The sequence below is a fragment of the Nonomuraea sp. NPDC003560 genome (genome assembly GCF_042878785.1).
Classification (GTDB): Bacteria; Actinomycetota; Actinomycetes; order Streptosporangiales; family Streptosporangiaceae; genus Nonomuraea.
Genome location: NZ_JBIAOF010000005.1, coordinates 302,862 through 527,311, shown reverse-complemented (window position 1 = coordinate 527,311; position 224,450 = coordinate 302,862). Strand labels below are relative to the sequence as shown.

Annotated in this window: 204 protein-coding genes, 3 tRNA genes and 1 riboswitch (1 of these 208 only partly in view); of the genes, 129 read left to right on the top strand and 78 right to left on the bottom strand. The window is 72.0% G+C overall.

Annotated features, from left to right (window positions below; genetic code table 11):
• The 4 genes in view from ACFYUV_RS23085 to ACFYUV_RS23070 are tightly spaced (each overlapping or abutting the next) and all read left to right on the top strand, a layout consistent with a single transcriptional unit that may run on beyond the window.
• Positions 1-636: the end of a sugar ABC transporter ATP-binding protein gene (locus ACFYUV_RS23085; RefSeq protein ID WP_387671172.1), read on the top strand. Its footprint begins 846 nt before the window's first position; the window shows 636 of its 1,482 coding nt (coding positions 847-1,482); its start codon lies beyond the left edge, outside the window; the stop codon is at positions 634-636.
• Positions 633-1,622, top strand: coding sequence for an ABC transporter permease (locus ACFYUV_RS23080; RefSeq protein WP_387671170.1), 990 nt, complete (start codon positions 633-635; stop codon positions 1,620-1,622). Before ACFYUV_RS23085 ends, ACFYUV_RS23080 begins: the two co-directional genes overlap by 4 nt.
• A complete protein-coding gene (locus ACFYUV_RS23075) occupies positions 1,622-1,927 on the top strand; it encodes an L-rhamnose mutarotase (protein ID WP_358288817.1) in 306 nt (101 codons plus the stop codon). The genes ACFYUV_RS23080 and ACFYUV_RS23075 overlap by 1 nt, the downstream gene beginning before the upstream one ends.
• On the top strand, positions 1,924-2,841 hold the full coding sequence (locus tag ACFYUV_RS23070) for an aldo/keto reductase (protein ID WP_387671168.1): 918 nt from the start codon (positions 1,924-1,926) through the stop codon (positions 2,839-2,841). Before ACFYUV_RS23075 ends, ACFYUV_RS23070 begins: the two co-directional genes overlap by 4 nt.
• A 35-nt stretch (positions 2,842-2,876) precedes the next feature.
• Here ACFYUV_RS23070 and ACFYUV_RS23065 read toward each other — a convergent pair whose 3' ends face one another.
• The 7 genes from ACFYUV_RS23065 to ACFYUV_RS23035 form a co-directional block, all read right to left on the bottom strand.
• Entirely contained in the window at positions 2,877-4,148 is a 1,272-nt protein-coding gene (locus ACFYUV_RS23065; protein ID WP_387671167.1) for a S1 family peptidase, read from the bottom strand.
• A 101-nt stretch (positions 4,149-4,249) separates the two neighbouring features.
• Positions 4,250-5,197, bottom strand: a complete 948-nt coding sequence (locus tag ACFYUV_RS23060) for a DNA polymerase ligase N-terminal domain-containing protein (protein WP_364330690.1) — start codon at positions 5,195-5,197, stop codon at positions 4,250-4,252.
• A 93-nt stretch (positions 5,198-5,290) separates the two neighbouring features.
• A complete protein-coding gene (locus ACFYUV_RS23055) occupies positions 5,291-5,965 on the bottom strand; it encodes a FadR/GntR family transcriptional regulator (RefSeq protein WP_352322012.1) in 675 nt (224 codons plus the stop codon).
• Positions 5,966-5,990: 25 nt separating this feature from the next.
• A complete protein-coding gene (locus tag ACFYUV_RS23050) occupies positions 5,991-7,016 on the bottom strand; it encodes an MBL fold metallo-hydrolase (protein ID WP_387671165.1) in 1,026 nt (341 codons plus the stop codon).
• Positions 7,017-7,054: 38 nt separating this feature from the next.
• Positions 7,055-8,170: a steroid 3-ketoacyl-CoA thiolase gene (locus tag ACFYUV_RS23045; protein WP_387671164.1), complete on the bottom strand. Its 1,116-nt coding sequence runs from the start codon at positions 8,168-8,170 to the stop codon at positions 7,055-7,057.
• A gap of 43 nt (positions 8,171-8,213) precedes the next feature.
• The gene (locus ACFYUV_RS23040) at positions 8,214-9,218 is read right to left on the bottom strand and encodes a sigma-70 family RNA polymerase sigma factor (protein WP_387671163.1); all 1,005 of its coding nucleotides are present in this window, start codon (positions 9,216-9,218) and stop codon (positions 8,214-8,216) included.
• A gap of 67 nt (positions 9,219-9,285) precedes the next feature.
• Positions 9,286-9,936 (bottom strand): TetR family transcriptional regulator, encoded by a 651-nt coding sequence (locus tag ACFYUV_RS23035; protein ID WP_358288798.1) that lies wholly within the window; start codon positions 9,934-9,936, stop codon positions 9,286-9,288.
• Positions 9,937-10,123: 187 nt separating this feature from the next.
• Here ACFYUV_RS23035 and ACFYUV_RS23030 point away from each other — a divergent pair, with 187 nt between their 5' ends.
• From ACFYUV_RS23030 to ACFYUV_RS23000, 7 genes are read left to right on the top strand one after another with little or no spacing between them, the layout of a single operon-like run.
• Positions 10,124-11,740 carry an AMP-binding protein gene (locus tag ACFYUV_RS23030; protein WP_387671160.1) on the top strand — a complete coding sequence of 539 codons (1,617 nt, stop codon included), beginning with the start codon at positions 10,124-10,126 and terminating at the stop codon, positions 11,738-11,740.
• The gene (locus ACFYUV_RS23025; protein WP_387671159.1) at positions 11,740-12,807 is read left to right on the top strand and encodes an acyl-CoA dehydrogenase family protein; all 1,068 of its coding nucleotides are present in this window, start codon (positions 11,740-11,742) and stop codon (positions 12,805-12,807) included. The genes ACFYUV_RS23030 and ACFYUV_RS23025 overlap by 1 nt, the downstream gene beginning before the upstream one ends.
• The gene (locus ACFYUV_RS23020; protein ID WP_387671157.1) at positions 12,807-13,961 is read left to right on the top strand and encodes an acyl-CoA dehydrogenase family protein; all 1,155 of its coding nucleotides are present in this window, start codon (positions 12,807-12,809) and stop codon (positions 13,959-13,961) included. The genes ACFYUV_RS23025 and ACFYUV_RS23020 overlap by 1 nt, the downstream gene beginning before the upstream one ends.
• Positions 13,958-14,890, top strand: a complete 933-nt coding sequence (locus ACFYUV_RS23015; protein WP_387671156.1) for a bifunctional MaoC family dehydratase N-terminal/OB-fold nucleic acid binding domain-containing protein — start codon at positions 13,958-13,960, stop codon at positions 14,888-14,890. The genes ACFYUV_RS23020 and ACFYUV_RS23015 overlap by 4 nt, the downstream gene beginning before the upstream one ends.
• Entirely contained in the window at positions 14,887-15,282 is a 396-nt protein-coding gene (locus ACFYUV_RS23010) for a MaoC/PaaZ C-terminal domain-containing protein (protein ID WP_358288785.1), read from the top strand. Before ACFYUV_RS23015 ends, ACFYUV_RS23010 begins: the two co-directional genes overlap by 4 nt.
• On the top strand, positions 15,282-16,448 hold the full coding sequence (locus tag ACFYUV_RS23005; RefSeq protein WP_357973396.1) for a lipid-transfer protein: 1,167 nt from the start codon (positions 15,282-15,284) through the stop codon (positions 16,446-16,448). Before ACFYUV_RS23010 ends, ACFYUV_RS23005 begins: the two co-directional genes overlap by 1 nt.
• Positions 16,449-16,488: 40 nt before the next feature.
• Complete coding sequence (locus ACFYUV_RS23000; protein ID WP_358288782.1) at positions 16,489-17,214, top strand: DUF981 family protein; 726 nt, start codon at positions 16,489-16,491, stop codon at positions 17,212-17,214.
• A 4-nt stretch (positions 17,215-17,218) separates the two neighbouring features.
• On the opposite strand, the gene ACFYUV_RS22995 is transcribed toward ACFYUV_RS23000, so the two are convergent.
• A complete protein-coding gene (locus ACFYUV_RS22995; RefSeq protein ID WP_387671154.1) occupies positions 17,219-18,883 on the bottom strand; it encodes a sigma factor-like helix-turn-helix DNA-binding protein in 1,665 nt (554 codons plus the stop codon).
• A gap of 263 nt (positions 18,884-19,146) precedes the next feature.
• Here ACFYUV_RS22995 and ACFYUV_RS22990 point away from each other — a divergent pair, with 263 nt between their 5' ends.
• From ACFYUV_RS22990 to ACFYUV_RS22965, 6 genes are read left to right on the top strand one after another with little or no spacing between them, the layout of a single operon-like run.
• On the top strand, positions 19,147-20,199 hold the full coding sequence (locus tag ACFYUV_RS22990; RefSeq protein WP_387671152.1) for an ABC transporter ATP-binding protein: 1,053 nt from the start codon (positions 19,147-19,149) through the stop codon (positions 20,197-20,199).
• Positions 20,192-20,869: an ABC transporter permease subunit gene (locus tag ACFYUV_RS22985; RefSeq protein WP_352322038.1), complete on the top strand. Its 678-nt coding sequence runs from the start codon at positions 20,192-20,194 to the stop codon at positions 20,867-20,869. The genes ACFYUV_RS22990 and ACFYUV_RS22985 overlap by 8 nt, the downstream gene beginning before the upstream one ends.
• Positions 20,866-21,558 (top strand): ABC transporter permease subunit, encoded by a 693-nt coding sequence (locus tag ACFYUV_RS22980; RefSeq protein WP_352352265.1) that lies wholly within the window; start codon positions 20,866-20,868, stop codon positions 21,556-21,558. The genes ACFYUV_RS22985 and ACFYUV_RS22980 overlap by 4 nt, the downstream gene beginning before the upstream one ends.
• A 40-nt stretch (positions 21,559-21,598) precedes the next feature.
• Complete coding sequence (locus tag ACFYUV_RS22975) at positions 21,599-22,525, top strand: ABC transporter substrate-binding protein (protein WP_357973381.1); 927 nt, start codon at positions 21,599-21,601, stop codon at positions 22,523-22,525.
• Positions 22,526-22,562: 37 nt separating this feature from the next.
• On the top strand, positions 22,563-23,045 hold the full coding sequence (locus tag ACFYUV_RS22970; protein WP_352352263.1) for a flavin reductase family protein: 483 nt from the start codon (positions 22,563-22,565) through the stop codon (positions 23,043-23,045).
• On the top strand, positions 23,046-23,633 hold the full coding sequence (locus tag ACFYUV_RS22965) for a flavodoxin family protein (RefSeq protein ID WP_387671150.1): 588 nt from the start codon (positions 23,046-23,048) through the stop codon (positions 23,631-23,633).
• Here ACFYUV_RS22965 and ACFYUV_RS22960 read toward each other — a convergent pair.
• The 7 genes from ACFYUV_RS22960 to ACFYUV_RS22930 all read right to left on the bottom strand — a co-directional run bounded on the left by ACFYUV_RS22960 (position 23,581) and on the right by ACFYUV_RS22930 (position 36,665).
• Positions 23,581-24,321 carry a TolB family protein gene (locus ACFYUV_RS22960; protein WP_387671148.1) on the bottom strand — a complete coding sequence of 247 codons (741 nt, stop codon included), beginning with the start codon at positions 24,319-24,321 and terminating at the stop codon, positions 23,581-23,583. The two genes, ACFYUV_RS22965 and ACFYUV_RS22960, sit on opposite strands and share 53 nt — an antisense overlap.
• A 33-nt stretch (positions 24,322-24,354) precedes the next feature.
• Positions 24,355-26,052: a signal peptide peptidase SppA gene (sppA, locus tag ACFYUV_RS22955; RefSeq protein WP_387671146.1), complete on the bottom strand. Its 1,698-nt coding sequence runs from the start codon at positions 26,050-26,052 to the stop codon at positions 24,355-24,357.
• 98 nt (positions 26,053-26,150) lie between these two features.
• Entirely contained in the window at positions 26,151-27,500 is a 1,350-nt protein-coding gene (locus ACFYUV_RS22950; RefSeq protein WP_387671305.1) for a S8 family serine peptidase, read from the bottom strand.
• Between the two features lie 162 nt (positions 27,501-27,662).
• Positions 27,663-29,042: a S8 family serine peptidase gene (locus ACFYUV_RS22945; protein WP_387671144.1), complete on the bottom strand. Its 1,380-nt coding sequence runs from the start codon at positions 29,040-29,042 to the stop codon at positions 27,663-27,665.
• A 163-nt stretch (positions 29,043-29,205) separates the two neighbouring features.
• Positions 29,206-31,095, bottom strand: coding sequence for a S8 family serine peptidase (locus tag ACFYUV_RS22940; RefSeq protein WP_387671142.1), 1,890 nt, complete (start codon positions 31,093-31,095; stop codon positions 29,206-29,208).
• Between the two features lie 97 nt (positions 31,096-31,192).
• A complete protein-coding gene (glgB, locus tag ACFYUV_RS22935; protein WP_387671141.1) occupies positions 31,193-33,388 on the bottom strand; it encodes a 1,4-alpha-glucan branching protein GlgB in 2,196 nt (731 codons plus the stop codon).
• 169 nt (positions 33,389-33,557) lie between these two features.
• Positions 33,558-36,665, bottom strand: a complete 3,108-nt coding sequence (locus tag ACFYUV_RS22930) for a BTAD domain-containing putative transcriptional regulator (protein ID WP_387671139.1) — start codon at positions 36,663-36,665, stop codon at positions 33,558-33,560.
• Positions 36,666-36,739: 74 nt separating this feature from the next.
• Here ACFYUV_RS22930 and ACFYUV_RS22925 point away from each other — a divergent pair, with 74 nt between their 5' ends.
• On the top strand, positions 36,740-37,594 hold the full coding sequence (locus tag ACFYUV_RS22925) for an NAD(P)-dependent oxidoreductase (protein WP_387671137.1): 855 nt from the start codon (positions 36,740-36,742) through the stop codon (positions 37,592-37,594).
• Between the two features lie 78 nt (positions 37,595-37,672).
• On the opposite strand, the gene ACFYUV_RS22920 is transcribed toward ACFYUV_RS22925, so the two are convergent.
• The 3 genes from ACFYUV_RS22920 to ACFYUV_RS22910 form a co-directional block, all read right to left on the bottom strand.
• Entirely contained in the window at positions 37,673-39,004 is a 1,332-nt protein-coding gene (locus tag ACFYUV_RS22920; protein ID WP_387671135.1) for an aminoglycoside phosphotransferase, read from the bottom strand.
• A gap of 3 nt (positions 39,005-39,007) precedes the next feature.
• Positions 39,008-40,708 carry a maltose alpha-D-glucosyltransferase gene (treS, locus tag ACFYUV_RS22915; RefSeq protein ID WP_352322061.1) on the bottom strand — a complete coding sequence of 567 codons (1,701 nt, stop codon included), beginning with the start codon at positions 40,706-40,708 and terminating at the stop codon, positions 39,008-39,010.
• 71 nt (positions 40,709-40,779) lie between these two features.
• Positions 40,780-42,882, bottom strand: coding sequence for an alpha-1,4-glucan--maltose-1-phosphate maltosyltransferase (locus ACFYUV_RS22910; protein WP_387671133.1), 2,103 nt, complete (start codon positions 42,880-42,882; stop codon positions 40,780-40,782).
• 293 nt (positions 42,883-43,175) lie between these two features.
• Between ACFYUV_RS22910 and glgP the strand changes: the two genes are divergently transcribed.
• Together glgP and ACFYUV_RS22900 are read left to right on the top strand one after the other, a co-directional pair.
• Positions 43,176-45,755 (top strand): alpha-glucan family phosphorylase, encoded by a 2,580-nt coding sequence (gene glgP, locus ACFYUV_RS22905; protein ID WP_387671131.1) that lies wholly within the window; start codon positions 43,176-43,178, stop codon positions 45,753-45,755.
• A gap of 50 nt (positions 45,756-45,805) precedes the next feature.
• Positions 45,806-46,702 carry a MurR/RpiR family transcriptional regulator gene (locus tag ACFYUV_RS22900; RefSeq protein ID WP_387671129.1) on the top strand — a complete coding sequence of 299 codons (897 nt, stop codon included), beginning with the start codon at positions 45,806-45,808 and terminating at the stop codon, positions 46,700-46,702.
• Here the strand turns inward: ACFYUV_RS22900 and ACFYUV_RS22895 are convergent.
• Positions 46,665-48,575: an N-acetylmuramoyl-L-alanine amidase gene (locus tag ACFYUV_RS22895; protein WP_387671128.1), complete on the bottom strand. Its 1,911-nt coding sequence runs from the start codon at positions 48,573-48,575 to the stop codon at positions 46,665-46,667. The two genes, ACFYUV_RS22900 and ACFYUV_RS22895, sit on opposite strands and share 38 nt — an antisense overlap.
• Before the next feature lie 187 nt (positions 48,576-48,762).
• Here ACFYUV_RS22895 and ACFYUV_RS22890 point away from each other — a divergent pair, with 187 nt between their 5' ends.
• From ACFYUV_RS22890 to ACFYUV_RS22880, 3 genes are all read left to right on the top strand, one after another.
• On the top strand, positions 48,763-48,966 hold the full coding sequence (locus ACFYUV_RS22890; protein ID WP_352322071.1) for a hypothetical protein: 204 nt from the start codon (positions 48,763-48,765) through the stop codon (positions 48,964-48,966).
• A gap of 7 nt (positions 48,967-48,973) precedes the next feature.
• Positions 48,974-49,666, top strand: coding sequence for a CBS domain-containing protein (locus tag ACFYUV_RS22885; protein WP_387671127.1), 693 nt, complete (start codon positions 48,974-48,976; stop codon positions 49,664-49,666).
• Positions 49,667-49,915: 249 nt separating this feature from the next.
• The gene (locus tag ACFYUV_RS22880) at positions 49,916-50,974 is read left to right on the top strand and encodes a 3-deoxy-7-phosphoheptulonate synthase (protein ID WP_387671125.1); all 1,059 of its coding nucleotides are present in this window, start codon (positions 49,916-49,918) and stop codon (positions 50,972-50,974) included.
• A 57-nt stretch (positions 50,975-51,031) separates the two neighbouring features.
• Here the strand turns inward: ACFYUV_RS22880 and ACFYUV_RS22875 are convergent, their stop codons facing one another.
• On the bottom strand, positions 51,032-51,316 hold the full coding sequence (locus ACFYUV_RS22875) for a Fe-S cluster assembly protein HesB (RefSeq protein WP_352328823.1): 285 nt from the start codon (positions 51,314-51,316) through the stop codon (positions 51,032-51,034).
• A gap of 101 nt (positions 51,317-51,417) precedes the next feature.
• Between ACFYUV_RS22875 and ACFYUV_RS22870 the strand changes: the two genes are divergently transcribed.
• The 12 genes from ACFYUV_RS22870 to ACFYUV_RS22815 all read left to right on the top strand — a co-directional run bounded on the left by ACFYUV_RS22870 (position 51,418) and on the right by ACFYUV_RS22815 (position 64,900).
• Complete coding sequence (locus tag ACFYUV_RS22870) at positions 51,418-52,098, top strand: endonuclease (protein ID WP_387671123.1); 681 nt, start codon at positions 51,418-51,420, stop codon at positions 52,096-52,098.
• A 27-nt stretch (positions 52,099-52,125) separates the two neighbouring features.
• Entirely contained in the window at positions 52,126-52,899 is a 774-nt protein-coding gene (locus ACFYUV_RS22865; protein WP_352328820.1) for an enoyl-CoA hydratase-related protein, read from the top strand.
• Between the two features lie 80 nt (positions 52,900-52,979).
• Positions 52,980-53,327: a hypothetical protein gene (locus ACFYUV_RS22860; protein ID WP_352352245.1), complete on the top strand. Its 348-nt coding sequence runs from the start codon at positions 52,980-52,982 to the stop codon at positions 53,325-53,327.
• Positions 53,318-54,523, top strand: coding sequence for a DUF6395 domain-containing protein (locus tag ACFYUV_RS22855; protein WP_387671121.1), 1,206 nt, complete (start codon positions 53,318-53,320; stop codon positions 54,521-54,523). Before ACFYUV_RS22860 ends, ACFYUV_RS22855 begins: the two co-directional genes overlap by 10 nt.
• Before the next feature lie 43 nt (positions 54,524-54,566).
• The gene (locus ACFYUV_RS22850) at positions 54,567-55,409 is read left to right on the top strand and encodes a M55 family metallopeptidase (RefSeq protein WP_387671119.1); all 843 of its coding nucleotides are present in this window, start codon (positions 54,567-54,569) and stop codon (positions 55,407-55,409) included.
• A 30-nt stretch (positions 55,410-55,439) separates the two neighbouring features.
• On the top strand, positions 55,440-56,996 hold the full coding sequence (locus ACFYUV_RS22845) for a flavin monoamine oxidase family protein (protein ID WP_387671117.1): 1,557 nt from the start codon (positions 55,440-55,442) through the stop codon (positions 56,994-56,996).
• A 64-nt stretch (positions 56,997-57,060) separates the two neighbouring features.
• Positions 57,061-57,573 carry a YbaK/EbsC family protein gene (locus tag ACFYUV_RS22840; protein WP_387671115.1) on the top strand — a complete coding sequence of 171 codons (513 nt, stop codon included), beginning with the start codon at positions 57,061-57,063 and terminating at the stop codon, positions 57,571-57,573.
• A 126-nt stretch (positions 57,574-57,699) separates the two neighbouring features.
• Positions 57,700-59,859, top strand: a complete 2,160-nt coding sequence (locus ACFYUV_RS22835; RefSeq protein ID WP_387671113.1) for a serine/threonine-protein kinase — start codon at positions 57,700-57,702, stop codon at positions 59,857-59,859.
• Between the two features lie 16 nt (positions 59,860-59,875).
• A complete protein-coding gene (locus tag ACFYUV_RS22830) occupies positions 59,876-61,639 on the top strand; it encodes a serine/threonine-protein kinase (RefSeq protein WP_387671111.1) in 1,764 nt (587 codons plus the stop codon).
• Positions 61,640-61,674: 35 nt separating this feature from the next.
• The gene (locus ACFYUV_RS22825; protein ID WP_387671109.1) at positions 61,675-62,895 is read left to right on the top strand and encodes a serine/threonine-protein kinase; all 1,221 of its coding nucleotides are present in this window, start codon (positions 61,675-61,677) and stop codon (positions 62,893-62,895) included.
• Between the two features lie 252 nt (positions 62,896-63,147).
• Positions 63,148-63,927, top strand: a complete 780-nt coding sequence (locus ACFYUV_RS22820; RefSeq protein WP_352329623.1) for an electron transfer flavoprotein subunit beta/FixA family protein — start codon at positions 63,148-63,150, stop codon at positions 63,925-63,927.
• A gap of 19 nt (positions 63,928-63,946) precedes the next feature.
• Entirely contained in the window at positions 63,947-64,900 is a 954-nt protein-coding gene (locus ACFYUV_RS22815) for an electron transfer flavoprotein subunit alpha/FixB family protein (RefSeq protein ID WP_358288707.1), read from the top strand.
• Positions 64,901-64,974: 74 nt separating this feature from the next.
• On the opposite strand, the gene ACFYUV_RS22810 is transcribed toward ACFYUV_RS22815, so the two are convergent.
• From ACFYUV_RS22810 to ACFYUV_RS22800, 3 genes are all read right to left on the bottom strand, one after another.
• Positions 64,975-65,148: a hypothetical protein gene (locus ACFYUV_RS22810; RefSeq protein WP_387671107.1), complete on the bottom strand. Its 174-nt coding sequence runs from the start codon at positions 65,146-65,148 to the stop codon at positions 64,975-64,977.
• A gap of 21 nt (positions 65,149-65,169) precedes the next feature.
• Entirely contained in the window at positions 65,170-66,357 is a 1,188-nt protein-coding gene (locus ACFYUV_RS22805; RefSeq protein WP_387671105.1) for an MFS transporter, read from the bottom strand.
• A gap of 775 nt (positions 66,358-67,132) precedes the next feature.
• A complete protein-coding gene (locus ACFYUV_RS22800) occupies positions 67,133-67,642 on the bottom strand; it encodes a TetR/AcrR family transcriptional regulator (protein WP_352318933.1) in 510 nt (169 codons plus the stop codon).
• A gap of 53 nt (positions 67,643-67,695) precedes the next feature.
• On the opposite strand from ACFYUV_RS22800, the gene ACFYUV_RS22795 reads away from it, so the two are divergent.
• Complete coding sequence (locus ACFYUV_RS22795) at positions 67,696-68,859, top strand: cysteine desulfurase family protein (RefSeq protein ID WP_352318935.1); 1,164 nt, start codon at positions 67,696-67,698, stop codon at positions 68,857-68,859.
• Here ACFYUV_RS22795 and ACFYUV_RS22790 read toward each other — a convergent pair.
• Positions 68,852-69,904, bottom strand: coding sequence for a DUF695 domain-containing protein (locus ACFYUV_RS22790; RefSeq protein WP_387671103.1), 1,053 nt, complete (start codon positions 69,902-69,904; stop codon positions 68,852-68,854). The genes ACFYUV_RS22795 and ACFYUV_RS22790 overlap by 8 nt on opposite strands.
• A gap of 67 nt (positions 69,905-69,971) precedes the next feature.
• On the opposite strand from ACFYUV_RS22790, the gene mnmA reads away from it, so the two are divergent.
• A complete protein-coding gene (gene mnmA / locus ACFYUV_RS22785) occupies positions 69,972-71,033 on the top strand; it encodes a tRNA 2-thiouridine(34) synthase MnmA (RefSeq protein WP_352318938.1) in 1,062 nt (353 codons plus the stop codon).
• Here the strand turns inward: mnmA and ACFYUV_RS22780 are convergent.
• On the bottom strand, positions 71,030-71,662 hold the full coding sequence (locus tag ACFYUV_RS22780; protein WP_387671102.1) for an MBL fold metallo-hydrolase: 633 nt from the start codon (positions 71,660-71,662) through the stop codon (positions 71,030-71,032). The genes mnmA and ACFYUV_RS22780 overlap by 4 nt on opposite strands.
• 24 nt (positions 71,663-71,686) lie before the next feature.
• On the opposite strand from ACFYUV_RS22780, the gene ACFYUV_RS22775 reads away from it, so the two are divergent.
• The 8 genes from ACFYUV_RS22775 (at position 71,687) to gatB (ending at position 81,304) form a co-directional block, all read left to right on the top strand.
• Positions 71,687-72,679: a methionine synthase gene (locus ACFYUV_RS22775; protein WP_387671100.1), complete on the top strand. Its 993-nt coding sequence runs from the start codon at positions 71,687-71,689 to the stop codon at positions 72,677-72,679.
• Between the two features lie 14 nt (positions 72,680-72,693).
• A complete protein-coding gene (locus ACFYUV_RS22770; RefSeq protein ID WP_387671098.1) occupies positions 72,694-73,113 on the top strand; it encodes a hypothetical protein in 420 nt (139 codons plus the stop codon).
• A 73-nt stretch (positions 73,114-73,186) separates the two neighbouring features.
• Entirely contained in the window at positions 73,187-75,379 is a 2,193-nt protein-coding gene (ligA, locus tag ACFYUV_RS22765; protein ID WP_387671096.1) for an NAD-dependent DNA ligase LigA, read from the top strand.
• Between the two features lie 230 nt (positions 75,380-75,609).
• A complete protein-coding gene (locus tag ACFYUV_RS22760; protein ID WP_387671094.1) occupies positions 75,610-77,682 on the top strand; it encodes a putative bifunctional diguanylate cyclase/phosphodiesterase in 2,073 nt (690 codons plus the stop codon).
• Between the two features lie 68 nt (positions 77,683-77,750).
• Positions 77,751-77,930, top strand: a complete 180-nt coding sequence (locus tag ACFYUV_RS22755) for a hypothetical protein (RefSeq protein WP_387671093.1) — start codon at positions 77,751-77,753, stop codon at positions 77,928-77,930.
• Positions 77,931-78,027: 97 nt separating this feature from the next.
• Positions 78,028-78,327 (top strand): Asp-tRNA(Asn)/Glu-tRNA(Gln) amidotransferase subunit GatC, encoded by a 300-nt coding sequence (gene gatC, locus ACFYUV_RS22750; protein ID WP_101787882.1) that lies wholly within the window; start codon positions 78,028-78,030, stop codon positions 78,325-78,327.
• A complete protein-coding gene (gatA, locus tag ACFYUV_RS22745) occupies positions 78,324-79,814 on the top strand; it encodes an Asp-tRNA(Asn)/Glu-tRNA(Gln) amidotransferase subunit GatA (protein ID WP_352318951.1) in 1,491 nt (496 codons plus the stop codon). The genes gatC and gatA overlap by 4 nt, the downstream gene beginning before the upstream one ends.
• 2 nt (positions 79,815-79,816) lie before the next feature.
• The gene (gene gatB, locus ACFYUV_RS22740) at positions 79,817-81,304 is read left to right on the top strand and encodes an Asp-tRNA(Asn)/Glu-tRNA(Gln) amidotransferase subunit GatB (RefSeq protein ID WP_387671303.1); all 1,488 of its coding nucleotides are present in this window, start codon (positions 79,817-79,819) and stop codon (positions 81,302-81,304) included.
• A 197-nt stretch (positions 81,305-81,501) separates the two neighbouring features.
• On the opposite strand, the gene ACFYUV_RS22735 is transcribed toward gatB, so the two are convergent.
• Genes ACFYUV_RS22735 through ACFYUV_RS22725 form a run of 3 tightly spaced genes read right to left on the bottom strand, consistent with a single transcriptional unit; the run spans position 81,502 to position 84,483 of the window.
• A complete protein-coding gene (locus tag ACFYUV_RS22735; RefSeq protein WP_387671091.1) occupies positions 81,502-83,025 on the bottom strand; it encodes a tripartite tricarboxylate transporter permease in 1,524 nt (507 codons plus the stop codon).
• 1 nt (position 83,026) lies between these two features.
• Positions 83,027-83,512: a tripartite tricarboxylate transporter TctB family protein gene (locus ACFYUV_RS22730; protein ID WP_387671089.1), complete on the bottom strand. Its 486-nt coding sequence runs from the start codon at positions 83,510-83,512 to the stop codon at positions 83,027-83,029.
• The gene (locus ACFYUV_RS22725) at positions 83,512-84,483 is read right to left on the bottom strand and encodes a tripartite tricarboxylate transporter substrate binding protein (RefSeq protein ID WP_357973258.1); all 972 of its coding nucleotides are present in this window, start codon (positions 84,481-84,483) and stop codon (positions 83,512-83,514) included. Before ACFYUV_RS22725 ends, ACFYUV_RS22730 begins: the two co-directional genes overlap by 1 nt.
• 144 nt (positions 84,484-84,627) lie before the next feature.
• Between ACFYUV_RS22725 and ACFYUV_RS22720 the strand changes: the two genes are divergently transcribed.
• From ACFYUV_RS22720 to ACFYUV_RS22710, 3 genes are all read left to right on the top strand, one after another.
• Complete coding sequence (locus ACFYUV_RS22720; protein WP_358288672.1) at positions 84,628-86,193, top strand: sensor histidine kinase; 1,566 nt, start codon at positions 84,628-84,630, stop codon at positions 86,191-86,193.
• Complete coding sequence (locus ACFYUV_RS22715) at positions 86,190-86,852, top strand: response regulator (protein ID WP_358288670.1); 663 nt, start codon at positions 86,190-86,192, stop codon at positions 86,850-86,852. The genes ACFYUV_RS22720 and ACFYUV_RS22715 overlap by 4 nt, the downstream gene beginning before the upstream one ends.
• A 200-nt stretch (positions 86,853-87,052) precedes the next feature.
• On the top strand, positions 87,053-88,936 hold the full coding sequence (locus ACFYUV_RS22710; RefSeq protein WP_387671086.1) for a VanW family protein: 1,884 nt from the start codon (positions 87,053-87,055) through the stop codon (positions 88,934-88,936).
• Here ACFYUV_RS22710 and ACFYUV_RS22705 read toward each other — a convergent pair.
• Positions 88,933-90,045, bottom strand: coding sequence for a PQQ-dependent sugar dehydrogenase (locus ACFYUV_RS22705; protein WP_387671084.1), 1,113 nt, complete (start codon positions 90,043-90,045; stop codon positions 88,933-88,935). The genes ACFYUV_RS22710 and ACFYUV_RS22705 overlap by 4 nt on opposite strands.
• Before the next feature lie 116 nt (positions 90,046-90,161).
• Here ACFYUV_RS22705 and ACFYUV_RS22700 point away from each other — a divergent pair, with 116 nt between their 5' ends.
• The 6 genes from ACFYUV_RS22700 (at position 90,162) to ACFYUV_RS22675 (ending at position 98,099) form a co-directional block, all read left to right on the top strand.
• Positions 90,162-90,980, top strand: coding sequence for a 2-hydroxyacid dehydrogenase (locus ACFYUV_RS22700; protein ID WP_352318966.1), 819 nt, complete (start codon positions 90,162-90,164; stop codon positions 90,978-90,980).
• Positions 90,981-91,215: 235 nt separating this feature from the next.
• Positions 91,216-93,831: a sensor domain-containing phosphodiesterase gene (locus ACFYUV_RS22695; RefSeq protein ID WP_364330518.1), complete on the top strand. Its 2,616-nt coding sequence runs from the start codon at positions 91,216-91,218 to the stop codon at positions 93,829-93,831.
• A gap of 180 nt (positions 93,832-94,011) precedes the next feature.
• Positions 94,012-95,778: an acetolactate synthase large subunit gene (locus ACFYUV_RS22690; protein ID WP_352352214.1), complete on the top strand. Its 1,767-nt coding sequence runs from the start codon at positions 94,012-94,014 to the stop codon at positions 95,776-95,778.
• Positions 95,779-95,856: 78 nt separating this feature from the next.
• The gene (gene ilvN, locus ACFYUV_RS22685) at positions 95,857-96,381 is read left to right on the top strand and encodes an acetolactate synthase small subunit (protein WP_352318972.1); all 525 of its coding nucleotides are present in this window, start codon (positions 95,857-95,859) and stop codon (positions 96,379-96,381) included.
• A 23-nt stretch (positions 96,382-96,404) separates the two neighbouring features.
• Positions 96,405-97,388 carry a ketol-acid reductoisomerase gene (gene ilvC, locus ACFYUV_RS22680; RefSeq protein ID WP_352319077.1) on the top strand — a complete coding sequence of 328 codons (984 nt, stop codon included), beginning with the start codon at positions 96,405-96,407 and terminating at the stop codon, positions 97,386-97,388.
• A gap of 102 nt (positions 97,389-97,490) precedes the next feature.
• Positions 97,491-98,099: a class I SAM-dependent methyltransferase gene (locus tag ACFYUV_RS22675; protein WP_387671081.1), complete on the top strand. Its 609-nt coding sequence runs from the start codon at positions 97,491-97,493 to the stop codon at positions 98,097-98,099.
• An 80-nt stretch (positions 98,100-98,179) separates the two neighbouring features.
• On the opposite strand, the gene ACFYUV_RS22670 is transcribed toward ACFYUV_RS22675, so the two are convergent.
• A complete protein-coding gene (locus ACFYUV_RS22670; RefSeq protein ID WP_387671079.1) occupies positions 98,180-98,914 on the bottom strand; it encodes a YoaK family protein in 735 nt (244 codons plus the stop codon).
• 124 nt (positions 98,915-99,038) lie between these two features.
• Here ACFYUV_RS22670 and map point away from each other — a divergent pair, with 124 nt between their 5' ends.
• On the top strand, positions 99,039-99,806 hold the full coding sequence (gene map, locus ACFYUV_RS22665; RefSeq protein WP_387671077.1) for a type I methionyl aminopeptidase: 768 nt from the start codon (positions 99,039-99,041) through the stop codon (positions 99,804-99,806).
• A 214-nt stretch (positions 99,807-100,020) separates the two neighbouring features.
• A complete protein-coding gene (locus ACFYUV_RS22660; protein ID WP_352318980.1) occupies positions 100,021-100,290 on the top strand; it encodes a hypothetical protein in 270 nt (89 codons plus the stop codon).
• 430 nt (positions 100,291-100,720) lie between these two features.
• On the opposite strand, the gene dacB is transcribed toward ACFYUV_RS22660, so the two are convergent.
• Both dacB and ACFYUV_RS22650 read right to left on the bottom strand, forming a co-directional pair.
• Complete coding sequence (gene dacB, locus ACFYUV_RS22655; RefSeq protein WP_387671075.1) at positions 100,721-102,265, bottom strand: D-alanyl-D-alanine carboxypeptidase/D-alanyl-D-alanine-endopeptidase; 1,545 nt, start codon at positions 102,263-102,265, stop codon at positions 100,721-100,723.
• Positions 102,266-102,385: 120 nt separating this feature from the next.
• Positions 102,386-102,937: an FHA domain-containing protein gene (locus tag ACFYUV_RS22650; RefSeq protein WP_387671073.1), complete on the bottom strand. Its 552-nt coding sequence runs from the start codon at positions 102,935-102,937 to the stop codon at positions 102,386-102,388.
• A gap of 88 nt (positions 102,938-103,025) precedes the next feature.
• Between ACFYUV_RS22650 and ACFYUV_RS22645 the strand changes: the two genes are divergently transcribed.
• From ACFYUV_RS22645 to ACFYUV_RS22635, 3 genes are read left to right on the top strand one after another with little or no spacing between them, the layout of a single operon-like run.
• Entirely contained in the window at positions 103,026-103,538 is a 513-nt protein-coding gene (locus tag ACFYUV_RS22645) for a helix-turn-helix transcriptional regulator (protein ID WP_352318985.1), read from the top strand.
• Positions 103,535-104,215 (top strand): ABC transporter ATP-binding protein, encoded by a 681-nt coding sequence (locus ACFYUV_RS22640; protein ID WP_387671071.1) that lies wholly within the window; start codon positions 103,535-103,537, stop codon positions 104,213-104,215. Before ACFYUV_RS22645 ends, ACFYUV_RS22640 begins: the two co-directional genes overlap by 4 nt.
• On the top strand, positions 104,212-106,770 hold the full coding sequence (locus ACFYUV_RS22635) for an FtsX-like permease family protein (RefSeq protein WP_387671069.1): 2,559 nt from the start codon (positions 104,212-104,214) through the stop codon (positions 106,768-106,770). Before ACFYUV_RS22640 ends, ACFYUV_RS22635 begins: the two co-directional genes overlap by 4 nt.
• On the opposite strand, the gene ACFYUV_RS22630 is transcribed toward ACFYUV_RS22635, so the two are convergent.
• Together ACFYUV_RS22630 and ACFYUV_RS22625 are read right to left on the bottom strand one after the other, a co-directional pair.
• Positions 106,730-108,091: an MFS transporter gene (locus ACFYUV_RS22630; protein WP_387671067.1), complete on the bottom strand. Its 1,362-nt coding sequence runs from the start codon at positions 108,089-108,091 to the stop codon at positions 106,730-106,732. The two genes, ACFYUV_RS22635 and ACFYUV_RS22630, sit on opposite strands and share 41 nt — an antisense overlap.
• Before the next feature lie 80 nt (positions 108,092-108,171).
• Positions 108,172-108,996, bottom strand: a complete 825-nt coding sequence (locus ACFYUV_RS22625) for a hypothetical protein (RefSeq protein WP_352318993.1) — start codon at positions 108,994-108,996, stop codon at positions 108,172-108,174.
• A gap of 297 nt (positions 108,997-109,293) precedes the next feature.
• On the opposite strand from ACFYUV_RS22625, the gene serA reads away from it, so the two are divergent.
• The gene (gene serA, locus ACFYUV_RS22620; RefSeq protein WP_352318994.1) at positions 109,294-110,883 is read left to right on the top strand and encodes a phosphoglycerate dehydrogenase; all 1,590 of its coding nucleotides are present in this window, start codon (positions 109,294-109,296) and stop codon (positions 110,881-110,883) included.
• A gap of 351 nt (positions 110,884-111,234) precedes the next feature.
• Positions 111,235-111,363, top strand: a complete 129-nt coding sequence (locus ACFYUV_RS22615; protein ID WP_352318996.1) for a hypothetical protein — start codon at positions 111,235-111,237, stop codon at positions 111,361-111,363.
• Positions 111,364-111,371: 8 nt separating this feature from the next.
• Here the strand turns inward: ACFYUV_RS22615 and ACFYUV_RS22610 are convergent, their stop codons facing one another.
• From ACFYUV_RS22610 to ACFYUV_RS22595, 4 genes are read right to left on the bottom strand one after another with little or no spacing between them, the layout of a single operon-like run.
• Positions 111,372-112,232: an ROK family protein gene (locus tag ACFYUV_RS22610; RefSeq protein WP_387671065.1), complete on the bottom strand. Its 861-nt coding sequence runs from the start codon at positions 112,230-112,232 to the stop codon at positions 111,372-111,374.
• Positions 112,229-113,392: a sugar ABC transporter permease gene (locus ACFYUV_RS22605; protein WP_387671064.1), complete on the bottom strand. Its 1,164-nt coding sequence runs from the start codon at positions 113,390-113,392 to the stop codon at positions 112,229-112,231. Before ACFYUV_RS22605 ends, ACFYUV_RS22610 begins: the two co-directional genes overlap by 4 nt.
• The gene (locus ACFYUV_RS22600) at positions 113,389-114,108 is read right to left on the bottom strand and encodes an ATP-binding cassette domain-containing protein (protein WP_387671062.1); all 720 of its coding nucleotides are present in this window, start codon (positions 114,106-114,108) and stop codon (positions 113,389-113,391) included. The genes ACFYUV_RS22605 and ACFYUV_RS22600 overlap by 4 nt, the downstream gene beginning before the upstream one ends.
• A complete protein-coding gene (locus ACFYUV_RS22595; RefSeq protein ID WP_358288620.1) occupies positions 114,109-115,200 on the bottom strand; it encodes a sugar ABC transporter substrate-binding protein in 1,092 nt (363 codons plus the stop codon). It abuts the gene before it with no gap.
• Between the two features lie 100 nt (positions 115,201-115,300).
• Between ACFYUV_RS22595 and ACFYUV_RS22590 the strand changes: the two genes are divergently transcribed.
• From ACFYUV_RS22590 to ACFYUV_RS22580, 3 genes are all read left to right on the top strand, one after another.
• Positions 115,301-116,485 carry an ROK family protein gene (locus ACFYUV_RS22590; RefSeq protein ID WP_387671060.1) on the top strand — a complete coding sequence of 395 codons (1,185 nt, stop codon included), beginning with the start codon at positions 115,301-115,303 and terminating at the stop codon, positions 116,483-116,485.
• A 119-nt stretch (positions 116,486-116,604) separates the two neighbouring features.
• Positions 116,605-117,738 carry a sensor histidine kinase gene (locus ACFYUV_RS22585; protein WP_387671058.1) on the top strand — a complete coding sequence of 378 codons (1,134 nt, stop codon included), beginning with the start codon at positions 116,605-116,607 and terminating at the stop codon, positions 117,736-117,738.
• 63 nt (positions 117,739-117,801) lie between these two features.
• Positions 117,802-118,476: a response regulator gene (locus tag ACFYUV_RS22580; RefSeq protein ID WP_387671057.1), complete on the top strand. Its 675-nt coding sequence runs from the start codon at positions 117,802-117,804 to the stop codon at positions 118,474-118,476.
• Here the strand turns inward: ACFYUV_RS22580 and ACFYUV_RS22575 are convergent.
• A complete protein-coding gene (locus ACFYUV_RS22575; protein ID WP_387671055.1) occupies positions 118,449-119,111 on the bottom strand; it encodes a DUF2306 domain-containing protein in 663 nt (220 codons plus the stop codon). The genes ACFYUV_RS22580 and ACFYUV_RS22575 overlap by 28 nt on opposite strands.
• Positions 119,112-119,292: 181 nt before the next feature.
• Here ACFYUV_RS22575 and ACFYUV_RS22570 point away from each other — a divergent pair, with 181 nt between their 5' ends.
• Positions 119,293-120,285, top strand: coding sequence for an NAD(P)-dependent alcohol dehydrogenase (locus ACFYUV_RS22570; RefSeq protein WP_387671053.1), 993 nt, complete (start codon positions 119,293-119,295; stop codon positions 120,283-120,285).
• Here ACFYUV_RS22570 and ACFYUV_RS22565 read toward each other — a convergent pair.
• The gene (locus ACFYUV_RS22565; protein ID WP_387671051.1) at positions 120,269-120,826 is read right to left on the bottom strand and encodes a C40 family peptidase; all 558 of its coding nucleotides are present in this window, start codon (positions 120,824-120,826) and stop codon (positions 120,269-120,271) included. The two genes, ACFYUV_RS22570 and ACFYUV_RS22565, sit on opposite strands and share 17 nt — an antisense overlap.
• Positions 120,827-120,880: 54 nt before the next feature.
• Positions 120,881-121,039, bottom strand: a riboswitch (cyclic di-AMP (ydaO/yuaA leader).
• Between the two features lie 99 nt (positions 121,040-121,138).
• Here ACFYUV_RS22565 and ACFYUV_RS22560 point away from each other — a divergent pair.
• Together ACFYUV_RS22560 and ACFYUV_RS22555 are read left to right on the top strand one after the other, a co-directional pair.
• Positions 121,139-122,185 (top strand): 3-isopropylmalate dehydrogenase, encoded by a 1,047-nt coding sequence (locus tag ACFYUV_RS22560; RefSeq protein ID WP_352319018.1) that lies wholly within the window; start codon positions 121,139-121,141, stop codon positions 122,183-122,185.
• A gap of 200 nt (positions 122,186-122,385) precedes the next feature.
• Positions 122,386-123,483 carry a branched-chain amino acid aminotransferase gene (locus ACFYUV_RS22555; RefSeq protein ID WP_352319020.1) on the top strand — a complete coding sequence of 366 codons (1,098 nt, stop codon included), beginning with the start codon at positions 122,386-122,388 and terminating at the stop codon, positions 123,481-123,483.
• Between the two features lie 22 nt (positions 123,484-123,505).
• Here ACFYUV_RS22555 and ACFYUV_RS22550 read toward each other — a convergent pair whose 3' ends face one another.
• Both ACFYUV_RS22550 and ACFYUV_RS22545 read right to left on the bottom strand, forming a co-directional pair.
• Complete coding sequence (locus ACFYUV_RS22550; protein ID WP_387671049.1) at positions 123,506-124,057, bottom strand: Uma2 family endonuclease; 552 nt, start codon at positions 124,055-124,057, stop codon at positions 123,506-123,508.
• A 71-nt stretch (positions 124,058-124,128) separates the two neighbouring features.
• The gene (locus tag ACFYUV_RS22545) at positions 124,129-124,776 is read right to left on the bottom strand and encodes an O-methyltransferase (RefSeq protein WP_387671047.1); all 648 of its coding nucleotides are present in this window, start codon (positions 124,774-124,776) and stop codon (positions 124,129-124,131) included.
• Positions 124,777-124,909: 133 nt separating this feature from the next.
• Between ACFYUV_RS22545 and ACFYUV_RS22540 the strand changes: the two genes are divergently transcribed.
• Together ACFYUV_RS22540 and cimA are read left to right on the top strand one after the other, a co-directional pair.
• Positions 124,910-125,554 (top strand): DsbA family protein, encoded by a 645-nt coding sequence (locus tag ACFYUV_RS22540; protein ID WP_387671045.1) that lies wholly within the window; start codon positions 124,910-124,912, stop codon positions 125,552-125,554.
• A gap of 196 nt (positions 125,555-125,750) precedes the next feature.
• Positions 125,751-127,328, top strand: a complete 1,578-nt coding sequence (gene cimA, locus ACFYUV_RS22535) for a citramalate synthase (RefSeq protein ID WP_358288591.1) — start codon at positions 125,751-125,753, stop codon at positions 127,326-127,328.
• 250 nt (positions 127,329-127,578) lie between these two features.
• Here cimA and ACFYUV_RS22530 read toward each other — a convergent pair whose 3' ends face one another.
• The 4 genes from ACFYUV_RS22530 to ACFYUV_RS22515 are packed head-to-tail and all read right to left on the bottom strand — an operon-like array spanning position 127,579 to position 130,159.
• Complete coding sequence (locus tag ACFYUV_RS22530; protein WP_387671043.1) at positions 127,579-127,986, bottom strand: PIN domain-containing protein; 408 nt, start codon at positions 127,984-127,986, stop codon at positions 127,579-127,581.
• Entirely contained in the window at positions 127,971-128,231 is a 261-nt protein-coding gene (locus ACFYUV_RS22525; RefSeq protein WP_352319032.1) for a type II toxin-antitoxin system prevent-host-death family antitoxin, read from the bottom strand. The genes ACFYUV_RS22530 and ACFYUV_RS22525 overlap by 16 nt, the downstream gene beginning before the upstream one ends.
• Positions 128,232-128,240: 9 nt before the next feature.
• Positions 128,241-129,032, bottom strand: coding sequence for a response regulator (locus tag ACFYUV_RS22520; protein WP_387671041.1), 792 nt, complete (start codon positions 129,030-129,032; stop codon positions 128,241-128,243).
• Positions 129,029-130,159, bottom strand: coding sequence for a sensor histidine kinase (locus ACFYUV_RS22515; RefSeq protein WP_387671039.1), 1,131 nt, complete (start codon positions 130,157-130,159; stop codon positions 129,029-129,031). Before ACFYUV_RS22515 ends, ACFYUV_RS22520 begins: the two co-directional genes overlap by 4 nt.
• 119 nt (positions 130,160-130,278) lie before the next feature.
• Here ACFYUV_RS22515 and ACFYUV_RS22510 point away from each other — a divergent pair, with 119 nt between their 5' ends.
• Positions 130,279-130,929, top strand: a complete 651-nt coding sequence (locus tag ACFYUV_RS22510) for a hypothetical protein (RefSeq protein ID WP_387671037.1) — start codon at positions 130,279-130,281, stop codon at positions 130,927-130,929.
• Here the strand turns inward: ACFYUV_RS22510 and ACFYUV_RS22505 are convergent.
• A complete protein-coding gene (locus ACFYUV_RS22505) occupies positions 130,926-131,783 on the bottom strand; it encodes a phosphotransferase (protein ID WP_387671035.1) in 858 nt (285 codons plus the stop codon). The genes ACFYUV_RS22510 and ACFYUV_RS22505 overlap by 4 nt on opposite strands.
• Positions 131,784-131,869: 86 nt before the next feature.
• Here ACFYUV_RS22505 and ACFYUV_RS22500 point away from each other — a divergent pair, with 86 nt between their 5' ends.
• Complete coding sequence (locus ACFYUV_RS22500; protein ID WP_352352184.1) at positions 131,870-132,601, top strand: PIG-L family deacetylase; 732 nt, start codon at positions 131,870-131,872, stop codon at positions 132,599-132,601.
• Positions 132,602-132,606: 5 nt separating this feature from the next.
• Here ACFYUV_RS22500 and ACFYUV_RS22495 read toward each other — a convergent pair whose 3' ends face one another.
• Positions 132,607-134,238, bottom strand: coding sequence for a heparinase II/III family protein (locus ACFYUV_RS22495; protein ID WP_387671032.1), 1,632 nt, complete (start codon positions 134,236-134,238; stop codon positions 132,607-132,609).
• Positions 134,239-134,377: 139 nt separating this feature from the next.
• Between ACFYUV_RS22495 and ACFYUV_RS22490 the strand changes: the two genes are divergently transcribed.
• On the top strand, positions 134,378-134,974 hold the full coding sequence (locus ACFYUV_RS22490) for an HD domain-containing protein (protein WP_358288572.1): 597 nt from the start codon (positions 134,378-134,380) through the stop codon (positions 134,972-134,974).
• Here ACFYUV_RS22490 and ACFYUV_RS22485 read toward each other — a convergent pair.
• From ACFYUV_RS22485 to ACFYUV_RS22455, 7 genes are read right to left on the bottom strand one after another with little or no spacing between them, the layout of a single operon-like run.
• Complete coding sequence (locus ACFYUV_RS22485; RefSeq protein ID WP_387671030.1) at positions 134,971-135,336, bottom strand: antibiotic biosynthesis monooxygenase family protein; 366 nt, start codon at positions 135,334-135,336, stop codon at positions 134,971-134,973. The two genes, ACFYUV_RS22490 and ACFYUV_RS22485, sit on opposite strands and share 4 nt — an antisense overlap.
• Before the next feature lie 24 nt (positions 135,337-135,360).
• A complete protein-coding gene (locus ACFYUV_RS22480) occupies positions 135,361-135,927 on the bottom strand; it encodes an alkaline shock response membrane anchor protein AmaP (protein ID WP_387671028.1) in 567 nt (188 codons plus the stop codon).
• Entirely contained in the window at positions 135,924-136,586 is a 663-nt protein-coding gene (locus ACFYUV_RS22475) for a DUF6286 domain-containing protein (protein WP_387671026.1), read from the bottom strand. Before ACFYUV_RS22475 ends, ACFYUV_RS22480 begins: the two co-directional genes overlap by 4 nt.
• The gene (locus tag ACFYUV_RS22470; RefSeq protein ID WP_387671024.1) at positions 136,583-136,951 is read right to left on the bottom strand and encodes an Asp23/Gls24 family envelope stress response protein; all 369 of its coding nucleotides are present in this window, start codon (positions 136,949-136,951) and stop codon (positions 136,583-136,585) included. Before ACFYUV_RS22470 ends, ACFYUV_RS22475 begins: the two co-directional genes overlap by 4 nt.
• Positions 136,948-137,136 (bottom strand): hypothetical protein, encoded by a 189-nt coding sequence (locus ACFYUV_RS22465; RefSeq protein ID WP_352352177.1) that lies wholly within the window; start codon positions 137,134-137,136, stop codon positions 136,948-136,950. Before ACFYUV_RS22465 ends, ACFYUV_RS22470 begins: the two co-directional genes overlap by 4 nt.
• The gene (locus ACFYUV_RS22460) at positions 137,133-137,471 is read right to left on the bottom strand and encodes a hypothetical protein (RefSeq protein WP_387671022.1); all 339 of its coding nucleotides are present in this window, start codon (positions 137,469-137,471) and stop codon (positions 137,133-137,135) included. Before ACFYUV_RS22460 ends, ACFYUV_RS22465 begins: the two co-directional genes overlap by 4 nt.
• On the bottom strand, positions 137,468-137,965 hold the full coding sequence (locus tag ACFYUV_RS22455; protein WP_387671301.1) for an Asp23/Gls24 family envelope stress response protein: 498 nt from the start codon (positions 137,963-137,965) through the stop codon (positions 137,468-137,470). Before ACFYUV_RS22455 ends, ACFYUV_RS22460 begins: the two co-directional genes overlap by 4 nt.
• A 165-nt stretch (positions 137,966-138,130) precedes the next feature.
• Between ACFYUV_RS22455 and ACFYUV_RS22450 the strand changes: the two genes are divergently transcribed.
• Positions 138,131-138,907 (top strand): fumarylacetoacetate hydrolase family protein, encoded by a 777-nt coding sequence (locus tag ACFYUV_RS22450; protein ID WP_352319059.1) that lies wholly within the window; start codon positions 138,131-138,133, stop codon positions 138,905-138,907.
• A 34-nt stretch (positions 138,908-138,941) separates the two neighbouring features.
• Positions 138,942-140,273, top strand: a complete 1,332-nt coding sequence (gltX, locus tag ACFYUV_RS22445) for a glutamate--tRNA ligase (RefSeq protein WP_387671299.1) — start codon at positions 138,942-138,944, stop codon at positions 140,271-140,273.
• Here the strand turns inward: gltX and ACFYUV_RS22440 are convergent.
• On the bottom strand, positions 140,167-141,417 hold the full coding sequence (locus tag ACFYUV_RS22440; protein ID WP_387671020.1) for an MATE family efflux transporter: 1,251 nt from the start codon (positions 141,415-141,417) through the stop codon (positions 140,167-140,169). The two genes, gltX and ACFYUV_RS22440, sit on opposite strands and share 107 nt — an antisense overlap.
• Positions 141,418-141,471: 54 nt before the next feature.
• Here ACFYUV_RS22440 and ACFYUV_RS22435 point away from each other — a divergent pair, with 54 nt between their 5' ends.
• On the top strand, positions 141,472-142,014 hold the full coding sequence (locus tag ACFYUV_RS22435) for a PadR family transcriptional regulator (protein WP_387671018.1): 543 nt from the start codon (positions 141,472-141,474) through the stop codon (positions 142,012-142,014).
• Between the two features lie 44 nt (positions 142,015-142,058).
• Here ACFYUV_RS22435 and ACFYUV_RS22430 read toward each other — a convergent pair whose 3' ends face one another.
• Positions 142,059-144,029: a M3 family metallopeptidase gene (locus ACFYUV_RS22430; RefSeq protein ID WP_387671016.1), complete on the bottom strand. Its 1,971-nt coding sequence runs from the start codon at positions 144,027-144,029 to the stop codon at positions 142,059-142,061.
• Positions 144,030-144,195: 166 nt separating this feature from the next.
• Between ACFYUV_RS22430 and ACFYUV_RS22425 the strand changes: the two genes are divergently transcribed.
• The 4 genes from ACFYUV_RS22425 to ACFYUV_RS22410 all read left to right on the top strand — a co-directional run bounded on the left by ACFYUV_RS22425 (position 144,196) and on the right by ACFYUV_RS22410 (position 145,454).
• A tRNA-Gln gene (locus ACFYUV_RS22425) sits at positions 144,196-144,267 on the top strand.
• 358 nt (positions 144,268-144,625) lie between these two features.
• A complete protein-coding gene (locus tag ACFYUV_RS22420) occupies positions 144,626-145,207 on the top strand; it encodes a hypothetical protein (RefSeq protein WP_387671014.1) in 582 nt (193 codons plus the stop codon).
• A 79-nt stretch (positions 145,208-145,286) separates the two neighbouring features.
• Positions 145,287-145,362 (top strand) — tRNA-Glu (locus ACFYUV_RS22415).
• A gap of 19 nt (positions 145,363-145,381) precedes the next feature.
• Positions 145,382-145,454, top strand: a tRNA-Glu gene (locus ACFYUV_RS22410).
• A 134-nt stretch (positions 145,455-145,588) separates the two neighbouring features.
• On the opposite strand, the gene ACFYUV_RS22405 is transcribed toward ACFYUV_RS22410, so the two are convergent.
• Both ACFYUV_RS22405 and ACFYUV_RS22400 read right to left on the bottom strand, forming a co-directional pair.
• Entirely contained in the window at positions 145,589-147,304 is a 1,716-nt protein-coding gene (locus ACFYUV_RS22405) for a hypothetical protein (protein ID WP_387671012.1), read from the bottom strand.
• A 58-nt stretch (positions 147,305-147,362) separates the two neighbouring features.
• The gene (locus ACFYUV_RS22400) at positions 147,363-148,079 is read right to left on the bottom strand and encodes an IclR family transcriptional regulator (RefSeq protein WP_352319070.1); all 717 of its coding nucleotides are present in this window, start codon (positions 148,077-148,079) and stop codon (positions 147,363-147,365) included.
• Positions 148,080-148,142: 63 nt separating this feature from the next.
• On the opposite strand from ACFYUV_RS22400, the gene leuC reads away from it, so the two are divergent.
• From leuC to ACFYUV_RS22380, 4 genes are all read left to right on the top strand, one after another.
• Positions 148,143-149,528, top strand: a complete 1,386-nt coding sequence (gene leuC / locus ACFYUV_RS22395) for a 3-isopropylmalate dehydratase large subunit (protein WP_352319072.1) — start codon at positions 148,143-148,145, stop codon at positions 149,526-149,528.
• Positions 149,529-149,542: 14 nt separating this feature from the next.
• The gene (leuD, locus tag ACFYUV_RS22390; protein ID WP_358288536.1) at positions 149,543-150,130 is read left to right on the top strand and encodes a 3-isopropylmalate dehydratase small subunit; all 588 of its coding nucleotides are present in this window, start codon (positions 149,543-149,545) and stop codon (positions 150,128-150,130) included.
• Entirely contained in the window at positions 150,109-150,336 is a 228-nt protein-coding gene (locus ACFYUV_RS22385; RefSeq protein ID WP_364391513.1) for a hypothetical protein, read from the top strand. The genes leuD and ACFYUV_RS22385 overlap by 22 nt, the downstream gene beginning before the upstream one ends.
• Positions 150,337-150,435: 99 nt before the next feature.
• Positions 150,436-150,735, top strand: coding sequence for an HU family DNA-binding protein (locus ACFYUV_RS22380; RefSeq protein WP_352352161.1), 300 nt, complete (start codon positions 150,436-150,438; stop codon positions 150,733-150,735).
• A gap of 65 nt (positions 150,736-150,800) precedes the next feature.
• Here ACFYUV_RS22380 and ACFYUV_RS22375 read toward each other — a convergent pair whose 3' ends face one another.
• Both ACFYUV_RS22375 and cofC read right to left on the bottom strand, forming a co-directional pair.
• Positions 150,801-151,010, bottom strand: coding sequence for a hypothetical protein (locus ACFYUV_RS22375; RefSeq protein ID WP_364330384.1), 210 nt, complete (start codon positions 151,008-151,010; stop codon positions 150,801-150,803).
• Positions 151,011-151,063: 53 nt separating this feature from the next.
• Positions 151,064-151,699, bottom strand: a complete 636-nt coding sequence (gene cofC / locus ACFYUV_RS22370; RefSeq protein WP_387671009.1) for a 2-phospho-L-lactate guanylyltransferase — start codon at positions 151,697-151,699, stop codon at positions 151,064-151,066.
• A gap of 80 nt (positions 151,700-151,779) precedes the next feature.
• On the opposite strand from cofC, the gene ACFYUV_RS22365 reads away from it, so the two are divergent.
• The 3 genes from ACFYUV_RS22365 (at position 151,780) to ACFYUV_RS22355 (ending at position 154,662) form a co-directional block, all read left to right on the top strand.
• Positions 151,780-152,490, top strand: coding sequence for a lysophospholipid acyltransferase family protein (locus tag ACFYUV_RS22365; protein WP_387671007.1), 711 nt, complete (start codon positions 151,780-151,782; stop codon positions 152,488-152,490).
• Positions 152,491-152,494: 4 nt separating this feature from the next.
• On the top strand, positions 152,495-153,505 hold the full coding sequence (locus ACFYUV_RS22360) for an NAD(P)H-dependent glycerol-3-phosphate dehydrogenase (RefSeq protein ID WP_352352158.1): 1,011 nt from the start codon (positions 152,495-152,497) through the stop codon (positions 153,503-153,505).
• A gap of 62 nt (positions 153,506-153,567) precedes the next feature.
• Positions 153,568-154,662, top strand: coding sequence for a D-alanine--D-alanine ligase family protein (locus tag ACFYUV_RS22355; protein ID WP_387671005.1), 1,095 nt, complete (start codon positions 153,568-153,570; stop codon positions 154,660-154,662).
• On the opposite strand, the gene ACFYUV_RS22350 is transcribed toward ACFYUV_RS22355, so the two are convergent.
• Entirely contained in the window at positions 154,645-155,025 is a 381-nt protein-coding gene (locus ACFYUV_RS22350; RefSeq protein WP_387671003.1) for a DUF3515 domain-containing protein, read from the bottom strand. The genes ACFYUV_RS22355 and ACFYUV_RS22350 overlap by 18 nt on opposite strands.
• Before the next feature lie 75 nt (positions 155,026-155,100).
• Positions 155,101-155,334, bottom strand: a complete 234-nt coding sequence (locus ACFYUV_RS22345; RefSeq protein WP_125637145.1) for an Lrp/AsnC family transcriptional regulator — start codon at positions 155,332-155,334, stop codon at positions 155,101-155,103.
• Between the two features lie 47 nt (positions 155,335-155,381).
• Between ACFYUV_RS22345 and ACFYUV_RS22340 the strand changes: the two genes are divergently transcribed.
• The 3 genes from ACFYUV_RS22340 to thiD all read left to right on the top strand — a co-directional run bounded on the left by ACFYUV_RS22340 (position 155,382) and on the right by thiD (position 159,103).
• Positions 155,382-156,350, top strand: a complete 969-nt coding sequence (locus tag ACFYUV_RS22340; RefSeq protein ID WP_387671001.1) for a thiamine-phosphate kinase — start codon at positions 155,382-155,384, stop codon at positions 156,348-156,350.
• A gap of 125 nt (positions 156,351-156,475) precedes the next feature.
• Positions 156,476-158,275: a hypothetical protein gene (locus ACFYUV_RS22335; RefSeq protein WP_387671000.1), complete on the top strand. Its 1,800-nt coding sequence runs from the start codon at positions 156,476-156,478 to the stop codon at positions 158,273-158,275.
• Between the two features lie 30 nt (positions 158,276-158,305).
• Positions 158,306-159,103 carry a bifunctional hydroxymethylpyrimidine kinase/phosphomethylpyrimidine kinase gene (thiD, locus tag ACFYUV_RS22330; protein ID WP_364330366.1) on the top strand — a complete coding sequence of 266 codons (798 nt, stop codon included), beginning with the start codon at positions 158,306-158,308 and terminating at the stop codon, positions 159,101-159,103.
• A gap of 100 nt (positions 159,104-159,203) precedes the next feature.
• Here thiD and rpmB read toward each other — a convergent pair whose 3' ends face one another.
• A complete protein-coding gene (gene rpmB / locus ACFYUV_RS22325; protein ID WP_043618345.1) occupies positions 159,204-159,389 on the bottom strand; it encodes a 50S ribosomal protein L28 in 186 nt (61 codons plus the stop codon).
• A gap of 199 nt (positions 159,390-159,588) precedes the next feature.
• Here rpmB and ACFYUV_RS22320 point away from each other — a divergent pair, with 199 nt between their 5' ends.
• The 8 genes from ACFYUV_RS22320 to mutM all read left to right on the top strand — a co-directional run bounded on the left by ACFYUV_RS22320 (position 159,589) and on the right by mutM (position 167,650).
• On the top strand, positions 159,589-161,133 hold the full coding sequence (locus ACFYUV_RS22320; protein ID WP_387670998.1) for a DAK2 domain-containing protein: 1,545 nt from the start codon (positions 159,589-159,591) through the stop codon (positions 161,131-161,133).
• A gap of 147 nt (positions 161,134-161,280) precedes the next feature.
• Positions 161,281-163,461, top strand: a complete 2,181-nt coding sequence (gene recG / locus ACFYUV_RS22315; RefSeq protein WP_387670997.1) for an ATP-dependent DNA helicase RecG — start codon at positions 161,281-161,283, stop codon at positions 163,459-163,461.
• Between the two features lie 397 nt (positions 163,462-163,858).
• The gene (gene rsmD, locus ACFYUV_RS22310; RefSeq protein ID WP_358288503.1) at positions 163,859-164,425 is read left to right on the top strand and encodes a 16S rRNA (guanine(966)-N(2))-methyltransferase RsmD; all 567 of its coding nucleotides are present in this window, start codon (positions 163,859-163,861) and stop codon (positions 164,423-164,425) included.
• Positions 164,426-164,439: 14 nt separating this feature from the next.
• Entirely contained in the window at positions 164,440-164,916 is a 477-nt protein-coding gene (gene coaD / locus ACFYUV_RS22305; protein WP_352324821.1) for a pantetheine-phosphate adenylyltransferase, read from the top strand.
• Between the two features lie 54 nt (positions 164,917-164,970).
• Positions 164,971-165,540: a YceD family protein gene (locus ACFYUV_RS22300; protein ID WP_387670994.1), complete on the top strand. Its 570-nt coding sequence runs from the start codon at positions 164,971-164,973 to the stop codon at positions 165,538-165,540.
• A 1-nt stretch (position 165,541) separates the two neighbouring features.
• The gene (gene rpmF, locus ACFYUV_RS22295; RefSeq protein ID WP_033409409.1) at positions 165,542-165,721 is read left to right on the top strand and encodes a 50S ribosomal protein L32; all 180 of its coding nucleotides are present in this window, start codon (positions 165,542-165,544) and stop codon (positions 165,719-165,721) included.
• Positions 165,722-165,976: 255 nt separating this feature from the next.
• Positions 165,977-166,696, top strand: a complete 720-nt coding sequence (rnc, locus tag ACFYUV_RS22290) for a ribonuclease III (protein WP_387671298.1) — start codon at positions 165,977-165,979, stop codon at positions 166,694-166,696.
• A 108-nt stretch (positions 166,697-166,804) separates the two neighbouring features.
• Complete coding sequence (mutM, locus tag ACFYUV_RS22285) at positions 166,805-167,650, top strand: bifunctional DNA-formamidopyrimidine glycosylase/DNA-(apurinic or apyrimidinic site) lyase (RefSeq protein WP_357973056.1); 846 nt, start codon at positions 166,805-166,807, stop codon at positions 167,648-167,650.
• Here mutM and ACFYUV_RS22280 read toward each other — a convergent pair.
• A complete protein-coding gene (locus ACFYUV_RS22280; protein ID WP_387670992.1) occupies positions 167,598-168,752 on the bottom strand; it encodes an MFS transporter in 1,155 nt (384 codons plus the stop codon). The genes mutM and ACFYUV_RS22280 overlap by 53 nt on opposite strands.
• 93 nt (positions 168,753-168,845) lie before the next feature.
• On the opposite strand from ACFYUV_RS22280, the gene ACFYUV_RS22275 reads away from it, so the two are divergent.
• The 7 genes from ACFYUV_RS22275 to ACFYUV_RS22245 all read left to right on the top strand — a co-directional run bounded on the left by ACFYUV_RS22275 (position 168,846) and on the right by ACFYUV_RS22245 (position 178,729).
• Complete coding sequence (locus ACFYUV_RS22275; protein ID WP_364330347.1) at positions 168,846-169,748, top strand: LysR family transcriptional regulator; 903 nt, start codon at positions 168,846-168,848, stop codon at positions 169,746-169,748.
• On the top strand, positions 169,745-170,053 hold the full coding sequence (locus tag ACFYUV_RS22270; protein WP_387670990.1) for an acylphosphatase: 309 nt from the start codon (positions 169,745-169,747) through the stop codon (positions 170,051-170,053). The genes ACFYUV_RS22275 and ACFYUV_RS22270 overlap by 4 nt, the downstream gene beginning before the upstream one ends.
• Positions 170,054-170,243: 190 nt before the next feature.
• Complete coding sequence (locus ACFYUV_RS22265) at positions 170,244-170,438, top strand: hypothetical protein (RefSeq protein WP_026214481.1); 195 nt, start codon at positions 170,244-170,246, stop codon at positions 170,436-170,438.
• Positions 170,439-170,599: 161 nt separating this feature from the next.
• Positions 170,600-174,301 carry a chromosome segregation protein SMC gene (gene smc / locus ACFYUV_RS22260; RefSeq protein WP_387670988.1) on the top strand — a complete coding sequence of 1,234 codons (3,702 nt, stop codon included), beginning with the start codon at positions 170,600-170,602 and terminating at the stop codon, positions 174,299-174,301.
• A 67-nt stretch (positions 174,302-174,368) separates the two neighbouring features.
• Positions 174,369-175,544: a signal recognition particle-docking protein FtsY gene (gene ftsY / locus ACFYUV_RS22255; protein ID WP_358288490.1), complete on the top strand. Its 1,176-nt coding sequence runs from the start codon at positions 174,369-174,371 to the stop codon at positions 175,542-175,544.
• 253 nt (positions 175,545-175,797) lie between these two features.
• Entirely contained in the window at positions 175,798-177,474 is a 1,677-nt protein-coding gene (locus ACFYUV_RS22250; RefSeq protein WP_387670986.1) for a tetratricopeptide repeat protein, read from the top strand.
• A 4-nt stretch (positions 177,475-177,478) separates the two neighbouring features.
• Positions 177,479-178,729: an MFS transporter gene (locus ACFYUV_RS22245; protein ID WP_387670984.1), complete on the top strand. Its 1,251-nt coding sequence runs from the start codon at positions 177,479-177,481 to the stop codon at positions 178,727-178,729.
• On the opposite strand, the gene ACFYUV_RS22240 is transcribed toward ACFYUV_RS22245, so the two are convergent.
• The 3 genes from ACFYUV_RS22240 to ACFYUV_RS22230 are packed head-to-tail and all read right to left on the bottom strand — an operon-like array spanning position 178,659 to position 181,518.
• Complete coding sequence (locus ACFYUV_RS22240; protein ID WP_358288482.1) at positions 178,659-179,453, bottom strand: ABC transporter ATP-binding protein; 795 nt, start codon at positions 179,451-179,453, stop codon at positions 178,659-178,661. The genes ACFYUV_RS22245 and ACFYUV_RS22240 overlap by 71 nt on opposite strands.
• Positions 179,450-180,493 (bottom strand): FecCD family ABC transporter permease, encoded by a 1,044-nt coding sequence (locus ACFYUV_RS22235; protein ID WP_387670982.1) that lies wholly within the window; start codon positions 180,491-180,493, stop codon positions 179,450-179,452. The genes ACFYUV_RS22240 and ACFYUV_RS22235 overlap by 4 nt, the downstream gene beginning before the upstream one ends.
• Positions 180,490-181,518 carry an iron ABC transporter permease gene (locus ACFYUV_RS22230; protein ID WP_358288477.1) on the bottom strand — a complete coding sequence of 343 codons (1,029 nt, stop codon included), beginning with the start codon at positions 181,516-181,518 and terminating at the stop codon, positions 180,490-180,492. Before ACFYUV_RS22230 ends, ACFYUV_RS22235 begins: the two co-directional genes overlap by 4 nt.
• 97 nt (positions 181,519-181,615) lie before the next feature.
• Here ACFYUV_RS22230 and ACFYUV_RS22225 point away from each other — a divergent pair, with 97 nt between their 5' ends.
• Positions 181,616-182,584: an ABC transporter substrate-binding protein gene (locus ACFYUV_RS22225; RefSeq protein ID WP_387670980.1), complete on the top strand. Its 969-nt coding sequence runs from the start codon at positions 181,616-181,618 to the stop codon at positions 182,582-182,584.
• Between the two features lie 10 nt (positions 182,585-182,594).
• On the opposite strand, the gene ACFYUV_RS22220 is transcribed toward ACFYUV_RS22225, so the two are convergent.
• Positions 182,595-183,668 (bottom strand): PLP-dependent cysteine synthase family protein, encoded by a 1,074-nt coding sequence (locus ACFYUV_RS22220; protein WP_387670979.1) that lies wholly within the window; start codon positions 183,666-183,668, stop codon positions 182,595-182,597.
• 248 nt (positions 183,669-183,916) lie between these two features.
• On the opposite strand from ACFYUV_RS22220, the gene ACFYUV_RS22215 reads away from it, so the two are divergent.
• A complete protein-coding gene (locus ACFYUV_RS22215) occupies positions 183,917-184,504 on the top strand; it encodes a sigma-70 family RNA polymerase sigma factor (RefSeq protein WP_352324845.1) in 588 nt (195 codons plus the stop codon).
• On the opposite strand, the gene ACFYUV_RS22210 is transcribed toward ACFYUV_RS22215, so the two are convergent.
• Positions 184,501-185,436, bottom strand: coding sequence for an anti-sigma factor RsbA family regulatory protein (locus ACFYUV_RS22210; RefSeq protein ID WP_387670977.1), 936 nt, complete (start codon positions 185,434-185,436; stop codon positions 184,501-184,503). The genes ACFYUV_RS22215 and ACFYUV_RS22210 overlap by 4 nt on opposite strands.
• A 172-nt stretch (positions 185,437-185,608) precedes the next feature.
• Here ACFYUV_RS22210 and ACFYUV_RS22205 point away from each other — a divergent pair, with 172 nt between their 5' ends.
• From ACFYUV_RS22205 to ACFYUV_RS22195, 3 genes are all read left to right on the top strand, one after another.
• Positions 185,609-185,914 (top strand): hypothetical protein, encoded by a 306-nt coding sequence (locus ACFYUV_RS22205; RefSeq protein WP_352324847.1) that lies wholly within the window; start codon positions 185,609-185,611, stop codon positions 185,912-185,914.
• Between the two features lie 112 nt (positions 185,915-186,026).
• Positions 186,027-186,719, top strand: a complete 693-nt coding sequence (locus ACFYUV_RS22200; protein WP_387670975.1) for a polysaccharide deacetylase family protein — start codon at positions 186,027-186,029, stop codon at positions 186,717-186,719.
• A 21-nt stretch (positions 186,720-186,740) separates the two neighbouring features.
• On the top strand, positions 186,741-187,391 hold the full coding sequence (locus tag ACFYUV_RS22195) for a DUF2461 domain-containing protein (protein WP_387670973.1): 651 nt from the start codon (positions 186,741-186,743) through the stop codon (positions 187,389-187,391).
• A gap of 3 nt (positions 187,392-187,394) precedes the next feature.
• Here ACFYUV_RS22195 and ACFYUV_RS22190 read toward each other — a convergent pair whose 3' ends face one another.
• Together ACFYUV_RS22190 and typA are read right to left on the bottom strand one after the other, a co-directional pair.
• Positions 187,395-189,833 carry a hypothetical protein gene (locus ACFYUV_RS22190; RefSeq protein WP_387670971.1) on the bottom strand — a complete coding sequence of 813 codons (2,439 nt, stop codon included), beginning with the start codon at positions 189,831-189,833 and terminating at the stop codon, positions 187,395-187,397.
• Positions 189,834-190,132: 299 nt separating this feature from the next.
• Entirely contained in the window at positions 190,133-191,983 is a 1,851-nt protein-coding gene (gene typA, locus ACFYUV_RS22185; protein WP_387670969.1) for a translational GTPase TypA, read from the bottom strand.
• A 278-nt stretch (positions 191,984-192,261) separates the two neighbouring features.
• Between typA and ACFYUV_RS22180 the strand changes: the two genes are divergently transcribed.
• From ACFYUV_RS22180 to ACFYUV_RS22145, 8 genes are read left to right on the top strand one after another with little or no spacing between them, the layout of a single operon-like run.
• Positions 192,262-192,660 carry a hypothetical protein gene (locus ACFYUV_RS22180; protein WP_387670968.1) on the top strand — a complete coding sequence of 133 codons (399 nt, stop codon included), beginning with the start codon at positions 192,262-192,264 and terminating at the stop codon, positions 192,658-192,660.
• Entirely contained in the window at positions 192,657-193,880 is a 1,224-nt protein-coding gene (locus ACFYUV_RS22175; RefSeq protein ID WP_387670966.1) for an NRAMP family divalent metal transporter, read from the top strand. The genes ACFYUV_RS22180 and ACFYUV_RS22175 overlap by 4 nt, the downstream gene beginning before the upstream one ends.
• Complete coding sequence (locus tag ACFYUV_RS22170; protein WP_387670964.1) at positions 193,877-194,671, top strand: hypothetical protein; 795 nt, start codon at positions 193,877-193,879, stop codon at positions 194,669-194,671. Before ACFYUV_RS22175 ends, ACFYUV_RS22170 begins: the two co-directional genes overlap by 4 nt.
• 55 nt (positions 194,672-194,726) lie before the next feature.
• Entirely contained in the window at positions 194,727-195,473 is a 747-nt protein-coding gene (locus ACFYUV_RS22165) for an AMP-binding protein (protein WP_387670963.1), read from the top strand.
• A 52-nt stretch (positions 195,474-195,525) separates the two neighbouring features.
• The gene (locus ACFYUV_RS22160) at positions 195,526-197,940 is read left to right on the top strand and encodes a LuxR C-terminal-related transcriptional regulator (RefSeq protein WP_387670961.1); all 2,415 of its coding nucleotides are present in this window, start codon (positions 195,526-195,528) and stop codon (positions 197,938-197,940) included.
• A gap of 56 nt (positions 197,941-197,996) precedes the next feature.
• On the top strand, positions 197,997-198,425 hold the full coding sequence (locus ACFYUV_RS22155; RefSeq protein ID WP_357996525.1) for an AMP-binding protein: 429 nt from the start codon (positions 197,997-197,999) through the stop codon (positions 198,423-198,425).
• A 37-nt stretch (positions 198,426-198,462) separates the two neighbouring features.
• Positions 198,463-200,886, top strand: a complete 2,424-nt coding sequence (locus tag ACFYUV_RS22150; RefSeq protein WP_387670959.1) for a LuxR C-terminal-related transcriptional regulator — start codon at positions 198,463-198,465, stop codon at positions 200,884-200,886.
• A 37-nt stretch (positions 200,887-200,923) separates the two neighbouring features.
• Complete coding sequence (locus ACFYUV_RS22145) at positions 200,924-201,649, top strand: alpha/beta hydrolase (RefSeq protein WP_387670957.1); 726 nt, start codon at positions 200,924-200,926, stop codon at positions 201,647-201,649.
• A 222-nt stretch (positions 201,650-201,871) separates the two neighbouring features.
• Here ACFYUV_RS22145 and ACFYUV_RS22140 read toward each other — a convergent pair whose 3' ends face one another.
• Both ACFYUV_RS22140 and ACFYUV_RS22135 read right to left on the bottom strand, forming a co-directional pair.
• On the bottom strand, positions 201,872-203,305 hold the full coding sequence (locus tag ACFYUV_RS22140; protein WP_358288440.1) for an aldehyde dehydrogenase: 1,434 nt from the start codon (positions 203,303-203,305) through the stop codon (positions 201,872-201,874).
• Between the two features lie 126 nt (positions 203,306-203,431).
• The gene (locus tag ACFYUV_RS22135; protein WP_387670955.1) at positions 203,432-206,455 is read right to left on the bottom strand and encodes a M14 family zinc carboxypeptidase; all 3,024 of its coding nucleotides are present in this window, start codon (positions 206,453-206,455) and stop codon (positions 203,432-203,434) included.
• Between the two features lie 203 nt (positions 206,456-206,658).
• Here ACFYUV_RS22135 and ACFYUV_RS22130 point away from each other — a divergent pair, with 203 nt between their 5' ends.
• Positions 206,659-207,555, top strand: a complete 897-nt coding sequence (locus ACFYUV_RS22130) for a coiled-coil domain-containing protein (RefSeq protein WP_387670953.1) — start codon at positions 206,659-206,661, stop codon at positions 207,553-207,555.
• Here the strand turns inward: ACFYUV_RS22130 and ACFYUV_RS22125 are convergent.
• Entirely contained in the window at positions 207,537-208,850 is a 1,314-nt protein-coding gene (locus ACFYUV_RS22125) for a GH1 family beta-glucosidase (RefSeq protein WP_387670951.1), read from the bottom strand. The two genes, ACFYUV_RS22130 and ACFYUV_RS22125, sit on opposite strands and share 19 nt — an antisense overlap.
• 88 nt (positions 208,851-208,938) lie before the next feature.
• Here ACFYUV_RS22125 and ACFYUV_RS22120 point away from each other — a divergent pair, with 88 nt between their 5' ends.
• From ACFYUV_RS22120 to ACFYUV_RS22085, 8 genes are all read left to right on the top strand, one after another.
• Positions 208,939-209,577: a TetR family transcriptional regulator gene (locus ACFYUV_RS22120; RefSeq protein ID WP_387670949.1), complete on the top strand. Its 639-nt coding sequence runs from the start codon at positions 208,939-208,941 to the stop codon at positions 209,575-209,577.
• A gap of 286 nt (positions 209,578-209,863) precedes the next feature.
• Positions 209,864-210,223, top strand: a complete 360-nt coding sequence (locus ACFYUV_RS22115) for a MerR family transcriptional regulator (protein ID WP_352352118.1) — start codon at positions 209,864-209,866, stop codon at positions 210,221-210,223.
• Between the two features lie 36 nt (positions 210,224-210,259).
• Positions 210,260-211,684 (top strand): penicillin-binding transpeptidase domain-containing protein, encoded by a 1,425-nt coding sequence (locus ACFYUV_RS22110; protein WP_387670947.1) that lies wholly within the window; start codon positions 210,260-210,262, stop codon positions 211,682-211,684.
• Positions 211,685-211,753: 69 nt separating this feature from the next.
• Positions 211,754-214,108: an ATP-binding protein gene (locus tag ACFYUV_RS22105; RefSeq protein WP_387670945.1), complete on the top strand. Its 2,355-nt coding sequence runs from the start codon at positions 211,754-211,756 to the stop codon at positions 214,106-214,108.
• A 358-nt stretch (positions 214,109-214,466) separates the two neighbouring features.
• Positions 214,467-215,240: an AMP-binding protein gene (locus tag ACFYUV_RS22100; RefSeq protein ID WP_387670944.1), complete on the top strand. Its 774-nt coding sequence runs from the start codon at positions 214,467-214,469 to the stop codon at positions 215,238-215,240.
• A 123-nt stretch (positions 215,241-215,363) separates the two neighbouring features.
• A complete protein-coding gene (locus ACFYUV_RS22095) occupies positions 215,364-216,656 on the top strand; it encodes an ABC transporter substrate-binding protein (RefSeq protein ID WP_387670942.1) in 1,293 nt (430 codons plus the stop codon).
• 54 nt (positions 216,657-216,710) lie between these two features.
• On the top strand, positions 216,711-217,592 hold the full coding sequence (locus ACFYUV_RS22090) for a sugar ABC transporter permease (RefSeq protein ID WP_357972963.1): 882 nt from the start codon (positions 216,711-216,713) through the stop codon (positions 217,590-217,592).
• A complete protein-coding gene (locus ACFYUV_RS22085; protein ID WP_387670940.1) occupies positions 217,589-218,449 on the top strand; it encodes a carbohydrate ABC transporter permease in 861 nt (286 codons plus the stop codon). Before ACFYUV_RS22090 ends, ACFYUV_RS22085 begins: the two co-directional genes overlap by 4 nt.
• Before the next feature lie 14 nt (positions 218,450-218,463).
• Here the strand turns inward: ACFYUV_RS22085 and ACFYUV_RS22080 are convergent, their stop codons facing one another.
• Positions 218,464-219,450, bottom strand: a complete 987-nt coding sequence (locus tag ACFYUV_RS22080) for an ArsR family transcriptional regulator (protein WP_387670938.1) — start codon at positions 219,448-219,450, stop codon at positions 218,464-218,466.
• Positions 219,451-219,509: 59 nt separating this feature from the next.
• On the opposite strand from ACFYUV_RS22080, the gene ACFYUV_RS22075 reads away from it, so the two are divergent.
• On the top strand, positions 219,510-220,778 hold the full coding sequence (locus tag ACFYUV_RS22075; RefSeq protein ID WP_387670936.1) for an MFS transporter: 1,269 nt from the start codon (positions 219,510-219,512) through the stop codon (positions 220,776-220,778).
• On the opposite strand, the gene ACFYUV_RS22070 is transcribed toward ACFYUV_RS22075, so the two are convergent.
• The gene (locus ACFYUV_RS22070; protein WP_387670934.1) at positions 220,741-221,724 is read right to left on the bottom strand and encodes a LacI family DNA-binding transcriptional regulator; all 984 of its coding nucleotides are present in this window, start codon (positions 221,722-221,724) and stop codon (positions 220,741-220,743) included. The genes ACFYUV_RS22075 and ACFYUV_RS22070 overlap by 38 nt on opposite strands.
• Positions 221,725-221,793: 69 nt before the next feature.
• On the opposite strand from ACFYUV_RS22070, the gene ACFYUV_RS22065 reads away from it, so the two are divergent.
• Both ACFYUV_RS22065 and ACFYUV_RS22060 read left to right on the top strand, forming a co-directional pair.
• A complete protein-coding gene (locus ACFYUV_RS22065) occupies positions 221,794-222,966 on the top strand; it encodes an MFS transporter (RefSeq protein ID WP_358288409.1) in 1,173 nt (390 codons plus the stop codon).
• Positions 222,967-222,980: 14 nt separating this feature from the next.
• Positions 222,981-223,646: a hypothetical protein gene (locus ACFYUV_RS22060; RefSeq protein WP_387670932.1), complete on the top strand. Its 666-nt coding sequence runs from the start codon at positions 222,981-222,983 to the stop codon at positions 223,644-223,646.
• Here ACFYUV_RS22060 and ACFYUV_RS22055 read toward each other — a convergent pair.
• On the bottom strand, positions 223,618-224,154 hold the full coding sequence (locus ACFYUV_RS22055) for a cysteine dioxygenase family protein (protein WP_352323951.1): 537 nt from the start codon (positions 224,152-224,154) through the stop codon (positions 223,618-223,620). The genes ACFYUV_RS22060 and ACFYUV_RS22055 overlap by 29 nt on opposite strands.
• Positions 224,155-224,450: the final 296 nt, after the last annotated feature.

The window sequence follows — 224,450 nt, the reverse complement described above, 5'->3', positions numbered from 1 at the left end:
CTGGCCGGCTCGGCGAGCAGCGGCAAGGTCGGCCTGGCCGAGACCCTGGTCGGGCTGCGCAAGCCGGACACGGGCGTGGTCACGATCGACGGCACCCGGGTCAGGCCGGGCGACGTGCCCGCCGCCATGCGCGCCGGGCTCGGGTTCGTGCCCGAGGACCGGCACCACGAGGGTTTCGTGCCGATGTTGTCGGTGGGGGAGAACGCGACCCTGCCGATCGCCCACAAGCTGGGCGCCTACGGCATCGTCTCGCCCGCGCGGCGCCGGGCCAGGGCCGTCCAGATGATCGAGAGCCTGGACATCAAGACCGAGGGGCCCGACCAGCCCGTCGGCGACCTGTCCGGCGGGAACGCGCAGAAGGTCGTGTTCGCGCGGGCGCTCGTGGACGACCCGAGGGCGCTGGTCGTGATCAACCCGACCGCGGGCGTCGACGTCAAGGCCAAGCAGGCCCTGCTCGGCGCGGTCGAGGACGCCGTCGGCCGGGGCGCGGGGGCCGTCGTGGTCTCCGACGAGCTCGACGACCTGCGCATCTGCGACCGGGTGCTGGTGATGTTCCACGGCAGGGTCGTCAAGGACGTGCCGCGTGGCTGGACCGACCACGAGCTCGTGGCCGTGATGGAAGGCATACAAGAGTGACCACTTTGACTGCTCCGGCCCCCCGGCTGAGGCTGGCCAGGTTCCGCGACCTGACCCTGGTGCCGGTGATCCTGCTCCTGCTGGTCGTGGGCGCGTTCCTCGACCCGACCTTCCTGACGGCGGGCAACCTGACGAACGTCCTGCAGCAGCAGGCGGCGATCTCGCTGCTCGTGCTGGCCGAGGCGATGATCCTGATCGCCGGGAAGTTCGACCTGTCGCTGGAGTCGACGGTCGGCACCGCGCCCGGCATCGCCGTGATGCTGGTCGTCCCGGCCTCGGCGGGCGGGTTCGGCCTCGGGCTGCCCGGCTGGCTGGTGATCCCGCTGGCCCTGCTCGTGGGCGCGGCCATCGGCGCGTTCAACGGGTTCCTGATCATCAGGTTCCAGCTCTCGGCGTTCATCGTCACGCTGGCCATGCTGATCATCGTGGACGGCCTCCAGCAGGGGCTCACCCAGGGCAAGACGCTGTTCCAGCTCCCCGACTCGATGCTCTACCTCGGCAGCGCCACCTGGCTCGGCCTGCCCGCCGCCATCTGGATCGCCGCGCTGCTGTTCGCCGCCGGCATCTTCGGCCTGACCTACCTCCGGCTCGGCCGCTCGCTGTACGCCATCGGCGGCAACGCCGACGCCGCCCGCGCCGCCGGCATCCGGGTGGACCGCGTGCTGTTCGGCGTGTTCGTCCTCGGCGGCATCCTGGCCGCCACGGCCGGCATCCTGGAGACCGGACGCCTCGGCGCGATCGGCAACGAGATGGGCGACGGCTGGATCTTCATGGTCTTCGCCGCGGCCGTCATCGGCGGCGTCAGCATGGACGGCGGCAAGGGCACCGTCCTCGGCGCGCTGACCGGTGTGCTGGTGATCGGCCTGGTCCAGAACATCCTCACCCTCATCGGGGTCTCCGGTTTCTGGCAACCGGTCATCTACGGTGGCATCATTCTCATCGCACTGATCATCAGCAGGATCGCCGGCGGAAAGGCGCAGGACTGATGGAACGCCTCGCCCTGCGCACCAGGCTCCGGCCCGGGTGCGAGGAGACCTACGAGCGGGAGCACGCCACGATCCCGGCAGCCCTGGAGTCCGCGCTGCGCGCCCACGGCGTGATCTCGTGGCGCATCTTCCGCGACGGCCTCGACCTGTTCCACTTCGTGGAGGTCGAGGACTACGCCGCGCTGCAGGCCGCGCTCAAGGACGACCCCGCCGACCAGGCCTGGCAGCGCCAGATGAACCGCCTGCTCGACGGCGACTTCGACCAGTCGGCGGGCGGCCTGCGCCAGGTCTGGGAGCTGACGTGATCGACCTGCCCCGCGTCGGCCTCGGCGGCGCCCCGCTCGGCAACCTCTACCAGGCGGTCTCCGGCGAGCAGGCGCGGGCCACGGTCGACGCGGCCTGGGACAGCGGCGTGCGGCTCTTCGACACCGCGCCCCACTACGGGCTGGGGCTGTCCGAGCGCCGTCTGGGCGCCGCGCTCGCGGAGCGGTCGGGCTACGTCCTGTCCACGAAGGTGGGCCGGCTGGTGGTGCCCTCGCGGGTGCGCGACGACGACGAGATGTTCGACGTCCCGGTCGGGCTGGGCCGCGCATGGGACTTCTCGGCCGACGGCGTGCGCGACTCCCTGGAGGACTCCCTGGCCCGGCTCGGCCTGCCGGAGATCGACATCGCGCTCATCCACGACCCCGACGATCACCTGGAGCAGGCGCTGGCCGAGGCGTACCCGGCGCTGGCCGAGCTGCGGGAGCAGGGCGTGGTCAAGGCGATCGGCGTCGGGATGAACCAGTGGCAGGCGCCGCTGCGCTTCGTCCGGGAGACCGGCGTCGACGTCGTCATGCTCGCCGGGCGCTACACGCTGCTCGACCAGTCGGGGCTGCCGCTGCTGGACGCATGCGCCGAACGCGGCGTCCGGGTGCTGGCCGCGGGGGTCTTCAACAGCGGCCTGCTGGCCACGCCGGCCCCGTCGGGCACCTTCGACTACGCGCCCGCGCCGGCGCCGCTGCTGGACCGGGCCACCCGGATCGCCGCCGTCTGCGAGCGCCACGGCGTCTCGCTGCCGCAGGCGGCCATGGCCTTCCCGCTGCGCCATCCGGCGGTCGCCTCGATCGTGGTGGGCGCCCGCGCGCCCGAGGAGGTCCTGGCCAACGCCGCCCTGTGGTCCCGCCCGGTCCCCGAGGAGCTGTGGCTGGAACTGGCCGGCGAGGGTCTGCTGGGCTGACCGCGGCCGGGCCCCCGCCCGGCCGCCGTCCTCGTTCAGTGCACCTGTACGGACGCGCCGAAGGCCAGGGCCACGTCCCACACCCGGGAGAAGACGATCACCTGGCCGCCGTCCAGCCCGCCGCAGGCGACCGGCTTGCTGACGGCCGACGTGATGCCCTGTGCCGCGACGTCGTCGAACCAGTCGGTGTAGGAGTAGACCGGGCCGCCGCTGTCGCCGTGGGCCACGGCGCAGCCGCCGACGACGCTCTTGGCCCTGACCATGTGCTTGACGTACTGCCCGTTCGTGTACGTGCCGCTCCACCCGGTCTCGGTCACCTTGATCAGGCAGTACTCGCCCAGCGACGCCCCCGAGTTGCACACGAAGTTGCCCACGTACGCCTTCCACAACGCGACCACCCGGTTGCTGGTGGCGGCCGCCGGACCGCCGTCGAAGACGTCGGCCGTGGCGTCGGCCAGGACGATCGCGGCGTCCCGCTTGGGCAGCCGCCACTGCAGGTCGCCCATGCGGTTCGCCGGGCTGCCCGAGCCGCCGCCGTCGTAGAAGGAGTCCCAGAACTCCCCGCAGTGCGCGGCGGTCAGGAAGCCGGGATTGCCGTTCTTGTCGTAGACGGCGAACCCCGAGGTGCAGCCGGAGCCGGTCCTGGCGTTCCAGGTCCGGCCGCCCGCGTAGTAGCTCGGGACGTCGTCCTGCCTGCTGTAGGCCGGGTCGAAGCGCTCGCCGCGCTCCAGCGTGATCGGCGCGGTGGCGCCGCTCGGCCGCTGGAGCTGGTCGGGGGCGGTGTCCTCGTCCGGGACCGAGAGCCGCACGCCGCTCCCGTCGGCCTGCGGGGCGGCGCCCGTCACCTGTCCGGACTCGCTCCACTTGTCGGCCTCGGCGAGGAGGTCGGCGTAGGAGAAGGCGGACGGGAGCACGGAGACCGGGGCGGTCAGCCGTCCCTCGTCGACCACGGCCCGCACGGGCGCGGGCACCTGGCCCTTCCAGTACAGGCGAACCTCGTGGTTCTCGGGCGCGACGACCACGCCGCCGTACCCGTCGGAGGTCTCGGCCACGGCCGTGACGCGGTCGGCGACGGCGTTCAGCCGGGTCTGCTCGGTGAAGAGCGCATCCCAGCTCGCGAAGCCGCCGGGGACCTGGCCGCGCGGGCCGGTCGAGTCCCTGGCCGGCGGCTTGCCCCCGGCGTCGGCGGACTGCCGGGTGAGGTCGGGGCCGGAGACGGTGACCGCCGAGGCGGCTCCGGCGCCCAGGAAGGGCACGACGGCGCACGCCAAGATCAGCACCGTACGGCGTAAGCGGATGTTCTGCATGGATCCCCCCATGTCTGGATGAGGGGCCATCACAGCAGGCGATCCGGCACGCCTACCGCGTCCAAGTACCGCTCCGCGCTGTGCTTTGCGGGCTTGCGGCCTCAGGAGGGGATGAACAGCCAGAACGCGGACGTGCCGGACTCGTAGCGGGAGTCCAGGCGTTTGGCCACCACGCCGGGCAGGCCCTGCTCGCGCGCCGCCTGCCGGACCGCGCCGGCCTCGCCGGGCCACGAGGGCGCGGTCTGCCAGCGGGGGCCGGCCAGCCCGAGCGACTCCAGGGCGGCCCGCCGGTCGGCGAACGGCTCGTCCACCAGGGAGCGGCCCTCGTCGTACAGCAGGTCCTGGACGACCAGCAGCTCGGTCCCGGCCAGCGTGACCACCTCGCCGTCCAGCACCGCCGTCCGGCTGCCGAACGACTCGGCCAGCGGGCGCAGCCAGGGATGCTCGCGGGCGGCCGTCGTGCGCCCGCCGTCGACGGGGACCAGGAGCCGGCGCCCGCCCCAGGCGAACTCGAAGGCGTAGGCGGCGGCGTCCCTGGGCGGCCGGGCGCGCTCGGTGGGCAGCATGGGCTCCACGTCGGGGAACGGGTCGCGGACGGGGGCGTCCATGCGGTGGATCATCCAGTTCTTGCCCCGCGTCCGGAACAGCACGAACCGCCCGGAGGCCCGCCGGCCGTGCAGGACGAACTTGACCTCGCGCTCGGACCACTTCTCGGTCTCGTACGTGCCGGTGTCCCAGACGGTCATGGTGCCGCCGCCGTACTCGCCCTTGGGGATCTCGCCGTGGAAGGTGAGGTACTCCATCGGGTGGTCCTCGGTGTGCACCGCCAGGTGGTTGGTGCCGGGGTCGGCGGGCAGGCCCTTGGGGACCGCCCAGGAGGCCAGCACGCCGTCGCGTTCCAGCCGCAGGTCCCAGTGCAGGGACCGGGCGTGGTGCTCCTGGATGACGAACGCGGCGCCGCCACCGTCCTCGGGAGGGGTGGCGGGCACGGGCTCGGGGGTCCGGCTGGGGTCGCGTTTGCTGCGGTATCGCTCCAGTTTGTCGGCCACGACCCGGTTACTACCCGGAGAACGGTCGTGCGTGCCGGTGCTGTGCGCGGTGTGCGGGCGGAGCCGGGCCGAGGGAGCGGGCGCGCGTGCCGATCAGTCGAGGGCCTTGCGCAGCCACGCCTCCACGCCCGCCACGTGCACGGTGGCCCATGACCGCGCCACGTCCGGCTGGCGGGCGGCGATGGCCTCGTAGATCGCGGTGTGCTGCTCGCGGGTCTTCTCCATCGCGCCCTCCTGGGTGAGGCCGCGCCACACCCGGGCCCGAGTGGTCGGACCTGACAGGCTCTCGATGAACGAGCAGAGCACGCTGTTGCCCGACCCGCGCGCGATGCGCTGATGGAACTCCAGGTCGTTGGCGACCAGCTCCTCGACCGTCGGCTGCGCGGGCAGCGAGTCGAGGATGCGCCGCAGCTCCTCGATGTCCTCGTCGCGCATCAGCTCGGTGGCCAGGGCCGTCGCGGCCGGTTCGAGGATGCGCCGCACCTCGAAGAACTGGATCACCGTGTCGTCGCGGTGCAGGTCGAGCACGAACGACATGGTGTCGAGCAGCAGGTGCGGCTCCAGGCTGGTGACGTACGTGCCGTCGCCCTGGCGCACGTCGAGGACGTTGATCAGGGCGAGCGCGCGCACGGCCTCGCGCAGCGAGTTGCGCGACAGGCCGAGCCGCTCGGCGAGGTCGGCCTCCTTCGGCAGACGGTCGCCCGGGGTCAGCTCCCCGGAGAGGATCATCTGCTTGATCTTGTCGATGGCCGCGTCGGTGACCGCCACACTTTTCTCCCTAGACATCGGATGTCTAGGAGTCTAGAGCCTGAAAGCGTACGGGATCGACGTCCGGGACGCGGCGGACCATGCCCCGGGTCTCCAGGGTGCGCAGATGGGCCGCGGCCTCGCCGGCCGCCATGCCGCGCAGCACGGGGGCCAGGTCGTCCCAGGGGCGGTTCCAGGTCATCATCGAGGCGACCTCCCAGATGGTCAGCGGTCGCGACCGCTCGGCCATGAGGGTGCGCAACCGGATCAGCTTCTCCTCGTGATGGTGGCGGATCTCGGCGGCGCGCGCGGCAACATCGGGAAATATCCACTCGTGTGCCGGCAGGGCGTCCAGGGGGCCCAGCTCGCCGACCCGGTCGAGCGAGTCCAGGAAGTCGCCCAGCGGATCGATGTCGTCGCGGTCGTAGGGATAGATCCCGATGTGCGGGGTGATGTCGGGAAGGACGTGATCGCCGGTGAACAGCCGGTCGGCGTCCTCCAGGTGCAGGCAGATGTGGCCCGGCGTGTGGCCGGGGGTGTGCACGGCACGCAGCTTGCGGCCGGGCAACTCCACCAGGTCGCCGTCGCGCAGCTCGCGGTCGGGCAGCGCGGGCGGCGTCGGCCGGGTGCCCATCGCCTCGCGCACCTCGCCGGGGTCGGCGCCGGCCCGCCTGAGCATGTCGGACTGGAAGCTCGCGTGCTCCTCCGCGGCGAACCGGTGCATGAGCCGGACCAGCGCGGCGTCCTCCTCGTGCATGGCGATCCAGGCCCCGGACGCCTCCTTGACCTGCCCGGCCAGCCCGGCGTGGTCGGGGTGGAAGTGGGTGACGACCACGCCGCTCACGGCCCCGACGTCGAGCCCGAGCGCGGCCAGGCCGCCGCTGAGCGCCTGCCAGGCGTCGGGATGGTTCCACCCGGCGTCCACCAGCACCGGCCCGCGCGGCGACTCGACGGCGTAGACCAGCGTGTAGCCGAGCGGGTTGCCCGGGATGGGCACCGGCACGCTCCACACCCCGCCGCCGAGCTCCTGCGGCCGCTGTTCCGAGTACGGCCTGCGCCTGGTCTTCCCCACCGGTTCCCCCGATCGAGCACGTGCGTGTGAATGGTGGATCAGGTCAGGCGTTCGAGGATCGTCGCCGTGGCCAGAGCGCCGCCCGCGCACATCGTGACCAGCGCGGTGGTGGTGTCGGAGCGTTCGAGCTCGTGCAGGGCGGAGGTGATGAGCCGGGCGCCGGTGGCCCCGACGGGATGGCCGAGCGCGATGGCCCCGCCGTTGACGTTGACCCGGTCGAGGTCGGGCTCGTGCACCGCGGCCCAGGAGAGCACCACGGACGCGAACGCCTCGTTCACCTCGAACCTGTCGATGTCGCCCATGGTCATCCCGGCCGCCGTCAGCACCTTCGCGGTCGCCTCCACGGGACCGTCGAGATGATAGTAGGGCTCGGCGCCGACGAGCGCCTGCGCCAGGATGCGCGCCCTGGGCCGCAGCCCCTGCCGACGGGCCTCCTGCTCGCTCGTCACCAGCACGGCGGCCGCGCCGTCGGAGATCTGCGAGGACGTGCCGGCGGTGTGCAGGGCGCCCTCGGCGACCGGCTTGAGCCCGGCCAGGCTCTCGACTGTGGTCTCGCGTAACCCCTGGTCCCTGCGGACGGATCCGACGGGCACGATCTCCCGCTCGAACCGCCCGTCGGCCCACGCCTTGGCCGCCAGGCGCTGCGACCGCGCGCCGAACCAGTCGAGCCGCTCCCTGGTCAGCCCGCGCCGCCGGGCGATGCGTTCGGCCGCGGTGAACTGGTCGGGCAGGTCGATGCTCCAGTCGTCGGGACGCGGCCGCGCGGGGCGCACGTTGCTGCCGAGCGGCGCCCTGCTCATCATCTCGACCCCGCATCCGACGCCGGCCTCGATGACGCCCGCCCTGATCATCGCCGCCGCCAGGTGCACGGCCTGCTGCGAGGAGCCGCACTGGGCGTCGAGCGTGGTGACGCCCGTCTGGTAGGGGAGCCCGGCGTAGAGCCACGAGTAGCGGCCGACGTGGCCGCCCTGCTCGCCGGCCTGCGTGACGCACCCGGCGAACATCTGGCCGATCGTGGCCGGATCGACGCCGGCGCGCTGGACCAGGCCGTTCAGCGCCGCGGCCAGCACCTGCTGCGGCTTGAGCTCCGACAACCATCCCGCCCGCTTGCCGATGGGCGTGCGAACGGCTTCGACGATCACAGGTGTGCCCACAGTCGCCTCCAGAACGTTGCTCTGGCCGCGACTGTAACGCGTTCTACTTTGTGGCGGAAGCCTCGCTTGCGGCGGGGAACTCGGCGCGCAGCCCGAAAGTGTCGAAAAGCCGCAGGTCAAAGAACATGGCGACGTGGTTGACGCCTTCTTCGCGCAACGCCAGCACCATGATGGCGAAGCGGCGGTAGACGTCGTGCTCGCGGAAGTAGACGGCGAACGCGGGCTGGCCGTTGGCGGCCACGGGGAGCAGCCTGAGGTCGTGCGGCCGGCTGGCGGGGCACTGCGTGGAGACGAGCTCGCCGATCGCGTCGGGGCCCTCGTACCAGCCCACGTAGGGGGGCATCTCCCAGATCGCGTCTTTGGTGAACAGCGAGACCAGCTCGTCGACGTCGTAGTTCTCGAAGGCGGCGACGTAGCGGTCGAGCAGGTGGCGCTGCTCGGCGGAGAGCGGCTCGACCTGGTCGTCGAGGCTCGGCGAGATCTCGCTGAGCTGCGCGCGGGCCCGCTGGAGGATGCTGTTGACGGCCGCCGTGGACAGGCCGACCGCCTCGGCGACCTCGGCCGCCCGCCATCTGAGCACGTCGCGCAGGATCAGCACGGCGCGCTGCCGGGGCGGCAGGTGCTGGAGCGCGGCGACGAGCGCGAGCCGGATGCTCTCGCGCGAGGTCACGATCGAGGCGGGGTCGCCGGCCGCCTCGACCCCGGCCAGCGTGTCGGGCACCGGCTCCAGCCAGGGCACCTCGCCGTCCTGGACCAGGGGCGCGGCCGCCTCGGTGCTCGGGGCGCCGAGGCCGGTCGGCAGGGGCCGCCGGGTGCGGCTGTCGAGCGCGGTCAGGCAGGCGGTGGTGGCGATGCGGTAGAGCCACGTGCGCAGCGACGACCGCCCCTCGAACCCGTCGTAGCCGCGCCAGGCGCGCAGATAGGTCTCCTGCACGAGATCCTCGGCGTCGTGCACCGACCCCAGCATGCGGTAGCAGTGTGCGAACAGCTCGCGCCGCATCGGATCGGCCAGCCGGAGGAAGTCTTCGCTCGTCGGCTTGTCGCTCATGCCCCCTGTATAGCTTCCGCCACCGACAAAAAGCCGATTAGGGCATGACGGAGATGTCCGGAAGGGGTTAGATGTCGGCCAGGAGGCGGGTCGCGGCGGTCTCGATGCGCCGCTGGATCTGGTCGTACGTGCGCCGCCCGCGCAACATCTCCAGCAGCTCCTGCACCCACACGCTGGCCAGCGAGCCCGCGAGGTCGAGCTGCTCCTCGCCGGCCTGGTCGATGGTCAGCCCGTCGGCGGAGACCCGCAGCAGCAGCCCCGTCATGCGGTCGCCGAACGGTGTCTGGACCTCGGCCATGATCAACGACCGGATCAGCGCGTCGGCCAGCTCCGGCTCGCGCATCAGCCCCCGCGTGGCCCGCATGAGCACGTCGACGGCCCGGCTGGCCGGCGTGGACGCCCCGGGCGGGCGGCGCTCGATGCTGCTCTCCAGCAGGTCGATCTCCTCGCCCACGACCGCGACGACCAGGTCCATCTTGGACGGGAAGTAGCGGTAGAGCGTGCCGAGCGCCACGCCGGCGCGCTCGGCGACCGTGCGCATCTGCATCGCCTCGACGCCGCCGCGCGAGGCCAGCGCGGCGGCGGCCTGGACGATGCGCTTGCGGCGTTGGTGCTGGCTGCGGGTGCGGACGCTGCGACCGCCCGCCGCCGCGCGGCCCTCGGCGGCCCCCTCGGTGTCGCTGGGGGGCGCGGAGAATGACCCGGGCGAGGTACGCATAAGAACACGTTATCTGATTTCTCGGCAACGCGGCTTGTTACTCGCGAGTCACAAACAGGCCGTATCGGCGCATGTCTACGGCGTTACAGGACTATGTCGGAACATTGTGCGGAGGGCCGGTACTGGACAGATATTAGAATCTGTTCTAGTTTGCCATTCGGCTTACCTAGCGCTTGCTGGAGGCTCGATGATCGCGCAGACGCTGGCGGCCCTGCTCCTCGACCGGGCGCAGGACGACCGACCTGGGCTGATGTTCGAGGGCGCGGTGTGGTCGTGGCGCGAGCACGTCGCCCGCTGCCGGGCGGCGGGGGCCTGGCTGAGCGGGCGCGGCGCGGGTCTGCACGTGGGCGTGCTGGCGGAGAACGTCCCGGAGCTGCTCCTCGTGCTCGGCGGGGCGGTGCTCGACGGGCACGTGCTGGTCGCGCTGAACCCGACGCGGCCGGCCGACGAGCTGGTCCGCGACGCCCGCGCCACCGACGTGGACCTCCTGCTCTGGGACGCCCCCTTCGCCGCCCTCGCCGCGTCGGTCGCCGAGGAGCTGGGCGTGGAGAGCATGCCGCTGTCCATGGTGTCGTCCGCGGTGTCGTCCCTGGGGGAGGGCGGCGGGCGGGCCGGTGAGGCGGCTCCCGGCGACCTGGTGATGCTGATCTTCACGTCGGGGACCTCGGGGCGGCCCAGGGCCGTCCGGATCACGCAGCGCAAGCTGGCGCTGCCGGGGCTGAGCCTGGCCGCGCTGCTCACGCCGGAGGACGTCGTCTACTGCTCGATGCCGCTGTTCCACTCCGGAGCCCTGATGGCCGCCTACGCCCCGGCCGTGGCCTCGGGGGCGGCGCTGGCCGTGCGCAGGCGGTTCTCGGCCTCCGGCCTGCTGCCGGACGTGCGGCGGCACGGCTGCACCTACCTGCACTACGTCGGCAAGGCGCTCTCCTACGTCCTGGCCACCCCCGAAGGCCCGGACGACGCCGACAACCCCCTCAGGATCGCCTTCGGCAACGAGGGCAGCGCGGTCGCGACCAGGCGGTTCGGCGAGCGGTTCGGCTGCCGGGTGATCGACGCGTTCGGCTCCACCGAGACGGCCATCTCCTTCAGCCCCGACCCTGGCGCCCCGCCCGGCAGCCTGGGCAGGCTGGGGGCGGGCGTGCAGATCCTCGACCCCGCCACCGGACGCCCGTGCCCGCCCGCCCGCATCGAGGGCGGCCGCCTGCTCAACCCGGACGAGGCCGTCGGCGAGCTGGTCAACACCGCCGGCCCCGGCCTGTTCGAGGGCTACTACAACGACCCGGACGCGGACGCCGAACGCGTCAGGAACGGCGCGTTCTGGTCCGGCGACCTGGCCTACGCCGACCCCGCCGGCCACGTCTTCTTCGCCGGACGCGGCACCGAACGGCTGCGCGTGGACGGCGAGAACCTGGCCGTCGCCCCCGTGGAGGCCGCCCTGCGGGAGTTCGGCGGCGTGGTGGAGGCGGCCGTCTATCCGGTGCCGGACGCGGCGGCCGGCGACCAGGTGATGGCGGCGCTGGTCATGGACGTCCCCTTCGACGCGGAGGCGTTCGCGGCGTTCCTGGCCGGGCGCACCGACCTGGGCCCCAAGTCCTTACCCCGCTATATCCGGATTTGTCGAGAACTTCCGCTGACCCCCTCCCACAAGGTCATCAAGCGGATCCTGGCCAAGGAGGCGTGGCGGACCGGCGACCCCGTCTGGTGGCGCTCCCCGTCCGGGTTGCGCCCCCTGACCGGCGTGGACGTCAAGGCGATCGAGGACGAGTTCGTCGAGCACGGCAGGCACCACCTCTTGGAGAGCTGATGGATTTCAACCTGGACGAGACCCAGCAGGACCTGAAGAAGCTGACCGCCGAAGTGCTGGCCAAGCAAGGGGAGGGCGGCCCGGCGGCCAAGCAGGGTGAAAGCGGCCCGGCGGCCAAGCAGGGTGAAAGCGGCCCGGCGGCCGGGCAAGGGCAGGGCGGCTCGGCGGCCGAGGGCGGGCTGTGGCAGGCCGGGCTCATGGGCGTGTGCGCGTCCGAGGAGGCGGGCGGCGCCGGGCTCGGCCCCGTCGAGATGGCCGTGGTGCTGCGCGAGGTGGGTGTGCGGGCGGTGGCCGTGCCGGCGTTGCCCGTCCTGGTGAGCACGCTGGCCCTGGCCCGGCACGGCAGCCCCGACCAGCGACGGCGCGTCACGCGCGGCACCCTGGCCCGGCGCGAGCCCGGCCGGGCCCCGGCCGACCCGCCGACGACGGCCGCCCGCCGCGAGGGCGACGGCTGGTCGCTGACCGGGCGCAAGGTCGCGGTGCCCTACCCGGCGGACGACGTCCTGGTCACCGCGGACGAGGGGCTGTTCCTGGTGACGTCGCCGCCCGCGAGCCCCGAGTTCGCCTCGACCGGCGAGCCGGCCGCCACGATCCGGCTGGACGGCACGCCCGCCGAGGCGGTGGCCGGGCCCGAGGCGGCCGCCGACGCCGGACGCCTGTTCACCGTGGCCGTCGCCGCGCAGGCGAGCGGCGTCCTGGCCGGGGCGCTCGACCTGACCACCGCCTACATCAGGACGAGACGGCAGTTCGGTCGGGCGCTGGCCGAGTTCCAGGCCGTGACCATGCAGATCGCCGACGTCTACATCGCCGGACGGGCCCTCGACGTGGCCATGTGGTCGGCGGCCTGGCGGCTGGCCGAGGGCCTGCCCGCCGACGAGGACGTGGCGCTGGCCGCGTTCCACGTCTGCGAGGCCGTCAAGGCGCTCTACACCTGCCAGCACCTGCACGGCGGCCTCGGGCTCGACGTCACCTACCCGCTGCACCGCCACTTCGCGCAGGCCAAGCACCTGTCCCACCTGCTCGGCGGCGCCGACGCCCAGCTCGACCTGATCGGAGCCCTCGTCTGATGCTGATCGACCTGACCCGGGAGCAGCGCGCGCTCCGCGACGAGCTGCGCGAGTACTTCCGCGGCTGCCTGACCGCCGAGGACCGCGCGAAGATCGCCGACGACCCGTTCGGCGAGGCGTACATGGAGCACTGCCGCCGGCTCGGCCGCGACGGCAAGCTCGGGCTGGGCTGGCCCAAGGAGTACGGCGGGGGCGGCTACGGCCCCCTGGAGCAGCAGATCTTCGCCAACGAGATCGCCCGCGCCGGGGTGCCATACCCGATCATCACCGTGCAGACGGTGGGCCCGACGCTGATGCAGTACGGCACCCAGGAGCAGAAGGACCGGTTCCTGCCGCGCATCCTGGCCGGCGAGTGCCACTTCGCGATCGGCTACAGCGAGCCCGAGGCCGGCACCGACCTGGCCTCCCTGCGCACCACGGCGGTGCTGGACGGCGACCACTACGTCGTCAACGGCCAGAAGATCTTCACCAGCGGCGCGCACTACGCCCAGTACATCTGGCTGGCCGCCCGGACGAACCCCGAGGCCAAGAAGCACAAGGGCATCACGATGATGATCGCCGCCACCGACGACCCCGGCTTCTCCTGGACGCCGATCGTCACCATGGACGGCCGCCACCACACGAACTCCACCTACTACTCCGACGTGCGCGTCCCGGTGGACATGGTGGTGGGCGAGGTGGACCGGGGCTGGGACCTGATCGTCAACCAGCTCAACCACGAACGTGTCACCCTCGGCCCGGCCGGCAACCTCGGCCAGACCTACGACCGCTTCCTCGCCTGGGCCAGGCACGCCGGGCTGACCGGCAATCCGGACGTACGCCGCGCCCTCGCCCGGGTGTGGGCCGCCTTCCGTACGAACGAGCTGCTCAACTGGCAGGTGGCGGCGAACATGGACCTCGGCTGGCTGGGCGCGCCCGACGCCTCGGCCACCAAGATCTACGGCTCCGAGCGCATGCAGGAGATCGGCCGGCTGGTCTGCGACGTCGTGTCCCGCTACGGCGACCCCTCCGACCCGGAGACGGCCGAGCTGGCCGAGCGCATGGACCACGGCGTCAAGGGCGCGGTGGTGCTGACGTTCGGCGGCGGGGTCAATGAAGTGCAGCGCGAGCTGATCGCGATGCTCGGCCTGAACCTGCCGAGGCCGCCGCGATGACCGACACGACCGCCGCGACGTCCGGCACGACTGACGCGGAGCTGCACGAGCTGGCCGGCAAGCAGATGGCGATGGGGGAGCTGCGCGGCGCCCCGGCCGCCGACCCGGTGAACGCGCCCATGATCCGCCACTGGCTGGCGGCCATGGGCGACGCCAACCCGCGCTACCTGGAGGAAGGCGTGGCGCCGCCCGCGATGGCCCAGGTGTGGACCATGCAGGGGCCGGGCTCGCAGGCCAAGGACCGCTCCCCGGTGGACGACCTGCTGGCCGCGCTCGACGCCGCGGGCTTCACCGGGGTCGTGGCGACCAACTGCGAGCAGACCTACCACCGGTACGCCAGGATCGGCGAGCTGCTGACCCCCGCGACCCGCTTCACGTCGCTGGCCGGGCCGAAGCGCACCGCCCTGGGCGAGGGCTACTTCGCCACCTGGAACGTCACCTGGTACGGCGACGACGACCAGCCGGTCGCCGAGATGCTCTTCCGGGTGCTGAAGTTCCGGCCGAAGGCGCCCGCCCCGCGCGCGCGGGAGCCGTACCCGCTGCGGCCGGCGGCCAACGCGGACACCGCGTTCTTCTGGGAGGGGGCGCGGAACGGCGAGCTGCGCGTCCAGAGCTGCGCGGACTGCGGGGAGCTGCGCCATCCGCCCGGTCCGATGTGCCCGAACTGCCGCTCGGGGAACCGGTCGCACGTCGTGGTGAGCGGCCGCGGCACCCTCTACAGCTACGTCGTCCACCACCATCCGCCGGTGCCGGGGCGCGAGGTCCCGTTCGTGGTGGGCGTGGTGGAACTGCCGGAAGGAGTACGGATCGTGGGCAACGTCGTGGACTGCCCGGTCGAGAAGGTGGAGGTCGGGATGGCCCTGCGGGTGACGTACCGGTCGATGGACGACGAGCTCGTCCTGCCGATGTGGACGCCGGAGGAGCCGTGACCCCCGCCGCCGGAACGGCCCTGCCCGAGCTGGAGGTGGACCTGACGCCCACGACGGTGATCGCCACCGCCCTGGCCACCAGGGACTTCACCCCCGTGCACCACGACACCGCCAAGGCCCGCGCCCAGGGCTCGAAGGACATCTTCCTCAACATCCTCACCACCATGGGCCTGGTGGAACGCTACGTCACCGACTGGACGGGCCCGGAGGCGGTCATCACCAGCATCAACGTCAAGCTGGGCGTCCCGGCGTACGCGGGGGACCGGCTGAGCTTCAGCGGCGTGATCGTCGAGCGCGACGGCGACCGGTACACCGCGCAGGTGCGCGGCAGGGTCAGCCTGGGCGACCACGCCACCGGCACCGTCACCTTCGTCCTGCCCGGGAGCGCGTGATGCCGGGCGGGCGGGCCGCGATCGCGGGCATCGGGGCCACCGAGTTCAGCAAGGACTCCGGCCGGTCGGAGCTGCGGCTGGCGGCCGAGGCCGTGCTCGCCGCCCTGGACGACGCCGGGGTGCCGCCGTCCGACGTGGACGGCATGGTCACCTACACCCAGGATGCCAACCAGGAGATCGCCGTCGCCCGGGAGACCGGCGTCGGCGACCTGACCTTCTTCTCCCGCGTCGAGTACGGCGGCGGCGCGGCCTGCGGCACGGTCGCGCACGCGGCGATGGCCGTGGCCACCGGCATGGCCAGGACGGTGGTCTGCTACCGGGCCTTCAACGAGCGCTCGGGCCGCCGCTTCGGCCAGCCGAACGCCCGGCTGACCGGGGAGCCCACCTCCCAGGGCCTGGAGATGAGCTGGCACGTGCCGTACGGGCTGATGACCCCGGCCGCGTGGGTCGCCATGTTCGCGCGGCGGTACATGCACGAGTTCGGGGCGACGTCGGAGGACTTCGGGCGGGTGGCGGTGGCCATGCGCCGGCACGCCGCCACCAACCCGGCCGCCTGGTTCCACGGACGGCCGATCACGCTGGCGGAGCACCAGGCGTCCCGGTGGATCGTGGAGCCGCTGCACCTGCTCGACTGCTGCCAGGAGAGCGACGGCGCGGTGGCCCTGGTCGTGACGTCCGCCGAACGCGCCCACGACCTGCGCAGGTCACCCGCGGTGATCACGGCGGCGGCGCAGGGCGCGGGCGCGGGCCAGATGATGATGACGAGCTACTACCGGGACGACATGAGCGGCCTTCCGGAGATGTCCGTCGTCGGCCGGCAACTGTGGAAGATGTCCGGGCTGTCCCCGGCGGACATCCAGACGGCCATCCTGTACGACCACTTCACCCCGTTCGTCCTGGCCCAGCTTGAGGAGCTGGGCTTCTGCGGACGCGGCGAGGCTCCTGACTACCTGCGGGACGGCGGCATCGAGCTGGACGGCCGTCTGCCCGTCAACCCGCACGGCGGCCAGCTGGGCGAGGCGTACATCCACGGCATGAACGGCATCGCCGAGGCCGTCCGGCAGATCAGGGGGACGGCCGCCAACCAGGTGGCCGGGGCGCGGAACGTCCTGGTCACGGCGGGGACCGGCGTACCGACGAGCGGCCTGATCCTGTCGGCGTCGTGACGATCAGTTAAGAGAAGCAACTCAGGGTAATCATCCCTGCATGAGTGGATTCTGGGGGATCCTGGCACAGCCGGAGTTGAAGATCGACTGGGCCAGGATGCCCACCTACAACACGATCATGGCGGTCGCCGCCGGCGTCGGGTTGCTGCTCGTGGTCTCCTTCGGCCGCCGGCTGCTCAGGGGCGACCCGCTGGAGCACGTGGACGGCTGGGCGCTGGCGTTCGGCGCGGTCGGGGCCGTCCTGGCGGTCACCGGGCTGCACATGACGCTCACCTGGCCGCTGGCCGGGCAGGGCTTCCCGTTCGACAACATCATCTTCGGGGAGCCCTCGCTGGCGTTCGGCGTGCTGCTGCTGGCCGCCGCGCTCTACCTGTGGAAACGCTGGGGCGTGATCACCGTGGCGCCCGACCGGCGCAAGCTCGTGGCGCGCACGGCCGGGCCGATCTCGCTGTTCGTCTTCGGCATGGGGCTGGCCTGCTTCGGCATCGCGGCGGCGGGGTGGACGTACACGCTGTTCGCCGCGCCGCCGCAGGAGCCGATCTCGGGGGCCTTCGCCGGCCTGCCGCTGCTGGAGGCCACCTTCATCTCCGGCCTGTACGTGCTGGTCGGGGTGGGCGCGGTGCTGTTCCCGTTCGCGCTGCGGGCCAGGGGCGGCCCGGTCACGACCGTGACCGGGGTGTGCTGGGGGATCGCCGGGGCGGCGTTCCTGCTGTTCGGCGCCCTGAACTACTTCACCCACATCGGGCTGATCGTCAACACCATGTAGGCGCTCACGGGCCCATGAACATCGGCACGGAGAAGAACACGATCATCGCGATGGCCACGCAGATCAGGAACCCGATCAACTCCCAGGCCCAGTCGTAGTGCCGCTCCCGGCGCCGCTTGAGCGCCTTCTTCCTGGCCGCGGCCTTCTTCTTGCCCGCCGGCTGCTTGCGGGCGCCGGGCTTGGCGCCGCCTCTCCCCGGCGAGCGGGCCGGTTCGGCGCCGGGCTTGCGGCGGGACGGGCTCTGGAGGTCGCGCGCGGGGTCCGGGTAGCGCGCGCGGTCGGCTTCCAGCTCGCGGGCGAGCTCGACGGCGAAGTCCGCCGCGCGGCTGCGCCCGGACGGCGCCGCATCGGACACAGCAGGGTCGGACACAGCAAGGTCGGACGGGGCGGAGGCGGACAGGCCCGGGTCGGGTAGGGCCGGTTCGGACGGGGCCGGGGCGTTGGGTGGCTCGGGGGCGGGCATGCGGTAGACCGGTTCGGCGGCGGCCCTGGACCTCGGGGTGAACAGCGGCGCCGCCTCCTTGACCGGCTGTTCCGCCGCCAGGGGACGCCGGGCAGCGCGGCCCGGGTCCTGATGCGCCGGGACGTCCCTGATCGCGGGCATCTCCTGGGTGATGGGCTCGTCGTCCAGCACGTCCGCGGGGATGGGCGCGGCCAGGAAGAAGGGCCGCTCACCGGGCGGGGGAACGGCGGCCCCCGCCATCCGGCCCTCGGCCGGAGCGGCGGGCGGCGCGGTGAAGTCGCCCGTGCTGAACGGCCGTACGGACTCAGGCAGCGGCTGCGGGGGCTGCGCCGGCTGTGGGGGCTTGGGCAGGAACGGCCGGACGGCCGCCGCCCGCGCGGCCGGGTCCCGCAGCGGGCCCATCGAGTCCAGCGCCCCGAGCGGGTCGCGCAGCTTGGGCATCGGCGCGGTCGTCGCCTCGTGCACGGACGGCCGTCCGGCGGGCGGCGGCGTGAGCAGGTCCGCCGGGAAGATCCCGGTGCTGGTCGCCGGGTCGGTGGCGGCGAGCGGCAACGGCCACTGCGGTGGCGCGGGCCAGAGCGGCTTGACGAACAGCGGCCCCGGCTCGGCCGGCACCGATCCGGCGAAGTGCACCCGCAGGATCGCGGGCGGCTCCGGCCAGGGCAGACGTCCCAGGACGTCCCGCAGCGGCGCGACCGCGAGCGCGCCGTACACGTCGGCGACCGGCTTCGGCGCCCGCCCGCCGGCCAGCGCGGTCAGGGCCATGTCCAGGACCTCGCGGAAGCGGTGGCCCGCCCCGAAGGCGAGCTCGTCGGCGGTGTCGGGGGCGACGTCGAGCACCCAGGCCAGCTCGGCCCGGCTCAGCCCGCACACCGCGCACAGCACCAGCACCTCGCGCTGCTGCGGGCGCAGCTCGCGCAGCACGCGCTCGACCAGCGCCGAGGCCGGGTCGATGAGCGGGTCCACGACGGGCGGGGCGTAGACGACGTCCCGCCGGTGGATCTGGCGGCGGGCGTAGGCGTACAGGGCGGCACGGGGCGGGGCGACGTCGGGGACGCCGGACAACACGGACGCCAGGACGTCGGACGCGGTGCCCGGATCGCCGAGCTGGTCGGCGCAGTACGCGAACAGCCCGGCGGCATGGCGGTCGTAGAGCTCTGCGATCAGTTCTGTGCGGGGGCGCTGACCGGTGAGCGGCTGGGACACGGGGCCGATCCTCTTGCTAAATGTGCGGACGCTGAGGTGAGGGGTACGCGTCTGGAGTTTGTGGAGGTAATCATGCCAACTCCCCCAGGCCCGGCGCACCACTTGATCGGAAATTCCGGTAAATCTCCCTGGTCAGTGAAACGTTTAAGCCGTCCCCCGTGGGGACACAGGGGTGAGGGTCGCCGTAGTCTTGTGGGCCACCGAGATCATGCGGCGGTCGTGGCAGGGGGGCCGCGGCCCTGCCATCGAGCGAGAGGTCACGCGTGATCACATTCGACGCTGTCACCAAACGCTATCCAGACGGCACCACCGCCGTGGACGCCCTCTCCCTTGAGGCGCCCACCGGCGAGATCACCGTGCTGGTGGGCCCCTCGGGCTGCGGGAAGACGACGTCCCTCCGGATGATCAATCGCATGATCGACGCTTCCGAGGGACAGATCCTCCTCGACGGGGTGCCCGTGAGCGGCATCGACCCGCCCACGCTGCGCCGCGGCATCGGGTACGTCATCCAGCAGGCCGGCCTCTTCCCGCACCGGAAGATCGTCGACAACATCGCGACGGTCCCGTACCTGCTGGGCTGGGACAAGAAGAAGGCCCGCGCGCGGGCGATGGAGCTGCTCGAACGCGTCGGCCTCGACCCGGCCTTCGCCGGCCGCTATCCCTTCCAGCTCTCCGGCGGGCAGCAGCAGCGCGTGGGCGTGGCCAGGGCGCTGGCCGCCGACCCGCCCGTGCTGCTCATGGACGAGCCGTTCAGCGCGGTCGACCCGATCGTCCGCACCAGCCTCCAGGACGAGCTGCTGCGGCTGCAGGCGGAGCTGAACAAGACCATCGTGTTCGTCACCCACGACATCGACGAGGCGATCAAGCTCGGCGACCGGGTGGCCGTGCTGCGCGTCGGCGGGCGGCTGGCCCAGCTCGCCGACCCCAAGACGCTGCTGTCGGAGCCGGCCGACGACTTCGTCCGCGAGTTCCTGGGCCACGACCGGGGGATCCGGCGGCTGCAGTTCATCTCCACGAAGGGGCTGCGGTTGCGTACCGACCTGACCGTGCGCGAACGGGCGGCCAGTGACGAGCCGTGGCTGCTGGTCGTGACCGACGACGACCAGCCCGTGGGCTGGTTCGCCGGGTCGCGGCCCGAGGAGCTGGAGCCGTACGGGACGTTCGTGCCCGGCCGCGACTCGATGCGCTCGGCCCTGGACGCGGCGCTGCTGTCGCCCTCCGGCTGCTCGGTCGCCGTGGACGAGGACGGCAGGGTCGTCGGCGTGGCCACCAGGGAGGCCCTGGACGAGGCGCTGGCGGAGGCCGCCGATGCGTGAGGGTCCGCCCAGCATCTGGGAGTGGATCGCCCGCAACTGGGACACCGGCCGCGCCGACAGCATCAGGAACCTGCTGACCGACCACCTGACCATGTCCCTGGTGCCGATCCTGGCCGCGCTGGTGCTGGCGTTGCCGCTCGGGCTGGCCTGCGTGCGCTGGCGCTGGCTCTACCAGCCCACCTCGGGCCTGATGAACGTCGTCTACGCGCTGCCGTCGCTGCCGGTGTTCATGCTGCTGATCTCGGTGACCGGGCTGTCGCAGACCACCGTGATCATCCCGCTGACCTTCTACGGCATGGCCGTGCTCATCCCGGCCGTGGTCGACGGGCTGAACTCGGTGCCCGACCACGTGCGCCAGTCGGCCGTCGCGATGGGGTTCACGCCCATGCGCCGCCTGCTGCAGGTCGAGCTGCCCATCGCCACGCCGGTGGTGCTGGCCGGGCTGCGCGTGGTCGCGGTCTCCAGCATCAGCCTGGTCAGCGTGGGCGCGCTGATCGGCCAGGGCGGGCTCGGCGGGCTGTTCACCCGGGCCTACCAGAACCCGTTCATGCCGCCGGTGGTCACCGGCATCGTGCTGATCGTCGCGCTGGCGCTGGTCGCCGACGGCCTGCTGGTCCTGGCCCAGCGCCTGCTCACCCCCTGGGTGCGCGCGCGGAAGGGGACGTCGTGAGCTGGTTGGGCTCGTTCTTCGGCTGGCTGGCCGACTTCTTCGGCACCGGGGCGAACTGGGCCGGCCCCGACGGCATCCCGGCGCGGCTGCTGGAGCACCTGGAGTTCTCGGCCCTGGCGCTGGTGCTGGCGATGCTGATCGCGGTGCCGCTGGGGCTGGCCATCGGCCACACCGGCAGGGGCGAGGTCGTGGTCGTCATCTCGGCGAACCTGGCCAGGGCGCTGCCGACGCTCGGTCTGCTGGTGCTGTTCGTGCTGCTGCTCGGCACGTCCTCGATCTGGCCGGTGATCATCCCGCTGGTGCTGCTGTCGGTGCCGCCGATCCTGGTCAACACCTACGAGGGGATCAAGGGGGTCGATCCGGAGCTGCGCGACGCGGCGTACGGGATGGGGCTGCGCGGCGGGCAGGTGCTCGGCCGGGTGCTGGTCCCGGTGGCGCTGCCGCTGATCCTGCTCGGGCTCAGGCTGTCGGCGATCCAGGTGGTCTCCACCACGACGGTCGCGGCGTACACGGGGCTCGGCGGGCTCGGCCGGTTTGTGATCGACGGTTTCGCGACCAAGGATTATGCGAGCGTTGTGGGGGGTTCAGTACTGATTGTGCTGTTCGCGCTTGTCGTGCAGATCGTGTTCGCCCTCATCCAGAGGGTGACCGTTTCGCCGGGGGTGAGCCAGAGACTGAAGGTTCGATAGTCTCCGGTATTACCTGCCGCTTTAGAAGGGAAATTCACACATGAGACGCATGATCGGCACCGCGGCGGTGCTCGTGTCGGCGACGCTGGCGCTGGCCGCCTGCGGTGGCGGGAGCGGCGGTGGGGGCAACCCGCTCGACACCACGAGCGCGGCGCCCAGCGGGTCGGCCGCGGCGGCCGGGGGCAAGGCCGTCATCGGCTCCTTCGACTTCGACGAGAGCGTGCTGCTCGCGTCGATCTACGCCCAGGCCCTTGAGGCCAAGGGCGTGCAGGTCGAGGAGAAGCCGCGCATCGGCAGCCGCGAGGCCGTCTACGACCAGGTCAAGAACGGCGGCCTGACCATCGTTCCGGAGTACAACGGCAACCTGCTGGCCTTCGTCGACCTGAAGAACACCGCCTCGACGACCGACGAGGTCAACGCGGCGCTGAAGGAGAAGCTCCCGGCCGAGCTCGAAGTGCTCGACTCCTCCCCGGCCGAGGACAAGGACAGCCTCTCGGTCACCAAGGACACCCAGACCAAGCAGTCGCTGAACACCATCGAGGACCTGGCCAAGGTCTCCAAGAACATGGTCGTCGGCGGCCCGCCCGAGTTCAAGAAGCGGTGGGAGGCGCGCTTCAAGGAGGTCTACGGGCTGGAGTTCAAGCAGTGGGAGCCGAAGGGCCCGGCCACGGCCGACGCCCTGAAGGACGGCTCGATCCAGGTCGGCAACGTGTTCACCACGGACCCCAAGATGCTGGCCAACAACCTGGTGCCGCTCCAGGACACCAAGAACATCTTCCCCGCCCAGAACGTCACGCCGCTGCTGTTCAAGTCCGGCGCGAACGACACGATCCGCACCACGCTCAACGGCATCTCGGCCAAGCTGAGCACCCAGTCCCTGCTCGACATGATGCAGAAGATCTCCGTCAACAAGGACGAGCCCGCCACGGTGGCCAAGGAATGGCTGACCTCCAACGGCCTCGCCTGACGCCCGCGGCGGGGACCTCCGGCCGGAGGTCTCCGCTGTGAGCGAGTTCACGGAGGCGATGGCGCAACTGGCCGCGGGCGTCGCGGTGATCACCGTCCGGGACGGGCGCGACGACCTGGGCGTGACCGTGTCGGCGCTGATGTCCGTCTCGGCCGAGCCGCCGCTCGTGCTGATCAGCCTGGCCTCCCGCGGCTACCTCTGCGAGGTGCTGCTCCGGCAGGACCGGTGGGCGGCCTCGCTGCTGTCCTCCGGCCAGGCCGCGATCGCCAGCCGCTTCGCCACCGCCGGCCGTCCCAGCGCCCGCCTCCTGCTGGCGGGCACCCCCCACCACCGGGGGGCGCACACCGAGGCGCTGGTGGTCGAGGGCGGTGTGGCGGCCCTGGAGGCCGAGACGACCCAGGTCGTCCCGGCCGGCGACCACACGCTCTTCGTCGCCCAGGTGCTCGCCGTCCCCTATGTCACCCCCGCGCTCCAGCCGCTGGTACGGCTGCGCGCCCGCTACCGGCCGATGGGATGCTGAATGCGCAGTTTCCTCTTCCTCCTGGGCGGCAACCGCCGTGACGGCAACACCGAGACCCTGGCCAGGCACGCCGCCGCCGCGCTCCCGCCGGACGTCGGGCAACGCTGGCTGCGCCTCGACGACCACCCGCTGCCGCCCTTCCGGGACATCCGCCACACCGGCGACGGCCTCTACCCCGTCCCCGAGGGCGCGGAGAAGCTGCTCGCCGAGGCCACGCTCGACGCCACCGATCTGGTGATCGTCTCCCCGCTCTACTGGTACAGCGTCTCGGCCACCACCAAGCTCTACCTCGACCACTGGTCGGCCTGGATGCGCGTCCCCGGCTACGACTTCAAGGGGCGCATGGCGGGCAAGACCGTCTGGGCGGTCACCACGATCAGCGAGGAGGACGAGTCGGTGGCCGATCCGCTGATCGGCACGCTGCGCCTGTCGGCGGAGTACTTCGGGTCGTGGGGCGGCGCGCTCGTCGGCTACGCCAACCGCCCCGGCGACATCCTGCGCGACACCGGCGCCCTGGAGCGGGCCGCGGCCTTCTTCAGCCCCGGCGCTCGAAGTGCGGATACAGGGTCGTCTTCGTCCCGGCCTTGACCAGCGTCTCGACGACCCGGCCCGTGAGGTCGACGACGCCCACGCCGTCCTTGACCGGGGCGAGCAGGTGCCGCTCGTCGTACCAGCCGAGCGTCGGGCCCCACACCGGGCTGAAGGCCAGCTCGATCCGGGTGACGGCCTTGCCGGTCCGGGTGTCCCAGACGCAGGCGGCCTTCTCCAGCGAGGTGCAGGCGGTGACGAAGCGGCGGCCCGACGGGCTGAACGCGCCGAGCCCGGAGGCGGCCGGACGCCCCCGCACGTGCCAGGTCCGGGTGACGGCGCCGGTGAGGTCGTAGCGGCGGACCGCGGAGGAGCCGTTCTTGCCCCAGCGCACGACCACGCCCTTGCCGTCGTGCGTCCACTGGAAGCCGCCCACGGTGATGAGCGCCTTCTCGATCCGGACGAACCGGGCCTCCAGCGAGGGCACGTCGATCAGCACGATGCCCGCCGAACGCGGCTCGCCGCCCGGCTCGAACACGTTGAGCAGCAGGCGGCGGCCGTCCGGCGACCAGGTGGGCCAGAGCGTCTGCAGGTACTGGCCCGCCCGCTCGGGGTCCTCCGGCACGGGCAGGTCGACCTCGCTCTCCTTGCCCGACCGGCGGTCCAGGAAGGTCACCTTCGGCGCGCCGCCCGCGTGGTCGGTCAGCTTCACCTGCCGGCGCTCGTCCGGGGAGACGCTGACGATCATGCCCCTGTGGGGCAGGGAGCATACAAGATCAAATTATCTGATGACGTACCAACCGGGCAAAGAGAGCGGACCGGCGGCGGGCAGGCCCAGCTCGGCCGACAGGCGGGCCAGCGGCCCCCAGGCGTCGAGCCGCATCCTGGCCAGGGCGGCGGACTTGTCCTCGCTGGACTCCGGCCCCCGCAGCCGCTCCAGCGGGTTGATCCTGGGATAGACGCGCACGGGGGCGTCGTCGGCGAGCCCGGCGCGCTCGCGGGCCAGGCCGAGGGCGTGCTCAAGGCCGCCCAGCTCGTCCACCAGGCCGTTGGCGTGGGCGTCCGCGCCGGTCCAGACCCGGCCTCTGGCCAGCTCGTGGGCGCGCTCGCGGGTCAGGCCGCGGCTCTCGGCGACCTTGCCCACGAAGTCGTCGTAGATGCGGTCGAGCCACCCGTTCACCCGGTCCCACTGCTCGGGGGAGAAGCCGCGGGCGGTGGAGAACATGCCGGCGTTGACCCCGTCGGCGACCAGTTCAGTATTTATCCCGATTTTTTGGAGCAAGTCGGTCATGACGGGCTTGCCGCCATAAACGCCGATCGAGCCGGTCAGGGTGCCGGGCTGGGCCACGATCACGTCGGCGCCCATGGACACGAAGTATCCGCCGGACGCGGCCAGGTCGCCCATGGAGACGATCACCGGCTTCACCCGGCGGGTCAGCGTCACCTCCCGCCACACCGTGTCGGAGGCCACGTACGAGCCGCCGGGGCTGTCCACCCGGAAGACCACGGCCTTGACGTGCTCGTCCCGGCGGGCCGCGCGCAGCGCCGCGCTGATCGTGTCGGAGCCCATCGCGCCGCCCCCGCCGAGCGGGCTGCGGCCGCTGCGGCCGCTCCTGATCTGCCCGCTGCCGTGCACGAGCGCGATGCCGTCGGCCATGGGGTGCGGCAGCTTCCGCACCGCCGCGCTCCTGGCGTACCGGGAGACGAACAGCAGGTGGGCCTCGCCGCCCGTGGCCCGTCGGACCTCGTCGTACACCTCGTCGCGGTAGGCGAGGGCGTCCACCAGGCCGCTCTCCTGCGCCTCGGAGGCGGTGAAGGGGCCGCGGTCGATCAGTTCGCGCACCTTGGCGGGGTCGAGCCTGCGGCCCTCGGCGATGCCGTGGACGAGCTGCTCGGCGACCGACTCCACGATGCGGGTCATCGACTCGCGGTGGGGCTCGGTCATGTGGTCCTGGGTGAAGGTGTTGACCGCGGTCTTGTACTCGTGCCGCTGCCCGGCCTCGACCGCCACGCCCAGCTTGGTCAGTGCGCCCTTGAGGAAACGCTGCTCCATCGCCACCCCTGTGAGCCCGACGTCGCCGCTGGGCTGGAGGTAGACCCGCTCGAACGCGGTGGCCAGGTAGTAGGGGACCGTGCCGCCGCTGAACTCCCCGAACGTCTCGGCGTAGGCCACGGTCAGCTTGCCGGAGGCGCGGAAGCGGGTGACGGCCTCGCGCAGCTCCTGGACCATGGCCAGGCCCATGGGGTTGCCGCCGAGCTTGACCACCAGCGCCTTGACCCTGGAGTCCCGGCCGGCCCGCCGGAGGCCGGACAGCACGTCCGACAGACGGGTCTTGCGCATGGACAACACCGCGGCGACCGGGTCGGACGGCGGTCCTTCCGTGAGGCCCTCGGTGAGATCGAGCTCCAGGACCAGCGGGCCGGTGCGCCGCTGGCGAAGCTTGTCGACGGTTTCGAAGATCGCCCTGCCTGCGTCCATATAGCCACCCTAAGCGACACATTTCGTGTCGGGCCCGGAAGAGGGCCAGGCGGCCGCCCGGGTAGGGGCGTCCGCCTGGAACCTGGGCCGATGCCGGGTCAGCGGTGGCTGTGCAGGGCGGCGTAGACGTTGATGCGGGGGGTGGTGAGCTGGGTGCCCGCGCTGGCGTACGTGATCGGCTTGCCGGTGCTCCGCAACGCGTCGAGGAGCTGGTCGGCGGTGGCGTGCGCGCGCTTCTGCCGCAGCAGCGCGAACGAGCCGGCGACGTGCGGGGCGGCCATCGAGGTGCCGTTCAGCGTGGCGTAGGCGTTGCCGCTGATGGCGGCGGTGATCGAGACGCCGGGCGCGAACAGGTCGAGCATGGCGCCCCGGTTGGAGAAGGAGGCCACGGCGTCCTGCTTGTCGGTGGCGCCCACGGTCACGACGTTGGAGACGCAGGCGGGCCAGGAGACGGAGGCGTCGAAGCCGTTGTTGCCCGCGGCCACGACGGTGGCCACGCCCTTGGCCTGGAGCTGGTCCACCTCGGCCTTGAAGTCGGCGCCGTCGCCCTCGTCGCAGTAGGCGTCGTACTTGCCGCCGCCCAGGCTCAGGTTGACCGCGGCGATGTCGTACTGGTCGGCCAGCACGTTCGCGTACGCCATGCCGGTCAGGACCGAGGAGTCGTAGGCGAGCACGCAGGACGCCGCGGCGCCGCAGTAGGGGGAGTTGTCGAAGCGGCTGAAGACCTGGATCGCGATGATCTTGGCCTTGGGGGCGACGCCGGGGTTCGGGAACTCCTTGGTGGCCTGGCCCGCGGTGATGCCCGCGACGTGGGTGCCGTGGTAGCACAGGCCGTACTCGGGCCGGGGGGCGTTGCGCAGGCACGCCTCGGTCTCGGAGCTGGCCGCGCCGTCGCCGATCTGGAACTGGCTGCCGTTGGGGCACAGCGGCGTCGAGCCGTCGGCCGGGTCGGTGGCGGAGAAGCACGCCTGCGCCGCGATGCGGCGGCCGAAGGCCGGGTGGTCGTTGTCGATGCCGGAGTCGATGATCGCGACGGCGGTGCCCTTGCCGGTGAAGCCCTGCCGGTGCGCCCGGTCGGCGCCGATCAGCGGCACGCTCTGCGCCAGCGAGGGCTCGTTGAGCCGGTCCTTGCGGATCGAGACGACGTCCGCCTGCTCGGCGACCTTCTCCAGCTCGGCGCGGGTGCCGCGGTAGACGAAGAAGTCGAGCTTGCCGGCCAGCTCGGCGGGCGGCGTGGCCACGACGTTCCGCCTGTCCTGCCTGACCCCTTCCGCGCCGGCCAGGGCCGACTGCACCTGGGCGGGCTGGCGGACGCGGACGATGACGCGGTGCTCGCCCGTCGAGGTGACGGCCGGGTCGATCTTGGACTCAGGGTCGGCCAGGGCGGGGGTGGCGACCAGCGACGCAGCGGTGGCGGCGAGGGTGATCGCACCGGCCAGCAGAGACATGAGTCTCAACTGATCCTCCGGGGGGTCGGGGGGCGTTTGTGTAAAGAAGTGTAGATATTGGACAAGAGATGTCAGAGAGGCGCTTGTGTTCTGTTATCGCTTCTTGTCCTGGTAAGCGAAAGGGCCGGATCGTCGGATCCGGCCCTCTTCTGGGTGCCGGCGTCAGGCTTTGGGAGTGCTCGGGGCCGTGGCGGCGAACACGTCGATGCGGGCCGTGCGCGCCTGGGCGCCGCCGGCGGCGTAGCCGATGCTGCGGCCCGTGGCCTGCAACCGCTGCAGGCTCTGCGCCACCGTGAAGTTCGGGTACGCCTGCCGCATCAGCGCGAACGCCCCCGCCACGTGCGGCGCGGCCATCGACGTGCCGCTCTTGTCGGCGTAGCTGTCGTCCGGCACCGACGACCTGATGCCCACGCCCGGCGCGAGCAGGTCGAGCAGCGGGCCCCGGTTGGAGAAGTCGGCCAGGGCGTCCCGGTCGTCGGTGGCCCCCACCGCGACGGCGGAGGAGATGCAGGCGGGCGCCGAGACGCCGTCGGGGAAGCCGTTGTTGCCGGCCGCCACCACGGGCGCGACCCCGAGAGAGATCAGCGTGTCGAAGTCCGGCTTGAGGCTCGCCGCGCTCGGGTCGGAGTCGCAGTTCTCGCGGTACGGCCCGCCGCCGCCCAGGCTCAGGTTCGCCGCGGCGACCCGCCGGGCCGCGGCCACCCGCGCGACGTACTCCAGCGCCAGCTTCTGGTCGGAGGTGTAGCTGAGGAAGCAGGGCGCCTGGGTGCCGATGACCGCGCACGTCATCGCGCTGTCGATGCGGCTGAACACCTGGATCGGCAGGATGCCCGCGGCGGGCGCGACGCCGTCGGAGGGCGCGCCGGTCGTCATCCGGCCGGCGGCGATGCCCGCGACGTGCGTGCCGTGCGAGCAGGCGTTGACGCCGTTCACGACGCACTGGGCGGTCTCGGCGTCCGCGGACCCCGGGCCGGTCTGGCTCGGCTGGTTGTTCGGGCAGAGCGAGACCGAGCCGTCACTGGCGTCGGAGGAGGAGAAGCACGCCTCGTCCACGATCCGGCCGGCGAAGAACGGGTGGTCGCGGTCGATGCCCGTGTCCAGGATTGCCACCGTGAAGCCACTGCCCGTCCAGCCGGCCGCGTTGGCCCGGTCGGAGCCGATGATCCGGGTGCTCCTGTCCAGGACGGCCGGGCGCAGCTCGTCCTTGTAGACGGCCTGGACGCGGTCGTCCTTCCTGAGCTGGGCCAGCGTCTTGCCGTCCAGCTCGGCGACGAAGAAGTGGGGCGACTGCGCCGCCTCCAGCACCCGGCTGCCCTCGGAGGCCTGTTCGAGATCCTTGGCCACGGCCTGCACGTTCTGCCCCGGCTTGAGCTGGATGATCGACCGGACCTTGCTCTTGGCCTGGACCTCCGCGACGAGGGCGGGGCTGATGACCGGGTCGCCGGTGTCACGCGCGTCGGCGCTCAGCGCTGGCGCCGCGCAGAGCACGGCGGATGTCGTGGCCAGCGCGGCAGCGCAGGCGAGCAGGGACCGTAGCCTCACTTAGTCCTCCGAGGGTCAGACCGTCCGGTGTGAGGTGTCCATCCCCGGGTGTGACAAGTGTGATGTCGGTGGCCTATGTGAAAGCGGTGAAAGCTGAGCGGCTTTTTGCCATGCGGGGAGGAAGACGGAAGGGCCGGCCGGCCCTTCCGTCGGTGAAGCCGCCTCAGAGCGACTTGAGCACGTTCTTCGTCGCCTTCCTCAGCGCCGCCTTCGACGCCGCGCCGCTCAGCCGCACCTTCTCGGCGGCGGTCAGCACGGTGGTGCCGTTCCTGCCGTGCGCCCAGTTGAGCCAGGCCGTCAGCAGCGCGCTGTCCAGCTTGTCGCGGGACGTCTTCGTGCCCTTCAGCACCCGGTACGCCTTGCCCAGCGACGACGCCTTGGTCAGCTCGGGGAACACCTTGCTGGCCTTGCCGATCAGCTTCAGGTAGCAGTTCAGCGTGTTGTCGGGGATCGTCCCGCTGCTGCGGTGGATCTCCACGGCCCACTTGCCGGCCGTCATCCTGGCGCCGGCCGTGCCGCGCGTGCAGACGGCGGCGGCCGACGGGGCGGGGGTCGGCGTGACGGTCACCGTCACCGTGACCGTGGGCAGCGGGACCGGCGTGACCGAGGACGTCGGGGCCGGCGCGGGCTGCCCGTCGTCGGGGTCGGGCTGGGGCGTCGGGCCGCTGCCGTCCGTGGGGTCGGGCTCGGGGTCGTCCGTGGGGCCGGTCGTCGGCGACTGCGTGATCGGCGGCTGGGTGCCGGTGCCGGCCAGGGCGGCGCCCACGTCCAGGCGGGGGGTGGTGACCTGGGCGCCGTTGGCCTCGTACTGGTAGGGCCGGCCCGTGGTCTTCAGCGTGTTGATCAGGTCGGCGACGGGCGTCTGCGGCGCGGCGGCCTTCATCAGCGCCAGCGCGCCGGCGACGTGCGGCGTCGCCATCGAGGTGCCGCTGTGCGTGGCCATCTGGTCGTCCGGCACCGAGGACTGGATGTCCACGCCGGGGGCGAAGAAGTCGACGAGCGAGCCCCGGTTGGAGAAGTCGGCGATGGCGTCGGCGCCGTCGTTCGCGCCGACCGCGACCGCCGAGGAGACGCACGCGGGGTAGGAGGCGCCCTCGAAGAACTCGTTCCCGGCGGCGACCACGGTCGCGATGCCCTTGGCCAGCAGGGCGTCGATCTTCGGCTTGAAGACCGCGCCCTCCTCGGTGGCGTCGCAGTCGGTCTCCGACAACGCGCCGCCCAGGCTCAGGTTCACCGCCGCGACGGGCTGGGTGAGCGTGGCCACGTAGTCCATGGCCAGCCGCAGCGACGACTCGAAGGCCAGCAGGCACGACGACTCGCCCGTGCAGATGTCCTCGTCGTTCACCCGGCTGAACACCTGCACCGCGATGATCCCGGCGCCCGGGGCCACGCCGCCGCTGCCCGCCGCGATGCCGGCGACGTGCGTGCCGTGCTCGCACAGGTTCACGCCGCCGGACAGGCACTTGGCGGTGGTGGCGTCGGCCGCGCCCTCGCCGGTCTGCTGGGGCTGCCCGTTCGGGCACAGCGACTCCACGCCGCTCTCCACGGCCGAGAAGCACGCCTCGCCCACGAGCCTGCCGCCGAAGTACGGGTGGTCGCGGTCGATCCCGGTGTCCAGGACGACGATGTTCTGGCCCGCGCCGGTGAGGTTCTTCTCGTGGGCCTTGTCCGCGCCGATCTGGGTGATGTTGGACCCCACCTCGGCCGGCGCGTACGTCCGGTCGCGGTGGATGGAGGTGACGCGCGGGTCCTCGGCCAGCTTCGCCAGCTCCTCGGCGGTGCCCTCCACCACCATGAACGACTGGCTCTGCGGCTGCAGCAGCACGTCGACGCTCTGGGCCGCCGCCACGCCGGCCACCGGCTCGTGCTGCGCGGCGTCGGTCAGCTCCACGATGGCGCGGGTGGTGTCGCCGTCGAGCGCGAGGCCCTCCTCCAGCTTGCTCTGGGAGGGCGCCGGCGTCGGCGTCGCCGCGGGGTCGTCGGCGAACGCCGGGACGGAGGCCGATGACAGGGCCAGCACGATCGAGCACACGATCAGGGGGCGAAATCGCACGCGTCCTCCGAGGGGGATGATCTCGGAGTTTAGGGCGATTTATCCCGCCAGCACAGAGCCTGGCCCTGTTTCTCACCGAACTTTCAGCGCACGCACCTCAAACGTTCAACGACCCCGACGGCCCCGCAGACTCCGAAGCCTCCGTCGGCGCCTCCTTGGTCAGCCACACCGCGCCGAGCGGCGGCACCCGCAACGTCGTGGAGAACGGCAGCCCGTGCCACGGCTCGGCCTCGGCCTCGACCCCGCCCATGTTGCCCACGCCGCTGCCCCAGTAGTCGTAGGCGTCGGTGTTGACGACCTCCGCCCAGTGGCCGCCGTAGGGCAGTCCGAGCCGGTAGCTCTCGTGCGCCCCGCCGCTGAAGTTGACCACGCAGGCCGCCGCCGACCCGTCGGCCGCGTACCGGACGAACGAGAACGTGTTCCCCGACGCGTCGTCGGCGTCGATCCAGCGGAACCCCTCCGGCCTGGCGTCCTGCTCCCACAGCGCCGGGGTCTCCTTGTAGAGCCTGTTGAGGTCGCGGACGAGCCGCTGCACGCCCTTGTGCCCGTCGAACTCCAGCACCCACCAGTCGAGCCCGCGCTCCTCCGACCACTCCGAGCCCTGGCCGAACTCGCCGCCCATGAACAGCAACTGCTTGCCCGGATGCGCCCACATGAACGCCAGCAACGCCCTGAGCTGGGCGAACCGCTGCCATTCGTCCCCCGGCATCTTGCCGAGCAGCGAGCCCTTGCCGTGCACCACCTCGTCATGGGACAGCGGCAGCACGTAGTTCTCGGAATAGGCGTAGATGAGGGAGAACGTCATCTGATGGTGGTGGTACTGGCGGAAGATCGGCTCGCGGCGCAGGTATTCGAGCGTGTCGTGCATCCAGCCCATGTTCCACTTGAACCCGAAGCCGAGCCCGCCCAGGTGCACCGGCCGCGAGACGCCCGGCCAGGCCGTCGACTCCTCGGCGACGGTCGAGATGCCCGGAGCCTCCCGGTAGCAGACGGAGTTCATCTCCTTGAGGAACTCGACCGCGTCGAGGTTCTCCCGGCCGCCGTAGACGTTGGGGGTCCACTCGCCCTCGCGGCGCGAGTAGTCGAGGTAGAGCATCGAGGCGACCGCGTCCACGCGCAGGCCGTCCACGTGGAACTCCTTCAGCCAGTAGAGGGCGTTCGCGACCAGGAAGTTCTTGACCTCCCTGCGGCCGAAGTCGAAGACGTAGGTGCCCCAGTCGGGGTGCTCGCCCCTGGCCGGGTCGGCGTGCTCGTACAGGGGGGTGCCGTCGAAGCGGGCCAGGGCCCACTCGTCCATGGGGAAGTGCGCCGGCACCCAGTCCAGCAGCACGCCGATGCCGCGCTGGTGCATGCGGTCCACGAAGTGCCGGAACTCGTCGGGCGTGCCGAACCGGGCCGTCGGCGCGTAGTAGGAGGTCACCTGGTAGCCCCACGAGCCGCCGAACGGGTGCTCGGCCACCGGCAGCAGCTCCACGTGCGTGAACCCCATGTCGGCCGCGTACTCGGAGAGCTGGTCGGCCAGCTCCAGGTAGGACAGCCCCGGCCGCCACGAGCCCAGGTGCACCTCGTAGACGCTCATCGGCCCGAGCTGCGCCGGCCGCTCGCGCCGCGCGGCCATCCAGTCGTCGTCGGCCCAGGTGTAGGCGGACTCGTCGATCACGGACGCGGTCATCGGGGGCACCTCGGTGCGCCGGGCCATGGGGTCGGCCTTGTCGCGCCAGAGCCCGTCGGCGCCGAGGATCTGGAACTTGTACCGCTCACCGGCCTCCAGCCCCGGGACGAACAGCTCCCACACGCCCGACCGGCCGAGCGAGCGCATCGGGTAGGCGGTGCCGTCCCAGTGGTTGAAGTCGCCGACGACCCTGATGCCGCGCGCGTTCGGCGCCCAGACGGCGAACGCGGTGCCCCGGACGTCCTGGTGCTCCATCACGCGGGCGCCCAGGACCTCCCACAGCCGCTCGTGCCGCCCCTCGCCGATGAGGTGCAGGTCCACCTCGCCCAGCGTGGGCCAATGCCGGTACGGGTCCTTGACCTCGTACGGCTCCCCACCGGCGTACCGGACGCGCAGGGTGTAGTCGGGCACCTTGTCCAGCCCGGCGACCGTGGCCTCGAACACGCCGTGGGCCTGGTGTCTCATGTCGTGGGCCGTGCCGTCGTCGAGCACCACCTGCACCCGCTCGGCCAGCGGGCGCAGCGCGCGGAACACCACGCCGCCCGGGACCGGGTGTGCTCCGAGCACGGAGTGCGGATCGTGGTGCGCCCCGCCAGCGAGGCGGTCGAGCTCTGTCCTCATGGGCATGCTCCCAACCCTGCCTTATGATGACCGTCCATCTCAGGCACTGCCCGCTTTCACGGCGACAATCACCGAATGTGCAAAATCCCGGGATGATCGCAGAAGTATGCGGGATCGTCATGGATGATCCTTGGCCGTGTCGTGGCCGGATCCGCCCTGTACAAGGCGATCAGGCGCCCGATGTGTCCGGCAGCAGGTCGTCCACCGGCATGCCGGCCCCTTCGGCCAGGCCGGCCGCCAGCCCCGCCGCCCCCAGCCCCGCCGTCACGGCCGCCGTGATCCGGTCCACGTCCCCCCGCTCGCCCGCCGGCAGCGGCGCGCCGACGGACGCCCTGAGCGCGGCGGCCTTCCCGAGCAGCCGCGCCGCCTCCGCGTGCCGGCCGCCTAGCGCCCGCGCCCCCGCCAGCCCCTCCAGCCCGAGCGCGGTCGCGCGCGGGTCGCCCACGTTGCGGGCGGCGGCCAGCCCGCGAAGCTGGAACTCCAGCGCGCCCGCCGCGTCCCCGCGCAGCTCGGCCACGAACCCCAGCTCCGCCAGGATCAGCGCCGCGCCCGGCTCGCCGGAGACGTCCAGCACCCAGTCCAGCCAGCTCAGCAGCAGCCGCTCGGCCTCGTCGAGCCGTCCCTGGCGGCGCGCGCCGAGCGCCAGCCCGATCTCGGCGAACTCCTCGGCCGGACGGTTCGACTGCGACACCGCCAGTCGCCTGGCCCGCTCGTGGTGGTCGTCGGCCGCCGCGTGGTCGCCCCGCAGCATGGCGATCCGGCCCAGGCGGGACAGCGCGTCGGAGACCGAGCTCCACAGGCCCAGCTCCTCGGCCATGCGCAGGCCCTCCGCGCGCAGCTCCGCGGCGCGGTCGTAGTCGCCGATGATCTCGGCGTGGCTGCCCAGGCACTCCGCCGCCCGCAGCTCGCCCCAGCGGTCGCCGGTCCGCCGGAACAGCGCCAGGCCGCGCTCGCCGTCGCGCCGCATGCCCGCCAGATCGCCGCGCATCCCCGCCCATCTGGCCCGGACGGTCAGGGTGGCGGCCATGCCCCACTCGTCGTCCAGTTCGGCGAACTCCGACAACGCCGTCTCGATCATTCCGGCGCTGATCGACAGATCGTCGTACCCGAACAGGGCGAAGCCGACGAACCATCGCGCCCTGGCCCGCTCCCGGGCGTCCTCGACCGCCGTGAACAGTTCCGTCACGTCAGGGCCCGGCGGCTGGCCCACCAGCAGCCGCAGGCCCGCCAGCCACGCCCTGGCCTGGGGGGCGCCCGGATCGTCGTCCGCCGCGATCGACAGCGCCGCCTCCAGCGCCCGCTTGCCCTCGCCCAGCCGGCCGCGCAGCACCCAGTACCAGGCCAGGGCGTTCACCAGCCGCAGCGCCTCGGCCGCCGCGCCGAGCCGGACCGCCGTCTCCAGCGCCGCGCGCAGGTTGCCGCCCTCGGCGTCGAGCCGGGCGAGCGCGCGCCGCTGCCCGTGCCCCCGCAGGTACGGCTCCGCCCGCTCGGCCAGGTCCGTGTAGTGGCGCACGTGCCGGAGCCGCACCTCCGCCGGCTCGCCGGCCGCCTCCAGCCGCTCCACGCAGTACGCCGCCACCGACTCCAGCAGCCGGAACCGCGGCTCCCCGTCACCCCACGCCCGCACCACCAGCGAGCGGTCCACCAGCCTGGCCACCGCGTCCAGGACGTCCACGCCCGGCTCGGCGCAGACCTCCTCGGCCGCCTCCAGCGTGCACCCGTCGGCGTGCACCGCCAGCCGCCGCAGCACGACGCGCTCGTCCTCGCCCAGCAGCTCCCAGCTCCAGTCGATCACCGCGCGCAACGTCTGCTGCCGGGCGGGCGCGCCGCGGCGGCCGGAGGCGAGCACCCGGAACCGGTCGTCCAGCCGTTCGGCGAGCTGGCGCGGGGTGAGCGTGCGCATCCGGGTCGCGGCCAGCTCCAGGGCCAGCGGGATGCCGTCCAGGCGGGCGCAGATCTCGGCGACGTCGGCGTCCGGCTCGATGCCCGCGCGCGCGGCGAACAGCTCCGCCGCCGCCTGCGGTCCCAGGGGCGGCACGCTCCACAGCGCCTCGCCCTCGACGCGCAGCGACTCCTGGCTGGTGGCCAGGACGCGCAGCCCGGGCGCGGCCCGCAGCAGCCGTCCGGCCAGCGCGGCGACCTGCTCGACGACGTGTTCGCAGTTGTCCAGGACGAGCAGCGTCCGGGTGCCCTTCAGGACGTCGGCCAGCCGGGCGGTCAGGTCCTGCGCCGCGCCGCCCACGTCGTCGCGCAGGCCGAGCACCGCCGCGACCGCCTCGGCCACCTCGACCGCCGGCGCCCCGGCGCGCAGCCCCGCCAGCTCCACCAGCCACACCCCGCCGCCGAAGCCGGGCGGGCCGGGGGAGTCGGCCGCGGCGAGCGCGAGGCGGGTCTTGCCGACGCCGCCGGGTCCCGTCAGCGTGACCAGCCGGTTCGCGCGCAGCAGGGCGCGCACCTCCGCCACCGCCTCCTCCCGGCCCACGAGGCCGGTGAGCGGCGCGGGCAGGTTCGTCCGCCGCCGCTCCGGCCCGTCGAGCGCCGGGTCCTGCTCAAGGATCGCCTGGTGCAGCGCGACCAGCTCGGGACCGGGGTCGAGCCCGAGCTCGTCGGCCAGCCGCGTCCGCAGGTCGGCGTAGCTGGCCAGCGCCTCGCCCTGCCGCCCGGCCCGGTACAGGGCCCGTACGTGCGCGGCCCGCAGCCGCTCGCGGAACGGGTGCTCGGCCACCAGGTCGGCCAGCTCGGCCGCCAGCAGCCCGTGCTCGCCCAGCCCGAGCCGCGCCTCGGCCAGCTCCTCCACGGCCACCAGCCGCTGCTCGTCGAGCCTGGCCACGGCCGCCCTGGCGAACTCCTCGTCGGCGAACTCCGCGAAGGCGGCCCCCCGCCACAGGTCGAGGGCCTGCCGCAGCAGCCCGGCGCGGGTCCGCGGGTCGGCGCTGCGCTGCGCCTGCCCGACGAGGACGGCGAACCGTCCGGCGTCCACGTCCTCGGGCTCCACCCGCAGCACGTACCCCGGCGCCCGGTACGCCACCAGCTCCCGGTCGCCCAGCACCCGGCGCAGCTGCGACACCTTCACCCGGAGCGCGGCCAGGGCGTTCGCCGGCGGCCTGCCGCCCCACAGGTCCTCGATCAGCCGGTCGGCGGAGACCGGCCGCCCGGCGTGGATCAGCAGGTCGGCCAGCAGCGCCCGGACCTTGACCTCCAGCACCTGGACGGGCTCGCCGCCGGGCCCCCACACGGCGAGCGCCCCCAGCACCCCGAACCGCACTCCACCCCCCATAAGCAACTCCGAATCAGACCATAACCCCCTGCGGGCAGGGTGAAGACATCCGTCAGAACCTAAGGAATCCCGAAATGTCAGAAGAAATTTCCATCATCGGTCTCGGCCTCATGGGCGCGGCGCTCGCCGGCAGCCTGCTGGACGCCGGACACCGCGTCACCGTGTGGAACCGTTCGGCGGACAAGGCCGAGCCCCTGGTCGCCAGGGGCGCCACCCGCGCCGGGACGGTGGCGGAGGCGGTCGCGGCCAGCCCGCTGGTGATCGTCTGCGTGCTCGACTACCCGGCCGTGTACGAGCTGCTGGCCGACGTCCCGCTGACGGGCCGCGTCGTGGCGAACCTGACCACGGGCCGGCCCGCCGAGGCCCGCGAGGCGGCCGAATGGGTGGCCGCCCGCGGCGGCGACTACGTGGACGGCGGCATCATGGCCGTGCCCCAGATGATCGGCCGGCCCGGCGCGCTCGTGCTCTACAGCGGTTCGCAGGCGGCCTTCGAGCGCTTCGAGGACGCGTTCCGCGCGATGGCCGAGCCGCGTTTCGTCGGCTCCGACCCCGGGATGGCCCCGCTCCTCGACCTGGCCATGCTCACCGGCATGTACGGCCAGATCGCCGGCTTCCTGGAGGCGGCCGCGCTCGTCGACTCGGCCGGCTACTCGTTGACCGACTTCACCAGCACCCTCCTGGTCCCGTGGCTCAACGCGATGGCCGCCCTGCAACCGGAGTGGGTCAAGTCCGTCGAGTCGCGCGACTACACGACCTCGGTGTCGAACCTGGAGATCAACAGGTCCGGCCTGGAGAACCTGGTGCGCGCCTTCCGGGAGCAGCAGGTCAAGCCCGACCTCCTGCTGCCGCTGAAGGCGATCATCGACCAGCGCGTCGCCCGCGGCCACGGCGCCGAGGGCCTGCCCGGCCTGGTCGAAGAACTGCGCTGAGCCCCGGGCCGCCCGCGGCGGGCCCGGCCGGTCCGGCGGGGGCCGGTTCCGCCGGTCAGGCGCGGCGGGGTCCGCCGGTCAGGCGGGGCGGGGGTGGAAGGCGGCCAGCGGGATGGAGACCCACGACGGGCGGTTGCGGGCCTCGTAGACCACCTCGTACACCGCCTTGGACAGCTCGAACGCCCGCAGCAGCGCCGCGTCCCCGACCGTGATCATGCCGCCGCCCTCGCGGTAGCCGTCCAGGAAGGCGGTGCGGTTGCGGTCGGCCCAGGCCTCGGCCCGGGGCTGGAGCTCGGCGGCCTGCGGGTGGTCGGCCAGCAGGTGCCTGGCCGCGTAGTCGAACGAGCGCAGCATCCCGGCCACGTCCCGCAGCGGCGACGACAGCGCCCGGCGCTCGGCCAGCGGTTGCCCCGGCTCGCCCTCGAAGTCGAGCACCACCCAGTCGGTGGGCGTGCGCATCACCTGGCCCAGGTGGTAATCCCCGTGAACACGCTGCACGGGCACTTCCCTGGTGAGCAGTTCCACCTGGTGGTAGGCGTCCTCCAGGGCCGCCACGTGCCGCCGCAGCTCGGGCACCTCGGCCATGGCCCGTCCGAGCTGTCGCCGGAACCCCTCGGCCATGCGTTTGACCTCGGGAATCTCGACCAGGTCCGTGGGGAACGCCGCGGCCAGCTCCTGGTGGACGCGGGCGGTGGCGACGCCCAGCCGTACGGACTCGGCCGCGAAGTCGCCGCCCGCCTCGGCGGCGGTGACCCCCGGCAGCGAGGCGTACAGGTCGCGGACGCTGGTCAGCGCGAGGTCCCAGCCGTCGTTGGCGTTGGACAGGTACTCCTGCATGAAGGCGAGCGTGGTGTCCGTGCCGTCCACGTCGGCCTCGATCCACCCGTACGGCTGGGCGATGTTCGGCGCGCTCCGGACGGCCAGGGCGCTGATGATCTCCAGCTCCGGATTGACGCCAGGGACGAGCCGGCGGAACAGCTTGCAGATGTAGGAGTCGCCGTACACGAGCGAGGTGTTCGACTGCTCGGCCCCCAGCACCAGGCTGCGCTGGGAGGTGTCGATGACGACGCCGGGCGCGTGCCGCATGCGCAGCCCGCTGCGGGTCTCGTCGCCCGCCATGCCCTCCAGCAGCCAGCTCATGGCGTCGGCGTCATGGACGGCGTCATAGAAGTAGGCGTCGCCGAGGCTGCCGACGAGGGCGTGGTTGAGCCGGTCGGGCAGGTCGTGCCGCTCGCCCAGGAAGATCTGGTACCGGTCCCGCGCGCCCTCCTGCCAGACGGCCACGATCAGGTGCCGGAGCCCTGGCCTCAGCAGGACGTCCGACTCGATCGACAGATCGTCGATCGGGCGCCCCTTGCCGCCGAACCATCGTTGGCGGCCGATCCATGCGGCAAGGAGCTCCTCTATCACGCCCTACTCCTCCTGGGTGTGTGCCGGTGGGAGTGTGAACCAATAGAACCCATGCCCGGGAAGCGTCAAAAGATACGGTAGTTCGCCAATTGCCGGGAATGGGACCCCTCCCATGGTTTCCACGGGGGAGACGCCGACGAATCTGCGCAGGTCAAGCTCGACCGGTTGCGGGAAGCGCGACAGGTTGTTGACGCACAACATCCGGTCGTCGCCCAGCTCCCGGACGAACGCGAGCACGCTGGGGTTGGAGGAGTTGAGCTCGGCGAACTCGCCGAGCCCGAAGACGGGGTGACGTTTGCGGATCTCGATCATCCGCTTGGTCCAGTGGAGCAGCGAGCCCGCGTTCTTCTGGTGGGCCTCGACGTTGATCGCCTGGTAGCCGTAGATCGGGTCCATGATCACGGGCAGGTAGAGCCGCCCGGGGTCGCAGTCGGAGAACCCGGCGTTGCGGTCGGGGTCCCACTGCATCGGGGTACGGACGCCGTCGCGGTCGCCGAGCCAGATGTTGTCGCCCATGCCGATCTCGTCGCCGTAGTAGAGCACGGGAGAGCCCGGCAGCGACAGGAGCAGCGCGGTGAACAGCTCGATCTGGTTGCGGTCGTTCTCCAGCAGGGGAGCCAGCCGCCGGCGGATGCCGACATTCGCCCGCATGCGCGGATCTTTGGCGTACTCCGTGTACATGTAGTCGCGTTCTTCGTCGGTCACCATTTCGAGCGTCAGCTCATCATGGTTCCGCAGAAAAATCCCCCACTGGCAATGTTCCGGAATTTTCGGCGTTTGTGCCAAAATTTCGGAAATTGGGTAGCGGGACTCTCGGCGGACCGCCATGAAAATGCGGGGCATGAGCGGGAAATGGAAGGCCATGTGGCATTCGTCCCCGCCGCCTACCGGATCGCCGAAATATTCCACCACGTCCGAAGGCCACTGATTCGCCTCGGCGAGCAGCACCCGGTCCGGGAAGAGCCGGTCGACCTCTCGCCTGATGCTCTTGAGGTATTCGTGCGTCCTGGGCAGGTTCTCGCAGTTGGTCCCCTCCTCCTCGAAGAGGTAGGGCACCGCGTCCAGGCGGAAGCCGTCGATGCCGAGGTCCAGCCAGAACCGCAGCACCTCCAGCATGGCCTCCTGCACGTCCGGGTTCTCGTAGTTGAGATCGGGCTGGTGATGGAAGAAGCGGTGCCAGTAGTACTGGCCGCGCACCGGGTCGTAGGTCCAGTTGGACGTCTCGGTGTCGATGAAGATGATCCGGGCGTCCTGGTACTTCTCATCGGTGTCCGACCAGACGTAGAAGTCGCCGAACGGGCCTTCCGGGTCGTGCCTGGAGGCCTGGAACCAGGGATGGGCGTCGCTGGTGTGGTTCATGACGAGGTCGGCGATCACCCGCATGCCGCGTTTGTGCGCCTCGTCGACCAGCTTCACGAAGTCTCCCAGATCCCCGAACTCGGGCAGGATCTTCATGAAGTCGGCGATGTCGTAGCCGCCGTCACGCAGCGGCGACTCGTACAGGGGCAGCAGCCAGAGGCAGTCGACGCCCAGCCACTGCAGGTAGTCGAGCTTGCTGATCAGACCTTTGATGTCCCCGGTCCCGTCGCCGTTGGAGTCGGCGAATCCCCTGATCAGAACCTCGTAGAAGACGGCGCGCTTGTACCAGTAAGGATCGCGCGGCTTCTCCTCGTCGAAGGTGTTGGGAATGGGTGTGGAGCTCATGGGCTCCCCCAGAGGGGGCTCATGAGGAGGGCGCTTTCACACACGTTGAAGACTCCCCGCTGAATTCTGTTCTACCGTGGCGCGGCTCGTACGGTGAGAATGTGGGCAGGCTGGATGTGAGGGTCGAGACGCACATAGTTGCTCTGCCTCCAGCGGTAGGACTCGCCCGACAGCTCGTCGTCCACGACGAACTCGGCGTTCCAGTCGAGACCGATGGCGGGCAGGTCGAGATCTACCGTCGCCTCGTGGGTGTGGTGAGGATCCAGATTGACAACCGCCAGAACGACGTCGCCCAGCCCGTGCCTTCGTGTGGCCGTGTCATAGGCGCCCGGAAGCCGTTTGGAGAAGCAGACGATGTCCGGATGGTCGACCCTGTGGAACCGTAGGTTACGCAATTCCTGCAGCGCCGGATGCGCTCTTCGGAACAAATTCAGATGGGTGATGAGCGGGGCGAGGGTCCTTCCTTCGCGTTCGGCTGCCGCCCAGTCGCGTGGCTTGTACTGATATTTCTCACTATCAAGGTATTCCTCACTACCTGGGCGCACCGGAACGTTCTCGGCGAGCTCGTACCCGGAGTACACCCCCCAGGTCGGCGACGTGAGAGCGGCCAGCACGGCCCTGATCCGGAACGCCGGCACGCCGCCGTGCTGCAGGTACTCGTGCAGGATGTCCGGGGTGTTGACGAACAGGTTCGGCCGCAGGAACGCGGACGTCTCGTGCGCGAGCTCGGAGAGGTAGGTCTCCACGTCGAACTTGGAGTTCTTCCACGTGTAATACGTGTACGACTGGTGGAACCCGGCCTTGGCGAGCGTTTGGAGCATCGCGGGCCGGGTGAACGCCTCGGCCAGGAACACCACGTCCGGGTCGGTCGCGTGGATGTCGGCCAGCAGGCGCTCCCAGAACGCCACCGGCTTGGTGTGCGGGTTGTCCACCCGGAAGATCCGCACGCCGTGGTCCATCCAGTGCCGCAGCACCCGCCGGACCTCGGCGAAGATGCCCTCGGGGTCCCTGTCGAAGTTGATCGGGTAGATGTCCTGGTACTTCTTCGGCGGGTTCTCGGCGTAGGCGATCGTGCCGTCCGCCCGGATGGTGAACCACTCCGGGTGCTCCTTGACCCACGGGTGGTCGGGGGAGCACTGCAGGGCGAAGTCGAGCGCGACCTCCATGCCCAGGGCGCGGGTGCGGCTGACGAACTCGTCGAAGTCCTCAAGGGTGCCCAGATCGGGATGGACGGCGTCGTGGCCGCCGTCCTCCGAGCCGATGGCCCACGGCGAGCCGGGCTCGTCGGGCTCCGGGCTCAGCGTGTTGTTGCGGCCCTTGCGGAAGGTCTGGCCGATGGGATGGATCGGCGGCAGGTAGACGACGTCGAAGCCCATCTTGGCGATGGCGGGCAGCCGCTTGGCCGCGGTCTCGAAGGTGCCCGACCTGGAGACGCCGGACTCGGTGACGACCGCGCCCTCGGACCTGGGGAAGAACTCGTACCAGGAGCCGTAAAGCGCCCTGCGCCGGTCGACCCTGACCTTGTACGGCTTGGCCCTGGTCACCAGCTCGCGGAACGGATGCGCCGCCAGCAGCGCGGCCGTCTCGGGGAGCTGGGCGATGGACAGCCGGGCGCGCGGGTCGAGATCCTCGTCCCGCAGCGTGGCCGACACCGACAGCAGCGCCGCCCGGTGCCCGCACGCGCTGTCGCCGTTGCCGTTGCCCTTGCTGTTGCCCGTGCCGTTCCTGGAGTGCCCGTTGCCGGGGCCGCCCTGGCCGCCGGGCGCGGGGCACTCGGCCGTGCGGACGGCCTTGGCGGCCCGCTCGAACAGCCGGGCCCCCTCCTCGCACATGAGGTCGGTGTCGAGCCCACGCGGGATCTTGATCTCGGCGTCGTGCAGCCAGGTCGCGATCGGATCGCTCCACGCCTCCACGCGGAACATCCAGTCGCCCTCGGCCGGCAGGCACACGTCGACGCCCCAGCGGTCGGTGCCGGGGGCCAGCTCGCGCATGGGTTTCAGGCGGCCACGCTGTCCGTCGGGCGAGGTGAGCACCACGCCCGCGGCCACGGCGTCGTGGCCCTCTCGGAAGACGGTCGCCGAGACCTGGAAGGTCTCGCCGGCGACCGCCTTGGCGGGCCACTGCCCGCAGTCGACGACGGGGGAGATGTCCGTGATGGGAATTCGTCCGATCATCGCATTCGCAGGGTTTGCGACGGCGCGCTCGGCGCCGCCGGAGGCTTTCCGTATGTGCAAGATTTCGCAACCGCGTGGGACCGCTGGATACGGCCTACCCCGGCAGTAACGATCCTTGCACGTAAATACTGGACAGCAGCGGATAGACCTCCCGAGTGTGTTCCCGGGAGAGCCAACAAAGAGGAAAGTTGCCCCAATCGTCCGGCTTCATGCTTGTTCCGGGCTGGGGTTTGAAGGGGCTTCTTGGGGGTGAAGGACTGAGAGGTCCCTCCTAGCCCGTAGGGTGCAGAAACGTGAGAGCTATCCGCCGGTTTACCGTCCGCACCGTCCTGCCCACGGAGCTGGTCGCCCTGGGCGAGCTCGTGCACAATCTCCGCTGGTCCTGGCACCCGGAGACGCTCGACCTCTTCGCCGAGGTCGACGCGGCCCTGTGGGAACAGGTCGGGCACGATCCCGTGGCCCTGCTCGGCGCCGTCACACCGGCCCGGCTCAACGAGCTGGCCGCCGACCGCCGTTTCCTCCGCCGCCTGGCCGACGCAGCTGACGACCTGCGCGAATACATGACATCGCCGCGCTGGTACCAGACGCTGCCCGACGTCGCACGCGCCATCGCCTACTTCTCCCCCGAGTACGGCATCGCCGCCGCGATGCCCCAGTACTCAGGCGGTCTCGGCATCCTCGCCGGCGACCACCTCAAGGCGGCCAGCGACCTGGGCGTGCCGATCCTCGCGGTCGGCCTGCTCTATCGCCACGGCTACTTCACCCAGTCCCTGTCGCCGGAGGGCTGGCAGCTTGAGCACTATCCGGCGCTCGACGCCGGCGGGCTGCCGCTGACCCTGCTGAAGGACGGCGACGAACCCGTCAAGATCCGTCTCGGCCTGCCCGAGGGCCGCGTCCTGCACGCCCAGGTCTGGGTGGCGCAGGTGGGCCGGGTGCCGCTGCTGCTGCTCGACTCCGACGTGGCCGACAACGACACCGCCGCCCGCGACGTCACCGACCGCCTCTATGGCGGCGGCACCGACCACCGGCTCATGCAGGAGCTGCTGCTGGGCGTGGGCGGCGTACGCGCCATCAGGGCCTACTGCCGCATCACCGGCCACGCCGAGCCCGAGGTCTTCCACACCAACGAGGGCCACGCCGGCTTCCTCGGCCTGGAGCGCATCCGGGAGCTGACCGAGTCGCGCATGTCGTTCGACGAGGCCCTGGAGGCCGTCCGCGCCGGCACGGTGTTCACCACGCACACGCCGGTGCCCGCCGGCATCGACCGTTTCCCCTGCGACCTGATCGAACGCCACTTCGGCGGCGACTCCGCCTGGCCGACCGTGCCCGTCGAGCGCATCCTGGCCCTGGGCGCCGAGGCCGAGCCCGGCCGCTTCAACATGGCCGTCATGGGCATGCGCCTGGCCCAGCGCGTCAACGGCGTCTCCGAGCTGCACGGCGCGGTCAGCCGGGAGATGTTCAAGGACCTGTGGCCCGGCTTCGACCTCGACGAGGTGCCGATCGGCTCGATCACCAACGGCGTGCACGCGCCCACGTGGGTCGGGCGCGAGTTCATGGAGCTGGCGGGCCGCGAGCTGCCCTCGCTGATCGAGCGAGCCCGCGGCTGGGAGGGCATCCAGAAGATCTCCGACCGGGAGATCTGGGAGATCCGCGGCAAGCTGCGCAGGCGGCTGGTCGAGGGCGCGCGCGAGCGGCTGCGCAGGTCGTGGCGCGAGCGCGGCGCGTCGGTGGCCGAGCTGGGCTGGATCGACGAGGCGCTCGACCCCGACGTGCTGACGATCGGCTTCGCCCGGCGGGTGCCGTCGTACAAGCGGCTCACGCTCATGCTGCGCGATCCCAGGCGGCTGGCCCGGCTGCTGCTCGACCCGGACAAGCCGGTGCAGATCGTGATCGCCGGCAAGGCGCATCCGGCCGACGAGGGCGGCAAGAAGCTGATCCAGCAGATCGTCAAGTTCGCCGACCAGCACAACGTGCGCCATCGCATCGTCTTCCTGCCCGACTACGACATGACGCTCGGCCAGCTCATGGTCCAGGGCTGCGACGTGTGGCTGAACAACCCGCTGCGGCCGCTGGAGGCGTCCGGCACCTCGGGCATGAAGTCGGCGCTGAACGGCGGCCTCAACCTGTCGATCCGCGACGGCTGGTGGGACGAGTGGTACGACGGCACCAACGGCTGGGCCATCCCCACCGCCGACGGCGTCAGCGACCCCGACCGGCGCGACGAGCTGGAGGCCGGCGCCCTGTACGACCTGATCGAGCACGAGGTGTCCGACCGCTTCTACGACCGGCCGTTCGACGAGCTGCCGCGCAGGTGGATGGAGATGGTCAAGCACACCCTGGCCTCGCTCGGGCCCAAGGTGCTGGCCGGACGCATGCTCCGCGACTACGTCGTCGACCTCTACACCCCGGCCGCCAAGTCGGCCCGCGCGCTGTCGGCCGACAACTACGCCGCGGCCAGGGCGTTCGCGGCCTGGCGGGTGCGCGTCACGCGGGCCTGGCCGGGCGTGCGGGTCGAGCACGTCGAGGCGTCCGGCGTGGGCGACGCCCCGGAGGTGGGCGCCTCGGTCGAGCTGCGGGCCACGATCGCGCTCGGCGACCTGGAGCCGGGAGACGTGCTGGTCGAGGCCGCGTACGGCAAGGTCGGGCCGCACGACGAGCTGGTCCGGCCCCGGTACGCGCGGCTGGCCCTGGAGTCGCTGGAGGACGACGGCCACGCCCACTTCACGGGCCGGGTGCCGCTCGACCGTACGGGGGCCTTCGGGTACACCGTCCGGGTTGTCCCGCATCACCCGTTCGCTGCCACTCCGGCGGAACTGGGGCTGATCGCCGTCCCGGAGGAGCCGGTGGGAATGACGAACGGTACCTTGCGCTGATATATCCGGACGAGGTCGGCCCGGTGGTCGGGCGGTGCATAATCAGGACCGTGGACGACAGCGGGAACGGCCTGCGGGCTGACAATCTGGTGGCCACGGTCCGCGGTGTCCTGCCGTCCCTGACGCCTGCCGCGCAGACCGTCGCCCGGCTCATCCTGGAGGATCCGGCGACGGTCGCGCGCAGCACCATCACGGAGCTGTCGGCCGCCTCCGGCACCAGCGAGGCGACCATCGTGCGCACCGCGCGGCTGCTCGGCTTCGCCGGATATCCCCAGCTCAGGCTGGCTCTGGCGGCGGCGGCCGCGCAGCCCGACCGGCTCGTGCCCGGCGACCTGGCGCCCGACGGCCCGCTGTCGGAGGTCATCCAGAAGGTGGCCAGGGCCGAGTCGGAGGCCATCAACGACACCGTCGCCCAGCTCACCAGCGAGCGCCTGGGCCTGGTCGTCGACGCGATCGTGGGGGCCAGGCGCATCGACGCCTACGGCGTGGGCGCCTCGGGATTAGTCGCCGAGGACGTCGCCCAGAAGCTGCTGCGCATCGGCCTGTCCAGCCATGCCTTCCAGGACGCCCACCTGGCCCTGACCAGCGCCGTCCTGCTGAAGGCGGGCGACGTGGCGATCGGCATCAGCACCTCGGGGGAGACCCCCGACGTGATCGAGCCGCTGCGCCGGGCAGGCGAGGCGGGGGCCACCACGGTGGCCGTCACCAACAACCCGCGCTCGACGATCGCGGAGCTGGCCGAGCACGTGCTGATCTCGGCCGGGCGCGAGACGGAGTTCCGTCCCGGCGCCCTGGCCAGCAGGATCAGCCAGCTCCTCGTCGTCGACTGCGTGTTCGTCGGCGTCGCCCAGCGCACGTTCGACTCCTCTCAGGAGGCGCTCGCGAGCACCAGGCGCGCCGTCAAGGAGTTCACCCGGAGAACGACACCTGCACGTCGTCAGCCTTGACGTACATCACGCGGTGCCCGAACTGGATCTCCAGGTACTTCGTCTTGCCTCTGACCACCGTGTGGTCGGCCAGGTCGAACGTGACCGCCCGGTAGTACTCGGTGGCGGCCGGCCCGGCCAGCGTGTACTTCTCGCCCGCCGAGAACGTGTACTGCAGCGGCGTCACCGCCTGGTACGGAATGCCGGCCGGGTACGCCTCCTGCTCCGGGTACGCCCGCCCGAACACCGGCACGGTCGCCCTGCCCGGCTTCGGCGTGACGACGAGCCCCATCGACGGGATCGCGGTCGGGGCGCTCGCCGGGTTGTGGAACCACGCCTTCTGGCCGAGGTACCAGATCGCCGTCCAGTCGCCCTGGCGGTCGGCGACGGCGAAGCGCTGGCCGGTGCTGGCCCTGGCGCTGTGGTCGTACACGCTGTAGAGCGAGCCGCCGGTCGGGTGCTTGCCGATGTCCTTGATCAGCGGGGCGTCGTCGCGCGGCTCGGTGCGCAGCCACACGGTGCCGGCGCTGAGCGGCGGGCAGGCCGCCTCGGGGTTCTTGCGGTCGCAGCCGTAGAAGTAGGGCTTGTTGGTGGCGAAGTCCGGCTTGATCATGACCGAGCCGGCCTGCGGCCCGCCGAACTGGTGCAGCGGCGCGCCCATGAGCTGGAAGTAGTGCGCCCAGTCCCAGAACGGCCCCGGGTCCTCGTGCATGCCGCGGACCGTGCTCGGGATCGTGCCGGGGACGTTGTCGTGGCCCAGGATGTGGGCGCGGTCGAGCGGCACGCCGTGCTTGAGCGCCAGGTAGCGGACGAGCCGGGCCGACGAGCGGTACATCGCCTCGGTGTACCAGGTGCTGCCCTCGGCCAGGAAGCCTTCGTGCTCGATGCCGATGGACTTGGCGTTGATGTACCAGTTGCCGGCCTGCCAGCCGACGTCCTTGGTCTTGATGTGCTGGGCGATGTGCCCGTCACTGGAACGGACCGAGTAGTGCCAGCTCGCGCCGTAGTTCGGGTCCTGGTTGAGCTTGATCGACGGGAGGAAGTAGCCCTCCATGTCGTGGATGATGATGTAGTCGACCTTCTGGCTGACCGGCCGGTTGGCCAGGTCGTAGTGGCCGTAGTCGTCCGGCGGGAGCTCCTGGTAGGCCGAGGGGATCCACTCGCAGGAGATCGAGGCCGGGCACTCGACGCCGTCGCGCCGCGCGGGCCGCAGGCCGAGCTTCTCCAGCCACTTCTCGATCTTCTCCAGGTCCGGGACCTTGGGCAGGGTGACCTTCTGCCCGTCGTCCGTGGTGCGCTCGGCGCCCTCCTGGATGGTGGCGTAGACCTCGTCGGCGAAGAACTTGGCCGCGTCGGCCTCGTCGGCGCCGGAGTACTTGGCGACGGCTCCGTACCATTCGCCGGGGTTGGCGCTCAGGGGCGCGCCGAGGCTCTTCTGGTAGTCGGCGAGCAGCGCCGCGCCGCCGCGGATGTTGGCCGCGTCGTCGGTGCGCAGCCGCTCGTGGCTCTCGCCGGTGAGCTGCGCGGCGCGTTCCATCGTGCGCAGCGAGGCGGGGATCTCCGCCGGGGCGGGCGTCGCCGTGGGCGCGAGCGGCCTGGTCTCGTCGCCGCGGGCGTCCTCCTCGCCCTCTCCGTGGTGGTTCGAGCCGGTGTACGCGGCCGCGTCGGTCAGGTGCATCGGGCCGAACCCGGCGTCGCTCGACGGCTGGCCCGCGTGGGCGTCCCAGCGCGACTCCAGGTACGAGACGCCGAGCAGCACGCTCTGGGGGACCTTGAACTCGTCGGCCGCCGCGGCGAACGCCTGCTGCCGGTCGGCGGGCTCTTCGGCGTTGGCCGAGGGCACGTGGGTTAAGGGCAACAAGGCGACGACGGCGATCGCCAGCGCTCTGCGCATGAACCGCTCCTTGACTGGGGGGCGTGGTGCGCGTTCAGCGTCTCAACATTTTCCTTCTCTGGCGAGAACTTTGCGAAGATATTTTTCATCCCTTAACGGGCCGCCGGACCGGCTCCCGCGGCCCGTTCCCGAGGACTAGCAGGTGACGGGCTGGGTAGGCGGGCCTCGGAGGAGAGGGGGAGTTGTCATGCCTCGACCCGGAAGTCACTCCTACGACAACGAGCGCCGCCGGCTGCGCAAGCAACTGGACCGGCAGGGGATGAGCGAGCAGGAGCTCAAGAAGCGCGTGGCCAGGAAACTCCAGTCGGACCCGGACAAGAGCCCGCGCAAGGTGGGCGGCGACCGCGCCGAAGGACCCAAGTCCGAACGGCCCCGCCGGGGGGAGCGCTGAGGCCCTGATGATCGGCATCATCGACCGCGTCGGCGTCCAGGACCTGCTCGCGACGCGCGACGCCCAGCTCGCCGAGGTGCTGCCCGAGCGCGAGTACGCCTGGGCGCACCTGCCCGGCGCCGCGCACCTGCCGCTCGGCTCGCTCGACCGGCTGGCCGACGACCTGCTGGACCGGTCGCGTCCGGTCGTCGTCTACTGCCACGACTGGCTCTGCGACCTGAGCCCGCGCGCCGCCCACCGGCTGGCCCGGCTGGGCTTCGCCGACGTGCACGACTACGGCCTGGGCAAGATGGACTGGTTGTCGGCCGACCTGCCGTACGAGGGGGAGGCCGTCCTGGTGGGCTCCGGCGCCCGGCGCGACCCGGTCACGGCCGACCTGGAGGACCCGCTGGAGGAGCTCAGCGAGCGCATCGTCGCCGATCCGGCCGGCCTCGCGGTCGTGGTGGACCGGGACGAGGTGGTGCAGGGCGTCATCGGGTCGCGCGAGCTCAAGGGCGCCGACCTGACCGGCACCGCCGAGGCCGCGATGAACACCGGCGTCACCACCGTACGGCCCAGCGAGCAGCTCGACGCCCTGGCCACCCGCATGGAGGGCGCGAACGTCGACCATGTCGTCGTCACCCGTGCCGACGGCACCCTGGTCGGCCTCTACGGGCTCGGCGACCTGCGCGAACCCGGCTGGGAATCCGATCTCGGATAGCGGACGGGATTTGGAGCCGTCACCCGGCGTCTGCTAGCGTCAACAGCATGTCAGTGATCAGCCGATTTTGGCGCTATGTGGCGGCTCCGGGTGGAGCCGAAGGTCACATGCGCTGACTTACTGATCACCCGGAGCCCAAAGGCAGAGACGTCCCGTCTCTGCCTTTCGTCGTTCAGGCGGACGGCTCCGGGGGCCACGGATGTGGGCCGTACCGCCTTCGAACTTCCATCGAAAGCGGAGGACCAGCCCATGACCACGACCAGCGACCTGCGCATCACCTCGTTCGAACCCCTGCCCACGCCCCGCGAGCTCATCGGTGAACAGCCGCTCGGCCCGGAGCGCGAGGCCCTGGTGGCGGCGAGCAGGAACGCCGTGCGCGACGTGCTCGCCGGCGACGACGACCGCCTGCTGCTCATCGTCGGCCCGTGCTCGGTGCACGACCCGGAGGCCGCGCTCGACTACGCCCGCCGCCTGGCCGCCGCCACCCGCGACCTCGGCGACGCCCTGTGCGTGGTCATGCGGGTGTACTTCGAGAAGCCGCGTACCACCATCGGCTGGAAGGGCCTGATCAACGACCCGGACATCGACGGCGGCCACGACGTCCAGCGCGGGCTGCGCCTGGCCAGGACGGTGCTGCTCGACGTGCTCGACACCGGGCTGCCGGTGGGCTGCGAGTTCCTTGAGCCCACCAGCCCGCAGTACATCGCCGACGCCGTCACCTGGGGCGCGATCGGCGCGCGCACGCCCGAGAGCCAGGTGCACCGCCAGCTCACCTCCGGCCTGTCCATGCCGGTCGGCTTCAAGAACGCCACCGACGGCGACGTGCAGGTGGCCATCGACGGCGTGAAGGCCGCCGCGCACCCGCAGGTGTTCTTCGGCATCGACGACGAGGGCCGGGCCGCGGTCGTCTCGACCACCGGCAACCCCGACTGCCACGTCATCCTGCGCGGCGGGCGCACCGGCCCCAACTACGACCCCCAGTCCATCGGCGACGCCCTCGCGCTGCTGGCCAAGGCCGGGCTGCCGGAGCGGCTGATCATCGACGCCAGCCACGGCAACAGCGGCAAGGACCACGTACGGCAGGCGGCCGTGGTGCGCGAGGTGGCCGGCCGCCTGGCGGCGGGGGAGAAGGGCATCGCGGGGCTGATGGTGGAGAGCTTCCTGGTGCCGGGACGGCAGGAGCCCGGCCCGGCCGAGGGCCTGACGTACGGGCAGAGCATCACCGACGCCTGCGTGGGCTGGGAGGAGACCGAGCGCCTGCTGGCCGAGCTGGCCGACGCCGTGCGCGCCGGCCGCGCCGCCGGCTGACGGCCTCCCGGCGGCCCCGAGGTGGCGGGCGGGCCGCCGGAGGCCCGGCGGGGCCGGTCAGGTCCGGCGGTCCAGCCGGAACGTCGGATGCCCCGGCGTGCCCGGCTGGGCGTCCAGCGACTTGTCGTCGAGGATGGGCGCGGCGTCCTCGGCCACGAAGACGCGCACGTCCCCCTGCTCGATGACCTGGTCCCCGGCGTACGGCGTGCTCGCCAGCGACACCTCCAAGGCGCCCGCCTCGTCCGGCTTGGCGGCGATCCGCAGGCCGGCGTGCGCGGGCACGTCCTCGCCGACCATCAGGTCACGGATCGCGACCACAGCGTTGTCAGTCAGAGTCAGCACGATGCGCTCCTTCTCGCTGGAGACCCCCCGCCTCCCCCGCGACCAGGGCGGCAAACGCGCCGGGCCGGGATGAGCGCCCGCCATGGGGGTAGCGGAGCGTCATGGCTGACAAGGACGCCGACAAGGACGCCGACAAGGACAAGGGCGTGCTGGACGCCCTGCTCGAACAGTGCGGCCAGACGTTCGCCGCGGAGGCGGGCATCCGGCTCGCCGACCGGCCGCGGCCGCTGTACCAGCTCCTCGTGCTGGCCACGCTGCTCAGCGCGCGCATCTCGTCCGGGGTGGCGGTGGCGGCGGCGCGCGAGCTGTTCGCCGCCGGGTACCGCACGCCGCGGGACATGGCGCGGGCGAGCTGGCAGGACCGCGTGGACGCCCTCGGCCGCGGCCACTACCGGCGTTACGACGAACGCACCTCGACAATGCTCGGCAGGGGCGCCGAGCTGCTGCTCGACCGGTGGAAGGGCGACCTGCGCAGGTTGCGCGACGAGGCAGGGGGCAACCCTGTGCGCATCGGCGAGCTGTTGCGGGAGTTCCCCGGCATCGGCCCGACCGGCGCCGACATCTTCCTGCGCGAGGTCCAGGGCGTGTGGCCGCAGGTCGCGCCGCACCTGGACGGCCGGGTCCTGGACGGCGCGGCCCGGCTCGGCCTGCCCCGCCAGGAGCGCGGCCTGGCCCGCCTGGCCGGCTCCGGCGACGAGCTGGCTCGCCTGTCGGCGGCGCTGGTCCGCGTGTCGACCAGCAAGAAGGCCGCCGACGAGGTGAGGTCGGCCGCAGCGGGGTGAGGGGGGACGCTCTGTTAGGTTCGGCTCATGGGTGAGTTTGTGAGCGTCGAGGTGGCCGACCAGATCGCCACGATCCGTCTTGACCGTCCGAAGATGAACGCGATCGACGTTCAGACGCAGCGGGAGCTCGTCGAGGCGGCGCTTCAGGTCGATGCCGACGACCAGGTGCAGGCGGTGATCCTCTACGGCGGCGAGCGGGTCTTCGCCGCCGGCGTGGACGTCAAGGAGATGGCCGACATGTCCTATGCCGACATGTCCGCCCACTCCCGCACGCTCCAGGCGTGCTTCACCACGGTGGCCCGCATCGGCAAGCCGGTCATCGCCGCCGTCACCGGCTACGCCCTGGGCGGCGGCTGCGAGCTGGCCCTGTGCGCCGACTTCCGGGTGGCCGGCGAGTCGGCCCGGCTCGGCCAGCCGGAGATCCTGCTCGGGCTCATCCCGGGCGCGGGCGGCACGCAGCGCCTGCCCCGGCTCGTCGGCCCGTCCCGCGCCAAGGATCTGATCTTCACCGGCCGGCACGTCCCCGCCGCCGAGGCCCTGGCCATCGGGCTGGTCGACCGGGTGGTGCCGGACGAGCAGGTCTACACGGCGGCCCTGGAGTGGGCGGCCACGTTCGTCGGCGGCCCGGCCGTGGCGCTGCGCGCCGCCAAGCAGGCCGTCGACCAGGGCGCCGAGGTCGACCTCGACTCCGGCCTGGAGATCGAGCGCCTGCACTTCTCCGGCCTGTTCGCCACCGACGACGCCAGGATCGGCATGCGGGCCTTCGCGGAGAAGGCCAAGGCCAAGTTCACCGGACGGTGACCGCCCGGCCGCCATACGAATGCGACCCTTTGGAGTAGGCCGTCCAAGGGGAAGCGGGTTTGCCAGTATGGTGGCGTTTCATGATGCGCGTCCCGGTCCCCGCCCGGCTGCGTAAAGCCGTGCGTTCGTGGTTCGACTCCCGTTACATCTCCGTCGCCGACCACCGGCAGGACATCCGGGACGCGCTCTGGGAGGTCCAGACCCTGCGCAGGGAGATGGCCACTTTGCAGGGCGAGGTCGAGCGGCTGCGGAACGCCCGCCCGCCGGCCGGGCCGGTGATCGACAAGGCCAGGGTCGACGACACGTACCGGCTGGCGCAGGAGACCGCGCAGGCCCTCGACGGCGTGCTCCAGAACGAGGTGCTCGTCTGGCAGGCCATCGACGACCTGCGGGCCCGCGTTCCCGAGGGGGGCCGGCCGTGCGCGTGACCTGGTCCGGCACCGAGCTGACCTTCCGTCTCGACCCCGAGGACGAGATCACCGGCAGGGCGGCCGACGACCATCCCGTCAAGCTGGCCACCAACTCCTGTTCGGTCGGCGGCGTGCCCGCCGACGCCCACCCCGACCTGTTCGCCGTGGCCGCCTGGACGATCGTGGCGCCCTGGACCAGGCGGCGGATCACGTTCGACCGGGCCGTCTCCGCCGAGGTGGCCGCGGCCCTGCACGACGGGTGGGGCATCGAGGCCGGGCCGGTCGGGGCCGAGCCGCGCCGGGCCGGGGACCGGCTCGCCCTCTCCTACAGCGGCGGCGCGGACTCCGTGGCCGCGGCGGCCATCCATCCGTCGGCGCCGTTCGTGCACTTCCGGCGGGTGCCGCATCCGCGGGTGCCCAACCGGTGGCCGCACTACCGCTCCGACGTGCTGGCCAAGCTGGCCGAGCGGACCGGCCGCGAGCTCACCACCGTCACCTCCGACCTGGAGTTCACGCTCGCCGAGCCGCGTCCGGGCTATCCGGAGCACCACGCCGTCGCGGCGGGGGCGCTCCTGCTGGCCGACCGGATGAACCTCGGTGGCCTGGGCTTCGGCTATGAACTCGGTTCACGCTGGCTCGGCGGTGACCGTTACTTGTTGCGGTTCACGCCTGACAACCCCATGTGGGCGCCGCACGGCGCGTGGGGCCGGCTGTTCGCCGCCGCAGGCGTGCACATCGTGCTCCCGGTCGGCGGGGTGAGTGAGGCCGTCACCATGCGGCTGGCCCTGAACTCCGAGCTCAAGGACCAGGTGCGCTGGTGCCTGCGCGGCACCGACGGCCCCTGCCGGACCTGCGGCAAGTGCCTGTACAAGGAGCTCATCCAGGCCGCCGTCGAGCGCCGTCCCCTGGACACGCCCCTCACCGCCGACCGTCCCGTGGCCCGCAAGTGGCTGCGGCCGCCGCCCTTCGGGGGCCAGGAGATGATCGAGTACGGCCTCGCCCGGATCCCCGGCGTCGAACGGTCCCTGTTCGCCAAGGCCCTCGACCACTTCGAGGCCACCGAGGAGTCCACGAGCTGGCTCGACCACTGCTACCCGCCGGCGATCGAGGAGATCCCCGAGCCGTGGCGGGCGGAGGCGGCCGCCTTCCTGACCTCCCAGGTCGGCCTCATGACCGAGGCCGAGGTACGGCGGGTGGAGACGTGGGGCGCGTGACCGTCCGCGGGACGGATCCGGCGAAGTGCGAGGAGTTGACTGCGTGAAGGTTTACCTGTCGGTGGACATGGAGGGCGTGACGGGGCTGACCGACCCCGAGGAGATGCACGCCGGCAAACGCGGCTACGACCGCGGCTGCGAGCTGATGACCGCCGACGCCAACGCCGCCGTCGAGGGCGCGTTCGCCGCGGGGGCCGGCTCGGTGCTGGTCAACGACGCCCACGGGTCCACCAAGAACCTGCGGATCGACCTCCTGGACCCGCGGGCGACCCTGATCCGGGGGCCGGGCAAGGCCCAGCGCATGGCCCAGGGGCTCGACGGCACGTTCCAGGCCGCGTGCTTCGTGGGCTACCACGCCAGGGCCGGCGTCCAGCACGGCGTGCTCAACCACACGTGGATGGGCAAGGAGATCCAGAACGTCTACCTCAACGGCGAGCTGTGCGGCGAGACCCGGCTGGTCGCGGCGTGCGCGGGCTTCCACGGCGTGCCGGTCGTGCTGGTGACCGGGGACGAGGCCGTCGGCGAGGAGGCGCGCGAGCTGCTCGGCGACGTCGAGACGGTCGCGGTGAAGAAGGGCATCGACAAGTTCTCGGCCGAGTTGCTGCCACCGAGCGTCGCCCAGGGGAAGATCCGTGAGGCCGCCGCTCGCGCGCTGTCCCGGTTGAGCGACTTCACGCCTTATCGGGTGGAGGCGCCGTACACGCTGGGGGTGGAGTGGAACTCGACCGCCATCGCGGCGGCGGTGGCGCTGGTGCCCGGCGTGAAGACGGCCGGCTCGCGGCACACCGAGTTCACCACCGACGACTTCCGCCAGATCATGGCGCTGCTCGGGATCTTCGCCACCATCGGCGGCCAGGTGGCCTGCGGCAGCGGGCCGTACGGCTGAGATGTCGGTAACTGCTGACTCAGGGAGCGGGTGACGGTGGAAGGCGCGGCGCTGACCCGGCGGGGGCTGCTCGTCGGGATCGGAGCGGTGGGTGGCGCGGGCGCCATGTACGCCGCCATGGGCGCGCTCGGGCTCGCCCCCTCGGAGCAGGACAAGGAGTTCGCCGCGCCGCGCCCCGGCGACTTCTCCCTGCGCGGCAAGGGCGCGGCCAAGGTGGTGATCCTCGGCGCGGGCGTGGCGGGGCTGACCGCCGCGTACGAGCTGGGCAAGGCCGGCTACGACTGCACCCTGCTCGAAGCCAGGGGCAGGGCCGGCGGCCGGAACCTGACGCTGCGCGGCGGCGACCGCCTGACCGAGCTGAACGGCCCGGCCCAGGACGTCAAGCTGGGCGAGGGCGTCTACTTCAACGCCGGGCCCGGCCGCATCGCCCCCTGGATGGTCACCCTCGACTACTGCAGGGAGCTGGGCGTCCCGATCGAGACGTTCGTCAACAACAACGCCTCGGCGTACGTCCACACCAACGGTAAGACCGTGCGGGCCCGCACCGCCCGAGCCGACATGTACGGATATGTCGCGGAATTGCTGGCCAAGGCCACAAATATCGGCGCGCTCGACAAGGCGATCACCGCCGACGACCGGCAGCGCCTGCTGGAGTTCCTCCGCCGGTTCGGCGACCTGGGCCCCAAGCTCGACTACGAGGGCTCACCCCGGCGCGGCTTCACCAAGTACCCGGCGCTCGACGGCGGCACCCCCATCCCGCCCCCCGGCACCCTCCACGACGTGCTGGCCGCCGCCACCGGCCGCGCCATCACCAACGACTTCGGCTACGACATGGCCACCCCGATGTTCCAGCCGGTCGGCGGCATGGACGCGATCGTCACCAAGCTGACCGAGGCCGTAGGGGCCGACCGGATCAGGACCGGCGCCAAGGTCACCAGGATCACCACCCTGGACGACGGCGTCGAGGTGACGTACGACGGCGGCAGCGTCAAGGCCGACTACTGCATCGCCACCCTCCCCCCGCACCTCCTCGCCAAGATCCCGCACAACCTCGGAGCGCCGGTCACCAGCGCCCTGAGCACCCCCATCCCGGTCGCCGCCGGCAAGATCGGCCTGGAGTACGGCAGGCGCTGGTGGGAGCTGGAGGACCGCATCTACGGCGGCGTCACCGAGACCGACCTGGACATCACCCACATCTGGTACCCCTCCCACGGCTACCACTCCGAACGCGGCCTGATCGTCGGGTACTACAACACCGAGCAGAACGCCGAGCTGTACGGCTCCCTCACCCCCGAGGACAGAAGGCGGAAGGCCCTCACCCAGGGCAGGAAGATCCACGGCGACAAGTACCGCCAGAACCTGCTGTCCAGCGTCTCGATCGCCTGGCACCGCCAGGAGCACATCCAGGGAGGCTGGATGTACTGGCCGTCCTTTGATTCGTCCTTCACTCTTCTGCAACGCCCCGCCGGAAGGGTCTACTTCGCGGGTGACTGGCTCACCCACTTGATCGCCTGGCAGGCAGGCGCCATGGAGTCGGCCCGCAGCGCCGTCACCCTGCTGCACCGGCGGGTGCTGCAGTCCACGTGACGTCGCACGCCACTTCCTCGACCGGCATAGGGTCGGTCAAGGAAGAGCGATCGAGGAGACGAGGATGACGTTGCACTGGGTGCCCGCGACCGGCCGCGCCGACCTGCTGGCCGATCCGGTGGCGTTCGCCGTGCCGGGCGTCGAGGGCGTCGAGGTGACGGAGATCGACCCCGACCTGGCCGACACGGCCGCGTTCTGCGAGCGCTACGGCGTACGGCTCGACGAGTCGGCCAACTGCGTGGTCGTGGCCGCCAGGCGCGGCGGCGAGACGCGTTACGCCGCCTGCATGGTGCTCGCGACGATGCGCGTCGACGTCAACGGCGTGGTGCGCAGACATCTCGACGCCCGCAAGGCGAGCTTCGCGCCGATGGCCGACGCGGTCGAGCTGACCGGCATGGAGTACGGCGGCATCACCCCGCTCGGGCTGCCCGGCGACTGGCCCGTCCTGGTCGACGTGCACGTCGCCGAACATCCCAGAGTGGTGATCGGCAGCGGCCTGCGCAGGTCGAAGCTCGCCGTGCCGGGCGCCGCGCTGGCCGGGCTGAAGGGCGCCGAGGTCCTGTCCCTGACGACCTGAAGGCCCCGAAGCCGAACTGAAGCCAATTCGAGACCGTTGGATGGGAAACCGATGAGGCCGTATCGGACGTTGTACGAGTGGGAATGTGGCCTCATGGTTCATCTCGTGGGCGGGGATTAAGCCGGTATGGTGCTTCATGCCATGAACGATGACCGACTAGGCCCTTACCGGCTGCTCAGGCGGCTCGGTGAAGGCGGGATGGGCGTTGTCCACCTCGCTGTCGACCCCCAGGGGCGACAGGTGGCGGTCAAGGTCCTGCGCGGAGAGGTCGCCGGTGACGAGGTCGCCAGGCGACGGCTTTCGCGTGAGGTCGAGACCATGCGCCGGGTCCGCAGCAAATTCATCGCAGAAGTGGTCGATGCGGACGTAACCGGTCATCGTCCCTACATCGTCACGCGTTACGTGCCCGGCCGTCCTCTCGACGAGATCGTCAAGGACGACGGGCCGCTCGACCTGCCCGCGCTGGTCCGGCTGGCCCACGGGGTGGCCTCCGCGCTGGCCGTCGTCCACTCCGTCGGCGTGATCCACCGCGACCTCAAGCCGGGCAACGTGCTGATCCTCGACGGCGAGCCCGTCCTGATCGACTTCGGCATCGCCCAGGCGGTCGACGCGACCAGGCTGACCCAGACCGGCATGTTCATCGGCACGCCCGGCTACCTCGCGCCCGAGATCATCGAGGGCCAGGAGGCCGGCCCCGAGGTCGACATCCACGCCTGGGCGGGCACGCTGCTCTACGCCGCCACCGGCCAGCCGCCCTTCGGCAAGGGCACGCTGGAGATGATCTTCTACAACATCACCGCCGGCAAGGCCGACATCAGCGGCGTGCCGGCCGAGCTGCAGCCGCTGCTCAAGGCGGGCTTCCAGCGCAACCCGGCCAAGCGGCCCAAGGCCGCCGACCTGGCCGAGCAGACGGCCCGGATGTTGCCGAGGCCGCCGCACGGCGTGCCCGACGAGATCTCCACCGTCCCCCGGCCCGACGCGCCCGACGACTACCCGACCAGGCGGCCGCCGTTCGTGGGGGAGAAGCCGTCCTACGACGTCTCCACGCCGCCGATGACGCCGCGCCGGCTGATCGACGGCCAGGAGCAGCCGGTCGCGCCGCCCGCCGACCCGCACTTCGTCTCGCTGCTGCCCAACCAGGCGGCCGGGCTGCCCAGCCAGGCGGCTCCGCTGCCCGGCGCCGGGCTGCCTGGCTCCGGGCTGCCCGGCGCCGTGCTGCCCGAACAGGGCGCGGCGCCGGCGGACCAGGGCGCGGGCGACCCGTGGCCGACCCGCCGGGTCTCGCCGGAGGAGCTGCGCCAGATCCAGCGCGAGGCCGGGCCCAGCCAGCCCTGGCCGCAGCAGCAGCCCCCGCTCCACCCCCAGCCGCAGTCACAGCCGCTGCCCCAGTCGCAGCCGCTGCCGCAGGTCAACCCGCACGAGGCCGACGTGCCCACCCGGCGCGTGCGCCCGGACTCGGCCGAGTTCGGCCGGCTCAGCTCCGGCCCCCAGCCGGTCGACCACGGCCGGCTCGGGTCCGGCGCGCAGCCGGTGGACCACGGCCGGTTCAACTCCGGCCAGGAAGCGGCCAACTACGGCCCGGTGCCCGTGCAGCCGCCGCCCTACATCCCGGCGCAGCCGCAGTACCCGCCGCAGGAGCCGCAGGCCGCTCGCGAGCCGTACCACCAGGGCGGGCGTCCGGCGCAGCCGCTGCAGCGCTCGAAGGCGTACGGGGTGGCGAGCGCCATGCTGCTCATCCTCATGATCGTGGCGGCGGTGACGGCCCCCGTCCTGGTGGCGGTGGTGGCGATCCCGATCGCCGTGCTGCTGCGCGCCGCCGACCTCGCCCAGCCGGCGCTCAGCGGGCGCAGGCCCGCCGGGTCCGCCGCCCTCGACGTGCTCAGGGTCTTCGCCCAGCCGCAGGCGCTGGCCAAGTCCGTGGGCATCACGGTCGCGCTCGTCCTGTACGCCCTGATCCTCGGCCTGCCGGTGACGCTGCTGCTCAGCGTGGTGGTCAAGATGAACTCGGCCAACGCCCTCGCGTGGGGGGCCGCGGTCGCGCTCTGGACCCTCTGCGCGGGGCCGGGCGTCGAGGGCCCGGGGCGGCAGATGCGCAGAACGCTCTCATCGCTCGTACCCTCTAGAACAGCGGCCATGGCGATGGCGGGAGTCCTGGCGGCGGGCGCCGCGCTCTCGCTGATCCTCGCCTACGGCACGTTCGGGGACACGCCAAGGGGGAGTGTATGGAGTCCACTGGACGTCACACCCGTGACAGAGCAACTCAGCAGCCTGAAGGGCGGCGGCTGAGCCGAGGAAGGTGGCGATGAGCATCCAAGCGCCGGAACGCCTCGGCCCCTACCGCATCGTCAGGAAGATCGGCGAGGGCGGCATGGGGGTCGTCCACCTGGGTCTCGACGGCGAGGGCCGCGAGGTCGCCATCAAGGTGCTCCACCCGCACGTGGCCGCCGACCTCAAGGCCCGCGACCGGCTCACCCGCGAGGTCGAGACCATGCGCCGGGTGCGCAGCCCGTACGTCGCCGAGGTCATCGACGCCGAGCTGGTGGGGGGCCAGCCCTACGTCGTGACCCGCTTCGCCCCCGGGCGCACGCTGGAGGAGACCGTGCTGACCGAGGGCGCCCTGGAGGCGCGGCAGGTCATCAGGCTGGCCCAGGGGCTGTGCCAGGCGCTGGTCGCCATCCACGCGGCCGACGTGATCCACCGCGACTTCAAGCCGTCCAACGTCATGCTGGTCGACGGCGAGCCGCTGGTCATCGACTTCGGCATCGCCCACCTGGTGAACGCGACCCGGCTGACCCAGACCGGCATGTTCGTCGGCACGCCCGGCTACCTGGCGCCCGAGATCATCCGCGACTCCGACATCACCCAGGCGGCCGACGTGCACGCGCTGGCCTCGACGGTGTTCTTCGCCGCCACGGGCGCGCCGCCGTTCGGCACCGGGACGTTCGAGGCCGTCTGCTTCAACATCATGGAGGGGCGGGCCCAGCTCGACCGGGCGCCCGCGTGGCTGCGCGGCTGGTTGTCGCGCGCGCTGCGGGTCGATCCCGCCGCCCGGCCGGGCGCGCAGGAGCTGCTGCGGATGGCCAGGGAGCTCGACCCGTCGGTGACCACGTTCAACGAGATCGAGGGCCCGACCGGCACCAAGCGCATCGGCAGCGGCACGCGCGCCATGGACACGTTCTCCGACCTGCTGCCGCCGGTCGACTACCGCAAGCCCGCGCCCCCGCCCCCGCCGCCGCCCGCGCGGCGGGAGGAGCGGCCGCCGCCCTACGTGCCCGCGCCGACCTCGGCGCGCCCGGTGCCGCGCACCGACCAGCGGGTGGCCGGCTACCCGGCGCCGCCGCCGCAACCACGCCCCTACACGCCGCCGCCCCAGCCGCGCGGCCACGTGCCGCCGGCGGAGCGGAAGAGGTACCTGTTCGGCGCCCAGGTGACCGGGTTGCTGCTGCTGGTCACGCTGGTTGCGCTGACCGTCATGATGCCCGTCGTCATGGGGGCGGTGGCCGTCGCGCTCGCGGTGGTGCTGCGCGTGGGCGAATACCTCTTCGGCGACATGGTCAAGCGGCGCCAGATCCGCGGCAGCAGCTCGGCCGACCCGCTGCTCGCGCTGGTCGGCACGCCGTGGGCGCTGGTCAAGGCCGCGCTGGTGACGCTGGTGCACGTGCCGCTCGCGCTGCTGTTCGGCGCGTGCGTGTGGGGGGCGCTCCACTGGGCCGGCGGCATGGGCACCAACCAGGCCGCCGCCTTCGCGGCCGGCGCGTTCGCCGGGGGCCTGTTCGTGCTGCCGGGCGGCGGCGCGCCGCGCAAGGCCGTGACCCGGACGCTCACCGGCGTGCTGCGCAGCCCCGGAGCCGCGCTCGTCGCGGTCGTCGCGGTGGGCACGGCGGCGCTGTTCGCGGCGATGTTCGCGCTCGGCCAGGACCCGGTCTGGACGCCCTGGCGGGCCCCGCAGAGCGTGATCGACGACCTGGCGAGCGACGCCAGGCAGAGCACCATCGGGCTGATCACCGGCCTGATCGAAAGTCTGCTCGACGGGCTGGGGTTGGGCTTCCTGACTCCGTGGTCGTGAGTGTCCCCCTCGGCCCGGCGGGGGAGAGATGAGGTATGAGCGAGCGCCTCGGCCCTTATGAGCTTCTCTCCAGGCTCGGCGCGGGCGGCTTCGGCGAGGTCCATCTGGCGCTCGACGTCCAGGGGCGCACGGTCGCGGTCAAGGTGCTGCATCCGCACGTCGCGGCCGACGCCCTCGCGCTCGGCAGGCTCGACCGCGAGGTGGAGACGATGCGCCGGGTCGGCGGGCCGCACGTCGCCGAGGTGCTCGACGCCTCGCTGGAGGGCCCCAGACCCTACCTGGTGACCCGTTACGTCCAGGGCCGCCCGCTCAGCGCCGTGCCGGTGCCCGTCGCCGAGCTGGGCCCCCTGGCCTCGGGGCTGGCCGACGCGCTGCTGGCCATGCACGAGTCCGGGGTGGTCCACCGCGACCTGAAGCCGGCCAACGTGATGATGAGCGAGGACGGCCCGGTCGTCATCGACTTCGGCATCGCCAGCGCGCTCGACTCGTTGTCGGTCACCGCGTCGGGCGCCGTGGTCGGCACGCCCGGCTACCTGGCGCCGGAGATCCTCGAAGGCGGGAGCGCGGGCGTCGAGGCCGACGTGTTCTCCTTCGGCGCGACGCTCGCCTACGCCGCGACCGGGCGGCAGCCGTACGGGCAGGGGCCGGCCTCGGCGGTGGCCTACCGGGTCGTGCACCACCCGCCCGACCTGGAGGGCGTGCCTGACTGGCTGGCGCCGCTGTTACGCGAGTGCCTGTCCACCGACCCCGCCGCCCGGCCCACGGCCGCGCAGATCTGCGCCCGGCTGGGCGTCGCCCCCGTCCCGCACGTACGGCAGACCGGCCCCCGTCCCTCGGCCCCGGTGGCGCGTCCCCGGCCGGCCGACGACATGAGCACGAGAGAGTGGCGGCCGGGCGACGGCCGTCGCAGGCCGGTCGAGGAGTCCAGGGCGCGGCACCGGGAGAAGGTGCGCAGGCGGTGGCTGATCGGCTCGGGCCTGTTCGTGTCGCTGCTGGCGGCGGCCGCCCGCGAGCCGCTGCCCGAGGTGGCGCTGTTCCTGCTGGCCGCCTACGTGCTGGCGGTGGTGAGCGACGCGGGGGTGGCGCTGCTCTCGCGCGGGCCGTACCGGCGCGGCCGGATGGTGGCCGACCTGGTGAGCGTGGCGGGGGCGGTGGGGCTGTGCTTCGGGCTCGCCGCGGTGTTCAGCACGTTCACCCTGGCCCTGTTCGCGGGTACGGCCCTGGTGGTGGGCATCGTGTTCCTGTTGTCCGCCTGATTTCCCCTGGGGGCGATCGGAACGTACCGAATAAAGTTCGGTATGGTGGGAAGGGTAGGGGCTTGACGCGGGAACCGCCGGTTTGCGCGTAAGCTACCCACGGGTAACATGACCGCGGGAGCCAGGGCACGACTCTGACCCACCCCGTGTCAGGAGCCCGTCGGGAACCTGGCAGTCTGGTCAGCATTGCATTCGGCGCCTATCGCAGCGACGCGGTGGGCGCACGCGAACACGGGAGGTCGGCCACCGGCCATGAACATCGTCGTCTGCGTGAAGCAGGTCCCCGATACGGCGACCGAGCGCAAGCTGCGGTCCGATGACAACACGCTCGATCGTGACGCCGTCGACGGCGTGGTCAACGAGCTTGACGAGTACGCGGTCGAGGAGGCGCTGAAGCTCAAGGAGGCGCATGGTGGCGAGGTCACCGTGCTCACCATGGGCCCGGGCAAGGCCACCGAGACCATCCGCAAGGCCCTGGCGATGGGCGCCGACAAGGCGGTCCACCTGAGCGACGACGCGCTGCACGGCTCCGACGCGTTGTCCACCTCGTACGCGATGGCCCAGGTGCTCAAGAAGATCGGGTTCGACCTGGTCGTCCTGGGCTCGGAGTCGACCGACGCCCGCACCGGCGTGCTGGCCGCGATGCTGGCCGAGCGCCTGGGCACGGCCCAGCTCACCCTGGCCAACAAGGTCGAGATCGAGGGCTCCTCGATCAGCGTCCAGCGCATCACCGACTACGGCTTCGACAAGGTCCAGGCCTCGCTGCCGGCCGTCGTGTCCGTGGTCGAGAAGATCAACGAGCCGCGTTACCCGTCCTTCAAGGGCATCATGGCGGCCAAGAAGAAGCCGGTCGAGACGCTGGCCATCGCCGACGCCGAGATCGACGCCGCCCAGGTGGGCCTGGGCGCGGCCTGGTCCGAGGTGGTCGACTTCGCCGCCGCGCCGCCGCGCGCCGCCGGCACGATCGTCAAGGACGAGGGCGACGGAGGCTCGAAGGCCGCCGACTTCCTCGCCTCCAAGAAGTTCATCTGAGAACGGGGGTTTTACTGATATGTCGGAGATTCTCGTTCTCGTGGAGCAGGTCGACGGCGAGGTCAAGAAGGTCACGCTCGAACTGCTGACCCTGGCCCGCTCGCTCGGCACGCCCGCCGCCGTCTGGGCCGGCCCCGGCCTCGGCGACGCCGCCAAGGCCAAGCTGGCCGAGTACGGCGCCGAGACGATCTACAACGCCGGCTCCGCCGACATCGTCGACCACGTGGTGGCGCCCAAGGCCGAGCTGCTGGCCCAGCTCGTCGCCGAGAAGTCGCCCGCCGCGGTGCTCGTGGCCGCCACGGCCGAGGGCAAGGAGGTCGCCGGTCGGCTGGCCGTCAAGACCGACTCCGGCGTCATCACCGACGCCGTGGGCCTGTCCGAGGGCTTCGTGGCCGACCAGTCGATCTTCGGTGGCGGCGTCAACGTGCACTCCAAGGTGCGCAGGGGCACCCCGATCGTCGCCGTACGCCCGAACTCGACGGCCCCGCAGGCCGCCGCGGGCGCCGGCGCCGTCGAGGAGGTGTCGGTCGCGCTGAGCGAGGCGGCCAAGGCCGCCCGCATCGTCGAGCGCGTCAAGCAGGAGAAGGGCGCCAGGCCCGAGCTGACCGAGGCCGCGATCGTGGTCTCCGGCGGCCGGGGCGTGGGCTCCGCCGAGAACTTCTCCGTCATCGAGGGCCTGGCCGACACGCTGGGCGCGGCCGTCGGCGCCTCGCGCGCCGCCACGGACGCCGGCTGGTACCCCCACCAGTTCCAGGTGGGCCAGACGGGCAAGACGGTCTCGCCGCAGCTCTACATCGCGGCCGGGATCTCCGGCGCCATCCAGCACCGGGCCGGCATGCAGACCGCGAAGACCATCGTCGCGATCAACAAGGACCCCGAGGCGCCGATCTTCGAGCTCGCCGACTACGGGGTCGTGGGTGACCTGCACCAGGTCGTCCCGCAGCTCACCGAAGAGATCAGCAAGCGCAAGTAGCGTCAGGGATCATCGGCGCGCACAGCGCCGGTCGGAGGCGGCGCCGCACGACGTGCGGCGCCGCCTCCGCCGTCTCAGGCGGACGCGGCGGGCGCGGTCCGGGCGCCGGCCGCCTTCAGCGCCCATCCGGCCAGGACGCCGGCCAGCAGGGCGAAGCCGTGCAGGTCCAGCAGCGCGCACAGGACGACGGCGGCCGCCGCGGCGACCGCGGGGAACAGCGGCGCGGGGACCCGGTCGCGCTGCGCCACGAGCTGGAAGCCGTCCCCAGCCTACGCGGCGACCTTCACCGGCTCCCGCACCGGAACGGCTGCGAACACCGGCGCCTCCCGCCTGGGCAGGAACCGCGACGCCACGGCGATCAGCACGCCCAGGAGGACCGCGATGCCGAGCGCGCCGCGCAGCGAGGTGGCGTCCGACAGGAAGCCGATCACCACCGGGCCGAGCAGCAGGCCCGCGTAGCCCATGGCGCCCGCCTGGGCGATGGCCGGTCCGGGTGCGTCGGTCGCGGTGCCCGCCAGGGACAGCGTCAGCGGCGCGATCGTCGCCACGCCGAGCCCGACGAAGAACATCGCCAGCACCGCCACCAGCGCCGCCGGAGCCATCAGCACGACCGTGAAGAACCCGGCCGTGGCCACGCCGGACACGCCCAGCATGCCGCGCACCCCGAACCGGGAGCGCAGCCGGTCACCGGTGAGCCTGGCCAGCAGCATGCCGGCCTCGAACACCGGGTAGCCGAGCGCGGCCAGCGCCTCGGGCGCGCCGAGCTCGTTGCGCATGTACAGGCCGTTCCAGTCGGCGACCACGCCCTCGACCATGAAGGCGAAGAACATGATCGCGCCGAGCAGGTAGACGATCGCCGGCATGCGGTGCCGGGCCGTGCGCGCCGCCTCCGTGGCCGGGGCCTCCGGCAGGTACGTACGGCCGATCAGCAGCGCGACCGGCAGCGAGACCAGGGCGACCAGCGCCAGGTTGGCGGTGAACGACAGGCCGGCGGCGATCGACAGGCTGCCCAGCGCGCCCGCCGAGATGGCGCCCACGCACCAGCCGGCGTGCATGCCGTTCATCAGCGGGCGGCCGTACGCCTGCTCGACGGTGGAGCCCTGGGCGTTCATGGCGACGTCCACGGTGCCGAAGGCCATGCCGAAGAACGTGGCGGCCACGATCAGGAGGGGCAGGTTCGGGGCGAAGGCGACGGCCAGCAGGCCGACCGCGGTGAGTGGGGCGCCGATCCGCAGAACCGCCCTGCTGCCCGCGCGGGCCATGATCCGTCGCATGGACTGCATGGTCACGAGGGCCCCGAGGCCCCATGCGAGGAGCACCGCGCCGACCGTGGACTCGGACAGGCCGAGTTTGTCGGTCAGGGCGGGGATGCGCACGGTCATCGTGCCCACCATCAGGCCGCCGAGGACGAAGGTGAGGATCGCCCCGTAGCGGGCCGTCCTCAGGTCGCGGGTCATAAGGCACACCTCTCAGAAACTCGTTATTTCGCCACAAATCAGGCGCTCCCATGGGGGAGCGCCCAGGAAATCCGGGGGGATGAACACTCGAAGGGACAGAACCACCAACCACCACGCGTCCGGCCCGCCGCCGCGGCCCGTCCGGCGCGCCTGCCGAGTGCCCGGCTGTGCGGGGGCAGGGCGGCTCAAGCTGTTGACGGGCTGCTGGCCGGGGTCGGCCTTGGGTGGGTTGAGGCGGTCGGGGCCCTTGGACGGGCCAAGGCGCGGTTGAGGGCGCGGGTGGGTGTCGAGCGGTGGTGTCGGTGAGCGGGTGGCCGGGCGGCGCCGGTCCGGGGTCAGCTCGTGCTGCTCGGTGGGCGACCCGGGCGCTCGATCGTGGCCCGCGTCATGACCGGACGGCCGGCCCTGCCGGGCTGACGGCCAGGCCGGTCGGCTCTCGCCGCTCGGCCGCCGCCCGCGTCCTCCGGCCTACCGTCTGCCTGACGGGGGCCTGCGCGTCCGGCCTGCCCAGCCCGTACGGAACGGTCTGACGGGGACGGCGGGCGCCGCCGGGGCGCTCGGTCTGGACGGGAAGCGGGCGAAGGCCGCGGGACAGGGGGCGTGGGAGCACGGGATCGTCATCGCGAGACCGCCCTCCCATCCGTTCCGGTCCATCACAGAAAGCCGCGGAGAACCGCGGAAAGCTCCGTGATCGAAGCTCCGACACCTGAACCGCGAGTGACCCCGGCACATTCCCGGGACCATGGTGACTCCCGACACACCGGAGCCAGCCGGTTCAGCCGGGTTTGAGCAGCGCTCTCAGCCGGGCTTCGAGGGCACGCAGGTCCGCCTCCGAGTTGAGCTGCGGGTCGTGGCTGGCCACGTCCCACAACCCTTCGCAGGCCAGCCGCACGATCTGGGCGGCCAGCGGGTCGGGCTCGTCGCCCAGCCCTTCCCGGTGCCATCGCGACATCGCCTCTCGCAGCGGCGCGAGCAGGAAGAGGTTCCCCGACGCGCCCGTCACGACCGCCCATCGTCGCAGCCGCCCCGAGCGCACGGCGATCAGCGTGGCGCCGAGGTACCGCTCGGTGTACGTGCCGTCCGGCTGCGCGGCCATCAGGTCGTCGAACTCTTCGATCAGCCGTTCGACCATGCCCTTGATCAGGGCCTCTTTGGTGCCGAAGTGGTAAAGAAGACCGCCTTTGCTCACCCCGGCCCGGTCGGCTACGGCGGACAGCGTCAGCGCGGCCGACCCCTGGTCGCACAGGAGGTCTTCCGCCGCGTCCAACAGCTCGTCCCTTCGCATGCCTCAACTGTACCGTCCGGACGGTACAGTGGCAAACGAGATACCCTGATCTGGTGACACGACCGTCGGCCTATCTTGATCATGCGGCGACCACGCCCATGCTGCCCGAAGCGATCGAGGCCATGACGGAGCAACTCAAACGCGTCGGCAACGCCTCGTCGCTGCACGCCGCGGGCCGTCAGGTGCGCAGGGTCGTCGAGGAGTCCCGCGAGAGCATCGCCGACGCCCTGGGGGCCCGGCCGAGCGAGGTCGTGTTCACCTCGGGCGGCACCGAGGCCGACAACCTCGCCATCAAGGGCCTCTACTGGGCGCGCAGGCCCCGGCGCCGCATTTTGCTCAGCTCCGTCGAGCACCACGCCGCGCTCGACCCGGCCGCGTGGCTGGCCGAGAGCCAGGGCGCCGAGGTCGAGCTGCTCGACGTCGACGAATACGGCCGGGTCCATCCCGACACGCTGCGCGCCGCCATCGAGCGCGACCCCGACGACGTCGCCATGATCAGCGTCATGTGGGCCAACAACGAGGTGGGCACGGTGCAGCCGGTCCACGTGCTGGCGGCCGTCGCCCACGACCACGGCGTCCCGTTCCACACCGACGCGGTGCAGGCGATCGGGCAGCTCCCGGTGTCGTTCGCCGACTCCGGCGCCGACGCGCTCACGCTGACCGGCCACAAGGTCGGCGGCCCGATGGGCGTGGGCGCGCTGCTGCTGACCAGGGGGCTGACCCCGGTGTCGGTGCAGCACGGCGGAGGTCAGGAGCGCGACGTGCGCTCCGGCACGCTCGACGCCCCCGCCATCGCGGGCCTGGCCGCCGCCGTGCGGACCGCCGTGAAGGAGCAGGAGGCCCTGGGCCGCCGCCTGACGGCGCTGCGCGACGAGCTCATCCAGCGCGTCCGCCAGGCCGTCCCCGATGTCGTGCTCAACGGCGACCCGACCGGCCGGCTGCCCGGCAACGCCCACTTCTCCTTCCCCGGCTGCGAGGGCGACGCGCTGCTCATGCTGCTCGACGCCAAGGGCGTGGAGTGCTCGACCGGCTCGGCCTGCTCGGCGGGCGTGGCGCAGCCCTCGCACGTGCTGCTCGCGATGGGCGCCGACGCGGCGGCCGCGCGCGGCTCGCTCAGGTTCACCCTGGGCCACACCTCGACCGCCGCCGACGTCGACCGCCTGATCGAGGTGCTGCCCGCGGCCGTCGAGCGGGCCCGCAGGGCCGGGCTCAGCTGAGGAAGGGGGAGACCGCGGCCCAGGCGGGGTCGTGGCCCACGTCGACCCGCGGCTCGCCCTCCTCCCAGCTCGCGATCAGCTCCTTGGCGTGGATCGCGGCGTCGGAGGCCGGGTCGGCGTAGACGTGGACGACCCGATGGCCGGCGGCGCTCAGGTGCGCGGCCAGCAGGGCGTCGTCGCGCAGTTGGAGCAGGCGGGCGGCCAGGCGCTCCTCGAAGTCGCTCAACGCCTTCAGCGAATCGCCGGCGGGCAGGCCGTCGGCGTCGCGGTGGGCGTACGGAAGCGTGATCTCGATGTGCTGGTCGAGCAGCGGGTGGTCGACGGGCCGCAGCGGGAAGCGCGCGGTGGCCACCAGCGGCGCGCCCTCGCCGGTCTGCCCTTCGAGCAGCAGCCACTCCTCGCCCTCATAACCCGAGGCCAGGTCGGCGACCACGGCGGGCAGGTGGACGGCGGCGACCGCGTCGATCGGCTGGAACGTGGCGGGCGTGATCTCGCCCACCCACCTGGCGACGTCGTCCTCGCCCAGCAGCCAGTCGAGGGCGAGCAGCGTCGCCTCCAGGCGGGTCTCCTCGTCGAGCTCGCCGAAGATCGGGTGGTGGGCGGTCACGTCGACGCGCGGCTGGTTGCGCGGCACGCGCAGCCCGAAGACCAGCTTGTCGAGCGCGAACTCGAAGCCGCCCACGTCGAGCGTCAGCTCCAGCGCCTGCGGGTTGGCCTGCCGGGACGGATGGAACTCCCACAGCAGGTCGGCCGGCGGCGCGGCCCTGGCCCAGCGGTGGGCGAGCGAGCGCAGCTCGGCGTCGCCGGCCGCGGTCACCACCAGGGCGTGCGCGGCGTTCCTGCCGGGCGCCACCTCCCAGACCAGGCCGGGGTCGATCGCGGCCACGGCGGGGGCGACCAGCTCCTCGATGCCGTCGGCGGTGCCCGCCGCCACCAGCGGGTCGAGCCGCGGCCTGGCCTCCTGCCACCACGCCCAGAACGCGGCCACGCCGTCGCCGGGCCGGCCGGCCTCTTCCTCTTCGTCTTTGCGCCCGAACAGTCGCATGCGCTGAATCCTCCCAGACGGAGCCGATGGCCGCGCACTCCCCGCCGGACAGTACGCTGGAACGGTCATGGGACTGCGTGTGCTTGCCGCCATGTCGGGCGGCGTCGATTCCGCCGTGGCCGCCGCCCGGATCGCCGAGGCCGGTCACGACGTCACTGGTGTGCATCTGGCCCTGTCGGCCAACCCTCAATCCCACCGCACGGGCGCGCGGGGTTGCTGCACGATCGAGGACTCCCGCGACGCGCGGCGGGCCGCCGACGTGATCGGCATCCCGTTCTACATCTGGGACATGGCCGAGAGGTTCCAGCGCGACGTGGTGGAGGACTTCGTGGCCGAGTACGCCGCGGGCCGCACCCCCAACCCGTGCCTGCGGTGCAACGAGAAGATCAAGTTCGAGGCGGTGCTCGACCGGGCGCTCGCCCTCGGCTTCGACGCCGTCGCCACCGGCCACCACGCCAAGCTGTCCGACGGCGTGCTGTCCAGGAGCGTCGACCAGGGCAAGGACCAGTCGTACGTGCTGGGGGTGCTCACCCGTGAGCAGCTCAGCCACGCGATCTTCCCGCTCGGCGGCTCCACCAAGGCCGAGGTGCGCGAGGAGGCCGCCCGGCGCGGCCTGACCGTCGCCGACAAGCCCGACAGCCACGACATCTGCTTCATCGCCGACGGCGACACCCGCGGTTTCCTGGCCGGCCGGCTCGGCGCCGAGGAGGGCCCGATCGTCGACCAGGAGGGCGCGGTGGTGGGCACCCACCAGGGCGCCCACGGCTTCACGGTGGGCCAGCGCAAGGGCCTGCGCATCGACCGTCCGGCCGCCGACGGCAGGCCGCGCTACGTGTTGTCGATCGAGCCGGTCTCCAACACGGTCACGGTCGGCCCGCGCTCGGCGCTGGAGGTCACCTCGATCTCGTGCGTCCGCCCGGTCTGGAACGGCCCGTCCCGCCTCGACGACCTGACCGTGCAGCTCAGGGCCCACGGCGAGGTCTACGGCTGCCGCTTCGAGGAGGAGGCGGGCGGCGGCCTGCGCATCGACCTCGACCGCCCGGCCACCGGCGTCGCGGCGGGCCAGGCGGCCGTGCTCTACTCCGGCGACACGGTCATCGGCTCGGCCACCATCGTCTCGGCCGCCTAGGGCAGCGTCACCGACTCGCCGACCTTGAGCCGGCGCATGTCGGCGCCCTGCTTGTCCGACTCCAGCTCCAGGTAGGTGTCCACCAGCGACAGGCCGATGTCGTTGAGCAGGCCGTCGTGCGTGGAGAACGCGCGGGCCGGGCGCACCGTGCGCAGGTACTCGACCATCTCGCTGAGCTTCATCCAAGGGGCGTTGGTCGGCGCGAGGAGGGTGGGCACCTCGACGCCGGGCAAGGTGAGCGCGTCGCCCGGGTAGAACACCTCGTCGTCGAGCATGAAACCGACATTCTGTACGACGGGCGCATCGGGGTGGTTCTTGCTGTGCCACTCGCCGAACGCCTTCACCCGGAAACCCGCCGCGTCGAAGGCGTCGCCGTGCCGGACCACCTGGACCTTGACCGGCACGTCGGTCAGCTGGGCCGCGACGCCCTCGCACGTCCAGACCTCCACCCCGGCGGGAGCGGCCCTCAGCTTCTCGATGTCGAAGTGGTCGAAGTGCTGGTGGGTGATCAGGACCGCGTCGACGCCGTCGAGAACCGGCTCCTGCGAGAAGGTGCCCGGATCGATGACCAGGACCTTGCCGTTCTTCTCAAGGCGTACGCAGGCGTGCGTGAGTTTGGTGAGCTCCATTCGGCAGAGCCTACGCTTGTGCCCATGTCTACGTGGGAAGCCACCGGGGTCGGGTCACATCCGGGTGAGGATCATCTTGAGGCGATCCGTGTCGTGTTCGGCGAGTTGCCCGGCCTGCCGTACCTGCCGGAGCTGCCGGCCCGCGGGGTCGGCGCCGACATGGTCGGCAGGACGGCCGGGCTGCTGATCGACCTGCCGGTCGAGGTGCAGCCGTCGGGGTGGCGGCTGGCCGACCGGCCGGGCCGCGACCATCAGCGGGCCGTCGATCACCTGCGCCGCGACCTCGACGGGCTGGAGGAGGTCGCGCACGACTACTCCGGGCCGCTCAAGCTGCAGGTGTGCGGGCCGTGGACGCTGGCCGGGTCCCTTGAGCTGAAGTACGGCGACAAGATGCTCTCCGACGCGGGCGCCGTGCGCGACCTGGTCGCGTCGCTGGCCCAGGGGGTCGCCGACCACTGCGCCGAGGTGCGGCGCCGGCTGCCGGGGGTCACCGAGATCGTGCTGCAGCTCGACGAGCCGGGGCTGCCGGGCGTGCTGGCGGGCACGGTCCCGACCGCGTCCGGGTTCGGGCGGCTGGCGGCGGTCGAGGAGTGGCGGGTGGAGGAGTCGCTGCGGCTGTTCCCCGGCGCGGTGGTCCACTGCTGCGCGCCCGGGGTGCCCTACGCGCTGCTGCGGCGGGCCGGCGTGCGCGCGGTGTCGGTCGACGCGTCGCTGCTGCGCCGCAGGGACGACGACCAGCTCGGCGAGCTCTTCGAGGCCGGGGCCGGCCTGTTGCTCGGCGTCGTGCCGGGCAGGGACGTCGCGCTGCCGGACACCGGGGTGGTCGCCAGGCCCGCGGTGGAGCTGTGGCGGCGGCTCGGGTTCGCCCCCGACGGGCTGGCCGCCAAGGTCACGCTGACGCCCGCCTGCGGCCTGGCCGGAGCCTCGCCCCGCTACGCGCGGGCGGCCCTGGCGGCGTGCAGGAAGGCCGCCCAGGTGCTCAAGGACGATCCGGCAAGCGGGATGCAAGGCGGCTGAGTAGCGTCCTTGCCATGATTGCTCGCGCTCTGGCCGTCGGTGCCGCCATGCTGATCGCGTCCGCCTCGATCGCCGTCCCCGCCGGGGCCTCGGCCAACCCGGAGATCTGGAGCTGGGGGCCGATCTACTCCGCCGACCGGGCCGGGAAGGCCAAGGGCAGGGTCCTGCTCGACCGGCCGGGGTTCGTGGTCAGCGGCGGGCTGTACGACTTCCCCGGCCGTACCGGGTGCTCGTGGCTGCAGCTGCGCTGGGTCAAGGACGGCGGCGGCGAGGGGCGCAGGACGTACCGCAACTGCTCGGGCACCAAGCCGCTGGAGTTCTCGCTGAAGACCGGCTACATGCTCTCCGTCGAGGGCAGGGTCTGCCGGGGCACGGCAAGGAAGATCACCGGTAACTGCTCGGTCTGGGAAGGCGTCTGGGCCCAGGGCGGATGACCGGCGGAGTCGTTCCTGTCGGGGCCCGGCGGTAGCGTTTCCTCAGCGTGTCCGACGTGGAAGGAGACCCAGCGTGAGCGAGCGTGACACCGAGGTCGGGGGCGTGCCCGTGGCCGCGCTCAAGCGGCATGCGGAGCTGAGCGAGCTGGTCGAGGACGCGCGCTGGCGCTACTACGTGCTCGACCAGCCCACGGCCAGCGACGCGCAGTTCGACGAGTGGTTCCGCGAGCTGCTCACGCTGGAGCAGGCCCATCCCGAGCTGCAGACGCCCGACTCGCCCACCCAGAAGGTGGGCGCGCCGGTCTCGGGCGACTTCGCCAAGGTCAGCCACCTCAACCGTATGGAGAGCCTCGACAACGCCTTCAACCAGGCCGACATGGCCGCGTGGATGGCCCGCGTCGAGCGGCTGGCCGAGCGCGACCCGGGGCCCTACCTGTGCGAGCTGAAGATCGACGGGCTGGCCATCGCCCTCGTCTACCGCGACGGCAAGCTGGAGCGCGGCGCGACCCGCGGCGACGGCCGGGTCGGCGACGACGTCACGGCCAACGTGCGCACGATCAAGGGGGTGCCCCACCGGCTCAAGGGCGAGGGCGTCCCGAGCCTGGTCGAGGTGCGCGGCGAGGTCTACATCCCGGTCGAGGGCTTCAAGCAGCTCAACGAGCAGCTCGTGGAGCAGGGCAAGCCGCCGTTCGCCAACCCGCGCAACTCGGCGGCGGGCACGCTGCGGCAGAAGGACGCGCGCGTCACCGCCCAGCGTCCGCTGCGCATGCTCGTCCACGGCATCGGCGTCTGGGAGGGCTCGGCCGTGCCGCGCGCCCAGTCGGAGGTCTACGAGCGGCTACGGGAGTTCGGGTTGCCGGTCAGCGACCTGTTCCAGGTGGTGCCCGGCCTCACCGAGGTCGACGAGTTCATCGAGCACTACCGGGTGCACCGGCACGATCCGGCGTACGAGATCGACGGGGTCGTGGTCAAGGTCGACGACTTCCGCACGCAGCGGGAGCTCGGGTCCACCTCGCGGGCCCCGCGCTGGGCGATCGCCTACAAATACCCGCCGGAGGAGGTCAACACCAAGCTGCTCGACATCCAGGTGGGGGTGGGCCGCACCGGCCGGGTCACGCCGTACGCGGTGATGGAGCCCATCGTGGTCGCGGGCTCGACCGTCGAGCGGGCCACCCTGCACAACGCGGCCACGGTGATCAAGAAGGGCGTGCTGATCGGCGACACCGTGGTGCTGCGCAAGGCGGGCGACGTCATCCCCGAGATCGTCGGGGCGGTCACGGCGTTGCGCGACGGCTCCGAGCGGGAGTTCGTCATGCCGACCCACTGCCCCGAGTGCGGCACCGAGCTGGCCTACGAGAAGGAGGGCGACGCCGACCTGCGCTGCCCCAACGCCCGCAGCTGCCCCGCCCAGATCCGCGAGCGCCTCTACTTCGCGGCCGGCCGGCGCGCGCTCGACATCGACGGGCTGGGTTACGTGGCGGCGACCGCGCTCACCCAGCCGGTGCCGCCGCAGGAGCCCGTCCTGCGCACCGAGGCCGACCTGTTCGACCTGACGATCGAGCAGCTCATGCCCATCCGGTCGGTCGTCCGCGACCAGGACACCGGCCTGCCCAAGCTCGACCCCGAGACCGGCGAGCAGAAGGTCGTCTCCCTGTTCTCCAACCTCGACGGCGGGCCCAGCCAGGCCGCCCGCACGCTGGTCGACGAGCTCGCCCGCGCCAAGTCCGCGCCGCTCGCACAGGTGCTGGTCGCGCTGTCGATCCGGCACGTCGGGCCGCCGACGGCGCGCGACCTCGCCGACTCCATGCGGTCGATCGACGCCATCATGAACGCCTCCGAGGAGGAGCTGGCCTCGGTCAAGGGCATCGGGCCGCGGGTGGCGGCGACGATCCGGGAGTGGTTCGAGGTCGACTGGCACCGGGAGATCGTCGAGCGGTGGCGGCGAGCCGGGGTGCGGATGGACGACGGCCCCGCTCCGGAGAAGACGGAGCCCCAGATCCTGGAGGGGCTGACGTTCGTGGTCACCGGGACGCTGGAGGCGTACACGCGTGACACCGCGTCCGAGGCGCTGACCAGCCGTGGCGGGAAGGTGGCCGGATCGGTGTCGAAGAAGACGTCGTTCCTCGTGGCGGGGGAGAACGCCGGGTCGAAGTATGACAAGGCGGTCAGCCTGAAGGTGCCGATCCTCGATGAGCAGGGGTTCGAGCTGCTGCTGAAGGAGGGGCCGGAGGCCGCGGCGCGCGTGGCGGTCGTCGAGGAGACGTAGCGGGAGCCCGGCTCGCCCTTGCGGCGGGGCTGGTGTTCGGTGGCCCCGTGGATGCGCGCCCGGCGAGCTGGGGATCAGAGTCGTGTACGGACTGTCGATGACCGCGCTACCCATAGTGGTTTTTGGGTATATGTCGGAAAGGAGAAGTGACGGAACGTACGCGCTTGGTTTCGCGAAGTGGGGTGAAGGTCGTACCCTCCCATAGTGACCTAATGGGGGTTCTGTTACCGATGACTGACCCAACCGACACCCGTGACACCGGTCCACGCGTCGGCACGCCGCTCTGGGCGTTCCTCGCGGGCATCACCGTGATCGGCTTCACCGCGCTGGTCGTGGCCATGCTCAGGCTGGATCCGGTCGCGCTGGCGGAGCTCGCCCGTACCCCGCTGTTCTGGGTGCTGGCGGTGCTGGTGATGCTGGGCGAGCTGCGGCCCGTCATGGTGTCCTCGGCGACCGCGGTCGGCGGCACGTATCCGTCGACCATGTTCACCTTCGCGGTGCTGCTGCATTTCGGGCTGTCCACCGCCGTGCTCATGCAGGCCGTCGCGATCGCCATGAACGGCGTCGTGACGCGCAAGGCGTGGCACCGGGTCATGTTCAACGTCGCCCAGTCCACCCTCGCGCTCACCGCCGCGGCCGTGGTGCTCGGGCTGTTCGGCGTCGTGCCGGGGCCGGCCGTGCCGTGGACGCCCAGCGGGGCCGACCTGCCGGCGATCGCGCTGGCCGGGGTGGCCTACTTCGCCACCAGGGCCGCGCTCGTGTCCGGGGCGGTCGCCCTGCACGAGCGGCGTTCGATCGTCCGCGTGCTGCGGGTCACCGCCGGGCCGCAGGGGCTGGTCTACACCGCGCTGCTGGGCCTCGCGCCGCTGGTCGTCGTGGTGATGGACCATTCGCCCGGCCTCGTGCCGCTCTTCGTCGCCCCTCTCGCCGCCGTCTACTTCACCGCCACGCTGTCCATGCGCCGCGACCACCAGGCCCTGCACGACGAGCTGACCGGCCTGCCCAACCGCAAGATGCTCATCGTCAGCACGGAGGAGGCGCTGGCCGAGTCCCGCCACGACGAGCGGGTCGGGCTGTTCCTCCTCGACCTCGACCGGTTCAAGGAGGTCAACGACACGATGGGCCATCCGGTGGGCGACCGCCTGCTGCAGATGGTGGCCCACCGGCTGACCCACTCCGTGCGTCCGGGCGACGTGGTGGCCAGGCTCGGCGGCGACGAGTTCGCCGTCCTGCTGCCCTCGATCCGGGACGCCAACGCCGCCAGGGAGGTGGCCGCCAGGCTGCGGGCCGCCCTGACCGAGCCCGTACGCCTGGAGGGCATGAGCTTCGACCTCGACGGCTCGGTCGGCATCGCGCTCTTCCCCGACCACGCCCCCGACTTCGAGCTGCTGCTCCAACGCGCCGACGTGGCCATGTACCTGGCCAAGGAAGGGCGTACCGGGGTAGAGCTCTACCAGCCCGACAAAGACCGCAACTCACCTGAACGGCTCAACCTGCTGGGCGATCTGCGCCGCGCCATCGACAACCGCGAGCTGCAGCTGCACTACCAGCCCAAGGTCAGCCTGGCCGGCGGCGCGGTGACCGGGGTGGAGGCCCTGCTGCGCTGGTGCCATCCGGTGCACGGGCCGATCCCGCCGTCCGACTTCGTCCCGCTGGCCGAGCAGACGTACCTGATGCGCCAGCTCACCGAATACGTCATCGAGGCCGCGCTGGAGCAGGCCGCCCGCTGGTGGCACACCGGCCTGCAGGTGCAGATCTCGGTCAACATCTCCGCCCGCGACCTGCTCGACGCGGCGCTGCCCGAGCAACTGGAGGTCGGCCTGACCCGGTACGGCCTGCCGCCCGCCGCCATCCAGCTGGAGGTCACCGAGCGCATCCTGACCGGCGACCAGGCCTACACCCAGGAGACCATCAAGGCGCTGGCCACGCTCGGCGTCCCGCTGTCCCTCGACGACTTCGGCACCGGCTACTCCTCGCTGATCAGGCTCCAGCGCCTGGCGGTCTCCGAGGTCAAGATCGACGCGTCGTTCGTCCGCCGCATCGCCGAGTCCGACGACGACGACCGCATCGTCCGCTCGATCGTCGACCTGGTGCGCTCGCTCGGCCTGCGCTCGGTCGCCGAGGGCGTGGAGTCCGACGACGTCGCGCTGCGGCTGGCCGAGATGGGCTGCGACCTGGGACAGGGCTGGCTGTTCTGCCAGCCCATGCCGGCCGCCGAAGCCACTGCCTGGCTCAGGGGCCGCTGCGAGGTGGCGCCGGCCATCGAGTTCGGGTACCAGTCCGAGGTCACCCAGACGGCCTGACCGATTACAGGACTGTACTTCGTCGAAGTACACTTCGTCGAAGTTGACTTCGATGTCCTGGGGGCTCAGTGATCCCGAAGCCGAAGCGGATCTTCGCGCGAGACTTCGAGTGGCAGGCGCTGTCCGATTTCGTCGAGCGTCGCACCTCTCGTCCGCAGCTGGGCTGCTTCAGCGGAGCGGGATTCGAGGCCGGGGTGGCCCAGGAGAGCGACGTGCTGGCGATCGGCCTGGACCAGCTCTACGGATGAGTGTGTTTCCGCCGGGTTAAGGGTTCGGGCCTGCGGCGTCAAGCCCCCTAGGATGGCAGTGTCCCAAACTCCATCCACGAAACGGGTTCAACGACTCATGTCCGCCATAACCCGCGACGAGGTCGCGCACCTGGCCCGGTTGTCCAGGCTGGCGCTCACCGACGACGAGCTCGACCACTACGCCACCCAGCTCGATGCCATCATCGAGTCGGTCGCGAAGGTGGCCGAGGTCGCCGCCGAGGACGTGCCGCCTTCGTCGCACGCGCTTCCGCTGACCAATGTCTTCCGTGCCGACGAGGTGCGACAGTCCCTGACTCCGGAGCAGGCCCTTTCCGGCGCTCCCGCCGTCGAGGACGACCGCTTCCGTGTGCCGCGCATCCTCGGGGAGGAGGCATGAGTCTGATCCGCAAGACCGCCGCCGAGCTGGGCGCGATGATCGCCGCGGGCGAGGTGTCGGCCGCCGAGGTGGCCGAGGCGCACCTCGACCGCATGGCCGAGGTGGAGCCCAAGGTCCAGGCGTTCCTGCACGTTGACCGGGAGACCACCCTTGAGCAGGCGCGGGCGGTCGACGCCCGGCTGCGGGCGGGCGAGAAGCTCGGGCCGCTGGCCGGGGTGCCGGTCGCGCACAAGGACATCTTCGCCACCCGCGACATGCCGACCACGGCCGGGTCCAAGATCCTCGAAGGGTGGCGGCCGCCGTACGACGCGACCGTGACCGCGCGCCTGCGCGAGGCCGGGCTGGTCATCCTCGGCAAGACGAACCTCGACGAGTTCGCCATGGGCTCCTCCACGGAGAACTCCGCCTACCACCCCACCCGCAACCCTTGGGACCTGGACAGGATCCCGGGCGGCTCGTCCGGCGGGTCCAGCGCGGCCGTCGCCGCCTACGAGGCGCCGCTGTCCACGGGCACCGACACCGGCGGCTCGATCCGGCAGCCCGCCGCCGTCACCGGCATCGTGGGCATGAAGCCCACCTATGGCGGTTCGTCCCGGTACGGGCTGATCGCGTTCGCGAGCTCGCTCGACACGCCGGGGCCGTTCGCGCGGAACGTGCTCGACGCGGCGCTGCTGCAGGAGGCGTTCTCCGGGCACGACCCGATGGACTCCACGTCGGTCGACGCGCCGGTCCCGAGCGTCGTCGAGGCGGCCAGGAACCCCGACGTGTCCGGCATGCGCATCGGCGTGGTCAAGGAGTTCGCCGGCGAGGGCTACCAGCCGGGCGTGCTGGCCCGCTACCACGAGGTCGTCAAGCTGCTGGAGTCGCTGGGCGCCACGGTCGTCGAGGTGTCCTGCCCGTCGTTCACGACCGCGCTGCCGGCGTACTACCTGATCGCGCCGTCGGAGTGCTCGTCCAACCTGGCCCGCTTCGACGCCATGCGTTACGGCCTGCGCGTCGGCGACGACGGCACCCGCAGCGCCGAGGAGGTCATGGCGCTGACCAGGGCGGCCGGGTTCGGCCCCGAGGTCAAGCGGCGCATCATGCTGGGCACGTACGCGCTGTCCAGCGGCTACTACGACGCCTACTACGGCCAGGCGCAGAAGGTGCGCACGGTCATCTCGCGCGAGTTCGAGGCGGCCTACGAGCAGGTCGACGTGCTGGTCTCGCCGACCACGCCGACCACGGCGTTCCGGCTGGGCGAGCGCACCGACGACCCGATGGCGATGTACCTCGCCGACCTGTGCACCATCCCGTCCAACCTCGCGGGCAACGCGGCCATCTCGGTGCCGTGCGGTCTGGCCGACGAGGACAACCTGCCGGTCGGCCTGCAGATCATGGCCCCGGTTCTGGCCGACGACCGTTGTTACCGCGTCGGCGCCGCCGTCGAGAAGGCCCTGGAGAGCCGCTGGGGCGGCCCGCTGCTGAAGGAGGCCCCGTCGCTATGACCATGGTCTATGACGAAGCGCTCGACAGGTTCGAGCCGGTGCTCGGGCTGGAGACGCACGTCGAGCTCGGCACCAAGTCGAAGATGTTCTGCGGCTGCAAGACCGCCTTCGGCGCCCCGGCCAACACCCAGGTCTGCCCGACCTGCCTGGCGCTGCCCGGCTCGCTGCCCGTGGCCAACGCCATGGCCATCGAGTCGACGATCCGCATCGGCCTGGCGCTGAACTGCTCGATCGCCGAATGGTGCCGCTTCGCCCGGAAGAACTACTTCTATCCGGACATGCCGAAGAACTACCAGATCTCCCAGTACGACGAGCCGCTCTGCTTCGACGGCTACGTCGACGTCGAGGTCAACGGCGAGACCGTGCGCATCGAGATCGAGCGCGTGCACCTGGAGGAGGACACCGGCAAGTCCACCCACATGGGCGGCGCGACCGGTCGCATCCACGGGGCCGACTACTCGATCGTCGACTACAACCGCGCGGGCATCCCGCTGGTGGAGATCGTCACCAAGCCCATCCCGGGCACCGACCGGCTCGCGCCGGAGGTGGCCAAGGCGTACGTCACCGAGCTCCGCGAGATCATGCGCTCGCTCGGCGTGTCCGACGTGCGCATGGAGGAGGGCTCACTGCGCTGTGACGTCAACGTCTCGCTCATGCCGCGCGGGTCGTCGGAGTGGGGCACCCGCACCGAGACCAAGAACGTCAACTCGCTGCGCAGCGTCGAGCGGGCGGTGCGCAGCGAGATCGAGCGTCAGGCGGGGGTCCTCGCCGAGGGCGGCAAGATCATTCAGGAGACGCGGCACTTCCACGAGGACACCGGCACCACCACGTCCGGGCGGTCCAAGGAGGAGGCCCAGGACTACCGGTACTTCCCGGAGCCCGACCTGGTGCCGATCGAGCCCGACCCGGCATGGGTGGCCGAGCTGAAGGCGGCGCTGCCCGAGCTGCCGTCGGTCAAGCGCAAGCGGCTGCAGGCCGAGTGGGGTCTGTCCGACCTCGACATGCAGGCCATGCACAACGCCGACGCGATCGACCTGGTCGAGGCCACGGTCGCGGCCGGCGCCCCGGCGGCCGACGCGCGCAAGTGGTGGATGGGCGAGCTGGCGCGGCGCGCCAACGAGAGCGGCGTCGCGCTGGCCGAGCTGCCCATCACGCCGGCCCAGATCGCCAGGGTCACCGAGCTGGTGGCCTCGGGCGCGCTCAACGACAAGCTCGCCCGGGAGGTGCTCGAAGGCGTGCTGGCCGGTGAGGGCACGCCCGACGAGGTGGTCGAGGCGCGCGGCCTGCAGATCGTCAACGACGAGGGCGAGCTGTCGGCGATCATCGACCAGGTGCTGGCCGACAACGCGGACGCGGCCGAGAAGGTGCGGTCCGGGAAGGTCGCCGCCGCCGGTGCGCTGGTGGGCGGCGTGATGAAGGCCAGCCGCGGCAAGGCCGACGCGGCCCGCGCCCGGCAGCTCATCCTGGAGAAGCTGGGCGTCTCGGAGTAGGTCCGACCCATCCGCGGGGCCCTCGGTGGTCCCGCGGATGCGTTCACATCCGCGGGGCCCCTGGTGGGCCCGCCGATCCGGACATATCGGCGGGGCCACCGAGGGGTGCGCTCGCGGGCGCCGTGCCTTCCGCGCGTGCAGCCGTCGGAGGGCGGGTCCCAAGAACCACCGGGCGACGTTCCCGGCGGGCGGGCCGGTCAGTCCTCGCGTGACACGGGTGTGACCGCATCGACGCCCCGGCGTGCCATCAGCCGCCGAAACACCGGCGTGAGCAGCGCGAGCAGGGCCAGGGCGAGGAGCACGGCCGCGATCGGGCTGCTTACCAGCACGCTGACGTCGCCCGCGCCGATGGCGAGCGCGCGGCGGAGCTGGATCTCGGCCATCGGCCCGAGGATCATGCCGATCACCGCGGGCGCGACGGGCAGGCCGAAGCGGCGCATGGAGAACCCGAGCAGGCCGAGGACGTACAGGACGAACAGGTCCACGACGGTGCCGTTCAGGGCGTAGACGCCGAGCGCGGCGAACAGCACGATCCCGGCGTACAGGTACGGCCGGGGGATGCGCAGGACGCGGGCCCACAGGGGAGCCAGCGGCAGGTTCAGCACCAGCAGCATCGTGTTGCCGACGAACAGCGAGGCGATCATCGCCCACACCAGGGCCGGGTTGTGGTCGAAGAGCTGCGGGCCGGGCTGCAGGCCGTACTGCTGGAAGGCGGCCAGCAGGATGGCGGCCGTGGCCGACGTGGGCAGGCCCAGCGTGAGCAGCGGCACCAGGGTCCCGGCGGCCGAGGCGTTGTTGGCCGCCTCCGGGCCCGCGACGCCCTCGATGGCGCCCTTGCCGTACTCCTCCTTGGCCACGCCCTTGGCCAGGCGCTTCTCGGCCGCGTACGACAGGAACGTGGGGATCTCCGCGCCCCCGCCGGGCAGCGCGCCGAACGGGAACCCGAGCGCGGTCCCGCGCAGCCACGGCAGCCACGAGCGCCGCCAGTCGGCGCGGCCCATCCAGGCCCGGCCCACGGGCACCACCTCGGGCGCGGCGTGCCGCAGCCGGGAGGCCACGTAGAGGGCCTCGCCGACCGCGAACAGGCCGACCGCGACGATCACCACGTCGATGCCGTCGAGCAGCTGCGGGACGCCCAGCGTGAGCCGCGCCTGACCGGTCTGCTGGTCGATGCCGATCAGCCCGATCACCAGCCCCAGCCCCAGGGAGGCCAGCCCGCGCACGACCGAGCGGGACAACACCGACGACACGGCGGTGAAGGCCAGGATCGCCAGCGCGAAGTAGTCCTCGGGGCCGAACGAGATCGCGAAGCTCACCACGGCGGGCGCGGCCACCACCAGCAGCGCGGTGGCGATCGTGCCCGCCACGAACGACCCGACGGCCGCCGTGGCCAGGGCCTGCGCCGCCCGCCCGCGCCTGGCCATCTTGTTGCCCTCCAGGGCGGTGATCATGGAGGACGACTCGCCAGGCGTGTTGAGCAGGATGGAGGTGGTCGAGCCGCCGTACATGCCGCCGTAGTAGATGCCGGCGAACATGATGAACGCGCTGGCCGGCGGCACGGTGAAGGTGATCGGCAGCAGCAGCGCCACGGTCATCGCCGGCCCGATGCCGGGCAGCACGCCGACCAGGGTGCCGAGGGTGACGCCGATCAGGGCGTACAGCAGGTTGACGGGGGTGAGGGCGGCGGCGAAGCCGTCCATGAGGAGCTGGAACGAGCCCATCTCAGATCACCCCGCCGAGCGGGCCGGCCGGCAGCGAGACGCCGAGGCCCTTGACGAACAGCAGGTACGTCGTCACGCCGAGCACCACGGCCACCACGGCGGCCCGCACCTTGTGCTCGGCCCCGAGCACGACCGACAGGCCGAAGAACAGCAGGCTCGCGCCGATGACCCAGCCGAGCACGTCGAGGAGCGCGGCGAAGGCCAGGAAGACGCCGCTGACCAGGCCGACGCTGCGCCAGTCGGTGGGCGCGTCCGCGTCCACGTCCTCGCTCTCCTCGGGGTCGCCGGCGCCGCCGCGCAGCACGTCGATCACGTAGAACAGGCCGATCAGCACCATGGCCGCGCCGACCAGCATGGGGAAGAAGCGCGGCCCGAGGCCGAGCTGGGAGGCCGCGGCCGAGACGTCGAGCGTGCCGACCATCACGAGCACGCCCAGCCCGAGCACCACGACCGCCAGCCCGAGTTCGGGCCGCCACCGGCGAGCCATCAGGACACGAGCCCCATTTCGGCGATGATGCCCTTGACCTTGGTCTCCTCGGACTTCAGGTAGTCGGCGAACTGCTGCCCGGTCTGGAAGGAGTCGATCCAGCCGTTCTTGGCGACGGCGTCCTTCCAGGGCTGGGAGTCGTGCATCTTGGTGACCAGGTCGGTGAGGGACTTCTTGGCGGCGTCGTCCAGGCCGCCGGGGGCGACGAAGCCGCGCCAGTTGGCCAGCTCGACGTCCAGGCCGCCCTCCTTCAGCGTCGGCGCGTCGAGGCCGGCGACGCGCGAGCCGCTGCTGACGGCCAGCGCCCGCAGCTTGCCGGACTTCACGTGCTCGGCGAACTCGCCGACGCCCGAGATGCCCGCGCTGACCTTGCTGCCCAGCAGCGCGTTGAGCGCCTCGCCGCCGCCGGAGTGGGCGATGTAGTTGACCTGCTTGGGGTCCACGCCCGCGGCCTTGGCCATCAGCCCGGCCACGATGTGGTCGGTGCCGCCCGCCGAGCCGCCCGCGACGGAGACCTTCGCCGGGTCGGCCTTCCACGCGGCGACCATGTCGGCCAGCGTCTTGAACGGGGAGTCGGCCGGGACCACGACGATCTCGTACTCCTCGGTCAGCTTGGCGATGGGGGTGGTCTCGGCCAGGGTGACCTTCGACTTGTTCTGCTCGATCGCGCCCACCATGACCAGGCCCATGGTCATCAGCAGGTTGCCGTTGCCCTTCTCGCCGGCGAGCTGGGCCAGGCCGATCGTGCCGCCCGCGCCCGGCACGTTGTAGACCTCGACCTTGCGCTTGGGGTCGGCCGTCTTGAGCGCCTGCTCGGCCGTGCGGGCGGTCTGGTCCCAGCCGCCGCCGGCCGCCGCGGGGGCCATGATCCGCAGAGAGCCGTCGCCGCCGGAGGCGCCGGTCTCGCCGCAGCCGGACAGGGCGGCGACGGAGAGTGCCGCCAGGGCGGCGGCGAATACGCGCAAGCGCATGATCACTCCAAGGGGGATTCGCACAGTCGTTGGCCTGCGATGGTGATGCCCGTTCCCTGCCCGGTCGAGGCTTTGGGCGATTGCCGTCATAGTGGTCGTATTGGTCGCGACCTGGCCGTGACCTGGCTTTGTTTCCATGTGGGCGTGCGCAGGGTTACCGACGCCCCCCTCGGCACCCAGTTGTTCGTGCTCCAGATGGTGATCGTGCTGCTCGCCGTCGGCGGCACGGCAGGCGTGTGGGCGGGGCACACGAGGGAGCAGCTCGACGCGCTGCACCAGCAGCGCGCCCTGGCCATCGCCCAGTCGGTGGCCGCCCTTCCGCAGGTGCGCGACGCCTTCAGGCTGGAGAACCCGGAGTCGGTGCTGCAACCGCTGGCGCTCAGCGTCCAGCACGAGACCGGAGCCGACTACGTGGCCATCGCCAACGCCGAGCAGAAGCGCTACGCCCATCCCAACGCCGCCCTGATCGGCAAGCGGCTGTCCACCGACGGCACCGCGGTCCTGCGTACGGGCCGCAGCTGGGTCGGCACCGAGACGGGCACGATCGGCACCACGGTCAGGGGCAAGACCCCCATCCGCGACGAATACGGCAACGTCATCGGCCTGGTGTCGGTCGGCGTGCTCCAGACCACGGTCACCGGCCAGCTCGGCGGCGCGCTGCCGCCGCTGATCTGGACCGCGCTGGCCGTGCTGCTGGCCGGCCTGGCGCTGGCCGCGCTGATCACCGCCCGGGTGCGCAGGCAGACGTTCGGGCTGGAGCCGCGCGAGATCGCCGCGCTCCTGGAGCAGCGCGAGGGCGTGCTGCACGGCGTGAAGGAGGGCGTGCTGGCCCTCGACCTGGCCGGGCGGGTCACGCTGGTCAACGACGCCGCCCGCGACCTGCTCGGCGACCTCGGGACCGACGTGACCCGCATGCCGGTCTCCGAGCGCATGCGCGACGTGCTGACCGGCGCCGACCCGGGCGAGGACCGCGTGGTGCTGCACGGCGAGCGCGTGCTGGTGCTCAACAGGACCCCGGTCGCGGTACGCGGCCGGCACCGCGGCTGGGTCGTCACCCTGCGCGACCGCACCGAGCTGGTCCGCCTGGCCCGCGAGCTGGACGACACCAGCAGCGCGACCGAGGCCCTGCGCGCCCAGGCCCACGAGTTCGCCAACCGCATGCACACCGTCGTCGGCCTGCTGGAGCTCGGCGAGCACGAGGCCGCGATCGGCTTCATCACCCGCACCACGGCCGGCGCGTACGCCACCGGCCTGCGCGAACGCGTCCAGGACCCCACGCTGGCCGCGCTGCTGCTGGCCAAGTCGGCGGAGGCGGCCGAGCGCGGGGCGCGGCTGGTGCTGGCCGAGGACTCCGCCGTGCCGGAGGGCGCGCTCGGCGATCCGCAGGACGCCGTCCTGGTGGTCGGGAACCTGGTGGCCAACGCGATCGACGCGCTCGACGGTGCGGGCGGCACGATCGAGGTCTCGGTCGTGGCCGACGCCGAGGGGCTGCACGTCCGCGTCGGCGACTCAGGGCCCGGCATCACCCCCGAGCTGGTGGAGGAGGTCTTCAGGGAGGGGTTCACGACGAAGGCCGCCCTGTCGGGGCCGCGTGGCCTGGGCCTGGCGCTGACCCGGCAGGCGTGCCTGCGCCGCGGCGGCTGGGTGCGGGTGCGCAACGCCGGCGGCGCCGTCTTCACCGCCCTGCTGCCCGCCGAGGCCCACGCGTGAACGACGTACGGGTCCTGGTGGTGGACGACGACTTCATGGTCGCCCGGATCCACGGCGGCTACGTCTCGCGCGTGCCCGGCTTCGAGGTCGTCGCCGTGGCGCACACCGGGGCAGACGCGCTCGCCGCCGTGGCCGAGCTCCGGCCCGACCTGGTCCTGCTCGACATCTACCTGCCCGACATGTCCGGCCTGGAGGTGCTCAAGGCCATCGACGACGTGGACGTCCTGATGATCAGCGCGGCCCGCGACGTCGCCACGGTCAGGGAGGCCATGCGCGGCGGCGCGGTCAACTACCTGATCAAGCCGTTCACCGCCGCCGCGCTCACCGAACGCCTGCGCCAGTACGCCGACACCCGCAGGCGGCTCACCGCCATCGGCCCCCAGGCCCGCCAGGACGACGTGGACCGGCTGTTCGGCGCGCCCAAGCAGCCCGTCCCGGTGCCCAAGGGCCTGTCGGCGGCCACCTGCGCGCTGGTGGCGCAGGCGCTGCGCGAGGCCGGGCGCGACCTGTCGGCGGCCGAGACGGCCGAGCTCACGGGCCTGTCGAGGGTGAGCGCGCGGCGGTACCTGGAGCACCTGTGCGCGTCCGGCCGGGCCGAGCTCCACCCCAGGTACGGCACCGCCGGACGGCCGGAACATCGCTACCGGTGGCTAGGTTGACACACTTCCGTATTCGTTTCTGGTGACATAGTCGGATACTCGTGCCTTACTGTTGCCTGAGACTTGGCTGCGGACCGGGAGGAGATTGAGGCGTGCGAAACGCCGGACCGATCGAATCACCGACGGACCCGTTCGCCTCGGTGCCGATGCCCACGTCGGGTGTCTCCAAGAAGCCGCGGATCGAAGGATTACCTCCGGGCGTGTCCCGTGACATCTTCGGCCCGCAGGACCAGCAGGAGCCCCGGCCGGCCCCAGGCCCGAGCGCGCCCGGCGGTCAGACCGGCGGCGCGCTGCCACCGAAGGCGCCTCCCGCGCAGCCGTGGCCGATGAAGGACAAGGACCCCGCCGGGCCCGCCCCCGTGTTCGGGGGGAGCGGCGACCGGCCGGCCGCCTTCGAGCCGGAGCCCGTCCGCCGGCGCCGCCTGCTGCCCGGGGTGCTGGTGCTGGTGCTCGTCCTGGCCACGCTGGCGTACGTGGTGCCGGCCGTGATGATGTCGGGGGCCGTGCTGCGCGGCACCCGGGTGGGCGGCGTGGAGATCGGCGGCCTGACCGTCACCCAGGCGGCCGACAAGCTGCGCACCGAGCTGGGCCCCAGGCTCAGCCGGCCGGTCACGGTGAACATCAACGGCAAGAAGGACACCGTCCAGCCCGACGAGGCCGGTCTCGAACTCGACGTGGTCGGCACCATCGGGCAGGCCCCCAGCGGCTTCCCCGGCCCGGTCGAGGTCTGGCGCGGCCTGACCGGCACGACCGACGTCCCGCCGAAGATCACCATCGACTCCTCCCAGCTCACCAGGACCGTCGAGGGCCTGGCCGAAGGCGTGGACAAGCAGGCCCGCGAGGGCAGGGTGACCTTCTCGGGGCTGGAGCCCAAGGCCCGCATGCCCGAGGACGGCGTGCTCCTCGACCGCGACGACGCCGTGCGCCGGATCGGCGAGGCGTTCCTGCGCGGCGGCGGCGCCGTGGTGCTCTCCATGCGCCCGGCCAAGCCCGCCACCTCGGCCGAGAGCGTCGAGTCGGCCCTGGCCGCGGCCAGGAAGGCCGTCTCCGCGCCCGTCACGCTGACCCTCGCCGGCAAGCAGGCCCAGCTCACCCCCGCCATGATCGCCGCCCACCTGACCTACGTGCCGGGCGGCGACGGCGCGCTCGTCCCCCAGTTCGACGCGGAGGCCGCGCTCGCGCCGGTGGAGAACAGCCTCGTGGACGCCACCCAGCAGCCGCGCGACGCGACGTACCAGATCGTCGGCGACAAGCCGGTGCTGGTGCCCGCGCGCAAGGGCCGGGGCGTGAACGCCAAGCTGCTGGCCCGCGACGTCGAGAAGCTGCTCGCCTCGGCGGGCCCGCGGACCGTGGAGGTCAAGCTCGGCGTGGTCACCCCGGAGGTCACCACGAGCCAGATCCGCGGCCTCGGCATCAAGGAGAACGTCGGCACGTTCAGCACGTCCTTCGACTGCTGCCCGCCGCGCGTCACCAACATCCGCCGCATGGCCCAGGAACTGGACGGCAGGCTGGTCAAGCCGGGCGAGACGCTCTCGCTCAACGAGGCGACCGGCGAGCGCACGGTCGAGGACGGCTACGTCCGGGCCGGTCAGATCGTCGGCGGCCGGATGGTCGACATCGTCGGCGGCGGCGTCTCCCAGTTCGCCACGACCATGTACAACGCGGCCTTCCTCGGCGGCTTCGACCTGGTCGAGCACGAGCCCATGGACTACTACGCGCCCTCCTACCCGGCCGGGCGCGACGTGGCGCTGCTCTACCCCGACCGCGACCTCAAGTGGCGCAACGACTCCGAGTACGGCGTGCTGATCAAGACCGCCACCACCGCCACGACGGTCAGCGTCACCCTGTGGAGCACCAAGCGGTACGACAAGGTCGAGGCGGTCGAGTCCGAGCGGCGCGACTTCAAGCCGTTCGGCCGGGCGACCAGCAGCGAGCCGGGCTGCGTGCCGGCCACCGGCCAGCAGGGCTTCACGATCGACGTCACCCGCGTGTTCCACAAGGACGGCGAGATCGTGAAGAAGGACAAGAAGCTGGTCACCAAGTACCGGCCGCAGACCGCGCTCACCTGCGTCGCGGCCGGCTAGGACGTGGCGACCGCCAGGATGCGGTCGTCGCCCGGACGCGGTGAGCCCCGGCCGTCCTTGTTGCTGGTGCTCACCCACAGGCCGCCGCCGGGCGCCGCGGCGACCGCGCGCAGCCTGCCGTAGCGGCCGGTGTAGTGGGCCACGGGCGCGCCCGGCGAGCCGTCCCGGGCCAGCGGCACCTGCCACAGCCGCTGGCCGCGCAGCGTGCCCACCCACAGCGCGCCGTCCGCGTACGCCATGCCGGACGGCGACGCCTCGCCGGTGGACCAGGTGACGATGGGGTTGACGAACCGGGCGTCCTTCCCCTTGCCCTCGACCACCGGCCAGCCGTAGTTGGCGCCCGGCCGGACCAGGTTGATCTCGTCGTAGGTGTCGGCGCCGAACTCGGAGGCGTACAGGCGGCCCGCGGTGTCCCAGGCCAGGCCCTGGACGTTGCGGTGGCCGTAGCTGTAGACGAGCGTGCCGAACGGGTTGCCGGGGGCCGGGGCGCCGTCCACGGTCATGCGCAGGATCTTGCCGCCGAGCGAGTCGCGCCGCTGGGCCAGGCCGCGGTCGCCGGTCTCGCCGGTGGTGGCGTACAGGTAGCCGTCGGGGCCGAAGGCGAGCCGGCCGCCGTTGTGGATGCCGCCCTTGGGGATGCCTCGCACGAGGAGCCGCTCGTCGCCGAGGCCGTCGTCGCCGAGCCGGTAGCGGACGATCCGGTTGTCCTGCTCGGCGGTGTAGTAGAGGAAGACCTGCCGGTCCTTGACCGCCACGCCCAGCAGGCCGCCCTCGCCGCCGGGCCGCGCGTCGCCGATCCGGGCGACCTCGGTGACCTTGCCCGCGGGGGTGACGCGCAGCAGCCTGGCCGTGTCCCGCTCGGTGACCAGGGCGTCCCCGCCGGGCAGGAACGCGATCGCCCACGGCACGGCCAGACCGGTCGCCACGTCCTTGGGGGCGCGGGGCGCCCTGGCCGTCGGAGCCTTGGCCGTAGGGGCCCCGGTCGTCGGGGTGGAGGCCGTGGGGGTGGGGGCCGCCGGGTCCTCGGCCGTCGGCGCCTCGCCGCCGGCCGAGCAGGCGGGGAGCGCGGCCAGGAGCACGATCGTCCAGAGCTTCCTCATGTGTTCCATACTTCCCCGCGGGTCGTAAGGTTCTCGGCATGAAGATCTGGGTTCCGTCCGAAGCGGCGGCGGATGTCCTGTCTGACATTCCAGGCGTCGAATGCACTGTCTACGATGGTTCGGCCATGCCGGACGGCATCGAGGACGTCGAGGTCTGGATCCCGCCGCTGGTCGTGGTGCCCGACGTGCCGGGGACGCTGGCGCGGATGCGCTCGCTGCGGCTGGTGCAGACCGTCACCGCGGGGGTGGAGCCGTACCGGCCGCACCTGCCCGAAGGGGTGGTGCTGTGCAACGCCCGCGGCGTGCACGACGCCGGCACCGCCGAGTGGGCGGTCGGCGCGATGATCGCGGTGCTCAGGGAGTTCCCCGGATTCGCCGACGCCCAGCGCCGCGGCGAGTGGACCTACCACCACACCGGCGTGCTGGCCGACTCCACCGTGCTCATCGTCGGCCACGGGTCCATCGGCGCGGCGGTCGAGCGGCGGCTGAGCGGCTTCGAGGTCGAGGTCGTCCGGGTGGCCAGGAGCGCGCGCGAGGGCGTGCACGCGATGGAGGAGCTGCCCGCGCTGCTGCCGTCGGCCGACGTCGTGGTCCTGCTCGTGCCCGCCACGCCCGACACCGCCGGCATGGTCGACGCCGCCTTCCTGGCTCGCATGAAGGACGGCGCCGTCCTGGTCAACGCGGCCAGGGGCGGCGTGGTCGACACCGAAGCCCTGATCGCCGAGCTCAAAACCGGTAGGCTACGCGCCGCGCTCGACGTCACCGCGCCCGAGCCGCTGCCGCAGGGCCACCCCCTTTGGAGCGCTCCGGGCGTGCTGATCACGCCGCACATCGCGGGCAGCACCCCCGCCTCCGTGCGGCGCACGCTCCGGCTGATCCGCGAGCAGCTCGGGCGCTACCTCGCAGGTGAAGAGTTGATCAACGTCATTACCGACTCGTATTGAGAGGATCCCGGAACGTGGCTGGTCCGTGACCTTTCGTGCGTACGGTGGCGTCTGCAGGGAGTTCCTGACTCGCTGTCAAGGAACTCTTGGCGGAAATTGGTCTGTGTGGTTATCAGATCGGTGACGACATCGGCGTTGTCACCACCCGCGCATCCGCGACCGCACACACTGGCGATGTGAGCGCCGGGCTTCGGCGGTCACTGGTGCAGGGTTCAAGACAGGATGGGCAACGACTGTGATCCGCTGGCGTGATCCACGGGCGCCGCTGGCCGCCGCAGGGGCGGCCGGAGTGGTGGCGTTCGCCGCCGCGCTCCTCGCGGGCGGGCCGGCCGTGCTGACCGGCGCTGTGGCGGGAGGCGTGGCGGCCCTGGTCGCCGCCGCCTCGCTGCTGGTGGCCTCGGTCAGGTCGGCCGAACATCGCTCGATGGCGATGGCCGCGCGCTGGATGGGCGGCGGCGCCGTCGTGTGGCTCGCCGGCGTGGCGCTCCGCGCGGTCGCCACCAGCTTCGTCGTCAGCTTCGCCGATCTGTTCGTCCTGCTCGGCACTGTGATCATCGCGGGCGGCGCGCTGATCGCCGCCGACCGCAGGTTCCCGGCCAAGGTCGTGTTACGGCATCTCACGGACGCGTACCTGTGCGCGGCCTCGCTCTTCCTCATCGGCTGGGTGGTGGCGCTGCGCCACTACTACGAGGACGCGGGCGACGCGCCCACGTTCACGTTCGCCATGGTGCCGCCGATGATCGCGTTGCTCGTCACCTGCGGGGTGATCCCCTCGGTGCTCACCAGCCGGGCCGGTTCCTGGCTGCTCGGCCTGGCCGGGGTGGGCGTGCTGGCCACCATGACCGTCGGCGGCCTGTCGGCCGCCATGGCCCGCCTGGCCGGCGACCCGCCGCCCATGTGGACCGTCATGCTCGTGCCCGTCGCGCTGCTGCTGCTGGCCGCCGTGCCCTGGGGGCCGCGGGCGCGGCCGGTCGGCGGTCCCGTCGTGCGCAACGTGGTCGCGATGATGCCGCTCGCGCTCGTCGCCGTGGCCGCCTGCACGCTGCTCGCCCACCTGGCCGGAGCCCGGGCCGCGCAGCCGGTGACCGGCGTCGTGGTGGTCGCGGTCTCCGTGGTGCTGCTCCTGCTGGTACGCCTGTTCGTGCTCTCGGCGGCGTCCATCCGGCTGCGCGGCCTGGTCTCGCTGGGCGAGCGGCAGCTCAGGGAGCTGGCCGAGAGCACCGGCGACGTGGTGCTGCTGTGCGACTACGAGGGCGTCGTCCACGAGATCGGCGCCGGCGTCGAGGTCACCTACGGCTACCCGCCCGAGGAACTGGTCGGCGGCTCGATCTTCGACTACATCCACCCCGAGGACGTCCCGGGCATCCAGGCCGCGATGCGCGCCATGACCACCGACGAGGAGGGCGCCGCGCCGGGCGCCTGCATGATCGCCTGCCGGGTGCGGGCCGCCGACGGCACCTGGCGGCCCACCGAGTCGGTCGCCACCCGCCACATCGGCGGCGACGACCTCATGCTCGTCACCACCCGCGACGTCAGCGACGAGGAGGCCCTGCGCAACCAGGTCGCCCACCTGACCTTCCACGACGGCGTCACCGGGCTGCCCAACCGCGCCTACTTCGAGGAGCGCACCCGCGAGGTGCTGGCCGGCCGCACGTCCGGCAACGTCGCAGTGATCTTCCTCGACCTCGACGGGTTCACCTCGGTCAACGACTCGGTGGGGCACGCCAGCGGCGACTACCTGCTCGGCCAGGCCGCCCGCCGGCTGCGCGGGGCCGTACGCGCCGACGACACGCTGGCCCGGTGGGGCGGCGACGAGTTCGCCGTGCTCGTGGAGACCGGCGGCGACGCCCAGATGGCCGTGGACATGGCCGAGCGCCTGGTACGCGCGGTCTCCCAGGAGCCGTTCCGGGTCGCCGACCGCGACGTGGCGCTGACCGCGAGCGTGGGCGTGGCCTTCACCGAGGACGGCCTGCCCGCCGGCGACCTCATGCGCAACGCCGATGTGGCGATGGCGCGTTCCAAGGAGCTGGGCGGGCGGCGGGTCGAGGTGTTCGCCGCCCAGATGCACGCCGACGTGGTGCGCCGCCTGGAGCTGGCCGCCGACCTGCAGCGGGCGCTCATCGAGCAGCAGTTCGCCATCGAGTACCAGCCCGTGGTCGACCTGGCCACGTCCCGGGTGACCGCGGTCGAGGCGCTGGTGCGGTGGTGGCGCGGCTCGGTGTTCGTGCCGCCGGAGCAGTTCCTCGGCCCGGCCGAGGACACCGGGCTGATCGTGCCGCTGAGCGAGTGGATCCTGCGCGAGGCGTGCCGCGAGGTGGCGTCCTGGCGGGCCTCGTCCTGGGACATCGGGCTGTCGCTCAACCTGTCGGCGCGGCAGATCACCGCGCCCCGCTTCGTCGAGACCGTCGAGCAGGCGCTGGCCGAGAGCGGCCTGCCCGCCTCCGCGCTCACCCTTGAGGTGATCGAGGAGATGCTCGTCGAGGACGCCGAGGAGACCATCAGGCGGCTGTCGGAGCTGCGCGCGCTGGGCGTGCGGCTGGCGATCGACGACTTCGGCACCGGTTACGCCTCGCTGGCCTTCCTCCGGCAGCTCCCGGTCGACATGATCAAGATCGACCCGTCGTTCGTGTCCGGGCTCGGCAGGGACGACACGCTGACCCTGCTCACCCGCACGATCGTGCGGCTCGGCCACGACCTCGGGCTCACCGTGGTGGCCGAGGGCATCGAACGGCCCGAGCAGCTGGAGCTGCTGCGCGAGATGGGCTGCACCAGAGGGCAGGGATTCCTGGTGGCGCGTCCCATGGCGGCCCGCGGCGTGGACAGTCTCATGCGGACGAGTCTCACCGTGTGAGACTCGCGTCCCGCCAAGTTGACATCGGGGCGTTCTGAGCGGCTATGGTGTAAGGCATGCTTCGCAGTGAGATTCTCGTAGTACTTCGCCGGCGCGCAGGCCGATAGCGAAGCACTCCGACCTGCGCGCCGCCCCAGTCCCACCCCCGCCGGTGGGAAGGGGCATTTTTTATGTCCTTAAGTGAGTAGCCACGCAAGGAACGAGCCGATGACCGAACGGATGACAGGTGCACAGGCCCTGGTGAGGGCGCTGGAGCACGTGGGAGTCGACACCGTGTTCGGGATCCCGGGCGGCGCGATTCTGCCCGCCTACGATCCCCTTTACGACTCGACCAAGGTCCGGCACGTGCTTGTACGGCACGAGCAGGGCGCCGGCCACGCGGCCGAGGGTTACGCGCAGGCCACCGGCAAGGTCGGGGTCTGCATGGCGACCAGCGGTCCCGGGGCCACCAACCTGGTGACGCCGATCGCCGACGCCTTCATGGACTCCGTGCCGATCGTGGCGATCACCGGCCAGGTCGCCGCCCCGATGATCGGCACGGACGCGTTCCAGGAAGCCGACATCTCCGGCATCACCATGCCGATCACGAAGCACAACTTCTTGATCACCGATCCCGCGGACATCCCGCGCACGATCATGGAGGCATTCCACATCGCCTCTACCGGCCGTCCGGGGCCGGTGCTGGTGGACATCTCCAAGGACGCGTTGCAGGCCCAGACCACCTTCAGCTGGCCGCCTGTCATGCAGCTGCCGGGCTACCGCCCGGTCACCAGGCCGCACTCCAAGCAGATCCGCGAGGCCGCCAAGCTGATCGCCGAGTCCCAGCGGCCGGTTCTGTACGTCGGCGGCGGCGTGCACAAGGCCGGCGCGTCGGCCGAGCTGCTGCAGCTCGCCGAGCTGACCGGCATCCCGGTCGTCACCACCCTGATGGCCCGTGGCACGTTCCCGGACAGCCACCCCCAGCACATGGGCATGCCGGGCATGCACGGTAGCGTCTCGGCCGTGGGCGCGCTGCAGAGATCCGATCTGATCATCGGGCTGGGCGTGCGCTTCGACGACCGCGTGACCGGCAACCTGGCCTCGTTCGCGCCGCAGGCCAAGGTCGTGCACGCCGACATCGACCCCGCCGAGATCTCCAAGAACCGGCACGCCGACGTGCCCATCGTGGGCGACTGCAAGGAGGTCATCAGCGACCTCGTCGGCGCGATCCAGGCCTCGGGCCAGAAGGGCGACTACACCGACTGGTGGACCGTCCTGAACGGCTACAAGGAGACCTACCCGCTGGGCTACGAGACCTTCGAGGACGGCACGCTGGCCCCCCAGTACGTGATGGAGCGGCTGAGCGCCATCGCCGGGCCTGACGCCTACTACGTGTCCGGGGTCGGCCAGCACCAGATGTGGGCCGCGCAGTTCATCGACTACGAGAACCCCGGGACGTTCATCAACTCCGGCGGCCTCGGCACGATGGGCTTCGCCGTCCCGGCCGCCATGGGCGCGAAGATGGGCCGGCCGGAGGCCACGGTGTGGGCCATCGACGGCGACGGCTGCTTCCAGATGACCAACCAGGAGCTGGCCACCTGCGCCCTGGAGGGCGTGCCGGTCAAGATCGCCGTCATCAACAACGGCAACCTCGGCATGGTCCGCCAGTGGCAGACGCTCTTCTACGAGGAGCGGTACTCCAACACCAACCTGCAGACCGCGCGTCGCATCCCCGACTTCGTCAAGCTGGCGGAGGCCTATGGTTGTGTGGGCCTCAGGTGCGAGCGCGCCGAGGACGTCGACGCGACCATCAGGAAGGCCATGGAGATCAACGACGTGCCGGTCGTGATCGACTTCGTCGTCCACCAGGACGCCATGGTCTGGCCCATGGTCGCGGCCGGCACCAGCAACGACGACATCAAGATCGCCCGTGACATGGCGCCGAAGTGGGAGAACGAGGATGAGTAGGAGCGAACCCGACGCACTGAGTGCAGCGGTCGCGACGAAGGAGCGCCCGCGGAGCGAAGGAGGAGCGGTGAGCGACCAATGAGCAGACACACGCTGTCGGTGCTTGTCGAGAACAAGCCGGGTGTTCTCGCTCGGGTCTCCGCGCTGTTCAGCAGGCGGGGGTTCAACATCGACTCGCTCGCCGTCGGGCCCACCGAGCACGACGACATCTCGCGCATCACGATCGTGGTGAGCGTGGAGGAGCTGCCCCTTGAACAGGTCACCAAGCAGCTCAACAAGCTGGTCAACGTCCTGAAGATCGTCGAACTGGACCCGTCACAGTCGGTCCAGCGCGAACTCATGCTGATCAAGGTCAAGGCGGACGCCGAGAACCGGTCGCACGTCCTCGAACTCGTCAACCTCTTCCGTGCCCGCTGCGTGGACGTCGCGGCCGACGCGGTGACCATAGAGGTCACCGGCACTCCCGACAAGCTTGAGGCCTTCGTCAAGGTCCTTGAGCCGTTCGGGATCAAAGAACTCGTTCAGTCGGGCATGGTGGCCATCGGCCGCGGCGCCCGTTCCATCACAGACCGGTCCCTCAGGGCACTGGACCGTACCGCCTGAAAGGTTTTATTCAAGTGACCGAGATCTACTACGACGACCAGGCCGACCTGTCGATCATCCAGGGGCGTCACGTGGCCGTGCTGGGGTACGGCAGCCAGGGCCACGCCCACGCGCTCTCCCTGCGTGACTCCGGCGTCGACGTGCGCGTCGGCCTTCCCGAGGGCTCCAAGAGCCGCGAGAAGGCGGAGAACGACGGGCTGCGGGTCGTCACCCCGGCCGAGGCGGTGGAGGAGGCCAACCTCACCATGATCCTCGCGCCGGACCACATCCAGCGCCACCTGTACGCCGAGCACGTCGCCCCCAACCTCGTCGAGGGCGACGCGCTCTTCTTCGGCCACGGCCTCAACATCCGCTACGGCCTCATCGAGGCGCCCGAGGGCGTCGACGTCTGCATGGTCGCCCCGAAGGGCCCGGGCCACCTGGTCCGCCGCCAGTTCGAGGCCGGCCGCGGCGTCCCGTGTCTCGTCGCGGTCGAGAAGGACGCCTCCGGCAAGGCCCTCGACCTGGCGCTGTCGTACGCCAAGGGCATCGGCGGCACCCGCGCCGGCGCGCTGCGCACCACCTTCACCGAGGAGACCGAGACCGACCTGTTCGGCGAGCAGGCCGTGCTGTGCGGCGGCGTCTCCGAGCTGATCAAGGCGGGCTTCGAGACCCTCATCGAGGCCGGCTACCAGCCCGAGGTCGCCTACTTCGAGTGCCTCCACGAGATGAAGCTCATCGTCGACCTCATGTACGAGGGCGGCATCTCCAAGATGTACTGGTCGGTCTCCGACACCGCCGAGTACGGCGGCTACACCCGCGGCCCGCGCGTCATCACCGACGAGACCCGCCAGGAGATGCGCCGCATCCTCGGCGAGATCCAGGACGGCACCTTCGCCCGGCAGCTCGTCGAGGAGTTCGACGGCGGCCAGAAGGAGTTCACGCGTCACCGCGAGGAGCTGGCCGAGAACCCGATCGAGAAGACGGGCGCGAAGCTGCGTCCGATGATGAGCTGGCTGAAGGGCTGACCTTTCGCCGTACGTCGCCCGCCTGCTGCACGGTCAGCGGGCGGGCGATGCTTTTCGCCCGTTTTCCGGGGTTCCCTGGCGAGGCGATGGCATGATGCCGGGATGCCTTTCGATCACAACGATCACTACCACCCGGCGATGGCACGGCTCGTGCCCGAGGGGGCCCGGAGGGCGCTCGACGTCGGCTGCGGCACCGGGCGGTTCGCGCGGCGGCTGGCGGGTCTCGGGATCGAGGTCGACGCGGTGGACCCGGCGCCCGAGGTGATCGAGGCCGCCTCGTCGGCGCCGGTGAGCGGGGTGCGGTTCCTGTGCGCCGACGTCACGCGCATGGAGCTGCCCGCGGGGCGCTACGACTACATCTCCTGCCTGGCCAGCCTGCACCACATGCCGTTCGGGACCGTGGCCGCCTTCCGGGACGCGCTGGCGCCCGGCGGGGTGCTGGCCGTCCTCGGGTGCTACGCGGAGCGGACGGCCGCCGACTTCGCGTGGAGCCTGGCCGCCATACCGGTGAACGCGGCGGCCCGGGTGGTGGTGGCGGCGGGGGAGCGCGTGGGCGGGGCGCGTGCCGGGTCCGTGCCCGCGCCGGTGCGGCCGCCGGACATGTCCTTCGCTGAGGTACGGCGGGAAGCGGCGTCCCTGCTGCCCGGCTTCTCCCTGCGTCGGCTGCTCTTCTGGCGCTACCTCCTGACCTACCGCAAACCCGCCACGTAGGGTCATCCGGGCTGACCTATCGCCAGGCGCGCCCCCTCCGGGGGGCGGCGCTCACCTGCCGCAAAGCGCCCGCCTTCCCGCTACAGGGCTGACCGGCCGCGTGGGCGCGGTCCTGCGCGGTGGGTCGCGGTGAGGGCCCAGGCGGCGGTGGCCGCCGCGACCGTGGCCGGGGCGATGAACGGGGTGACGGCGGCGTGCACGCGCAGCGCCGAAGCCGCGACGACGGCGCCCGAGAGCACGCAGAGCACCACACCCAGCGGGCGCAGCACCCCCGAGCGCGGGCCGACCGCCCGGCCCGCCAGGCTGGTCAGCGTGCCCGTGACGTAGGTCGTGGACAGCCCGGGGCCGCCCGCCCAGCGCGTGACCGCGCTCTGCAGGCCCATCGCCGTCCCCGAGGCGGCGATCAGCGCCGGATGCGGCAGCACGCGCGCCGCCCATCCGGCCGCCACCACCACCAGCAGCGCCAGCTCCGCGAGCAGCACCACCAGCGGCCGCACGGGCACCCCGATCGGCGCCCCCACCGGCCCTCGCGCCGACCCCTCCGGGGGCTCCCGCTCCAGCGGGGGAGCGCGTCCTGCGGGGGTGGTGCCGCCCAGCAGGGTGAAGCCGATCGTCAAACCCAGGCAGAACGTGGTCAGGGCGATTCCCGAGCGGATGACGTGCGAGGTGTCGCCGGTGCCGAGCGCCAGGCCGAGCAGGACGACGTTGCCGGTCATGTTCGCGGTGAACACCTGTCCGAGCGCGAGAAAGCTCAGCGCGTCGACGGCCCCTGCCGCGAGCGCCAGAGCGAGCATGGAGAACCGTCCGAAACGCATACTCTGAGCACTATAATAATTACTCTGGGTGATTAGTCAACAGGGTGGCGGGACAGCTGCGAGCTTCCGGGAAGCGTGATAATAATACCGGTATAGTTATCGCGCCAAGGGCTGGGAGGCCGCTGTGATCACGCTCAAGACCGCCGGGGAGATCGACGCCATGCGGGAGGCGGGCCGTGTCGTGGCCAACGTGCACGCCGCCGTCAAGGAGCGGGCCGCCGCCGGGGTGTCGCTGCTGCAGCTCGACGAGGTGGCCCGCGAGGTCATGCACGCGGCCGGGGCGCGGTCGTCGTTCCTCGGCTACCACCCGTCGTTCGGGGCCATGCCGTACCCGGGGGTGGTGTGCACGTCCGTGAACGGGGTCATGCTGCACGGGTTGCCCACGCCGTACCGGCTGCGCGAGGGCGACGTGCTGAGCGTGGACTTCGGCGCGCACGTCGACGGCTGGCACGCCGACGGCGCGGTCACCTTCACCATCGGGCCCGGCCGCGCCGAGGACCTCAAGCTCATCCGGGTGGCCGAGGAGACGCTGGCGGCGGGCATCGCGGCCGCCGTGCCGGGCGGCCGGATGGGCGACATCGGGCACGCGATGTCGCTGGTCGGCCGCGGCGCCGGCTATGGCATGCAGAACGACTTCGGCGGCCACGGCATCGGCCGGGCCATGCACGAGTCGCCGTTCGTGCCCAACGAGGCCCGCCCCGGACGCGGCCTGCGGCTGCGCCCCGGACTGGTGATCGCCATCGAGCCGAGCCTGATGGCGGGCGGCGACGACGAGTACGTCATGGCCGAGGACGGGTGGTCGGTGTGCTCCGGCGACGGCAGCAGGAGTGCCCACGTCGAGCACACGGTGGCCATCACCGCGGACGGCCCGGTGGTTCTCACCCTCCCCTGACGCCTCCCGTCAGCGCGCGGTCACGGCCGGACCGGATATTCCTCTGCTGCGTACACCGATCGGTCAAGAACGGCGAGCTGTGGCACCCCTTCCCCCAAGCCGCGTATTTGTGCAGGTAAAGACAGAAATAGCGGCGTTTGTTGAAAGAGGGCCTAGGGCAAATCTCCTCCCGATAGCTACGGAGAGTAGTCGATAGGTATCAAGGAGAATCGATATGTTCAGACAAGGGCTCATCCTGGCCGGGCTCGTCGGCGGGATGGTCATGGTCGGCGGCTCCGCTCTAGCGGCGACCCCTCACATGGCCTTCGTCCCTCACTCCGACGAGGACCCGGGCCGGGTTCTCTTCGTCTGCGGTGACGAGAACATCTTCGCCCGTGGCGAGGTCGACAACAGCACCAGCGGCGTGCTCGTCCTCGAGACCGGCGACATCCTGAGCCAGATCCTCGGCATCAAGAGCAAAGACACGAAGTGCGCCGTCAGCTGAAGTAATTCCTCAGCGGCTGAACTGCACGACTAAGGGGCCTGTCCACCGGGACAGGCCCCTTTGTCGTGTCCTTTTCCGGGTCCAGCGCGAAGGCCGAAGGGCCGCGCTCTGCCGGAGAGGGGCGGGCCCGGCCGCGGTCCGGTGTGCGGGGGGACGTGCGGCGCGGGCCCGCCGGGAGGGGAGCGTGCCGGGCATGCGGTGGGACGACCGGCTTGGGGGTGGGGGCCGGCGACGGCCCGGCGCTCCCGGGGTCAGGGGTTCGCCACGGCGTTGAGTCCGCATTCTGGCGTGCCCATGTCGGCTATGTAGTGAAAATGCGGACTATATCTGAGGCTCCAGGTGATCGGATCGTGATGACCATCCTGTCGGGCCGGGTGCACCGCGGCGGCCCACCGGGCATCCGGAGGCCGCCGGGGCGTTCATTGGTTCGTCAGCACTGGGCCGGCTTCAGCCACGAGCACTCCAGGTCGCCCGCCGTGCCCTGGTCGGCGGCCTTGAGCTGGGCGGTGACGTCGGTCGCCGTCGCCCGCGAGAACTGCGCGAGCCGTACGGCGATCTTGTCCTCGATGTCCTTCGGCGAGCCGGACAGGTACTGGTTCAGCATGATCGAGAAGACCAGCGGCTCGCCCTCGGCGCTGGTCACGTAGCCGGACAGCGAGGTCACGCCGGTCAGCGAGCCCGTCTTGGCGTGCACGTTGTTCGCCGCGGGGGTGTTCCGCATCCGGCTGCGCAGCGTGCCGCCGGTGAGACGGTCGGCGTTGCCGGCGATGGGCAGGGCCTCGTACCAGGTGCTGAACCACGGCTTGGTCCGTACGGCGGTCAGGAGCTGGACGATCGAGCCCGGCGAGAAGCCGTCGCGGCGCGACAGGCCCGAGCCGTCCCGCATGTTGATCACCTGGACGCCGTTGGCCTTCGCGAAGTCCGTGGCGACCTTCAGCCCGGCCGACCAGGTGCCCTGGTTCGCGGCCTTGCGGCCCATGGCCTTGGTGAGGATCTCGGCGTGCATGTTGTTGCTCAGCTTCAGGAACGGCACCAGCAGCTCGCTCAGAGGCATCGAGTCGTGCCTGGCCAGCTCGGCCGCCCCGGCGGGAGCCGCGCCCGTCGCCGTCGGGCCGAGCACCCGTACGCCGTGCGCGGCCAGCGCCTTGCGGAACAGCGAGGACACGTAGGCCGTGGGGTCGTCCACCGCGACCCACTCCTGGTACGGGTCGGCGACCGTGCCGGTGATCACGACCGTCCGCGTGCCGTGCTGCCGCTCGATGAGGACGTCGGTCTCGGCGCCCACGGTGGCCTTGTTGACGATCTTCAGGTAGTCGGTCGCCGGGGTCGTCGAGACCTTGACCTGGCCCGCGTCCGCCTCGACCGAGACGATCACCGAGCCGGCGTCGTAGTCGCGGTCGGGGGAGGCGGTCAGCGCGGAGATCGGCGCCGCGTAGTAGGCGGTCTCGTCGTCCCAGGCCCAGTCGGTGCCGAGCCGCTGGCCGTCGAACCAGGTGTCGTCGGCGATCAGCTTGCCCGTGACGACCTTGACGCCGGCCGCCGCGACCTTGGCCGCCAGCGCGTCGTAGTCCTCGGCGAGCATGGTCGGGTCGCCGGTGCCGCGCAGCACGAGGTCGCCGGTGAGCACCGAGCCGGCCTTGCGGCCGGCGTTCAGCACGGTGGTCGGGAAGCGGTAGTCCAGGCCGAGCGTCTCCACCGCCGCCGCCGAGGTGAACAGCTTGGTGTTGGACGCCGGGGTCAGCAGCTTGCCGGCGTCGGTGGCGTAGAGCTGCTCGCCGTTCGCGGCGCTCTTCACGACGACGCCCGCCCTGGCGATCGTGAGCCGGGAGTCGCCGAGGATCTGGTTGATGTCCTGGGTCAGGTCGGCCACGCCGGGCGAGGGGTCGAGGGCGACCGCCGGTGTGGAGGGGCCGGACGCCCACGCGAGTGCCGCGACGAGCGTGCCCGCGAGGAGGGAGGCTGAGGTGCGCCGCATGTGGTCTCCAAGGGACTGGGGGATCGCATGTGAGCATGAATCAGCGCAGTCGCCGTGTAATCCGCAAATATCCGTATTTCTGAAGCCGGCTCGGCGCGGGGCCCGGAGAAGGGGCGGGGGTCAGGCGGAGGGTTGGCCGGAGGCGAGGAGGAAGCCGCAGTCGCCGAAGGAGATCTCGTCGCCCGACTTGACCCGGACGGGCCCCACCAGCCGCCACCCGTTGAGCCGGGTGCCGTTGAGCGAGCCGAGATCGACCAGCAGCCAGCCGCCGTCGCCCTCCCGCCGCAGCTCGGCGTGCACGCGCGACACCGTCAGGTCCGACAGGACGAGGTCGCAGGCCGACCCCCGGCCCACGACGTAACGCAGCCGGTCGTCGTTGGGCAGCGCCAGCCGGGGCAGCCGCGGCCGCCGCCAGGCCGCCTGCAGCCGGGTGGTGAGTTCCGACACCGACGAGACCGCGTCCGTCAGCCGCTGCCTGATCGTGGGCCGGCGCGGCAGGTCGGCGACCAGTTCGTCGAGCTCGTGCTGGTTGCGCGCCCGCAGCGCCTGGTCGACCCGGCCGACGAAGGTGTCGTGGGAGATCCGGCCCTCCACGGCCCGGTGCTTGAGCTCGTCGATCGCGCGGTCGCGTTCCCCGTCGGAGGCGCGGAACGGCGGTTGGGTGGAGCTCATGTCCCGAGTATCGGCCTGAACGGCGTTCCGTGTCCAGAATACGCGGATCAGTTGCGATGGCCATACTCAGTATGCATACTCAGTATCCATGTCGATCAGACACGGACTGCTCGCCCTGCTGAGCAGCGCACCGCGTTACGGCTATCAGCTCCGGGTGGAGTTCGAGGCGTCGACGGGGGCGACCTGGCCGCTCAACATCGGCCAGGTCTACACGACGCTCGCCCGCCTGGAACGTGACGGCCTGGTGGCGCCGGGTGGAGCCGACGAGCAGGGCAGGGCCGTCTACACGATCACCGAGGCCGGTCGGGAGGAACTGGAGCGATGGTTCAGCACCCCCGTCGACCACTCCGACCGGCCTCGGGACGAACTCGCCATCAAGATCGCGATGGCCGTCGCCGCCACCGACGTGGACGTGGGCGCGGTCATCCTGGCCCAGCGAATGGCGACCATGCGCACGCTCCAGGACCTGACCAGGGCCAAGAGGGCCGCCGGTGACGGCCTTGCCCAGCGGCTCGTCCTGGAATCGATGATCTTCAAGGCCGAGGCCGAGCAGCGCTGGCTCGACCACTGCGAGGCCGTTGTCAAGGAGAAGAACCAATGACTGTGGTGGAGCTGCGGGACGTGACCCGCGAGCACGGCCAGGTGCACGCCCTGCGCGGCGTGAGCCTGGAGGTGGCACAAGGGGAGCTCGTCGCGGTCATGGGCCCGTCGGGCTCGGGGAAGTCGACGCTGCTCAACCTGGCCGGCGGCCTCGACCGGCCCACGTCGGGCACGGTCCTGATCGAGGGCCGCGACCTGGCCGGGGTCCGCGACTTGGCCGCGCTGCGACGCGGCAGCGTCGGGTACGTCTTCCAGGACCTCAACCTGATCCCGTCCCTGACGGCCGCCGAGAACGTGATGCTGCCCAGGGAACTGGACGGCGTACGCGCCGGCCAGGCCCGCCGGGAGGCGCTGGCCGTCCTGGCCGACGTGGGCGTCGACCAGATCGCCGACCGGTTTCCCGAGGAGCTGTCCGGCGGCCAGCGTCAGCGCGTGGCCATCGCCAGGGCGCTGGTCGGCGAACGGCGGCTGCTGCTGGCCGACGAGCCGACCGGCGCGCTCGACACGGCCACCGGCGACGAGATCCTGCACCTGCTGCGCAACCGCTGCGACGAGGGCGCGGCGGTGCTGCTGGTCACCCACGAGCCGCGCTACGCGGCCTGGGCGGACCGGGTGGTCTACCTGCGGGACGGCCTGATCGCCGAGGCGTCGGCGGGGCGGATGGAGAGCTCGCGATGAGCGCCTTCCTCGCCGCCCTGCGCATCTCCCGCAGGGACGCGTCGCGCTTCAAGGGCCGCAGCGCCCTGATCATGGTGATGATCGGCCTGCCCGTCCTGGTGATCACGGCGGTGCTCACCGGCGCCGCCACGACCAGCGTCACCCCGAAGGAGCGGGTGGTCACGCACTTAGGGGCGGCCGACGCCCGCCTGCTCACCTTCCCGTACCGCACCCCGGTCCGGCAGGACTACAGCGGCGACTCCGCGTACCAGCCGAAGAGCGGCACCTCACAGCGGCCGTGGACCCCCGCGGAGATCAACACGCTGCTCCCCGGCCGCCTGCTGCGCTTCCAGACGAGCCCGGCCAACGTCCGGCTGCCCGACGGCTTCAACCAGGCGGACGTCGTGGAGATCGATCTGCGCGACCCCATGACGGCCGGGATGCGCACCCTGAAGCAGGGCCGCTACGCCGCCGCGCCCGGCGAGGTGGCGATCTCGCCGAAGATGGCCGACCTGGGCGTCCGGGTGGGCGACACGCTCACCGTGCGGCGGCCGGACCGCACCGTGAAGGTGGTCGGCGTCGCCGAGAACCCCAACCGGCCCGGCATCCTGGAACTGCTGGCCCTGCCCGAAGGGGTGCTCGTCCACCAGAACGACGGCAACAGCAGCGGCTGGCTGGTCGACACCGCCGGTCCGGTCATGCGGTCGAAGGTGTCGCAGCTCAATGACGCGGGCCTCGGCGTCACCTCCCGCGCGGTGCTCGACGCCCACAAGGACGACGGCTCCCGCGGGAACCCGAATGACACCCGCGACCTGGTCCAGCTCGGCGTGGTGATCGTGTTCGTCGTCATGGAGACCGTGCTGCTGGCCGGGCCGGCGTTCGCGGTGGGGCTGCGGCGGCGGCGCAGGGAGCTGGCGGTGATCTCCGCACAGGGCGGGTCGCCCCGGCACCTGCGCATGATCGTGCTGGCCGACGGCCTGGTGCTCGGCGGTGCGGCGGCCGTGCTCGGGGTCGTCCTGGGCATCGGTCCCGGCCTGCTCGTGGAGTCGATCGCGGCCAGGGAGCTGGACTGGTCGCACGGGCCGGCCGACGTGCCGTGGCTGCCGGTGCTCGGCGTGGCGGCGCTCGGCCTGGTCAGCGGGCTGATCGCGGCGATCGTGCCCGCGGTGCAGGCGAGCCGGCAGAACACCGCGCAGGTCCTGGCCGGCCGGGCCGCCGAGGTCCGCGGGCGCGCCCGGCGCCCTCTGCTCGGGGTCGTGCTGGTGACGGCCGGGCTGGGCGCGATCGGATACGCCATGACCAGGGGTCAGGTGACGATGATCGCGGCCTTCGTGCCGTTCGTGTTCGGCATGGTGGCGTTGATGCCGTGGCTGGTCCAGGCCACCTCGCGGATCGCCGCCCGGCTGCCGCTCCCGCTGCGCCTGTCCGTGCGCGACGCCGCGCGCCACCGCGTCCGTACGGCCTCGGCCACCGCCGCGGTCATGGCGGCGACCATGGGGGCGGTCGCGATCGGCATCGGCAGCAGCAGCGCGTACGCCCAGCAGGAGGAGCAGAGCGTCACGGTGCTCCCGCTGGGCACCACGGTGATCGGCGGCGCCACGAAGATGGACGGCCAGGCGTGGGCCCGGCTGAAGGACGCCGTCCGCGTCCGCTTCCCCGGCACCGACGTCGTCACCGGGCACGAGGCGACGGACGCCAAGGGCAGGGACCTCTGGCTGACCGTGCCGCGGACGTGCGAGCCGGCATGCGCGCAGCGGTTCTACGACCGCCCGCCGATCGGCGGCGCGGACCTGCTCGCCTTCCTCCAGAAGCGCCGGGACCCGCAGGCGGCCGCCGCGCTGGCGGCGGGCAAGGCCGTGGCGTTCAGCACGGACGTGGTGCGCGACGGCACGATCGAGCTGACCGTGAGCGACTGGGACTCCGACACCGTCAAGGAGCGCAAGCGGATCCGGATCCCTGCCGTGGTGTCGAGCGGCGCCGAGCCCCGGCAGGCAGGCGCCGTGATCCCGCCGCAGGCGCTGGCCAAGGCCGGGCTCGGCACGGTCGAGCGGCTGCTCTACACCGCGTCCCCGCCGCAGGACGAACGGCGCATGGAGGCCGACCTGCGGGGTGAGGTGAACGGCAACCTGTACCTGAACGTCGAGCGGGGGAAGGCGGAGGACCGCGCCGTCGCCCTGCTGGTGCTGCTCGGCGCGGCGCTGGTCCTGGTGCTCGGGGGCACGTTCGCGGCCACCGGGCTGGCGGCGGCGGACATGCGTCCTGACCTGAACAATCTGTCGGCGGTCGGCGCGGCGCCCCGGGTGCGCAGGCTGGTGGTGGCCGCCCAGGCCGCCTACATCGCGGGCCTGGGCGCGGCGGTCGGCCTCGTCGCCGGCGCGGTGGCCGGTGTCGCGCTGACCTGGCCGATGACCAGGATGGGCTCGGGCGGCATGCACGCGCTGCTGGAGGGGCCGGGCACGATCGACGTCCCCTGGTCGTTCCTGGCCGCGGTCGTGCTGGGCCTGCCGCTGGTCGCGGCTCTGGTAGCCGGGCTGCTCACCCGGACACGCCTGGTGCTGGCCCGTCGGGTGGCCTGAGCCGGTACCGCAGCGTCACCAGCACGGACAGGAAGATGATCAGTGCCGGGACCGCGGTCTGCCCGATGAGGACCGCGGTCACGGCGCTGTCCGGCTGCTGGACGGGCGTGCTCGCGTCGGACTCGACGAACCCGCCGATCGACAGGATGACCCCGAAGATCAGCGCCCCGAACGAGCTGACGCCGCTCTCGATGGCCGTCCACAGCCCGGTCAGCACGCCGGCCCGCCGCTTGCCCGACTCGGCGGCGTCGGCGGCGACCACGTCGGCCAGCATCGAGAACAGCATGAGCTCGACCCCGGCGATGCCGATGCCGACGAGCAGGATGGTCAGGTGGGCGTACAGGGGGCCGAACAGCGGGGTCGCCATGGCCGCCGCCGTGCCGCCGCCGAACAGCAGCGCGGCCAGGATCATCGCGCCGCGCTTGTCGAAGCGCCGGGCCAGCCACACCCACAGCGGCATGGTCAGCAGCATCGGCCCGACCAGCGCGGCGAAGAGCGTCTGCGTGCTCTTCGGCGACCCCAGCGTGTACGACGCGAAGTACGGCGCCGCGGCCAGCATCATGCTGACGGCGAGCATCTGCAGGCAGGCCATGACGGTCAGCCACAGGAACGCCCGGTTGCCCCTGATCGCCGCGAGCTGCTCGCGCCACCCGCCGTGGTCGGCCTCCGGCGCGCCGGTCATGGGGGCGCGGGCGGTGCCGAAGAACGAGCCGAGCATCGAGGCCAGCAGGATGAGGGCGATCGTCAGGCCCATCAGCCGGTAGCTGCCGAGCGTGCCCTCCTCGCCCTGACCAGTGGCGATCATCGGGGCCAGCACGCCGCTGATCGCGGTGGCCGCGCCGATGAAGACCATCCGCCACTGCAGCAGCGAGGTGCGCTCGTGGTAGTCGTCGGTCATCTCGCCGGGCATGGCCTTGTACGGCACCTCGTACAGCGCGTACGCGGTCGCCGTCGCCATGAAGCAGAGCCCGACGTACAGGGCGGCCGGGACCCCGGTCAGCGGCGGCCCGGCGAAGACGAGGAAGAACGCGACGGGCAGCGTCAGCGACCCGGCCAGCAGCCAGGGGCGGCGCGGCCCCATCCGCGAGACGGTCCGGTCCGACCAGCGGCCGACCAGCGGGTTGATGATCAGGTCCCAGACCTTGGGCGCGGTGACCACCACGCCGGCCAGCCACGCGGGCACGGCCAGGAAGTTGGTCATGTAGTAGAGCAGGAGCAGGCCGGGCACGGCGCTGACCGTGGCCGTGCAGAACGAGCCCACGCCGTAGCCGAGGCGCACGCCCCTGGAGACCGAGGGCGCGCTCACCGGCGATGTGATCATGAGGCCCATTCAAGCCGAGCGAGGGCTTGTTCGGTAGGGCCCAGTTTCCCGGGCCCCCACCGACTGATCGCCCGCGTCGGCTACTCGCGCACGTTGGCGCAGACCACGTGCGCGCCGATCTCGATCATCCGGCGCTCGCTGCGCGCGTCGGCGACCCGGGCCATGAGGATCGGCGCGCCGCTGGCCGCGAACTGCGGCAGGCGGGCGCGTACCAGGCGGTGCAGGTCGCGGACGACGTCCTCGGCGGCCGACATGTGCACCTTGACGTGCAGCATGATCCCGGTCGCCCCGGACGCGGTGCCGGCCTCGGAGATCCACACGTGGTGCACGAGCGGGAAGTCGCCCAGCAGTTGCGCGATGGCCTGCCGCAGCGCCGGCAGGATCGGGTGCGTGCACCGGCGGTAGCCGGGGTCCACCTGCTGCATCGGCCCCGACAGGTGGGGCCGGGGCGCGGGGACCCACGGCAGCGCGGGCGCCTGCGGGGTGGGCGGGGCCACCTGCGCCAGCGCGGGCACGCGCGAGACGGTGGCCATGGCGCCGGTCGCGTAGGCGGCGGGCGCCGCCCCCGACAGCACGGGTGTGGGCCCCGAGCGCGTGCCGGTGAGGAAGCGCTGGAGATCGTCGATGGGCACGGCCGCGGCTGCGGGGCCCGCGGCGTCGATCACGATCTCCGGCACGCCGGTGACACGCTGGATGTCCAGGATGGTGTCGGCGTCGCACACCGACAGGGAATGGCTGCCGCGGTGCCTGGCGTAGGTAGCAGGGCTGGTGTACCCGAGCAGAACCCGGTCACCCGCCTGGGTCGTCCCAAGGACGACCGATCGATCTGGTCGCACTGCCACCAGGACTCCACCGTCGGCGAGGGCCGCCAGCAGGCGATGGGGCGTGCCATGCTGTGCGAGCACGTCGGCAAGCGCAGGATTCCCGATGCTCATATGACGAACCATAGGTAGTCGGCCACGGCTTATCAGGCTAATGGCCAATAAATCCCCCGATCAAGACAAAGATGTGTGCAGAGTGGATGACTTTGCTGCCGCCTGGGTACCGGAGCCGCGTCCAGGGCGTCGCGACGCCGAGCGGGGCCGTCTCAAATCGTGGGTCCCTCGTGAACGCGTTCACAAGCGCGGATAGACTCTGAGGGATCCGAGGGGCCCAGCGACGTGTCCCTCCAGCCCGCCGCATGCCCCTAAGGATCCACGCCTGTGAACAAGCCCGTCGTTCTGGTCGCAGAGGAGCTGTCCGAGGCCGGCCTCGCCGTGCTCGGCGCCGATTTCGAGGTCCGCCACACCGACGGAGCGGACCGTTCCCAGCTTCTGCCCGCCCTCGCCGACGTGGACGCCCTGATCGTGCGCTCCGCCACGCAGGTCGACGCCGAGGCCATCGCCGCCGCGCCGAAGCTGCGCGTGGTCGCCCGCGCCGGCGTCGGCCTCGACAACGTCGACGTCGAGGCCGCCACCAAGGCCGGTGTCATGGTCGTCAACGCGCCGACCTCCAACATCACCAGCGCCGCCGAGCAGACCATCGCGCTCATCCTGGCCAGCGCCCGCAACACCGCCCAGGCCCACGCCGCGCTGAAGAACGGCGAGTGGAAGCGCTCCAAGTACACCGGCGTCGAGCTGGACGAGAAGGTCGTCGGCATCCTCGGCCTCGGCAAGATCGGCCAGCTCGTGGCCCAGCGGCTCCAGCCGTTCGGCGTCGAGCTGATCGCCTACGACCCCTACCTGCCGCCGGCCCGCGCCGCGCAGATGGGCGTCAAGCTGCTCAGCCTCGAAGAGGTGCTCAAGCAGGCCGACTTCATCACCGTGCACCTGCCGAAGTCCAAGGAGACCCTCGGGCTCATCGGCGACAAGGAGCTGCACGAGGTCAAGCCGTCCGTGCGGATCATCAACGTGGCCCGCGGCGGCATCGTGGACGAGGCCGCGCTCTACTCGGCGATCAAGGAGGGCCGCGTCGCGGGCGCCGGCCTCGACGTGTTCGCCAAGGAGCCGTGCACCGACAGCCCCCTGTTCGAGCTGGACCAGGTCGTCGCCACGCCGCACCTCGGCGCCTCCACGCACGAGGCCCAGGAGAAGGCCGGCACGCAGGTCGCGCGGAGCGTGAAGCTGGCGCTGGCGGGCGAGTTCGTGCCCGACGCGGTCAACGTCCAGGGCGGCGCGGTGGCCGAGGACGTCAAGCCGGGCCTGCCGCTGGCCGAGAAGCTGGGCCGGGTGTTCACCGCCCTGGCCGGCGAGGTCGCCACCAAGCTCGACGTCGAGGTCCGCGGCGAGATCGCCTCCCAGGACGTGCGGGTCATCGAGCTGGCCGCGCTCAAGGGCGTGTTCGCCGACGTGATCGAGGAGCAGGTCACGTACGTCAACGCGCCGCTGCTGGCCAAGGAGCGGGGCATCAGCGTGGAGCTGGTGACCAGCTCCGAGAGCCCCGACTGGCGCAACGTGGTGACCGTGCGCGGCGTGCTCGCCGACGGCCGCCAGATCTCGGTCTCCGGCACGCTGTCCGGCCCCCGGCAGATCACGAAGATCGTCGAGGTCAACGGCTACGAGATGGAGATCGAGCCGACGGCCCACCTGTCGTTCTTCGCCTACACCGACCGTCCCGGCGTCGTCGGCGTGGTCGGCCGGCTGCTCGGCGAGGCCGGCGTGAACATCGCCTCGATGCAGGTGGCCCGCGACGTCAAGGGCGGCAAGGCGCTCATCGCGCTGACCGTCGACTCGGCCATCCCGGCCGCCGTGATCGACCAGATCGCGGCCGAGATCGGCGCCGAGAGCGGCCGTTCGGTCGACCTGGAGGACTGACCTCGCGAGCTGAGGACTGAGCCCCCGATCGCGGGGAAGGCCGTCACCTGGACCGTTCCGGGTGGCGGCCTTTTCTTGTCTCAGAATGCGAGATAGTAGGACATCCAACGAGACAGCGAAACAGCCGCCGGGTACCGTGGATGGAAATGCGCCAGGTTCTCGTACTCATTACCTGCCGCGGCGGGGCCTGTTAGGGCAGGCCGACGACCCGCCGCGGTGAGTGGTGATGCCGTCGGCCGGTCAGTCCCTTCCCTTCGCCCGGTCCGTGACCCGGACCCGCGAGAGCAGGCCCGGTCGGATTCGCGACCGGGGTCCGACGCCCCCTTTTCTGGAACGCGCCAGCGAAACGAGATGAGCGACATGTACGAGATGTACGCCTGGAACCGTACCGAAGAGAACGAGAACGAGGCCGCCGAGGCCCTGCAGACCGCCCTCGACCGCAGGGACAACGGCGGCGCCCCCCAGAACTCCGCCCGGTAGCGCCGCCCTCAGGCCCGCGCCGCGGCGTGGGCCAGGGCGAGCGCGCCGAGCAGCGGCGCGTCGTCCGTGAACCGGCCGGGCCGGACCTCCGGCGGGAACGGCACGGCGCGCCGCACCTCCCCGGCCAGCCTGGGCACGATCAGCCCGGCCGCGCCCATCATGCCGCCGCCCACGACCAGCACCTCGGGGTCGAGGGTGACGCACAGGTTCGCCACGGTCATGGTCAGCACCGACAACGCCTGCGCCACCAGCTGCGCCAGCGGCCCGGAACGCGCGGCGAGCACCTCCTCCGCCGTGGTCGCACGGCCGAGCAGCGCGCCGCCCCTGGCCGCCAGCCCGGCGCCGGAGACGAGTTCCTCCAGCGGCGCCCGCCCGTCGGCGAAGGCCGCCTGCCCCGGCGTGACCTGGAGGTAGCCGATCTCGCCCGCCGCGCCGTGCGCGCCGGGCACCACCCGGCCGCCGACCACCAGGGCCGCCGCCAGGCCGGTGCCGAGGTTGAGATAGACGCCCGTGGAGACGCCGCGCAGCGCGCCCCACCGCAGCTCGGCCGCCGCCGCCGCGTTCACGTCGTTGTCGATGGCCACCGGCGTCGCGCCGAACTCCTCGCGCAGCAGCCTGGGCAGCTCCAGCCCCTCCCAGCCGGGCACGTTCGGCGCCAGGCGCACCACGCCGTCCCTGATCACCCCGCAGGTGGAGAAGCCGACCGCGGCCGGCCGCCCGTCCAGGGCGCGGGCCGCGGCGAGGGCCCGGACGAGCGTGTCCGGGCCGGTCTCCAGCCGGGTGCGGCCGGCGACCACGGGCCCGTCGGAGCCCGAGACCCCGATCGCTACCTTGGTCCCGCCGACGTCGATGCCCAGGACCCGGCTCACCGCGCGGCGCCCCTGCGGGCCAGCGAGTCGATCGCCACCGCCAGGGCCAGCACGCCGGCCGTCACCATGAACCGGACGGAGGAGTCCACGCTCAGCAGGTACATGCCGTTGGTGATCGACTGGATGACCAGCACCCCGAGCAGCGCGGCGTAGGCCCGTCCCCGTCCGCCGAACAGGGACGTGCCGCCGATGACCGCCGTGGCGATGGCCATGAGCAGGATGTCGCTGCCGCCCGACCCCTGGTTGACCGCCGACAGCCGGCTGGCGGCCAGCACGCCGCCCGCCGCCGCCAGCGTCGAGGCCAGTACGAACGCCAGGATCCTGATCCTGGTCACGTTGATGCCCGCGCGCCTGGCGGCCTCGGCGTTGCCGCCGACGGCGTACAGGTGGCGGCCGAACGCGGTGTGCCGCAGGACCAGGTCGAGCAGCACCACCAGCGCGCCGAAGAGCACCAGCAGCAGCGGCACGCCGCGGTCGGCCGACATGACCGCCACCGCCGCGCCGAGCACGACCGCCAGCCCGCCCGCCGTCACGGGAACCTGCCAGGCCGGCGCCACGGGCAGCCCGGCGGCCAGCCGTGCCCGCCTGGCCAGCGTGGCGATCCCGGCGTGACCGCCGGCCAGCCCGATCACCAGCGCCCAGGACAGCCACCCCGGCAGCCAGGTGTCGCTCAGCCCCGAGATGAACCCGTTGAACGGCAGGTTGATCGTCCCGCCCTGGCGCAGCAGGTAGAGCAGCAGCCCGAGCCAGCCCATCAGCCCGGCCAGCGTGACCACGAACGACGGCATGCGCAGCTTGGTCAGCATGAGCCCGTGCAGCAGCCCGATCGCCGCGCCGGCCGCCAGCGCGAGCAGGATGGCCAGCAGGGCGTTCCAGCCCTGCTTGACGTGCGCGATCGTCATGATCGTGGCGCACAGGCCGCTGACCGAGCCGGCCGACAGGTCGATCTCGCCGAGCAGCAGCACCATGATGACCCCGAGCGCGATCGTGCCCGTGGCGGCCATCTGGAGTGTCAGGTTGGTGAGGTTCTCGGGCGACAGGAAACGCTCGTTGAGCGTGCTGAACACGATCGTGATCGCCACCAGGCCGCCGACCACCGGCCAGGCGCCGGCCTCTCCCTGGCGCAGCCGTCCGGTCACCGTGATCGGCATCGCCGTCATTCGCCCGCTCCTGTGATCGCGGCCACGATCTCCTCGCGGGAGGCCTCGGCCGTACGGAACTCACCGGCGTTGCGTCCGAGACGCAGCACCACCACCCGGTCGCTCACCTCGCGCACGTCGGCGAGATTGTGCGAGATGACCAGCACCGCGAGCCCGCGCTCGCGCAACCGCCGGATCAGCGCCAGCACCTGGGCCGTCTGCTCGACGCCGAGCGCGGCGGTCGGCTCGTCCAGGATGACCAGCCGGGGTTCGCCGAGCAGCGCCCTGGCGATGGCCACCGACTGCCGCTGGCCGCCCGACAACGTCGACACCGGCACCCTGATGTCGCCGATGCGCACGTCGAGCTGGGCGAGCAGGTCGCGGGTCGCGCGTTCCATGCTCAGGTGGCGCAGCACCGACCAGCGGCGGCGTTCGGCGCCGAGGAACAGGTTGGCCACGACGTCGAGGTTCTCGCAGAGCGCGAGGTCCTGGTAGACGGTCGAGATGCCGAGCGCCTGCGCGTCGTGCGGGGTGGCGACGCGCACCGGCGCGCCGTCCACCGTGATCTGGCCCTCGTCCGGCACGACCGCGCCGGCGATGGTCTTGACCAGCGTCGACTTGCCCGCGCCGTTGTCGCCCATGAGCGCCACGACCTCGCCGGGACGCAGCTCCAGCCCTGCCCCGTCGAGCGCCCGCACCGCTCCGTACCGTTTGGAGATCCCGGTCGCCGCGATCATCTACTCGATGCCCGCCTTCGCGCAGGCGGCCTTGACCTCGGCCGTGCAGATCTGGTCGGCCTTGTAGAACCCGTCCTTCACGATGGTGTCCTTGATCTTGTCGGCGGTGACCGCGATGGGGTCGAGGAGGAAGGCCGGGATGTCGGCCGTGCCGTTGTTCACCTTGGAGGTGGCGGCGGGCTGCTCGCCCTTGGTCAGGGCGACGGCCAGCTCGGCGGCCTTCTCCGCCTCTCTCCTGATGTCCAGGTAGATGGTCATGTACTGCTCGCCGGTGAGGATGCGCTGCACGGCGGCCAGCTCGGCGTCCTGACCGGTGATGGGCGGCAGCTCCTTGTAGCCCGCGCGCTTCATGGCCGCGATGGCGCCGCCCGCCATGCCGTCGTTGGCCGACAGCACGCCGACGATCTGGTCCCGGCCGATGGCGGTGATCGCCTGCTCCATCTGCTGCTGCGCCTTGTCGGGGCTCCAGTCGGGGGTGTCGAACTCCCTGCCGACCTTGACCCTGCCGTCCAGGACGCTCTTGGCGCCCTTCTTGTAGTCGGCCGAGCTGGGGTCGGTGGGCGAGCCGTGGATCATCACGATCTGGCCCTTGGCCGTGGTGCCCTTGGCGTTCATGGCGTCGAGCAGCGCCTGACCCTGCATCTCGCCCACCCGTACGTTGTTGAACGAGACGTAGTAGGCGTAGTCGATCCCCGAGATCAGCCGGTCGTAGGCGACCACCGGGACCTTCTTCTGCCTGGCCTGGTTGACCAGGGGTGCGACCGCGTTGGCGTCCACGGCGTCCAGGACGAGCACGTCGGCGTCCTGGGTGAGCGCGGCCTCGACCTGTTGTTGTTGTTTGGCCGCGTCCTGCTCGGCGTTGCCGTAGATCACCTTGCAGGCGGGGCACAGCGCCTTGACCTTGGCCTCGAACAGCGGGCGGTCGAAGGCTTCGTATCGGGTGGTCTTGGATTCGGGGAGGAACAGGGCGATCGTCCCGCCCTGCCGCGGCCCGTCGGCCTGAGTGGCCGTCGTGCCGGTGGTGGTGCTGTTCCCGCAGGCGGCGGCCAGCAGGACCGCCGCCGCGGGGATGAGTCGCCAAGCTCGGTGCATCGCACTTCGTCCTCTCAGAAGATGCCCGCCCCCGCTTGGTAAGAAAGGTAGTTTACTATCAGGCGTGTTGGCTAGAGTGCACCTCGGAGGGAGGCCGGACATGCGACGCGACCTGGCGAATCCACGGCTGCTGCGGGTGCTCAACGAGCGCCGTCTGCTCGACCAGCTGCACGAGCACGGCCCCGCCTCGCGCGCCGACCTGGCCAAGAGCACCGGCCTGTCCAAGCCCACGGTCTCGGCCGCCCTGGCGGGGCTGGCCGAGGACGGCCTGGTCCACCTGGTGGGCGAGGTGTCCGGACGGCCCGGCCCGGTCTCCTCGCTCTACGACGTGAACGCCGCCTCGACCCACGTCGCCGGCATCGACATCGGCCGCGACTGGATCAGGGTGGCCGTGGCCGACCTGCGCGGCGCGTTCGCGGGGCGTACCGACGGCCGCAACACCGCCCGCACCTCGGCCGAGCTGGCCGAGCTGGTCGGCGAGCTGGCCGGGGCGGCGGCCCGCGAGGCCGAGGTCGAATGGCGCTCGATCACCTGCGCGGTGGTGGGCTCACCCGGTGTGTACGACCCCGTGCGCGGCGGCCTCGACTTCGCCCCCAACCTGCCCGGCCCACCTGACCTGGCCGACCGGTTGCACGCCGCCCTGGGCGTCGACCTCGTCATCGAGAACGACATCAACCTGGCCGCCGTCGGCGAGCACGTCCACGGGGCCGGGCGGGGCAAGGCCAACTTCGCCCTGGTGTCCATCGGCACCGGCGTCGGCATGGGCATCGTGATCAACGGCGAGCTGTACGTCGGGGCGCGAGGGGCGGCGGGCGAGGTCTCCTACATCCCGGCCGCCGAGGAACCCCCCACCTCCGTCCCTGCCGCGTACGACGGCGACCCCTTCACGCACGGGGCCACCGAGGCGGCCACCTCCGCGCCCGGTGTGGTGCGCGCCGCCCGGGCGGCGGGGCTGGAGCTGGAGACGGCGAGGGAGGTCTTCGCCGCCGCCGCCGAGGGGAACGCGGCGGCCAGGTCGGTCGTGGAGGCCGAGGGCCGGCGCATCGGCGGATTGCTGGTGGCCGTGGCCGCCGTGCTCGATCCGGAGGTGATCGTGCTGAGCGGGGGAGTGGGGCGCAACCTCGACCTGCTGGGCGCGTCCGTGGAGCGCCGCATCGCCGAGCTCGGGCCGCTGCGCCCGCGGGTGGTGGCCAGCGCGCTGGGCGACAGCGGCGTGCTGCTGGGCGCGGTCGCCCACGCCAAGTCCCGCGCCTGGGACCTCATCTTCGACGCCCGCAAACACTGACCCCCGGCCCCGCCTTCTCTGCAGGCCGGTGGCTCCGCGCCCGAGGTCCCGACACCCAGCTCCCGCCTGTGGGACGGGGGTTCGGGGCGATGCGGGGGGAATGGGGGCGCGCTTACGATATGGGGGTGGCCGGCCTCCTTCGTTCCGTGTGGCGCGAGCCTCGTCCTCCCGGCCCGCCCGTGCGGGTGTGGCGCGACTGGGCGCTCGTCGCGGTGCTCGTGCCGGCCGCGGTGATCGAGGGCGTGCTGCGACCCGACCTCCGCTGGCCGGTGGTCTCGACGGCCGTCACCGTCGCGCTGATCCCCACGCTGCTGTGGCGCAGGACCAGGCCGCTGCTCATGGTCGCGCTCGTGTTCGGCGCCACGACCTTGGCCCCGCTGCTGACCGGCGGCGAGCCGGTGGAGACGTACACGCTGGTGTTCGTCACGATCGTGCTCTACGCGCTGTTCCGGTGGGGCTCGGGGCGCGAGGCCGTGATCGGGATGGCGGCCGGGCTGGTCGCGGTCGGCCTGTCGCTGGTGTCCGGACGCATGGCGCCCGGCGACGTCGTCCCGGCGCTCGGCGTGCTGGTCGCGACCGTCGGGCTGGGCAGCGCCTTCCGCTACCGGGCCGGCGCGCGGCTGCGCGAGCTCGACCAGGTCAAACTGCTCGAACGCGAACAGCTCGCCCGCGACCTGCACGACACCGTCGCCCACCACGTCTCGGCCATGGCCATCCGCGCCCAGGCGGGCCTGGCCACCGCCGCCTCCGAGCCGGGCGCGGCCACCGACGCGTTACGGGTGATCGAGGCCGAGGCGTCGCGCACGCTCGCCGAGATGCGGGCCATGGTCCGGGTGCTGCGCAGGAACGAGCCGGCGGAGCTGACCCCGGGCCGCCACCTCGACGACCTGCGGCGGCTCGCCGGACGCCCGCGCGTCGGCCCGGCCGTCGAGGTGGAGATCGCGGACGGGCTCGGCGACCTGCCGCCCTCGGCCGGCGCGGCGCTCTACCGCATCGCCCAGGAGTCGATCACCAACGCCCGGCGGCACGCCCGTCACGCCACCCACATCACCGTCCGGGTCACCGCCGACGACGCCGCCGTACGCCTGACCGTGAGCGACGACGGCGACCGCGCCGGCGGGGTCGCCGCCCCCGGGTACGGCCTGATCGGCATGATCGAACGCGCCGCCCTGCTCGGCGGCACCTGCGAGGCGGGCCCCAACCCCAACCGGGGCTGGACGGTCACCGCCGTCCTGCCGAAGGAGACCGCATGAACGCCCGGCGGGAGGCCGCGTGAGCGCGGAAGAAAGCGGCATGAACGCCCGGCGGGAGGCCACGTGAGCGCCGAGGGCACGGCGGCCATCCGGGTGCTGGTGGCCGACGACCAGGAGATCGCCCGTACCGGGCTCAGGATGATCCTCGACGCCCAGCCCGGCATCGAGGTCGTCGGCGAGGCCGGCGACGGCAGGCGGGCCGTCGAGCTGGCCCGCCGCCTGCGCCCCGACGTGTGCCTGTTCGACATCCGCATGCCCGGCCTCGACGGCATCGCGGCCACCCGCGAGCTGGCCGGGCCCGACGTCGCCGACCCCATGGCGGTGGTCGTGATCACCACGTTCGACCTCGACGAGTACGTCTACGCCGCCCTGCGCGCCGGAGCCAGGGGTTTCCTGCTCAAGGACGCCGGCCCGGCGCTGCTCGCCCAGGCGGTGACCGCGGCGGCCGGCGGCGAGGCGCTCATCGCCCCGAGCGTGACCGCGCGCCTGCTGGCCGCGTTCGCCGGAGCCGGGCGTACGGAGGCGCCCGCGCAGCCGGTCGAGGCGCTCACCGGCCGCGAGGAGGAGATCCTGCGCGCCGTGGCCCGCGGCCGGACCAACAGTGAGATCGCCCGCGAGCTGCACATCTCGCTCAGCACGGTCAAGAGCCACGTCGCGAGCCTGATGACCAAGCTCGGCGTGCGCAACCGCGTCGAGATCGCCATGTGGGCCTACGAGACCGACCGCGTACGCACCTGACCTCCGCGACCTCCGCGACCTCCACGGACTCTGCGGGCTCTGCGGACGACCCACTCGGCCACCGCCAGGTTGATCACCCAGCCCGCGCCGACGAGCAGCGCCCGGCCGAGCTCGCCGGGCGGCCCGAAGGCGGCCAGCCCGAACGCCAGGGTGAACGCCTGCGTGCCCGCGCCGAGCCCGATCGCGTACCCGCGGGTCATCCAGGCGCGATGCCGGGCCACGTCGCGCCGCCGGATCGCGGCCAGGCCGAGCAGGAGGCAGGCGGCCATGGCCGTCCCGAACAGCAGCCGGAAGGCGGCCAGCAGCGTCCCGTCGCCGGCGGGAAGGTCGGAGAAGAGCGTCAGCCACACCCCCGACAGCGCCGCGACCAGCCCGCACGCCACCAGCACCCGCCCCGCCGCGCGGTGCCACCCCGGCCGCCCGGCCCGGAACCGGGCCTGGAACTGGAACGTGCCGAGGACGCAGAACACCAGGGAAGCCGGGATGTGCAGCAACACCGGTACGGGCATGGCGAAGAAGCGCGCGTTGTCCGCCGTCACGGGGGCGCCGGCGGCCAGTTCGGTCACCCGGATTGCGCCGGCGACCAGCGGGACGACGCTGAGCGCGAGCAGCCCGGCGGGTGCGATCCATCTCATGCCTGAGAGCGTGCCGCCCACGCCCGTGCCCGGTCATCGCGCGGACGGCCGGTCCTGGTTCGCACCATCGGCGGGCGGGCCGTCGTACTTTCGGCCATCGGGCCGTCGCCTTTCGACCGTTGAGCGTCCGCGCAGGTCAGGCCCACACTGGCGGCACATCAGCGGCACGAGGGAGAAAACGATGAAGGCGTACGTCCTGCGCTCGTTCGGCTCGCCCGACCAGCTCGTCCTGACCGACGTCGAGCGGCCCGTGCCGCGCGACGACGAGGTGCTGGTCCGGGTGCGGGCCACGTCCGTGCAGCCCTACGACTGGCACTTCATGCGGGGGGAGCCGTACCTGGCCCGGGTCATGGGCGGCGGGGTCGGGCTGCGCCGGCCGCGCATCGCCGTCCTCGGGGCCGACGTGGCGGGGGAGGTCGAGGCGGCCGGCAAGGACGTCACGCTGTTCCGTCCCGGCGACGAGGTGTACGCGATGTCGCTCGGGGGCGGCTTCGGCGAGTACGTCTGCCTGCGGCAGGGCGAGGTGGCGCCCAGACCGGCGGGCCTGTCGTTCGAGCAGGCGGCGGCGGTGCCGATGGCGGCCAACACCGCGCTGATCGCGCTGCGCGACGAGGGACGCCTCCAGCCGGGCCAGAAGGTGCTGGTCAACGGCGCGTCCGGCGGCGTGGGCACGTTCGCCGTGCAGCTCGCCAAGGCGCTGGGGGCGCACGTCACGGGCGTGTGCAGCGGGCGGAACGCGGACCTGGTCCGCTCGCTCGGCGCGGACGACGTCATCGACCACACCAAGGAGGACTTCGCGGCGTCGGGCCGGCGCTTCGACCTGCTGCTCGACGTGGCGGGCGGTCGCCGGCTGGCGGACTGCCGCCGGGTGCTGACCAGGAAGGGCACGTACGTGCTGGTCGGCGGGCCGGCCGGCCGCTGGGTGCAGCCGGCCGGCCACATGTTCGCCGCGCTCGCGTCGGGGCCCTTCGTCCCGCAGCGGATCGTCAGGGCGGACGTCGTCCGCTGCGGGAGCAACAGGGCGAACCTGCTGACGCTGACCGGGCTGATCGAGCAGGGCGCGGTCACCCCGGTCATCGACCGGACCTTCCCCTTCGGCGAGCTCCCGGCGGCCGTCCGCTACCAGGAGGAGGGGCACGCCCCGGGGAAGGTCGTCGTCACAGGGTCGCGGTGAGCATGGCGGGGGCGGGGGCCTTCTGGAGCTGCTTGTAGTCGGCCCAGCGCTTGACGCCCTTGGGGTCGGGGCGTACCGCGCCGACGAAGGCCTGCCTGCGCCACTGCGACAGGCGTTCCTCCTTCACCACGTCGCCGGTGTGGGGGGAGTGGACCATGTAGCCGGGCTTGGAGATCATGCCGACGTGGCCGAGGCCGCTGAAGAACACCAGGTCGCCTGGCTTGAGGTCCTTCCAGGAGATCTTCCTGGAGAAGGCGCCGTACTGCTCCGCGGCGGTTCTGGGGAGCTCGATGCCGGCGTCCTCGTAGGCCCGGAGCATGAGGCCCGAGCAGTCGTAGCCCCGTTCGCTGGCGCCGCCCCACACGTACGGGGTGCCGCGCTTGTCCATGGCGTATTCGAGGGCGACCTTCCAGGCCGGTTTCGGCGCGTGCCGTTCCTGGACCTGTTTCACCTGGGGGCCGGTGAGGGTGATGGAGGGGGTGGGGGCGGCCGGAGCGGCCGGAGCGGCCGGAGCGGCGGGAGCCGCGGGGGCGGCAGGCACGAGACCTGCTGCGCCCGCTGCCACCGCCACAAGGATGGCGATGCTAGACAGGGGACTGTCCTTCCACGTGGCCGACCGGGTTAGCTGACGGGCTCGGGCCTGGAAGTAGCCCTACGGCGGCTCCTCGGGGGGAGGCGCAGCCGATTCGCCCCGGGGGGAAAGATGGGTCCCCGGCTCCACGCAGCGGCTGCGTGGATTAGGCTCGTCGGACTCTAACGAAACGGTCAAAAGGTCGCAATCCCCCCAAAACGGATTGTCCGGTTGTTGAGATGATGTGTTCGTCAGCCGAGACGAGCCGGTAAGGTACCGCCCATGGAGTCGCGTAACATCCGCCTGGCCGTCATCCCCGGGGATGGCATCGGCGCCGAGGTCGTAGCCGAAGGGCTCAAGGTCCTGGAGGCCGTGGGCACGAAGATCGAGCCCACCCACTACGACCTGGGCGCAGCCCGCTACCACCGCACGGGCGAGACCCTGCCCGACGCGGTGCTCGAGGAGCTGCGCGGCTACGACGCGATCCTGCTCGGCGCCGTGGGCGACCCCAGCGTGCCGCCCGGCATCCTGGAGCGCGACCTGCTGCTCAAGCTCCGGTTCGAGTTCGACCACTACGTCAACCTGCGTCCGGTCAAGCTGTTCCCCGGCGTCGAGACCGCGCTGGCCGGCGCCACCGCCGAGCACATCGACATGGTCGTCGTCCGCGAGGGCACCGAGGGCCTCTACGCGGGCACCGGCGGCGTCATGCGCCGCGGCACGCCGCACGAGATCGCCACCCAGGAGTCGCTGAACACCGCCCACGGCGTCGAGCGCGTCGTGCGGTACGCCTTCCAGAAGGCTCAGTCGCGGCCCCGCAAGAAGCTCACGCTCGTCCACAAGACGAACGTGCTCACCTTCGCCGGCGACCTCTGGCAGCGCACGGTCAACCGCGTGGCCGCGGAGTTCCCCGACGTCACCACCGACTACAGCCACATCGACGCGGCCTCGATGTTCTTCGTCACCCAGCCCGAGCGCTTCGACGTGATCGTCACCGACAACCTGTTCGGCGACATCATCACCGACCTCGGCGCCGCGATCGCCGGCGGCATCGGCCTGGCGGCCAGCGGCAACATCAACCCCGAGCGCACCTCGCCGAGCATGTTCGAGCCGGTGCACGGCAGCGCGCCCGACATCGCCGGTCAGGGCAAGGCCGACCCGACCGCCACCATCCTGTCCGTGGGCATGCTCCTCGACCACCTCGGCCTGCACGCCGAGGCCGCCAAGGTCGAGCAGGCCGTGGCCGCCGACATCGCCGAGCGGGTGACCGGCCGCGCCGGCCGCACGACCAGCGAGATCGGCGACGACATCGCCGCGCGAGTAGCCGGCTAGGACCGCCTAGCCCCGCACGCGCCTGGCGGTCCGGACACGGACTGCCAGGCGCTTTTTCGCGTTCGCCGGATCTAACCACCCCAACTGCCTCTTGCTATCCCAAATCGCGAGACACTAGGAAGTACGAATACTGCTCGCGGGCAGTAGCTAACAGAATCAGCTTTCGAAGTCGCAGATTCGCAGAGAGAAGGACCTCCGTCATGACCATCGCTCAGAAGCTCAGCTTCGACGTGCAGCATTCCGACCACGCTCGCACCGCGGCCGAGCGGGAGCAGGTACTGGCGAACCCCGGGTTCGGGCAGGTCTTCACCGACCACATGATCTCGATCGACTACACCGACGGCGAGGGCTGGCACGACGCCCGGCTCATGCCGTACGGGCCGCTCTCGCTCGACCCCGCGACCTCGGTCTTCCACTATGCGCAGGAGCTGTTCGAGGGCCTGAAGGCGTACCGGCAGATCTCCGGCTCGATCGCGACCTTCCGGCCGTACGCGAACGCCGCCCGCTTCAACCGCTCGGCCGAGCGCATGGCCATGCCCGAACTGCCGGAGGAGGCGTTCGTGGAGTCGCTGGAGCTGCTGGTCTCGGCCGACAAGGAGTGGGTGCCGACCACCGAGGGCCACAGCCTCTACCTGCGCCCGTTCATGTTCGCCACGCAGGCCGGGCTCGGCGTCAACTACCCGTCGAAGACCTACAAGTACATGGTGATCGCCTCGCCGGCGGCCTCGTACTTCAGCGGCGGCATCAAGCCCGTCTCGGTCTGGCTGTCCACCGAGTACACGCGCGCCGCGCCCGGCGGCACCGGCTTCGCCAAGTGCGGCGGCAACTACGCCGCCGCCTTCGTCGCCCAGCGCCAGGCCGTCGACAACGGCTGCGACCAGGTCGTCTGGCTCGACGCCCACAAGCACGAGTACGTCGAGGAGATGGGCGGGATGAACCTGTTCTTCGTCTTCGGCAACAAGCTCGTCACCCCGGCGCTCACCGGCACCCTGCTGCCCGGCATCACCCGGGAGTCGATCCTGGAGATGGCCGGCGACCTCGGCCTGGAGGCCGAGGAGCGGCTGGTCTCGGTGGACGAGTGGGAGTCCGCCTGCGCCTCCGGCGAGCTGACCGAGGTGTTCGCCTGCGGCACCGCCGCCGTGGTGACGCCGGTGGGCTCGGTCAGGGGCGACGACCGCGCCTGGACCATCGCCGACGGCACCCCCGGCCCGGTGACGATGCGGGTGCGCGAGGAGCTCGTCGGCATCCAGTACGGCGCCCGTCCCGACACCCGCAACTGGATCCACAAGATCGGCTAGAGCCGCGCGGACGGCCGGCGTCTCAGGCGCCGGCCTCCGTCAGGGACGCGGTGTCGACGTGGAGGTTCCACGGGTCGGGCAGGAACACCGGCTCGCCCAGGGAGACGACGTTCTCGCTGCGGTAGCGCCGCCCGCCCGGCCCGCCGAACAGCGTCACCAGCCGCTGGAACGGGTCGATCACCAGGTAGAGCGGCACCCCGCCGCGCGCGTAACCGCCCGTCTTGACGAAGTGCACGTCGTACGTCGTGGCCACCGAGACGACGTCCACGAGCAGGATCGTCGAGGCGCCGTGGACGGCGTGCTCCTCGTGCAGACGCGGCCGGCGCGGGACCACCGCCAGGTCGGGCACGTAGAGATCGTGGCCGGGACCCAGGTAGACGGTGATGTTCGGCCAGATCTCCCAGCCCCGGACCGCCGCCGCGGCGGCGAGCTGGAACAACGTCCGGGACAGGATCGTGTTGTGCTGCCAGGTGCCCGGCTCGTTCACCACGATCCGGCCCTGGACCGTCTCGATGCGGAACTCGGGGAACAGTTCGCGCACGGTGCGGTAGCGCTCTTCCAGGGGCCTGACCATGCCGCCGTCCTCATGCTTTGCCGGGGGTTTCCAAAGGATCACTCAGAGTAACGGCGGCGGCGTCCCGCGATCTAGTGGTTCTTCCTGATCATCGTGATCCCGTCGGCGACCGGCAGCATCACCACGCTCACCCGCGGGTCCTCGATCACCAGGTCGTTGAACTCGCGGATCTGCACCGTCGTCGTCTCCGAGCGCGCCGGGTCGGCCACGTGGCCGCTGCGCAGCGTGTTGTCGGCCAGCAGCAGGCCACCCGGGCGCAGCCGCTCGACCAGCAACTCGTAGTAACCGGGGTAGTTGCCCTTGTCGGCGTCGAGGAAGGCCAGGTCGATCGGCTCGTCGAAGGCGGCCAGCGTCTCCAGGGCGGGCCCGAGCGTCAGCGAGACGCGGTCGGTCACGCCCGCCCGCTCCCAGTAGCGCCGGGCGATGGACGTCCACTCCTCGCTCACGTCGAAGCAGTGCAGCCGCCCGCCGGACAACCCCCGCGCGATGCACACCGACGAGTAGCCGGTGAACGTGCCCACCTCGACCGCCACGGCCGGGGCCGTGAGCTGGGTCAGCATGGTCAGGAACCGGCCCTGGTCGGCGGAGATCTGCATCCTGGCGGCGTCGCCCGTCGCCTCGGCGGTCTCCCGCGCCAGCTCGTCGAGCAGGGGGTCGGGCGGGGTGGAGTGGTCGAGGATGTACCGGCCCACCGCGGGGTCGAGGAGGTTCGCCTTCATGAAGGTCATTCTCCCCTCCCAGCGTTCTCTCATCGTCATCAGGTACCAATGAGGGAGCCGCCCCGGGCGGCTGTCCGGAGAGTGGTTCCGGCGTTGGTAGGGTCTGCGCGATCGGTGAGCTGGAAGTGGGCGGATGATGAAGCGGTTGGTTGCGGTCGCGGTCGCGTGTGCGGCGCTGGTGATGCTCGGTGTGCTGGCCTTCTCTGAGCCGGGTGAGACGGCCGGGTCGGTACGCCTGACCAGGCAGCTCGACGGTTCGATGGTGCTGGCCGACAGGTCCGGCGACGCCCCCGTGCTCGACGTGTACGAAGACTTCGACTGCCCGATCTGCAAGGAGATGCACTCCAAGGTCGACGGCACGATCCAGAAGCTGGCCAGGGAGGGCAGGCTCAAGGTCGTCTTCCACCCCGTGACGATCTTCCAGGACGAGCCCATGCGCTCCAACTCCATCAGGGCCGCGGCCGCCGCCCGATGCGTGCCGGAGGAGAACTGGCTGGCCTTCAGGGACGAGCTCTACGCCATGCAGCCCGCCCCGCACGGCTCGGCCTCGGGCTTCACCGTGCAGGAGCTGGTGGCCGCCGCCAGGAAGGCCGGCGCCTCGGTGGACGAGTGCGTCACCTCGCAGTCGTACGCCAAGACCCACCTGGCGGAGACCTCGAAGATCCACATCCAGGGCACGCCGACCGTCCTGCTCGACGGGCAGCAGCTCGGCAACGAGGTGTTCGACCCGGCGGCCCTCGAACGCGCCGTCACCGGGGGCGCGGGCGTGCAAGTGTAAAGGTCGTGTCCACAAGCTGAGACCGATGTGCCAGATGGTGAATCCCTGTGGCAGACTGGCAGGCACCATGTTCTACGGTCTGCTCATTATCGGCAGGCGCGCTGGCTGACACAGGGACACCGCCAGCGCGCAGACCTCTCACGTCCGTGAGGGGTCTTTTTGTTTTCCAGGACACGGATCCGAAAGAAGAGACTTCATGGCCGACGACCGCTTCCACGTCTACGACACGACCCTGCGCGACGGCGCGCAGCAGGAAGGACTCAACCTCACCGTCGTCGACAAGCTCGCCATCGCACGGCAGCTGGACAGCCTGGGCGTCGGTTTCATCGAGGGGGGCTGGCCGGGCGCCAACCCCAAGGACACAGAGTTCTTCAGGCGCGCTCGAACAGAGCTCGACCTGAAGCACGCGCAGCTCGCCGCGTTCGGCGCGACCCGCCGGGCCGGTGTGAAGGCCGCCGACGACCCATTGGTAGCCGCATTGCGCGAATCCGGCGCGCCGGTCGTGACCCTTGTCGCCAAGAGCCACGACCGGCACGTGGAGCTGGCCCTCCGCACGACTCTCCAGGAGAACCTCGCGATGATCCGCGACACGGTTTCTCACCTTCGTGCGGAGGGACAGCGAGTCTTCCTCGACGCCGAGCACTTCTTCGACGGCTACACGTCCAATCCAGCCTACGCGCTGGAAGTGCTGCGGACCGCCGCCGAGGCCGGGGCCGACGTCATCGCCCTGTGCGACACGAACGGCGGCATGCTGCCCGACGAGCTGGCCGAGACCGTGCACGCGGCCGTCCAGACCGGGGCCCGCGTCGGCATCCACTGCCACGACGACACCGGCTGCGCCGTCGCCAACACCCTCGCCGCGGTCAAGGCGGGCGCCACGCACGTCCAGGGCTGCGCCAACGGCTACGGCGAGCGCTCGGGCAACGCCAACCTCTTCACCGTCGTCGCCAACCTCCAGCTCAAGCGCGGCTTCGACCTCGTGCCGCGGGAGGCGCTGGCGGACATGACCCGCATCGCCCACGCGATCACCGAGGTCACCAACGTCACCCCCAACTCGCACGCCCCCTACGTCGGCATGTCCGCCTTCGCCCACAAGGCCGGCCTGCACGCCAGCGCCATCAAGGTCGACCCCAACCTGTACCAGCACATCGACCCGGCCGCCGTGGGCAACGACATGCGCATGCTCGTCTCCGACATGGCCGGCCGCGCCTCCGTCGAGCTCAAGGGCCGCGAGCTGGGCTACGAGCTGACCCCCGAGCACACCAAGACGCTCGTCGAGCGCGTCAAGGAGCTGGAGTCGCAGGGCTTCACCTTCGAGGCCGCGGACGCGTCGTTCGAGCTGCTGCTGCGCGACACCGTCCAGGGGGCGCGCCGGCGGCACTTCGAGGTGGAGTCGTGGCGGGTGATCGTCGAGCGGACGAAGGGCGGCGAGCTGGTCAGCGAGGCCACCGTCAAGCTGCACGCCAAGGGCGAGCGCATCGTCGCCACCGGCGAGGGCAACGGCCCCGTGAACGCCCTGGACAAGGCCGTACGGCAGGGGCTCGAACAGCTCTACCCCGAGCTGGCCCGGCTGGAGCTGGTGGACTACAAGGTCCGCATCCTCGAAGGCACCCACGGCACGGACGCCGTCACCCGCGTCCTCATCACCTCCAGCGACGACACCGCCGAGTGGGCGACGGTGGGGGTGGCCGAGAACATCATCGACGCCTCCTGGCAGGCGCTGGAGCAGGCGGTCACGTACGGCCTGCTGCGCGCCGGCCGCGACTGCAGCTGACCCCGGGGGGCGGCGCGCGCCCCGAGCGGTCTTCGCTTGGGGGCGCTGCGCGCCCAGGGGAGCTCAGGCGTTCTTGATCTGGCGCCTTCGGCGCACCCCGTGCCCGGCCCGCCCGTTCGCCGGGTGGGTCTTCGGGAGTCTGCTCCGAGCGACCCTCGCGGCTGAGGGCCGCCCTGCGGAAGGGGCGGCCCTCAGCCGTGGGCGCGAGGCAAGGGCTGACCCGGGCGGACCCACTGGACGCTGCCGGGTGTCAGTGAGGAAGGACCACAGCCCGTACGCCGGGGAGCTCGTCGAACGCGGCGGAGGCGTCCATGGTGACCACGACGCGCGCGGTGGCCGCCGCCGTTGCCGCGATGAGCAGGTCGTAGGCTCCTCGCTTCTTCCCCTCCCGCCGGACATGGGCCATGAGACGCCCATGAACCCTGGCGACGTCCGTGGTGTACTCCTCGACCGGAATCAGGGCGAGGGCCTCGTCCACGAACGCCTGCCTGTGCGGGCGTCGGGTGTCGTCGGCCAGTTCGACGCCCACGAGCAGTTCGGCCACGGTGATAGCCGCGATCGCCACATCGTCGGTGTCTCCGACCACTGCGTCGATCGCGGTCCTGCCGCGTTCGGCTGCGATGAGCACCCCTGTGTCCAGGATCAGGCGTCGGGCCACGTGTCCCTCATCTCGTCGTCGAACGCCTCGCGGGCTGCGCCGACATCGGTTTCGAAGTCGGCGTCCAAGGAGGCCGCGCTTCTCGCCAGGAACGCCTTGACCATGCGGCCCGGTGCCGTGGGAGCCGGTCCGATCACGGCAATCTGCTTCCCGCCGCGCGTGACCACGATCGTCTCTCCGTGCTCGGCCTCGTCGAGGACGGCGGCGAAGCTTCTTGACGCTTCGGTGGCGGTCATCACCTTCATGGAATCAGATTATCTGATTGGTGGGACGCCGTCGGGAGGGTCGCCGGGGCGGACGAGGCCGGATTCGTAGGCGTGGCGGACCATCTGGGCGCGGTCGCGGAGGGCGAGTTTGGTCAGCAGGCGGTTGATGTGGGTGCTGACGGTCGCCTCCGTGATGGACAGCGTGCCGGCGATCTCGGTGTTGGACAGGCCCTGCGCCACCAGCCGCAACACCTCCTCCTCCCGGGCGGTCACCCCCGTGGCCGCCGGCGACGGGGCGGGCGCCGTACGCCGGTAGGCCGCCACGACGCGGCCGGTGACCGCCGGGTCGAGCAGGACGTCGCCCCGCGCGGCGCTTCGGATGGCGGCGAACAGGTGCTCGGGCGGCGACACCTTGAGCAGGAACCCGCTGACCCCGGCGTGCAGCGCGAGGTCGAGGTTCTCGTCGGTGTCGTAGGTGGTCAGCATGATCACTCGCGGGGGCGCCGGGGTCGCGAGGATGCGGCGGGCGGCCTCCAGGCCGTTCAGGCGGGGCATCGCGATGTCGAGCAGCACGACGTCGGGGCGCAGGTCGCGGGCCAGCTCCACGGCCCGCTCGCCGTCGGCCGCCTCGCCCAGCACGGACAGGTCAGGCTGGGTGCCGATCATCAGGCGCAGCCCGGCCCTGATCATCCCCTGGTCGTCGGCGATCACCACGCCGATCCCGCGACCGGGCTCGTCAAGGGCGGGATCGGCGAAGGCGTCGGGGGCGTCGGGTTTGTCGAGGGCGGACTCTGTGGAGGTGTCGGGGGCGTCCGGGGGCAGTGAGGAGGAGGGCGTCACAGGGGGAGCTCCGCACGTACCGTGAAGCCGCCCCCAGGAAGGGGCGCCGCCGTCAGCGTGCCCTCGAAGAGGGCGGCTCGCTCGCGCATGCCGATCAGCCCGTGGCCGCCGCCCCCGGCCGACGGCGGCCGGGGGCCGCGCGGCCCCTCGTCCGTGATCTCCAGCCGGAGCTCCGCCGCCAGGTACGCGACGCTCACCGCCGCCCGCGTCGGCCCCGCGTGCTTGAGGGTGTTGGTCAGCGCCTCCTGGACGATCCGGTACGCCGACAGATCCAGCCCGGCGGACAACGGCGCCCGCTCGCCCGACACCGCCAGCGTGACGTGGAGCCCGGCCGCCCTGAACTGCTCCAGCAGATCCGCCAGCCGGTCGAGTCCGGCCTGCGGGAGCAGGTCGCCGGCCTGCGTGCCGCGCAGCAGCCCGAGCATGCGCCGAAGCTCCTCCATGGCCTCCCGGCCGGCCGCCTCCACCGTGCTGAGCGCCTGCCGCTCGGGCTCCTGGTCCGCGCGCAGGAGCAGCCGTACGGTCCCGGTGTGCATGGTCATCACGCTGACGCTGTGCGCGACGATGTCGTGCAGCTCGCGGGCGATGCGGGCACGTTCCTCCTGCACCGACTCGCGGGCCAGCAGCGCGCCGCGCTCGGCCGCCTGCACGGCCAGCACGCGGTGGCGGCGTACGGCCAGACCGGCTCCGGCGGCGATGGCGCACATCACCAGCGCCACGGCGACGTCCCCCCATCCGGACGGAGGGGTGGTCCTGGACAGCATGGCGGCCACGAACACGCCCGTCGCGGTCAGCCCGGCCACGGCCCGCGCGCTGTCGGGGCGCACCTCGGCCAGCAGCGTGCACAGCAGCACGAGCTGGGTGTAGAACTGCCAGGCCGCGGGGGAGCCGGGCGCCAGCGCGAACGTCGCGATGTTGGCGGCCGAGTAGACGGCCAGGATCGCGAACGGCGCGCGCGTCCGGAACAGCACCGCGACGGCGGTGACCAGCCCGGCGGCGATCCACAGCAGCACGTAGGAGCGGGGAGAGGCCATCGAGCGCACGCTGACCTCCTCCGCGACCGCGAACAGGGCCACGACCGCCGCCACGAGCCAGTCGACGGGGGAGGGGGAACGGCGGTGGAGCATGAGGCGAGAGTAGCCCGCCCGGATTGTCGCAATGTGCAGCGGAATCCACCGAAAGGGGGACGTCGGATCCAAGCCTGCCTTGACGACGGGCCCGGCGGGCGACGCCTACCGTGCCCGGCATGTTCACCGACGCACTCTCCGTCCGCCGCTTCCTGGCCGGCGGCAGCCTCGTCCTGGCCCCGGTCTGCCTGATCCTCGGCATGATCACCGACCCGTCCGAGCCCGGGGTCGAGGACCCGCTGGTCTACGCGCACAACCCGGGCGCCGTGGGCGTCAGCGCGACGCTCCTGCACTACACCTGGGTGCTGTTCGTGCCGGGGGTGATCGGCATGGTCCTGCTCGTCCGGGCCAAGGGCAGGGCGCTGGCCACCGTCGCGGGCGCGCTCGCGGTGCTCGGCCTGACCAACTTCTCGTCGCTGATGATCTCGGACTTCTTCGACGTCGTGCTCTTCGACGCCCTGCCCGCCGCGCAGGCCGAGCAGCTCATGCAGGACGCGGCGCAGCCCGCCCTCATCGCCGCCTGGCAGCTGCCCGGCATGATCGGGTCCTTCCTGGGCCTGGTCCTCGTCGCGGTCGCGTACGCGCGGGCGGGGCTGGCGGGCTGGTGGTTCCCGGCGGGCGTGCTGGCGGGCATCGTGGTGTGGCTGTTCGGCGCGAGCGCGTGGAACCTGGTCCTCGGGGTCGGCGGCCCGGTCATCCTGCTGGCCGCGTTCGGCACCGTCGGCGTGTCGATCATCCGCGCGCCGGCGCGGCGGGAGCGGGCGGCCTAGAGGCGGTCGGGGCCGCCGTCCTCGTCCAGCCAGGCCACGACGTGGGTGGTGAAGCTGTCCACGAGGGTCAGGGGTTCGCCGGCCAGCACGAGGAGGGCGACGAGCTGGTTGACGCCGAACGCGCGCTCCCAGGTGACCGCCCGCCGGTAGGTGCCGGCGTCGACGGCGTCGCGCAGGTGCTCCCAGCCGTGCCAGCCCATGAAGGCCGCGTCGATCGCGGGGTCGAACAGGTGGGCCCGGTCCCAGTCGAGGACGCCGACCAGCTTGCCGTCGGCGTCCCAGTGGACGTTGTCGCCGACGAGGTCGCCGTGGACCAGCGAGTCGGGGACCTGTTCCAGGGCCAGGGCGTCGTCGAGGCGCCGGCGTCCCTCCTCCCGCCACCTGGCCGGGAAGCGCGGGATGACCTCTTCGGCGAGGATCGTGCTCCAGCTCGCGGGCCCGGCGTACGAGCGCGGGGCGGGCAGCAGGGCGCGCAGCTCCGGGGTGACGGGCAGCTCGCGGAGGGCGCCGAGCAGCTCGCCGATCAGGGCCGGGTCGCCCTGGCCCGCGCCGAGACCGGCGCCGTCCAGCCAGGACACGGCCACGGCGGCGCGCTCCCCGAACGTCGTCACCGGCGTCAGCGGCTCGGGCACCGCGAACGGCAGCCCGGCGGCCGCGATCGCGCGCAGCAGCTCGGTCCGCCGCGGCAGCGCCGCGCTCACGCTCGGCCGCCGGCCGACCCGCACGGCCGCCACCCCGGGGAGCAGCACGACGTCGTGCATCCCGCCGGGGGCGAGCCGCGCACCGCCGAGGGGAGCGCCGGGCACGAGCGCGTCGGCGATCTCCAGCAGGTCAGGGGGCACGGGCTCGCTCATCGGCTCATCTCTTCCGAGGGGGAGGGGGTACGCGTAGAGCCTACGCGGGTCCTGACCGGTGCCCGGCCTCCATACGATGGGGTCCCATGAGCTTCAGTGTGCTCGGCGTGCACGCCCACCCGGACGACGAGGCGATCTGGACCGGCGGCACCCTCGCCAAATACGCCGACGAGGGCGCCACGACCGCCGTCGTCACCTGCACCTGGGCCGAGGGCACCCAGCGGGCGCAGGAACTGGAACGGGCCCTCGACATCCTCGGCGCGGGCAAGCCCCGGCTGCTCGGCCTCGCCGACGCGGGCAGGCCCGAGTCCGCCCCCGGCCGTCCGCGCTTCCTCGACGTGCCGTTCGACGAGGCGGTGGGCCTGCTGGTCGAGCACATCAGAGCCGTCCGGCCCGACGTCGTGCTCACCTTCGACGGCTTCGGCGGCTACGGCCATCCCGACCACGTGCACGTGCACCGGGTCACCCTGGCCGCGGTCGAGGCGGCCGGCTACGACCAGCTCTACCCCGGCACGGGCGACCCCTGGCGGCCGCACGCGCTCTACCTGGCGACCGTCCCGCGCTCGGTCGTGACGGCCCACTGGCGGGCGGTCTTCGGCGCCGATCCGGAGCCGGGCCAGGCCCTGCCCGGCGTCCCCGACCACCAGGTCTCGGCCGCGATCGACGTCTCGCGCTGGTCGGAGCGCAAGTGGGCGGCCATGCTCGCCCACGAGTCCGAGGTGGAGCGCGGCGCGTCGATGACCATGCTGACCGGGCTGCCGGAGCGGGCCCGCGCCCAGATGCTCGCCAACGAGTGGTACCGCCGGATCGCCTTCTAGACCGGCTAGAGCAGGCCCGCGGAGAGGGTCTCGCCCTCGACCTTGAGCTTGCCCCCCGAGCACGACACCTTGGGCGAGTCGGTGCCCGGCACGATCACCGTCAGCAGCGACTTCGCCGCCGGCGACACCACCACGTTGGTCGCGTCCTTGGCCAGGTAGGTGGGCGAGACCCAGCCCAGCTCGCCGCCGCGCTCCACCTTCTGGCCGCCGACCCGCTCGCACACGGAGAACTGCATCAGCGTCACCTTGAAGGCGCCGTCGGCCAGCACCACCTTGCCGCCGCCGGTCGAGACGACCTTGTACGAGGGCGCGAACCGCCACAGGTTCCTGACCTTCTTGCCCCCGGAGGCCGTGTCGAGCACCGCCATCAGGTCCTGGCCGTGGTTCACCAGCACCGAACGCGTCCTGCTCACGCCGTAGGCCCGGTCCGTGAGGCGGAAGGCCTGCCGGTCCTTGCCGTAGGAGGTCTTGGTCAGTTTGGACGAGGTGCGCGGCCGGAACCGGGCCCCCTCGACCGTCGGCACGTTGTGCGCCTCGGGGGAGAGCGTCCAGTAGCGGTAGGCGCTCTTCTCGTAGGAGTGGAAGCCGCCGTCCATGAGGATGTCGCGGCCCTGCGCGTAGTACGTCACGCCCAGGTGGTCCTCGTGCCCGTGGAACTTCATGCCGGGCCCGAACCTGATCGAGTAGTACGACGAGTCCGGCTTGCCCCAGGCCGTCCGGCCGTAGACGTAACCGGCCTTGTAGACCTTGACCTTCTGCTTCGGGGTGCCGGTCTCCATCTTCGGCTCGGTCTCGGCGCTGCCGTCGCCGATCGGGACCATGTAGCCGTTGGGCATCGTGGAGTGGGCGATGAAGTCCTTCAGCGCCTCGGCCCGCCGGCTGATCTCGGCCGGCACCTTGCGGTCGCACGCCTTCATGTTGGTGATGGCGACCTGGAGGCGGCCGTACACGTAGACGGCGTAGCGGGGGGCCTGCTCCATGAGCGCGCCCTGGGAGTCGACGTCGAGCTTGACCGTGCCGGTGAGCCGCCTGGAGGCCAGGTTCGACCAGTCGGAGCGGCCGTACCGGCAGCCGATGCCCATGAGGGCGATGTCCTGGTCGATGCCGTGGTTGTGGCCCTTCTTGTACAGCCGCGCGTCCGACAGCAGCCTGGCGTGGTCGGCCAGGCTGTCCTTCAGCCAGCCGTCCTTGACGTGCATGCTCAGGCACAACAACGGCTGCGTGCGCAGCGAGACCGGGTGGTCCTTCCACACGTACGGCTTGGTGGCGGCGGCCCCGCGCCGGTTGTTCGCCACCCAGTCCTTGGTGATCTCGGTGGCACGGTCCAGGTAACGCCGCTCGCCGGTGTTCTCGTAGGCCACGACCAGCGTGCCCATCCAGCGCAACGACTGGAAGACGAACTCCCACGACCGGTTCCGGTACGGGCTCGCCCCCCAGTCGATGTCCTTGCCCAGCTTGTACGCCGGCAGCCCCACCAGCGAGATCTCGCCCTTCATGACGTCCTCGGCCGTCGGCGTGCCCGGCAGCCAGTCGCCTTGGCACTGCGCGGTACGGGTCACCTTGTCGGCGGCCTGCGCCGGGCTCGTCAGCCCGCCGAGCGCGAGCGTGAGGGCAAGAGGTATCGCGAGCCGGCGCACGCCAGGGTTCCTTCCGGACAAGAAAGTGAGGGCGGGACATGCTTTCGGAATCACGATCAACCGGTCAAGTCGCGTACCGGATCGTTAACGGCCCGATGCCCGCCGGTGCCTCCGGCAGCGCGGATGTCATGCTGGAGCCGTGAGATTCGACGACATCGTGCTGCCCGACACGCCCGCCTGCCGCGGCGCGCTGGAGGTGGCCACCCGCTACCAGTCACCCTCGCTGCTCAACCACTCCATACGCGCGTACCTGTGGGCCGCCGCCTACGCCCGGAGCAGGGCGATCGACTTCGACGCCGAGCTGCTCTACGTGTCGTCCATGCTGCACGACATCGGCCTGGTCGCCGAGTTCGACAGCCAGACGGTGCCGTTCGAGGAGGCCGGCGGCCACGTGGCCTGGGCCTTCTGCGCGGGGGCCGGCTGGTCGCCCGAGCGCCGGCTGCGCGCCTCCGAGGTGATCATCCGGCACATGTGGGAGGAGGTGCCGGTGGAGGAGGACCCGGAGGGCCACCTGCTGGAGCTGTCCACCGGCATGGACATCTCCGGCCGGCGCACCGAGGACATCCCCGACGGCGTGCGGCGCGAGGTGCTGGAGCGCTACCCGCGGCTGGAGATCGCCAAGGAGTTCGCCGCCTGCATCGCCGACCAGGGCGCGCGCAAGCCGTCGAGCTACGCCGGCCGGTTCGTGCGCGGCGGGATCGCCGACCGCATCGCCGCCAACCCCCTCGACGCCTAACCCTTGGGCCCGGCGCTCTGCACGACGTCGAAGCTCCACACCTGGGAGTCCGTCGCCGCCGGGCCCTGCCCGTGCCCGTGACCCTGGCCGTGCCCGTGGCCCTGCTCCTGGCCCTGCCCCGCGGCGGCCTGGGCGTGGCCGCGCTGGAAGGCCTGGCCCTGCTGCCAGGTCCGGAAGTCCTCCTCGCTGCGCCAGCGCGTGTAGACGAGGTACTGGTCGGTGCCCTCGACCGGCCGCAGCAGCTCGAACCACTCGAACCCGTCGGCCGACTCCACCATCCCGGCCCGGCCGGAGAACCGCCGCTCCAGCTCCTCCCGCATCTCGGCGGGCACGGTCAGGACGTTGATCTTCACGATGGACAACGGAGGACCCCTCTCGGCGAAGCCTTAGCGCACGACCCGCTGCGTCGCAGGTGAGGGCTCCAGGCTAACGCGGGCCACCGCCGGTACGTGATCCCTGTCCAGCGCGTCCCGCAGGTTCGGCAGGGTGACCCGGGACAGGTGCTCGCTCAACTCGCTCATCGGGGCGGCCTCGTCGGCGGCCACGCGCAGCCGTACCTCCGGGTGGCCGCGCGGGCCGACCAGGTCGGCGTCGGCGTTCAGGACGGCGGGGCTGGCCGCGACGTCGGCGGCGACCGCGTGGGCCATCCCGCCCGCCGCGATCTCGGTGACGCCGTCCGGGCCGGCCTCCAGGCGCAGCCGGGTGTGGGCGTCCCTGCGGCCCTGCGAGACCAGCCAGCGCAGGGCCAGCAGCGCGACCAGGACCGACACGGCGGCCACGGCCCACCACACGGGCGGGCTGTTGCGGGCGAAGAACCCGCGCACGCCGGCGTCCACGATCGGCGTGGACGGCCCCAGCAGCCCGCGGGCCAGCGCCAGCCCGCCGAGCGCGGCCAGCACCAGCCCGACCAGGGCCAGCCCCCACCGGTTGCCGCGGCCGGTCTTCCTGTTCATCGGCGCTCCTTGACGTTGACCGCCACCCGGTACGGCTCCACCGGATCCAGCCCGGCGAGCCTGGTGAGGACGGCTTCGCGCACGGCCCGGTCGAAGCCCTCGTCGTCCCAGCCGGACGTGGCGGGGGTGACGGCGACCGTATGGCCGCGCAGGCTGGCGTGCGCCGAGCGCACCCCGGGCACCTCCTCGGCGGCGTGCTCCAGGGCCCTGGTGAAGCTCTTGGGACGCACGCCGATGATCAGGTCGGGGTCGCCGGTCCGCACGGGGACCATCCGCGGCCGTCCCGGCACCAGGGCGGTGACCAGCAGTGCCAGCCCTGCCAGCGCCACGATCGCGGCCCCGGTCAGGAACAGCGGATCCGACCACGGCGTCGTGGCCGCCCACGCCAGCATCCGGTCGTAGGGCAGCCATCGCAACGGGCTGCCGGCCAGCGCGGACACCGTCTCGGCGGCGACCAGCAGCCCCAGCAGCGTGAGCAGGACGGCGACCACGATGGCGGGCACCCGGCGCTGCGGCCGGAACGCGCGCACCGCGGCCCGGTCGGCGCCCTTGTCCCGCGGCGGCGCCGCTCCCGGCTCGCCCCGATACGCCCCCGCCCCGCCCGCCGGGACGGCCCCCGGCGTCTCCCCGGGCTCCCCGGACGGGAGCGGGCGGGTCATGCCGGGCCTCCCGCCAGATCGGTCATGATCACGTCGAGGCGGGTGACGTCCAGGCCGGTCTGCATGGCCACCCGGTTGCGCACGTGCTCCCGCAGCCGCGCGGCCACGGCGTGCAGCGGCGCCGGGTAGGCGACGGTCACGTCCAGCTTCAGGGTGGCCCGCTCGCCGCGCACCTCGGCGCTGGACGAGTGCGTCCACGGCGCCCCGCCCAGCCGCACGTCGAGCACCTCGGGCACCTCACGCGCCGCGCAGCAGGCGATCTTGGTGACCACCCGCTCGGAGATCTCGGTACGGCCCCGCCGCTCGGGCTCGGCCGACGGCGCGAGCCGCTGCCGGGGAACCGTGACCTGGGCAGTGGTGGTCATCGCCGCCTCGCGGTCAGGCCGGACAGGTTCAGCTCGCCGGTCTCGGCGACCTTGCCGACCAGGAAGCCGACCGCGCCGAGCACGAGGACGAGCAGGAACGCGCCGAGGCCGCCGAAGGCCCCCGCGAGTCCGAGGATGATGCCGACCGCCATGCCGATGACCGGCAGCCAAGGGACGTTGCTCATGATTCCTCCACCACGTCGATCACCACGTCGTCGATGTGCACGTTCACGGGACGTCCGCCGCCCGGCTCCCACACCGCCTGGCGGACGTCCTCGGCGGTCTCGGACAGCGGCCGTACCAGGGTCGCCACGATGGCGATCTCCACCGTGTCCCCGTCGGCCGAGACGCCCATGACCCGCGCCCCGGGCAGGTACGTCGCCACCGTCCCGAACGGGCCGCCGGAGAGCCCCGCCACCCCCGGGCAGGCCCGTACGAGCTCGGCCAGCGTCTCGGCCTCCGCCTTGGCGTCGGCGTCGGCGTCGGCCCGCGTATAGGCGGTGGCGCCGGGCCCGGTCATTGGACCCGGGGCTCCGGCTGCTCGATGGCCTCGCGGCGACCGTCGCCCCTGTCCCTGTCCCGGTCCCTGTCGCGGTCCTGGCCGGGCAGGTGCACGTCGTCCACCCTGATGTTGACCTCGGTCACCTCCAGGCCGCACATGCGCTCGACCGCCGCGATGACGTTCCTGCGCACGGCCGCGGCCAGGTCGGGGATGGCGGTGCCGTACTCGGCGACCAGGTCCATGTCCACGGCCGCCTGGCGCTCGCCGACCTCGACCGAGACGCCCTGGGCGACGCTGCGCTCCCCGCCGACCATCCCGCGCACGCTGCCGAGCGCCCTGGCGGCGCCGCCGCCCATGGCGTGCACGCCGGATACCTCGCGTGCGGCCAGTCCGGCGATCTTGGCGACGACGACGTCGTCGATGCTCGTCGTGCCCTTGTCGGTGACCAGCGAAGTCGCCGGCCCGCCCTCCTGCGTTCTGGCCCGCGGTACGGCAGAAGTCTGGTTGACCATCGTGTCCGGCACGTTCCGTCACCCCCTAGAAGTCTCTGATAAGCAGAGATATCCGCTTAACCACCACCGATGCCCCACAAAACGGACTCTGGGGGCATTTATGGAGAGTTCCTGACTTTTTTGCCGGTGGGCGGACCCCTCCGGCGGCGGCGATAGCCTTGTCAGGTGCGTATAGCGAGGTTCTCCACAGGCGAAGGCGTGTCGTTCGGCGTGGTCGAAGGCGGCCCTGGAGAGGAGTTCGTCTCCACGGTCTCCGGCCATCCGTTCGGCCAGGTGCAGTTCACCGGCGAGCGCTTCCCGCTGTCCCAGGTGAAGCTGCTGGCCCCGATGCTGCCGAGCAAGGTCGTCGCCATCGGCAGGAACTACGCCGAGCACGCCCGCGAGATGGGCAACGAGGTGCCCGACGAGCCGCTCATCTTCATGAAGCCGTCCACGTCGGTGATCGGCCACGGCGAGGCCATCGCCTACCCGACCTCGCTGTCCGACCGGGTCGACTACGAGGGCGAGCTGGCCGTGGTGATCGGCAGGCTCTGCCGCGACGTGCCCGTCGACCGGGTCAAGGACGTCATCTTCGGCTACACCTGCGCCAACGACGTCACCGCCCGCGACCTGCAGAAGAAGGACGTGCAGTTCACCCGGGCCAAGAGCTTCGACACGTTCTGCCCGCTCGGGCCCTGGATCCAGACCGATCTCGACGCGAGCGACCTCGCGCTGACCACCACGGTCAACGGCGAGATCCGGCAGAGCGGCCGCACCAGCCAGCTCATCAACGACATCCCCGCGCTGGTCGCCTACGTCAGCGCCGTCATGACGCTGATCCCCGGCGACGTCATCCTGACCGGCACCCCGGCGGGCATCGGCCCGCTGGAGATCGGCGACGAGGTCAGCGTCGGCATCGAAGGCATCGGCACTCTCACGAACAAGGTGGTCTCCCGTGACTGATCTACGGGTGCGTTTCGCCCCGTCCCCGACCGGCATGTTCCACGTCGGCGGCGCCCGCACGGCGCTGTTCAACTGGGCCCTCGCCGAACAGTCCGGCGGCCGCTTCGTCCTGCGCGTCGAGGACACCGACGCCACGCGCAACCGTCCCGAGTGGACCGAGGGCATCATCTCGGCGCTCGACTGGATCGGCATCAACGGCACCAACCCGGTGTTCGAGGGCCCCTACTTCCAGTCGGCCTACGAGCCGCAGCACCGCGAGGCCGTGGCCAAGCTGCTGGCCGACGGCAAGGCGTACCACTGCGACTGCACCCGCGAGACCCTGGTGGCCCGCACCGGCTCCGAGCACAAGGGCTACGACGGGTTCTGCCGCGAGCGCGGCCTGACCGAGGGCGCGGTGCGCTTCCGCACCCCCGACGAGGGCGTCACCCTCGTGGAAGACCTGATCAGGGGCAACGTCGAGTTCCCCAACGAGGCCCAGGAAGACTTCGTGATCGCCCGCACCGACGGCTCGCCGCTCTACGTGCTGGCCAACGCCGTCGACGACATCACCCAGGGCATCACGCACGTCGTGCGCGGCGAGGAGCACCTGGGCAATGCCGCCAAGCAGGTGCTGCTGTGGCCGGCGCTCGGCTCCACCCCGCCGGTCTGGGCGCACCTGCCGGTGATCGTCAACGAGCAGCGCAAGAAGCTGTCCAAGCGCCGCGACAAGGTGGCCCTGGAGGACTACCGCGACGAGGGCTACCTCGCCGAGGCCATGGTCAACTACCTCATGCTGCTCGGCTGGGGCCCCGGCGAGGACCGCGAGATCATGCCGTGGGCGGAGATGGTCCCGCTGTTCCGGCTGGAGGACGTCAACTCCGCCAGCGCCTTCTTCGACGAGAAGAAGCTGCGGGCCTTCAACGGCGAGTACATCAGGGCCCTGCCGCTGGAGACCTTCGAGGAGCGCTGCTCGCCCTACCTCGACCCCGCCTGGGACCGCGAGCTGTTCAGCAAGGTCGCGGCGCTGGCCCAGACCCGCATCGGCGTGCTGTCGGAGATCCGGCAGAACGTCGACTTCCTCTTCCTCGACGAGCCCGTCTTCGACCAGCCGTCCTGGGACAAGGCGATGAAGAACTCCCCGGTGGAGATCCTCGACGGCTATCTCGACCGCCTCCAGACGGTCGCCTGGGACCCGGACTCGCTCAAGGAGGCCCTGGAGGAGGTCGGCGCGCCGCTCGGGCTCAAGCTGGGCAAGACCCAGGCCCCCGTGCGCGTGGCGATCACCGGCCGGACGGTGGGCCTGCCGCTGTTCGAGTCGATCGAGGTGCTCGGGCGCGAGCGCTCCATGGAGCGGATCCGAGCGGCGCTAGCGCGCCTGCGAGGCTGAGCGACGACCCGACGGCCATCGACAGCCACACCCCCGTGACGCCGAGCCACGAGCTCAGCAGATAGGCGAGGGGCAGCTGCACCGCGAAGCCCGCCAGCGTGGCGGCGAGCAGGCGGCTGCCCCTTCCGCTCGCCTGGAGCACCCCGCCGACGGCGATCAGCCCGCCGAACGGCACCAGGTAGAGCGCCATCCAGCGCAGGAAGCCCACGGCCACCGCCGGGTCGTCGGTGAACAGCCCTGCCGCGGGCGCGGCCACCAGGTTGAGCACCGCCGCGACCACCGCCCCCGTCACCAGCCCGAGCCGCAGCGGTGACCCGACCGGCTCCGACCGCGCGGTGCGGATCATCGCGGCCTGGCGCAGCGCGTAGAAGACCATGACCCCGGCCAGCATGATCTTCTGGCCGATGCCGTACCCGGCGACCTCGGCCGTGCCGAACCCGGCCACGATCTCCACCAGCGCCATGCCCACCAGGGAGCGGGCCAGGAAGTCGCCCGACATGGGCAGGCCGGTCCGCAGCACCTCGCCGGCGAGCAGGCCGTCGCCGCCGGCGGCGCGGAGCCGTACGAGAGAGGTCAGCGCCACCCCGAGCGTGACCAGCCGCGCCGCCACGGTGGCCAGCGCGGCCCCCTGGACGCCCAGGTCGAGGCCGTAGATGAACAGCGGGTCCAGGACGATCACCAGGGCGTTGCAGATCAGCGCGTTCCGCATGGGGGTCTTCGTGTCGCCCAGCCCTTTGAGGACGCCGTCCACGACGGTCTGGGCGAAGAACACCGGCAGCCCCGCCAGCGAGACCAGGAAGAAGCCGGCCGTCGGTTCGGGATCGTCGGTGAACAGGGCCGCCAGCGGCTCGCGCAGCAACACGCCGGGGACGGCGACGGCGACCGAGAACGCGGCCCACAACACCCAGCCCGTCCTGATCACGGGCCCGATCGGCGCGTGCCCGTCACGCCGCCCGATCAGCACGGTCACCCCCGTCGGGACGGCCAGGAACAGCCCGTAGGCCAGGTATTCGACCGTGGTGCCCACGGTGACGGCCGCGATGGCGCCCTCCCCGAGCCCCGAGACCCACAGCAGGTCGATCACCCCCACCGCGACCACGGCGGTGAGCAGCTCCACGTAGATGGGGAGAGCCAGCCGGAACATCTATACCTCGATTCGTTGTATCTCGTTTAGAGGTATAGCGTTACGATGCGCGACATGGCAAGCGGCGGGGATCTGTCCCTCACCATCCTGGGATTCCTGAACGAACGTCCGATGCACGGCTACGAGCTCAAGGCCCGCCTGACCGCGCTCACCGGCCACCTCCGCCCGGTCAGCGACGGCGCCCTCTACCCCGCCATATCGAGACTGGAGAGCAAGGGCCTGGTCGAGCGGCACGAGGAGGCGGGCGCGGCGGCAGCCCGCAGGCAGGTGCTCACGCTCACCGGCAAGGGCCGCGAGGAGCTGCTGCGGCGGCTGCGCGAGCCGAGCGAGCTCGACGTCAGCGACCAGACGCGCTTCTTCGCCCTGCTGACGTTCCTGTCGGCGCTGCCCGACCCCGCCGACCGGTCACGGGTGCTGCGCCGCCGGCTGGCCTTCCTGGAGGCCCCGGCGAGCTTCTTCTACGAGGGCGGCCGGCCGGTCCGGATCAAGGACGAGCCCGACCCGTACCGGCGGGGGATGCTGGAGATCGCCCGCGCGTCGAGCCGGGCGGAGAAGGAATGGCTCCGGCAGCGCATCGAGGAGCTGCCGGAGCCGTAGGGAAAGCCTCATCGGGGGAGGCGGGGGAGGCGGGGGAGCGGCGGTCAGTCGAGGCCGCGGCGGGCCAGCAGCGGCCCGATGCCCGCCTCGCGCCCGCGGAAGTTGCGGAAGGCGGTCAGCGGGTCGAGGCTGCCGCCCCTGGAGAGCAGCTCGCGGCGGAAGTGGTCGCCGTTCGCCCTGGTCAGGCCGCCATTCTCCTTGAACCACTCCACGCTCTCGGCGTCGAGCACCTCGCTCCAGATGTAGGAGTAGTAGCCGGCGCTGTAGCCGCCCGAGAAGATGTGGGCGAAGTAGTTGGTCCGGTAACGCGGGCGCACCAGCCGCACGTCGATCCCGGCCGCCTCCAGGGCCTGCTGCTCGAACGCCTGCGCGTCGGCCACCTGCTCGCCGGGCGCCAGCCGGTGCCAGGCCCAGTCGAGCAGCGTGGCCGCCAGGTACTCCACCGTCGCGAAGCCCTGGTTGAACTTCTCGGCCGCGTTGAGCTTCTCCACCAGCTCGGCGGGCATCGGCTCGCCCGTCTCGTGGTGCTTGGCGTAGTTGGCCAGGACCTCCGGCCAGGTCACCCACATCTCGTTGACCTGCGAGGGGTACTCGACGAAGTCGCGCGGCACGCTGGTGCCCGACACGCGCGGGAAGCGCACCTGCGAGAACAGCCCGTGCAGCGCGTGGCCGAACTCGTGGAAGGCGGTGTTCACCTCGTCGTACGTCAGCAGCGTCGGCCCCGAGGCCGGCTTGGTGATGTTGAGGTTGTTCATGACCACCGGCAGCTCGCCGAACAGGTGCGACTGGTCGACCAGGTTGTTCATCCACGCCCCGCCGCGCTTGTTCGCCCTGGCGTAGGGGTCGAGCAGGAACAGGCCGAGCGCGCCGCCGTCCTCGTCGAACACCTCGAAGACGGTCACGTCGGGGTGGTAGCCGCGCAGGTCGGGCCGTTCGGTGAAGGTGATGCCGTAGAGCTTGGTGGCGGCGAAGAACACGCCGTCCCTGATGACCCGGTTCAGCTCGAAGTAGGGGCGCATGGCGTCGGCGTCGAAGTCGTAGCGGGCCAGCCGCACCTTCTCCGAGTAGTACGACCAGTCCCACGGCTCGATCTCGAACCCGGCCTGCTCGGTCAGGGCCTCGGCCTCCTTGCCGGCGTTGCGCACCGCCGGGCCGACGAGCTGGCCGAGCATCTCCTCGACCGCCTCGACGGTCTTGGCCGTCTGGTCGGCCACCGAGTAGGCGGCGTGGTCGGGGAAGCCGAGCAGCGCGGCCCGCTCGGCCCGCAGCGTGGCCATCCTGGCGGCCCGGTCGAAGTTGGCCGGGGCGCGGCCGACGCTCCGCTGGTACAGGCGGCGGCGCACGTCGCGGTCGGTGAGCTGGGCCAGGCCGGGCTGGTTGGTGAAGTTCAGCAGCGGCAGGACGTACGTGCCGTCGTCCTTGCGCAGCGACTCGATCCTGGCCTCGTCGAAGCCGTCGAGCTCCTTGGCGTCGGTGAGGACCAGGGCCTCCTCGGTGGACGCCTTGAGCAGGGTCTGCGCGAACTCGGTCGACAGCTTCGACAGCTCGCCGTTGAGCTCGCGCAGCCGGTCCTGCTCCGGCTCCGACAGGTCGGCCCCGGCCCGGACGAAGTCCTCCCGGTACTTCTCCAGCAGCCACGCCTCCTCGGCGTCGGACGTGCCGACCTGCTTGATCCGCGCCCACAGCGCCCGGTTGAGGCGGATCGCGTCGTTGTGCGCGGTCAGCTTCGGGGAGATCTCCTTCTCGATCTCCATGATCCCGTCGCTGGAGTTGGACGCGGCCATGCTGAAGAAGACCGTGGCCGTGCGGTCGAGGATCCGCCCCGAACGCTCCAGGGCCGCGATCGTGTTGTCGAAGGTGGGCGGCTCGGTGTTGTTCGCGATCGCGTCGACCTCGGCCAGGTGCTCGGCCATGCCGCGCTCGAACGCGGGCAGGTAGTGCTCCTCGCGGACGTCCGCGAACGGCGGCAGCTGGTACGGCAGGCTACTAGGGGCGAAGAACGGGTTCTCGGCCAACGCTTTGGCTCCTCCACGTGGTGTTTTGTCCTCTTCAGCTTGGCACGTCGGAGCCTGTGCCGCAGGCGGCCGGACGCCGCTTCGGCAATCGTTTTGGTCTTACCCCCCGAGCTGGGCTATTCTTTCGGACGTCGCCAAGCGCGCTCCGAGAAGGAGTTCGCAGCGGTGGGGTATGGTGTAATTGGCAGCACGACTGATTCTGGTTCAGTTAGTCTAGGTTCGAGTCCTGGTACCCCAGCAAGTTTCCGAAACGGATGTCTCCCTGAGAGGCATCCGTTTTTTCGTGTCGGCGGCCCGTCGGATCGTCCAGAATCTCGCTGATCATGCGGCGCCGCAGCGATGACCGACGTCGCCGAGCATGCCGGTGCCGCCAGGGCGGCCCTGACCCTGTCGTACACGGACGAAGTCGTCATGCTGGACATCCGTGTGACGAGGAGCGCGGTTTCGTTCCGCAGGAGGCTGTTGAGGGCTTCGGGGTGGAAGGCGTGCGCCGGTCGGCACGCGTGGGGCGGGCCAGGTACGAGGGGAAGACCGCGTCGCCGCAACGGCGGAGACCTTCCGCCGCGGGCTGCTCGGCGGGTAGCCTCCCTCGCCTCATGGACGAATTCCGCATGCGCGAGGGCGGCCTCGCCCGTTTCGTCGCCCCGTTCGCCGCGCCGCTGGCGCTCTTCTTCGCCGTCTGCCTGCTGCTCGGGGCCGTCCTCACCGGCAGCTCGGCGCTGGGCGTCGTGATCGGCGCGCTCGCCACGGCGGCACTGACCGGCGTGCTCGTCGTCAAGCACCGCCGTCTGGTCGCGGGCACGGTGGTGCGCTTCTCGCCGGAGGGCGTGGAGCTGGCCGACGCCCGCGGCTTCCGGGTGCGCCTGCGCTGGCCCGACCTCACCGCGATCGGCGTGGTCGACACCCGGACGGCCGCCCCGAGGCCCCTGGGCCGTCCCGGCGGCGTCCGCGTGCGGGTCCCGGCGCTGCGCTCGGTGGGGCTGGTCGGGTGGGGCGAGCGCACGCTCCCGCCGCGGACGCCGCGGTGGATGCGCGAGCGCCTGGCCCGGGCGCCCGCCGACCCCGTCACCGGACGGCCCGAGGTCGCGATCCCGCTCGGCGAGATCGACCCGCTGTGGGAACGGGGGCCGATGGGCGACTGGGTCCGCCGCCACAGGCCCGATCTCATGCGCCGATAAGCGGTTTGGTTGTGGTCTGCGGGGTGCGGTAGAGTTACCTGCGTCGCCGGGGAGACCCGGCACACCAGCTTGTGGACAAGGTCCCGTCGTCTAGTGGCCCAGGACGCCGCCCTCTCAAGGCGGTAGCGCCGGTTCGAATCCGGTCGGGACTACCACGATCACAGGCTGTGCGAAGGTCCCGTCGTCTAGTGGCCCAGGACGCCGCCCTCTCAAGGCGGTAGCGCCGGTTCGAATCCGGTCGGGACTACGTTCACCCAAACGCTCCGGCGCGTCAAGCACCGGGGCGTTTTTCGTTTTCCCGGGGACGCTCGAAACCCAAGGGACGCTCGAAGACGGAACAGGGCCCCGCGCGGATCGCGCGGGGCCCTGTTCCGTCGTGGATCAGGCCGAGGAGCGGGCCTTGAACAGGGCGCGGCGGGCCGCCTTGGCGATCTGCTTGTCGGGGTGGACCTGGGAGATCAGGTCAAGCAGCTCCTCGACGTGCGCGTGCGGGATCTTCCAGATCACCTCGAGAAGACCGTTGACCATGTCGGGCCCGATGTCCCGCAGGCTGCTGACGAACTCCGAACGCCCCAGCCCGGCCGAGATCGTCCACATGTCGAGGATCAGCCAGTGGGTGTCGTCCTGGGTGGGCTCGGGCGCCCCCTCGACCCCGAGCTGGCTCAGGTGCGTCGCCGCGTACGGCCGCAGGGACGGCTGCTTGAGCGCCTCCTGCCAGGCCGGGACGGCGGCCTCGCCCAGCGTGCCCACCACGCTGGCCGCCTGCACCCGGATCAGGGCGTCGCTCTCGTCCTCGGCCGCCGCGTCGAGCAGCTCCTCGGCGGCCTTGGCCGGCTCCCTGAGCCGCATCCAGGCGGCGAACTCGGCGTCGGCCTCGTCCTCGGGCAGCTCGGCGCTCAGCGCCAGCAGCTCGTGGGCGCTCATCGACTCGATCGCGGGCCGGGCGTCGACCTCGATGTCGGCGTCGTCCACCAGGTGGACGACGCCCTCGGTGCCCAGCGGGGTGAGACGCACGGTCGTGCCCTCGACCTCGACCATGCCGTAGCCGGTCAGCCAGTCGATGGCGGGGGCCAGCGGGTCGCCGGCCGCCTCCCAGGCGTCGCCGCCCAGCTCGTCGAGGTCGGCGGCGGCCTCGGCCAGCTCGCGGGCCAGGTCGTCGCGCTCGCGCGAGCCGCCGGCCAGCAGCAGCCTGACCAGCAGGCCCCGGGTCAGGCCGGCCAGCGCCATCGTCAGGTCGTCGTCGTCGAGCTCGGGGTCGCCGTAGTCGACCGAGTGCAGGCCGAGCATCCAGGCGTCGAGGACGTCCTCGTCGTCGTCGAACGGCCACTCGGAGGTGTCGTCCTGGACGGCCACGGTGTTGCCCTCGCCCGGTTCGAGGAACTCCAGGTCGACGGCGAGGTTCCAGATGTTCCAGAGCTGCGGGACCGCCTCGGCCACCGGGCCGTCGGTCTCGGGCCTGGGCAGGCCGACGGCGGCCAGCGCCTCCTCCACCTCGGCGTCGGTGAGCAGGGTGTCCTCGCCGACGCGGCGGCCGGAGCCGACCCACAGCGCCAGGTCGCGGGCCTTGGCGACCAGCGGGGACCGGCGGGCGGCCGCGGCCAGCTCGGAGTCGGGGCGCAGCCTGATCGTGTCGAGCTCGGCCAGCTCGTCGGCGAACGCCTCGAAGTCGCCCAGGTCGCCGGTCTCGTCCTCCTCGTCGTCACCCGCGCCGTCGTCGTCGAGCAGGTCTTCCATGAGCTCGACGAACTCGTCCTCGACGTCGTCGAGCTCGGCCTGCAGGTCGGCGAGGGAGTCGGAGCCCTTGGCGAGCCTGCCGGTCTGGGAGAGGAACGTCAGGTACGCGTCGACGGCGGGCAGCATGCCGTCGGCGGCGGCGTCGGGATCCTCCACGACCTTCGGCATGCGGTCGAGCAGCAGGTTGCGCAGGTCGGCACGCTTCCACGTGCCGAGGTCCTGCGAGAAGGCGAGACGGTGCCAGAGTGCGGCAGGCCCCACGAGCTCGGGGTCGCTTCCGGGCGCGTTGGAACGCGCCCACAGGATGAACTCTTCGAGCAGGGGTCGCAGCTCAGTGGCGGCTACCTCGATGCGATCTGTCACGCACTCAGGCTAGTGCGCCCGCGAGGCAGTCGGCCCCCGAAATACGAGCTTTCGCCGATCATGACGTGCGGCGCATGGCCTCGGTGATGCGTTCGGCGGCCGCCATGACGGGCACGGCGTGCAACCGGCCGGGCGCACGGGTGAGCCGCTCGATGGGCCCGGAGACCGAGACGGACGCGATCACCTTGCCTCCGCTGCCCCTTATGGGGGCGGACACGCTGGCCACCCCCTGCTCGCGCTCGCCGACGCTGTGGGCCCACCCGCGGCGGCGCACAGAGGCGAGGGTGGCGGCGGTGAACTTGGCGCCGCGCAGGCCCCTGTGCAGCCGGTCGGGCTCCTCCCAGGCCAGCAGGATCTGGGCCGCCGAGCCGGCCGTCATCGGCAGCGCCGAGCCCACCGGGACGGTGTCGCGCAGGCCGCTGGCCCGCTCGGCCGCCGCCACGCAGACCCGCTCGTCACCCTGGCGCCGGTAGAGTTGCGCGCTCTCGCCGGTCAGGTCGCGCAGCTGCATCAGCACGGGCGAGGCCACCGCGAGCAGCCGGTCCTCGCCGGCCGCCGTGGACAACTCCGCGAGCCGCGGCCCGAGCACGAATCTGCCCTGGGTGTCGCGGCTCACGATGCGGTGGTGCTCAAGTGCGACGGCCAGCCGGTGGGCCGTGGGGCGGGCCAGGCCGGTGGCCTGGACGAGCTGAGCCAGGGAAGCGGGACCCGCTTCGAGGGCATTGAGTACAAGAACGGCCTTGTCGAGTACTCCGACTCCGCTAGAGTTGTCCATACACCGATACTGCCGTCTCGACATATGAGAAAGCAAGTCGGAGGCAATCTCAAGGAGGAGATCATGGGCCGCACACTGGCCGAGAAGGTCTGGGAGCAGCACGTCGTCCGCCGTGCGGAGGGCGAACCCGACCTGCTCTACATCGACCTGCACCTCATTCACGAGGTGACCAGTCCGCAGGCGTTCGACGGGCTCCGTCTCGCCGGCCGGAAGGTGCGCAGGCCCGATCTCACCATCGCCACCGAGGACCACAACGTCCCGACCGTGCTCGGCCCGATCTCCGACCCCGTCTCCAAGGCCCAGGTCGAGACGCTGCGCAAGAACGCCGCCGAGTTCGGCATCAGGCTGCACCCGATGGGCGACGCCGGCCAGGGCGTGGTGCACATCATCGGCCCGCAGTTCGGCCTGACCCAGCCGGGCATGACGATCGTCTGCGGCGACTCCCACACCTCCACCCACGGCGCCTTCGGCGGCATCGCGTTCGGCATCGGCACCTCCGAGGTCGAGCACGTGCTGGCCACCCAGACGCTGCCCGCCTACCGGCCGAAGACGATGGCCATCGAGGTCTCGGGCGAGCTGCCCGCCGGCGTCACCGCCAAGGACCTGATCCTGGCGATCATCGCCAAGATCGGCACCGGCGGCGGCCAGGGCTACATCGTCGAGTACCGCGGCGAGGCCGTGCGCAAGCTCTCCATGGAGGGCCGCATGACCGTCTGCAACATGTCCATCGAGGCGGGCGCCCGCGCCGGCGTGATCGCCCCGGACGAGACCACGTTCGCCTACCTCAAGGGCCGCCCGCACGCCCCCGAGGGCGAGCTGTGGGACCAGGCCGTCGAGTACTGGAAGTCGCTGCGCACCGACGACGACGCCGTGTTCGACAAGGTCGTGGAGATCGACGCCTCGACGCTGACCCCGTACGTCACGTGGGGCACCAACCCCGGCCAGGGCCTGCCGCTGGGCGAGTCCGTGCCGAGCCCCGACAGCTTCGCCGACCCGGTCGAGCGCTCGGCCGCCGAGCGCGCGCTGGAGTACATGGGCCTGACCGCGGGCACGCCGCTGCGTGAGATCGAGGTCGACACCGTGTTCGTCGGCTCGTGCACCAACGGCCGCATCGAGGACCTGCGCTCGGCCGCCGAGATCCTGCGCGGCCGCCAGGTCCGCACCCGCACGCTGATCGTGCCCGGGTCGATGCTGGTCAAGCTTCAGGCCGAGCAGGAGGGCCTGCACGAGGTGTTCAAGGCCGCCGGCGCCGAGTGGCGCGAGGCCGGCTGCTCGATGTGCCTCGGCATGAACCCCGACACGCTCAAGCCCGGCGAGCGCAGCGCCTCCACCTCCAACCGCAACTTCGAGGGCCGCCAGGGCAAGGGCGGCCGCACCCACCTGGTGTCGCCGCAGGTCGCCGCCGCGACCGCGGTCACCGGCCGCCTGACCGCCCCCGCCGACCTGTAAGGAGAACCAGACCGATGGACGCCTTCACCACCCACACCGGTACGGCGGTGCCGCTGCGCCGCAGCAACGTCGACACCGACCAGATCATCCCGGCCGTCTGGCTCAAGCAGGTCAGCCGCACCGGCTTCGAGAAGGGCCTGTTCGCCGCCTGGCGCGAGGACCCGACGTTCGTCCTGAACGACCCCTCCTACGAGGGCGGCTCGATCCTGGTCTCCGGCCCCGACTTCGGCACCGGCTCCTCCCGCGAGCACGCCGTGTGGGCCCTGCAGCAGTACGGCTTCCGCGCCGTGATCGCCGCCCGGTTCGGCGACATCTTCCGCAACAACTCCACCAAGATGGGGCTGCTGCCGGTCGTCCTGCCCGCCGAGAAGGTCGAGGCCCTGCAGGCCGCCGTCGAGGCCGACCCGACGCTGCAGGTGACCGTCGACCTGCTGGAACGCCAGGTCCGCTGGGCCGGCGAGGTCGTGCCGTTCGAGATCGACGACTACACCCGCTGGCGCCTCACCGAGGGCCTGGACGACATCGGCCTGACCCTGCGTCACGCCGACGACGTGGCCGCGTACGAGAATGGTCGGCAGCCATGGCTGCCGACGACCGTCTAGAGGACGACGAACTGGCGCGGCGGTTGCGCGAGGCGCACCGCCGCGTCCGCCTGCTCCCCGCCGCCGACAAGGAACGGGCGGCCCGCCGTTACCTGTCCATCTGCGATCTCGCCAAGCGCGATCCGGAAAGGGCGGCCGCCCGGCTCGACGCCTTTCTGGGCGCCCTCGACACGCCACGCGAGGGGGAAAACACGCAGGGTGATTGAGTTCCCCCGCGATCCCGCCTACTTTCGAGCGCGTAAGGGGTTTCTACGTCGAACTCGAGAGCTGGAACCCCGAGCCGTCACTGGGGGAGCAGGACTTTCATGAACAAGCGAGAGCTCGTCGACGCCATCACCGATCGGGTGGGCGACAAAAGGACGGCCACCGAGGCCGTCAACGCGGTCATCGAGGCCATCCAGAAGGCCGTGGCGAGCGGGGACAAGGTCTCCATCACGGGCTTCGGCGCGTTCGAGATGGTGAACAAGCCCGCCCGCACTGCCAGGAACCCGTCGACCGGCGCCGAGATCAAGGTCGCCGAGAGCTGGGCGCCCAAGTTCCGTCCCGGCTCCGAATTCAAGGACCTGGTGAACGAGGGCGGCAAGCAGATCGGCAAGAAGAAATAGTCTCAGCGGACATCACGCCCGGGCGGCCCACGCCCGGGCGTTCGCTGTTTTCCGGGCCCGCGTCGTCATTCGGGCGCGGGAATCGGGAACGTCGACAGCGTGATGTAGGTGATCCGCCCGCCGTCGGTCGCCAGGTTGACCCGCTGCCCCGTGCGCAGCAGCAGCAGCGGCCCCGCGTCGAAGGCGCGCGTGCCGAACTCCAGCACCGTCCCGTCGTCGAGGAAGACCGAGCCGGAACGGGTGACCTCGTCGAAGCTGCGTACCGTCGCCTGCACGCCGTCCAGCCTAAGCCGACCGCCGTCCGGCGGGCGAGAGGCGGCCCGGAGGGTCATGCCCCCGGCCACAGGTCGGCGACCACCGCCGCCGTGTGCCGGCCCAGGCCCAGGGTGAGGGCCGCGCGCAGGTCGTCGGGGGTGTCCACGTCCCGCCGGAGCGAGTCGATCCCCGGCACGCACAGTTCCTTCGCGCCGCCGGCCAGGTGCTTGGCCCGCGACTCGCCGCCGAACCGCGGCGTGAACGGCCGCCCGGCCAGCACGCCGTAGAACGTCGTGCCGACCTCCTGGGCGTCCGGCACGAACGACTGGTCGAACTCGGCCGCCGCGGCCAGCGCCGTCGCCAGCTCGGCCGGTCGCAGGGCCGGCAGATCGGCCTGGAGCGCGCCCACCGCCTCATCGGGCGCGACGCGTACGGCATGGGCCGCGCCCGTGCGCAACGCGGTGTTGAGCCCGCGGTCGGGGTCGTGCACCACCTCCGCGCCCAGCGCCCCCAGCGGCCCCGCCGCGGCCGGATCGGCGGTCACCACGATCACCCGCGCCACCGCCGGGCAGGCCAGCGCCGCTGCCACGGTGTCGCAGGCCACGGCCACGGCCAGCCGCGTACGGTGGGGACCCGTCGCGGCCGCCAGCCGCGTCTTCGCCGCGACCAGCGTCTTCACCGGAATGACCAGAGACCAGCGGTTGCTCATAGGCTTAAGCATCTCGCCTCGACATCCCACGCGGCCAACCGGGAGACTTGGGGCGCACACCGTACGGGTTGGAGGAGACCATGAGCCGCCCCACGCGACCTTCGCGTTTCTGGGAGTCATTCGCCGTAGCGGTGGTCAAGCCGCTGTCGTGGCTCCTGGTCAAGAAGGACTGGCGCAACGGCGAGCGACTCCCGCGCACCGGCGGCATCATCATCGCGGCCAACCACCTGTCCTGGAGCGATCCCGTCCTGCTGTCGCACTTTCTGTTCAACAACGGCCGCTGGCCGGTCATCCTGGCCAAGGCCGCGCTGTTCAGGGTGCCCTTCCTGGGCCGGGCGCTCAACGGCCTGCTGGCCATCCCGGTCGAGCGGGGCAGCAGCGAGGCGGCCAGGTCGCTCAGCTCGTCGGCCCAGCGGCTGCGCGACGGCGCGGCCATCCTGTTCTACCCCGAGGGCACCTGCACCCGCGATCCCGAGCTGTGGCCCATGGTGGGCAAGACCGGCGCCGCCCGGCTGGCGCTGGAGAGCGGCGCGCAGGTCATCCCCATCGCCCACTGGGGCGCCCACGAGCTGCTCCCGTACGGCGCCAAGAGGCCCAGGCTGTTCCCGCGCAAGACCTTCCGCGTCACCGTCGGCCCGCCGGTCGACCTGTCCAAGTACGAGGGGCAGCCCCTGCGCGCCAGTGTGCTGCGCGAGGCGACCGCCGACATCATGGCGGCCATCACCGAGCAGCTGACCGAGCTGCGCGGCGAGAAGGCCCCCGAAACTCCCTACGATCCCGCCAGGCGGTGATGGCATGACAAAGGCAGCCGTTCTCGGCACGGGCTCGTGGGGCACCACGTTCGCCATGGTCCTCGCCGAGGCGGGCAACGAGGTCACGCTGTGGGGGCGCAGGCCGGAGCTGGTCGAGGCGATCGACAAGGACCACGCCAACCCCGACTACCTGCCCGGCGTGACGCTGCCCGAGGCGCTGCGCGCCACCACCGACCCCGTGCGCGCGCTCGACGGCGCCGACTTCGTGGTGCTGGCCGTGCCCTCGCAGATGTTGCGGCCCAACCTGACCGCCTGGCGCGAGCACATCCCGCCGAACGCGGTCCTGGTCAGCCTCATGAAGGGCGTCGAGCTGGGCACGACCAAGCGCATGAGCGAGGTGATCCGCGAGGTCGCCGAGGTGCCCGAGGAGCGGGTCGCGGTGGTGTCCGGGCCCAACCTGGCCAAGGAGATCGCCCACCGCCAGCCCGCCGCCACGGTCGTCGCCTGCACCGACGAGTCGGTCGCCGAACGCCTCCAGGCCGCCTGCCACCTGCCGCCGTGGTTCCGGCCGTACACCAACACCGACGTGGTCGGCGTCGAGCTGGGCGGCGCGGTGAAGAACGTGATCGCGCTGGCCGTGGGCGTCTCGGCGGGCATGGGCATGGGCGACAACGTCAGCGCCATGCTCATCACCAGGGGCCTGGCCGAGATCTCCCGCCTGGGCGCCGCGCTCGGCGCCGACCCCCACACCTTCGCCGGGCTGGCCGGCATGGGCGACCTGGTGGCCACCTGCACCTCGCCGCTGTCGCGCAACCGCACCTTCGGCGAGAACCTGGGCCGCGGCATGACCCTCGCCGAGGTCGTCGCCGCCACCAAGCAGACCGCCGAGGGCGTGAAGTCCTGCGAGTCCGTCCTTGAGCTGGCCAGGAAGCACGACGTCGAGATGCCGATCACCGAGGTGGTCGTCGGGGTCGTGCACGACGGCATGTCGCCGTCGGAGGCGGGCATGCTGCTCATGTCCCGCTCGCCCAAACCCGAACGGTACGGCCTGTGAATCCGGACGCCACCGCGCGCTCGACTCGCTGTCAGGGGGACACCCCGGTAGATTCGGACGTCATGAGCAAGCCACGCGTCGCCGTCGTTTTCGGAGGTCGCAATTCTGAGCATGCCGTGTCCCTCATGGGCGCGGGCAGCGTGCTGGATGTGATCGACAGGAGTAAGTACGAGGTGATCCCGGTCGGGATCGCCCAGGACGGCAGGTGGGTGCTCGCCGCGTCCGACCAGCGGTTCGCCATCGAGGCCGGGGAGCTGCCCGCGGTCGACACCTCCGGAGCCGCGCTCGCGCTGCCCAGCGGCGGCGCCGGGCTGGTGGCCTACGACCCCGGGAGCATCCCGGTCGAGCTCGGCACGGTCGACGTCGTCTTCCCCGTCATGCACGGCCCGTTCGCCGAGGACGGCACCATCCAGGGCCTGCTGGAGATGGCCGGCGTCCGCTACGTCGGCTCCGGCGTGCTGGCCAGCGCCGTCGGCATGGACAAGGCGCACATGAAGACCGTGATGGCCGCCGCCGGGCTGCCGGTCGGCCGTTACGTCGTCGTCCGCGACCGCGACTGGCGGCTCAACCGCGAGTGCGTGCTGAAGGAGGCCGAGGAGCTCGGCTTCCCGGTGTTCGTCAAGCCCGCCAGGGCCGGCTCCTCGCAGGGCATCTCCAAGGCCCACGACCGCGCCGAGCTGGAGGCGGCCGTCGAGTCCGCCCGGGTGCACGACCCCAAGGTGCTGATCGAGGCCGCGATCGAGGGCCGCGAGATCGAGTGCGCGGTGCTGGAGTCGCTCGGCGACGAGCCCGCCGCCGCGTCGATCCCGGGCGAGGTCAAGGTCGAGGGCGGCCAGGAGTTCTTCGACTTCGAGGCCAAGTACTACCCCGACCAGATGTCGCTCACCGTGCCCGCCGACATCCCGGCCGAGACCGCGGAGGAGCTGCGCGCGATGGCCGTGCGGGCCTTCGAGGCGCTCGACTGCGAGGGTCTGTCCAGGGTCGACTTCTTCTACACGCCCGACGGCCGGCTGATCTTCAACGAGATCAACACGATGCCCGGGTTCACCTCGTTGTCGGTCGCGCCGCAGCTCTGGGCGGCCTCGGGGCTGTCGTACCCGCAGCTGGTCGACCGGCTGATCCAGCTCGCGCTGTCGCGCTCACCCGGCCTGCGTTGAGACGGCCCGCCCGATCGGCCCCGACAGCTCGGCCAGCACGTCGGGCGCCGCGTGGTCGCCGCCGACCGTGACCTCCACGTACGTGGGCGCGGCCACCGCGGTGAACAGGGTGGGCTTGTCCGGATCGGCGAACCAGCCCACCCCGTCGATCTCCCGGAGCTGGTCGGTCGGCGCCATCCGGGCCGGCCGCGGCACACCGCAGCGCACCGCGATGGACGCCTCCCCCCAGACCGCCACGTACGGCGAGGCCGGCTCCGACGTGCCGCGCTCGGCGCCGTCGAGCGTCTTGGGCAGCAGGGACGCGAGCCTGTCACAGGCCGCCGCAGCCTCCCCCGAAGGCTTGGGCGGATCGACCTGTACCACGCCACCGCAGCCGGCTAGTGCCAGAAGAAGGAACAGAACGGCGGCGGCGCGCATGGAACCCAGACCTCGAATGTGTCAGATATGAACGATCGGACACGTAAGAGTACGCGTGATCCCTTCCACCGCCTGAATCTGCGCCACGACCAGCTTGCCGAGCTCGTCGACGTTGCGCGCCTCAGCACGGACGATCACGTCGTAAGGCCCCGTCACGTCTTCCGCCTGGGTGACCCCCGGAATTCCGGAGATCTCCTCGGCAACGGCGGCGGCCTTGCCGACCTCGGTCTGAATAAGGATGTAGGCCTGCACCATCACGTCCTCCCGGGCGATTGGATCACGCCGAAGGGCCACCGTACCCTGTGTGCGTCAGGAGGTGCGTCATCACAGTCGGAGATCTCGGCGAGTTCGGTGTCGTCAATCGTATTGCCGGACGCCTGCCCCAGGGAGAGGGGGTCATGCTCGGCCCGGGTGACGACGCCGCCATGGTCGCCGCGCCCGACGGGCGGGTGGTCGTCTCGACCGATCTGCTGGTCGAGCGCAGGCACTTCCGGCTCGACTGGTCCGGCGGGCGCGACGTGGGCCGCAAGGCCGCAGCCCAGAACCTGGCCGACATCGCCGCCATGGGGGCCGTCCCGACGTCCATCGTGGTCGGGCTCGGCATCCCCGCCGAGCTGCCGGTGGCCTGGCTGGACGCCCTGACCGACGGGTTCCGCGAGGAGTGCGCGGTGGTCGGCGCGAGCGTGGTCGGCGGCGACATCACCCGGTCGGACCTGGTGGTCATCGGGGTGACCGCGCTGGGCGACCTGCGCGGGCGGGCGCCGGTGACGCGGTCCGGGGCGCGGCCGGGGCACGTGGTGGCCGTGGCCGGGCGGCTGGGGTACGCCGCCGCGGGGCTGGCGCTGCTGGCCGCCGGGGTCGCCGCGGGTTCCGGCGCGCTGGCGGAGGCGGTGACCGCCCACCGACGGCCCTGCCCGCCGTACGCGGAGGGGCCGCGGGCGGCCGCGCTGGGCGCGAGCGCCATGCTCGACGTCAGCGACGGCCTGGTGCAGGACCTCGGGCACGTGGCCGCGGCCAGCGGCGTACGCGTCGAGCTCGATCCCGGGTCGTTCGCCGTGGGGGAGCCGGTGGCGGCGGCGGCCGCGGAGCTGGGGCAGGATCCGCTCGAATGGGTGCTCACGGGTGGTGAGGATCACGCGCTCGCCGCGGTCTTCCCGCCTGACGTACGGCTGCCGCCGTCGTGGCAGGTCGTGGGCCGGGTGGTCGAGGGGGAGGGCGTCCTGGTGCACGGCCGCCAGGTGGGGCAGGGCGGCTGGGATCACTTTCGGTGATGACTTGTCCCGATTTACGTGAAATTTTCCGGATTTAGGGTAGGACTAGCGGGATTGTTGTGACAAGGACGTAGTAAAGGTGTTATGAAGATTGGCGGCCACTGTAACCGCGAGAAAGGGCAGCCATGGGCCGCCACGGCACCGGTGGATCCGACGATGGGGATGAACGGGGGAACGGCAGCGCTTTCTGGGGTCCCGACGACCCGGCCGAGGCGCCGGGCTGGCCGGCGTTGCCGGACCAGGTCGAGGTGACGGGGCAGTGGGCCCCGATGCCGCGCCGCGAGGACGGCCCGCCGCAGCGCAGCGGCAGGCAGCCCGAGCCGTTCGAGACCACGGGCGCCTTCGCCGTGCCCGCCGACGCCGCCCCGGGGTTCCCGCCGTCCGACGCCCCCTCCGGGCCCTTTCCGCCGCCGAACGGCCCCCAGTTCTCCGGCTCCCCCTACCCCGAGCCGAACGGGGCCGGGCCGTTCGAGGTGACGGGCGCGTTCGCCCGCCCGGCCGACTGGGACGCCGTCGGCCCCTCTTCCCAGCCCGACGCCACGTCCGCCTTCGGGCCGCCGCCAAGCTTCGACGCCTCCGGCCGCACCCCGGGCCCCTTCGACGCCCCCCGGCGGAACACCGGCCCGTTCGACGCCCAGGGCCCTGACAGCGGCCCGTTCGACAGGCAGGGCGGGAACACCGGCCCCTTCGACAGGCAGGGCGGGAACACCGGCCCCTTCGACAGGCAGGGCGGGAACACCGGCCCCTTCGACACCCAGGAGCCGGGCGGCACGGCCAGGTTCGACATGCCTGGACCCGGTGGCACCGCCAGGTTCGACGTGCCGGAGCCCGGAAGCACGGCCAGGTTCGACGTGCCCGCCGGAGCCGACACCGCTTTCCATGCCAGGCCGCCGGAGCCCGGTGACGTGAAGGTGGCCGGGGAGCCGACCGCCGCGCACACGCCCGCCTGGGCGGAGGCCGAAACCGGCTTCCTGCGTTCGGGCTGGTCCTCCGACCAGGACCTCGACGACCTGGACGAGTCCGAGTCCCGTGGCCGTCGCCGCGGCGGCCGGCGCAAGTCGCCCAGGGGCGGCGGCGGTGGCGACGACGACGGCCTGAACCCGCCTGCCGGCGGCGGCAGCGGCAAGGGCAGGGCCCGCATGGCGCTGCTGTCGGTCGCCGCCGTGGCCGTCGTGCTCGGCGGCACGGTCGCCGGGGTGAAGCTCATGAGCTCCTCGGACGACCCCGGCAAGTGCGCGGACGCGAGCTGCGCCGCCGTCCACACCAGCACCAGCCCCTCGACCGCCGCGGTCTCCGACCCCGGCACGGAGGAGGAAGAGCCCTCCGAGGAGCCGACGGAGGACGAGGAGACGAGCACGCCCTCCGACGCCCCGACGACCACCGCCCCCACGGTCGGCAACCGCGCCCCGCGCCGCAGCACGGCCCCCACCCCCACGCCCACCAGGACGCGGACGAAGGCCTCGGCCAAGCCGACGCGGGAGCCGGAGCCGCCGGCCGAGGAGACGATCTCCGAGGCCCCGACCGACGACGGCACGCCCCTGGGCAACTCCGACACCGGCGTCGTCCCCACGGTGGGCAGCAGCCCCGCGCCCGCGACCACCTCCACGTCCGGGTACGGCGGCAGCGGCGGCTCGGTCAACGTGCGGCAGACGGTCAAGCAGCGGCTCACCTCGTACTCGGCCACGCTGCGCGTCACCAACCAGTCGCCGGCCCCGCTGGCGAACGCCACCTTCTCCCTCCCGGTCGAGGGCCGCGTGATGGACGTGAACGGCGGCTCCTGGACCCAGGACGGCGACCTGCTGATCATCGACCTGTCGGGCTCGCTGGCCGCCGGGGACTCGGTGAGCGTCACGTACTCGGCGACGGGGAAGGCGCAGGAGCCGGGCGCGTGCGGGCTGGTCGGCGGGGAGTGCGCGATGGGCTGAGTGCCTGCTTGGTGCCGGTCGAGTGGTTGGATGGGGTTCATGACGACCCCTCCACGTGTGCTGACCGTCGCGGGCTCCGATTCCGGAGGCGGCGCGGGCATCCAGGCCGACCTGAAGACCATGATGGCGATGGGCGTGCACGGCATGAGCGTGATCGCCGCCGTCACGGCCCAGAACTCGCTGGGCGTCCAGGGCTACTGGGAGCTGCCGCCCGAGGCCGTGCGCGCGCAGCTCGACTCCGTGCTGGGCGACATCGGGGCGCAGGCCGTCAAGACCGGCATGCTGGCCTCGCCGGTGCTGGTGGAGACGGTGGCCGAGGTGCTGGGGGCCTATGACGCGCCGGTGGTGGTCGATCCCGTCGGGGTGTCCAAGCACGGCGACTCCCTGCTCGCCCCCGAGGCCGTCGACACGCTCAGGACGCGCCTGCTGCCCGTGGCCACGGTCGTGACGCCGAACCTGTGGGAGGTGGAGCAGCTCACCTCGGTCAAGGTCGAGGACGAGGGAGACCTGCGCAGGGCCGCCGACGCCGTGCTCGCGCTGGGGCCGTCCTGGGCCCTCATCAAGGGCGGCCATCTGCCCGGCGCCCCCGTCGACCTCCTGACCGACGGCACGACCGAGCACCGCTTCGCCGCCGAACGCCTCGACAACCGGCACACCCACGGCACGGGCTGCACCCTGGCCTCGGCCCTGGCGTCCCGGCTCGCGCTCGGCGACGACGTCCCGACGGCGGTGGGGAGGGCCAAGGAGTACGTGACGGGCGCGATCGCCCGCGGCTTCCCCCTGGGCTCCGGCATCGGCCCGGTGGACCACGCCTGGCGCTGGCGCTGACCCTTGAGCCCGTCCCATGGCGGGGCGGGCCAGGGGGCGGGCACGACGAAAGCCCGCCGCTCCGGTGATCAGGAGCGGCGGGCTTCGCGAAAGACGAGAACTAGCGGGTGACCTTGCCCGCCTTGATGCACGAGGTGCACACGTTCAGCTTCTTCGGCGTGCCGCCGACGACCGCGCGGACCGTCTGGATGTTGGGGTTCCAACGACGACGGGTACGGCGGTGCGAGTGGGACACGTTGTTGCCGAAGGTCGGCCCCTTGCGGCAGACATCGCAGACGGAAGCCACGGTATCGCTCCTTATAACAGTCGATGTAGCCCTGTCCGCTGATGCTTTCCGGGCGGAGGGCATGCCGGGACAACCGGCCAGCCAGACGAGAATATCTGATCCACACCATTGGGCGCGAACCAGAGCACTGGACGGTGGCCGGTGCGGGGATATTCTCCTCCAACAAGGTAGCGCATGCGGGGAGGTCGAAGGAGCGCAGATGAAGGCCCTCGACCCGCCCGCGGTGCGCCGCTGGGCCCGCCTGGCCGCCGACGCCCTCGGCCGGGCGAGATCGGAGATCGACGCGCTCAACGTGTTCCCCGTGGCCGACGGCGACACCGGCACGAACCTGCACCTGACCATGCTGTCGGCGGCCGAGGCCGTCGAGTCCCTGCCCGACGACGTCGACGTGGCCGTGGTGTGGCAGACGCTCGCCTACGGGGCGCTGGTGGGGGCGCACGGCAACTCGGGGGTCATCGTCAGCCAGGCGCTGCGCGGGCTGGCCGAGGTGCTCAAGGACGGCTCCGACCTGCGCGCCGGTCTGGTCAGGGCGGCCACGCTCGCCAGGGAGGCCGTGGCCAGGCCGGTCGAGGGCACGGTGCTGACCGTGCTGGAGTCGGCCGCCCGGGCCGCCCGGGACGCCGACGGCGACGCGGGCGAGGTGGCGCGGCAGGCGGCGCGGGAGGCGCGGGCCGCGGTGCGCCGCACGCCGGGGCAGCTCGACGTGCTGGCCCGCAGCGGGGTCGTGGACGCGGGCGGCGCGGGGGCGGCGATCGTGCTGGAGACCCTGGCCGCCGTGCTCACCGACTCCTACAGCGACCACTACGACGTGCCGGCGCCGACCGGTCGGGTCACGCCGATGACCGAGGTGGGCGCCGGCTACGAGGTGATGTACCTGCTGGACGCCGACGAGCGCGCGGTGGCCGCGCTGCGCGACGAGCTCGACGCCATGGGCGAGTCGCTGGTCGTGGTGGGCGGCGAGGGCCTGTGGAACGTGCACGTGCACGTGGCCGACGCGGGGGCGGCCGTGGAGGCGGGGCTGCGGGCGGGACGTCCGCACCGGGTCAGGATCACGTACCTGGCCGAGCGCACGCATCGGGGCAGGGCGGGCAGGGGCGTGGTGGCGGTGGCGGCCGGTGACGGGATCGCGGCGCTGTTCGAGGAGAGCGGCGCGGTCGTGGTGCGCCGCGCGCCCGGCACCCGGCCCGCGCTGCCGGAGCTGCTGGCCGCGATCAGGCAGGCGGGCGCCGAGGTGGCCGTGCTGCCGAACGACGAGGGTGTCCTCGCGGTCGCCGTCGCGGCGGCGGAGATCGCCCGCGAGGACGGCGTGGCCGTCAGCGTCCTGCCGACCAGGGCGACCGTGCAGGGGCTGTCGGCGCTGGCCGTGCACGACCCGCTGCGCCGGTTCGACGACGACGTGGTGGCCATGACGGACGCCGCCGGCCACACCAGGTACGGACATCTGGCGGTGGCGGACAGGGAGGCGTTCACCAGCGCGGGCGTGTGCCGGCCGGGCGACGTGCTCGGCCTGATCGACGGGGACGTGGCGGTGATCGGCGGCGACCTGGAGCGCGTGGCGAGGCTGATCATCGACCGGATGGTGGCCGGCGGTGGCGAGCTGGTGACCCTGGTCACGGGCTCCGACCTGCCCGAACGGCTGGCCGTCCGGCTGGAGGACCACCTGCGGCGCACGCGGCCGGACGTCGACCTGGTCGTCTACGACGGCGAGCAGGGCGGCTACCCGCTGCTGATCGGCGTCGAGTAGCGGCGCGCACCCCTTCCGCGAGCGACTCCCAGGCCTGCGGGCAGCCTCTTCCGTGGGCGCCCCGGGGCCCGGCGCGGCCCCTTCCACGGGCGACTCCCGGGCCCGGTGCGGGATTCCTGTCGGCCGCAGGCGGTAGAACTGGATCCCGTGAGCCGTTTCGACGAGCCCCTGACCAAAGCGCTCGACCCGAAGACCGCCAAGCTGCTGCACAGCGTGCTCGGCCTGGAGACGGTCGGCGACCTGCTGCGCCACTACCCGCGCCGCTACGCCGAGCGCGGCGAGCTGACCTCGCTCGACGCGCTGGAGGTCGACGAGCACGTCACCGTGGTCGGCGAGGTGACCAGGCTGATGCGCAAGCCCATGCGCAACCGCGGCGGCACGTGGCTGGAGGCCGAGGTCGTCGACGGCAACGGCAACCGCATCTACCTGGCGTTCTTCGGCAAGGGCTCGCACGTGGCCGAGTCGCGGCTCAAGCCGGGGCGGCGCGGCATGTTCGCCGGCAAGGTGGGGCTGTTCGGGGCGCGCTCCAAGCCGCGCTGGCAGCTCTCGCACCCCGAGTTCGAGCTGTTCGAGGAGGAGGCCGAGGCGAGCGCCGAGGAGTTCGCGTCCGCGCCGGTGCCGATCTACCCGGCGGGCAAGGACGTCACGCCGTGGGCGATCCGCCGGGCGGTCGGCGTGGTGCTCGACACGCTGGGCCCGCTCGACGATCCGCTGCCCGCCGACCTGCGGGCCAGGCACGGCCTCCAGCCGCTCGCCGAGGCGCTGGTGGCCATCCACCGGCCGAAGGACCTCGCCGACGTGGGCCGGGCGCGCAAGCGGCTGAAGTTCGACGAGGCGTTCGTGCTGCAGGCGGTGCTGCTCCAGCGCCGTCAGGCGGCCACGGCGTGGCCGGCCAGGCCGCGGCCGAGGCGTTCCGACGGCATGCTGGCCGACTTCGACGGGCGGCTGCCGTTCTCGCTCACCGAGGGGCAGGCGCAGGTGGGGGAGGAGATCGCGGCCGACCTGGCGCTGGAGCACCCGATGCACCGGCTGCTGCAGGGCGAGGTGGGCGCGGGCAAGACGGTCGTGGCACTGCGCGCGATGCTCCAGGTGGTCGACGCGGGCGGCCAGGCCGCGCTGCTGGCCCCTACGGAGGTGCTGGCCCAGCAGCACCACCGCTCGATCACGAACATGCTGGGCGAGCTGGCCCAGGGCGGCATGTTCGGCGGCACGGCGGTCACGCTGCTGACGGGCTCGATGGGCGCGGCGGCGCGGCGTGCGGCGCTGCTCGACGCGGCCTCGGGCACGGCGGGCATCGTGGTCGGCACGCACGCCCTGCTCCAGGAGCACGTGCAGTTCGCCGACCTGGGGCTGGTCGTGGTCGACGAGCAGCACCGCTTCGGCGTGGAGCAGCGTGACGCGTTGCGCGAGAAGGCGGGCGGGGGCCGTCCGCACGTGCTGGTGATGACCGCGACCCCGATCCCGCGCACGGTCGCCATGACGGTCTTCGGCGACCTTGAGGTCTCGACGCTGTCGCAGCTCCCGTCGGGGCGCGCGCCCATCACCACGCACGTCGTGCCGGCCGCCGAGAAGCCCCACTATCTCGAACGCACCTGGCAGCGGGTGCGCGAGGAGGTGGAGCTGGGCAGGCAGGCGTACATCGTGTGCCCGCGGATCGGCGACCTGGAGGGCGACGAGGGCGACCTGGCGGCGGCGGGGGGCGACGACGACCGCCGTCCGCCGCTGGCCGTGCTGGAGGTCGCCGAACTGCTCACCCAGGGCCCGTTCCAGGACCTGCGGGTCGGCACCCTGCACGGCAAGCTCCCGCCGGAGGAGAAGGACGCGATCATGCGCTCCTTCACCAAGGGCGAGCTCGACGTGCTGATCGCCACCACCGTCATCGAGGTGGGCGTCGACGTGCCCAACTCCTCGGTGATGATCATCATGGACGCCGACCGCTTCGGCGTCTCCCAGCTCCACCAACTGCGCGGGCGGGTGGGCCGGGGCGGCCTGCCCGGCCTGTGCCTGCTGGTCTCCGACTTCCCCGAGGGCACCCCGGCCCGCGCCCGCCTCGACGCGGTGGCCGCCACGCTCGACGGCTTCGAGCTGTCCCGCGTCGACCTGGAGCAGCGCCGCGAGGGCGACGTCCTGGGGGCGGCCCAGTCGGGCAAGCGCAGCTCGCTGAAGCTCCTGCAGCTTCTGCGGGACGAGGACGTCATCACAACAGCGCGGGACGAAGCCGCAAAGCTCCTGTCGGAGGACCCCGAACTGGCCCACCACGAGGGCCTGCGCGCCGAGATAGCCCGCCTCCTGGAGGACGAGAAGGCGGAGTACCTGGAGAAGACGTGAGGGCCCAGGAGAACCACGGAGCCGGTCAACGAAGGCTCGCGTGACGGCGGCGAGCCGGTGAAGGGTCAGAGGCCGTTGCATGGAAGGCCGTCAGCCGAAGTAAGGCGAGTGGGAAGACCACGCGAAGCCGTAAAGAAAAAGGAAGATGTAAGGCCCAGCCGCGGGGACGGCCTCCCCCCGAATGCCGTCCCCGGCTGGGCCCACCCTCGGGTCAGGTGCCGAGGGAACCGGCGTGCGGAAGGGCTCACGATCACGCCGGTCGGCCTTCATGTGGGTCACCTTGAAGGCCGCAGACTCATCATGCGGGCCGATCCGGCCGATGTGAATCACCCTTGCGCAGTCGAGGCCGACACTTGTCCACTCTTGACCTGGGCGAACATGCGGAACAATGGGCCTTATGACTCGGATCATCGCGGGGAGCGCGGGTGGGCGGCGGTTGGCCGTGCCGCCGGGGCGGGGCACGAGGCCGACCAGCGACAGGGCCAGGGAAGGCATCTTCTTGACCCTCGACTCCCTGTACGGCCTGCGCGAGGCCCGCGTGCTCGACCTGTACGCCGGTTCGGGCGCCGTGGGCCTGGAGTCGCTGTCCAGGGGCGCGGCCCACGCGCTGCTCGTCGAGTCCGACGCCAAGGCGATCCGGACGATCAGGGCCAACATCCGGTCTCTCGGCCTGGAAGGCGCCGAGCTGGTGGCCGACAAGGTCGAGCGGGTCCTGGCCAGACCGCCGGAGGAGCCGTACGACATCGTCTTCGCCGATCCGCCGTACGCGCTGGGTGACGGGGAGGTCACGCGGGTCCTGGAGCTGCTGCGCGACAACGGCTGGCTGATGGACGAGGGGCTGGTGGCATTCGAGCGGGAAACGAGGGGAAAGTCCTTGATGTGGCCGGAAGGATATGTTGAGGAGAGGGTCCGTAGATACGGCGAAGCATCCGTTTGGTACGGTCGCGCCGCCGGGAACCCGTAGACCTGGGAGGCGTCTTGCGCCGCGTTGTCTGCCCGGGGTCGTTCGACCCCATCACCAATGGCCACCTCGACATCATCGGCCGGTCGGCCCGCCTGTACGACGAGGTGGTCGTGGCGGTCCTCATCAACATCGAGAAGAGCAGCCTGTTCACGGTCGACGAACGGATCGAGATCCTTCAGACCGTGACGAAGGAGTACCCCAACGTCAAGGTGCAGAAGTTCCACGGCCTGCTGGTGGACTTCTGCAAGCACAACGACATCCCCGCCATCGTCAAGGGCATCAGGGTCGTCAGCGACTTCGACTACGAGCTGCAGATGGCCCAGCTCAACTACCGTCTGTCGGGCGTCGAGACGCTCTTCATGCCCACCAACCCCGAGTACTCCTTCCTGTCCTCCAGCCGGGTCAAGGAGATCGCGCGGTATGGTGGCGACGTGTCCGGCCTGGTCCCTGACCTGGTGCACAAGCTGCTCATCGAGCGTCTCAGGGGCTGACCGCGACCTGGTATCCTTTCATTTCGGCCTTGTACGACGGCGAGCGTCTTCGCCATGCCTAGCGAGAGCAGGATGACTCAGCACCTCGACCCCCGCTCCCCTTGGGTGCTCTCCACTCATGATCTGGGGAAGCGACCGGGCACGATGCGGCAGATGACCCTGTCCCTTCCGGCACCGGCTAACCTCGGCGTCGACATGATCGGTGTCCCCAAAGACGCCGAAGTCGAGCTGGACCTCCGGCTCGAAGCAGTGATGGAAGGCGTGCTCGTCTCGGGCACGGCGCACGCCCCGCTCGCCGGGGAGTGCGCGCGGTGCCTTGACCCGATCACCTCGGACATCGAGGTCGATCTGCAGGAGCTGTTCTTCTACTCCGACGAGGACGCCTCGGAGGACGACTCGCTGCTCGACGGAGAGCTGCTCGACCTCGAGCCGACGTTCCGTGACGCGGTGGTGCTCGCACTGCCGCTGAGCCCCGTGTGCCGCGAGGACTGCGAGGGGCTCTGCACGGAGTGCGGGATCAAGCTGGCCGAGGCCGGCGACGATCACCGGCACGAGAAGATCGATGCCCGCTGGGCGTCGTTGCAAGGTCTGGTTTCCGAGAACGATAACGATCAGGAGAAGTGACGTGGCCGTCCCGAAGCGAAAGATGTCGCGGAGCAACACCCGCGCCCGTCGCTCCCAGTGGAAGACGACTGCTGTCGCCCTGGTGAGCTGCCCGCAGTGCCGTTCGCCCAAGCAGCCGCACATCGCGTGCCCCACCTGCGGCACCTACAACCGTCGTCAGGTCATCGAGCCGTCCGCCTGATCACACTGACAGCAGGCCCGCCCGTCGTGTTCGGAGCGGGTTTCACCGTCAGCAGTTGACGTGATGCCGACCGGGTGCCATTGTGCCTCGGTCGGCGTTAACGTCTGTAGATGCGTACGGCGGCGGTTCGCCCGCGGCCGTGGTGGACGCCGGGGCTACCCGTTACCCCGACGCCCACCACGTTTTCGGGCATCTTCCGCGGCCGCCTTGTGAAGATGTCCGAGGAGGAAACACGTGGGCGCAGGTCCTAAGCCGGTGGCCGTGGAGGTCGCCAGGGAAGAGCTGCAGCGGGTCCTGGTCGTCGGCCTCGACCCCGACATCCTCGAGCGGGCGCTGACGCACCGCTCCTACGCGTACGAGAACGGCGGCCTGCCCACCAACGAGCGCCTGGAGTTCCTCGGCGACTCGGTGCTGGGTCTCGTGGTCACCGACACCCTCTACCGCAACCACCCCGACCTGCCCGAGGGGCAGCTCGCCAAGCTGCGCGCCGCCGTGGTGAACATGCGCGCGCTGGCCGACGTCGCCCGCAACCTGGGCCTGGGCCGGTTCCTGCGGCTCGGCAGGGGCGAGGAGGGCACCGGCGGGCGCGACAAGTCCTCGATCCTGGCCGACACGCTGGAGGCGCTGATCGGCGCGATCTACGTGGACAAGGGCCTCGACGAGGCGTTCCGGGTCGTCCACCTGCTGTTCGACCCGCTGATCGTGCGCTCGGCCTCGCTGGGCGCGGGGCTCGACTGGAAGACGTCCCTGCAGGAGCTCACCGCCTCCGAGGCGCTCGGCGTGCCCGAGTACCACGTCGAGGAGAGCGGCCCCGACCACGCCAAGTCGTTCACGGCCATGGTGCGCGTGGGCGGCGAGTCCTACGGCTCGGGCAGCGGGCGCAGCAAGAAGGAGGCCGAGCAGCAGGCGGCCGAGGCGGCCTGGACGCGCATCCGGGCCCGCCGCGAGCAGCGCGAGAGCCAGCCCGCCGGCTGACCCCGGCGCACGGGAAGCCCCGGCCCGCGTCCGGCGTTGTGACTGCGGATCCGTCCCCGTCGCGGCATGCCCTGCGGCCGGGGAAGTCGAGAGGACGGTGGGTGCACGGTGCCTGAGCTGCCAGAGGTCGAGGTCGTCAGGCGCGGCCTGGCGCAATGGGTCGTCGGCCGCGAGATCGCCGCCGCGGAGGTGCTCCACCCGCGCGCGATCCGGCGGCACGTCCCCGGGGCCGACGAGTTCACCGCCCGCCTGAAGGGCCGTACGGTGTTGTCGGCCGAGCGCCGCGGCAAATACCTGTGGCTGCCCCTGTCGGGCGGCGAGGAGGCCCTGCTGGCCCATCTGGGCATGAGCGGCCAGCTGCTCGTCGTCGATCCGCAGACGCCGCCCGAGAAGCACCTGCGCGTCCGCCTCCGCTTCGAGGACGGCGGCCCCGACCTGCGCTTCGTCGACCAGCGCACGTTCGGCCACGTCATGCTGACCCCGCTCGTCGGCGGCGTGCCCGCGCCGATCGCGCACATCGCGCCCGACCCGTTCGAGGCGTCGTTCGACGAGGCGGAGTTCACCCGCCGGCTCAGGGCCAGGCGCACCGAGATCAAGCGGGCGCTGCTGGACCAGTCGCTGATCAGCGGCGTCGGCAACATCTACGCCGACGAGGCGTTGTGGATCGCCCGGCTCCACTGGGCCCGTCCCACCGAGACGCTGACCCGTCCGAAGGTCGCCGAGCTGCTGGCCGGCGTGCGCACGGTGATGGGCGCCGCCCTCCAGCAGGGCGGCACCTCCTTCGACAGCCTCTACGTCAACGTCAACGGCGAGAGCGGCTACTTCGACCGGTCGCTGGAGGTCTACGGCCGCCGCGACCTGCCGTGCTCGCGCTGCGGCACGCCCATCAGGCGGGAGGCGTTCATGAACCGGTCGTCGTACTCCTGCCCCAAATGCCAGCGAAAGCCGCGGTGAGCAGCGCCAGCGCGGCGCCCAGCCACATCACCGACGAGATCGACACGCCGTCCACCACCCGGCCGCCGACGAACGAGCCGAGCGCGATCGAGACGTTGAACGCCCCCACGAACAGCGCGGTGCCCAGCTCGCCCCCGCCCGACCGCATGATCCACAGCTGCAGCGCCACGCCGACGCCGCCGTAACCGAGGCCCCACACGACGAGCATGACCAGGGGCAGCCCGACCAGCGCCAGCGCCGCCGTGGAGGCGGCGATGAGGAGGGCCAGGACGATCAGCACCGGCTTGGGGTCGCGGGCCGCCCTGGCGCCCGCCACGAAGTTGCCGACGACGCCGGCCGCGCCGTACACCAGCAGGGCGACGCTGACCAGGCCGGGACCGGCGTCCGCGACCTGCTCCAGGAACGGCCGGACGTAGGTGTAGGCCGCGAAGTGCCCGGTGATGATCAGCACGGTCGCCGCCAGCACGACCCGCAGCGCCCCCGGCAGCGGCGCGCGGGAGCCGCCCGAGGCGGCCTCGCCCGGCATCGGCGGCAGCACGGCGGCCAGCAGCCCGAGCAGCACCAGCGCCAGCCCGCCCATGACCGCGAACGACGTGCGCCACCCCGCCGCCGAGGCGATGAGCGTGCCCGCCGGCACGCCGAGCACCGAGGCCACCGACACGCCGCCGAGGATCACCGACGTGGCCCTGCCCACCGAGCGCTCGGGCACCAGCCGCAGGCCCAGCCCGGCCGCGAAGGCCCAGAACCCGCCGATGCTGATCCCGGTCAGCACCCGCGCGCCCAGCATGACGGGGAAGCTCGTCGCGAACGCCGCCGCCAGGTTGGCCACCGCGAGCAACGCCATCAGGCCGAGCAGGGGGACGCGCCGGTCCAGCCGCCGGGTGGCCAGGGCCAGCACGGGAGCCGAGACGGCCGCGACCAGCCCCGGCAGCGACACCATCAGCCCGGCGGTGCCGTCGGACACGCCCAAGCTGGCGGCGATCGAGGTCAACAGGCCGACGGGCAGCATCTCGCTGGTCACGATGGTGAAGGTGCCCACCGCGACCGCGAGGACGGCGAGCCAGCGGGCCCGCGCGACAGTGGAGGTCTCAAGAGTCGTCATGCCGTTCAGCCTCCTCATCGGCCGGGGACGGAACAATGACGAAGCTCGAAGCCTTGCTTTAGGCAGGCTAAGCGATCGCGTCCGGGGAGTGGCATGGAGTTCAGAGAACTGGAGTGCTTCGTCGTGCTGAGCGAGGAGCTGCACTTCGCGCGTACGGCCGAGCGCCTGTATCTGTCGCCCGGCCGGGTGAGCCAGCTCATCGGGTCGCTGGAGACCCGGATCGGCGGCCGCCTGTTCGACCGCACCAGCAGGCGGGTGGGCCTGACGCCGCTCGGTCGGCGCTTCCTGGCCGACCTGCGGCCCGCCTACGACGGCATGGCGGCGGCCGTGTCGCGGGCGACGGCCTCGGCGCGGGAGGTGGCGGGCCTGCTGCGGGTGGGGTTCCTGGCCACGCCTACCGAGATCGTCACCGGCAGCGTGGCGGCGTTCGAGCGGCGGTATCCCGGTTGCATGGTGGAGCTGGTCGAGGTGCCGCTCTCCGACCCGTTCAGCAAGCTGCGCGAGGGGCGGGTGGATCTGACGTTCACGCTGCTGCCGCTGGAGGAGCCCGACCTGGAGGGCGGCGCGGAGCTGAACCACTGCCCGGTCGAGCTGGGGCTGTCGGTACGCCATCCGCTGGCCGGCCGCGCCGGCGTCGACGCCGAGGAACTGGCCTCGGTCGCCCTGTTCGGCCTCGACGACCCCGCGCCGCGCCGCTGGCAGGAGCACATCGCCCCCACCCTCACCCCGTCCGGGCGGCCGATCGCGCGGGCCGGTTCGGTGGCCACCACCCAGGAGGGCCTGACGCAGGTCGCGCTGAACCGCGGCGGCATGCTCTTCTGCAAGCCGAGCGCCGACCACCATCGCCGTCCCGACATCGCGTTCGTGCCGGTCGACGGCCTGCCTCCGTCGATCCTGGGCCTGGCCTGGCTGCGCGCCGGACGTACGGCCTCGATCCTCGCCTTCAACGAGTTGGCCATGGAAGTCGTACGGCGGCATGAGACGGTGGCGGCATGACGGATACGAAGAGTAATGGCGACAAAGGTTCGGAAAACGTCCGAGTAACCGCCTGGGTGCGGGGGAGGGTCCAGGGGGTGGGCTTCCGGTGGTGGACGCGCGCGAGGGCGTTGGAGCTCGGCCTTGCCGGCTGGGCGCGGAACACCGACGACGGCCGGGTCGAGGTCGTCGCCGAGGGCCCGCGGGAGGCGTGCGTCAAGCTGTTGGAGCTGCTCAAAGGTTGCGACACGCCGGGAAGGGTCGATGGAGTAGTGGAACGATGGAGCGAACCCCGAGGTAGTTTGGGCGGTTTTGTAGAGCGGTAGTCGCTTTTGCTAAACGGCCCAAATAGGGTATAGTTGTATGTCGGGAGTGCCTATCAGTAGGGCGTTGCGGTTGGATCGACTTGACCGCCCACACTGCCGGTGCGACTCTTGTTAAGTACCACGCGCACCCCTCCCGCGGAATAGAAGTGCGCGAACCAGTCTGGTCACTCAGCGTGGAGGACCCTTTACCATGGCGAAGGCTCTACTCGGCCACGTCGGCGGTCCTGACCCTCGGATGGTCTCGGAGATGCGCCGCTTGCAGCAGCGTATCCGGGATCTGGAGGCAGAACTCATCCGACTTCAGGCCACGAATGACGCTCTTGCGGCGCAAACCCGCGACGAAGCGCTCAGTCGCTTGCAGGAGCGCGAGCCGGCACTCACCTGAGAGTGATCGGAGCGCAAGACCCAGGGACGTCTCGAAGAGGCGTCCCTTGTTATTTTCCCTGGTGAAAAAGCGCTGGTCATCGACATGCCCACGAGCGGCGGCCGAGACCAGTAGGCTTTTCCGAAGCCCGTTCAGCCGAGGCCGGGGAGGAGGGTCGGCGTTTGTACCTGAAGAGCCTCACCCTGCGCGGCTTCAAGTCCTTCGCCTCCGCGACCGCCCTTCGCCTCGAACCCGGCATCACGTGCGTCGTCGGCCCCAACGGCTCGGGCAAGTCCAACGTCGTCGACGCCCTGGCCTGGGTCATGGGCGAGCACAGCGCCAAGTCGCTGCGCGGCGGCAAGATGGAGGACGTCATCTTCGCCGGCACCTCCTCCAGGCCGCCACTCGGCCGGGCCGAGGTGACGCTGACCATCGACAACTCCGACGGCGCGCTGCCGATCGACTACACCGAGGTCACGATCAGCCGGCTGATGTTCCGGTCGGGGCAGAGCGAATACGCCATCAACGGCGACACCTGCCGCCTGCTCGACATCCAGGAGCTGCTGTCCGACTCGGGCATCGGCCGCGAGATGCACGTCATCGTCGGCCAGGGCCAGCTCGACGCCGTGCTGCACGCCGGGCCCGAAGACCGCCGGGCCTTCATCGAAGAGGCTGCGGGCGTGCTCAAGCACCGCAAGCGCAAGGAAAAGGCGCTGCGCAAGCTCGACTCCATGCAGGCCAACCTCACCCGGGTGCAGGACCTCGCCACCGAGCTGCGCCGCCAGCTCAAGCCGCTCGGCCGCCAGGCGGAGATCGCCCGCAAGGCCGCCGTCATCCAGGCCGACCTGCGCGACGCCCGGCTGCGGCTGCTCGCCGACGACCTGTGCATCCTGCGCGCCACGCTCGAACGCGAGGCCGCCGACGAGGCCGCCGTCACCGCCCGGCGCAACCAGGTCGAGGCCGAGCTGGCCGAGGGCCAGCAGCGCGAGGCCGCCCTGGAGGCCGCCGAGGCCGAGACCCAGCCCCGGCTGAGCGCCGCCCAGGAGACCTTCTTCAGGCTCTCCTCCCTGCGCGAGCGCATCACCGGCCTGGAACAGCTCGCCGCCGAACGCCACCGCCACGCCCTCGACGCCGCCGCCATCGAACGCCGCGGCCGCGACCCCGAAGACCTCGAACGCGAGGCGGGCGAGGCGCGCGAGCAGGAAAAGATCCTGCGGGCCGAGCTCGAACACGCCCAGGAGCTGCTGGCGGAGGCCGTCGAGCGGCGGGCCGCGGCCGAGGCAGAGCTGGGCGCGGAGGAGCGGCGCCTGGCGATGGCCGCCCGTGCCGCCGCCGACCGCCGCGAGGGCCTGGCCAGGCTGCGCGGCCAGGTCGACTCCGTGCGCAGCAGGGCACGCGCGGCCGAGGAGGAGATCGGCCGGCTGGAGAAGGCCGTGGCCGACGCCGCCGAACGCGAACGGCAGGCCCTGGCCGACCTGGAGAACGAGCGGGCCGAGGAGCCGGCGGCCGATCCGGCGCTGGCCGAGGAGCTGGCCACCGCGCAGGCCGCGGTCGAGGAGGCCAGGGCCGCAGCCGACGCGGCCCGCGTGGCCGCCGACGAGGCCAAGGCCGGGCTCGGCGCGCCGCGGGCCGCCGTCCAGGCCGCCAAGGCGGGGGTCACCACGGCCCGCGCCGCCGACCAGGAGGCCCAGCGCTCGGTGGCCGCGCTGCGGGCCCGCCGCGACGCCCTGGAGCTGGGGCTGGCCAAGGGCGACGGCGGCGCCGCGCTGCTCGACGCCGACCTGGCCGGGGTGCTGGGCCCGCTGGCCGCCTCGATGCAGGTCACGCCGGGCGCTGAGCTGGCCGTCGCCGCCGTGCTCGGCCCGGTCGCCGAGTCCGTCGCGGTCAAGACGCTCGACACCGCCGTCGAGGCGCTCGGCCTGCTGCGCAGCACCGACGCGGGGCAGGTCACGCTGCTGGTGGCCGAGACCGGAGTTTCGGACACCGCGCACCACTCCCAGGTTGCTCGATCCCGGCCCGCCCCGCCGGACGGCGGGCGGTGGGCCGCCGATCTGGTCACCGTGCCCGACGAGCTGCGGCCGGCGCTCGACCACGTCCTGGCGAAGGTCGTCGTGGTCGCCGACCTCGAAGCGGCCCGCGAGCTGGTGGGACGGCGTCCCGAGCTGCGGGTGGTGACCGAGGGCGGCGACGTGCTCGGGGCCCATCTGGCCGGTGGCGGGTCCGCCGGCGGCACCTCCGTCCTGCAGGTGCGGGCGGCGCTCGACGAGGCCGTGCACGACCTGCGGGTGGCCGAGGCCACGGCGGAGGCGACGGCCGAGGCGCTCGACCAGGCGATCGAGGCCGAGCAGGCGGCCCAGACGGCCGTCGAGGCGGCCCAGGCGCACGTCAACGAGGCCCAGAGCGCGGTGACGGCGGCCCAGGCCGGGGTGAGCGCCGCGCAGGGCGTGCTCGACCAGGTCAGGGCCCGCCAGCGGGAGGCCGACCAGCGCAACGCGGCGGCGGCCAGGCGGCTGGCCCAGCTGGAGGCCGCCGCGCACGCCGCGCACGCCGAGGCCGAACGCCTGGCCCGCAGCGTCACCGCGGCCCAGGACTCCCGCACCGAGGGGCTGGAGGAGCTGGCCGAGCTGGAGATCCGGCTGGCCGAGGCCGAGTACGCCCAGGAGCTGGAGACCGAGCCCACCACCGACCTGCGCGACGACCTGGCCGCCACGTGCGAGACGGCCCGGCAGCGCGAGATGGACACCCGGCTGCAGGTGCGCACCGCCGAGGAGCGCGTCAAGGGCATCGAGGGCCGTGCCGACGGCCTGCTGCGGGCCGCCCAGCGCGAGCGCCAGGAACGCGCCCAGGCCGCCGCTCAGCGGGCCAGGCGCAGGCGGCAGGCCGTGCTGGCCGAGGCGGTCAGCAAGGGCGCCAGGCAGGTGCTCGGGGCGCTCGCCTCGTCGATCCAGCTCGCCTCCCGCGAGCGCGACGACGCCGACCTCGCCCGCGTCGCCGTCGACGCCGAGCTGAAGCAGGTCCGCGTGCGCGTGCGCGAGCTGGGCCAGGAGCTCGACAAGCTGGTCAACCGGGTCCACGGGAGCGAGGTGGCCCGCACCGAGCAGCGCCTGCGGCTGGAGCAGCTCCAGGAGCGGGCGATGGAGGAGTTCGGCGTCGAGGTCGAGGCGCTGGTCTCCGAGTACGGCCCCGACGCGCCCGTCCCGGGCGACCCGCCGGTCCCGTACGTCCGGGAGGAGCAGGAGAAGCGGGCCAGGGCCGCCGAGCGGCAGATGACCCAGCTCGGCAAGGTCAACCCGCTGGCGCTGGAGGAGTTCGCCGCGCTGGAGGAGCGCCACGCCTTCCTGACCTCGCAGCTGGAAGACCTCAAGAAGACCCGGCGCGACCTGCTGACCGTGGTCAAGGAGGTCGACGACCGCGTCGAGCTGATGTTCGCCTCGGCCTACGAGGACGTCGCCCGCGAGTTCGAGCAGATCTTCACCCGGGTCTTCCCCGGCGGCGACGGGCGGCTCGTGCTCACCGACCCCACCGACATGCTCACCACGGGCATCGAGGTCGAGGCCAGGCCGCCGGGCAAGAAGGTCAAGCGGCTGTCCCTGCTGTCGGGCGGCGAGCGCTCGCTGACCGCGGTGGCGTTCCTGATCTCCATCTTCAAGGCGCGGCCCTCGCCCTTCTACGTGATGGACGAGGTCGAGGCCGCCCTCGACGACACCAACACCCAGCGGCTGCTGACCCTGTTCGAGGAGTTGCGGCAGAGTTCCCAGCTCATCGTCATCACCCACAACAAGCGCACGATGGAGATCGCCGACGCCCTGTACGGCGTGTCGATGCGCGGCGACGGCGTGACGCAGGTGGTCAGCCAGCGTCTGCGGGAGCGCGAATCCGCCTGATCCGGCCTGTCATCATCCGTGTGCCTTGGGCATGACCATGCCGGTCGATCTGGAAAACTGACATCTTGTGGATGGTTACCTCGGCGTCATAGTGATCGTGGCCGTCGTCGCCCTGCTGGCGGCCGGCGGCCTCTTCCTGCTGTTCAGGCCGGGTGGCAAGGCGGCGCCGCCCGTCCCGCCGCCGGAGGCGCCGCCGCTTCCCGAGGAGGAGAAGCGGCCCGCCGGCCCGGTCGAGGAGGCCGACGGCGCGGTCACCACGGTGCCGCCGCCGGTCCAGCCGGCCGAGCCGATGGTCATCGCCCCCGAGGTCGAGGTGCCGCCGCCGTCCGCTGGGCGGATGGTGCGGCTGCGCTCGCGTCTGGCGCGTTCGCAGAGCGCGCTCGGCCGCGGCCTGCTGGAGCTGCTGTCCCGCGACCGGCTCGACGACGACGTCTGGGACGAGATCGAGGAGAGCCTGATCACCGCCGACGTGGGCGTCGCCCCGACCCGCGCGATGGTCGAGGAGCTGCGCACCAAGGTCAAGGTGCTGGGCAGCCGCACGCCCGCCGAGGTCAGGGGCCTGCTGCGCGAGCAGCTTCTCGCCCAGGTCAATCCCGACCTCGACCGCAGCCTGCACGTGCAGAAGCACGGCGAGCGGCCTGCCGTGGTGCTGGTCGTGGGCGTCAACGGCACGGGCAAGACCACCACCACCGGCAAGCTCGCCCGCTCGCTCATCGGCGACGGCAAGACGGTCGTGCTCGGCGCGGCCGACACCTTCCGCGCGGCGGCGGCCGACCAGCTCCAGACGTGGGGTGAGCGGGTCGGCGCCGAGACCGTGCGCGGGCCGGAGGGCGGCGACCCGGCCTCGGTGGCCTTCGACGCCACGGCCAAGGGCATCGAGGACAAGGTCGACGTCGTCATCGTCGACACCGCGGGCCGCCTGCACACCAAGACCGGCCTGATGGACGAGCTGGGCAAGGTCAAGCGGGTCATCGAGAAGAAGGCCACGGTCGACGAGGTGCTGCTCGTCCTCGACGCCACCACCGGCCAGAACGGCATGCGCCAGGCCCAGGTGTTCGCCGAGGTGGTCAACATCACCGGCATCGCGCTCACCAAGCTCGACGGCACCGCCAAGGGCGGCATCGTGATCTCCGTGCAGCGCGAGCTGGGCGTGCCGGTCAAGCTCGTGGGGCTCGGCGAGGGGCCCGACGATCTGGCGCCTTTCGACCCGGATGTCTTCGTGGACGCGATCCTGGGCGACTGACCCCGTCTATCGGTCATGTCCTAATTCATGCCGAAATGGCCCTTACCAGAAAAGTCTTGAGTCGCTAGTTAGCTTTGTGCTGACATGTTCGGGTTATCCGCGATCACGTAAGGGATGCCCATGAAGAAGATCGTCGTCCATCGTCCCGGGACTGTCAGGCCCTCCACGCTCGCCTCGCCGCGACACGGCATTTGACCTGTCTCTGGGTCGGCGTTTCCACGCGGGAACGCCGACCGCTGGGAAAGGGGCGGTCGTGAGGACGATCGCCCTGGACGCCGACCGCCGGGCAGCCGGGCCGTACACGCTGGCCGCCGCGCTGCTCGACCTTCTGGTCCCCGAGGCGCTCGACCGGCGGCCCGACCTGGTCGCCGCCTACGACGTGGAACTCCGGGTCGCGGCGCCCCGCCTGCGGCCGCTCGTGCCGGTGCGCAGGCGCTCGCTGGCCGACGACCTGCCGAGGGGGCAGCGCATCCTCATCCCGGGGGCGCGGCGCAGCCTCAGGATCGCCAACGGGCTGGCCGAGTTCGTCCGCGAGCTGCTGGCCGTCACCGGGCCGCTCACGCTCGTCGTGTCGAACCTGGGCGAGGCCGACCACACCGACCGCGAGCTGGTCGAGGTGCTGCGCCGCCGGCTCGACCCGGGGCTGCTGCGCGTCGAGGAGGGCCCGTCGTCGCCCGGCGAGGGCCCGCTGTGCGCCGACTTCGACCGCTACCGCGACGAGGGCTTCCATCACGCGATGGTGGAGTCGGGCACGGAGGCGCTGCGCGGCATGGCGTACGAGGACGACCCCGAAGGGTGGCGGACCCTCGTGCAGCGCGTCGCCGCGGCCCTGGAGGCGGTGGAGCGCGAGGAGGAGGCCCGCGAGCTCTACGACCGGGCCAGGCGCCTCAGCACCGACCCCAAGCACCGGGCCACCATCGCCTACGCCACCGCGATGATCCTGGTACGCCACCACGACCCCGCCCGCCGCGACCCCGGCGAGGCGATGGCGTGGATCAACGAGGCCGTCACGATCACGTCGTTGCTGCCCGACCCCCGCGAACGCGCCTTCCACCTCGGCTTCGACCTCAACGGCAAGGCCCTGGTGGAGCTGCGCGCCGGCCGTCCGGACGCCGCGCTGCGGCTGGTCGAGCAGGCCATCGCCCTGGCCGACGAGCACCTGGCGGACGAGCACCCGGTCCACCGGCTCGTGCTGCGCGCCAACAGGGCGCAGCTGCTGGCCGGGGCCGGCCGGCACGAGGAGGCGCTGGCCGACTACACGGCGGCGATCGACGCCGATCCCGGCTATCCGGACTACTACCTCGACCGGGGCAACCTGCTGAACAAGCTGGGCAGACCGGAGGAGGCCCTGGCCGACTACGAGACCGTCATGCGGCTCAGCCCGCCCTTCCCCGAGGCGTACTACAACCGCTCGGAGCTGCGGTTCGCGGCCGGGGACCTGGACGGCGCCCGCGCCGACCTCGACCGCACGCTGGAGCTCGACCCCGACTTCGCGCCCGCGTACGTGAACAGGTGCGGCCTGCTCGCCCTCCACGGCGAGTACGAGCAGGCCAGGCAGGACGTGGAGCGCGGCCTCGCGCTCCGGCCGCGCGACGCCCACCTGCTCTGCGTGCTCGGCCAGGTGGAGACGGCCCAGGGCCGCCACCCGGAGGCGTACGCGGCCTTGGACGCCGCGCTGGAGCTCGATCCCGACCTGGCCGCCGCGTGGGGGAGCCGGGCCGTGCTCGCCTTCGAACGCGGCGACCCCGACGGCGCGCTGTCCGACCTGACCCGCGCGCTGAAGCTGACGGAGACGGCCGAGCTGCTGTTCAACCGGGCGATGGTCCACCGGGAGCTGGGACGGGCGAGGGAGGCCAGACAGGACCTGCTCAGAGCCGCCGAGCTGGCCCCCGGCGATCCGGACGTCGGGCGGGCGCTGGCCGAGGGGTGAGGAGATGTGCGGCCGGTACTGGCTCCTCCTGGGAGCCTTCCTCGCCTCCTCGCTCGGCACCTGGATCTACCGGCTGGCCCTGCCGCTGCTCGTCTACGACCTGACCGGGTCGGCGCTCGGCACAGGGCTGGTCTACGTGACCGAGTACCTGCCGTACCTGCTGCTGGGGATGTTCGGCGGGGTGATCGCCGACCGGTTCGACCGGCGGCGGGTGCTGGTGCTGGGCGACCTGGCGTCGGGGGCCGTCACCGTCGTGCTCGCCGTCCTGGTCACGGCCGGTGTGTCCCGGTTGTGGCCGATCTATGTGGTGGCGTTCCTGCTGGCCTGCGTGGACCCGCTCTACCAGCCGGCGTTCCGGTCGATCGTGCCCTCGCTGGTGGAGGTGGCGCGGCTGCCGCAGGCCAACGCCCGGCTGCACATCGGCGAGCACGCGGTCAACATGGCCGGGCCGGTGATCGGCGGCGCGCTGGTGGTGAACTTCGGCTACCAGGTGGCCGTCTACGCCGACGCGGGCACGTTCCTGCTGTCGGCGCTGCTGATCTCGCTGATCAGGACCGCGCCCGCGGCCGCTGCGGCGGTGCGGGGGCGGTCGGTGGTCGCCGACATGCGCGAGGGCCTGCGCTTCCTGACCGGCGGCGACCGGGTGGTGCTCACCACCGCCCTGTCCGCCGCGGCCTGCAACTTCGGCGTCTGGCTGCTGCTGGCGGGGCTGGTGTACTACCTCAGCTCGTACCACGGGTTCACGCCCGGGGAGATCGGCGTCGTCTACGCCTTCCAGGGGGTGGGCGCGGTGCTCGGGGCGGTGCTGGGCGGCAGGCTGGTGTCCAGGTGCCGGCCGGGCCCGCTGATCTGCTGGGCCATCGTGGCCGGCGGCCTGTCGATGCTGGCCATGATCCCGGCCAGGGGGCCGGTGCTGATCGGGCTGGCCTGGATGGGGCAGTTCGCGGCCGCCGGGACCTCGATCGTGGCGAGCATGACCGTCCGCCAGCTGCTCGTCCCCGACCACCTGCTCGGACGGGTGCTCGGCACGGCCAGGATGATCGCGTTCTTCTCCATCCCGATCGCCTCGCTGGTCACGGGGGTGTTCGAGTCGGCGGTGCGGAACGCGTACGCGCTGATGGCCTTCGCCGGGGTGAGCTGGCTGGCGATCGCGGCGGGCGTGGCGCTGTCGCCGATGCGCCGGGTCAGCCTCGCGCGGCTGCGAGCGGCCCGATCGGCACCACGAGAGGCGTCCCGGCGACCGGATCCTCGATGACCTTCGCGTCCAGTTCGAACACCTCGCGCAGCAGCTCCTCGGTCAGCACCTCGTGCGGGGCGCCGGCGGCCACGACCTTGCCGGCGCGCATGGCCACCAGCCGGTCGGCGTAGCGCGCGGCCAGGTTGAGGTCGTGCAGGACCATGACGACCGTGCGGCCGGCCTGCTCGTGCAGGTGCCGGACGAGCTCCAGCACCTCCACCTGGTGGGCCAGGTCGAGGAACGTGGTGGGCTCGTCGAGCAGCAGCAGGTCGGTGCCCTGGGCCAGGGCCATGGAGATCCACGCCCGCTGCCGCTGGCCGCCCGACAGCTCGTCGAGCGGGCGTTCGGCGAGGTCGGCCAGGCCGGTCATGGTCAGCGCCGCGGCGACGGCCGACTCGTCGTCGGAGGACCACTGCCGGTACCACGTCTGGTGCGGATGCCGTCCCCTGGCGACCAGGTCGGCCACGGTGAGCCCCTCGGGGGCCGAGGGCGCCTGCGGCAGCACGCCTAGGATCTTGGCCACCTCGCGGGTGGGGATGGCGTCGATGCGCTTGCCGTCCAGCAGCACCTGGCCGCCCTGGGGCTTGAGCAGGCGGCCGAGCGCGCGCAGCAGGGTGGACTTGCCGCAGCCGTTCGGGCCGATGATGGTGGTCACCGTGCCCGCCTCGACGCCCAGGTCGAGGCCGTCCACGATGGTCCGGTCGCCGTAGCCGAGCTTGACGCCCGCGGCCTGCAGCCTCATTTGCGTGCCCTCCAGATCAGGTGGATCAGGTACGGTGCGCCCAGCACGGCCGTGACGATGCCGACGGGCAGCTCGATCGGGGAGAAGACGGTCCGGGCGATCAGGTCGGCGCCCGCGGTGAGCGCGGCCCCGGTGACCGCCGAGCACAGCAGCGGCGGCCGGGCCGAGCGGGTCAGCCGGAGCGCGATCTGCGGCGCGGCCAGGGCCACGAACGCGATCGGCCCGGCCGAGGCGGTGGCCACCGCCGCCAGCAGCACGGCGGCCAGGATCAGCAGGGCGCGGGCGGCGTTCACGCGCACGCCGAGGGCGGTGACCACGTCGTCGCCGAAGCGCAGCGCGTCGAGCGAGCGGGTGCCGAGCAGGGTGGCCGGGACGAGCACCGCCAGCGCGAGCGCCACGGGCACGACGTGCTCCCAGCCGCGGCCGTTGAGCGAGCCGCTGATCCAGACCATGGCCCGGCCGGTGTCGTTGACGTCGCCGACGGTCAGCAGCCAGAACTTCACGTTCGTGAACACGGCGGCCACGCCGATGCCGACCAGGACCAGGCGGTAGCCGTCCAGGCCGCGCCGCCAGGCGAGGCCGTAGACGACGGACGCGCCGAGCAGGCCGCCGAGCAGGGCGAGCGCGGGGATGCCCAGGTCGGCCAGCAGGCCGCTGGTGCCGCCGTAGACGCTGCCGCTGGCCACCACGCCGGCCACGACGGTGACCGAGGCGCCGGTCGTGACGCCGAGGATCTCGGGGCTGGCCAGCGGGTTGCGGGCGATGGACTGGATGATCGCGCCGGACAGCGCGAGCGCGGCGCCGACCAGGGCGCCGGTCAGGGCGCGCGGCAGGCGCAGCTCCATGATGACGAAGTGGGCCGGGCTGTTGACGTCGAAGGTGCCCTGGAGCACCTCCGCCAGGCTCATCGGGAGGTCGCCGATGCGCATGTTCAGCGCCATGAGCACGACCAGGAGCGCCAGGCCGGTCACGCCGACGGCGACGGCGCGCGGGCGCAGCCGCCAGGACAGGGCGCCGAGGCGCAGCGGGAGCGCGGTCATAGCCGTACCGGCTTTCTGCGGCGGACCAGGGCGACGAAGAAGGGCGCGCCGATCAGCGCGAGGACCACGCCGACCTCCAGCTCGCCCGGAGGGGCGACCACGCGGCCGATCACGTCGGCGACCAGCAGCAACGCCGCCCCGACCAGTCCCGAGTACGGCAGCAGCCACCGGTGGTCGGTGCCCGACAGCGACCGGGCCAGGTGCGGCACGATCAGGCCCACGAACGCCAGCGAGCCGCAGGCCGCCACCGCCGCGCCCGACAGCAGGGTGACGGCGGCGACGCCGACCGTCCTGGTCAGGGCGATGTTCTGGCCGAGCGAGCGGGCGACGTCCTCGCCGAGCGACAGGGCGTTCAGGCCCGGGGCGTTGACCAGGGCGAGCAGCAGGCCGGCGAGGATGAACGGGAGCACCTGCCAGACCACGTCCGGGCCCCTGGCGGCGATCGAGCCGGACTGCCAGAAGCGGAAGACGTCCATGGCCTGCTCGTCGAGGAGCACGATGGCCGAGGTCATGGCGTACAGCAGGGCGCTGACCGCGGTGCCGGCCAGGGCCAGCGTGACCGGGGTGGGGCCGCCCCTGCCGCCCGTCATGCCGAGCGCGAACACCGCCACGCTCGCCACCAGCGCGCCCGCCAGGCCGAACCAGATGTAGGCGAGCAGGCTGGAGGCGCCGAGCAGGATGATCGAGGCCACCATGGCGAACGCCGCGCCCTGCGTGACGCCCAGCAGGCCGGGGTCGGCCAGCGGGTTGCGCGTGTGGCCCTGCATGAGGGCGCCCGCGACGCCGAGCGCGATCCCGGCCAGCACCCCGAGCACGGTACGCGGCACGCGCAGCGAGCGGATGATGATGTCGTTCTCGCTGCCCGTGGGCGCGGTGAGAGCCTGCCAGGCGTCGCCCGGCGGTACGGACTTCGAGCCGACCGTGATGCTCAGCACCACCCCGGCCGCGACGGCGGCGAGGAGGAGGAGCAGGAGGACGAGCCGCCGGCGCCGGATGCCGTGGAGGCGGGGCGCGAGCGCGGTCACCAGTTTCCTCCCCTTGTTTGCCCGATCGTGGTGAAGTATGCCAGGTTAGGCAGGGCTAACCTAATTTAGGTTCGCCTTACTTCAAGAAAGGGTTCCGATGAGAGCGTGGCGGGTGCTGGCCGGTGTGCTGCTGGTGGCGGGGGTGGCCGCGTGCGGCTCGACGGAGCCGGCGGCCACGCCGTCGGCCGACCCGGCGGCCAGGACGATCGAGCACGCGATGGGCTCGACCAAGATCTCCGGGCAGCCCAAGCGGGTCGTCGCGCTCGACCAGAGCTTCGTGGACGCCGTGCTCACGCTGGAGACCCCCGTGATCGGCTACACCACCTACCGGTCGATCGACACCAAGCTGCCCGACTACCTCGGCCCGCTCGTCGCCCGGTACGGCAAGGAGGCGACCCCGGTCGGCACCCTGGAACAGCCCAGCCTGGAGAAGATCGCCGCGCTCAAGCCCGACCTGATCGTCTCGGCCAAGGTCCGGCACGAGGCCCTGTACGACAAGCTGTCGAAGATCGCGCCGACGGTCTTCAGCGAGACGACCGGCGCCATCTGGAAGGAGAACCTGCGCCTCATGGGCCGCGCCCTGGGCAAGGAGGACCTGGCCGACTCCCGGATCAAGGCGTTCGAGCAGCGCGCGGGCACGATCGGGGCCGCGATCAAGGAGAAGGCGGGCGGGAAGCTGCCGACCGTCTCGATCGTGCGCTTCGCCGGTGAGCCCACCGTCCGGCTCTATGTCGAGAAGTCGTACTCCGGGGTGGTGCTGAAGGACGTCGGCTTCCCCCGCCCCGAGGGCCAGCCGACCAAGGACGACGCCATCGCCGTGGACGTCAGCCAGGAGCGCATCGCCGACCTGGACGCCGACCACATCTTCGTCGCCACCTACCCGGACCCGGCCAGCGACGGCCCCAAGGAGAAGTTCGTCGGCAACCCGCTGTGGGGCCGGCTCAAGGGGGACAAGCACGAGGTCAGCGACCTGACCTGGATGAGCGCCGTGGGCGTCCAGGGCGCCCACGCCATCCTGGACGACCTGGCCAAGACCTTCTCGGTCGACCCCGCCAAGGCCGCCTAGGCTCCGGCGCTCAGCGCGGCAGGAACGCCCGCAGGTCGGCCAGGTGCGGTTCGAGGTCGAGCCCCTGGCCGGCCAGCCATTCCGGGTTGTCGTAGGTGCCCTTGTAGCGGTCGCCGCGGTCGCAGATCAGGGTGACGACGCTGCCCTGGACGCCCGATTCGCGCATCTCCCTGACGAGCTCGACGCACGCGGCCATGTTCGTCCCCGTGGAGCCGCCGACGTCCAGGCCGGTGACCTCGCGGGTCCAGTGCATGGCGGCGATCGAGCGGGCGTCGGGGACGGCGATCATGCGGTCGATCACGCCGGGCAGGAACGACGGCTCCACCCGGGGGCGCCCGATGCCCTCGATCCGCGACCCCGAGGCCGTCACCGCGGGGTCGCCGGAGACCCAGCCCGGGTAGAACGCCGAGCCCTCCGGGTCGACCACGGCCAGGCGGGTGGGGTGGCGGCGGTAGCGGATGTAGCGGCCGATCGTGGACGACGTGCCGCCGGTGCCGGCGCCCACGACGATCCAGGCGGGCTCGGGGTGCGGTTCCATGGACATCTGGGAATAGATCGACTCGGCGATGTTGTTGTTGCCGCGCCAGTCGGTCGCGCGTTCGGCGTAGGTGAACTGGTCCATGAAGTGGCCCCCGGTCTCGGCGGCCAGCCGGTGAGATTCGTCATAGATCGCCCCGGGGTCGGCGACGAGGTGACATTTCCCGCCGTAGAACTCGATGAGGTGGCACTTCTCGGGCGACGTGGACGCGGGCATGACGGCGATGAACGGCAGGCCGAGCAACCGGGCGAAATACGCCTCGCTGACCGCGGTCGAGCCGCTGGACGCCTCCACGATCGTGGTGGCCGGGCCGATCCAGCCGTTGGCGAGGCCGTACAGGAACAGGGACCGTGCGAGCCGGTGCTTGAGTGAACCGGTCGGGTGCACCGATTCGTCTTTCAGGTAGAGGTTTACGCCCCAGTGCGAGGGAAGCGGAAAGACGTGCAGGTGAGTGTCACAACTTCGGTTGGCGTCGGCCTCCACCTTGCGGATGGCCTCCGCCACCCACCGACGTGTCCCCGTGTCGTGACGGTCCACAGATTCCATGTCCATACGCTATCCCCTGTGACTCTGACCACTATTCCTACGAAATTGGGTGGGTAGTGTTATGATAATGAGACTTGTCCGGCCGTGGACGTGACCACGCACGCCGCGAGCAGATGGACGACAAACCCCTTCTGACCTATGCGGACTCTCCTAACGCGTCCCTTACCTGGGAGTTGCGAGGATGAGGAACGCTGTCAGGCGGCTTGTGCCGAACGGGGGATAGCGCAAGGGGGAATGAATTGATCACTATGACCGATGAGCAGCGTCAGGACTGGTTCGAGCGCGATGTCGTGCCCGTGACGTCGCAGCTGTTCGCTTCCGCCATGCGCCTGACCCGTAACGCCGCCGATGCCGAGGACCTGGTGCAGGAGACGGTCGCCAAGGCGTACACGTCCTATCACCAGTTCCGTGAGGGCACCAACCTCAAGGCGTGGCTGCACCGCATCCTCACCAACAACTTCATCAACGACTACCGCAAGAAGCAGCGCTCGCCGAAGTTGTCGGCCGCCGAGGACATCGAGGACTGGCAGCTGCACGCCGCCGAGTCCCACACCTCGACGGGCCTGCGCTCGGCCGAGACCGAGGCGCTCGACCGGCTGCCCGACAGCGTCGTGATGAACGCCCTGCGCTCCCTGCCCGAGGACTTCCGCGTGGCCGTCTACCTGGCCGACGTCGAGGGGTTCGCGTACAAGGAGATCGCCGAGCGCATGGGGACGCCCATCGGCACCGTGATGTCCCGTCTGCACCGTGGCCGCCGCCAGCTCCGCGGCATGCTGGAGGACTACGCGCGGGAGGAGGGCGCCGTGCGCCTTCCCGCCCCCCGCGCCGCCGCCTAGGGAGAGTCCAGGGACAGGCGAAGGCGGACGCGTAACAGGCCGCCTTCGTCGCGCAGCTGCACCCGGTCGCAGAGCTGCCGGCTGATCCAGAGCCCGTACCCCCGCGGGGACTCGGGCTCCGGCGGTATGTAGCCCGGCAGGGGGTCGTCGAGCGCCCCGCCGGGATCGGCGATCTCGCAGACGAGGTCGCGCTCCTCCACCCACATCGTGATCGTGCCGAACCCGGCGCCGTGCTCGACGCAGTTCCCGGCGATCTCCGAGACGCTGAGCACCAGCGAGGAGATGAGGTTGCGGTCCATGCCGGCCGTCCTGGCGTAGTCGCCGACGGTCTGGCGCAGGCGCTTGAGCTCGCGGGCCGTGAACCGCACCAGGCAGGCCCCGGGGCCCGGCTCCGGGAACGGCGCGTCGTCGCCGTCGAGCACCAGCTCGTGAGGCTGCACGAACCGCCCGCTGGCCGCCTCACCCCCCGCCCCCAGCACCAGGGGATGGACGACCGGGGTGAGCTCGCGGACGGGCTCGGGGACGTCGCGCAGGTCGTACAGGCACAACATGACGGACGGGGCCGCGGCCAGGGCGGCGTTGACGACCGAGTCGTAGCGGATGAGGTCCTGGATCCGCGGCTCGCTGAGATCGGTCCAGACGGGCTCGCCGACGACCAGGGTGGGCCGGCCGCGCGTGTACTCGTGGTAGGCGGCCAGCATCCGGTGGGGGTGGCCGTACCAGGCGCCGGCCGGGCGGCTGTCGATGCGCCGCGCGTCGCCGTCGAGGGCCTCGGCCAGCAGCGCCAGCCGGTCGGGGCGGTTGACGACCAGCACGCGCCGGTCTTCGTCCAGCGCGGTGCGCACGCGCGGCACGACGAGGTCGAGGAAGGCCCGATCGGAGTCGTACGGTACCGCGACGTGCTTCAGCGACTGTGCCCGCTCACGGCGCACGGCCGAAACGTAACAAGGGCGGCCCGGCCGCGCAACGGCGGAAGCCGACCAATAACGTCGAACGGCCTGCGCGTGACTCCCCGGAGTTTGATGATTACTCCATGTCTTGGACGGCTGATGCCCGTTGCTGGGTACATCTGTTGTGTACGGAAACGTCGGCAGGGGGTGGCGTGTGACCGAAGCCCGCGCGGCGGCGGAGAAACTCCAGGCGGAGCTGCACGGGCTGGGAGTCACCAGCGCGTACGAGGTGGGGGACGGAGCGACCATCTCGGTCTGGATAGGTCTCGTCGTGCACTACAGGGACGGTTTTTACCGTTGGCAGGAAGGTCCGGTTAAACGTCGTCATCTGGGTACGGATCCGGTTGGATGTGCCATGCGCGTGGCGCGCCGCTACAAGGAGCTGCACGCGGATATCCCACTCTGGTGGGACGACCTGGCCAGGGAACTACGGGGGAGACCGGTCCAGGACTATCCGTAAGGCCCCCGCGTGCGGTGTTTCGGGGGAAAACATGCGCATTTGGGCTTTGCCATTCGTCCTGATCGTTCTCGTGGGCTGCGCCGCCCAGCCGGTGCCGCGCCGACATTCCGCCATGATCCGGCCACAGGTCAGTCCTGAGGTCCTGGCCAAGCGGCTGATCGCGCAGCAGGCCGACTGGCCGCGCAGCCGCCGGTTCGACTGCGGCAAGATCAAGTGTGTGGCCCTGACCTTCGACGACGGTCCAGGGCCCTACACCGGCAAGCTGCTCGACCTGTTGCGCCAGCGCCACGTCAGGGCCACGTTCTTCGTGCTGGGGGAGATGGTGGCCGCCGACAGCGGCGGCCGGATCACCCGTCGCATCGTGGACGAGGGCCACGAGATCGGCAACCACTCCTGGTCCCACCCGTCGCTGACCGGCCTGTCCCGCGAGGGGGTGCGCAACGAGCTGGGGCACACCGACGAGCTCGTCCACCGGCTGACCGGGGTCAAGATGCGGGTGATGCGCCCGCCGTACGGCAGCACCGACGAGGCCGTCGCCGCCGAGACCCGCCGCGAGGGCCTGGCCCAGATCCTGTGGGACGTCGACACCCTCGACTGGCTGCACCGCGAGCCCGCCGCCGTGGTCAGGCGGGCCGACACCGCCAAGGCCGGGTCGATCGTGCTCATGCACGACATCCACCCCACCACGGTCGAGGCCGTGCCGAAGGTGATCGACACGCTGGCCAAGAAGGGCTACACGTTCGTCACGATCTCGGAACTGTACGGCCGCCCGCCCACGCCGGGGCGCACGTACACCGCACGGTGAGCGGCATGGCACGCTTGGGCCATGGCTTTCACCGGCTTCCCCGACGAGGCGTTCATCTTCTACGAGGGCCTTGAGGCGGACAACTCCAAGCACTACTTCACCCGCCACAAGCACCTCTACGAGGACGCGGTCCGCGCGCCCATGACGGAGCTCACCGACGAGCTGGCCGCCGAGTTCGGCCCGGCCCAACTCTTCCGGCCCTACCGGGACGTGCGCTTCTCCAAGGACAAGACGCCGTACAAGACCCATCAGGGCGCCTTCGTCGATCTGATGCCCGGCATCGGCTACTACGTCGAGATCAGCGCCGCCGGCCTGTACGTCGCCGGCGGCCGCTACACCCAGGCCCCCGACCAGATCGCCCGCTACCGCGCGGCCGTGGACGAGGACGTCACCGGCAAGCCGCTGGAGTCGATCATCGCCCGGCTGGCCGACGCCGGCTACACGATCGGCGGCGACCGGCTGAAGACCAGGCCGCGCGGCTTCGACGAGGACCATCCGCGCATCGAGCTGCTGCGCCACAGGTCCCTGTTCGCGGGCGTGCGCCACGAGCCGGAGCCGTGGGTGCACACGGCCGAGGTGCGCGGGCGCGTCGAGCGGGCCTGGCGCGACTTCGCCGCGCTGATCGACTGGCAGTGCGCGCACGTCAGGGGCAGCGAGCTGCCGCGCCGCTGAGCGTCACCGCTGGCCCGTCGTGACCTGGTCGCCCTTCAGGATGCGGTCGACCGTCTGCCCGGCCGCCGAGCTGGCCGCCGTCATGCCCACGGCCAGCGCCAGGGCCAGGGTCGGCGCGGCCAGGCTGCGCACGCTGCGCAGGTTGCGCACCCTGGCCCACGGCTCGCCGGCCAGGTGCATGATCCGCCACTCCCAGAACAGCCCGAGCCCGACGCAGACCATCATCACCTGCCCCACCACGATGGCCACCACCTGCGCCTTGTCGAGGGCGCCGATGTCCGGCTCGACCAGCGTCGACAGGTAGCCGGCCAGGCTGGTCAGCAGGGCCGCCACGGCCAGGTGCAGCGCCTTGGTCATCGGCTGGGTGCCCCGGACGCACGGGTAGAAGTAGCCGAACAGGAAGCCGAACGCGGGCAGGGTGAGCAGGTAGCGGCCGTCGAAGAGGAAGCTGGTCAGGTCCGCGCCCTCCGGCCGGCCGTGGACCAGCGCGAAGGGCAGGCTCAGCAGCAGGCTGACGGTGAACGCCGACACGCCGCTGTGCCAGGGCGTGCAGCCGGCCGCCGTGGCGAAGGCGGTCTCGGGATGGCGGCCGTGCTCGCGCAGCGCCGACTCCAGAGCCTGCCGCCGCTGGTCGAACTCGGCCATCGACATGTCCGCGGCCAGCCTGGTCCGTCCGGCGCGGTACAGCTCCTGCTCGGCGAGCAGCAGCAGGCGCCGGTGCAGGGCCGCGCGGACGAACTGCCGGTGCTCCTCCTGCGTGTCCGGCTCCACGACGGACGCGGGCGGCCCGGCGAGCAGCCAGCGCGCGGTCGGCCAGGCCACGAGCGAGGTGATCGCCAGCAGCGGCAGCGGCACGTCGATGTCGGCCAGCGTCGTGCTGCCGCCGGGCGTGATGTAGAGCACCATCAGCACGACGACCATCGTCGACTCGGCGGCCGGGTCGCGCACGGCCGCCACCCGGCAGCCCAGCCGCCACAGCCGCAGCACCAGCATCACGAACCCGAGCAGCAGCAGCCCGAGCACCCCGCGGACCAGCGGGTCCAGCGGCAGGCTGCCGATCGTCGGGACGCCCGCGCGGGGCACGGCCAGGCTCCACGACCCCGCGTCCAGCCATTCCGTGGGCCAGCCCTGCACGAGCAGGCTCACCACGACCGCGCCCACCACCGCGCTCCGGCTCCACCGCCTGGTCGCCACGGTCACCGCGGCCACGGGGATCATCGCCCAGCTCAGCGCCAGCAGCAGCCGGACGCTGTCGGGCGGGTACACGCCGTCCAGCAGCGCCCGCAGCCACAGGGCCAGCGCCAGCAGCCCGACCGCGGCCTCGGCCCACAGCGCGGCCAGGCGGACGACCACCGGCCTGACCCCGAGGTCCACGCTGAAGCCGACCGCCGCGCCCGCCGCCGCCAGGGCCGCGACGGCTCCGCCGGTCAGCAGCACGCGTCCGGGGAGCTGGCCGTGCAGCCACGACCAGCTCAGCATGCCGAGCCCGACCAGCAGGCCGAGGCCGGTCACCGTGAGCAGGTCCCGGCCGGTCCACGGCGGGCTGGTGGGCAGCACCCGTCCGGCGTGCCGCAGGGCCATCACCGGCACGGCGACGAACAGGATCACGTACCCGACCGGCGACCACTCCGCGGCGACCAGCGGGATGAGCAGGGCCGGCGCGGCGATGGCCAGGCCGACGACCAGCTCCCTGTTGGGCACCCGCTGCCACCACCGCCGGCCGAGCGAGCGCACCAGGAACACCGCCAGCGCGCACGCCGTGAGCACGCCGAGCGCGGTGGCCCAGGAGAAGTCGTCCTCCTCGGCGACGTCGGGGAAGCCGTAGGAGCCGGGGGCCAGCGTCAGGCTCACCGGATAGGCGCCGACGGAGAACCGCAGCAGGCCGCGCTCCTGCCGTTCCGGCTGGATGCCCTCGACGCGCAGCACGGTCCACTCGCCGGGCAGCACGGTGACCGCGCGCTCCACGACGATCAGCGGGAGCGCGGTCGGCGAGGCGAAGTCGAGCCGGAGCAGCCCGTCGACCCTGACCTGGCGCAGCAGCGTCACCGTGAACTCGGCCGTGACGTGCCCCCGCGAGGAGACGATGAGCGGCGCGAGCCGGGTGGTGGGCGCCAGGCTCTGGCCGTCCGCCTTGAGCGCGCCGAACCCGGAGTCGGTCACCTGCGGCAGCGTGCCGGGGAAGCCGCCGCCCTGGCGCAGCGCCTCGGCCAGCGGGTCGTCGGGACGCAGCCCCAGCCGGTGCCTGACGGTGATCCTGACCTGGCGCTGCCGGGGGTCGATCCGCCCCTCGGGGACGGCGTCGAGGTCGGCCGCGCGGGCCCGGGCGACCGAGACCTCGGTGGCGGCCGTACGGGCCCATCCGGCGGCCGGGTCGGCGCGGGCGGCTGCGGCCGCCCAGGGGTTGGTCACGACGGTGCTCTTGGGCCTGTCGGACCCGGTCACGGGTCTGGCTGCGATGGTGCACCAAACAATCGCCCCGAACGACACCAGAGCCAGCCCGAATGAAAGTGCCATCCGGAGCTTTCCCACAATTGGGATGATTCTCCGGCATGGCGAAATGTTCTATGGCATAGGGTCACGGTGTTATCACAGATGGTCTCATGACCACGTTTCTTTACACCGTGACCCGGGAGAGGCGTTCCATCGCGCGTGCTCGGGCCGCCCGTTGACAGGCCCCTCTGACACGGAAACCGCGTGCCACCGGAAAAGGTGACACGCGGCCGTGGTGCGGGGAGAACGAATCAGGCGCGCTTGGCGCGGGCGGCGGCGCGGCCGCGGGCGGCGGCGTCGAGCACGACCTTGCGGATGCGGACCGCGTCGGGCGTGATCTCCACGCACTCGTCCTCGCGGATGAACTCCAGCGCCTGCTCCAGCGAGAGCGTCCGCGGCGGGATGACCTTCTCGGTCTCCTCGCTCGTGGACGAGCGCATGTTCGTGAGCTTCTTCTCCTTGGTGATGTTCACGTCCATGTCGTCGGAACGCGAGTTCTCACCGATGATCATGCCCTCGTAGACCTCGGTGGTCGGCGAGACGAACAGCGTGCCGCGCTCCTGGAGGTTGAGCATGGCGAACGCGGTCACCGGGCCCGACCGGTCGGCCACCAGCGAGCCGTTGTTGCGGGTGCGCAGCTCGCCGAACCACGGCTCGTAGGAGTCGAAGACGTGGTGGACCAGGCCGGTGCCGCGGGTCTCGGTCAGGAACTCGGTCCGGAAGCCGATCAGGCCGCGGGCCGGGACCACGAACTCCATGCGGATCCAGCCGGTGCCGTGGTTGGTCATGTGCTCCATGCGGCCCTTGCGGACGGCCAGCAGCTGGGTGACCGCGCCGAGGTACTCCTCCGGGCAGTCGACCGTCAGGCGCTCGACCGGCTCGTGCACCTTGCCGTCGATGGTCTTGGTGACCACCTGCGGCTTGCCGACGGTCAGCTCGTAGCCCTCGCGGCGCATCTGCTCGACGAGGATGGCCAGCGCCAGCTCACCGCGGCCCTGCACCTCCCAGGCGTCGGGACGGTCGGTGGGCAGCACGCGCAGCGACACGTTGCCGACCAGCTCCTTGTCGAGCCGGTCCTTGACCATGCGGGCGGTGACCTTCGAGCCCTTGACCTTGCCGACCAGCGGCGAGGTGTTGGTGCCGATCGTCATCGAGATCGCCGGCTCGTCGACCGTGATCAGCGGCAGCGGGCGCGGGTCCTCCGGGTCGGCCAGCGTCTCGCCGATCATGATCTCGGGGATGCCCGCGATGGCGATGATGTCGCCGGGGCCGGCCTCCTCGGCCGGCTTGCGCTCCAGCGCCTCGGTCATCAGCAGCTCGGTGATCTTCACCTTCTGGATCGTGCCGTCGGTGCGGCACCAGGCGACCTGCTGGCCCTTGCGCATGACGCCCTGGTGGATCCGGCACAGCGCGATGCGGCCCAGGTAGGAGGAGGCGTCGAGGTTGGTGACGTGCGCCTGCAGCGGGGCGCTGGGGTCGTACGTGGGCGCCGGGATCGTCGACTTGATGATGTCGAACAGCGGCTCCAGGTCCTCCGAGTCGGGCATGCCGCCGTCGTCGGGACGGTTCATGGAGGCGCGGCCGGCCTTGGCCGAGGCGTAGACGATCGGGAAGTCGATCTGCTCCTCGGTGGCGTCGAGGTCCATGAAGAGCTCGTAGACCTCGTCGACGACCTCCTTGATGCGGGCGTCGGGGCGGTCGACCTTGTTGATGCACAGGATGACCGGCATCTTGGCGGCGAACGCCTTGCGCAGCACGAACCGGGTCTGCGGCAGCGGGCCCTCGGAGGCGTCGACCAGCAGCACCACACCGTCGACCATGGAGAGGCCGCGCTCGACCTCGCCGCCGAAGTCGGCGTGGCCGGGGGTGTCGATGATGTTCAGGGTCATGCCGCCGTGCTGGACGGCGGTGTTCTTGGCGAGAATGGTGATGCCCTTCTCGCGCTCCAGGTCGTTGGAGTCCATGACCCGGTCGTCGACGTCCTGGTTCGCGCGGAAGGCCCCGGACTGCCAGAGCATGGCGTCGACCAGTGTGGTCTTGCCATGGTCGACGTGCGCGATGATCGCGATGTTCCGCAGGTCGTCGCGGCTGTTCAAAGGCATGATGACTTCTCGCTCTGTGTCGTGGGGGCGGCCGCGCGAAGTCGCGACCCACCAAGTCTAGTTGATCCCCTCTCGTGACAAGAGCGGGACAAGGCGTCTGCGGCGCTGTAGGGGTGAACGCATCGGCCGGCGCGTCTGATTCCCGGCGTCCCGCATGGATCATGGGCAGAGGGGCAATGAGCAACCGTGAGGGACGAAGGGCTGGTGCTGCTCGTCGCGTGGGGGCAGTTCGCGCTGCTCCTGGGGCTGCTGGCCTATTTCCTGCTGCGAGGCCGCACATGAGGCGGATGGCGGCGCTGCTCGTGCTGCTCGTGGCGGCGGCCGGCTGCGTGAGCCCGGCCTGGGACGACCACGACTACGCGCTCAAGGCCGAGCAGTCCGACGAGAGCGTCTCCTCCATCGTCCAGGTCGTCCGCCTGGCCGTCCAGAACTCCCACCGGCTCACCAGGCCGTACCTCAAGGTCGTGCTCACCGACGCGGCCGGCGAGCTCGACGCGGTCGGCGACCAGTTCGGCGGGGTCCAGCCGCCGTCCGAGCGGTCCGACCAGGTGCGCGACCGGCTGCTCGACCACATCCAGCGGGCCGAGGAACTGGTGGACGACCTGCTCATCCAGGTACGCCGGGACCGGATCAAGGACCCCGCCCAGGCGGCGCGGGAGCTGGAGGCGCTGGGGTGAAGAAGCTCTTCGCCGTCACGCTCGGCATCCTCAGCGCCGTCGGCGGCTTCGTGGACATCGGCGACCTCGTGGCCAACTCGCTGGTCGGAGCCCGGTTCGGGATGTCGCTGGCGTGGGTCGTGGTGGTCGGCGTGGTGGGCATCTGCCTGTTCGCCGAGATGTCCGGCAGGATCGCCGCGGTCTCCGGCCGGCCGGTCTTCGACCTCGTCCGCGAGCGGCTCGGACCGCGGGCGGGCCTGCTCAACCTGGGGGCGTCGTTCCTCATCAACCTGCTCACGCTGGCCGCGGAGATCGGCGGCGCGTCGCTCGCCCTGGAGCTGGCCACCGGCGTCAACTACCTGCTGTGGGTGCCGGGGGTGGCGCTGGTCGCCTGGCTGGTGATGTGGCGGGTCAAGTTCGAGACCATGGAACGGGTGTTCGGGCTGGCCGGGCTGGCGCTGGTGGTGTTCGGGGTGGCGGCGTGGCAGCTCGGCCCCGACTGGGGGCAGCTGGGCAGCCAGCTCGCCGCGCCGCCGCAGGCCGAGGGGGCGGCGACCTACTGGTACTACGCGGTCGCGCTGCTCGGCGGCGCGATGACCCCGTACGAGGTGTTCTTCTTCTCCTCCGGCGGCGTCGAGGAGCGGTGGACGCGCCAGGACCTGGTGACCGCCCGCGCCAATGTGTTCGTCGGCTTCCCGCTCGGCGGCCTGTTGTCGCTGACCATCATGGTCTGCGCCGCCGCGGTGTTCCTGCCGGCGCAGATCCAGGTGGAGTCGCTGGCGCAGATGGTGCTGCCGGTGGGCGTCGGGCTGGGCAAGGTCGGGCTGGCGATGGCGATCTTGGGCGTGTTCGCGGCCACGTTCGGCGCGACGCTGGAGACCGCGCTGTCGTCGGGGTACACGCTCAGCCAGTACTTCGGCTGGCGGTGGGGCAAGCGGGTGCGGCCGAGGGACGCCGCCAGGTTCCACGTCGTGGTGCTGGTCGCGGTCGTGCTGGCCGCGGCGCTCATCCTGACGACCGTCGACCCGGTCATGGTGACGGAGTACTCGCTGGTGTTCTCGGCCGCCGCGCTGCCGTTGACGTACCTGCCCGTGCTGATGATCGCCAACGATCCCGACTACATGAACGACCGGGTCAACAGCCGGTTCACCAACGCCGTCGGCACCGCGTACATGATCCTGCTGTCGGTGGTCGCGGTGGCGGCGATCCCGCTGCTGATCGCCACGAAGGCGGGCCAATGAGGGCCCGGGAGCTCCACGCCGACCTGCACCTGCTCGACCGGCAGGTGGTCGGCGCGGACGACGGCGAGCCCGTGTGCAAGGTGGACGACCTGGAGCTGGCCGGCGACCCGCCGTACGTGGCGGCCCTGCTCGCCGGGCCGCTCGCGCTCGCCCCCCGCATCGGCGGCCTGCCCGGCTGGCTGATGAGCTCGGTGACCACGCTGTTCCGGCCCGAGGAGCACCCGCAGCCCCGGCGCATCCCCATGCACCTGGTCACCGAGATCGGCAGCGCGATCAAGGTGAGCGGCGAGCTCGCCGAGCCCGCACTCGAACGCTGGACGCGGGAGAACGTGATCGCCCGGATCCCCGGCAGCGGCGGCGGGCGCCGGCCCGGCGGAGAGGTCGTGCACGCCGCCGGCCCCGCCCCGAGGATCAGCTGGTTCAAGGGTCGCACGGTGACCGACGCGGCCGGCGAGGCGGTCGGCAGGGTCGCCGACGTGTGGCTGTGCCAGGACGGCCCGCTGCTGATGGGCGTGCAGAACGCGTTCCGGGTCAGCGGCCTCATCGTCGTGCCGCGCCGCACCGGCAAGCTCTTCGGGTACGAGCGCGGTCCGGGCGGCCGGGCCCCCTGGCTGGTCGAGACCCTGATCAGGCGCCGGCTCAAGGGCAGCAGGCTGGTGGCCTGGGAGCAGCTGGCCTGGGAGGGCGGCTCCTGGTCGGAGGAGCCCGGCGCCGGGCTGCGCCTGAACGTGCCCGCCGACCGGCTCGCCCCCCTGGCCGAGCTGTACGAGCGCGAGCCGGGACGTACATAGCAGGTTGCACATTTGTGTGCATGGCAGGAGCCGTCGCGGTCCCTACATTGTCGTCATGACGTGGACAGAGCTGGTTATGGGCTCGGCACCGAGCAAGGGCGACCAGCCGGCGGTGAGCGACGTCAGGACCGGCGAGGTGCTGTCGTACGCGCAGTTCGCCAGGCGGGTCACCCGCGCGGCGGGTGGGCTGCGGCGCGACGGGCTGGCCTACGGCGACCGCGTCCTCATCGACCTGCCGCTCGGCGCGTCGCTGGTGGTGGCGGTCCACGCGGTGGCCTGGGCGGGCGGCGTCGCCGTGCTGGGCGGCCCCGGCCCGGTCCGCATGGTGATCACCCGCGGCCCCCGCGAGCCCGGCGGCGCCGCCGCGGACCGGGTCTACGCCTTCCGCCCCTCACCCGGCGCGCTGCCGTTCGCCGGGCTGCTCAACGCGAGCCCGCTGGAGTTCGGCCCGCTGGCGGGCGCGGCGCTGGCGCCGGGCGGCGGCCGCGTGCTCGACCACGACGAGCTCGCCGCCGACCTGCGCAACCTGGCCGCCCGCCTGGTGGTCGGCAAGGACGACGTCGTCGTCAACGCGGCCGGCGACCTGCTCAAGGGGCTGCGGGTGCTCGACCTGGCCCTGATGTCCGGCGCCCACGTGGTGATCGCCGCCAACGAGCCGACCGTCATCGGCTGCCGGGTGCTGGCCGCCGAGCGCAGGGCCACCATGGTCGTGGCGCCGTACGACGTCGCCAGGCGGCTGCTGGGAAACCCCATTCTGCGCGTTGTGGACGAAAGGGCGATCGTCAGCTCGCTTGGCCTGTGAAAAGTGCGACACTGTGGAAGAGTGTGATCCTTCGGCGACGCAGGGTGAACACATGCCAGAGGCCCCCCGGCACAATCTTCCAGCAGAGCCCAATCGGTTCGTGGGCCGCGAACGCGACCTCGACGACCTGCGCGGGCTGTTCGGCGAGACGCGCGTGGTCACGTTGTGCGGCGTCGGCGGCATCGGCAAGACCCGGCTGGCCCTGCGGGTGGCCGCCGGGCTGGTGGGCGGCTATCCCGGCGGGGTGTGGCTGGTCGAGCTGGCCAGGGTCAGCCGTCCGGAGCAGATCGTCCAGGAGATCGCCCGGGCGCTGCGGGTGCGCGAGGAGAGCGGGCGCCCGCTGCTCGACACCGTCACCGCCCGGCTGCGCGAGCTGCGCTGTCTGCTGCTGCTCGACAACTGCGAGCACCTGGTCGACGCGTGCGCCGAGCTGGCCGCCGAGCTGGTCGCCTGCTGCCCCCGGCTGAGCATCCTGGCCACCAGCCGGGAGCCGCTGCGCATCGCCAGCGAGCTGATCTGGCGGGTGCCGCCGCTCGACCTGCCCGAGATGGGGTACGCCGACGCCGAGTCGGTGCAGCTGTTCATGGACCGGGCCGCCGCCGCCGGCACCCGGCTCGGCCCCGACAGCCTGCCCGACGTGGTCCGCCTGTGCCAGGCGCTCGACGGGCTGCCCCTGGCCCTGGAGCTGGCGGCGGCCCGTACGAGCCTGCTCAGCCCCGGGCAGATCGCCGACCGGCTCGACGACCGTTTCTCGCTGCTGACCACGGGCGGCCGTACCGCCCCTGCGCGGCAGCGCACGCTGCTGGCCACCGTCGACTGGAGCTACGACCTGCTGTCGGCCAAGGAGCAGGTGCTGCTGCGCCGGCTGTCGGTCTTCGCCCGCGACTTCGACCTCGACCTGGCCGAGCAGGTCTGCGCCGAGCGGCCCATCGCCCGGGACGAGATCGTCGACCTCCTCGGCGGCCTGGTCGACAAGTCCCTCGTGCTGTGCGACGAGGAGCGCAGGCGCTACCGCATGCTGGAGACGATCAAGCGGTACGCGATGAAGCGGCTGGAGCGGGCCGGCGAGCGCGAGGACGTCCGAGAGCGGCACCTCACCGTCCTGTGCGACCTGCAGGAACGCCACTTCACGACCGAGATGGTCCGGCCGGGCGTGCCCTGGCCGGAGCGGCTGGAGTGCCTGACGGCCAGCAAGCAGCTCCTCGACGACCAGCGGGCCGCCCTCGACTGGGCCGCCGAGTCCGGCAACGCGCGGCTGGGCCTGCGCCTGTGCGCCGCCAGCACCGCCCTGCTGCCCATCTCCGGCAACCTGACCGAGATCGTCGGCTGGATCGAGCGGCTGCTCTCGCTCGACCTCGAACCCGTGCCCGACGGGCAGGTCGCGCAGGGCAAGGCGTACCTCGCCTACGGGCTGGAGGCCCGCGACGAGCTCAGCCGGTCGCTGGAGGTGGCCACGGAGAGCCTGGCGGGGCTGGGCGAGGAGAACGTGTTCACCCGCTGCGTCATGCACAGCCTCGTGGTCGTCGTCCTGCTCCGCATGGGCCGCATCGACGAGGCGCTGCACCACGCCGAGCGCGGCCTGGCCGAGGCCACCGAGTCGGGCGACGCCTGGAACCAGGCGGCGGGGCTGGCCGGGCTGTCGGCGGTGGCGCTGACCAGGGGCCGGCTGCGCGAGGCCCAGCGGCTGGGCGACGAGGCCCTGGCACGGGCGCGCGAGCACGGCCACCGCTGGCTCATGGCAAGGATGGCCGCCCAGCTCGGCGCCGTGGCCGAGGCCCGCGGCGACCTGGAGACCGCCAAGTCCCGCTACGAGCTGGCCGTCCCGTGGTTGTGCGAGCTGGGCAGCGACTCGGACCTGGCGCGCTGCCTGGCCAGGGTGGGCCGGGTCGCGGCCATGCTGGGCGAGTTCGCCGCGGCCAGGGAGCGGCTGGCCGACAGCCTCGCGCTGAGCCGGCAGACCGGCCAGCGGCAGGGGGTGGCCCGGTGCCTGGCCGGCCTGTCGGTGCTGGCCGAGCACGAGGGCGACCTCGACGGCGCGGTGCTGGCCGCCGCCGCCGCGGCCACGCTGCGCGAGTCGATCGGCCAGCACTCGGCCACGATCCGGATCGAGGAGCTGCTCTCGCGCGCCCGCGCCAAGCTCGGCGAGGGCCGCACGGCCTCCCTGTGGTCGCGCGGCCGGGCGATGAGCCCCGACGCCGCCGCCCGCCAGGTGCTGGCGGGGGAGCGGCCCGCGGCGCCGCCGCCCGCGCCGGCCGAGCCGGTCAGGCACTCGCTGCTGACCGTGCGCGAGCTGGAGATCGCCGGCCTGCTCACCCGCGGCCTGTCCAACCGGGCCATCGCCGAGGAACTGGTGATCAGCCCGGCCACGGTCGCCCGGCACATCGCCAACATCATGGAGAAGCTGGGGTACACCTCACGCGCGCAGATCGCGGTGTGGGCCGCCGAGCACCCCAGCGCTTCTGCATAGGGATCTGCATATTCCGCCCCATGTAGGCACGTGACCCCCTCCCTACCGTGGACGCCATGGATGAGCACATCGTCATGGTGGACTCCGGCACGGGCGTGGAGCTCACCGAGAAGCAACTGGATGAGCGGTCGGCGATCGCGACCGCCCAGTTGCGGCGCAGAGGGGTGCGCGCGGGCGACACGGTGCTCGTCTGCCTGCCCGTGGGGCCCGACCTGCTGGTGGCGGCGGACGCGGTGATGGCGGCGGGCGGCGTCGTCTGGCCGGTGCCCGCCGACCTCGACCGGGCCGGGCTGGGCGAGCGCATCCGGGCCAGCGGCGCCCGGGTGATGATCTCCGACGTGCCGGAGGCGGTGGAGGCGGCCGAGGAGTCGCGGGTGCGGATCGTGATGAGCGTGGCCGAGCTGGGCGGGCGGCATCCGTATCCGCGCAGTCGCGGACAGTCCACGGAAAGTGATCGCACGCGGTCGGCCGGAGGTGGAGACTGAGCGCACCTGTGATCCTCCGCTGACCCTGGGCGCCGACATGACTCCGCCAGTTCCGCACAACCTGCCCGCAGAGCCCAACCGTTTCGTCGGCCGCGGGCGCGACCTGACCGAGCTGAGCGCGCTGGTCCACGACGAACGCGTGGTCACGCTGAGCGGCGTCGGCGGCATCGGCAAGACCCGCCTGTCGCTGCGGGTGGCGGCCAGGGCCGCGCCGGGCTTCGCCGACGGCGTCTGGCTGGTCGAGCTGGCCCGCCTGGCCGACCCCGCGCTGATCGTCAACGAGATGGCCGGGGTGCTCGGCGTCCGCGACGAGGCGCCGGGGCGGCTGCTGGACGGCCTGCGCGTACGGCTGCGCGAGGCCAGGGCGCTGATCGTGCTCGACAACTGCGAGCATCTGGTCGACCGCTGCGCCGAGCTGGTGGCCGGCCTGATCGCCGACTGCCCCCGGCTGCGTTTCCTGCTCACCAGCCGCGAGCCGCTGCGCATCCCCGGCGAGCTGGTCTGGCGGGTGCCGCCGCTGGAACTGCCCGACGACCACCATCCCGACGCCGAGTCCGTGCTGCTGTTCGTCGAGCGGGCGCTGGCGGCCGGGGCCCGGTCGGTGACCGGCAGCATGGACGACGTCGTGCGTCTGTGCCGGGCGCTCGACGGCCTGCCGCTGGCGCTGGAGCTGGCCGCGGCCCGCACGAGCCTGATGAGCCCGGGCCGCATCGCCGACCGCATCGGCGACCGGTTCACCCTGCTGACCAGGGGTGACCGTACCGCGCCCGCCCGCCAGCGCACCCTGCTGGCCACCGTCGAGTGGAGCCACGACCTGCTGCGGCCCAAGGAGCGCGTGCTGCTGCGCCGGCTGTCGGTCTTCGCCGGGCTGTTCGACCTGACCGTGGCCGAACGGGTGTGCGCCGACGGCGGCATCGTGCCCAGGGCCGAACTGCTCGACCTGCTCAACGGCCTGGTCGACAAGTCGCTGGTGCTCCACCACGACGGGCGCTACCGCCTGCTGGAGACCATCAGGCAGTACGCCGCCGAGCGGCTGGCCGAGGCGGGCGAGCTGACCCGGCTGCGCGACCGGCACCTGCGGGTGATCTGCGAGGAGATGGAGCACTGCTACCGGGCCGGCACGCTCGACCCGCGCATGCCCTGGTCCGCCCGCGTCCCGCACTTCGTCAGGGGCCGCGCGCTGATGGACGACTGCCGGGCGGCGGTGGAGCGGGCGGTGGAGTCGGCCGACCCGGTGCTCGGGCTGCGCCTGGCCCGCGCCGCCCTGGCGATCCTGGCCGTACGCGGTGAGCTGGGCGAGACGGTCGGCTGGCACCAGCGGCTGCTCGCCCTCGACCTGTCCCGGGTGCCCTCCGACGTGGTCGCCGTGGCCAAGGGCGGCCTGGCGTACGGGCTGGAGATCTGCGACGAGCTGGCCCGCGCCGAGGAGCTGGTCGTGCAGGGGGTGGAGGAGCAGAAGAGGCACCCGTACACCCACTGGCTGGGCGTCACCTACAGCGTGGCGCTGGCCGTGTTCTTCCGCACCGGCCAGAGCGAGAAGGCGCTGCGCTACCTGGAGGAGCTGGAGGCGGCGGCCGCCGCCCACGACGACCTGTTCAACCTGGCCACGGTCCGCATCGCGCAGCTCAACCTGGCGCTGTTCCGCGGCCAGCTCCGCCAGGCCCGCCGGCGCGGCGAACAGGCGCTGGCCCTGGCCAGGGAGGCCGGCCACCACTGGACGCTGGCCAGGGCGCTGACCCACCTGGGCGCGGTGGCCGAGGCGGCGGGCGACCTGGAGGCCGCCATGACCTGCCACACCTCGGCCCTGCCGCTGCTGGAGGACATGGGCAACCGGGTCGAGCTGGCCCGCTGCCAGGCCAAGCTGGGCCGGGTGGCGGCCCGCATGCACGACTATCCGGCCGCCCGGCTGCACCTGGCCGCCAGCCTGGCCCTGAGCACCCGCACCGGCCAGCGCAGGGGCGTGGTGCGGGCGCTGACGGCCATGTCGGCGCTGGCGGCCGAGCAGGACGACCTGGAGGGCGCGGTGCTGGCCGCCGCCGCCGCGACCGCGCTGCGCGAGGCCATCGGCCAGTACGGCGTCCCCGGCCCGGTCCAGGAACTGCTCACGCGGGCCAGGGCCGGGCTCGGCGAGGGCCGGGTGTCGCTGCTGTGGGCCAAGGGGGCCCGGCAGTCGCCCGACGAGGTCGCCAGGCGCGTGCTCGATCCCGGCCAGGCCGTTCCCGCGGGGCCGTCCGGGCCGCCGCCGGGGGCCTGGCAGGGGGGGCTGACCGGCCGGGAGCTGGAGATCGCCGCGCTGCTCACGGGCGGGCTGAGCAACCGGGCCATCGCGTTGAAGCTGGTGATCAGCCCCGCCACGGTGGCCCGGCACGTCGCCAACATCATGGAGAAGCTGGGCTTCGCCTCCCGGGCCCAGATCGCGGTGTGGGCCACCGGGCACGGCCTGGAAACGGACCGCGAATAAGCTGGTATTCATGCCTTTCGCGCCACATTTCCCGGTGATGCTCAGGACAGAGGACGGTGTCCGCATCGACGCCGCCCACACCCCCTCGGCGGCCGGGGACATCGGGATCGTCATGGCGCACGGCTTCACCGGATCCTGGCGCGAGCGCACCGCCCGCCGCATCGCGCACGTGCTCAGCGGCTACGGCGGCGTGCTCGCCTTCGACTTCCGCGGCCACGGGCGCTCGGGCGGCGAGACGACGGTCGGCGACCTGGAGATCCTCGACGTGGAGGCCGCCGTACGGCATGCCCGCGTGGTCGGCTACCGGCGGATCGCGGTCGTGGGCTTCTCCATGGGCGCGGCGGTGGCCGTACGGCACGCGGCGCTGCGCCGGGGCGTGGACGCGGTGGCGGCGGTCAGCGGCCCGGCGCGCTGGTACTACCGGGGCACCAAGCCCATGCGCCAGGTCCACTGGGCCATCGAGCAGCCGTTCGGCAGGTTCGCCGCCCGGCTGGCCAAGCGCACCAGGATCGCCCGCGGCCAGTGGGACCCGATCCCGATGCCGCCGCACGAGGCCGCCGCCCTGGTCGCGCCCGCCCCGCTGCTGGTCGTGCACGGCGACGCCGACGCCTTCTTCCCGCTGGACCACGCCCACCAGCTCTATGACGGCGCCCGCGAGCCCAAGGAGCTGTGGATCGAGCCGGGTTACGGGCACGCGGAGTCGGCCGCCAGCCCCGAACTCATCCGGCGTATCGGTAAATGGATCTCCTCGAACCTTTCGTGAGTAATACCCGTCTACCTAAGACGGATGGAAAGGATCCGCCAGGAGAAAAGTCCTCGGGGACGGAAACCGCCTTCGCGGTGACCGTGGGACATACTTCAGTAGCCGGGCAGTCGCCGACTGTAGGCGGCGGATCCGGCACCTAGCGTCGCGGGGGCACGCTGGGTGCCTTACCCGGCCCGCAAGAGGGGCCCCGCGGCGCGCGGGGCCCCTCTTCGCCCGCCGCTAGCCCAGCCGGGCGATCGTCTTGTACTCCAGGTAGCCGTTCAGGCCCTCGGGGCCGAGCTCGCGGCCGATGCCGCTGGCCTTGAAGCCGCCGAAGGGCGCGTTCGACTCCAGCATGAAGCAGTTGACGCCGTAGGTGCCGGTGCGCACCTGGCGGGCGACGTTCATGCCGCGCTCGGCGTCGGCCGTCCAGACCGTGCCGGCCAGGCCGTAGTCGCTGTCGTTGGCGATGCGCAGGGCGTCGGCCTCGTCCTCGTACGGGATCACCGCCAGGACCGGGCCGAAGATCTCCTCACGGGCGATGCGCATGTCGTTGCTGACGTTGGCGAAGACCGTGGGGGCGACGTACCAGCCGCGGTCACGGGGACGGTCGAGGCCGCCGACGACGACCTTGGCGCCCTCGTCCATGCCGATCTTGATGTAGCCCTCGACGCGCTCCTGCTGGCGCTTGGCCACCAGCGGGCCGATGCCGGTCGCCGGGTCGGCCGGGTCGCCGACGGGCTGGGAGTTGACCATGTTCGCCACGGCGTCCACGACCTCGTCGTACCGGCTGCGGGAGGCCAGGATGCGGGTCTGGGCGACGCACGCCTGGCCGTTGTTCATCAGCGTGGCCATGGCCAGGAAACCCATGCTCGCCTGCAGGTCGGCGTCGTCCAGGATGATCGCGGCGGACTTGCCGCCGAGCTCCAGGCTGACCCGCTTGAGCTGCTCGCCGCAGATGGAGGCGATGCGGCGGCCGGCGGCGGTGGAGCCGGTGAAGGCCACCTTGTCGACGCCGGGGTGGGAGATCAGGTGCTCGCTCACCTCGCGCCCGGCGGGCACGATGTTGAGCACGCCCGCCGGAATCCCGGCCTCGGCGGCCCACTCGGCCAGCAGGTACGCGTCCAGCGGCGTCTCGGGCGCGGGCTTGAGCACGATCGTGCACCCGGCCAGCAGCGCGGGCGCGACCTTGGTCATGGTCACGAACTGGGGCACGTTCCACGGGACGACGGCCGCGACGACGCCGACCGGCTCGCGCCGCACGGTGATCGGCCCGAACAGCCCGGGACGCTCCTCCTCCTGGGCGAACTCCTTGCCCAGCCCGGCGTAGAACTGCAGCATGCCGAGCGGCTGCGGCGCCTGCGCGAGGTTGGAGAAGGTGATCGGCGAGCCCATCTCCTCGGTGATCAGGGCGGCCATCTCGCCCTGGCGCTCGTTGTAGATCGCGGCCAGCCGCTCGATCACGGCGGCCCGCTCGGCGAACGTCATGCGGGGCCACGGCCCGTGGTCGAACGCCTGGCGGGCGGCGGCCACCGCGCGTTCCACGTCCTCGGCGGCGCCGTCGGGGACGCGGCCCACGACCTCCTCGGTGTGGGGGGAGATGACGTCGATCGTCCCGGTGCCGGCGGGGGTCACCCATTCGCCCCCGATGAACAGCTTGTCGTGCTGGCGCATGTCGTGAGCCTCCTGCTTGACCGAATGCTTGCTTGCTGCGCGTACGCCTCAAGGCGACCGAACCATGTTCTGTCCGGGCGCGCAAGAGGGGCGCGGCAGCGGTGTGCCGCGCCCCTCGGGGCGTCGCTAGCGGGGGTCGCCCAGCAGGTGCCGCATCGACCGCTTGACCAGGTCCGTACGCGCGGCCTGGTCGCTCAGGCTCTCCACGCCGAAGCCCAGATAGACGGTGTCCGCGGTGACGATGCCGCCGCCCTCCTCGAAGACCTGGTCGGTGCGGAACCAGTTGTTGATCGACGGAGCCGAGCCGGCCGGCGGCGCGGCGACGGCCCAGCCGCCGAGGTCGGACTCGAAGGACGTGTCACCGGCCGCCGCGCCGTCCAGGGTGACCTTGGCGTCGTCGAGGAAGACGCCCGCGCCCTGGGTGGACCAGTCGCTGACGTAGGAGATCGACAGCTCGACCCGCTTGCCCGCGTACGGGGTCAGGTCCACCTTCCACTGCTGCCAGCCGCCGGAGTTGCCCGAGGCGGCGTGCCACGCGCCGGAGGACCCGGTCGGCTCGCAGGCCGCGCCCTGGTAGTGCCGGGTGAACGGATGGATCACCCGCCAGCCGCCGCTGTTCTCGGCCTTGCAGCTCTCGCCGGTGCTCTGCGAGGTGTGGCCGTTGACGTCGGGGAGGGTGGTCCAGTCGTCGGCGCCCGCGGTGTGCGCCTCGACCGTCAGGAAGTCCCAGTCGGCCTCGGTGTCGTAGGAGGTCCAGAACGACAGGTCGCCGGAGCTCCTGCCGGTCAGGTCCACGGTCGTGGTCAGCCGTTTCCAGGAGACGTCGGCGATGCCGCTGTAGACGTCCCAGGAGCCGGTGTGGGGGTCGAAGGGGCCGCCGGGGCGTACCCACTTGACCTGGGCCGAGCTCGCGAACAGCGGGAACTGCGCCGGGGGCAGGATGGCCGAGGTGGCCACGAACGAGTTGGTGTGGCTCGGCTGCAGCGTGCCGGCGAAGCCCTCGAACGCGCCGCCGTTGCCCTTCAGCGCGAACGGCTGCCCGCTCGCCTGGTCGGCGCCCCCGTCGTCGAAGAAGACGTAGGCGCCCAGCCAGTACTGCTGGAAGTCGTTGAACACCTGGATGCACGGCGGGTCGTCGGGGACCGTGCACTCGGGGTGGCCGGGCTGGTCGGGCTCGTAGTAGTACGCGCCGTTGTTGTTGGCCGCGTACGAGGGGTACTTGCCGGCGTGCAGCAGCTTGCCGCCCTCGTTCAGGTAGTCGCGCACCGCCAGCTCGGTGTCCACGCCGCCCTTCGACGTGGTGCCGGCGACCTGCCCGGGGGAGCGGGGGATGACGTCGTCGCCGGTCTCCCAGACCACCGCCTTGTAGTGGCTGAGCACGCCGAGCGGGTGCGGGGCCCGGCGGCCCATCTTGTCCATGTCGTAGGCGTCGGTCGGGTAGCCGGCGTCCTGGAGCGCCTTGACGTAGTCGGCGGCGTACTTGGCCTGGGTCCCGCCCTGGGCCGGGCTGAGGCCGGTGACGTCCTCGGTGGCCAGCACGAGCACCTTGCCGCCGATGTCGTCCTGCACGGTGTAGGTGAAGTCGCCGCTCTTCCTGCCGATCGCGCTGAACCAGACCTTGACCTTGTCGCCCGGCCGGGTGCCGGTGATCGTGCCGCGCAGCCGGTGGTAATAGCGGTCGTAGCCCTTGCCGTACCGCTCGCCGCCCTTCCACTCGCCGGTCGGCGCGATCCTCGTCCGGCCGCCGTTGACCTGGTAGTTGAGCAGGACGGGGCCGATCCTCCGCTTGGCGGTGACCTGGACGGCCTGGTCGGTGCCGTAGCTGAACTCGAACGGGTCGAGCACGAAGTCGGGCGTCCTGTTGCCCAGGTGGCTGACCGGCTCGGCCGGGTCGGCCGCGGACCTGGCGACGTCGAGCGCGAACGGCAGGTTCTTCTCGAACTCCGCCTGCACGGCCGCCTCGTCGTCGGGGAAGACGAACCCGCAGCCGTCGCAGCCCTCGTCGAGCTCCGGCGTCCAGGACAGGGTGCCGTACCTGGCGTGGGCGTGGTCGTTGGTGTCGCCGTTCGTGGTGTAGAGCTCCGCGCCGAGGTCGGGGTCGAACCCGGGGACGGCCGGGGCGTCGTCGTCGCCGGTCAGGGCCTCGTAGATCGGGTTGTCGGCGGTCTTCGTGGCGATCTGGAACCCGCTCGGGTAGAGCAGCAGCGGGCCGTAGGAGTGGTAGTTCAGGTTCATCTCGAACCTGACCCGGTTGAGCAGGCCGTCCATGGCCCTGGTCTCCGGCTCGCTGGCCGGGCCGGTCCCGCGGAAGGTCTCGCTGCTCGGGATGCTCGACGAGCCCTCCTCGTCGTAGCGGAAGTTCGTGGGGAAGTTGCGGTTCGGGTCCACGCCGTCGCCGTTGGTGACCTTCCCGTCGCCGTCGTTGTCGCGCAGGTTCTTGCGCCACAGGCGGTTGCCCTCGGTGAAGGTGAAGTCGTAGCCGTCGGGGTTGGCCACCGGCACGAACCACAGCTCGGTCCGGTTGAGCAGGTCCCGCAGCGCCGACCTGTTGGCGATCACGTACTTCAGCAGCCGCATGTCCACCTCGGCGGCGATCCACTCGCGGGCGTGCTGGGTGGCCGAGTACAGCGTGGCGGGCTTGAGCCCGTCGGGCAGCAGCCGGGCGCCCGTGGAGACCTTGACGGCGAGGATGTCCTGGCCCTTGAGCGTCCTGCCGATGGACTGCAGCTCGACGATGTCCCTGTTGGCGTTCGCGATCGCCCTGAGCTGGTCGGCGATGCCGCCCCGCTCCGAGTACGACCGCCACACGGTGTAGCCGCCGGCCGCCTGGGCCTTGGCGGCCTGGAGGTTGCTCTGACCCTGCGGGTTGCGCACGGGCTCGGGCCGCAGGCCGAGCTTGGCCAGCCCGGCCAGGTCGGCCTGGGCGGCGGTCAGCTCGACGTGCTCCTTGTCGCCGCCGTTGTCGTGCTGGACGACGTCGAAGCCCTTCTCCCGCAGGAGCTGGGCGGTGCCCGGCTCGCCGTCCACCTGGTAGAGGTCGATGCGGTCGCCGGGCGGCAGCGGATCGACCGACGCCTCGGCGGTGAGGGGGACGAGGGAGGTGCCCAGGCCGAGGAGCACGGCCGCGGCGATGGTCATGGTTCGAGACACGATCTGCCCCTTCGCAGAGACGAGTTCGATCGCCATCTCAGACCGGGATCAAGCCCTCCACAAGGCCCAATCTTTTAGATCTTCCTTATTTCCGACAAAGGACTATGTACCTCGCCAAAGGTGCGTCAGTTGGCTGGTTCGGATGACAGCCATCAAGATCATCTTCTATAGTTTCGGTCCGTCTATGCGAGGAGGGGACGGGTGTGAGGATCTGGCGGCTCGCCGCGGTCTTCGTCGTCCTCTCCGGGCTGCTCGGGCTCGCCTCCCCGCAGCCGGCGTCGGCCGATCCCAACATCGACGAGCTGCGCAGACTCACCAAACAGGCGTCCCGGCTCAACGACCTCTACCGCGGCCAGATCCAGAGCCTGGAGGAGATCAGGATCCAGGCCAAGAACGCCACCGACACCTCCGGCGACCTGGCGGCGCGGCTGGCCGCGGCCCAGGCCGGCGTGGCCGAGATCGCGCGCCAGACGTACGTCAACGGCCCCCTCGACGGCATGCAGCTGTTCGGCCTCAGCGTCGACCCGGCCATCGCGCTCGGGCAGGCGGCGAACATGTCGTACATGGCCGCCGAGCGGACCGAGCGCGTCCAGAGCATCCAGAAGCTCATCGCGAAGTCCAAAGAGGCCAAGCTCAACGCCAACGACAAGATCGACAAGCTGAAGAAGGAGATCAGGACCCTTCAGGGCAAGCGGCGCGAGATCGAGCGCCTGCTCGCCAAGTACGGCTTCCAGCAGCCCGGCGGCGCCGAGGGCCTGACCCCGCGCATGATCGCGGTACGCGCCGAGATCATGCAGAACTTCCCGATGAAGTACGGAGTGGGCTGCCTGCGCCCCGGCGACCCCGGCGAGCACGGCAAGGGCCGGGCCTGCGACTTCATGATGTCCCGCGGCGGCACCATGGCCTCCGGGGCCGACGCCGACCGCGGGGACGCCCTGGCCGAATGGCTCATCAAGAACGGCGCGCGGATCGGCGTCATGTACATCATCTGGAAGCAGCGCTACTACGACATCCGGTCAGGCGGAGGCTGGGACCCCATGTCCGACCGGGGCGGCGTGACCGCCAACCACTACGACCACGTTCACGTCTCGGTGTTCTGAGCGACCCGCTCCCGGTACCACGCGTAGGACGCCTTCGGGGTGCGGCGGCCCGTGGCGAAGTCCACGTGCACCAGGCCGAAGCGCTGGTGGTAGCCCTCGGCCCACTCGAAGTTGTCCAGCAGCGACCAGACGAAGTAGCCGCGCACGTCCACGCCCTCGGCCCGCGCGGCCATGACGGCGTCGATGTGGCCGCGCAGGTAGTCGATGCGGGCCTGGTCCTCGACCGTGCCCTGCGGGGTGAGCTCGTCGGGCTGGGAGCAGCCGTTCTCGGTGACGTGGATCGGCGGGAGTGCGCTGCCGTACCGGGCCTTGAGGCCGGTCAGGAGCTCGCGCAGGCCGTCGGGCACGACCGGCCAGCCGAACGCGGTCGTGGGATACCCCGTGACGCCGGTGTCGGTGAACGGGAGCACCTCGCCGGGCGGCGGGGCGGCGATCCGGGTGGGGTTGTAGTAGTTGATGCCGAGGGCGTCCAGGGGGGCGGAGATGGTCTCCAGGTCGCCGTCGCGGACGAAGTCGAGGTCGGCGGTGTAGGCCGAGAGGTCCGGATACCTCCCGAGCAGCACCGGGTCGTTGAACAGCCGGTTGTGCAGGACGTCGTAGGCGTCGGCGGCCTTGACGTCCGCCTCCTCCCGCGACGCGGGCCAGACCGGCGTGCAGTTGTTGGTGATGGCCACCTGCCGCGCGCCCGCCGCGCGCAGGGCCGCGACCGCCAGGCCGTGGCCGAGGAGCTGGTGGTGGGCGACGGGGAGGGCGTCGAGCAGCAGAGCCTGGCCGGGGGCGTGGACGCCCATGGCGTGGCCGAAGGCCATGTGCACGAACGGCTCGTTCAGGGTGATCCACAGCGGGATGCGGTCGGCCAGGCGCTCGGCGACGATCGCGGCGTAGTCGGCGAAGCGGCCGGCCGTGTCGCGGCCGGTCCAGCCGCCGCGGTCCTGGAGCGCCTGGGGCAGGTCCCAGTGGAAGAGCGTCGGCACGGGCTGGATGCCGGCCGCCAGCAGGCCGTCGGTGAGGCGTTCGTAGAAGTCGAGGCCCGCGGGGTTGACCTCGCCGGCGCCGAGCGGCTGCACCCGCGGCCAGGCGATGGAGAAGCGGTAGGCGTTCACGCCGAGGCCGGACATGAGGGCGACGTCCTCGCGCCAGCGGTGGTAGTGGTCGCAGGCCACGTCCCCGGTGTGGCCGTCCCTGGTCCGGCCGGGCTCGTGGGCGAAGGTGTCCCAGATGGACGCGCCCCGGCCGTCCTCGGCCACCGCGCCCTCGATCTGGTAGGCGGCGGTCGCCGTACCCCATAAGAACATCTCGGCTCCTTTATGCGAGTATGGCTCATGTTAACGGACGGCAAAGTGGCCGGTCTGTACCTGCTGGTAATAAGCCAGGATGGGGAGCATGACGAGTACCTTGCGCCGCCGTCCCGCCCAGCGCCGGAGCGTGGAGCGGGTGGAGCGGATGCTCGACGAGTGCGCGCTCCTGCTCGACGAGGTGGGCTACGAGGCGTTGACCACGAAGGAGGTCGCGCGCCGCGCCGAGGTCCCCATCGGCACCTTCTACCAGTTCTTCCACGACAAGCAGGGCCTGGTGCGCGCCCTCGCGCTGCGCAACCTGGAGGCGTTCCTCCAGCGCGTCACCCAGCGCATCGCCGAGGCCGATCTCGGCCACTGGACCGATCTGGTCGACCTGGCCATCGACGAGTTCGTCGACATGAAGCGCACCACCCCCGGGTTCGCGGTGGTCGACTTCGGCGAGGTCCTGCCCACCCCGGGCGGGCCGCCGCTGGAGGGCACCAAACGCACGCTCGACAGCGCCCTCGACAACAACGTCATCGTGGCCGACCGGTTGCGCGCCCTCACCCTCGCCCTGCTCGACGCGCCCGCGGGCCCCGGGCTCGACCGGGCGCTCGTGGTGGCCGTCGAGGCCACCGACGCCGTGCTCAAGCTCGCCTTCCGGGCCGATCCCGGCGGCGACGCCGACCTGATCGCCGAGTGCAAGCAGCTCGTCCGCCGCTACCTCGCCGACCACCTGCCCTGATCCCCTGGGCGACTGCCGCGCGCGGCCAGCCAGGCGCCGATGGCCTCCTCGCTCTCGTCGCCGGTGCAGCCCTCGTTCCAGAAGGGTTAGTTGTCGGCGGTGTCCAGCATGGTGCCGCCGGCGTCCTGGAAGCGGTCGAGGATGGCGAAGGTCTCCCGCAGGCCGACGCCGGTGCCGAACGGGATGGTGCCGAGTGCGATGTTCATGGGACAGACCCTCGGACCTGGAGCGCACTCCAGGTCAAGTCGTTGACCTGGAGTGCGCTCCAGGTGAAAGACTGGGCCGCGTGAGCGTGTACACCCCCGCCGAGGTCGTCGAGGAGACCGGCTTCAGCCTCGACACCCTCCGCTACTACGAGAAGATCGGCCTGCTGGAGCGCGTGGAGCGCAACGCGGCCGGTCAGCGCAGGTTCAGCGAGGAGGACGTCGGCTGGCTCGGCATGATCCGCTGCCTGCGCGACACCGGCATGCCCATCGCCATGCTGCTGCGCTTCGCCGAGCTCGTCCGCGGCGGCGACGACACGATCCCCGACCGCATCAGGCTTCTGGAGGAGCACGACCGGCAGGTCCAGGCCCAGATCGCCAACCTGGCCGAGCGCCAGAACTACATCCACCGCAAGATTTCCTACTACCGCAGCGTCCTGTAGCCCTGCCTTGGTGGTCCGGTTGTTAGACCAAGGACCATGGCGGGAACCAGGGCGAAGCAGATCGACGTCCCGCTGGGCCGCATGGCCGTGCTCTGCGCGGCCCTGCTGTTCGTCCTGCTGGCCCACATCACGGTCGTCCAGGCGTTCGGGACGCGGGGGCTCAACGCCGACCGCCGCAACGAGCGCTCGCTCATCGCCCGGTTCGCCCGTCCGCGTGGCGACATCCTGACCTACGACGGCGCGACCGTGGCCAGGAGCCGCCCGACGCCCGGCGGCGGCCCGTACCGGTTCCAGCGGGTGTACACCGACGGCGAGCTCTACGCCCCCGTGACCGGCTACCTGTCCCTCTACCGGTCCACGGGCGTGGAGGAGGCCGAGGACGGCGTCCTGTCCGGCGACGACGCCAAGGTCAAGGTGCGCTCGATGGTCAGCGACGGCGACGTGGCCGGCGCCGACGTGCGGCTGACCATCGGCCAGCGCACCCAGTGGGCCGCCTACCACGCCCTGGAGGCCACCGGCGTGCCCGGCGCGGCCGTGGCCATCGACCCGGCCACCGGCGCGATCCTCGCCCTGGCCAGCTATCCGTCCTACGACCCCAACACGCTGGCCACCTTCGACCCCGCCCGGCTCGACGGCGCCCTCGACCGGCTGCGCGACGCCCCCGGCCGGCCCCTGCTGAACCGGGCGCTGGACCAGGTCTATCCGCCGGGGGCCACGTTCAAGGTGGTGACCACGGCCGCGGCGCTGGCCTCGGGCGAGTACACGCCCACGGCCCCCGTGGACGCCGTCGTCCGCCCGCGGCTGCCCGCCTCGATCGCCGGCTCGTGCGGCAGGCCCCGGCCCACGCTGCTGCGCGCCTTCCAGACCTCGTGCGACACCGCGTTCGCGGGCATCGGGGTGCAGCTCGGCCAGGACAGCCTCAGGGACCAGGCCGAGGCGTTCGGGTTCGGCGACGGCGACCTGCGCGTGCCGATGGCCCCGGCGCCCAGCACGTACCCGCAGGGCATGGACCGGGCGCGGACCGCCCTGTCGGCCGTCGGCCGGGACCAGGACCGGGCGACGCCGCTGATGGTGGCGATGTTGTCGGCGGCCGTGGCCAACAACGGCGTGCTGATGCGGCCGTACCTGGTGGAGGAGGTGAGCCTGCCGGACGGCTCGCTGCTCGGCCAGGCGGGGCCGCAGCCGTACCGCACCACCATGACGACCGTCCAGGCCCGCTACCTGGCCGCGATGATGACCGCGGGGACGCACGCGGGCGGGCCGGGCGCGGCCGTCGCCGTCCCCGGGGTCGAGGTGGCCGCCAAGATCGCCGCGACGGGCGGCGAGCACGCGCTGGCCACGGCGTTCGCCCCGGCGACCGCCCCGGAGGTGGCGGTCGGCGTGGTGCTGGAGCACCCCGGCCCCCGGGCGGGCGCGGTGGCGCAGGTGGCCCGCGCGGTGCTGGAGGCCGCGCTGGCCTGACGCCGGGCCGCCGACTTCGCCACCGATTGAGTCTGGGCGCGAACGGTAGTTGATGCCACACTCACAGTGATGCTGCGAACCGCCGATTTCCGCAACCTGCCGGCCGAGCCCAACCTGTTCGTGGGCCGGGAGTCCGATCTCGATGAGCTGGCCCATCTCGGCCGCGTCTCGCGCGTGGTGACGCTGTGCGGCGCGGGGGGCATCGGCAAGACGCGCCTGGCCCTGCGCCTGGCCGCCAGGGTCGCCGCCGAGCACCCCGACGGCGTGTGGCTGGTCGAGCTGGCCGACGTGGAGAAGGGCGAGCTGCGGGAGCGGGTCCGCGCCGCGCTCGGCGTCGCCGACGACCTGGCGGACACCATCGGCGGCCGCCGCGTGCTGCTCGTCCTGGACAACTGCGAGCCGGTGGTCGGCGAGTGCGCCGAGCTCTGCCGCGACCTGCTCGGCGCCTGCCCGCGGCTCACCGTGCTGGCCACCAGCCGCGAGCCGCTGCGGGTGCCGGGCGAGACGGTCTGGCGGGTGCCGCCGCTCTCGCTCGTCGGCGAGGAGAGCGAGGCCGTGCGTCTGTTCGTGACCAGGGCCACCGCCGCGCGTCCTGGCTTCGAGCTGACCGAGGAGACGCTGCCGCTGGCGATCGAGCTGTGCCAGGCGCTCGACGGGCTGCCGCTGGCGATCGAGCTGGCCGCCGCCATGGTGCGGGTGTTGTCGGTCAGGCAGCTCGTCGAGCGGCTCGACGACCGGTTCAGGGTGCTGGCGGGCGGCGCCCGTACGGCCCACGCCAGGCACCGTACGCTGCGCGCCGCCGTCGACTGGAGCTACCGGCTGCTCAGCCCCCAGGAACGCCTGCTGCTGCGCCGCGTGGCGGCCTTCCGCTCCTGCTGGACGCTCGACCTGGCCGAAGCGGTGTGCGCCGGCTCCGGCCTGCCCGAGGAGGACGTGCTGCCGCGCCTGTGCGACCTGGTGGACAAGTCGCTGGTCGTGCTCGACGGCGAGGTCGCCGGCCAGGCCCGCTACCGGCTGCTGGAGACCGTCCGCGAATACGCGCTGGAGCGGCTCGCGGAGTCCGGCGAGGAGGCGGCGCTGCGCCGCGCGCACCTGGCGGCGCTCGCCGGGCTGGCCGGGCGGTTCAAGGACGTCCTCGCGCCGGGCACGCGCACGTCGTGGCCCGTGGTCGAGCGCTACGTCAACCTGTTCGACGGGCTCAAGGCCGAGGTGGGCGCGGCCTGCGACTGGGCCGTGGCGAGCGGGTCGCCGCAGACCGCCCTGCAACTGCTGACCGACGTGCGCTACCTGCTCATGGCCAGCGGGCGGCGGCTGGACATCGCCGAGCGGCTCGACCGGCTGCTCGCGCTCGACGCCCCCGACGTGCCCGAGGGCTTACGCGGGCAGGCGATGATCCTGCGCGGTGAGCTGGCGCTCGCGGCCGGCGAGACGGGGCTCGCGGCGCGGTGCGTACAGATCGGGCTGGCGCTGTGCGTCGACGCCCAGGACGCCTACGGCGAGGCCGTGGGCCTGATCATGCTGGCCCAGGCGACCGGCGACCAGGAGTCCCTGACCCCGGCCCTGGAGGCGGCGCGGCGGCGCGGCGACCCGATCCTGGAGTCGCTGGCCCAGGGCACCCGGGCCGACTTCGGCCTGCGGGCCGGCCGCCTCCACGAGGCGCGGCGCGCGTTCGAGGAGGTCCTGTCGCTGAGCGAACGGCTGGACAACCACCTCGGCCAGTCCTACGGGCACGTCGGCCTGGCCCAGATCGCCCGGCGCACCGGCGACCGGCCGGCCGCCCGGCGGCACTACGAGGCCGGCCTGCGCCTGCTGCGGCACATCGACGCCCGGCAGCAGATCGTGAGCTGCCTGGCCGGGCTCGGCCGCGTCGCGCTGGAGGAGGGCGACCTGGCCGAGGCCCGCGCGCGGCTCACCGAGGCGCTGGTGCTCAGCCGCGACGCGGGCCTGCGTGACAGCATCGCCCGGCGGCTGGCGGCCTGGGCGCGCCTGGTGGCGGCCGAGGGCGACGACCGGCGCGCGGTCCTGCTGGCCGCCGCCTCCCTGGGGCTGCGCGACCGCCGCCCCGACGCCCGCACCGAAGAGCTGCTGGCCCCCGTCCGCGACCGGCTGGGTGAGGCCGTGGTGGCGCTGCTGTGGGCCGAGGGCCTGGCGATGACGGCCGACCAGGCGGTCTCGTGCGCGCTCGGCGGCCCGTTGCCCGAGCTGCCGGCCGCGCCGGTCGCCCCGGCGGCCCAGGACAGCAGGCTGACGGCCAGGGAACGTGAGATCGCCGAGCTGGTGGCCCGCGGGCTGAGCAACCGGGCCATCGCCGACGAACTGGTGATCAGCCCGGCCACCGCCGCGCGGCACGTCGCCAACATCCTCGGCAAGCTGGGCTTCTCCACACGTACACAGATTGCCGCATGGGTGATCGGCGGACGCTGATCCCGGCGGGTTCTCTACACATCGCCGCCGCCCGCCGCTTACATCGTCGAATGGCCATGTCAGCGCATGTGCCGCCCCGGTCCGAACGCCTACCGTTCTGCGTGTGATCGACCGCGCTCCGCGCTTCCCGTCCTCGCGCCGGGGGCCGCGGCGGCCGATCGACCGAGGGACGTCACGCGTCCCGACGGAGCCGGGCCTTCTCGGAGGGGTGGGGGCCCGGTTCCAGGGCGCGTGACAGCGGGCTCGAGTCGCGCAGGGCTCGGGCCCGCCCACCTCGGCCCTGGGCTGGGGAAATGCACACCGCTCTACATAGATCGGTGGATGCGGCCGGCGCGCGGGCGACCGTACGTTGACGGGCATGACGCCGTCCGCCTCGTCCTCCGGCACCGTGATCCACGAGGTGTTCCGCCGGGCCTACGAGCGGGGCGAGCGGCCGGCGCTCATCGATCTGCGCGGCGGCCACGTCTACGGCTACCGCAGCCTGGTGACCGAGGTGACCAGGGCGGCGTCCGGGCTGGTGCGCAGGGGAGCGCGCCGCGACCAGGTGGTAGGGGTGCACGTCCCCACGACCGGCACCCAGACGGTGGCCCTGCACACCGTGCTGGCGGCGGGCGGGGTGGCCGCGCCGATCGGTCCGGGGCTCGGCGTCGAGGAGGTGGCGGCGCTGCTGCGCGAGTGCGACGCCCGCATGCTGATCACCACCCCCGACCTGGCGGAGACGGCGATCGCGGCGGCCGACGGCTCCCGCGTGCGCCAGGTGGTCTCGCTCGGCCCGGCGCTCGACACGATCGACTTCCGCGGCCTGCTGGTGCTGGAGCCCACCGCGCTGCCCGCCCTCGACGCCAAGCGCCAGGACGCGCTGGCGCTGCCCGGCGGCGCCCGGCTCACCCATGCCGACCTGCTGGCCAGGATGGCCGAGCTCGACGTGCCCGTCGGCCTGAGGGAGTCCGACGTCGTGCTGTGCACGTGGCCGCCCGGCGCCGGCGCCGACCTGCCCGCCCTGGTCGGCCTGGCCGTGTCCAAGGGCGCGCTGGTCGTGGCCGCGGGCCCCGGTGACCTGCCCGGATCCGGCTACGACGCGGGCGTCACCGTGCTCACCGGGCCGGCCGGCACGCTGGAGCGCGTGGGCTGAGTATGCGGACCTGTTACCTCCCCCGCCCTTGACGTCGGCGCGCGCGAAGTGGGTTGATAGCCGTTGTTGACAACGTTGTCAAAGGTCACCAACTTCGGGGGATCGCGAAGGGAATGGTGTGCGATGCGACGGTGGTTAGCGGCCGTCTCGATCACGATGGCGGGCGTTCTGGGCCTGGCGGGCTGCGGCGGAGGCAGCGGCGGCCAGACTGCTGAGCCGGGTTCGTCGAGCGGCGGCAAGCAGCAGGTGGAGGTCTTCTCCTGGTGGACGGGCCCCGGTGAGGCCGACGGCCTCGCGGCGATGAAGAAGATATTCGAGGACAAGAACCCGAACTACACGTTCTTCGACGCCGCCGTGGCGGGCGGCTCGGGTGACAAGGCCAAGGCGTTGTTGCAGTCGAAGTTGCAGGCCGGCACGCCGCCCGACACGTTCCAGGGGCACGCCGGCGCCGAGTTGCAGGGCTACATCAAGGCGGGCAACCTGGAGGACCTGACGTTCCTGTACGACGAGCTGAAGCTCAAGGACGTCTTCCCCGCCCAGCTCGTCGAGCAGATCAGCGTCGAGGGCAAGATCTACTCGGTGCCGGTCAACATCCACCGGTCCAACGTCCTGTGGTTCAACCCCAAGGTGCTCAAGGACGCCGGCATCGCGGCCGCGCCCAAGACGATCGAGGAGTTCATCGCCGACCTGGAGAAGGTCAAGGCCAAGGGCAAGATCCCGATCTCCGTCGGCTCGGAGTGGACCGCCACCCACCTGCTGGAGAACGTGCTGCTCGGCTCGCTCGGCACCGACGCCTACAACGCGCTGTTCAAGCCGGGCGCCGACTGGAGCGGCCCGCAGATGACGAAGGCGCTGGAGAACTACGCCAAGATCATGTCGTACGCGGGCGACCCGCAGGACGACTGGCAGCCCGCCGCCAAGCAGGTGGCCGACGGCGAGGCGGCGTTCAACATCATGGGCGACTGGGCCTACGGCTACTTCCACAACCCGCCGGAGGGCGGCCTCGGCAAGACGTCCAAGACGGACTTCGACTGGGCGCCCGCGCCCGGCACCGAGGGCACCTACATGTGGCTGTCGGACAGCTTCACGCTGCCCAAGGGCGCCAAGAACCGGGACGGGGCCGTCGCCTGGCTGAAGGTCGCGGCGAGCAAGGAGGGCCAGGACGCCTTCAACCCCAAGAAGGGCTCCATCCCCGCCCGCAAGGACGCCGACCAGTCGCTCTACACCGACTACCTGGCCGACGCACTGAAGGACTGGTCGGGCGACAAGCTGGCCGGCTCCATCCAGCACGGCGTCTCGGTGAGCCAGCCGTGGCTGGCCTCGATCAACGAGGCGGTCGGGCTGTTCATCGGCAGCAAGGACGTCAAGGGCCTGCAGCAGGGCCTGGCCGACGCGGCCAAGGCCAACGCTCAGTGACGCATGCGGGTACGGCGGGAGGCTCCCGCCGTACCCGCGCGAAGGGAAACGGTTGTGAGGCGGGCACGCACCTGGCTGCCCGGACTCCTCCTCGTCGCGCCGTCGATCGTGGCGATCGGCGTGTTCGTGTACGGCATGCTGGGCTGGAACTTCCGCCTGGCCATGACGGACCAGCACGATGAGGTGTCCGAGGGCACGTTCGTGGGGCTGAAGAACTTCGTCGACATCTGGGACCAGGCGCGCTGGCGTCTGTCGGTCGACCACGCGATCGTGTTCACGATCGCGTTCGTGGCGGGGGCGCTGGTGCTGGGCTGGTTCCTGGCGTTCCTCATGGAGAAGGGGATCTGGGGGGAGGGCACGTTCCGGGCGATCTACCTGTTCCCGATGGCCGTGTCGTTCGTCGCGACCGGCATCGTGTGGCGGTGGCTGATGAACTCGGGGACGGGCGAGCGGGCGGTCGGCCTGAACCGGCTGTTCGACGCGATCGGGCTGCCGCAGTGGCAGTGGTTCAGGGATCCGGACTGGGGGATGGCCGCGATGGCGCTCCCAGCGATCTGGCAGATGTCCGGATATGTCATGGCGTTGTTCCTGGCGGGCTTCCGCGGCGTCCCCGAGGAGCTGCGCGAGGCCGCGCGGGTGGACGGCGCCGGCGAGTGGGGCGTCTACCGGCACGTGGTGCTGCCCATGCTCAGGCCGGTCACCCTGTCGGCGCTGATCATCCTGGGACACATCTCGCTCAAGGTCTTCGACCTCATCGTGGCGGTGTCCGGCAAGCAGATCATCACCGACGTGCCCGCGGTGTTCATGTGGGTGGCGGTCTACGACTCGCACGACCCGGCGAAGGGGGCCACGATCGCCTCGTACATCGTGCTCAGCGTGGCGGTCTTCGTGATCCCGTACCTGATCTGGTCGGTGCGCAAGGAGCGCAGGCCATGACGGCCGTCGCGGCCCGGCGCAGGACCGGGTTCGGCATCGTGCGGTTCTGCCTGCTGCTCGCCCTGGTGGTCGTCGTCCTCGTCCCGATCTACGTGCTGCTGGCCACCAGCTTCAAGCCGCTCACCGAGGCCGACCCCGGCCAGGCGTGGAACCTGCCCGGGACGTGGACCACCGAGGCGTGGCGGGTGGCCTGGGAGAAGCTGGCCCCCGGCCTGTGGAACAGCGTGCTGCTGGCCGTCCCCGGCTCGCTCCTGTCGTGCGCGTTCGGGTCGATGAACGGCTACGTGCTGTCCAAATGGCGCTTCCCCGGCGCGGACGTGCTGTTCACGCTGTTCCTGTTCGGCATGTTCATCCCCTACCAGGGCGTGATGATCCCGCTGGTCAAGCTCATGGTCTGGCTGAACGAGCAGACCGGGCTGCAGGGCGTCTTCTACGGCGGCATCCCGGGCCTGGTGCTCGCGCACGTCGTGTACGGCATCCCGATCTGCACGCTGATCTTCCGCAACTACTACGTCACGATCCCCGACGAGCTGATCGAGGCCTCGCGGGTGGACGGCGCGGGCATGCTGCGCGCGTACTGGTCGGTCGTGCTGCCGGTGTCGTGGCCGGCGATCGCGGTGGTGATCATCTGGCAGTTCACCTCCCTGTGGAACGACTTCCTGTTCGCCGTCTTCATCACCGGCCCGCAGAGCTGGCCGACCACCGTCATGCTCAACAACATCGCCGGGGCCCAGGCCACCCCCTACAGCCAGCAGATGGCCGCGGCCGTCCTGGCCTCGATCCCGACCATGCTGATCTACGTGCTGCTCGGCCGGTTCTTCATGCGCGGCCTGATGGCGGGCGCGCTGAAGGGCTGACGCGGGACGGCCCGCTACGCCGGTGACCGGCCGGCCAGCGCGTCGCCCAGCGGCGTACGGGCGTACAGCACGGAACGGCCGGTGCGGGTGCCGACGACGAGGCCCGTCCTGCGCAGGACGGCCAGGTGCCCGCCGGTCGCGCCGAGGCTCTGGCCGAGCAGGGCGGCCAGGTGGGTGGTCGTCGCGGGCACGGCCAGCTCGGTGAGCAGGCGCGCCCTGGTGCGGCCGATCAGCAGCGCCAGGTCGCCGTCCGGCACGCCGACCGCGGCGCCCGTGCCGCGGGCCGGGTAGACCAGCGCGTTGGGCCAGGCCGCCTCCAGGTACACGCCGACCGAGCCGGCGAAGGCGGTCGGCACGAACAGCAGGCCCCCGCCGCCCAGCACGTGCGAGCCGTGGCGGGTGTGCAGGCGCACCTCGATGTGCCCGTCCGGACGCCAGCGCACCTGGTCGCTCAGGTCGTCCAGCGCGGCGGCCCAGCCGTAGGCGGCCAGGCGTCCGGCCCGCTGGATCACGTCGCGTTCGAGGATCGTGTGGAGTCGCGGCCAGCCGACGGAGATGATCTCCCGCCACAGCGCCTCGTACGCGTCGGCCAGCACCTCCACCACCCGCGGCGAGAACAGCAGGTCCCGGATCGGCTCCGGCACCGGCGGCAGCGCCGCCAGAACCCGGGCGATCTCCTCGTGCGCCTGGGCGACCGGGGTCCGGCGCATGGAGGCCAGCTCGGTCTCGAACGGCACGCTCATCCCGGCCGGCGGCGGGGCGATGAAGTCGACGTTCGCGTAGCCCTTGTTGCCGCTGATCGCCGCCAGCGCGCGCAGCGCCGGATGCCGTCGCAGCAGGTCGAGGTACGGGCCGCGCCAGCGCTCCACCCACCGCCGGTGCACACCGGGCTCGTTCCTGCCGTCGAGCGTCCAGTGGGCGTGCATGGTCTCGATCAGCGGCGAGATCGCGAACCTGCTGGCCACCAGGTCCTGCGGGGTCACCTGGATCTTCAGCGCCATCTTTCGGTTATATCCGAAACCATGGCCGGGCCGGGCGCCGGTTCAGCAGCATCGGGGACGTGAGAGCGGCGACGTACGGCGACGTGTTCGCGGTCAAGGAGTTCCGGGTGCTGTTCGGCAGCTTCGCGCTGCTGGTCACCGGGGACTCGATCAAGATGCTGGCCCTGTCCGTGCTGGTGTACGCGCGGACGGGCTCCCCGGGGTTGTCGGCGGCGGCGTACATGGCGGGGTGGCTGCCGTACATCGTGGGCGGGATGTTCCTGCTGTCGCTGGCCGACCGGCTGCGGCCCCGGGCGCTGATGGTGACCGGAGAGCTGGTCCGGGCGGCGGTGTGCCTGCTGCTCGCCTACGCCGGGCTGCCGGTGTGGGGGATGCTGGCGCTGGTGCTGGTCAGCGGGCTGTTCTCGCCGGTGTTTGGCGCGGCCAGGTCGGCGGCGCTGCCGGACGTCCTGCCGGGGGACGCGTTCGTGCTCGGCCGGTCGGTGATCGGGGTCACCTCGGCGGCCTCCCAGGTCGGCGGGCTCGCGGCCGGAGGCGCGTTCCTGGCCTTCGCCGGGGCGCCCGGCGCGCTGGCCGCCACCGCCGCGCTGTCGGCACTCGGCGCGGTGGTCCTGCGGTTCGGCCTGCCCGACCGTCCCGCCCGCGCCGCCGCGGGGAGTGGCGGGACGGGGGCCGTGCGGCAGACGCTGCGGGTGAACCGGTCGCTGCTGGCCGACCGGCGGGTGCGCGGGCTGCTGCTGGCCGGATGGCTGCCGACGATGTGCCTGGCCGGGGCGGAGGCGATGATCGTGCCGTACCTGGGCGGTGAGGGGCGGGCGGGCGTGGTGCTCGCCGCGGCGGCGGCCGGGATGGCGGTGGGGGAGTTCACCGTGGGCAGGTTCGCCGCGCCGCCGCTGCGGGAGCGGCTGTCGGCGCCGCTCGCCGTGCTGCTCGGGCTGCCGTGGCTGGGGTTCGCGCTCGGGCCCGGCGTGGGGTGGGCCGCGGTGCTGGCCGCGTGCGCGGCCGCGGGGTTGTCGTACCAGCTCGGGTTGCAGCGGCGGTTCGTGGACGCGGTGCCCGAGGAGGGGCGCGGGCAGGCGTTCGGGCTGCAGTCGGCGGGGCTGATGACGGGGCAGGCGGCCGGGGCGGCGCTGGTCGGCGTGCTGGGCGAGACGATCGGGCCGGGGGGCGCGATCGTCGCGGCGGGCGCGGCGGGGGTCCTGGTCGCGCTGGCCCTGCTCGGCCCCCTGCGCCCTGCCAAGCCCTCCGGCGCCGACGGCTCCTCCAGTGCCGCCGGTTCCGCTGGTGCGGTCACGTCGCCGGAAGCTCGCCGGAGCCCCGCGGGATGAGACGTACGGGCAGCTCGACGTGCTCCGGCGGCCCGCCGTCACCGCGCAGGCGGCGGAACAGCAGCTCGGCGGCCACCCGGCCCATCCAGGCCGGATCCTGCGCCACCACGCTCACCCCCGGCCGCAGCAGGTCGGCCAGCTCGAAGTCGTCGAACCCCACCAGCGCCAGCCGCCGCCCCTCCAGGGCCCGCAACGCGGTCACCGTGAGCCGCCCGTTCCCGGTGAACAGCGCGGTCGGCGGCGCGTCCAGGGCCAGCATGCGCCGCAGGTCGGCCCGTACGTCGTCGAGCGACGGCGGGCGCATCGCCACCAGCCGCGGGTCGAACAGCCCGCCGAGCGCCCGCCGGTAACCCGCCAGCCGCCGCGCCGCGGTGTAGATCGCCGGATCGTCGCCCAGGAACGCGATCCTGTGGTGCCCGTGCGTGAGCAGGTGCCGGACGGCCTGCTCGGCCCCGCCCGCGTTGTCGGCGAGCACGGTGTCCACCTCGATCCCCGGCTCGGGCGGCCGGTCGGCGAACACCACGGGCGTGCCGGCCTCCAGCTCGCCCCGCAGGTAGGCGTGGTCGTCGCCGGCCGGGACGACGATCAGCCCGTCCACCCTGCGCGCGCAGAACGTCTCGACCAGCTCGCGCTCCCGGCCCGGCTCCTCGCCCGAGGACCCGCTGAGCAGCAGGCAGCCGTGGTCGATGACGACGTCCTCGACGGCCCGGCTGAGACCGGCGTAGAAGGGGTCGGCGACGTCCTCGATGACCAGCCCGATGGTGGCGGTCATGCCCGTGCGCAGGACCCGGGCGCTCTCGTTACGGCTGTAGCCCAGCCGGTCGATGGCCGCCCGCACCCGCTCGGCGGTGGCCGGATGGACGCCGGGCTCGCCGTTGACCACGCGCGAGACGGTCTTGAGCGCCACGCCCGCCGCCGCCGCGACGTCCTTCATCGTCGGTCTCACGCATGGATCATGTCCTACCGCACCCGGGCGGACAACGTTGTCAGACGCCTGTGCCAGAGTAGGTGCCCTATGTCGTTGCGACACGCCTTGCTGGTGGCCGGGTTCGTGCTGGCCGCGCTCAACCTGAGGCCCGCCATCGCGGGCCTGTCACCGCTGCTCGACGAGATCATGAAAGACCTGGGGCTGTCGCCGTCGGGCGGCGGCGCGATCACCACCGTCATGGTGGTCTGCCTGGGCGTGTTCGGCCCGGTGGCCCCGCTGCTCGCGCGGCGCATCGGCCTGGACAGGACGCTGCTGGCCGGCCTGCTCGTGGTCGCGGCGGGGGAGTGCCTGCGCGGGCTCGACGGCGTCCCCATGCTCTACCTGGGCTCGGCGCTGGCCGCGACCGCCATCGCCGTCATGAACGTCTCCATGCCCGGCATCGTCAAGCAGCACTTCCCCGAGCGCGTCAACCTGCTCACCGGCGTCTATGTCGCGGCCGTGGTGGCCGGCGCGGCCGGGGCCTCGGCCCTGGTGATCCCGCTGGAGCGAGCCACCGGCTTCGACTGGCGCGGCGTCTCGGCGCTGCTCGCCGTGCCCGCCGTGCTCGCGGCCCTGCTCTGGCTGCCGCAGGCGGTCCGGGGCGGCCCCGCCGAGCAGGGCGGCCCGAGGCCGTTCGGCGCCGTCCTGCGCAGCCGCGTCACCTGGTACGTGACCGCGCTCATGGGCCTGCAGTCGCTCACCTTCTACGTCATGCTGGCCTGGCTGCCGACCATCTTCCTCGACGCCGGCCTGCCCGCCGACCAGGCCGGCTACCTGCTCAGCCTGACCAACCTGGTCCAGGTCGCGACCTCGCTCGCGGTGCCGGTGCTGGCCGGCCGCCGGGCCTCGCAGGTGCCGTACGTGGTGGGCGCGGGCGTGCTGACCGTGCTCGGCTACCTCGGCGTGCTGCTGGCCCCGGCCACCGTGCCGTGGTTGTGGATGATCGTGCTCGGCATCGGCCAGGGGGCCTCGTTCGCGCTGGCGCTGCTGATCATCGCCCTGCGCCCGGCCGATCCGGCCGGCGTGACCGCGCTGTCGGCCGTGGCCCAGTCGGTGGGGTACGTCGTGGCCGCCCTGGGCCCGCTGCTGTTCGGCTACCTGAGGGAGGTCTCGGGCGGCTGGACCGTGCCGCTGACGGTCGGCCTCGGGGTCCTCGGGGCCCAGCTGGTGGCTGGATGGTTCGCCGGACGCCCTGCTACCTTAGGTAAGGCTAACCTGTAGAAGGGATCCGCAGCGTGCTGACCGAGGCTCTCCAGCGTCTGGCCGACGGCCGGGGCGGTGTCATCGGGGTCGAGCCAGAGCTCGTCATCGACCCCGACGAGAGCTGGACGGCCGCCGCCGACCTGGTGCGGGAGCCGTACACGCTGTTGGCGGGCCTGGTCGAGCAGACGGCGGCACGCTGGAACGCGCCCCGGCACGTCGGCGCGGCGCTGTTCTGGAAGACCTTCGGCTACTGGCACAGCCTGCCCATGGCGCTCGGCTGGGCCCTCGACGGCCGCGTCCCCGTCATGCGGCTGGCCGACACCTACTTCAAGGTCTCCGACGCCGGCGTGACGATCGCCGCCAGCCGCGTGAGCTGGGGCACGGGCGTCGAACCCATCCGCGAGTCGCTGGCCGAGGCGCAGCAGCCGCTGGTCAAGGCCATCAGCGCGCTCGCCAAGGTCGGCGAGCGCACCTTGTGGGGCTCGACCGCCGAGGCGTTCGCCCATCCGCTGACCTGCATCGTCAAGGGCGACTACATGGGCCTGCTCGCCGAGCTCGGCAGCCCGGTCGACGGGCTGGTCGAGCCCGCCGACGACGGTTACTTCCGCAGGACGTGCTGCCTGTGGATCACCCTGCCCGACGTCGAGGCGTGCGGGAGCTGCTGCGTGCTCAGGCCACAGCCACCGGCTCGTCCATAGGACGCAGCTCGTCGGCGTAGCTCACCGACACCCGGCGCATGACGCCGCTGTCGTCGATGGAGTACTGGCCGAGCCGCCACAACGGCGGCGAGTACGCGTGGATCGAGACGCTCTCGCCCTCCGCGCCGCCGAGCCGGTGGATGTGGTCGGGCCCGAACGAGAACGACTGACCGGCCGGCACCACGGTCTCCAGGTGCTCGCCGCCGATGCGCGGATTGCACTCCTGCAACGCCCCCTGCACGACGTGCACCGCGCCCGAGGAGATGTCGTGGTCGTGCCAGCCCGTGTCGTCCTCAGGACGCCAGCACAGCACCCAGACGTCCACATAGGCGTCCCGGTACAGGGAGGCGTAGTGCCGTCCGCCGTCGGCCGGGAAGTCGACCATGTCACGCCACTCCTGCGGGTTGGCGGCCAGCTCGTCGACCAGGTCGCGCAGCTCACGCCGGTCGAGCGTGCGCTCCGGCAGCCCGGCACACACGCCCCCGCCCTGGATCTGGATGTCACTCACGTACGAGTCTCCTTTCTCTATCTAATTGCCTCACTCCGTGAGGCGGCTCGGTCGCCGGTATGCCGGCGTCTTCCCCCGCTCTGGTCGCTTCGCTCCCGCCGCTCCTCCAGACGCCGGCGCTCCCTCGCGGATCTAATTGCCTCACTCCGTGAGGCGGCTCGGTCGCCTGTATGCCGGCGCCTTCCCCCGCTCTGGTCGCTGCGCTCCCGCCGCTCCTCCAGACGCCGGCGCTCCCTCGCGGATCTAATTGCCTCACTCCGTGAGGCGGCTCGGTCGCCTGTATGCCGGCGCCTTCC

What these genes read in the sequence shown, in the direction of transcription:
- ACFYUV_RS23075 (WP_358288817.1), top strand. Translation starts at nt 1,622, where the DNA reads ATGGAACGCCTCGCCCTGCGCACCAGGCTCCGGCCCGGGTGCGAGGAG.
- ACFYUV_RS23065 (WP_387671167.1), bottom strand. Translation starts at nt 4,148, where the DNA reads ATGCAGAACATCCGCTTACGCCGTACGGTGCTGATCTTGGCGTGCGCC.
- ACFYUV_RS23040 (WP_387671163.1), bottom strand. Translation starts at nt 9,218, where the DNA reads ATGAGCGACAAGCCGACGAGCGAAGACTTCCTCCGGCTGGCCGATCCG.
- ACFYUV_RS23035 (WP_358288798.1), bottom strand. Translation starts at nt 9,936, where the DNA reads ATGCGTACCTCGCCCGGGTCATTCTCCGCGCCCCCCAGCGACACCGAG.
- ACFYUV_RS23030 (WP_387671160.1), top strand. Translation starts at nt 10,124, where the DNA reads ATGATCGCGCAGACGCTGGCGGCCCTGCTCCTCGACCGGGCGCAGGAC.
- ACFYUV_RS23025 (WP_387671159.1), top strand. Translation starts at nt 11,740, where the DNA reads ATGGATTTCAACCTGGACGAGACCCAGCAGGACCTGAAGAAGCTGACC.
- ACFYUV_RS23020 (WP_387671157.1), top strand. Translation starts at nt 12,807, where the DNA reads ATGCTGATCGACCTGACCCGGGAGCAGCGCGCGCTCCGCGACGAGCTG.
- ACFYUV_RS23015 (WP_387671156.1), top strand. Translation starts at nt 13,958, where the DNA reads ATGACCGACACGACCGCCGCGACGTCCGGCACGACTGACGCGGAGCTG.
- ACFYUV_RS23005 (WP_357973396.1), top strand. Translation starts at nt 15,282, where the DNA reads ATGCCGGGCGGGCGGGCCGCGATCGCGGGCATCGGGGCCACCGAGTTC.
- ACFYUV_RS23000 (WP_358288782.1), top strand. Translation starts at nt 16,489, where the DNA reads ATGAGTGGATTCTGGGGGATCCTGGCACAGCCGGAGTTGAAGATCGAC.
- ACFYUV_RS22985 (WP_352322038.1), top strand. Translation starts at nt 20,192, where the DNA reads ATGCGTGAGGGTCCGCCCAGCATCTGGGAGTGGATCGCCCGCAACTGG.
- ACFYUV_RS22975 (WP_357973381.1), top strand. Translation starts at nt 21,599, where the DNA reads ATGAGACGCATGATCGGCACCGCGGCGGTGCTCGTGTCGGCGACGCTG.
- ACFYUV_RS22965 (WP_387671150.1), top strand. Translation starts at nt 23,046, where the DNA reads ATGCGCAGTTTCCTCTTCCTCCTGGGCGGCAACCGCCGTGACGGCAAC.
- ACFYUV_RS22960 (WP_387671148.1), bottom strand. Translation starts at nt 24,321, where the DNA reads ATGATCGTCAGCGTCTCCCCGGACGAGCGCCGGCAGGTGAAGCTGACC.
- sppA (WP_387671146.1), bottom strand. Translation starts at nt 26,052, where the DNA reads ATGGACGCAGGCAGGGCGATCTTCGAAACCGTCGACAAGCTTCGCCAG.
- ACFYUV_RS22950 (WP_387671305.1), bottom strand. Translation starts at nt 27,500, where the DNA reads ATGTCTCTGCTGGCCGGTGCGATCACCCTCGCCGCCACCGCTGCGTCG.
- glgB (WP_387671141.1), bottom strand. Translation starts at nt 33,388, where the DNA reads ATGAGGACAGAGCTCGACCGCCTCGCTGGCGGGGCGCACCACGATCCG.
- ACFYUV_RS22930 (WP_387671139.1), bottom strand. Translation starts at nt 36,665, where the DNA reads ATGGGGGGTGGAGTGCGGTTCGGGGTGCTGGGGGCGCTCGCCGTGTGG.
- ACFYUV_RS22925 (WP_387671137.1), top strand. Translation starts at nt 36,740, where the DNA reads ATGTCAGAAGAAATTTCCATCATCGGTCTCGGCCTCATGGGCGCGGCG.
- treS (WP_352322061.1), bottom strand. Translation starts at nt 40,708, where the DNA reads ATGAGCTCCACACCCATTCCCAACACCTTCGACGAGGAGAAGCCGCGC.
- ACFYUV_RS22910 (WP_387671133.1), bottom strand. Translation starts at nt 42,882, where the DNA reads ATGATCGGACGAATTCCCATCACGGACATCTCCCCCGTCGTCGACTGC.
- ACFYUV_RS22895 (WP_387671128.1), bottom strand. Translation starts at nt 48,575, where the DNA reads ATGCGCAGAGCGCTGGCGATCGCCGTCGTCGCCTTGTTGCCCTTAACC.
- ACFYUV_RS22890 (WP_352322071.1), top strand. Translation starts at nt 48,763, where the DNA reads ATGCCTCGACCCGGAAGTCACTCCTACGACAACGAGCGCCGCCGGCTG.
- ACFYUV_RS22885 (WP_387671127.1), top strand. Translation starts at nt 48,974, where the DNA reads ATGATCGGCATCATCGACCGCGTCGGCGTCCAGGACCTGCTCGCGACG.
- ACFYUV_RS22880 (WP_387671125.1), top strand. Translation starts at nt 49,916, where the DNA reads ATGACCACGACCAGCGACCTGCGCATCACCTCGTTCGAACCCCTGCCC.
- ACFYUV_RS22870 (WP_387671123.1), top strand. Translation starts at nt 51,418, where the DNA reads ATGGCTGACAAGGACGCCGACAAGGACGCCGACAAGGACAAGGGCGTG.
- ACFYUV_RS22865 (WP_352328820.1), top strand. Translation starts at nt 52,126, where the DNA reads ATGGGTGAGTTTGTGAGCGTCGAGGTGGCCGACCAGATCGCCACGATC.
- ACFYUV_RS22860 (WP_352352245.1), top strand. Translation starts at nt 52,980, where the DNA reads ATGATGCGCGTCCCGGTCCCCGCCCGGCTGCGTAAAGCCGTGCGTTCG.
- ACFYUV_RS22840 (WP_387671115.1), top strand. Translation starts at nt 57,061, where the DNA reads ATGACGTTGCACTGGGTGCCCGCGACCGGCCGCGCCGACCTGCTGGCC.
- ACFYUV_RS22835 (WP_387671113.1), top strand. Translation starts at nt 57,700, where the DNA reads ATGGTGCTTCATGCCATGAACGATGACCGACTAGGCCCTTACCGGCTG.
- ACFYUV_RS22830 (WP_387671111.1), top strand. Translation starts at nt 59,876, where the DNA reads ATGAGCATCCAAGCGCCGGAACGCCTCGGCCCCTACCGCATCGTCAGG.
- ACFYUV_RS22825 (WP_387671109.1), top strand. Translation starts at nt 61,675, where the DNA reads ATGAGCGAGCGCCTCGGCCCTTATGAGCTTCTCTCCAGGCTCGGCGCG.
- ACFYUV_RS22820 (WP_352329623.1), top strand. Translation starts at nt 63,148, where the DNA reads ATGAACATCGTCGTCTGCGTGAAGCAGGTCCCCGATACGGCGACCGAG.
- ACFYUV_RS22815 (WP_358288707.1), top strand. Translation starts at nt 63,947, where the DNA reads ATGTCGGAGATTCTCGTTCTCGTGGAGCAGGTCGACGGCGAGGTCAAG.
- ACFYUV_RS22805 (WP_387671105.1), bottom strand. Translation starts at nt 66,357, where the DNA reads ATGACCCGCGACCTGAGGACGGCCCGCTACGGGGCGATCCTCACCTTC.
- ACFYUV_RS22800 (WP_352318933.1), bottom strand. Translation starts at nt 67,642, where the DNA reads ATGCGAAGGGACGAGCTGTTGGACGCGGCGGAAGACCTCCTGTGCGAC.
- ACFYUV_RS22790 (WP_387671103.1), bottom strand. Translation starts at nt 69,904, where the DNA reads ATGCGACTGTTCGGGCGCAAAGACGAAGAGGAAGAGGCCGGCCGGCCC.
- mnmA (WP_352318938.1), top strand. Translation starts at nt 69,972, where the DNA reads ATGGGACTGCGTGTGCTTGCCGCCATGTCGGGCGGCGTCGATTCCGCC.
- ACFYUV_RS22780 (WP_387671102.1), bottom strand. Translation starts at nt 71,662, where the DNA reads ATGGAGCTCACCAAACTCACGCACGCCTGCGTACGCCTTGAGAAGAAC.
- ACFYUV_RS22775 (WP_387671100.1), top strand. Translation starts at nt 71,687, where the DNA reads ATGTCTACGTGGGAAGCCACCGGGGTCGGGTCACATCCGGGTGAGGAT.
- ACFYUV_RS22770 (WP_387671098.1), top strand. Translation starts at nt 72,694, where the DNA reads ATGATTGCTCGCGCTCTGGCCGTCGGTGCCGCCATGCTGATCGCGTCC.
- ACFYUV_RS22760 (WP_387671094.1), top strand. Translation starts at nt 75,610, where the DNA reads ATGACTGACCCAACCGACACCCGTGACACCGGTCCACGCGTCGGCACG.
- gatC (WP_101787882.1), top strand. Translation starts at nt 78,028, where the DNA reads ATGTCCGCCATAACCCGCGACGAGGTCGCGCACCTGGCCCGGTTGTCC.
- gatA (WP_352318951.1), top strand. Translation starts at nt 78,324, where the DNA reads ATGAGTCTGATCCGCAAGACCGCCGCCGAGCTGGGCGCGATGATCGCC.
- gatB (WP_387671303.1), top strand. Translation starts at nt 79,817, where the DNA reads ATGGTCTATGACGAAGCGCTCGACAGGTTCGAGCCGGTGCTCGGGCTG.
- ACFYUV_RS22735 (WP_387671091.1), bottom strand. Translation starts at nt 83,025, where the DNA reads ATGGGCTCGTTCCAGCTCCTCATGGACGGCTTCGCCGCCGCCCTCACC.
- ACFYUV_RS22730 (WP_387671089.1), bottom strand. Translation starts at nt 83,512, where the DNA reads ATGGCTCGCCGGTGGCGGCCCGAACTCGGGCTGGCGGTCGTGGTGCTC.
- ACFYUV_RS22725 (WP_357973258.1), bottom strand. Translation starts at nt 84,483, where the DNA reads ATGCGCTTGCGCGTATTCGCCGCCGCCCTGGCGGCACTCTCCGTCGCC.
- ACFYUV_RS22705 (WP_387671084.1), bottom strand. Translation starts at nt 90,045, where the DNA reads ATGGAACACATGAGGAAGCTCTGGACGATCGTGCTCCTGGCCGCGCTC.
- ACFYUV_RS22700 (WP_352318966.1), top strand. Translation starts at nt 90,162, where the DNA reads ATGCCGGACGGCATCGAGGACGTCGAGGTCTGGATCCCGCCGCTGGTC.
- ilvN (WP_352318972.1), top strand. Translation starts at nt 95,857, where the DNA reads ATGAGCAGACACACGCTGTCGGTGCTTGTCGAGAACAAGCCGGGTGTT.
- ACFYUV_RS22675 (WP_387671081.1), top strand. Translation starts at nt 97,491, where the DNA reads ATGCCTTTCGATCACAACGATCACTACCACCCGGCGATGGCACGGCTC.
- ACFYUV_RS22670 (WP_387671079.1), bottom strand. Translation starts at nt 98,914, where the DNA reads ATGCGTTTCGGACGGTTCTCCATGCTCGCTCTGGCGCTCGCGGCAGGG.
- ACFYUV_RS22660 (WP_352318980.1), top strand. Translation starts at nt 100,021, where the DNA reads ATGTTCAGACAAGGGCTCATCCTGGCCGGGCTCGTCGGCGGGATGGTC.
- dacB (WP_387671075.1), bottom strand. Translation starts at nt 102,265, where the DNA reads ATGCGGCGCACCTCAGCCTCCCTCCTCGCGGGCACGCTCGTCGCGGCA.
- ACFYUV_RS22650 (WP_387671073.1), bottom strand. Translation starts at nt 102,937, where the DNA reads ATGAGCTCCACCCAACCGCCGTTCCGCGCCTCCGACGGGGAACGCGAC.
- ACFYUV_RS22645 (WP_352318985.1), top strand. Translation starts at nt 103,026, where the DNA reads ATGTCGATCAGACACGGACTGCTCGCCCTGCTGAGCAGCGCACCGCGT.
- ACFYUV_RS22640 (WP_387671071.1), top strand. Translation starts at nt 103,535, where the DNA reads ATGACTGTGGTGGAGCTGCGGGACGTGACCCGCGAGCACGGCCAGGTG.
- ACFYUV_RS22635 (WP_387671069.1), top strand. Translation starts at nt 104,212, where the DNA reads ATGAGCGCCTTCCTCGCCGCCCTGCGCATCTCCCGCAGGGACGCGTCG.
- ACFYUV_RS22630 (WP_387671067.1), bottom strand. Translation starts at nt 108,091, where the DNA reads ATGATCACATCGCCGGTGAGCGCGCCCTCGGTCTCCAGGGGCGTGCGC.
- ACFYUV_RS22615 (WP_352318996.1), top strand. Translation starts at nt 111,235, where the DNA reads ATGAGCGACATGTACGAGATGTACGCCTGGAACCGTACCGAAGAGAAC.
- ACFYUV_RS22605 (WP_387671064.1), bottom strand. Translation starts at nt 113,392, where the DNA reads ATGACGGCGATGCCGATCACGGTGACCGGACGGCTGCGCCAGGGAGAG.
- ACFYUV_RS22600 (WP_387671062.1), bottom strand. Translation starts at nt 114,108, where the DNA reads ATGATCGCGGCGACCGGGATCTCCAAACGGTACGGAGCGGTGCGGGCG.
- ACFYUV_RS22595 (WP_358288620.1), bottom strand. Translation starts at nt 115,200, where the DNA reads ATGCACCGAGCTTGGCGACTCATCCCCGCGGCGGCGGTCCTGCTGGCC.
- ACFYUV_RS22590 (WP_387671060.1), top strand. Translation starts at nt 115,301, where the DNA reads ATGCGACGCGACCTGGCGAATCCACGGCTGCTGCGGGTGCTCAACGAG.
- ACFYUV_RS22585 (WP_387671058.1), top strand. Translation starts at nt 116,605, where the DNA reads ATGGGGGTGGCCGGCCTCCTTCGTTCCGTGTGGCGCGAGCCTCGTCCT.
- ACFYUV_RS22575 (WP_387671055.1), bottom strand. Translation starts at nt 119,111, where the DNA reads ATGAGATGGATCGCACCCGCCGGGCTGCTCGCGCTCAGCGTCGTCCCG.
- ACFYUV_RS22570 (WP_387671053.1), top strand. Translation starts at nt 119,293, where the DNA reads ATGAAGGCGTACGTCCTGCGCTCGTTCGGCTCGCCCGACCAGCTCGTC.
- ACFYUV_RS22560 (WP_352319018.1), top strand. Translation starts at nt 121,139, where the DNA reads ATGGAGTCGCGTAACATCCGCCTGGCCGTCATCCCCGGGGATGGCATC.
- ACFYUV_RS22555 (WP_352319020.1), top strand. Translation starts at nt 122,386, where the DNA reads ATGACCATCGCTCAGAAGCTCAGCTTCGACGTGCAGCATTCCGACCAC.
- ACFYUV_RS22550 (WP_387671049.1), bottom strand. Translation starts at nt 124,057, where the DNA reads ATGGTCAGGCCCCTGGAAGAGCGCTACCGCACCGTGCGCGAACTGTTC.
- ACFYUV_RS22545 (WP_387671047.1), bottom strand. Translation starts at nt 124,776, where the DNA reads ATGAAGGCGAACCTCCTCGACCCCGCGGTGGGCCGGTACATCCTCGAC.
- ACFYUV_RS22540 (WP_387671045.1), top strand. Translation starts at nt 124,910, where the DNA reads ATGATGAAGCGGTTGGTTGCGGTCGCGGTCGCGTGTGCGGCGCTGGTG.
- cimA (WP_358288591.1), top strand. Translation starts at nt 125,751, where the DNA reads ATGGCCGACGACCGCTTCCACGTCTACGACACGACCCTGCGCGACGGC.
- ACFYUV_RS22525 (WP_352319032.1), bottom strand. Translation starts at nt 128,231, where the DNA reads ATGAAGGTGATGACCGCCACCGAAGCGTCAAGAAGCTTCGCCGCCGTC.
- ACFYUV_RS22515 (WP_387671039.1), bottom strand. Translation starts at nt 130,159, where the DNA reads ATGCTCCACCGCCGTTCCCCCTCCCCCGTCGACTGGCTCGTGGCGGCG.
- ACFYUV_RS22510 (WP_387671037.1), top strand. Translation starts at nt 130,279, where the DNA reads ATGTTCACCGACGCACTCTCCGTCCGCCGCTTCCTGGCCGGCGGCAGC.
- ACFYUV_RS22505 (WP_387671035.1), bottom strand. Translation starts at nt 131,783, where the DNA reads ATGAGCGAGCCCGTGCCCCCTGACCTGCTGGAGATCGCCGACGCGCTC.
- ACFYUV_RS22500 (WP_352352184.1), top strand. Translation starts at nt 131,870, where the DNA reads ATGAGCTTCAGTGTGCTCGGCGTGCACGCCCACCCGGACGACGAGGCG.
- ACFYUV_RS22480 (WP_387671028.1), bottom strand. Translation starts at nt 135,927, where the DNA reads ATGAACAGGAAGACCGGCCGCGGCAACCGGTGGGGGCTGGCCCTGGTC.
- ACFYUV_RS22475 (WP_387671026.1), bottom strand. Translation starts at nt 136,586, where the DNA reads ATGACCCGCCCGCTCCCGTCCGGGGAGCCCGGGGAGACGCCGGGGGCC.
- ACFYUV_RS22470 (WP_387671024.1), bottom strand. Translation starts at nt 136,951, where the DNA reads ATGACCACCACTGCCCAGGTCACGGTTCCCCGGCAGCGGCTCGCGCCG.
- ACFYUV_RS22465 (WP_352352177.1), bottom strand. Translation starts at nt 137,136, where the DNA reads ATGAGCAACGTCCCTTGGCTGCCGGTCATCGGCATGGCGGTCGGCATC.
- ACFYUV_RS22460 (WP_387671022.1), bottom strand. Translation starts at nt 137,471, where the DNA reads ATGACCGGGCCCGGCGCCACCGCCTATACGCGGGCCGACGCCGACGCC.
- ACFYUV_RS22455 (WP_387671301.1), bottom strand. Translation starts at nt 137,965, where the DNA reads ATGGTCAACCAGACTTCTGCCGTACCGCGGGCCAGAACGCAGGAGGGC.
- gltX (WP_387671299.1), top strand. Translation starts at nt 138,942, where the DNA reads ATGTTCCACGTCGGCGGCGCCCGCACGGCGCTGTTCAACTGGGCCCTC.
- ACFYUV_RS22440 (WP_387671020.1), bottom strand. Translation starts at nt 141,417, where the DNA reads ATGTTCCGGCTGGCTCTCCCCATCTACGTGGAGCTGCTCACCGCCGTG.
- ACFYUV_RS22435 (WP_387671018.1), top strand. Translation starts at nt 141,472, where the DNA reads ATGGCAAGCGGCGGGGATCTGTCCCTCACCATCCTGGGATTCCTGAAC.
- ACFYUV_RS22420 (WP_387671014.1), top strand. Translation starts at nt 144,626, where the DNA reads ATGGACGAATTCCGCATGCGCGAGGGCGGCCTCGCCCGTTTCGTCGCC.
- ACFYUV_RS22400 (WP_352319070.1), bottom strand. Translation starts at nt 148,079, where the DNA reads ATGGACAACTCTAGCGGAGTCGGAGTACTCGACAAGGCCGTTCTTGTA.
- leuC (WP_352319072.1), top strand. Translation starts at nt 148,143, where the DNA reads ATGGGCCGCACACTGGCCGAGAAGGTCTGGGAGCAGCACGTCGTCCGC.
- leuD (WP_358288536.1), top strand. Translation starts at nt 149,543, where the DNA reads ATGGACGCCTTCACCACCCACACCGGTACGGCGGTGCCGCTGCGCCGC.
- ACFYUV_RS22385 (WP_364391513.1), top strand. Translation starts at nt 150,109, where the DNA reads ATGGCTGCCGACGACCGTCTAGAGGACGACGAACTGGCGCGGCGGTTG.
- ACFYUV_RS22380 (WP_352352161.1), top strand. Translation starts at nt 150,436, where the DNA reads ATGAACAAGCGAGAGCTCGTCGACGCCATCACCGATCGGGTGGGCGAC.
- cofC (WP_387671009.1), bottom strand. Translation starts at nt 151,699, where the DNA reads ATGAGCAACCGCTGGTCTCTGGTCATTCCGGTGAAGACGCTGGTCGCG.
- ACFYUV_RS22365 (WP_387671007.1), top strand. Translation starts at nt 151,780, where the DNA reads ATGAGCCGCCCCACGCGACCTTCGCGTTTCTGGGAGTCATTCGCCGTA.
- ACFYUV_RS22360 (WP_352352158.1), top strand. Translation starts at nt 152,495, where the DNA reads ATGACAAAGGCAGCCGTTCTCGGCACGGGCTCGTGGGGCACCACGTTC.
- ACFYUV_RS22355 (WP_387671005.1), top strand. Translation starts at nt 153,568, where the DNA reads ATGAGCAAGCCACGCGTCGCCGTCGTTTTCGGAGGTCGCAATTCTGAG.
- ACFYUV_RS22345 (WP_125637145.1), bottom strand. Translation starts at nt 155,334, where the DNA reads ATGGTGCAGGCCTACATCCTTATTCAGACCGAGGTCGGCAAGGCCGCC.
- ACFYUV_RS22335 (WP_387671000.1), top strand. Translation starts at nt 156,476, where the DNA reads ATGGGCCGCCACGGCACCGGTGGATCCGACGATGGGGATGAACGGGGG.
- thiD (WP_364330366.1), top strand. Translation starts at nt 158,306, where the DNA reads ATGGGGTTCATGACGACCCCTCCACGTGTGCTGACCGTCGCGGGCTCC.
- ACFYUV_RS22320 (WP_387670998.1), top strand. Translation starts at nt 159,589, where the DNA reads ATGAAGGCCCTCGACCCGCCCGCGGTGCGCCGCTGGGCCCGCCTGGCC.
- rsmD (WP_358288503.1), top strand. Translation starts at nt 163,859, where the DNA reads ATGACTCGGATCATCGCGGGGAGCGCGGGTGGGCGGCGGTTGGCCGTG.
- ACFYUV_RS22300 (WP_387670994.1), top strand. Translation starts at nt 164,971, where the DNA reads ATGCCTAGCGAGAGCAGGATGACTCAGCACCTCGACCCCCGCTCCCCT.
- ACFYUV_RS22280 (WP_387670992.1), bottom strand. Translation starts at nt 168,752, where the DNA reads ATGACGACTCTTGAGACCTCCACTGTCGCGCGGGCCCGCTGGCTCGCC.
- ACFYUV_RS22275 (WP_364330347.1), top strand. Translation starts at nt 168,846, where the DNA reads ATGGAGTTCAGAGAACTGGAGTGCTTCGTCGTGCTGAGCGAGGAGCTG.
- ACFYUV_RS22270 (WP_387670990.1), top strand. Translation starts at nt 169,745, where the DNA reads ATGACGGATACGAAGAGTAATGGCGACAAAGGTTCGGAAAACGTCCGA.
- ACFYUV_RS22265 (WP_026214481.1), top strand. Translation starts at nt 170,244, where the DNA reads ATGGCGAAGGCTCTACTCGGCCACGTCGGCGGTCCTGACCCTCGGATG.
- ACFYUV_RS22245 (WP_387670984.1), top strand. Translation starts at nt 177,479, where the DNA reads ATGTGCGGCCGGTACTGGCTCCTCCTGGGAGCCTTCCTCGCCTCCTCG.
- ACFYUV_RS22240 (WP_358288482.1), bottom strand. Translation starts at nt 179,453, where the DNA reads ATGAGGCTGCAGGCCGCGGGCGTCAAGCTCGGCTACGGCGACCGGACC.
- ACFYUV_RS22235 (WP_387670982.1), bottom strand. Translation starts at nt 180,493, where the DNA reads ATGACCGCGCTCCCGCTGCGCCTCGGCGCCCTGTCCTGGCGGCTGCGC.
- ACFYUV_RS22225 (WP_387670980.1), top strand. Translation starts at nt 181,616, where the DNA reads ATGAGAGCGTGGCGGGTGCTGGCCGGTGTGCTGCTGGTGGCGGGGGTG.
- ACFYUV_RS22220 (WP_387670979.1), bottom strand. Translation starts at nt 183,668, where the DNA reads ATGGAATCTGTGGACCGTCACGACACGGGGACACGTCGGTGGGTGGCG.
- ACFYUV_RS22215 (WP_352324845.1), top strand. Translation starts at nt 183,917, where the DNA reads ATGACCGATGAGCAGCGTCAGGACTGGTTCGAGCGCGATGTCGTGCCC.
- ACFYUV_RS22200 (WP_387670975.1), top strand. Translation starts at nt 186,027, where the DNA reads ATGATCCGGCCACAGGTCAGTCCTGAGGTCCTGGCCAAGCGGCTGATC.
- ACFYUV_RS22195 (WP_387670973.1), top strand. Translation starts at nt 186,741, where the DNA reads ATGGCTTTCACCGGCTTCCCCGACGAGGCGTTCATCTTCTACGAGGGC.
- typA (WP_387670969.1), bottom strand. Translation starts at nt 191,983, where the DNA reads ATGCCTTTGAACAGCCGCGACGACCTGCGGAACATCGCGATCATCGCG.
- ACFYUV_RS22180 (WP_387670968.1), top strand. Translation starts at nt 192,262, where the DNA reads ATGAGGCGGATGGCGGCGCTGCTCGTGCTGCTCGTGGCGGCGGCCGGC.
- ACFYUV_RS22170 (WP_387670964.1), top strand. Translation starts at nt 193,877, where the DNA reads ATGAGGGCCCGGGAGCTCCACGCCGACCTGCACCTGCTCGACCGGCAG.
- ACFYUV_RS22165 (WP_387670963.1), top strand. Translation starts at nt 194,727, where the DNA reads ATGACGTGGACAGAGCTGGTTATGGGCTCGGCACCGAGCAAGGGCGAC.
- ACFYUV_RS22160 (WP_387670961.1), top strand. Translation starts at nt 195,526, where the DNA reads ATGCCAGAGGCCCCCCGGCACAATCTTCCAGCAGAGCCCAATCGGTTC.
- ACFYUV_RS22155 (WP_357996525.1), top strand. Translation starts at nt 197,997, where the DNA reads ATGGATGAGCACATCGTCATGGTGGACTCCGGCACGGGCGTGGAGCTC.
- ACFYUV_RS22150 (WP_387670959.1), top strand. Translation starts at nt 198,463, where the DNA reads ATGACTCCGCCAGTTCCGCACAACCTGCCCGCAGAGCCCAACCGTTTC.
- ACFYUV_RS22145 (WP_387670957.1), top strand. Translation starts at nt 200,924, where the DNA reads ATGCTCAGGACAGAGGACGGTGTCCGCATCGACGCCGCCCACACCCCC.
- ACFYUV_RS22140 (WP_358288440.1), bottom strand. Translation starts at nt 203,305, where the DNA reads ATGCGCCAGCACGACAAGCTGTTCATCGGGGGCGAATGGGTGACCCCC.
- ACFYUV_RS22125 (WP_387670951.1), bottom strand. Translation starts at nt 208,850, where the DNA reads ATGTTCTTATGGGGTACGGCGACCGCCGCCTACCAGATCGAGGGCGCG.
- ACFYUV_RS22120 (WP_387670949.1), top strand. Translation starts at nt 208,939, where the DNA reads ATGACGAGTACCTTGCGCCGCCGTCCCGCCCAGCGCCGGAGCGTGGAG.
- ACFYUV_RS22110 (WP_387670947.1), top strand. Translation starts at nt 210,260, where the DNA reads ATGGCGGGAACCAGGGCGAAGCAGATCGACGTCCCGCTGGGCCGCATG.
- ACFYUV_RS22105 (WP_387670945.1), top strand. Translation starts at nt 211,754, where the DNA reads ATGCTGCGAACCGCCGATTTCCGCAACCTGCCGGCCGAGCCCAACCTG.
- ACFYUV_RS22100 (WP_387670944.1), top strand. Translation starts at nt 214,467, where the DNA reads ATGACGCCGTCCGCCTCGTCCTCCGGCACCGTGATCCACGAGGTGTTC.
- ACFYUV_RS22095 (WP_387670942.1), top strand. Translation starts at nt 215,364, where the DNA reads ATGCGACGGTGGTTAGCGGCCGTCTCGATCACGATGGCGGGCGTTCTG.
- ACFYUV_RS22085 (WP_387670940.1), top strand. Translation starts at nt 217,589, where the DNA reads ATGACGGCCGTCGCGGCCCGGCGCAGGACCGGGTTCGGCATCGTGCGG.
- ACFYUV_RS22080 (WP_387670938.1), bottom strand. Translation starts at nt 219,450, where the DNA reads ATGGCGCTGAAGATCCAGGTGACCCCGCAGGACCTGGTGGCCAGCAGG.
- ACFYUV_RS22065 (WP_358288409.1), top strand. Translation starts at nt 221,794, where the DNA reads ATGTCGTTGCGACACGCCTTGCTGGTGGCCGGGTTCGTGCTGGCCGCG.